General features: G+C 67.0%; 209 protein-coding genes, 3 tRNA genes, 17 pseudogenes and 1 riboswitch (2 of these 230 running past the window's edge). Of the genes and pseudogenes, 119 read left to right on the top strand and 110 right to left on the bottom strand.

Annotated elements, in window-relative coordinates:
• A protein-coding gene (locus tag JGR78_RS01675; RefSeq protein ID WP_234450814.1) for an alcohol dehydrogenase catalytic domain-containing protein crosses the window boundary here: on the bottom strand, nt 1-30 show its beginning. It extends 333 nt beyond the left edge of the window; 30 of the gene's 363 nt are visible here — the first part of the coding sequence; its start codon is at nt 28-30; the stop codon falls past the left edge of the window.
• A 243-nt stretch (nt 31-273) separates the two neighbouring features.
• On the opposite strand from JGR78_RS01675, the gene aldA reads away from it, so the two are divergent.
• The 14 genes from aldA to JGR78_RS01605 all read left to right on the top strand — a co-directional run bounded on the left by aldA (nt 274) and on the right by JGR78_RS01605 (nt 16358).
• On the top strand, nt 274-1707 hold the full coding sequence (aldA, locus tag JGR78_RS01670; protein ID WP_182805934.1) for an aldehyde dehydrogenase: 1434 nt from the start codon (nt 274-276) through the stop codon (nt 1705-1707).
• Nucleotides 1708-1807: 100 nt separating this feature from the next.
• Nucleotides 1808-2488 (top strand): GntR family transcriptional regulator, encoded by a 681-nt coding sequence (locus tag JGR78_RS01665; RefSeq protein ID WP_182793563.1) that lies wholly within the window; start codon nt 1808-1810, stop codon nt 2486-2488.
• Between the two features lie 131 nt (nt 2489-2619).
• On the top strand, nt 2620-3069 hold the full coding sequence (locus JGR78_RS01660) for a cytochrome c (protein WP_182793564.1): 450 nt from the start codon (nt 2620-2622) through the stop codon (nt 3067-3069).
• 42 nt (nt 3070-3111) lie between these two features.
• Nucleotides 3112-4851, top strand: coding sequence for a PQQ-dependent dehydrogenase, methanol/ethanol family (locus tag JGR78_RS01655; RefSeq protein ID WP_182793565.1), 1740 nt, complete (start codon nt 3112-3114; stop codon nt 4849-4851).
• Nucleotides 4852-4871: 20 nt separating this feature from the next.
• On the top strand, nt 4872-5693 hold the full coding sequence (locus tag JGR78_RS01650; protein WP_182793566.1) for a transporter substrate-binding domain-containing protein: 822 nt from the start codon (nt 4872-4874) through the stop codon (nt 5691-5693).
• Nucleotides 5693-6958, top strand: coding sequence for an ABC transporter substrate-binding protein (locus JGR78_RS01645; RefSeq protein WP_182793567.1), 1266 nt, complete (start codon nt 5693-5695; stop codon nt 6956-6958). The genes JGR78_RS01650 and JGR78_RS01645 overlap by 1 nt, the downstream gene beginning before the upstream one ends.
• A gap of 65 nt (nt 6959-7023) precedes the next feature.
• A complete protein-coding gene (locus JGR78_RS01640; RefSeq protein ID WP_182793568.1) occupies nt 7024-8589 on the top strand; it encodes a class I adenylate-forming enzyme family protein in 1566 nt (521 codons plus the stop codon).
• A gap of 184 nt (nt 8590-8773) precedes the next feature.
• A complete protein-coding gene (locus JGR78_RS01635) occupies nt 8774-10504 on the top strand; it encodes a thiamine pyrophosphate-binding protein (RefSeq protein WP_182805939.1) in 1731 nt (576 codons plus the stop codon).
• A gap of 37 nt (nt 10505-10541) precedes the next feature.
• Nucleotides 10542-11546, top strand: a complete 1005-nt coding sequence (locus JGR78_RS01630) for a TRAP transporter substrate-binding protein (protein WP_182805940.1) — start codon at nt 10542-10544, stop codon at nt 11544-11546.
• Between the two features lie 25 nt (nt 11547-11571).
• The gene (locus tag JGR78_RS01625; RefSeq protein WP_182793571.1) at nt 11572-12096 is read left to right on the top strand and encodes a TRAP transporter small permease; all 525 of its coding nucleotides are present in this window, start codon (nt 11572-11574) and stop codon (nt 12094-12096) included.
• Nucleotides 12093-13367 (top strand): TRAP transporter large permease, encoded by a 1275-nt coding sequence (locus JGR78_RS01620; RefSeq protein ID WP_182793572.1) that lies wholly within the window; start codon nt 12093-12095, stop codon nt 13365-13367. Before JGR78_RS01625 ends, JGR78_RS01620 begins: the two co-directional genes overlap by 4 nt.
• 19 nt (nt 13368-13386) lie before the next feature.
• A complete protein-coding gene (locus JGR78_RS01615; RefSeq protein ID WP_182804185.1) occupies nt 13387-14124 on the top strand; it encodes an SDR family NAD(P)-dependent oxidoreductase in 738 nt (245 codons plus the stop codon).
• 9 nt (nt 14125-14133) lie between these two features.
• Nucleotides 14134-15351 (top strand): acyl-CoA dehydrogenase family protein, encoded by a 1218-nt coding sequence (locus JGR78_RS01610; protein ID WP_182791804.1) that lies wholly within the window; start codon nt 14134-14136, stop codon nt 15349-15351.
• Complete coding sequence (locus JGR78_RS01605) at nt 15348-16358, top strand: phosphotransferase family protein (protein WP_200559402.1); 1011 nt, start codon at nt 15348-15350, stop codon at nt 16356-16358. The genes JGR78_RS01610 and JGR78_RS01605 overlap by 4 nt, the downstream gene beginning before the upstream one ends.
• Before the next feature lie 338 nt (nt 16359-16696).
• Here JGR78_RS01605 and JGR78_RS01600 read toward each other — a convergent pair whose 3' ends face one another.
• Entirely contained in the window at nt 16697-17248 is a 552-nt protein-coding gene (locus tag JGR78_RS01600; protein WP_370576548.1) for an IS5 family transposase, read from the bottom strand.
• Nucleotides 17249-17817: 569 nt separating this feature from the next.
• Between JGR78_RS01600 and JGR78_RS18535 the strand changes: the two are divergent.
• Nucleotides 17818-19713, top strand: a pseudogene (locus tag JGR78_RS18535) (PhoX family phosphatase).
• Between the two features lie 141 nt (nt 19714-19854).
• Here JGR78_RS18535 and groEL read toward each other — a convergent pair.
• Nucleotides 19855-20109, bottom strand: a pseudogene (gene groEL, locus JGR78_RS01590) (chaperonin GroEL); the annotation flags it as partial.
• Nucleotides 20110-20364: 255 nt separating this feature from the next.
• Here groEL and JGR78_RS01585 point away from each other — a divergent pair.
• From JGR78_RS01585 to JGR78_RS01565, 5 genes are all read left to right on the top strand, one after another.
• The gene (locus tag JGR78_RS01585) at nt 20365-24807 is read left to right on the top strand and encodes a LamG-like jellyroll fold domain-containing protein (protein ID WP_200559401.1); all 4443 of its coding nucleotides are present in this window, start codon (nt 20365-20367) and stop codon (nt 24805-24807) included.
• A 48-nt stretch (nt 24808-24855) separates the two neighbouring features.
• Nucleotides 24856-26388: an ATP-dependent RecD-like DNA helicase gene (locus tag JGR78_RS01580; RefSeq protein ID WP_200559400.1), complete on the top strand. Its 1533-nt coding sequence runs from the start codon at nt 24856-24858 to the stop codon at nt 26386-26388.
• Nucleotides 26389-26504: 116 nt separating this feature from the next.
• Complete coding sequence (locus JGR78_RS01575) at nt 26505-27179, top strand: ABC transporter ATP-binding protein (protein WP_182805796.1); 675 nt, start codon at nt 26505-26507, stop codon at nt 27177-27179.
• 68 nt (nt 27180-27247) lie between these two features.
• On the top strand, nt 27248-29596 hold the full coding sequence (locus JGR78_RS01570; protein ID WP_182793745.1) for an ABC transporter permease: 2349 nt from the start codon (nt 27248-27250) through the stop codon (nt 29594-29596).
• Nucleotides 29586-30632 (top strand): lipocalin-like domain-containing protein, encoded by a 1047-nt coding sequence (locus JGR78_RS01565; RefSeq protein ID WP_182793739.1) that lies wholly within the window; start codon nt 29586-29588, stop codon nt 30630-30632. The genes JGR78_RS01570 and JGR78_RS01565 overlap by 11 nt, the downstream gene beginning before the upstream one ends.
• A 46-nt stretch (nt 30633-30678) precedes the next feature.
• Here JGR78_RS01565 and JGR78_RS01560 read toward each other — a convergent pair whose 3' ends face one another.
• Complete coding sequence (locus tag JGR78_RS01560) at nt 30679-30849, bottom strand: hypothetical protein (RefSeq protein WP_182793740.1); 171 nt, start codon at nt 30847-30849, stop codon at nt 30679-30681.
• 255 nt (nt 30850-31104) lie between these two features.
• On the opposite strand from JGR78_RS01560, the gene JGR78_RS01555 reads away from it, so the two are divergent.
• Nucleotides 31105-31329 carry a transposase gene (locus JGR78_RS01555; protein WP_182793741.1) on the top strand — a complete coding sequence of 75 codons (225 nt, stop codon included), beginning with the start codon at nt 31105-31107 and terminating at the stop codon, nt 31327-31329.
• Between the two features lie 196 nt (nt 31330-31525).
• Here the strand turns inward: JGR78_RS01555 and JGR78_RS01550 are convergent, their stop codons facing one another.
• Both JGR78_RS01550 and JGR78_RS01545 read right to left on the bottom strand, forming a co-directional pair.
• A complete protein-coding gene (locus JGR78_RS01550) occupies nt 31526-32341 on the bottom strand; it encodes a DUF6635 family protein (protein WP_182793742.1) in 816 nt (271 codons plus the stop codon).
• 59 nt (nt 32342-32400) lie between these two features.
• Nucleotides 32401-32556 carry a hypothetical protein gene (locus JGR78_RS01545; RefSeq protein WP_182793743.1) on the bottom strand — a complete coding sequence of 52 codons (156 nt, stop codon included), beginning with the start codon at nt 32554-32556 and terminating at the stop codon, nt 32401-32403.
• 446 nt (nt 32557-33002) lie between these two features.
• Here JGR78_RS01545 and JGR78_RS01540 point away from each other — a divergent pair, with 446 nt between their 5' ends.
• On the top strand, nt 33003-34025 hold the full coding sequence (locus JGR78_RS01540; protein ID WP_182805798.1) for a calcium-binding protein: 1023 nt from the start codon (nt 33003-33005) through the stop codon (nt 34023-34025).
• Complete coding sequence (locus JGR78_RS01535) at nt 33967-34566, top strand: hypothetical protein (RefSeq protein WP_182793895.1); 600 nt, start codon at nt 33967-33969, stop codon at nt 34564-34566. The genes JGR78_RS01540 and JGR78_RS01535 overlap by 59 nt, the downstream gene beginning before the upstream one ends.
• Nucleotides 34567-34944: 378 nt before the next feature.
• Here JGR78_RS01535 and JGR78_RS01530 read toward each other — a convergent pair whose 3' ends face one another.
• The 15 genes and pseudogenes from JGR78_RS01530 to JGR78_RS01465 all read right to left on the bottom strand — a co-directional run bounded on the left by JGR78_RS01530 (nt 34945) and on the right by JGR78_RS01465 (nt 50954).
• Complete coding sequence (locus tag JGR78_RS01530; RefSeq protein ID WP_182793894.1) at nt 34945-35727, bottom strand: cell wall hydrolase; 783 nt, start codon at nt 35725-35727, stop codon at nt 34945-34947.
• A 512-nt stretch (nt 35728-36239) separates the two neighbouring features.
• Nucleotides 36240-37432 (bottom strand): annotated as a pseudogene (locus tag JGR78_RS01525) (integrase core domain-containing protein); the annotation flags it as partial.
• A gap of 530 nt (nt 37433-37962) precedes the next feature.
• Nucleotides 37963-38637: a phospholipase D-like domain-containing protein gene (locus JGR78_RS01520; protein ID WP_182805663.1), complete on the bottom strand. Its 675-nt coding sequence runs from the start codon at nt 38635-38637 to the stop codon at nt 37963-37965.
• Nucleotides 38574-40367 (bottom strand): peptidoglycan-binding protein, encoded by a 1794-nt coding sequence (locus JGR78_RS01515; RefSeq protein ID WP_200559399.1) that lies wholly within the window; start codon nt 40365-40367, stop codon nt 38574-38576. Before JGR78_RS01515 ends, JGR78_RS01520 begins: the two co-directional genes overlap by 64 nt.
• Nucleotides 40368-40377: 10 nt before the next feature.
• Nucleotides 40378-42453, bottom strand: coding sequence for a M15 family metallopeptidase (locus JGR78_RS01510; RefSeq protein WP_182805665.1), 2076 nt, complete (start codon nt 42451-42453; stop codon nt 40378-40380).
• Nucleotides 42454-42615: 162 nt separating this feature from the next.
• Entirely contained in the window at nt 42616-43431 is an 816-nt protein-coding gene (locus JGR78_RS17935; RefSeq protein WP_234450923.1) for a peptidoglycan-binding domain-containing protein, read from the bottom strand.
• A gap of 151 nt (nt 43432-43582) precedes the next feature.
• Nucleotides 43583-45856 carry a S8 family serine peptidase gene (locus JGR78_RS01505; protein ID WP_182805667.1) on the bottom strand — a complete coding sequence of 758 codons (2274 nt, stop codon included), beginning with the start codon at nt 45854-45856 and terminating at the stop codon, nt 43583-43585.
• Between the two features lie 5 nt (nt 45857-45861).
• On the bottom strand, nt 45862-46557 hold the full coding sequence (locus JGR78_RS01500) for a hypothetical protein (RefSeq protein WP_200559398.1): 696 nt from the start codon (nt 46555-46557) through the stop codon (nt 45862-45864).
• 117 nt (nt 46558-46674) lie between these two features.
• The gene (locus tag JGR78_RS01495; RefSeq protein ID WP_182793284.1) at nt 46675-47283 is read right to left on the bottom strand and encodes a PASTA domain-containing protein; all 609 of its coding nucleotides are present in this window, start codon (nt 47281-47283) and stop codon (nt 46675-46677) included.
• Nucleotides 47284-47292: 9 nt separating this feature from the next.
• Nucleotides 47293-47901 (bottom strand): hypothetical protein, encoded by a 609-nt coding sequence (locus JGR78_RS01490; RefSeq protein ID WP_182805669.1) that lies wholly within the window; start codon nt 47899-47901, stop codon nt 47293-47295.
• Nucleotides 47898-48521, bottom strand: a complete 624-nt coding sequence (locus JGR78_RS01485; protein WP_182793286.1) for a hypothetical protein — start codon at nt 48519-48521, stop codon at nt 47898-47900. The genes JGR78_RS01490 and JGR78_RS01485 overlap by 4 nt, the downstream gene beginning before the upstream one ends.
• Nucleotides 48511-48864 carry a hypothetical protein gene (locus JGR78_RS01480; protein ID WP_182793287.1) on the bottom strand — a complete coding sequence of 118 codons (354 nt, stop codon included), beginning with the start codon at nt 48862-48864 and terminating at the stop codon, nt 48511-48513. Before JGR78_RS01480 ends, JGR78_RS01485 begins: the two co-directional genes overlap by 11 nt.
• Before the next feature lie 51 nt (nt 48865-48915).
• Nucleotides 48916-49137: a hypothetical protein gene (locus tag JGR78_RS01475; RefSeq protein WP_182793288.1), complete on the bottom strand. Its 222-nt coding sequence runs from the start codon at nt 49135-49137 to the stop codon at nt 48916-48918.
• Nucleotides 49134-49694 (bottom strand): hypothetical protein, encoded by a 561-nt coding sequence (locus JGR78_RS01470; protein ID WP_200559397.1) that lies wholly within the window; start codon nt 49692-49694, stop codon nt 49134-49136. The genes JGR78_RS01475 and JGR78_RS01470 overlap by 4 nt, the downstream gene beginning before the upstream one ends.
• Before the next feature lie 360 nt (nt 49695-50054).
• Nucleotides 50055-50954 (bottom strand): BTAD domain-containing putative transcriptional regulator, encoded by a 900-nt coding sequence (locus JGR78_RS01465; RefSeq protein WP_182793290.1) that lies wholly within the window; start codon nt 50952-50954, stop codon nt 50055-50057.
• Nucleotides 50955-51180: 226 nt separating this feature from the next.
• Here JGR78_RS01465 and JGR78_RS01460 point away from each other — a divergent pair, with 226 nt between their 5' ends.
• The gene (locus JGR78_RS01460) at nt 51181-51921 is read left to right on the top strand and encodes a hypothetical protein (protein WP_182793291.1); all 741 of its coding nucleotides are present in this window, start codon (nt 51181-51183) and stop codon (nt 51919-51921) included.
• On the opposite strand, the pseudogene JGR78_RS01455 reads toward JGR78_RS01460, so the two are convergent.
• Nucleotides 51896-53094, bottom strand: a pseudogene (locus tag JGR78_RS01455) (IS256 family transposase). The gene JGR78_RS01460 and the pseudogene JGR78_RS01455 overlap by 26 nt on opposite strands.
• A 280-nt stretch (nt 53095-53374) precedes the next feature.
• Between JGR78_RS01455 and JGR78_RS01450 the strand changes: the two are divergent.
• Entirely contained in the window at nt 53375-53740 is a 366-nt protein-coding gene (locus tag JGR78_RS01450; RefSeq protein ID WP_182805675.1) for a response regulator transcription factor, read from the top strand.
• A 250-nt stretch (nt 53741-53990) separates the two neighbouring features.
• Here the strand turns inward: JGR78_RS01450 and JGR78_RS01445 are convergent.
• Nucleotides 53991-54230, bottom strand: a pseudogene (locus tag JGR78_RS01445) (transposase); the annotation flags it as partial.
• Between the two features lie 452 nt (nt 54231-54682).
• Between JGR78_RS01445 and JGR78_RS01440 the strand changes: the two are divergent.
• Together JGR78_RS01440 and JGR78_RS17930 are read left to right on the top strand one after the other, a co-directional pair.
• On the top strand, nt 54683-55006 hold the full coding sequence (locus JGR78_RS01440) for an antibiotic biosynthesis monooxygenase (protein ID WP_182793295.1): 324 nt from the start codon (nt 54683-54685) through the stop codon (nt 55004-55006).
• An 8-nt stretch (nt 55007-55014) separates the two neighbouring features.
• The gene (locus tag JGR78_RS17930; protein WP_182805677.1) at nt 55015-55311 is read left to right on the top strand and encodes an integrase core domain-containing protein; all 297 of its coding nucleotides are present in this window, start codon (nt 55015-55017) and stop codon (nt 55309-55311) included.
• Here JGR78_RS17930 and JGR78_RS01430 read toward each other — a convergent pair.
• The 4 genes from JGR78_RS01430 to JGR78_RS01415 form a co-directional block, all read right to left on the bottom strand.
• Nucleotides 55293-55619: a DUF1330 domain-containing protein gene (locus tag JGR78_RS01430; RefSeq protein ID WP_182793297.1), complete on the bottom strand. Its 327-nt coding sequence runs from the start codon at nt 55617-55619 to the stop codon at nt 55293-55295. The genes JGR78_RS17930 and JGR78_RS01430 overlap by 19 nt on opposite strands.
• Before the next feature lie 73 nt (nt 55620-55692).
• Nucleotides 55693-56880: a serine hydrolase gene (locus JGR78_RS01425; RefSeq protein WP_182805680.1), complete on the bottom strand. Its 1188-nt coding sequence runs from the start codon at nt 56878-56880 to the stop codon at nt 55693-55695.
• Between the two features lie 76 nt (nt 56881-56956).
• Nucleotides 56957-58600, bottom strand: a complete 1644-nt coding sequence (locus JGR78_RS01420; protein ID WP_182805685.1) for an NAD(P)/FAD-dependent oxidoreductase — start codon at nt 58598-58600, stop codon at nt 56957-56959.
• A gap of 78 nt (nt 58601-58678) precedes the next feature.
• On the bottom strand, nt 58679-59773 hold the full coding sequence (locus JGR78_RS01415; RefSeq protein ID WP_200559396.1) for an AraC family transcriptional regulator: 1095 nt from the start codon (nt 59771-59773) through the stop codon (nt 58679-58681).
• Between the two features lie 165 nt (nt 59774-59938).
• On the opposite strand from JGR78_RS01415, the pseudogene JGR78_RS01405 reads away from it, so the two are divergent.
• Nucleotides 59939-60810 (top strand): annotated as a pseudogene (locus JGR78_RS01405) (transposase); the annotation flags it as partial.
• A 40-nt stretch (nt 60811-60850) separates the two neighbouring features.
• Here JGR78_RS01405 and JGR78_RS01400 read toward each other — a convergent pair.
• From JGR78_RS01400 to JGR78_RS01380, 5 genes are all read right to left on the bottom strand, one after another.
• Nucleotides 60851-61321, bottom strand: coding sequence for a type II toxin-antitoxin system PemK/MazF family toxin (locus JGR78_RS01400; RefSeq protein ID WP_182793300.1), 471 nt, complete (start codon nt 61319-61321; stop codon nt 60851-60853).
• Between the two features lie 96 nt (nt 61322-61417).
• Entirely contained in the window at nt 61418-62092 is a 675-nt protein-coding gene (locus JGR78_RS17925) for a YsnF/AvaK domain-containing protein (RefSeq protein ID WP_182805687.1), read from the bottom strand.
• A gap of 61 nt (nt 62093-62153) precedes the next feature.
• Entirely contained in the window at nt 62154-62585 is a 432-nt protein-coding gene (locus tag JGR78_RS01390) for a YsnF/AvaK domain-containing protein (RefSeq protein WP_200559395.1), read from the bottom strand.
• A 40-nt stretch (nt 62586-62625) separates the two neighbouring features.
• Nucleotides 62626-63504, bottom strand: a complete 879-nt coding sequence (locus JGR78_RS01385; protein WP_200559393.1) for a hemerythrin domain-containing protein — start codon at nt 63502-63504, stop codon at nt 62626-62628.
• 489 nt (nt 63505-63993) lie between these two features.
• Nucleotides 63994-65034, bottom strand: coding sequence for an alpha/beta fold hydrolase (locus JGR78_RS01380; protein WP_182806256.1), 1041 nt, complete (start codon nt 65032-65034; stop codon nt 63994-63996).
• Between the two features lie 222 nt (nt 65035-65256).
• Here JGR78_RS01380 and istA point away from each other — a divergent pair, with 222 nt between their 5' ends.
• Together istA and istB are read left to right on the top strand one after the other, a co-directional pair.
• Nucleotides 65257-66786 (top strand): IS21 family transposase, encoded by a 1530-nt coding sequence (gene istA, locus JGR78_RS01375; RefSeq protein ID WP_200559303.1) that lies wholly within the window; start codon nt 65257-65259, stop codon nt 66784-66786.
• On the top strand, nt 66776-67570 hold the full coding sequence (gene istB, locus JGR78_RS01370; protein WP_200559304.1) for an IS21-like element helper ATPase IstB: 795 nt from the start codon (nt 66776-66778) through the stop codon (nt 67568-67570). Before istA ends, istB begins: the two co-directional genes overlap by 11 nt.
• 68 nt (nt 67571-67638) lie before the next feature.
• Here istB and JGR78_RS01365 read toward each other — a convergent pair.
• The 3 genes and pseudogenes from JGR78_RS01365 to JGR78_RS01355 all read right to left on the bottom strand — a co-directional run.
• Nucleotides 67639-67734 (bottom strand): annotated as a pseudogene (locus tag JGR78_RS01365) (transposase); the annotation flags it as partial.
• A 181-nt stretch (nt 67735-67915) separates the two neighbouring features.
• The gene (locus tag JGR78_RS01360) at nt 67916-68194 is read right to left on the bottom strand and encodes a DNA-binding transcriptional regulator (protein WP_182805250.1); all 279 of its coding nucleotides are present in this window, start codon (nt 68192-68194) and stop codon (nt 67916-67918) included.
• Entirely contained in the window at nt 68163-68375 is a 213-nt protein-coding gene (locus tag JGR78_RS01355; protein WP_234450922.1) for a BrnT family toxin, read from the bottom strand. Before JGR78_RS01355 ends, JGR78_RS01360 begins: the two co-directional genes overlap by 32 nt.
• 391 nt (nt 68376-68766) lie before the next feature.
• Here JGR78_RS01355 and JGR78_RS01350 point away from each other — a divergent pair, with 391 nt between their 5' ends.
• The 8 genes and pseudogenes from JGR78_RS01350 to JGR78_RS01315 all read left to right on the top strand — a co-directional run bounded on the left by JGR78_RS01350 (nt 68767) and on the right by JGR78_RS01315 (nt 76965).
• Entirely contained in the window at nt 68767-69348 is a 582-nt protein-coding gene (locus JGR78_RS01350) for a hypothetical protein (protein ID WP_234450811.1), read from the top strand.
• A gap of 535 nt (nt 69349-69883) precedes the next feature.
• Nucleotides 69884-71140: a DEAD/DEAH box helicase gene (locus JGR78_RS01345; RefSeq protein ID WP_182805256.1), complete on the top strand. Its 1257-nt coding sequence runs from the start codon at nt 69884-69886 to the stop codon at nt 71138-71140.
• A 250-nt stretch (nt 71141-71390) separates the two neighbouring features.
• Nucleotides 71391-72557: a D-alanyl-D-alanine carboxypeptidase family protein gene (locus JGR78_RS01340; protein WP_182805248.1), complete on the top strand. Its 1167-nt coding sequence runs from the start codon at nt 71391-71393 to the stop codon at nt 72555-72557.
• Between the two features lie 12 nt (nt 72558-72569).
• Nucleotides 72570-73007 (top strand): annotated as a pseudogene (tmk, locus tag JGR78_RS01335) (dTMP kinase); the annotation flags it as partial.
• 308 nt (nt 73008-73315) lie between these two features.
• On the top strand, nt 73316-74419 hold the full coding sequence (locus JGR78_RS01330) for a DNA polymerase III subunit delta' (RefSeq protein WP_182805246.1): 1104 nt from the start codon (nt 73316-73318) through the stop codon (nt 74417-74419).
• A 4-nt stretch (nt 74420-74423) separates the two neighbouring features.
• On the top strand, nt 74424-75227 hold the full coding sequence (locus tag JGR78_RS01325) for a TatD family hydrolase (protein ID WP_182792985.1): 804 nt from the start codon (nt 74424-74426) through the stop codon (nt 75225-75227).
• The gene (locus tag JGR78_RS01320) at nt 75224-76024 is read left to right on the top strand and encodes an MBL fold metallo-hydrolase (protein WP_182792986.1); all 801 of its coding nucleotides are present in this window, start codon (nt 75224-75226) and stop codon (nt 76022-76024) included. Before JGR78_RS01325 ends, JGR78_RS01320 begins: the two co-directional genes overlap by 4 nt.
• Complete coding sequence (locus tag JGR78_RS01315) at nt 76021-76965, top strand: AEC family transporter (RefSeq protein WP_182792987.1); 945 nt, start codon at nt 76021-76023, stop codon at nt 76963-76965. The genes JGR78_RS01320 and JGR78_RS01315 overlap by 4 nt, the downstream gene beginning before the upstream one ends.
• Here JGR78_RS01315 and JGR78_RS01310 read toward each other — a convergent pair.
• From JGR78_RS01310 to obgE, 12 genes are all read right to left on the bottom strand, one after another.
• On the bottom strand, nt 76962-77519 hold the full coding sequence (locus JGR78_RS01310) for a hemerythrin domain-containing protein (protein ID WP_182805244.1): 558 nt from the start codon (nt 77517-77519) through the stop codon (nt 76962-76964). The two genes, JGR78_RS01315 and JGR78_RS01310, sit on opposite strands and share 4 nt — an antisense overlap.
• Nucleotides 77516-78487, bottom strand: coding sequence for an ABC transporter permease (locus tag JGR78_RS01305; protein ID WP_182792989.1), 972 nt, complete (start codon nt 78485-78487; stop codon nt 77516-77518). The genes JGR78_RS01310 and JGR78_RS01305 overlap by 4 nt, the downstream gene beginning before the upstream one ends.
• A gap of 5 nt (nt 78488-78492) precedes the next feature.
• Nucleotides 78493-79788, bottom strand: coding sequence for an ABC transporter permease (locus tag JGR78_RS01300; protein ID WP_182805242.1), 1296 nt, complete (start codon nt 79786-79788; stop codon nt 78493-78495).
• Nucleotides 79789-79827: 39 nt separating this feature from the next.
• On the bottom strand, nt 79828-80901 hold the full coding sequence (locus JGR78_RS01295; protein ID WP_182805240.1) for an ABC transporter substrate-binding protein: 1074 nt from the start codon (nt 80899-80901) through the stop codon (nt 79828-79830).
• Between the two features lie 54 nt (nt 80902-80955).
• Nucleotides 80956-82035, bottom strand: coding sequence for an ABC transporter substrate-binding protein (locus JGR78_RS01290; protein ID WP_182792992.1), 1080 nt, complete (start codon nt 82033-82035; stop codon nt 80956-80958).
• A 62-nt stretch (nt 82036-82097) separates the two neighbouring features.
• On the bottom strand, nt 82098-83180 hold the full coding sequence (locus tag JGR78_RS01285) for an ABC transporter substrate-binding protein (protein WP_182805238.1): 1083 nt from the start codon (nt 83178-83180) through the stop codon (nt 82098-82100).
• Nucleotides 83181-83207: 27 nt separating this feature from the next.
• On the bottom strand, nt 83208-84308 hold the full coding sequence (locus tag JGR78_RS01280; protein ID WP_182805236.1) for an ABC transporter ATP-binding protein: 1101 nt from the start codon (nt 84306-84308) through the stop codon (nt 83208-83210).
• A gap of 199 nt (nt 84309-84507) precedes the next feature.
• A tRNA-Leu gene (locus JGR78_RS01275) sits at nt 84508-84594 on the bottom strand.
• A gap of 49 nt (nt 84595-84643) precedes the next feature.
• A complete protein-coding gene (gene metH / locus JGR78_RS01270; protein ID WP_182805234.1) occupies nt 84644-88375 on the bottom strand; it encodes a methionine synthase in 3732 nt (1243 codons plus the stop codon).
• A 170-nt stretch (nt 88376-88545) separates the two neighbouring features.
• On the bottom strand, nt 88546-91140 hold the full coding sequence (locus tag JGR78_RS18490; protein ID WP_182805232.1) for a calcium-binding protein: 2595 nt from the start codon (nt 91138-91140) through the stop codon (nt 88546-88548).
• A gap of 334 nt (nt 91141-91474) precedes the next feature.
• Nucleotides 91475-92593 carry a glutamate 5-kinase gene (proB, locus tag JGR78_RS01260; RefSeq protein WP_182805230.1) on the bottom strand — a complete coding sequence of 373 codons (1119 nt, stop codon included), beginning with the start codon at nt 92591-92593 and terminating at the stop codon, nt 91475-91477.
• A complete protein-coding gene (gene obgE, locus JGR78_RS01255; RefSeq protein ID WP_182792997.1) occupies nt 92581-93609 on the bottom strand; it encodes a GTPase ObgE in 1029 nt (342 codons plus the stop codon). The genes proB and obgE overlap by 13 nt, the downstream gene beginning before the upstream one ends.
• Nucleotides 93610-93786: 177 nt before the next feature.
• Between obgE and JGR78_RS01250 the strand changes: the two genes are divergently transcribed.
• From JGR78_RS01250 to JGR78_RS01230, 5 genes are all read left to right on the top strand, one after another.
• Nucleotides 93787-95199: a YdiU family protein gene (locus JGR78_RS01250; protein ID WP_182792998.1), complete on the top strand. Its 1413-nt coding sequence runs from the start codon at nt 93787-93789 to the stop codon at nt 95197-95199.
• A 46-nt stretch (nt 95200-95245) separates the two neighbouring features.
• Complete coding sequence (locus tag JGR78_RS01245; RefSeq protein ID WP_182792999.1) at nt 95246-95938, top strand: endonuclease/exonuclease/phosphatase family protein; 693 nt, start codon at nt 95246-95248, stop codon at nt 95936-95938.
• Between the two features lie 97 nt (nt 95939-96035).
• On the top strand, nt 96036-97313 hold the full coding sequence (eno, locus tag JGR78_RS01240; protein ID WP_182805228.1) for a phosphopyruvate hydratase: 1278 nt from the start codon (nt 96036-96038) through the stop codon (nt 97311-97313).
• Nucleotides 97314-97633: 320 nt separating this feature from the next.
• Nucleotides 97634-98047 carry a DUF983 domain-containing protein gene (locus JGR78_RS01235; protein WP_182793001.1) on the top strand — a complete coding sequence of 138 codons (414 nt, stop codon included), beginning with the start codon at nt 97634-97636 and terminating at the stop codon, nt 98045-98047.
• On the top strand, nt 98044-98730 hold the full coding sequence (locus JGR78_RS01230) for a DNA mismatch repair protein MutT (RefSeq protein ID WP_370576453.1): 687 nt from the start codon (nt 98044-98046) through the stop codon (nt 98728-98730). The genes JGR78_RS01235 and JGR78_RS01230 overlap by 4 nt, the downstream gene beginning before the upstream one ends.
• Here JGR78_RS01230 and JGR78_RS01225 read toward each other — a convergent pair.
• From JGR78_RS01225 to JGR78_RS01195, 7 genes are all read right to left on the bottom strand, one after another.
• A complete protein-coding gene (locus tag JGR78_RS01225; RefSeq protein ID WP_200559485.1) occupies nt 98718-99182 on the bottom strand; it encodes a cytochrome c-type biogenesis protein in 465 nt (154 codons plus the stop codon). The two genes, JGR78_RS01230 and JGR78_RS01225, sit on opposite strands and share 13 nt — an antisense overlap.
• Nucleotides 99183-99187: 5 nt before the next feature.
• Nucleotides 99188-101146: a heme lyase CcmF/NrfE family subunit gene (locus tag JGR78_RS01220; protein ID WP_182793003.1), complete on the bottom strand. Its 1959-nt coding sequence runs from the start codon at nt 101144-101146 to the stop codon at nt 99188-99190.
• 92 nt (nt 101147-101238) lie between these two features.
• Nucleotides 101239-101850 (bottom strand): holin family protein, encoded by a 612-nt coding sequence (locus JGR78_RS01215; protein ID WP_182793004.1) that lies wholly within the window; start codon nt 101848-101850, stop codon nt 101239-101241.
• Nucleotides 101841-102452 (bottom strand): holin-associated N-acetylmuramidase, encoded by a 612-nt coding sequence (locus tag JGR78_RS01210; protein ID WP_182793005.1) that lies wholly within the window; start codon nt 102450-102452, stop codon nt 101841-101843. Before JGR78_RS01210 ends, JGR78_RS01215 begins: the two co-directional genes overlap by 10 nt.
• A 75-nt stretch (nt 102453-102527) precedes the next feature.
• On the bottom strand, nt 102528-102971 hold the full coding sequence (ccmE, locus tag JGR78_RS01205) for a cytochrome c maturation protein CcmE (protein WP_182793006.1): 444 nt from the start codon (nt 102969-102971) through the stop codon (nt 102528-102530).
• Nucleotides 102972-102989: 18 nt separating this feature from the next.
• A complete protein-coding gene (locus tag JGR78_RS01200) occupies nt 102990-103802 on the bottom strand; it encodes a glutamate racemase (RefSeq protein WP_182793007.1) in 813 nt (270 codons plus the stop codon).
• Nucleotides 103803-103884: 82 nt separating this feature from the next.
• Nucleotides 103885-104694, bottom strand: a complete 810-nt coding sequence (locus tag JGR78_RS01195) for a M48 family metallopeptidase (RefSeq protein ID WP_234450810.1) — start codon at nt 104692-104694, stop codon at nt 103885-103887.
• Nucleotides 104695-104834: 140 nt separating this feature from the next.
• On the opposite strand from JGR78_RS01195, the gene JGR78_RS01190 reads away from it, so the two are divergent.
• Nucleotides 104835-105077, top strand: a complete 243-nt coding sequence (locus JGR78_RS01190; protein ID WP_182793008.1) for a hypothetical protein — start codon at nt 104835-104837, stop codon at nt 105075-105077.
• Between the two features lie 2 nt (nt 105078-105079).
• Here JGR78_RS01190 and JGR78_RS01185 read toward each other — a convergent pair whose 3' ends face one another.
• Nucleotides 105080-105340 carry a DUF167 domain-containing protein gene (locus JGR78_RS01185; RefSeq protein ID WP_182793009.1) on the bottom strand — a complete coding sequence of 87 codons (261 nt, stop codon included), beginning with the start codon at nt 105338-105340 and terminating at the stop codon, nt 105080-105082.
• A gap of 105 nt (nt 105341-105445) precedes the next feature.
• On the opposite strand from JGR78_RS01185, the gene JGR78_RS01180 reads away from it, so the two are divergent.
• Nucleotides 105446-106012, top strand: coding sequence for a nitroreductase family protein (locus tag JGR78_RS01180; protein ID WP_182793010.1), 567 nt, complete (start codon nt 105446-105448; stop codon nt 106010-106012).
• Nucleotides 106009-106701: an EI24 domain-containing protein gene (locus tag JGR78_RS01175; RefSeq protein WP_234450809.1), complete on the top strand. Its 693-nt coding sequence runs from the start codon at nt 106009-106011 to the stop codon at nt 106699-106701. The genes JGR78_RS01180 and JGR78_RS01175 overlap by 4 nt, the downstream gene beginning before the upstream one ends.
• Here JGR78_RS01175 and JGR78_RS01170 read toward each other — a convergent pair.
• Nucleotides 106682-106951: a DUF1467 family protein gene (locus JGR78_RS01170; RefSeq protein WP_182793011.1), complete on the bottom strand. Its 270-nt coding sequence runs from the start codon at nt 106949-106951 to the stop codon at nt 106682-106684. The genes JGR78_RS01175 and JGR78_RS01170 overlap by 20 nt on opposite strands.
• A complete protein-coding gene (gene mce, locus JGR78_RS01165) occupies nt 106951-107355 on the bottom strand; it encodes a methylmalonyl-CoA epimerase (RefSeq protein WP_182793012.1) in 405 nt (134 codons plus the stop codon). Before mce ends, JGR78_RS01170 begins: the two co-directional genes overlap by 1 nt.
• 126 nt (nt 107356-107481) lie before the next feature.
• On the opposite strand from mce, the gene JGR78_RS01160 reads away from it, so the two are divergent.
• Entirely contained in the window at nt 107482-108216 is a 735-nt protein-coding gene (locus JGR78_RS01160) for a response regulator (RefSeq protein ID WP_182793013.1), read from the top strand.
• 9 nt (nt 108217-108225) lie between these two features.
• On the opposite strand, the gene JGR78_RS01155 is transcribed toward JGR78_RS01160, so the two are convergent.
• A complete protein-coding gene (locus tag JGR78_RS01155; RefSeq protein ID WP_182805225.1) occupies nt 108226-108495 on the bottom strand; it encodes a DksA/TraR family C4-type zinc finger protein in 270 nt (89 codons plus the stop codon).
• A gap of 162 nt (nt 108496-108657) precedes the next feature.
• On the opposite strand from JGR78_RS01155, the gene ihfA reads away from it, so the two are divergent.
• The 4 genes from ihfA to JGR78_RS01135 all read left to right on the top strand — a co-directional run bounded on the left by ihfA (nt 108658) and on the right by JGR78_RS01135 (nt 110826).
• A complete protein-coding gene (gene ihfA / locus JGR78_RS01150; RefSeq protein WP_182793015.1) occupies nt 108658-108957 on the top strand; it encodes an integration host factor subunit alpha in 300 nt (99 codons plus the stop codon).
• A 7-nt stretch (nt 108958-108964) separates the two neighbouring features.
• A complete protein-coding gene (locus JGR78_RS01145; RefSeq protein WP_182805223.1) occupies nt 108965-109546 on the top strand; it encodes a MerR family transcriptional regulator in 582 nt (193 codons plus the stop codon).
• Between the two features lie 67 nt (nt 109547-109613).
• A tRNA-Pro gene (locus JGR78_RS01140) sits at nt 109614-109691 on the top strand.
• A 67-nt stretch (nt 109692-109758) separates the two neighbouring features.
• Nucleotides 109759-110826 carry a 2'-deoxycytidine 5'-triphosphate deaminase gene (locus JGR78_RS01135; protein WP_182805221.1) on the top strand — a complete coding sequence of 356 codons (1068 nt, stop codon included), beginning with the start codon at nt 109759-109761 and terminating at the stop codon, nt 110824-110826.
• Nucleotides 110827-110829: 3 nt separating this feature from the next.
• Here the strand turns inward: JGR78_RS01135 and JGR78_RS01130 are convergent, their stop codons facing one another.
• From JGR78_RS01130 to JGR78_RS01110, 5 genes are all read right to left on the bottom strand, one after another.
• Complete coding sequence (locus JGR78_RS01130; RefSeq protein ID WP_182805218.1) at nt 110830-111051, bottom strand: hypothetical protein; 222 nt, start codon at nt 111049-111051, stop codon at nt 110830-110832.
• A 9-nt stretch (nt 111052-111060) separates the two neighbouring features.
• Nucleotides 111061-111645: an SMC-Scp complex subunit ScpB gene (gene scpB / locus JGR78_RS01125; RefSeq protein ID WP_182793029.1), complete on the bottom strand. Its 585-nt coding sequence runs from the start codon at nt 111643-111645 to the stop codon at nt 111061-111063.
• A 41-nt stretch (nt 111646-111686) separates the two neighbouring features.
• On the bottom strand, nt 111687-112454 hold the full coding sequence (locus tag JGR78_RS01120; protein WP_182793019.1) for a ScpA family protein: 768 nt from the start codon (nt 112452-112454) through the stop codon (nt 111687-111689).
• 153 nt (nt 112455-112607) lie between these two features.
• Entirely contained in the window at nt 112608-113225 is a 618-nt protein-coding gene (rpsD, locus tag JGR78_RS01115) for a 30S ribosomal protein S4 (protein WP_182793020.1), read from the bottom strand.
• A gap of 127 nt (nt 113226-113352) precedes the next feature.
• Nucleotides 113353-114591, bottom strand: coding sequence for a multidrug effflux MFS transporter (locus tag JGR78_RS01110; protein WP_234450808.1), 1239 nt, complete (start codon nt 114589-114591; stop codon nt 113353-113355).
• Between the two features lie 101 nt (nt 114592-114692).
• Here JGR78_RS01110 and JGR78_RS01105 point away from each other — a divergent pair, with 101 nt between their 5' ends.
• From JGR78_RS01105 to xerC, 3 genes are all read left to right on the top strand, one after another.
• Entirely contained in the window at nt 114693-115118 is a 426-nt protein-coding gene (locus JGR78_RS01105; RefSeq protein ID WP_182793021.1) for a DUF1489 family protein, read from the top strand.
• 40 nt (nt 115119-115158) lie between these two features.
• Nucleotides 115159-115232 (top strand) — tRNA-Gly (locus JGR78_RS01100).
• A 584-nt stretch (nt 115233-115816) separates the two neighbouring features.
• Entirely contained in the window at nt 115817-116638 is an 822-nt protein-coding gene (xerC, locus tag JGR78_RS17910; protein ID WP_234450807.1) for a tyrosine recombinase XerC, read from the top strand.
• Nucleotides 116639-116676: 38 nt separating this feature from the next.
• On the opposite strand, the gene JGR78_RS01090 is transcribed toward xerC, so the two are convergent.
• Nucleotides 116677-116994 carry a helix-turn-helix domain-containing protein gene (locus tag JGR78_RS01090; RefSeq protein WP_182805216.1) on the bottom strand — a complete coding sequence of 106 codons (318 nt, stop codon included), beginning with the start codon at nt 116992-116994 and terminating at the stop codon, nt 116677-116679.
• Nucleotides 116995-117194: 200 nt separating this feature from the next.
• Between JGR78_RS01090 and JGR78_RS01085 the strand changes: the two genes are divergently transcribed.
• The 4 genes from JGR78_RS01085 to JGR78_RS01070 all read left to right on the top strand — a co-directional run bounded on the left by JGR78_RS01085 (nt 117195) and on the right by JGR78_RS01070 (nt 118960).
• The gene (locus tag JGR78_RS01085) at nt 117195-117386 is read left to right on the top strand and encodes a hypothetical protein (RefSeq protein WP_182805214.1); all 192 of its coding nucleotides are present in this window, start codon (nt 117195-117197) and stop codon (nt 117384-117386) included.
• 44 nt (nt 117387-117430) lie between these two features.
• Complete coding sequence (locus tag JGR78_RS01080; RefSeq protein WP_182790681.1) at nt 117431-117814, top strand: transposase; 384 nt, start codon at nt 117431-117433, stop codon at nt 117812-117814.
• Nucleotides 117815-117899: 85 nt separating this feature from the next.
• Nucleotides 117900-118721 (top strand): IS66 family insertion sequence element accessory protein TnpB, encoded by an 822-nt coding sequence (gene tnpB, locus JGR78_RS01075; protein ID WP_182806267.1) that lies wholly within the window; start codon nt 117900-117902, stop codon nt 118719-118721.
• Between the two features lie 62 nt (nt 118722-118783).
• Complete coding sequence (locus tag JGR78_RS01070) at nt 118784-118960, top strand: hypothetical protein (RefSeq protein ID WP_200559391.1); 177 nt, start codon at nt 118784-118786, stop codon at nt 118958-118960.
• Here the strand turns inward: JGR78_RS01070 and JGR78_RS01065 are convergent.
• Nucleotides 118939-119913, bottom strand: a pseudogene (locus tag JGR78_RS01065) (DDE-type integrase/transposase/recombinase). The gene JGR78_RS01070 and the pseudogene JGR78_RS01065 overlap by 22 nt on opposite strands.
• Nucleotides 119914-120131: 218 nt before the next feature.
• Here JGR78_RS01065 and JGR78_RS01060 point away from each other — a divergent pair.
• The 3 genes from JGR78_RS01060 (at nt 120132) to JGR78_RS01050 (ending at nt 123723) form a co-directional block, all read left to right on the top strand.
• Nucleotides 120132-120932, top strand: coding sequence for a hypothetical protein (locus tag JGR78_RS01060; RefSeq protein ID WP_182805321.1), 801 nt, complete (start codon nt 120132-120134; stop codon nt 120930-120932).
• Between the two features lie 37 nt (nt 120933-120969).
• Nucleotides 120970-122184 (top strand): IS256 family transposase, encoded by a 1215-nt coding sequence (locus JGR78_RS01055; protein ID WP_200559389.1) that lies wholly within the window; start codon nt 120970-120972, stop codon nt 122182-122184.
• A 792-nt stretch (nt 122185-122976) separates the two neighbouring features.
• Complete coding sequence (locus JGR78_RS01050) at nt 122977-123723, top strand: recombinase family protein (protein WP_256435048.1); 747 nt, start codon at nt 122977-122979, stop codon at nt 123721-123723.
• Between the two features lie 260 nt (nt 123724-123983).
• Here JGR78_RS01050 and JGR78_RS01045 read toward each other — a convergent pair.
• The 6 genes and pseudogenes from JGR78_RS01045 to JGR78_RS01020 form a co-directional block, all read right to left on the bottom strand.
• Nucleotides 123984-124783, bottom strand: a protein-coding gene (locus JGR78_RS01045) for an IS5 family transposase (RefSeq protein ID WP_200559300.1) whose coding sequence is annotated in 2 segments (ribosomal slippage) — nt 123984-124450 and nt 124450-124783 — 801 coding nt in all. Because the reading frame shifts where the segments join, the coding sequence is not laid out codon by codon here.
• A 64-nt stretch (nt 124784-124847) separates the two neighbouring features.
• Nucleotides 124848-125561, bottom strand: a pseudogene (locus JGR78_RS01040) (IS701 family transposase); the annotation flags it as partial.
• Nucleotides 125562-126152: 591 nt separating this feature from the next.
• The gene (locus tag JGR78_RS01035) at nt 126153-126332 is read right to left on the bottom strand and encodes an OB-fold nucleic acid binding domain-containing protein (protein WP_182805534.1); all 180 of its coding nucleotides are present in this window, start codon (nt 126330-126332) and stop codon (nt 126153-126155) included.
• 327 nt (nt 126333-126659) lie between these two features.
• Nucleotides 126660-127448 (bottom strand): pyrroline-5-carboxylate reductase, encoded by a 789-nt coding sequence (locus tag JGR78_RS01030; RefSeq protein WP_182793219.1) that lies wholly within the window; start codon nt 127446-127448, stop codon nt 126660-126662.
• A complete protein-coding gene (locus tag JGR78_RS01025) occupies nt 127445-128053 on the bottom strand; it encodes a dimethylsulfonioproprionate lyase family protein (RefSeq protein ID WP_182793220.1) in 609 nt (202 codons plus the stop codon). Before JGR78_RS01025 ends, JGR78_RS01030 begins: the two co-directional genes overlap by 4 nt.
• A complete protein-coding gene (locus tag JGR78_RS01020) occupies nt 128013-129077 on the bottom strand; it encodes a LysR substrate-binding domain-containing protein (RefSeq protein ID WP_200559386.1) in 1065 nt (354 codons plus the stop codon). Before JGR78_RS01020 ends, JGR78_RS01025 begins: the two co-directional genes overlap by 41 nt.
• Nucleotides 129078-129168: 91 nt before the next feature.
• On the opposite strand from JGR78_RS01020, the gene JGR78_RS01015 reads away from it, so the two are divergent.
• Both JGR78_RS01015 and JGR78_RS01010 read left to right on the top strand, forming a co-directional pair.
• A complete protein-coding gene (locus JGR78_RS01015; protein WP_182793221.1) occupies nt 129169-130422 on the top strand; it encodes an aromatic ring-hydroxylating dioxygenase subunit alpha in 1254 nt (417 codons plus the stop codon).
• The gene (locus tag JGR78_RS01010) at nt 130412-131479 is read left to right on the top strand and encodes a hybrid-cluster NAD(P)-dependent oxidoreductase (RefSeq protein WP_182793222.1); all 1068 of its coding nucleotides are present in this window, start codon (nt 130412-130414) and stop codon (nt 131477-131479) included. Before JGR78_RS01015 ends, JGR78_RS01010 begins: the two co-directional genes overlap by 11 nt.
• A 75-nt stretch (nt 131480-131554) precedes the next feature.
• Here the strand turns inward: JGR78_RS01010 and JGR78_RS01005 are convergent, their stop codons facing one another.
• The 4 genes from JGR78_RS01005 to JGR78_RS00990 form a co-directional block, all read right to left on the bottom strand.
• Nucleotides 131555-132580 carry a glycine betaine/L-proline ABC transporter ATP-binding protein gene (locus JGR78_RS01005; protein WP_182793223.1) on the bottom strand — a complete coding sequence of 342 codons (1026 nt, stop codon included), beginning with the start codon at nt 132578-132580 and terminating at the stop codon, nt 131555-131557.
• Nucleotides 132573-133451 (bottom strand): proline/glycine betaine ABC transporter permease, encoded by an 879-nt coding sequence (locus tag JGR78_RS01000; protein ID WP_234450806.1) that lies wholly within the window; start codon nt 133449-133451, stop codon nt 132573-132575. The genes JGR78_RS01005 and JGR78_RS01000 overlap by 8 nt, the downstream gene beginning before the upstream one ends.
• Before the next feature lie 89 nt (nt 133452-133540).
• Nucleotides 133541-134539 carry a glycine betaine ABC transporter substrate-binding protein gene (locus tag JGR78_RS00995; protein ID WP_182805532.1) on the bottom strand — a complete coding sequence of 333 codons (999 nt, stop codon included), beginning with the start codon at nt 134537-134539 and terminating at the stop codon, nt 133541-133543.
• A gap of 76 nt (nt 134540-134615) precedes the next feature.
• A complete protein-coding gene (locus JGR78_RS00990; RefSeq protein ID WP_234450805.1) occupies nt 134616-135287 on the bottom strand; it encodes a TetR/AcrR family transcriptional regulator in 672 nt (223 codons plus the stop codon).
• Between the two features lie 148 nt (nt 135288-135435).
• On the opposite strand from JGR78_RS00990, the gene JGR78_RS00985 reads away from it, so the two are divergent.
• The 4 genes and pseudogenes from JGR78_RS00985 to JGR78_RS00970 all read left to right on the top strand — a co-directional run.
• Nucleotides 135436-137472 (top strand): NADH:flavin oxidoreductase, encoded by a 2037-nt coding sequence (locus JGR78_RS00985; RefSeq protein WP_182793227.1) that lies wholly within the window; start codon nt 135436-135438, stop codon nt 137470-137472.
• A 2-nt stretch (nt 137473-137474) separates the two neighbouring features.
• Entirely contained in the window at nt 137475-140033 is a 2559-nt protein-coding gene (locus JGR78_RS00980) for an FAD-dependent oxidoreductase (RefSeq protein ID WP_182805530.1), read from the top strand.
• Nucleotides 140034-140616: 583 nt separating this feature from the next.
• Nucleotides 140617-141489: pseudogene (locus JGR78_RS00975) on the top strand (IS5 family transposase); the annotation flags it as partial.
• Nucleotides 141484-141651 (top strand): annotated as a pseudogene (locus tag JGR78_RS00970) (IS481 family transposase); the annotation flags it as partial. The pseudogenes JGR78_RS00975 and JGR78_RS00970, both read left to right, overlap by 6 nt.
• A 258-nt stretch (nt 141652-141909) precedes the next feature.
• Here JGR78_RS00970 and JGR78_RS00965 read toward each other — a convergent pair.
• Nucleotides 141910-142806, bottom strand: a complete 897-nt coding sequence (locus JGR78_RS00965) for a LysR family transcriptional regulator (RefSeq protein ID WP_182805528.1) — start codon at nt 142804-142806, stop codon at nt 141910-141912.
• A 108-nt stretch (nt 142807-142914) separates the two neighbouring features.
• On the opposite strand from JGR78_RS00965, the gene xdhA reads away from it, so the two are divergent.
• From xdhA to JGR78_RS00890, 15 genes are all read left to right on the top strand, one after another.
• Nucleotides 142915-144354 (top strand): xanthine dehydrogenase small subunit, encoded by a 1440-nt coding sequence (gene xdhA, locus JGR78_RS00960; RefSeq protein ID WP_182793229.1) that lies wholly within the window; start codon nt 142915-142917, stop codon nt 144352-144354.
• A 3-nt stretch (nt 144355-144357) separates the two neighbouring features.
• Nucleotides 144358-146697: a xanthine dehydrogenase molybdopterin binding subunit gene (xdhB, locus tag JGR78_RS00955; protein WP_182805526.1), complete on the top strand. Its 2340-nt coding sequence runs from the start codon at nt 144358-144360 to the stop codon at nt 146695-146697.
• Nucleotides 146694-147419 carry a xanthine dehydrogenase accessory protein XdhC gene (gene xdhC / locus JGR78_RS00950; protein WP_182805524.1) on the top strand — a complete coding sequence of 242 codons (726 nt, stop codon included), beginning with the start codon at nt 146694-146696 and terminating at the stop codon, nt 147417-147419. Before xdhB ends, xdhC begins: the two co-directional genes overlap by 4 nt.
• A 14-nt stretch (nt 147420-147433) precedes the next feature.
• Nucleotides 147434-148726 (top strand): guanine deaminase, encoded by a 1293-nt coding sequence (gene guaD / locus JGR78_RS00945; RefSeq protein ID WP_182805522.1) that lies wholly within the window; start codon nt 147434-147436, stop codon nt 148724-148726.
• A 109-nt stretch (nt 148727-148835) separates the two neighbouring features.
• Nucleotides 148836-150269, top strand: a complete 1434-nt coding sequence (locus tag JGR78_RS00940) for a Glu/Leu/Phe/Val dehydrogenase (protein WP_182805520.1) — start codon at nt 148836-148838, stop codon at nt 150267-150269.
• A gap of 221 nt (nt 150270-150490) precedes the next feature.
• Nucleotides 150491-150595: riboswitch (TPP riboswitch) on the top strand.
• A 47-nt stretch (nt 150596-150642) separates the two neighbouring features.
• On the top strand, nt 150643-151437 hold the full coding sequence (gene thiD / locus JGR78_RS00935; protein ID WP_182805518.1) for a bifunctional hydroxymethylpyrimidine kinase/phosphomethylpyrimidine kinase: 795 nt from the start codon (nt 150643-150645) through the stop codon (nt 151435-151437).
• Nucleotides 151434-152423, top strand: a complete 990-nt coding sequence (thiO, locus tag JGR78_RS00930) for a glycine oxidase ThiO (RefSeq protein ID WP_234450804.1) — start codon at nt 151434-151436, stop codon at nt 152421-152423. Before thiD ends, thiO begins: the two co-directional genes overlap by 4 nt.
• Complete coding sequence (thiS, locus tag JGR78_RS00925) at nt 152401-152598, top strand: sulfur carrier protein ThiS (protein ID WP_182793236.1); 198 nt, start codon at nt 152401-152403, stop codon at nt 152596-152598. The genes thiO and thiS overlap by 23 nt, the downstream gene beginning before the upstream one ends.
• 1 nt (nt 152599) lies before the next feature.
• Entirely contained in the window at nt 152600-153364 is a 765-nt protein-coding gene (locus JGR78_RS00920) for a thiazole synthase (RefSeq protein ID WP_182805516.1), read from the top strand.
• Nucleotides 153364-153963, top strand: coding sequence for a thiamine phosphate synthase (locus tag JGR78_RS00915; RefSeq protein ID WP_182793250.1), 600 nt, complete (start codon nt 153364-153366; stop codon nt 153961-153963). Before JGR78_RS00920 ends, JGR78_RS00915 begins: the two co-directional genes overlap by 1 nt.
• A 146-nt stretch (nt 153964-154109) precedes the next feature.
• On the top strand, nt 154110-155039 hold the full coding sequence (locus JGR78_RS00910) for a HesA/MoeB/ThiF family protein (RefSeq protein WP_182793238.1): 930 nt from the start codon (nt 154110-154112) through the stop codon (nt 155037-155039).
• Nucleotides 155039-155977 carry an ABC transporter substrate-binding protein gene (locus JGR78_RS00905; protein WP_182793239.1) on the top strand — a complete coding sequence of 313 codons (939 nt, stop codon included), beginning with the start codon at nt 155039-155041 and terminating at the stop codon, nt 155975-155977. The genes JGR78_RS00910 and JGR78_RS00905 overlap by 1 nt, the downstream gene beginning before the upstream one ends.
• On the top strand, nt 155974-156642 hold the full coding sequence (gene tenA / locus JGR78_RS00900; RefSeq protein ID WP_182793240.1) for a thiaminase II: 669 nt from the start codon (nt 155974-155976) through the stop codon (nt 156640-156642). Before JGR78_RS00905 ends, tenA begins: the two co-directional genes overlap by 4 nt.
• Nucleotides 156639-157322, top strand: a complete 684-nt coding sequence (locus JGR78_RS00895; RefSeq protein ID WP_182805514.1) for an ABC transporter ATP-binding protein — start codon at nt 156639-156641, stop codon at nt 157320-157322. Before tenA ends, JGR78_RS00895 begins: the two co-directional genes overlap by 4 nt.
• On the top strand, nt 157319-158047 hold the full coding sequence (locus JGR78_RS00890; RefSeq protein ID WP_182805511.1) for an ABC transporter permease: 729 nt from the start codon (nt 157319-157321) through the stop codon (nt 158045-158047). The genes JGR78_RS00895 and JGR78_RS00890 overlap by 4 nt, the downstream gene beginning before the upstream one ends.
• 256 nt (nt 158048-158303) lie before the next feature.
• Here JGR78_RS00890 and JGR78_RS00885 read toward each other — a convergent pair whose 3' ends face one another.
• Nucleotides 158304-159071, bottom strand: a complete 768-nt coding sequence (locus tag JGR78_RS00885; RefSeq protein WP_182805509.1) for a cobalamin biosynthesis protein CbiX — start codon at nt 159069-159071, stop codon at nt 158304-158306.
• A complete protein-coding gene (locus JGR78_RS00880) occupies nt 159068-159640 on the bottom strand; it encodes a DUF4202 domain-containing protein (protein WP_182805507.1) in 573 nt (190 codons plus the stop codon). Before JGR78_RS00880 ends, JGR78_RS00885 begins: the two co-directional genes overlap by 4 nt.
• A 102-nt stretch (nt 159641-159742) precedes the next feature.
• Between JGR78_RS00880 and JGR78_RS00875 the strand changes: the two genes are divergently transcribed.
• Nucleotides 159743-160348 (top strand): gamma-glutamyl kinase, encoded by a 606-nt coding sequence (locus JGR78_RS00875; RefSeq protein WP_182805505.1) that lies wholly within the window; start codon nt 159743-159745, stop codon nt 160346-160348.
• Here JGR78_RS00875 and JGR78_RS00870 read toward each other — a convergent pair.
• Nucleotides 160309-160788 (bottom strand): type II toxin-antitoxin system RatA family toxin, encoded by a 480-nt coding sequence (locus JGR78_RS00870; protein ID WP_182793246.1) that lies wholly within the window; start codon nt 160786-160788, stop codon nt 160309-160311. The two genes, JGR78_RS00875 and JGR78_RS00870, sit on opposite strands and share 40 nt — an antisense overlap.
• A gap of 50 nt (nt 160789-160838) precedes the next feature.
• On the opposite strand from JGR78_RS00870, the gene JGR78_RS00865 reads away from it, so the two are divergent.
• Both JGR78_RS00865 and JGR78_RS00860 read left to right on the top strand, forming a co-directional pair.
• On the top strand, nt 160839-161033 hold the full coding sequence (locus tag JGR78_RS00865; RefSeq protein ID WP_182793247.1) for a hypothetical protein: 195 nt from the start codon (nt 160839-160841) through the stop codon (nt 161031-161033).
• Between the two features lie 126 nt (nt 161034-161159).
• Nucleotides 161160-161258 (top strand): annotated as a pseudogene (locus JGR78_RS00860) (IS5/IS1182 family transposase); the annotation flags it as partial.
• Between the two features lie 434 nt (nt 161259-161692).
• On the opposite strand, the gene JGR78_RS00855 reads toward JGR78_RS00860, so the two are convergent.
• Nucleotides 161693-162190: an alpha/beta fold hydrolase gene (locus tag JGR78_RS00855; protein WP_200559385.1), complete on the bottom strand. Its 498-nt coding sequence runs from the start codon at nt 162188-162190 to the stop codon at nt 161693-161695.
• Nucleotides 162191-162444: 254 nt separating this feature from the next.
• Here JGR78_RS00855 and JGR78_RS00850 point away from each other — a divergent pair.
• Nucleotides 162445-163681: pseudogene (locus tag JGR78_RS00850) on the top strand (IS3 family transposase); the annotation flags it as partial.
• 334 nt (nt 163682-164015) lie between these two features.
• Nucleotides 164016-164996, top strand: a complete 981-nt coding sequence (locus JGR78_RS00845; protein WP_182793829.1) for an IS110 family transposase — start codon at nt 164016-164018, stop codon at nt 164994-164996.
• A gap of 304 nt (nt 164997-165300) precedes the next feature.
• Here JGR78_RS00845 and JGR78_RS00840 read toward each other — a convergent pair whose 3' ends face one another.
• Entirely contained in the window at nt 165301-166287 is a 987-nt protein-coding gene (locus tag JGR78_RS00840; protein WP_182806184.1) for an MDR family oxidoreductase, read from the bottom strand.
• Nucleotides 166288-166404: 117 nt separating this feature from the next.
• On the opposite strand from JGR78_RS00840, the gene JGR78_RS00835 reads away from it, so the two are divergent.
• From JGR78_RS00835 to JGR78_RS00780, 12 genes are all read left to right on the top strand, one after another.
• Nucleotides 166405-166905, top strand: a complete 501-nt coding sequence (locus JGR78_RS00835) for a helix-turn-helix domain-containing protein (protein ID WP_182793827.1) — start codon at nt 166405-166407, stop codon at nt 166903-166905.
• Nucleotides 166902-167495: a 2-hydroxychromene-2-carboxylate isomerase gene (locus tag JGR78_RS00830; protein ID WP_182793826.1), complete on the top strand. Its 594-nt coding sequence runs from the start codon at nt 166902-166904 to the stop codon at nt 167493-167495. Before JGR78_RS00835 ends, JGR78_RS00830 begins: the two co-directional genes overlap by 4 nt.
• Nucleotides 167492-168190, top strand: a complete 699-nt coding sequence (locus JGR78_RS00825; RefSeq protein ID WP_182806182.1) for an SDR family NAD(P)-dependent oxidoreductase — start codon at nt 167492-167494, stop codon at nt 168188-168190. The genes JGR78_RS00830 and JGR78_RS00825 overlap by 4 nt, the downstream gene beginning before the upstream one ends.
• Nucleotides 168191-168195: 5 nt before the next feature.
• Complete coding sequence (locus JGR78_RS00820; protein WP_182806178.1) at nt 168196-168453, top strand: PaaI family thioesterase; 258 nt, start codon at nt 168196-168198, stop codon at nt 168451-168453.
• A 42-nt stretch (nt 168454-168495) separates the two neighbouring features.
• Entirely contained in the window at nt 168496-169491 is a 996-nt protein-coding gene (locus JGR78_RS00815) for an IS1595 family transposase (protein WP_182806291.1), read from the top strand.
• A gap of 30 nt (nt 169492-169521) precedes the next feature.
• Nucleotides 169522-169827, top strand: a complete 306-nt coding sequence (locus JGR78_RS18530) for a PaaI family thioesterase (protein WP_182806261.1) — start codon at nt 169522-169524, stop codon at nt 169825-169827.
• On the top strand, nt 169814-170782 hold the full coding sequence (locus JGR78_RS00805; RefSeq protein ID WP_200559384.1) for an MFS transporter: 969 nt from the start codon (nt 169814-169816) through the stop codon (nt 170780-170782). Before JGR78_RS18530 ends, JGR78_RS00805 begins: the two co-directional genes overlap by 14 nt.
• Nucleotides 170770-171039 (top strand): hypothetical protein, encoded by a 270-nt coding sequence (locus tag JGR78_RS00800; protein ID WP_200559383.1) that lies wholly within the window; start codon nt 170770-170772, stop codon nt 171037-171039. Before JGR78_RS00805 ends, JGR78_RS00800 begins: the two co-directional genes overlap by 13 nt.
• Before the next feature lie 206 nt (nt 171040-171245).
• Entirely contained in the window at nt 171246-172175 is a 930-nt protein-coding gene (locus JGR78_RS00795) for an IS1595 family transposase (RefSeq protein ID WP_182806277.1), read from the top strand.
• Entirely contained in the window at nt 172168-173187 is a 1020-nt protein-coding gene (locus tag JGR78_RS00790; protein ID WP_182793947.1) for a P63C domain-containing protein, read from the top strand. Before JGR78_RS00795 ends, JGR78_RS00790 begins: the two co-directional genes overlap by 8 nt.
• Before the next feature lie 446 nt (nt 173188-173633).
• Complete coding sequence (locus tag JGR78_RS00785) at nt 173634-174530, top strand: NADP-dependent oxidoreductase (protein ID WP_182793486.1); 897 nt, start codon at nt 173634-173636, stop codon at nt 174528-174530.
• 53 nt (nt 174531-174583) lie between these two features.
• Complete coding sequence (locus JGR78_RS00780; RefSeq protein ID WP_220495427.1) at nt 174584-175453, top strand: alpha/beta fold hydrolase; 870 nt, start codon at nt 174584-174586, stop codon at nt 175451-175453.
• 75 nt (nt 175454-175528) lie between these two features.
• Here JGR78_RS00780 and JGR78_RS00775 read toward each other — a convergent pair whose 3' ends face one another.
• The 4 genes from JGR78_RS00775 to JGR78_RS00760 all read right to left on the bottom strand — a co-directional run bounded on the left by JGR78_RS00775 (nt 175529) and on the right by JGR78_RS00760 (nt 180167).
• Nucleotides 175529-175948, bottom strand: coding sequence for a hypothetical protein (locus tag JGR78_RS00775; protein WP_182806008.1), 420 nt, complete (start codon nt 175946-175948; stop codon nt 175529-175531).
• 63 nt (nt 175949-176011) lie between these two features.
• Nucleotides 176012-177232, bottom strand: coding sequence for a pyridoxal phosphate-dependent aminotransferase (locus JGR78_RS00770; RefSeq protein WP_182806005.1), 1221 nt, complete (start codon nt 177230-177232; stop codon nt 176012-176014).
• Between the two features lie 9 nt (nt 177233-177241).
• Complete coding sequence (locus JGR78_RS00765) at nt 177242-178780, bottom strand: aldehyde dehydrogenase family protein (RefSeq protein WP_182806003.1); 1539 nt, start codon at nt 178778-178780, stop codon at nt 177242-177244.
• A gap of 16 nt (nt 178781-178796) precedes the next feature.
• On the bottom strand, nt 178797-180167 hold the full coding sequence (locus JGR78_RS00760) for a VOC family protein (RefSeq protein WP_182806001.1): 1371 nt from the start codon (nt 180165-180167) through the stop codon (nt 178797-178799).
• 105 nt (nt 180168-180272) lie between these two features.
• Here JGR78_RS00760 and JGR78_RS00755 point away from each other — a divergent pair, with 105 nt between their 5' ends.
• Nucleotides 180273-181172 (top strand): LysR family transcriptional regulator, encoded by a 900-nt coding sequence (locus tag JGR78_RS00755; RefSeq protein WP_200559382.1) that lies wholly within the window; start codon nt 180273-180275, stop codon nt 181170-181172.
• Between the two features lie 12 nt (nt 181173-181184).
• Here the strand turns inward: JGR78_RS00755 and JGR78_RS00750 are convergent, their stop codons facing one another.
• Nucleotides 181185-182468, bottom strand: coding sequence for an FAD-binding oxidoreductase (locus JGR78_RS00750; RefSeq protein WP_182793481.1), 1284 nt, complete (start codon nt 182466-182468; stop codon nt 181185-181187).
• Between the two features lie 661 nt (nt 182469-183129).
• Here JGR78_RS00750 and JGR78_RS00745 point away from each other — a divergent pair.
• Genes JGR78_RS00745 through JGR78_RS18525 form a run of 3 tightly spaced genes read left to right on the top strand, consistent with a single transcriptional unit; the run spans nt 183130 to nt 184148 of the window.
• A complete protein-coding gene (locus tag JGR78_RS00745; RefSeq protein WP_200559381.1) occupies nt 183130-183519 on the top strand; it encodes a hypothetical protein in 390 nt (129 codons plus the stop codon).
• A gap of 22 nt (nt 183520-183541) precedes the next feature.
• Nucleotides 183542-183859, top strand: coding sequence for a tetrahydrofolate dehydrogenase/cyclohydrolase catalytic domain-containing protein (locus JGR78_RS00740; RefSeq protein ID WP_182793480.1), 318 nt, complete (start codon nt 183542-183544; stop codon nt 183857-183859).
• Nucleotides 183860-183917: 58 nt separating this feature from the next.
• Nucleotides 183918-184148, top strand: coding sequence for a hypothetical protein (locus JGR78_RS18525; RefSeq protein ID WP_370576553.1), 231 nt, complete (start codon nt 183918-183920; stop codon nt 184146-184148).
• 66 nt (nt 184149-184214) lie between these two features.
• On the opposite strand, the gene JGR78_RS00730 is transcribed toward JGR78_RS18525, so the two are convergent.
• The 7 genes and pseudogenes from JGR78_RS00730 to JGR78_RS00700 form a co-directional block, all read right to left on the bottom strand.
• On the bottom strand, nt 184215-185036 hold the full coding sequence (locus JGR78_RS00730; protein WP_182805994.1) for an ABC transporter substrate-binding protein: 822 nt from the start codon (nt 185034-185036) through the stop codon (nt 184215-184217).
• A 22-nt stretch (nt 185037-185058) separates the two neighbouring features.
• Nucleotides 185059-185721, bottom strand: a complete 663-nt coding sequence (locus JGR78_RS00725; protein ID WP_182793478.1) for an amino acid ABC transporter permease — start codon at nt 185719-185721, stop codon at nt 185059-185061.
• Nucleotides 185721-186362: an amino acid ABC transporter permease gene (locus JGR78_RS00720; protein WP_182793477.1), complete on the bottom strand. Its 642-nt coding sequence runs from the start codon at nt 186360-186362 to the stop codon at nt 185721-185723. Before JGR78_RS00720 ends, JGR78_RS00725 begins: the two co-directional genes overlap by 1 nt.
• Nucleotides 186359-187132: an amino acid ABC transporter ATP-binding protein gene (locus JGR78_RS00715; protein WP_182793476.1), complete on the bottom strand. Its 774-nt coding sequence runs from the start codon at nt 187130-187132 to the stop codon at nt 186359-186361. The genes JGR78_RS00720 and JGR78_RS00715 overlap by 4 nt, the downstream gene beginning before the upstream one ends.
• 71 nt (nt 187133-187203) lie before the next feature.
• Nucleotides 187204-188130: an electron transfer flavoprotein subunit alpha/FixB family protein gene (locus JGR78_RS00710; protein ID WP_200559380.1), complete on the bottom strand. Its 927-nt coding sequence runs from the start codon at nt 188128-188130 to the stop codon at nt 187204-187206.
• Between the two features lie 7 nt (nt 188131-188137).
• A pseudogene (locus JGR78_RS00705) lies at nt 188138-188887 on the bottom strand (electron transfer flavoprotein subunit beta/FixA family protein); the annotation flags it as partial.
• Nucleotides 188888-188915: 28 nt separating this feature from the next.
• Nucleotides 188916-191357: an FAD-dependent oxidoreductase gene (locus tag JGR78_RS00700; protein WP_182806043.1), complete on the bottom strand. Its 2442-nt coding sequence runs from the start codon at nt 191355-191357 to the stop codon at nt 188916-188918.
• Nucleotides 191358-191448: 91 nt separating this feature from the next.
• On the opposite strand from JGR78_RS00700, the gene JGR78_RS00695 reads away from it, so the two are divergent.
• A complete protein-coding gene (locus JGR78_RS00695; protein WP_182793473.1) occupies nt 191449-192405 on the top strand; it encodes a LysR substrate-binding domain-containing protein in 957 nt (318 codons plus the stop codon).
• 7 nt (nt 192406-192412) lie between these two features.
• On the opposite strand, the gene JGR78_RS00690 is transcribed toward JGR78_RS00695, so the two are convergent.
• Nucleotides 192413-193405: an ornithine cyclodeaminase family protein gene (locus JGR78_RS00690; protein WP_182793472.1), complete on the bottom strand. Its 993-nt coding sequence runs from the start codon at nt 193403-193405 to the stop codon at nt 192413-192415.
• A 226-nt stretch (nt 193406-193631) separates the two neighbouring features.
• Here JGR78_RS00690 and JGR78_RS00685 point away from each other — a divergent pair.
• A pseudogene (locus JGR78_RS00685) lies at nt 193632-194771 on the top strand (DDE-type integrase/transposase/recombinase); the annotation flags it as partial.
• Between the two features lie 161 nt (nt 194772-194932).
• Here the strand turns inward: JGR78_RS00685 and JGR78_RS00680 are convergent.
• The gene (locus JGR78_RS00680) at nt 194933-196402 is read right to left on the bottom strand and encodes an APC family permease (protein WP_234450803.1); all 1470 of its coding nucleotides are present in this window, start codon (nt 196400-196402) and stop codon (nt 194933-194935) included.
• 521 nt (nt 196403-196923) lie between these two features.
• On the opposite strand from JGR78_RS00680, the pseudogene JGR78_RS00675 reads away from it, so the two are divergent.
• The 4 genes and pseudogenes from JGR78_RS00675 to JGR78_RS00660 form a co-directional block, all read left to right on the top strand.
• Nucleotides 196924-197073, top strand: a pseudogene (locus JGR78_RS00675) (IS256 family transposase); the annotation flags it as partial.
• Between the two features lie 555 nt (nt 197074-197628).
• Nucleotides 197629-198573, top strand: coding sequence for a mechanosensitive ion channel family protein (locus JGR78_RS00670; RefSeq protein ID WP_234450802.1), 945 nt, complete (start codon nt 197629-197631; stop codon nt 198571-198573).
• 246 nt (nt 198574-198819) lie between these two features.
• Nucleotides 198820-199452, top strand: coding sequence for an aldo/keto reductase (locus tag JGR78_RS00665; RefSeq protein ID WP_234450801.1), 633 nt, complete (start codon nt 198820-198822; stop codon nt 199450-199452).
• A 64-nt stretch (nt 199453-199516) separates the two neighbouring features.
• Nucleotides 199517-200545 (top strand): IS110 family transposase, encoded by a 1029-nt coding sequence (locus tag JGR78_RS00660; RefSeq protein WP_200559299.1) that lies wholly within the window; start codon nt 199517-199519, stop codon nt 200543-200545.
• A gap of 309 nt (nt 200546-200854) precedes the next feature.
• Here the strand turns inward: JGR78_RS00660 and JGR78_RS00655 are convergent, their stop codons facing one another.
• From JGR78_RS00655 to JGR78_RS00645, 3 genes are all read right to left on the bottom strand, one after another.
• Nucleotides 200855-201787 carry an IS5 family transposase gene (locus JGR78_RS00655; RefSeq protein ID WP_200559301.1) on the bottom strand — a complete coding sequence of 311 codons (933 nt, stop codon included), beginning with the start codon at nt 201785-201787 and terminating at the stop codon, nt 200855-200857.
• A 316-nt stretch (nt 201788-202103) separates the two neighbouring features.
• Entirely contained in the window at nt 202104-203132 is a 1029-nt protein-coding gene (locus JGR78_RS00650; protein ID WP_200559299.1) for an IS110 family transposase, read from the bottom strand.
• Nucleotides 203133-203350: 218 nt separating this feature from the next.
• Complete coding sequence (locus tag JGR78_RS00645; protein WP_182804418.1) at nt 203351-204619, bottom strand: aminopeptidase P family protein; 1269 nt, start codon at nt 204617-204619, stop codon at nt 203351-203353.
• A 105-nt stretch (nt 204620-204724) separates the two neighbouring features.
• Between JGR78_RS00645 and JGR78_RS00640 the strand changes: the two genes are divergently transcribed.
• A complete protein-coding gene (locus tag JGR78_RS00640) occupies nt 204725-205645 on the top strand; it encodes a LysR substrate-binding domain-containing protein (RefSeq protein WP_182804420.1) in 921 nt (306 codons plus the stop codon).
• Between the two features lie 72 nt (nt 205646-205717).
• Here the strand turns inward: JGR78_RS00640 and JGR78_RS00635 are convergent, their stop codons facing one another.
• The 3 genes from JGR78_RS00635 to JGR78_RS00625 are packed head-to-tail and all read right to left on the bottom strand — an operon-like array spanning nt 205718 to nt 208785.
• A complete protein-coding gene (locus tag JGR78_RS00635; RefSeq protein ID WP_234450800.1) occupies nt 205718-207268 on the bottom strand; it encodes an ABC transporter permease in 1551 nt (516 codons plus the stop codon).
• Nucleotides 207249-207923, bottom strand: coding sequence for an ATP-binding cassette domain-containing protein (locus JGR78_RS00630; RefSeq protein WP_371816656.1), 675 nt, complete (start codon nt 207921-207923; stop codon nt 207249-207251). The genes JGR78_RS00635 and JGR78_RS00630 overlap by 20 nt, the downstream gene beginning before the upstream one ends.
• On the bottom strand, nt 207916-208785 hold the full coding sequence (locus tag JGR78_RS00625) for a putative selenate ABC transporter substrate-binding protein (protein WP_182792166.1): 870 nt from the start codon (nt 208783-208785) through the stop codon (nt 207916-207918). Before JGR78_RS00625 ends, JGR78_RS00630 begins: the two co-directional genes overlap by 8 nt.
• A 342-nt stretch (nt 208786-209127) precedes the next feature.
• Between JGR78_RS00625 and JGR78_RS00620 the strand changes: the two genes are divergently transcribed.
• Nucleotides 209128-209595 carry a GIY-YIG nuclease family protein gene (locus JGR78_RS00620; protein WP_182792167.1) on the top strand — a complete coding sequence of 156 codons (468 nt, stop codon included), beginning with the start codon at nt 209128-209130 and terminating at the stop codon, nt 209593-209595.
• A gap of 98 nt (nt 209596-209693) precedes the next feature.
• Here JGR78_RS00620 and JGR78_RS00615 read toward each other — a convergent pair whose 3' ends face one another.
• The 6 genes from JGR78_RS00615 to JGR78_RS00590 form a co-directional block, all read right to left on the bottom strand.
• Nucleotides 209694-210449: an ABC transporter ATP-binding protein gene (locus JGR78_RS00615; RefSeq protein WP_182792168.1), complete on the bottom strand. Its 756-nt coding sequence runs from the start codon at nt 210447-210449 to the stop codon at nt 209694-209696.
• On the bottom strand, nt 210446-211330 hold the full coding sequence (locus JGR78_RS00610) for an ABC transporter ATP-binding protein (RefSeq protein WP_182792169.1): 885 nt from the start codon (nt 211328-211330) through the stop codon (nt 210446-210448). The genes JGR78_RS00615 and JGR78_RS00610 overlap by 4 nt, the downstream gene beginning before the upstream one ends.
• Nucleotides 211327-212235: a nickel transporter permease gene (gene nikC / locus JGR78_RS00605; RefSeq protein WP_182792170.1), complete on the bottom strand. Its 909-nt coding sequence runs from the start codon at nt 212233-212235 to the stop codon at nt 211327-211329. Before nikC ends, JGR78_RS00610 begins: the two co-directional genes overlap by 4 nt.
• Nucleotides 212232-213224 carry an ABC transporter permease gene (locus JGR78_RS00600; RefSeq protein ID WP_182792286.1) on the bottom strand — a complete coding sequence of 331 codons (993 nt, stop codon included), beginning with the start codon at nt 213222-213224 and terminating at the stop codon, nt 212232-212234. The genes nikC and JGR78_RS00600 overlap by 4 nt, the downstream gene beginning before the upstream one ends.
• Before the next feature lie 100 nt (nt 213225-213324).
• Nucleotides 213325-214914, bottom strand: a complete 1590-nt coding sequence (locus JGR78_RS00595) for an ABC transporter substrate-binding protein (protein ID WP_234450799.1) — start codon at nt 214912-214914, stop codon at nt 213325-213327.
• Nucleotides 214915-215142: 228 nt separating this feature from the next.
• On the bottom strand, nt 215143-216144 hold the full coding sequence (locus tag JGR78_RS00590; RefSeq protein ID WP_182792171.1) for a D-glycerate dehydrogenase: 1002 nt from the start codon (nt 216142-216144) through the stop codon (nt 215143-215145).
• Nucleotides 216145-216275: 131 nt separating this feature from the next.
• Between JGR78_RS00590 and JGR78_RS00585 the strand changes: the two genes are divergently transcribed.
• Nucleotides 216276-216929, top strand: a complete 654-nt coding sequence (locus JGR78_RS00585; protein WP_234450798.1) for an SH3 domain-containing protein — start codon at nt 216276-216278, stop codon at nt 216927-216929.
• Between the two features lie 48 nt (nt 216930-216977).
• On the opposite strand, the gene JGR78_RS00580 is transcribed toward JGR78_RS00585, so the two are convergent.
• The 3 genes from JGR78_RS00580 to dut form a co-directional block, all read right to left on the bottom strand.
• Nucleotides 216978-217415 carry a hypothetical protein gene (locus JGR78_RS00580; protein WP_182792172.1) on the bottom strand — a complete coding sequence of 146 codons (438 nt, stop codon included), beginning with the start codon at nt 217413-217415 and terminating at the stop codon, nt 216978-216980.
• 191 nt (nt 217416-217606) lie between these two features.
• The gene (locus JGR78_RS00575; RefSeq protein WP_182792173.1) at nt 217607-218758 is read right to left on the bottom strand and encodes a HesA/MoeB/ThiF family protein; all 1152 of its coding nucleotides are present in this window, start codon (nt 218756-218758) and stop codon (nt 217607-217609) included.
• Between the two features lie 4 nt (nt 218759-218762).
• The gene (gene dut, locus JGR78_RS00570; RefSeq protein WP_182792174.1) at nt 218763-219236 is read right to left on the bottom strand and encodes a dUTP diphosphatase; all 474 of its coding nucleotides are present in this window, start codon (nt 219234-219236) and stop codon (nt 218763-218765) included.
• A gap of 150 nt (nt 219237-219386) precedes the next feature.
• Here dut and gpmI point away from each other — a divergent pair, with 150 nt between their 5' ends.
• The 7 genes from gpmI to JGR78_RS00535 all read left to right on the top strand — a co-directional run.
• A complete protein-coding gene (gpmI, locus tag JGR78_RS00565) occupies nt 219387-220913 on the top strand; it encodes a 2,3-bisphosphoglycerate-independent phosphoglycerate mutase (RefSeq protein ID WP_182804422.1) in 1527 nt (508 codons plus the stop codon).
• Nucleotides 220910-222241 (top strand): murein hydrolase activator EnvC, encoded by a 1332-nt coding sequence (locus JGR78_RS00560; RefSeq protein ID WP_234450797.1) that lies wholly within the window; start codon nt 220910-220912, stop codon nt 222239-222241. Before gpmI ends, JGR78_RS00560 begins: the two co-directional genes overlap by 4 nt.
• Complete coding sequence (locus JGR78_RS00555; protein ID WP_182792176.1) at nt 222238-223737, top strand: S41 family peptidase; 1500 nt, start codon at nt 222238-222240, stop codon at nt 223735-223737. The genes JGR78_RS00560 and JGR78_RS00555 overlap by 4 nt, the downstream gene beginning before the upstream one ends.
• 8 nt (nt 223738-223745) lie before the next feature.
• Nucleotides 223746-224270 (top strand): RNA pyrophosphohydrolase, encoded by a 525-nt coding sequence (locus JGR78_RS00550; protein WP_182792177.1) that lies wholly within the window; start codon nt 223746-223748, stop codon nt 224268-224270.
• Nucleotides 224271-224304: 34 nt separating this feature from the next.
• Nucleotides 224305-225027 (top strand): DUF421 domain-containing protein, encoded by a 723-nt coding sequence (locus JGR78_RS00545; protein ID WP_182804425.1) that lies wholly within the window; start codon nt 224305-224307, stop codon nt 225025-225027.
• Between the two features lie 64 nt (nt 225028-225091).
• Nucleotides 225092-225415, top strand: a complete 324-nt coding sequence (locus tag JGR78_RS00540) for a hypothetical protein (RefSeq protein WP_182792178.1) — start codon at nt 225092-225094, stop codon at nt 225413-225415.
• A gap of 114 nt (nt 225416-225529) precedes the next feature.
• On the top strand, nt 225530-226086 hold the beginning of the coding sequence (locus JGR78_RS00535; protein WP_182792179.1) for a lytic murein transglycosylase. The gene runs 712 nt beyond the window's last position; the window shows 557 of its 1269 coding nt (coding positions 1-557); its start codon is at nt 225530-225532; its stop codon lies beyond the right edge, outside the window.

Raw genomic sequence — 226086 nt, 5'->3', positions numbered from 1 at the left:
GCATAATCGCGCATTGATCTCCCTGACCAAGACCATCGTCCTTTGCCAGCGCCGAGGGGCGCTCTCCTCCCGGCACTGTTGGCCGAGAGCATCGTGGCTCCCGCTGACAGCCATGCCCACAGCGTACACGGCCATAGCCGCTGCCTTGTAGCACATCGCCTTGGTTGCGCAAAGTTATCGAATTCAGAATTCAGAAGTGCTATATTCTTTTTGGTTACGGACGAATCGCCGGCTTCGCGGAGGAGGCCTGCCGCTGTGGGAGGAGAGACCCTGATGACGGTTCACCAGAATTTTATCGCTGGCCGCTTTGTAGAAAGGACGGGCGACGATTTGATCGACGTGTTCAACCCGGCGCGCGACATACGCATCTCGCAGGTACCGGACACCACCGCCGAGGGCGTGAACGAGGCCGTCGATGCCGCCAGCCGCGCCCAGCGCGACTGGGAGCGGCTGCCCGCGATCCAGCGTGCCGGGTTCCTGCGCGAGATCTCGGCCAAGATCCGGGCCAATGCGGAGAAAATCGCCCGCGTCATTTCCGAAGAACAGGGCAAGATCCTGCCGCTGGCGCGGGTCGAGGCGGCTTTTACCGCCGACTACATCGACTACATGGCCGAATGGGCGCGCCGGATCGAGGGCGAGATCCTGCAGTCCGACCGCCCCGGCGAGAACATCTTCCTGTTCCGCCAGCCGATCGGCGTCGTTGCGGGCATCCTGCCTTGGAACTTCCCGTTCTTCCTGATCGCCCGGAAGATGGCCCCGGCCCTGATCACCGGCAACACCATCGTCATCAAGCCCAGCGAGGAAACGCCGAACAACGCCGCTCTGTTCGCCCGGCTGGTGACGGAAACGGGACTGCCCAAGGGCGTCTTCAACATCGTCTATGGCCGGGGTGGCACGACCGGTAGGGCGCTGACCCTGCACCCGGACGTGCGCATGGTCAGTTTCACCGGCAGCGTGGAAACCGGATCGAAGATCATGGCGGATGCGGCCCGGAACATTTGCAAGGTCAACCTTGAACTGGGCGGCAAGGCCCCGGCCATCGTGACGGCGGACGCCGACCTCGACCTGGCTGCCCGTGCCATTACCCAGTCGCGGACGCTGAACACGGGGCAGGTCTGCAACGCGGCCGAACGCGTTTACGTGGACCGCAAGGTGGCGGACGAGTTCACCGACAAGCTGATCAAGGCGATGGACGCGGTCCGCTACGGCGACCCCCTGGGCAACGACGAGATCGACATGGGCCCCATCATCAACCGCGCGGGCGTGGAAAAGATCGACGCGCTGGTGCGCTCGGCACTCGATGCCGGGGCCGAGGCGGCACTGGGCGGCGGCGTGGCCGACCTGGGGGTTGGCAGCCACTACAAGCCCACCGTGCTGGTCAACTGCCATCAGGACATGGACATCATCAGCCGCGAGACCTTTGGCCCGGTCCTGCCGCTGGTCGAGGTGGACAGCCTCGACCAGGCGATTGCCCATGCCAACGACACGACCTACGGGCTCACCTCGTCGATCTACACGACGAATGTCGGCTCCATGATGCGGGCCTGCAACGAGCTGCGTTTCGGCGAAACCTACGTCAACCGCGAGAACTTCGAGGCGATGCAGGGCTTCCACGCGGGGCGCGGCAAGTCGGGCATCGGCGGTGCGGATGGCAAGCACGGCCTGCTCGAATACACCGAGACCCACATCTGCTATGTCCAGACCTGAACCTCGGTCAACTTTGTGCTGACCAGCGCAGCCTGCTAGGATCCTGCGGCCGGAAGGGAGACCTTCCGGCCGCTCGCCATTCAAGCTGAGGAATTACCACATGCAGCCGATTGCCACCGCCCCCAGTCGCGCCCAGCAGGTCTACAATGCCATTCGCGACAGCATATGCGATGGCAAGATGACCCCCGGCACCCATCTGGTGCAAGAGGAACTGGCGGCAGCACTGGGAGTATCGCGCCAGCCCGTGCAGCAGGCCTTGCTGCTGCTGAAGAACGAGCGACTGGTGGTCGAGCTTGGCGCGCGCGGCCTTTATGTGGCGCCGCTGAACGCCAATGACGTGATTCACCACTACCAGATCCGCATTGTGCTGGATCAGCTGGCCGCCCGATTGGTGACAGAGCGCACTGCCGCCTCGCCAGCCTTCGCCCTTGAGCTTGCCCGACGGGGCGAGGCGATCTTGTCCGAAGGCGAGGCCGCACGGAACCGCAGCAATGCGTCTGATGCTGTAAGCCACGACGTGCAGTTCCATTCCTTTATCTACGAGATGTCGGGCAATCCCTTCATTGCAGACACTGCCGCTGCTCACTGGAATTATCTGCGCCGGGTGATGGTCGCGGTCCTTCTGCACGCCGAGCGGGGCGAGATCGTCTGGCGCCAACACCGCGACATCCTCGACGCGCTGCTGGCAGGCGATGCGGCAGCCTCGGAACGGCTGGCGGCAGAACATGTGCTCGGCGCACAGGACGCCCTATTGCGCACTCTGGCCGAACGCGAGTTCTGAGCAGACGATCCGCTTTGCTTTCTTCGATGTCGCGCGAATCAGTTGACAGAAGTCTGTACGTTTAACATTCTGAATTCCGAATTCAGGATGCGGGAGGAGAAATGCACCTGAACCTCTCAACGGGATTTCCGATGGCCTGTGCATTGATGCTGAGCGCGGCCCTGCCGCCTCGGGCGTCAGCCCAACAAGCAGCACCTGCCCCAGCTGCGACCGCCGCCGCTCCGATCCTGCCGACAGCGGGCCCGCCGGCCGGGACGGACACGGCCGCCCCAACTGAGCCCGTCGCCCTGCCCGAGGGCGTCACCCCCGAGATGATGGCGGATGGCGAAAAGCTGTTCTTCCAGAACTGCCGGCGCTGTCACGGGATGCGCGGCAAGGCGGGCGTTCCCCTGTCGGGCAACGAGAATATCGCCGATGCGGCCTATATCGCTTCGATCATCATCAACGGGCGCGGCTACATGCCACCCTTGGGCGAGCATCTCAGCGACGAGCAGATCGCCCTGATTGCCACTTTCGCCCGCAACAGCTGGGGCAATGCTTACGGGCACGTCATCCCGCAGGACGTCAAGGACATGCGTTAGGCCTTCCCGCGGCCTGCAGGACACATGGGAGGAGGAACCCAGATGCACGGACTGCTTCGTTCGGTTTCGCTGATCGCGCTGGTGCTGGCAGGCCCGGCGGCGGCCGAAATCGCCGACTACAGCCCCGTTACCGCCGAGCGCCTGACCCAGCCCGAGGAACGGAACTGGCTGCAATCGCGCCGCACCTATGACGGCCATGGCCACAGCCCACTGACCCAGATCACCAAAGACAATGTCGCCCAGCTGACGCAGGTATGGAGCCATCCGACCGGTCCTTACCGCCCCGCGCCCGAGTTCACTGCCCTGCCCGCCAGTGGCGCGCATCAGGCAGCGGCCATCGTCAATGACGGCGTCATGTTCATGACGACCCATGACAACCAGGTCATCGCCATGGACGCCAAGACTGGCGGGGAACACTGGCGTTACCAGCATCCGATCCCCGAGGATCTGGTGCCGATCCATCCCGCGAACCGTGGCGTCGCCCTGTGGGACGACAAGGTCTTCACCACCACCCAGGATGCAATGGTCGTCGCGCTGGACGCGAAGACCGGCGAGCCTCTGTGGTCGCAGACCATGGCCGACTGGATGGAGGGCTATTATTCCACCCTCGCGCCACTGGTCGTGGACGGCAGGGTGATGGCCGGGGTTTCCGGAGGGGAACTTGGCATCCGCGGCTTTGTCCAAGCCTTCGACGCCGGGACGGGCAATCCGCTGTGGAAGACCTACACTATCCCCGCGCCGGGCGAGCCGGGCAGCGAGACATGGCCGGGCGACACATGGCAGAACGGCGGCGGCCCGGTCTGGATCACCGGCAACTACGACCCCGAAGCGAAGCTGGCCTATTGGGGCGTCGGCAACGCTGCGCCCTGGGTGGGCGCGCTGAGGCCGGGCGACAACCTTTATACCGCCTCGACCATCGGCCTGAACCCCGAGAACGGCGCCATCGCCACCCATTTCCAGTATCACTGGAACGACACCTGGGACTGGGACGAGGTCGTGCCGCCGACCCTGATCGACCTTCAGGGCGAGAATGGCGACACCCAGAAACTGGCCGTCCGCTTCGCCCGAAACGGCTATATCTACAAGCTCGACCGTTCGGACGGGAAGCTGTCCTTCATCGAAGGCAAGCCCTATGTCTATCAGAACGCATTTACCGGGCTCAATCCCGAGACAGGGCGTCCCGAGTACAACCAAGAGAACCTGCCCGAACTGGGCAAGCGGGTCGAGTTCTGTCCCTCGGCCTGGGGCGGGCGCGACTGGCCGGCGGACTCCTATGACCCGGCGACCGGAACGCTGTTCATCTCGGTAAACGAGAACCATTGCGGCGCAATGGAAGGGGCGCCGGTCGAATACGAGCCGGGTGTGCTCTATCTCGGCTCCGGGCTTGAGATGACGCCCACCGAGGCTGCCAAGGAGCACATCGGCGCGGTCCAAGCCTGGGACATCCGCACGCTGGAAAAGAAGTGGCAGGTGAACTTCAAGTCGCCGAACTGGGGGCCGATCCTGTCCACCGCCGGGGGCGTGGTCTTCCTGGGCGGCACCAACGACGCAATGTTCCGCGCGTTGGATGCGGAAACCGGGGCCGAGCTGTGGTCGGTCAAGCTGGACGGCGGGGTAGTTGCGCCGCCCACCAGCTTCGAGGTGGACGGCAAACAGCATATCGCCATTACCACCGGCTGGGGCGTCGATGCTGAGCGCTTCCAAAGCTTCATCGACCAGGCCTGGGGCACCAAGACCGAGGTTTCTCAGGGCGGCACCGTCTATGTCTTCGCATTGCCCTGAACCAAAAGGGGACAAGGGCAATGCGCGCAGCATGGGCGATATTGGGGATGGCAGGGCTGCTGGCCCTGCCGTCCCTTGCCGGGGCCTGGACCCTGTCTGTCTGCAGGGCGCCGGATGCGGCGCCCTACACCCGCGCGGACGAAACTGGCATTGACGACCGCGTGGCCGCGATCCTCGCGGATGCAATGGGGGCCGAGTTGCAATTTGTCACCTTGCCCGACCGCCGCAGCCGCACGCTGCGCCGCATCATGCACGCCGGCGGCTGCGACGTGGCGATCAGCATCCCAGACAAGAGCGAGGGGTTCCAGACCTCGCAGGTCTATTACGCCACGGGCTTTGTCTTCATGACACATAACGGCGGGGCCGCGCTGCCGGCCTCGCTAGATGACCCGGCGCTGAAATCGCTGTGGATCGGGGTCGCCGGCGATCCGCGGCATCCGATCCCGCCGGTCATGGCCTTGGCCAAGCGCGGGTTGGCGGGGCAGTTGCGCTATTTCCCGCAGGCCCGGCTGGACGATGCCGGGACCGACGGGATGGTGCAGGCCCTTGCGGCGGGAGAGATCGACCTCGCCATTCTCTGGGGACCGACCGCCGCCTCGCTCGCGGGGCACGAGGCGGAACTGCGTTTCACGCTGGTCACGCCCGAGATCGACCTGCCGGTGCTGCCCATGGTCGCCATGTTCACCATCGGTGTGCGCTACGGGGACATCGCCTTTCGCAACGACATCAACCGCGCGCTGAGCGAGCGCTGGGACGAGATCCAGGCCGTGCTGGAGGACGCAGGCATCCCGACCCGTCCCGTCACCAAGCGCAGCGCGGCTCATCTCGCGGAGACTGAGTGATGCGCGTCCCTCTCCTGACCCGGCGGCAGGCCCTGATGGCCGCGCTGGCGGCAGGAGTCGCCGCGCCGGCGCTGGCCCGGGCGACCCGCCCCGCACTGCGGGTGGGCGCGATCCTGCCCTTGGCCGGGCGCGGCCTGCCGCTGGTCGGCGTCAATCTGTCCTTCCCGGCCGAAGCCGCCCGCAAGGGCCTGCTGATCACCAGCGACGATCTCGAGCGCGCAACGCCCATGGGTACCGAGCCGCACCGCCTGCTGCTGGCCAACGCGCCTGAAGCGGCCTCGGCCCGCCGCGCGGCTGAGCGGCTGGTCGAGCGCGACCGCGCGACGGTGCTGATCGGCGGCTTTTCGGCCAAGGATGCGCGCGCCATCGGCGCGGTCGCGCGGGATGCGGGCGCCCTGTTTATCAACATCGCCGCGCCTGCGGATGGGCTGCGAGCTGAGTTCTGCGGCGGGCGCACCCTGCATCTCGAGGCACCTGCCAGCACCTATCTGTCGGCGCTATCGGAGCTTTACCGCGGCCAAGGCAGGAACCGCTGGCATTTGATCCACCAGGATGACTCCGCCCATGTGGACCTGCTGGCGCAGGCGCAAGCGGATCTGCGCCGCGCGGGGGCGGAGGTCACGGGCACCAGCATTGTCAGCCGGGACTCCACCCTGTTCCGCTCGGCGTTGTCGGATCTGCAGGACAGTGGCGCCGAGGCGGTGCTGCTGCTGACCGACTGGCTGGTGCAACTGAACCTGCTTGCCACTGCCGAGGGAGAGGGCGCAACCGTGCCGATCACCGGCTTTCCCTGGGCCGCGACTCAGACGCGCGAGTTCTACAACCGTTGCCGCCAGCTTGCGCCCAACGTGGGTGGAGCACCTCGTCTCGCCCTGTGGGAAGCACGGCTCGACACGGCCGAGGCCGCCGCCCTCAACGCCGACTTCCTCGCCCGCTGGCGGATCCCGATGGACCCCTCGGCCTGGGCGGCACAGACGGCCCTGCGACTGGTAGCCGAGGCGACCGAGGCTACCGGCAGCACGAGCGGGACCGACCTTGCCGCCTGGCTCTCCGATCCTGTGCAGAGGCCCTCCATCGGCAAGGACACCGTCTTCAATCCGAGCGATGGTCAATTGCGCCAGCCGCTCTATGCCGTGCGAGTCAACCCGGCCGCGACGAAAGAACTGACCCCGCAGGCGATCACCGAATGGGCTGAGTTGCTGGCCCAACTGAACCCGGCTCCCGCCCCGACGGGCAAGTGCGGATCACCTGCGCAATCAGGATAGCAGAAGCCGCATTTCATCTGCGGCGCGAACCGAAGGAAGCCCCCATCAGGGGGCAAGGAGGAGATATGAGGCAGTTGCTGACTTTGGGCGGCCTGCTCGACGCGCAGGCCCGCATGGCGCCCGACCGCTTGGGCGCTCGCGACCTGGAACGTGCGCTGACCTTCGGGCAGTGGAACGCCCGCGCCCGCAGGCTGGCCAATGCGCTGACGGGACTCGGACTAGTCAAGGGCGATCGGGTGGCAGTTCTCGCCTACAACCGCCTAGAATGGGCGGAGATCTATGCCGCCTGCGCCAAGGCCGGGCTGATCGCAGTGCCGATAAACTTCCGCCTCGCCCCTATCGAGATACGCTTCATCATCGAGGACGCGGGCGCCGCCTGCGTGGTGGCCGAGGACTCGCTTTACGGGATGATCGAGGAAGTGCGATCCGACCTGCCGATCCCCACAAACCGTTTCATCCATTTCGGCACCGAGGCGCCGCCTGCGGGCTGGCAGTCCTACGAGGACCTGATCGCCCGCGCCTCGGACAGCGCGCCTGCGGTGGCTGTGGCCGACAGCGACCCTTGGGCGCTGATGTATACCTCAGGCACCACCGGCAAGCCCAAGGGGGTGATCCGCAGCCATCGCGGCATGACGCTGGTGTCGCTTGTGACGCAGGTTGAGCTGTCCATCGGCCGCAACGACGACGCGCTGCTGGTCATGCCGATGTGCCATGCGAATTCGCTGAACTTTTTCTGCTCCTTCGCCCATTGCGGGGGGGTCAACACGATCTATTCGCGCCCCAGCTTCGACCCCGAGCACGCGCTGTCGGTGATGGAGAAGATCGGGTCCACCTTCACCTCGTTGGTTCCGACCCACTACATCATGATGCTGGCCGCGCAGACATCGGGCCGCAACCGCGACCTTGGCGCGATGCGGAAGATGATGATCTCATCCGCCCCCGCCCGCGCCGACACCAAGCGCGCGGTGATGGAGATGTTCCCGAACTCGGGTCTGTTCGAGCTTTACGGATCGTCCGAGGCGGGCTGGGTCACGATGCTGCACCCCGACGAGCAATTCACCAACCTAGGCACCGTGGGCCGCGAATGCATCGGCTCGGCCCCGGTCCGTCTGCTGGACGACGACGGCAACGAGGTGCCGGACGGCATGGCGGGCGAGCTTTATTCCTCGACACCCTATACCTTCGACGGCTACTGGAACCAGCCTGGCAAGACCGCCGAGGCCTTCCGGGGCGACTATTGCACCGTGGGCGACATGGCCCTGCGGGACGAGCAGGGCTTCATCCGCCTAATCGACCGCAAGAAGAACATGATCATCTCGGGCGGCGAGAACATCTATCCGTCCGAGATCGAGGCGGCGCTGGGTGCCTGCCCCGCCGTCCGCGACGTGGCGGTGATCGGCCTGCCGGACGAGAAATGGGGCGAGCGGGTCCATGCCGTGGTCGTCCTGCATGACGGCGTGGGCATCTCGGAACGCGAGTTGATCGGCTGGTGCGAGGACCGCATCGCCCGCTTCAAGCTACCCCGCAGCGTCAGCTTCGTATCCGACGACGAGATACCGCGCACCGCCACCGGCAAGATCCAGCACCGGCTGCTGCGCGACCGGCTGACGGAACGGACGGCGGCTGCATGACGGGGCAGGTTGATGATTGACAAAGCCGGCCTAGCCAGAAATTCTGAATTCAGAATTCTGAATTACACTTTAGGAGAGAGCGTTGATTCGCAGGCGGTCCCATGCGGGCCGCGGCATTCATGAAGGCAGCGGCACGGTGCCGCCAGCACCGCAGGGGTCGCCTTTTGGGAGGAGATGCAAGGAGATGACGCAGGTCACAGTCGCAGTGCTGGTCGCACGGACGCTGAAGGCGCGCGGGGTTGAACGGGTCTTCGCGCTCTGCGGAGGGCATATCATGCCAATGTGGATGGCGCTGGACGCCGAGGGGATCGAGATCGTCGATGTCCGCGACGAACGCGCGGCGGTGATGATGGCCCATGCCTCGGCCGCCGTCAGCGGCAGGCTGGGGGTGGCGATGGTCACGGCCGGGCCGGGCGTTACCAATGCCATGACGGGGATCGCCAACGCCCATGTCTCGCGCATCCCGGTGCTGGTGATCTCGGGCCTGCCGCCGCGCCCGCAGGAGAACCGCGGCGCGCTGCAGGACATGGTCCATGTCGATCTGCTGCGCTCGCTGACGCGCTATGCTCGCACGCTGCGGCATGTGACGTCGGTTGCGCGCGAACTCGACGCGGCCATCGCGGCGGCGCAGGGACAGGCAGGCGAGGCGGGGCCGAGCTACATCGACCTGCCGGTGGACCTGCAGCGCGAAGCCGTGCCGCCGGTGCTGCTGGCCGGCGAGCACCTGAAGGGGGGCGCCCGCCCGCGCGTGACCCCCCTGCCCGCCGATCTGGACGCTGCCGCCGACATGATCGCGCGGGCCTCGCGCGTGCTGGTCATCTCGGGGCGGGGGGCGAACGGGGCCGGGGCGGAACTGGCCGACTTCCTGTCGGCCTCGGGCGCGGCCTATCTGGACACGGGAGAATCCAAGGGCATCGTGCCGGCCGACCACCCTTCGCATATCGCGGCGATGCGGGGGGCGGCGATGAAGCAGGCCGATCTGGTCATCACCTTGGGCCGCAAGCTCGACTTCCAGCTTGCCTATGGCTCGCCCGCGGTCTTCGGAAGCGCGGCCTTCCTGCGGATTTCCGACCAGCCGGCGGAACTGTCCGACAACCGGCTGGGCGACCTCGGGCTGGCCGGGGACATCCCCTTGACCCTTTCCGCGCTGACCGAACGGCTGTCACAGCGCGAGCTGACCGGAGGCCGCGACTGGCTGGCCGAGATGGCCCAGGGCCACCGGACGCGGGCCGAGGCGATGCAAGCGAAGATGGAATCCGCCGCACCCGGTCCCGACGGCCGCATCAACCCGAACCGCCTGCTGGCCGAGATCCGCCGTAGGCTCGACCCCGAGGCCATCGTCATCGCCGATGGGGGCGACATCCTCAGCTTCGCCCGCGTGGCGCTGGAGGGGCAGACCTACCTCGACCCCGGTCCCTTGGGCTGCATCGGCATCGCCACGGCCTTTGCCGTGGGCGCGGCCAAGGCGGCGCCGGGGCGGCAGGTGGTCGCGGTCACGGGCGACGGCTCGTTCGGCTTCACGGCGATGGAGATCGACACCGCCGTGCGCCACCGTGCGCCTGCGCTGATCGTCATCAGCAACAACGGGTCGTGGGCAATCGAGGTCCGCGACCAGCAGGAAAGCTTCGGCCGCGTTGTCGGCACGCGGCTGCAATATGCCGACCATGCCGCCATGGCCCGCGCCTTTGGGATGCAGGCTTGGCGGCTGACCACTCATGACGAGATCGGCCCCGCGCTGGATCAGGCGCTGGCGGTGGTGCGCGGCGGGGCGCCCGCGCTGATCGACGCCGTGACCAGCCCCGAGATCGCGTCCTCGGACAGCAAGTCGGGGCTGGCCTGGGTGCCCGACCATCAGGCGCTGGAGGCTTGGGACACGGCCGAACGGAAATGGCTGGCTTCCTCACCTGAGGAGTGAGGGCGTCAGCCGCATAAGCGATCAAGGGAGGAGAACCATGAATATCGCACGAAACTTGACCCGCGCATTTGCACTGGCTGTAGGTCTGGCGCTGCCGCTGGCTGCCGCCGCGCAGGAGGTCACGCTGAGGCTGGCCCATGTCTTCCCCGAGCAAAGCTCGGTCGGGGAAGCGGCGCTCCAATTCGCGGAACTCGCCAGGGAACGCAGCGAGGGCCGCATCGAGGTGCAGGTCTTCCCGGCGGGCCAGCTCGGCGGCGACGAGGCCATCGGGCGCGAGTTGTCGCGCGGCACGATCCAACTGACCTTCGTCAACCCGAACTCGATGGTAGGGATCGACCCGCTCTTCGACTTCCACATCCTGCCCTTCGTGGCGCAAAGCTACGAGGAAGCCGACCGCATCTATTACGGCGAGCCGAACGTCCTGCACCGCACGCTGAACGAAACGATGGAGCGGCACGGGCTGGTGAACCTGGGCTATTTCGAGAACGACTTCCGCGCCATCTCGAACTCGCGCCATCCGGTGGCCTCGGTCGCCGACCTGCAGGGCCTCAAGATGCGGGTGGTGCCCTCGCAGTCGCTGAAGCTGCTGTTCGAAAAGGCGGGCGTGCAGGTCGTCACCCTGCCCTTCCCGGAAATTTTCACCGCTCTGCAGCAGGGCGCCGTGGACGGGCAGGAGAACGGCGTCATCCTGATCGACCAGGCGCGCTTCTTCGAGGCGCAGAAATACGTCACCCTGTCGAACCATTCCTATGTCATGTCCAGCATCGCCGGCAGCAAGCGGGCGCTGGACCGGCTGTCGCCCGAGGACCAGGCGCTTCTGGCCGCCATCGGCGACGAGGTCGGCAAGTGGCAGGTCCAGCGCAACCGCGAGAACGTGGCAGCCGCGCTCGAACATATCCGTGCGGCGGGGCTGGAAGTGACCGAGCTGTCGCCCGAAGCCGTGGCCGAGTTCCGCGCGGTTGCCGATCAGGTCTGGGCGGAACTGACCCCCGTCTATGGCGAGGAGCGGATGGCCGAGTTGCGGACGCTCATCAATGGTTGAGAGCGGCGCAATGGCAATGAACCCCATGCCTGAGGCCGGGCCGCTTGTCTGGTTCCGCCGGATGCAGTCCGTCGAGCGGCGGATCGTGGTTGCCGAAAAGGTGGTCTGCGGGCTGGCGATGCTGGTCATGGCGCTGGCCACGATGGCCTCGGTCGTGGTCCGCAACTTCGGGCTGGCGCTGCCGAACTATTCCGAGATTGGGCTTGCGGCGCTTGCGCCGCTGACCCTGATCGGCGGCGCGCTTTGCACCTATCTGGGCAGCCACATCTCGGTCGAGATCGTCCATGCAGTGGGCGGGCCGCGCATCCGCCGGGTGGCCGCGGTCATCACCGCCATCGGCATCCTGGCCTTCGCCGCCATCTATTTCCGCAGCGGCTGGATCCTGATGCAGGAGTTTCGCATGACGGGCGACAAGCTCTTGGACCTCGGCACGCCACTGTGGCCGCTGGCGGCGCTGTTTCCGGTAGGCATGGCGCTGATGGCCTTCCACGTGGTCATGCAGATGATCGCAATGGTGGTTGACCGCACCGAAGGGGGAAGCACGGCATGATCCTTGTCCTGTTCGGCTTCCTGCTGATCGGCCTGCCGGTCGGCATCGCCTTTTCGCTGTTCATCCTGATCCAGCCGGACCGCTGGAATGTCTCGCTCGACTATGCCGCGCAGACGACGCTGGACGCGCTGCTGGTCTATCCCTTCCTCGCCATCCCGCTGTTCATGCTGGGGGGCGAGCTGATGACCCAGGGCGGGCTGACCCGGCAACTGGTCGGCGTCAGCAAGCGGCTGATGGCGCGCGTCCCGGCCTCGATGGGCCATATCATGATCGGCGCCAGTGCCATGATGGGGGCGGTCACGGGATCGTCGGTGGCCGCCGTCGCCGCCATCGGCCGGGCGCTTGGCCCCGAGATGCTGCAGCGCGGCTACAAGCCGGGCTATGTGGGCGCGCTGAATGCCTCGGCCGGGCTTCTGGGGGTGCTTCTGCCGCCGTCGATCCCGCTGATCCTCTACGGCTCGGCGGTGGGCGCGTCGATCACCCAGCTTTTCCTGGCCACGCTGCTGCCGGGGCTGATCTTCATCGTCGCGATCATGATCGTCCACGCCCTGCGCGCCCGCCATGTCCTCGACGGCGGCATCGAACACGAGGCGCCATCGTCCGCCCCCGTGCGGTCCTTCGCGGCCGAGTTCACCTCGGCACTGCCCGCGCTGTTCATGCCGATCCTGGTGCTGGGAGGCATCTACACCGGCATCTTCACCCCAACCGAAGCCGCGGGGGTCGCGGCGGTCTATGCGCTTCTCTACATTCTGATCTCGCGCTCGGCCGGATCGCGGCAACTGGGCGACGCCTTTGTGCGCGCGGCGGTCAGCGCGGCGGCGGTGATGTTCATCATCGGCTTCACCACCATCTTCAACCGTGCCCTGACGCTGGAGCAGATCCCACAGGACCTTGCCAGTTTTGCGGTCGGGCTGACAGAGAATCCGCTGATGTTCCTGCTGCTGGTGAACCTGGCGCTGCTGGTCGTCGGCATGTTCATGGAAACCAGCGCCGCGATCCTGCTGATGGGACCGCTGCTGGCGCCGGCCGCCGCCCGTTATGGCATCGACCCGATCCATTTCGGCATCGTCGTCGTCATCAATATCGAGATCGGCCTGCTGACCCCGCCGCTTGCAGCCAACCTCTACGTGGCCTCGCTGACGAACCGCATTCCCATCATGGCGCTTCTGCGGCAGATCGGGTGGTTCCTGCTGGCCTGCCTGATCATGCTGGCGGCGATCACCTATGTGCCCGGCATCGCGCTATGGTACCACATCCTGCCGGGATACTGACGTGAAGAAGGACCTTTCCATGCCCCCCAGAACCATTCTCGTGACTGGTGCGTCGAGCGGTCTGGGGGCGCATTTTGCTTCTGTTCTTGCGGGTGACGGGGCGCGGGTTGTTCTGGCCGCCCGCAGCGAGGGGAAGATCGCGGCGCAGGTCGATGCGATCCGGGCTTCGGGCGGGGATGCGCAGGCGGTGGCGCTGGACGTGGCGGATGCGGCGTCTGTCGCGGCCGCTTTCGCGCAGGTCGCCGGACGCATCGACGTGGTGGTGAACAACGCCGGCATCACCGCGACAGCGCCCGCGATCGACACCGACCCGGAGGAGTTCGGCGCCGTGCTGGACACCAACGTCAAGGGTGTCTTCCACGTGGCGCAGGCGGCGGCGCGGCGGATGCGCGACACGGGCGGCGGCGCCATCGTCAACGTAGCCTCGATCCTCGGCTTCCGGGTGGCGGGCAATGTCGCGGCCTATGCCGCCTCCAAGGCCGCCGTGGTGCAGTTGACGCAGGCGCTGGCGCTGGAATGGGCGCGCTACGGCATCCGTGTGAACGCGCTCTGCCCCGGTTATATCGAGACGGCCCTGAACCGCGACTTCTTCGCGACCGAACCGGGCCAGACGCTGATCCGGCGCATCCCGCAACGCAGGCTCGGGCAGCTTGGCGACCTCGACGCGCCCCTGCGGCTGCTTTGCTCCGACGGGGCGCGCTACATGACCGGATCGTCCATCGTCGTCGATGGCGGCCATCTCTGTTCCAGCCTGTGAGGGTTCCCCATGGATTTCACCATTCCGCCGCGCATCGAGGATTACCGCCGCCGCATCGCCCGCTTCGTCGAGGACGAGCTGCTGCCGCTGGAGGAGGACCGCGCGAACTACGACGCGCACGAGAACATCCGCCTTGATGTGCTTGAGGTGATGCGGGACAAGGCGAAAGCCGAGGGGCTGTGGTGCCTGCAACTCAAGCAGGAAACCGGCGGGCAGGGTCTTGGCAAGATCGGCATGGCGGTCTGCTACGAGGAGATGAACCGCTCGATCTTCGGCCCCGTGGTGTTCAACTCGGCCGCGCCCGACGACGGCAACATGATGGTGCTGGAAAAGGCCGGCACGCCCGAACAGAAGGCGCGCTGGCTGCAGCCCATTGTGGATGGCCGCGTCCGGTCGGCCTTCGTGATGACCGAACCCCATCCCGGCTCGGGCTCGGACCCCGGCGGCATGATGCTGACGACTGCCACGCGGCAGGGCGACAGCTATGTGATCCGCGGCCGCAAGTGGTTCATCACCGGGGCCGAGGACGCGGGGCATTTCATGCTGATCGCGCGCACCTCGGAGGACCCGCGCAAGGGGCTGAGCGCCTTCCTGTTCCACCGCGACACCCCCGGCTGGCGGATCGAGCGGCGCATCCCGATCATGGGGCCCGAGGAACACGGCGGCCATTGCGAGCTGGTTTTCGAGGACATGGAGATCCCCGCCGAGAACCTTCTGCTGAACGAGGGCGACGGTCTGAAGCTGACGCAGATGCGGCTGGGGCCGGCGCGGCTGACCCACTGCATGCGCTGGCTGGGGCTGTCGAAGCGCTGCGTCGAGATCGCCACCACCTATGCCCATGAACGCTTCGCCTTCGGCGAGCGGCTGTCGAACCGCGAAAGCATCCGCATCATGCTGGGCGATCTCGCCATGCAGATCGAGGTGGGCCGCCTGCTGGTGATGAAGGCCGCCTGGGCGCTGGATCAGGGAAGCTATGCCCGGAAAGAGGTCTCGATGGCCAAGGTCCATGTGGCGAACCTGCTGCACAAGGCCGCCGACACCGCGATCCAGATCAACGGGGCGCGCGGCTATTCCAAGGACACGCCGCTGGAATGGATCTACCGCTACGCCCGCCAGGCGCGGCTGGTCGATGGCGCGGACGAGGTCCACAAGATGGTTCTCAGCCGCAACCTCGATGCCGAGGGGCGGGGGTTCTGGTCCTGGCCGGTCGAGGGGGATGAGGCATGAGCGAGGTCACGCCCGAACGGCTCAATCCCTTCCTGGCCCAGCACTTCGGCCCCGGCGAGACGCACCTTTCGCGCATCGGCGGGGGCCAGTCGAACCCGACCTTCATCGTCGATCACGGCGCCCGCCGCATGGTGCTGCGCAAGCAGCCCGCGGGGGAAATCCTCAAGGGCGCCCATGCCATCGACCGCGAGTTCCGGGTGATGCGGGCGCTTGAGGACACCGATGTGCCGGTGCCCCGCGCGCTGCTGTTCCACGAGGACGCCGCGCTGCTGGGCACACCCTTCTACCTGATGGACTTCGTCGAGGGCCGGGTCTTCTCCGACGGCCGCCTGCCTGACCTCTCCCCGGCCGAACGGCGCGAGGTCTACCTGTCGATGGTCCGCACTCTTGCCCGGCTTCACCGGGTCCGGCCGGACGAGATCGGCCTGTCGGACTTCGGCCGCCCCGGCGACTACTTCGCCCGCCAGATCCACCGCTGGACCAGCCAGCTCGAGGCCTCCTCCTTCGCGGAGGACAGGGTGCTGCTGGCGCTGTCGGAACGGCTGGCCGAACTGCAGCCGCCCGACGACGGGCTGTCCTCCATCGCCCATGGCGACTTCCGGCTGGGCAACATGCTCATTCACCCGACCGAGCCCCGCGTGATCGCCGTCCTCGACTGGGAACTGTCCACCATCGGCCATCCGCTGGCCGACCTCGGCTTCGCCGCCATGCCCTTCCACACCAGCCCGGACGAATACGGCGGCATCCTCGGCGCCGAAACCGAGGGCATCCCCACCGAGGCCGGGTTCTTCGAAGCCTACCGCGAGGTCCACCCCGAGGTTCCCCCGCCCCAAGCCTTCCACATCGCCTTTGCGCTCTTCAGCTTCGCGGTGATCTTCACGGGCATCGCCGACCGCGCCGCCCAGGGCACCGCCGCCGACCCCGAGGCCGCCCGCTACGCCCCGCTGGCGGGCCGCTTCGCCCAAAGAGCCTGGGAGGTGCTGGGAGAAACGCCGCCGACGGGGTGACATGTTCGACTACATCGAACGCTCTTCTACAATCCGCAGCGCCGCCACACCAAGCTGGACTATCTTAGCGCGGCTGCTCACCAAAGCTTGCCGATCGCAGCCGCAGTACGCGCGAGTCGCTGCTGTCGTCAACAGGCAGACCCGAGCACGACTAGGCGGGCATGGTCCGTAAAGGGACCCGCCGCCGTTACCGGGCAGGGTCAGGAAAGCGGCCCCGAAAATCAGCGGCACCAGGGAAGTGCTGTCGAAATCTGGACCGGTTCCGTGATGCGGCCGTGTTCCGGCGCTGGGTGAACCCCTCGGGCTGGACCACATCGCGCCATCCGAACTAAGAGCATCTAACAAAACCTTCTGATCTGGTTGAGGCAGATGAGGGCGCAGCCGAGCAGGACGAAGTCCTCGTGGATGTCGGCGCGCTGCTCGTAGCGGATGATCAGGCGGCGGAACCGGTTGAGCCAAGCCAACGTTCGCTCGACGACCCGGTGGTGCCTGCCCAGCCTTTCGCTGTGGTCCATGCCTCGCCGGGCGATGCGGGGCATGATCCTGCGCTTTCGGCATCCGCTCCGGCAGCGATGCTGATCATAGGTCTTGTCGGCGTGAAGCTTGCCGAGGCGCTTGCGCGGACGACCGTGCCCATGGCGCACGCCCGGCAAGGCGTCCAGGGTGAGTGCCATCATCCGGCTGTCGCGCCGGTTAACCGGGCTCAGGCGCACCCCGAGCGGAGTGCCTTTGCGGTCGACCACAGACAAGCGCTTCGTGCCCGGTTCGGCCCGCGATCCGTCGGGTTCGGGCCGGTCTCGGCACCCCCTTTTCGCCGGCACGGCGGCGCTGTCAAGGGACGCGCGGCTCCAGTCCAGATACCCGGCGTCCGACAACTGCTCAAGCAGCACGCGATGGAGCCTTGGTCCAGATGCCCGCTGTCTGCCAGTCACGCAGCCTGCGCCAGCAGGTCATGCCGGAGCAGCCGAACTCGCGAGGGTCACATTTCCCAGGGGATGCCGGATCGCAGAACGAAGATGATGCCGGCCAAGGCCAGGCGATCATCGCATCGCGGGCGGCCGCCCTTTGGGCTTCGGCCGCTCCCTTGGCAGAAGCGGCGAAAGCGCCGCCCATGGATCATCGGAGACAAGGGGCTTGCTCATGGCCCGTCAACGCATGAGCAGCGGTTGTGTTAGGTGCTCTCAGGAGGCCGTTCCACTTCATCAACAGCAGGACGAGCAAGGCGCTACGCGCCACATGCCAATCCGGTGTGGCCGCAACTTCATGACCTGTCATCCCAGAGCCACATTCGCCCGCTAGGCCGATACCAGCTGCGGCCTCGTCATGGCCGGTCGCGATTCTCAGCAAGTCGAGCCAGGAACGTGCTCATGACCGAGCAAGATACTTCCCGCCATGTTTTCCCGCCAGCGCGCTGGAAGAGGCCGACGGCCCCGGCCGGAACCCGACGAACAACCGCACGATGGGCGAGATCATCGCTGCCCGGTTCTCGCGTCGCGGCTTCCTGATGGGCTCGATGGCCGCGACAGCGATCTGGGCCACGGTCAGCCCGATGGCGATGTTCGCCGCCGGCGAGGCGCAGGCGCAGGATGCCGCGGCGGGCTCGGTCTTCGACTTCCCCGAGATTGTGGCCGGGGTGGACCGCGACCACCATGCCGCCGAGGGCTATGACGCCGACATCCTGCTGTGCTGGGGTGACGAGGTCTTCGCCGACGCGCCCGACTTCGACCCGCTGAACCAGACGGAGGCCGCGCAGGAACGGCAGTTTGGCTATAACAACGACTTCATGGGCTTCATCCCGCCGGAGGGCGCCGACGACCACGGGCTGCTGGTGGTCAACCACGAATACACCGACCCGCACCTGATGTTCCCCGGCATCGGGACCGTCACCGACGGCAAGATCGCGATTTCCGAGGCCGACGAGAACCGCGTCAACATCAAGATGGCCGCGCATGGCGGCACCGTTATCGAGATCCGCAGGGTGGACGGCAAATGGCAGCCGGTGCTGGACGGCAGGCTGAACCGTTGCATCACCGCCAAGACGCCGATGCGGATCAGCGGCCCCGCCGCCGGGCACCCGCGCCTGCAGACCAACGCCGACCCGACCGGGCGCGAGGTGCTGGGCACCATCAACAACTGCGCAGGCGGCGTGACGCCCTGAGGCACCTACATCATGACCGAGGAAAACATCCACGGCTATTTCGAGCGTTCTGCCCGAGGGCCATCGCGAGGCCGCGAACTACGACCGCCTCGGCCTTCCCGCCGATGCCTATGACTGGGGCCGGTTCCACGAGCACTTCGACGTGTCGAAGGAACCCAACGAACCCAATGCTTCGGCTGGATCGTCGAGGTGGACGTGAACGACCCTGATTCGGTGCCGAGAAAGCGGACGGCCCTTGGCCGCTTCAAGCACGAGGGCGCGGAAAGCGCGGTGGCGCCGGATGGCGGGGTGGTCTTCTACCTCGGCGACGACGAGCGGTTCGACTATGTCTACAAGTTCGTGACGGCCGGCAAGTTCAACCCCGACGACCGCGCCGCCAACATGGACCTGCTGGACGGGGGCACCCTGTATGTCGCCCGCTTCGACGAGGACGGCACCGTGGCTTGGCTGCCGCTGACCCACGGCGAAGGCCCGCTGACCGCCGAAAGCGGCTTCGAGAGCCAGGCCGACGTGATGATCGAGACGCGCCGCGCCGCCGACCTGCTGGGCGCGACCCCGATGGACCGCCCCGAGGACATCGAGCCGAACCCGGATACCGGCCGCGCCTATGTCATGCTGACCAACAACACCCGGCGCGAAGAGGCGAATGCAGCCAACCCGCGCGTCAACATCGCCTTCGGACATATCATCGAGATCATCCAGGACAATGCCGACCTCGCCGCCACCAGCGGCAAGTGGGAAGTGCTGCTTCAGTGCGGCGATCCCTCGGTGGCGGAAGTCGGCGCGACCTTCTCGACCGCGACGACCGGGAACGGCTGGTTCGGCATGCCCGAAAACTGCGCCATCGACAGCGACGGGCGGCTCTGGGTCTCGACCGACGGCAACAACCCGACGGCCACCGGGCGCACCGACGGGTTGTGAGCAGTGGACATCGAGGGACCGGCGCGCGGCACGTCACGCCTGTTCTACCGCGTGCCGGTCGGTGCCAAGATGTGCGGCCCCTGCCCGACCCCCGACCTTTCCACCTTCTTCCTTGCGGTCCAGCACCCGGGCGACGGAGGCAAGGACTGGGAAGGCCACGGCCGCCCCTCCTACTACGAGGACCTGTCCACCCGCTGGCCCGACTTCGACGATGCCATGCCGGTCCGCCCGGCCGTGGTCGCGATCACCCGGCAGGGCGGCGGCAGGATCGGCTGAACCTGCAAGGGCCACGATGACGAAAGGGGCGGCCCGCCGGCCGCCCTTGCCGTTCTGACCGGGGTCACGACGACTTGCACGTCGAGGATGACACCGGCAAACGTTCGGATCTGCCGAGCTGGCCAGACGGGAACGCGGCTACCGGCTGACGGCGCCGCCGCCTGCCAGCCTGGCTACACGCTCCTGCAGCTTTTCCTTGTCGCAGTCCAAGGTGGTTTCCTCGATCTGCTGGCTAACGCGGGGCTTGATCTCGGCCTTCTCACCGGCGCCATCGACGATGGTGGTGTTGTCCTTGCTGATCGAAGTCCGCATGGCACGCCCGAGCATGTCGATGCCGACATTATCCAGCTTCATGCCCAGGTCCGCGCTGATCACCTGGCCGCCAGTCAGGACGGCGCCTGCCGCGCAGCAGCCTCGTTGGGTGGCCCATTCAAATCTGATGCATCGTTGGCCTGACGGCTATGGCCGCGAGAGTTCGCGAACGCCTTGCGCAGGATCCCGCCACCGACACGCTACCTCTGCGGTAGCGACATCAAGGCGTCACACTCGTCGGTCATCGCTGCTGCTGCCTTGCCTTTGGAACCCCCCGGAACAGGCGCGACGACGCGAGAGAAGCCGGAACCCCAACCCTGGAGCGCGACAATGACGCAGATGATGCAGAACGCAGACATGCTCGGCGCTGCGACAGCCGTGACCGCAACCAGCCTGGCTTTCAAGGCCGAGGGGCCGGAAGGCGGCTACCAGATCCTGCCGCAGCTCGACGACAACCTGTCGTCCTATACGCTGGTCTATGACATCCGGGTTCCGGACGACCAGCCCGGCGATTTCGGCGGGCTGTTCCAGACCGACGGGGTCAATGCCTCGGACGCCGACCTGTTCCTGACCCGGACGGGTCCCGGGGTCTTCGGGATCGGGATCTCGGGCCAGTACGAGGGCGAGGTGCGCGCCGGAGAATGGGCGCGCGTCGCCTTTGCCGTGACCGGGCTTGGCGACGGCAGCAGCCGGATCGACAAATATGTAGATGGCGCCCTGGTGGGCACGCAGACCGGGCAGACCGGGCGGTTCACCATCTCGGCGGAAAAGGGCTTCATGATCCTTGCCGACGAGAGCAACGAGACCTTCAGCGGCGAGCTGGCGAGCTTCTCGCTGCTGGACCGGGTCCTCGATGCGTCGGAGGTCGCGGCGCTGGGTGGCCACGTTCCGGGCGGTGCCATTGGAAGCGCCCCCGCCGGTGATCGGCTGTTCGAGTTCGACTTCGCCGGCGGCTCGCAGATCGAGCGCGGCACCGGGCAGGCGAGCGCGGGCGAGGCCGAGATCGTTGCCCGCAGCTTCAAGGCCGTGGGCGTCACCGACGCGCTGAACCACCTGCTGCTGACAAGCGGCGAGACCATCGCGATCGACGTCGCCGGCCATTTCTTCGGCGAGAACCTGACCTTCAGCTTTGCCAACAGCGACAACACCGCCGTGGATGCAAGGCTCGTGGACGGCAAGCTGGTGGTGGACACCAAGACGCTGGGCTTCACCGACCTGCGGGTGACGGCCACTGACGACCTCGGCAACAGCTTCACCGACCTGTTCCGGGTCCGGGTCGCGGGCGAGAACGCCTATACGGTCGCGGTGCTGCCCGACACCCAGAACTATACCGAGGAGCACACGCATATCTTCGGCGACATGACCCGATTCCTGGCCGACAACAAGGACACGATGAACGTCCAGTTCGTCGCCCATGTGGGCGACATCACCGGCTCGAACCTTCCCGATCAGTGGCAGATCGCATCCGACGCCTATGAGGCGCTTGAGGCCGCCGGCATCAAGTATTCGCTTCTGCCCCGCAACCACGACCAGGCCGCCGGGGGAAGCGCAAACGACCACAGCTCGAACCTCGACGCGTTCTTCGGCATGGATCGCTATTTCGCCGACTCGGCGGCCGAGGCGCATGACGTCTATGATGGCGAGCCGGACAGCGCCAGGAACAACTACAAGACCTTCACCGCGCCGGATGGCACCAGGTGGATCTCGCTCAACATGGAGTTCGGGCCGCGCGACGACGTGCTGCGATGGGCCGACGAGGTGCTGACCGAGTTCTCGGACCACCGGGCGATGGTCTCGACCCACCATTACACCAATTTCGGCGACATCGCCGGGCCGCAATCCGGGCCGCTATATACCGAAGGCACCGGCAAGGACTATGGCATGGGCGGTGATCCGCAGGGCGTCAACGACGGCCGGGACATCTGGGACAGCCTGATCTCGAAGCATGGCAACGTCAGCTTCGTGTTCTCGGGCCATGTCTTCGGCGACGGCGCCGAGACCATCGTCCGCTATGGCGCGCAGGGGAACAAGGTGTTCCAGATGTTCGTCAACTATCAGAACGGCGTGTCGCCCATCATCCAGACCGCGGGCGACCCGGACGAGGACGGCCGGGGCGGCAACGGCGCCATGCGCCTGCTGGTGATCGACCCCGACAACGACTCCGTGCACACGGAAACCTACTATACCGAACTCGACACCTTCATGACCGCATCGCGCGGCGATCCGGTGCCATCGCGCGACGGAAGCGGCACCATCGCGGTGCCCGACCGCGAGATCCAGCCGGTGGACTTCGGCACCACGGACGGCCTTGGGGCCCCGCCGATCCCCGGCGACGATGGCAGCGCGCGGGCGATCCGCCTGCCGCAGCTCGACCCGGACAACGGCCTCAAGGTCGTCCCCGGCTTTGATCCTGCCGGGGGCGGCGCCACTTACCAGAATTATACGCTGGTCTGGGACATGTTCATTCCCAGCGGAATCGGGCTCAGCTCGATCCTGCAGACCGACCTTGAAAACCTGTCGGACGGCGACCTCTGGATACAGGGGGGGTCCGAGGGCCTGATCGGCGGCGACGGGCAGGACGATGGCCCCTTTGCGCTGGACGCCTGGAGCCGCGTCGCCGTCGTGTTCGAGCGGGTGCCGGGCGAGGACCCCGCATGGCGCGCCGACAAATATGTCAACGGCGTTCTGATGGGCTCGCAGGTGTTCGAAGGCGACCGCCGCATCATCAACAAGGACGGGTTCCTTCTGTTCGGCGACGACTCGCTGGAGGTGCCCGACGGCTGGCTGCTGTCGTCCTTCGCGATGGTCGAAACGGCGATGACCGGCGCCGAGGTCGCGGGTTTGGGCGGGGTGGATGCGGACGGCCCGTTCACGGCCCTGCCCGCGGGCGTGAACGGCGTGCAGTTCGACTTCTCGAACGGGGACTTCGTCCCGACCCTCGGCACCGGCAGCATGGGCCAGGAGATCGGCGGCAGCACCGGGGTCGCGCTGACGGGGCGCTTCCTCGAGCATCAGGAAAGCTTCGAGGGCATCGACCTTGGCGGGGTGGCGACGCAGTTCCGCGCCGATGCGGGCGAGGACGTGGTGGTCAACCTCGACGAGACGGACAGCGTGACGCTGGACGGCTCGGGCGTGGTGGACAAGCTCGGGCAGATCGTTTCGGCGGTCTGGACCGACTCGAACGGGGTCGTCGTCGCCGATGCGCTGACCGCCTCGATCGCTGCCCGACCCGGCCATGAGCGCTATAACCTGACGGTGACAGATGCCGAGGGCGTCACCTCGAGCGATTCGATGATGGCGGTCGGGATCGACCAAGACACGCTTCTGTTCGAGGACTTCAACGACGGCGATCTGGATGGCTGGACCGCGGCCGCGGGGGACTGGCAGGCCACCGGGGCGGCGAACTCGGCCGGCGGCGTTGCGCAGGCCTACCTGCGCAACCTCAGCGACGAGCCGGGCCTGATCCTTTACAACGGGGCGGGCGCGGCAGGCTGGAGGAACTACACCGTCCGGGCCACCATCGAGAACGAGGGAACGGCAGCGATGGGTCTGGTCGCCAATGCCCGCGGCGACTCGATGTACCGGCTTGAGTTCGACACCGCGGCCCATGAGATCCGTCTCGCACGGATCATCGACGGCGAACGGGAAGTCCTCGCCACCGAGACGAGATCGGCGCCGTTCGACATGCGCTTCGACGCCGAGCTTTCGGTCAGCCGGGGCCAGATGACCGCCGCGGTGGATGGCGATCTGCTGTTCGGCGGCACGGTGTTCGACGACCATCCGCTGCGGCGAGGAACCGTCGGCGTGTTCCACGAGGGGACGACGCCACGCGCGGTCATCGACGACATCGAAGTGCGCCGCGGAGGCTTCATCGCCGATGCGGGCGATGCGCGCCGGGTGATCGATTTCGACGGCGATGGAACCGTCGAGGTGGACCTGACCGCAGCGTCCGGCCGCGGCAAATCCAGGTGGTATGAAGACGGCGAACTTCTCGCCAAGGGTGCCCGCGCTACCGTCGATCTGGAGGTGGGGTCGCATCTGGTCGAACTGGTGCAGACGCGGGCCGGCGCGACCGACCGCGACACTGCGATGATCGAGATCGTTGCTGCCGACGACCTGCTGCTGGCCGAGGACTTCGGGTCCGGCAACGACGGCTGGCGCTTCGTGGACGAAGGCGAACTCGGCGATCCCGCTGCCTGGTCGATCGTGGACGGCGCGCTGACCCAGGCTGCAGACCGCTACAGCCGCCAGCTGATGGGGTCGGGGGACACCGCGCCCAACTCCTACTGGGGCCTGAACTGGAGCCCGCTGGGCGATGGCCATCACGTGCTGCGCAAAGGCACTTATGCCCTCTGGGACGATCCGGCGGCGGCGGACTGGTCGGACTATTCGGTCGAGTTCGACTTCTCGGCGCCCTCCGGCGGCGCTGTGGGTCTGGTGTTCGCCTATGCCGATGCGCAGAACCACATGAAGCTCGAGCTTGATCGCGAAGGCGGCACCTCGCAGCTGGTCAGCGTCGCCGAGGGGATCGAGGAGATCGCGTGGCAGGCGCCGGTGAACTATCATCCGGACGAAACCAACCGCCTGCGCCTCGACTTCGAGGACGGTACGATCTCGGCCTGGGTCAACGGTACCGCGCTGTTCGACCCGATCCGCACCGACACCCCGGACGCCGGCACCTTCGGCCTCTACAACTGGGGAGCGCCCGGCACGAGCTATGATGACCTTGTTGTCGTCTCTCTGGCCGATGACGCCAGAGCCGCTGACATCTGGGCGATCTGAGGGGCGTTGTTGCGGAACTCGAGATGAGGCCGAATCGAGAGGACCGCCATGATCCGGGTGCAGGCGGGGATCTCCTTCGCGCTCTCCGAGGCCAAGGGCCAGGGGCATTGCGGGCTGCCGCGGACAGATCTGGCAGGGCTCGCGGAAAAGCTGCTGGAGGTGCCGGTCGAGCTCATCGCGCGTGCGATGGCTCTGGAACTGGCCGAGGGCACGGTCACGGCGGATGGGGTGGGCGATACGGACTGCGTGTTCCTGACCGGGCTTCACCAGGCCGAGCGCGGCATCGCCGCGCATCTCAAGCGCCTCGCGAGCGGCGCGCTGCCGTGGCCGGAGATCGATGCCGCGCGCGCCCTGCCGTGGATCGAGCAGGCGACGGGCCTCACGCTCGCCGCCAGCCAGGCCGGGGCCGTTCGCCTGGCGCTGCGCTCCAAGGTGCTGGTGATCACCGGCGGACCCGGCGTCGGCAAGACCACCCTGGTCAATGCCATCCTGCGCATCCTTGCGGCCAAGGGCACCCGTCTGCTGCTCTGCGCCCCCACCGGGAGGGCGGCCAAGCGCATGACGGAGGCCATGGGCGTGGAGGCCCGCACCATCCACCGGCGGCTGCTCGAGTCCGATCCCGCGACCGCCGGCTTCAAGCGCAGCGACGAGAACCCGCTCGCCTGCGATCTGCTGGTCATCGACGAAAGCTCGATGGTGGATGTCCCCCTCATGCAGTCGCTGCTGAAGGCGGTGCCGGGCGCGGCCGCGCTGCTGATCGTGGGCGACATCGACCAGCTGCCCTCGGTCGGGCCCGGTCAGGTGCTGGCCGATATCATCGGCTCCGGCGCGGTGCCGGTGGTGCGGCTGACCGAGGTGTTCCGCCAAGCCGCGCAGAGCCGCATCATCACCAGCGCCCACCGGATCAACGAGGTGCGGCTGCCGGACCTCTCGGCGCCCGAGGGTGAAACGGACTTCTGCTTCGTGCGGGCGGAGGAGCCCGAACAGGCGGGGGCGCGCATTGTCGAACTGGTGCGCCACCGTATCCCGCGCCGCTTCGGGTTGGACCCCATCCGCGACATCCAGGTGCTCTGCCCGATGAACCGCGGCGGCGTGGGCGCGCGGGCGCTCAACATCGAACTGCAGGCGGCCCTCAATGGGGCGGGTGCCCCCAAGGTCGAGCGGTTCGGCTGGACCTTCGCGCCGGGCGACAAGGTCATGCAGGTCGAGAACGACTACGACAAGGAGGTCTGGAACGGCGACATCGGCCGGATCGAGGCGGTCGATCCCGAAGAGGGCGAAGTGACGATCGACTTTGAGGGGCGTTCGGTCGTCTTCGGCCTCGGTGAGCTCGACACCGTCGTGCCGGCCTGTGCGGCCACGATCCACAAGGCGCAGGGGTCGGAATATCCGGCGGTGGTGATCCCGGTGATGACCCAGCACTACGCCATGCTGCAGCGCAACCTGCTTTATACCGGCGTCACCCGCGGCAGGAAGCTGGTCGTGCTGGTGGGCCAGAGGAAGGCCATCGCCATTGCCGTGAGAAATGTCGCGGGACGGCGGCGCTGGACGAAGTTCGCTGAATGGCTCGCCGCGGCGTAGGGTCCGGGTTCGCCTCAGACGCACAATACCATCCACGGCAACCAGGCGATGGCCGGTTGTGGTAACGCGCAAGGTGCTGTTCATATTGTCGGCAGGCTGGATTCAGCGGAGCCGGGATGAGCAGCGGGAATGCCGAAGTCGTCAGCGCCCGGGGGATCGTCAAGGCATTTCCCTCCGTGGGCGGGCCGGTGGCGGTCCTCAACGGGGTCGATCTGGCGTTGCGCCTGGGCGAAAGCCTCGCTGTGACAGGCGAGTCGGGCAGCGGCAAGAGCACGCTGCTGCACCTGATTGCCGGGCTCGACGTGGCGGATGGGGGTGCGCTGACGGTCTTGGGGACCGACCTGCGCGCGGCTGACGACCGCGCCCGCGCGGCGCTGCGTCGGGACCGGGTCGGGATGGTTTTCCAGCAGTTCAACCTGATCCCGTCCTTGACGGTCGCCGCGAACCTGGCCTTTCAGGCTCGCCTGGCAAAACGTCACGATCCGGCGCGCGTGACCGCGCTGGCCGAGGCGCTGGGGCTGTCGGGCCTGATGGGGCGCTACCCGGAACAGCTGTCGGGCGGGCAGCAGCAGCGGGTTGCGATCGGGCGGGCGCTGGCCGGGCAGCCGCCGCTGGTGCTGGCGGACGAGCCGACCGGCAATCTGGACGAGGCGACCGGCGATGCGGTGGCCGCACTGATGCTGTCGCTGGTCCGCGGGCAGGGCACGACGCTGGTGCTGGTCACCCATTCGCTGCGGCTGGCGGGATTGTGCGACCGCCGTGTCCATCTCAGCGCCGGACGCCTCGCGTGATCGGGCGGGCGCGCCTCGTGCTCTTGGCGCTGCTGTCGCACTGGCGCCGGCGGCCGTTGCAGCTTGCCATGCTGCTGGCGGGCATCATGCTGGCGACGGCGCTGTGGTCGGGCGTGCAGGCGGTGAACGCCGAGGCGCGGGCGAGCTATGCCGAGGCTGCCGACCAGTTCGGCACCGGCGCACTGGACCGGCTGGAGCCGGGACCGGGCACGGTCCTGACGACCGCCGACCATGTGGCGCTGCGGCGCGCGGGCTGGATCGTCTCGCCGCTAGTCGAGGGGAGGCTGCGTGCGGGCGAGGGCCGCGTCGCTGTGCTGGGGATCGAGCCGGCGACGCGGGTGGCGCTCGGGCCGGCCCAGGGCGCAGAGATCGGGGCGGGCGACCTGCTGGGTTTCATCACCCCGCCGGGCCTTGGCTATGCGGATGAGGCGACCATTCGGGAACTGGAGGGCGCCGACCTCGGCGGCCTGACCGTCGCGCAGCGTGAAGGCCTGCCGCCGGACACGCTGGTGGTGGATGTGGGGATCGCGCAACGGCTGCTCGGGCTTGGCGACCGGCTTTCGGCGCTGGTCGTCGCGCCGGACCAGCCCCAAGGGCTGCCGCCGCTGGAAAAGATCGCGCCGCATCTGCTGCTAAAGTCGCCGCAGGACCGCGCCGATCCGGCGGCACTGACGGCGAGCTTCCATCTCAACCTCACGGCCTTTGCGCTCTTGTCCTTCATCGTGGGCCTGTTCATCACCCAATCCGCCGTGGGCCTGGCCTTCGAGCAGCGCCGCCAGGTGGTCCGCACATTGCGCGCGCTCGGGGTGCCGCTGGCCGAGGTGCTGGGGGTGATGGCGGCGGAGTTGGCGATCCTGGCCCTGGTCGCGGGGCTTGCGGGCATCCTGTTGGGATGGGCCGTGGCGGCGGCGCTGATGCCGGGGGTGGCGGCGACGCTGTCGGGGCTCTACGGGGCCGAGGTGTCCGGTGCGCTCGCCCTGCGACCCGGATGGATGCTGTCGGGCTTGGGCATGGCGCTGGCCGGCGCCGGCTTGGCAGGCGCGCGCGGGTTGCTGCGGACTGCGCGGATGCCGCTGCTGGCGGCGGGGCAGGCCCGGCCTTGGGCCTTGGCCGCGGCGCGCGGGTTGCGGCGGCAGATGGTGGCGGTGGGAGCGCTGGTGCTGGCGCTGCCGCTCTGCCTCGCTTGGGGCGGGCTGGTCGGGGGCTTTGCCGCGCTGGCCTGCGGGCTTCTGGCGGCGGCGCTGCTGCTGCCGGTGGTGCTGGACGCGGCGCTGCGCTGGCTTTCGGGACGCACCCGCGGCGTGCTGGCGCAATGGTTCGTCGCCGACACGCGCCAGCAGCTCGGCGGGCTGTCGCTGGCCCTGATGGCGCTGATGCTGGCGCTGGCCGCGAACATCGGCGTGGGCACGATGGTCGGCAGCTTCCGCAGCACCTTCACCGGCTGGCTGGACCAGCGCCTCGTGGCCGAGCTTTACGTCAACGCCCGCAACGAGCCCGAGGCCGCCGCCATCCGCGACTGGCTGGCCCCGCAGGTGGACGCCATCCTGCCGATCTGGAGCATGGAAGTCCCACTGCGGGGCCAGCCCGGCCGCGTCTTCGGCGTCGTCGATCACGCGACCTATCGCCAGCACTGGCCGATCCTGCGCGCGCGACCGGGCGCCTGGGACGAGGTGGCCCGAGGGACGGCGGTGCTGGTGAACGAACAGCTTTACCGGCGCGCGGGCCTCGCCTTGGGCGACAGCCTCGACCTGCCCGGCGGCGCGCTGCCGGTGGCGGGAGTTTATTCCGATTACGGCAACCCCAGCCCGCAGGCGATCCTCGGGCAGGGCAGCTTCATGCGCCGCTTCCCCGATGCGCCGCGCCTCAACCAGGCGGTTCGTGTGGCCCCGGAGCGCGCGGCGGCGCTGGCCGAGGCGCTGCGGGAACGCTTCGACCTGCCCGACAGCGCCGTGACCGACCAGCGGCAGGTCAAGGCAGTGTCGCTGCGGATCTTCGAGCGGACCTTTGCCGTCACCGCCGCCCTGAACGTCCTGACTCTGGGCGTGGCGGGGATCGCGCTGCTGACAGGGCTGCTGACTCTGGCCTCGATGCGGCTGCCGCAGCTGGCCCCGGTCTGGGCCGCAGGCTTGACGCGGCGGCGGCTGGCGCGGCTGGAACTGGCGCGGACGCTGGCGCTGGCGGCGGCGACGGCGGTCTATGCGGTGCCGGTGGGCCTGGGTCTCGCCTGGATGCTTCTGGCCGTCATCAACGTCGAGGCCTTCGGCTGGCAGTTGCCGATGCGCCTGTCGCCCGAGCTGATCGCGCGCCTCGGCCTCGCGGCGCTGGCGACAGCACTTGCGGCGGGCGCGCTGCCGGCGCTGCGCCTGGCCCGCATCACGCCCGCGCAACTCTTGAGGGTCTTCGCCGATGAACGCTAGCCGATGGCTCATCCTGCTGATCCTCGGCACCCTGCCCGCCTGGGGGCAGGAGCAGGGCTTCGCCGGCCTCGGAATCAATGTCGAGGGCTTTGCCCTGCCCGATCCCACCCGCGAACTTGCCTTTCCGCAGGACCACGGCGCGCATGAGGATTTCCGCATCGAATGGTGGTACCTGACTGCCAACCTGCGCGACGCGGACGGTCGCGACTACGGGGCGCAATGGACGCTGTTCCGCTCGGCCCTGTCGCCCGACGGGACCGGCAAGGGCTGGTCGGTCCCGCAGGTCTGGATGGCCCATGCCGCCGTGACTATGCCGGACAGCCATCACCTCGCCGAGCGCTTCGGCCGCGGCGGCATCGGCCAGGCGGGCGTGACCGCCCAGCCCTTCGCGGCCTGGATCGACGACTGGTCCATGCGCGCGCCCGAGGGCGCCGGAGGCATCGACCGGCTGACGATCAAGGCGCGGGGCAGCGACTTCGCCTATGCGCTGGAAGCCGTGGCGGACGGCCCGCTCGTCCTGCACGGGCAGGGCGGCTATTCGGTCAAGGGGCCGGGCGGGCAGGCGAGCCACTATTACAGCCAGCCCTTCTATCGCGTGACGGGTAGCCTGATGCTGCCCGAGGGCAATGTGGAGGTCACCGGCCTTGCATGGCTGGACCGCGAGTGGTCCTCGCAGCCCCTCGACCGCAGTCAGAGCGGCTGGGACTGGTTCGCCTTCCATCTCGACGATGGCCGCAAGCTGATGGTGGCCCGCGTCCGGGGGGCCGAGCCATACCTCTTCGGCAGCCTGATCGAGGCGGATGGCCGCGTGCGGACATTAGGTGGCAATGACATCGCCCTGCGCCCCGGCCGGGGGACGCCGCCGGTGTCCTGGTCCGTGGACCTGCCCGGCGAGGAGCTGGCGCTGGTGGTCGAGGCGGTCAATCCGCAGAGCCGCATGACAACCTCGGTACCCTATTGGGAAGGCCCAGTCAGGGTCGGCGGCACCGTCACCGGGCGCGGCTACCTGGAAATGACAGGATATCCCCCGGAGTGACAGTCCCAAGGCAGTATGCCGGCAACTGGCGTCCTCCGGCTCGGCGCTACAGAAGCATGGCGGTGCCCAGAATGAATCTGTCCAAAATCAGGGCCGCCAGGCTGAAGTGCCTCATGATGGAACCAGCAGCGGAGACGCGCTTCTTCTGTGATTGCTGTCCCCAGTGCAAGAAGCCTTTTTCCTTCTTGAGCGTGTGATCGCGTGCGGTCTTCTGCAAGGCATTTCATGCGGCATCTTCAGAAGCCGCTGGCCGGTACGGTGATCTGCGGGTCAGGTCCAAATCCAACTTTCGAGTTGCGAACTCTTGCGCGTTCCACTGGTTGTGACCCACAATCTCGACTGCCAGGCTCCACGACAGCCAGGTCTGGGACGGACTGCTGCACGGCGAGGAGACGTCGGTCTGGGCTGACAAAGGCTATGTCAGCGCCATCCCGAGGCTGCGTTCAAGGCGCCAGGCAGGGTCTGGGGTATAATGCGCAAGGCCTTGAAAGACGGCAAGCTGCATCCCCTTGACGAACGGATCAACCGCCTCCTCGCCATGGTGCGGGCCAAGGTCGAGCGCCCGTCTCGAGTGATCAAGCGCCAGTTCGGCCACGTGAAGACCCACTACCGCAGCCTCGCCAAGAACCGCATCCAACCTTTGACGCTGTTCGCGCTCGGCAACCTGTTTCTGTTGCGAAGGAGGCTGAAGGCATAAGGACGAGGCTGTCCAAGAATCAAAAAAATTCCGCCATGGCGGCGTGAAAGCCCGGAAATCAGTCAGAACTGTGAAGTCGCGCAGGCGGTCTGACTGTCAGGGAGCCAACTCGGCGCAGCCGGTTCAGTTCATCAGACGTTCCTACAAATTTCCATCACCAACTTTCAGCGGCTCCACCGGCGTTTCCGCCTGCTCCTTATCGCCAGCTGCGCCACAGCCACGCCGCGACATCGCCAAGATCGCCGGCGCGGGCAAGGAGATGCTCCCGTTCCAACGCGGGTGGCGCATGCTTGCGGTCGAGCCGTTCCAACATGCGGCTCAGTCGCCGGCGATGGATGCCTGTCCAAAGCTGAATCGGATCGGCCAGCAAGCCCGCAAAAGTGGTCACAAGCGAGGCGGCTCCGGTCAGAAACAGACCAGCGAAGAAAAGCTCGGCCGTGGAAAGTTCGGTCGGGAACGCCCCGTACCACATCCGCCCGATCCAGCTGCCCAAGGCGAAATCCTCGATGGCCTGCGCCTGTGCCCTCAGATGCGCCACCGGTCCCGCTAGAGAGATGACCCCGGGGGTGACGCGATGGAAGATGAGCAACCCGGCAAGCACCACGATCAGCGAGGTCGTGATCTCGGCAACCGCGTTACGCGTCTCGGCATAGCTGGAGATTGCGGCATCGATTTCATCGTCCGAGGCAGCCGGCGAAATCCCTCTCTGGTCGAGTTGAGCGAAGAAGCCCCTCAGATTGGATTCCAACTGGCGCGACAGATCCGAGGTCAGGAATATCCTTCGCGTCGCCAGCCATCGCCCAAGCCATCGCAAGCGACAAAGATCCGCGAGCCGAGCGCTCAGTTTGATCAGCAGGAACATGGGCGACAGCATCACGTTGACAGGCGCCCGCACCATGTCCCAAGGCAGGGCTGCCCGGTGCAGGGTCAACGTTCCCTTCACGCCGTATGTGGCGCGTACGAACCGGCGAATCTCCGCGTCCCGCGGCTTGTCAGTCGAGTTGTGCTGCATGGACGCGTGCGACCTCATCAGGCTGGCCCGTCAATTATGTATGTCCATCCGGCAGGGGATCAAAGGCGTGCGGTTACAGGGAAGCGAGCGAGCACTTCCTCGATCCCAGACAGGTTCACGGCTGGTTCAAGCTGGTCGCTCTGCTTGCTGATCGGTTTTGATGCTGTTGCAGCCGACCACGGCGGCTGGTTGGTAAGGTCGTAGACGCTCGACATGACCTTTGCATGGTCGCGGGGACCAACAGCGGCATGGTGGTGACGGAGGTCGAACAGGACATTGCAAGACTGCAGGCCGTCAGTCAGCTGCAGGCGGCGCAGCGGCGTAGGCGCAGAAGATTTAGGCGTGAGTTGAAATAATGACGCAATGATCTGAAGAACAATAATCTAGATTTTTTACAATGAACATTTCAGGGGCAGCCACATCATCAGAGGCAAGGTACGGATAATAACTGAAAAGAAGGCATCCGCACCTTGTAGGCGATTACAAATTCATTCTGCGAACACTCCGCGAGCGTTTTAAGCATTGAATTATCTTTTATCGGATTTTGTAACCGAGCTGTCCTGTGCCATCATTCCTTTATCCGTTGATCCTCGACGGCATTCGCTTCTCAAGAGGTAAATGGGTTACCAGCATGGCCATAAATCACAAAAAAGGCTCGAACTTGGCCGACTATCTGGTGGGGTCGCCGGGCCGCGACCTCATTCTCGGTCTCGGCGGCGCCGACAGTCTGCTGGGTGACGGGGACGTCAGCAGGGACGATGGCGAGAAGGCCGATCTGCGTGGCGCCACAGATGCCCTGCACGGCGGGCAGGGCAACGACATGCTTTGGGGCGACGGCCGCGTCATGGGGGGCGGATACAGCGCCGTAGCAACGATCAACGGCGGCAATGACCTCCTGCATGGTGGTGCCGGAGAGGACACGCTCTACGGCGATGGAACCACCGGCACCCGGGAATATGCACGCAGTTCGGGTATCCGCAGCGTTCGTGACATCCTTCATGCTGGCTCTGGCAATGACGTGCTTTTTGGAGACGGCCATGCAATGGCAGGCCCTGTCAGCGAGCGCGCCTGGATGATTGGCGGTGCCGACAGCCTGTTTGCTTGGGACGGCAATGACCTCCTCTATGGAGACGGTATCGCCTCGGGGACTATTTCCACCAGCGGCTACAGGACCGGCGGCAGCGACCTCCTGGACGGCGGCAAGGGCCAGGACACTCTCTATGGGGACGGCATCATCTCTGCGGGCAGTTTCGGCGACGGAGAGATGACGGGAGGCAGGGACAGCCTGCATGGCGGCGCAGGCGACGATGTCCTTTATGGCGATGGCGGGATCGGGACCTTCAGATCCTTCGCGAAGCTCATTGGCGGAGATGACAGGATCCGGGGCGGCAGCGGCAACGACCTCATGGTGGGTAACGGCTGGGCCAATGGCGGAGGGGTCGTGATCGAAGGAGGCAACGACCTTCTCGATGCCGGATCGGGCAATGACACGATCCGTGGAGACGGAGAGTTGAGCGCGGCACCGGGCCACAACCTCGGCACCGGCAATCTGGCGGGAGGCAATGACACGATCATCGCAGGATCGGGCGCGGATTCCGTGCTCGGTGACGGGAGCATGGATACCAATGGCTATTCGACCCTTGTCGGCGGGTCTGGACCGCATCGAGGGCGGCAGCGGAGATGATACGCTCCACGGCGATGGAATGATCTACGGTGGAGAAACGGCCTCTCTCGCCGGCGGGAATGACAGGATCCTCGGCGGCGACGGCGATGACGTGATCTACGGTGACGGAACGGTCAGAAGTGGCAACCCGGACTATCCATGGGGTGCGGCCGAACTAATCGGTGGGGATGACAGGATCATAGGTGGCCGCGGCGATGACATTCTCTGGGGTGACGGCGAGGCCACAGCCGGCAGGGAGGTGGTTCTCACCAGGGGAGCAGACACCTTTGTCTTCAGGGCTAATGGCGGGCGCGACCAGATCATGGACTTCCGCAGCGAGGACGTCGACGCCATCCAGTTCGCGATGCCGAAGCTGAAGTGGTCCGATCTCGACACCAACCGCAACGGAAGGCTCGACGACGCCGACCGCTTCATCTCCCTCCAAGAGGGCGGTACCCGCATCGACTATGGCGCGGCCTCCCGTTCGAGCCATCAGGGCGAGGACGTGGTGACGGTGGTCGATGTCACAGATCTTGCAGCATCGAGCTTCCTGTTCGTCTGAAACGGCGACGAGGCGTCTTGGCAGGAAGCAAGAAAAGCATTGAGTGCTGACTGGCAGTCGGCACTCAATGAGCTCTGTCCGCAGGAGTCGCGGGTGGAGTCCGCGGGTACACGCGCCTCGTCACGAAACGGAAGGACGGCACCCATGGGATCGAGAGCTGGATGATTGACGGGGCGCAGCACGCTTGGTCCGGAGGACACCCGAGCGGCTCCCACACCGATCCGCGCGGACCCGATGCCGCCACGGCCATGGTGCGCTTCTTTCTCCATGGCGCATCGGACCTGCCGGAGGCGTGAGGATCGCAGCCATTCCCCCGGGTGTTGTCCGGGGGAATGTGGGACCGGCACAGAGAGGCTGGCACAGCATGGGCCGCTGGCACTACAGGGATAAGGAAGAGCGAGGATCAACGTAGAAGACGTGATCGTCAATCAGCCGAACTCGGGCCATTCTCGGCGCCCATGGGGGCGATACGGCCGTGGTGTGGTAGTGATCAGCACCCTTGAGTTCAGGCATGGGGCCTTCAAGCAAGGCATGGGCGGCGAAGCGCACCGCCTTCTCCCACGCCTTCATGTCGTCGATCGGCGGGTAATCATAGCGTGAGGTCAGGAAGCTGAACTGCGTTGGGACAACGTTGTCGCAGGCCGTGCCGCCCCAACGGTGCGGGACTGCAACGCGCTGAAGGATCACCGAAGCGACAGCGCGCTGGCCGAAGTCCTCCTGATCACGTGCCTCATGATAGATCGCCACGGCGATGCAGGAGAGATCGCTCGCATTGCGTAGAGAGGCCGGTGGCAGGGGGATACTTGCGCCCTCCAGGATTTGCTCGGGCATGGCAGGACGAGGGAGCGGGCGAGACACGATAACCCTGAGGGGACGCGGCACAGGAGCAGGGGCGGCCTCAAGCGTCAGATCCGGAGGCGTGGGTACAGGGCTGGGCTGCCTGAGTGCAGTGGCCGAGGATGTGAAGCGATCCAGCGAGATCAGGGGCTGCGCATCCATGACTGCGAGACGTGTGAGGTCGAACGATGTTGGGAATCGGTGCGCCTTGGTGGAGGAAGGCGGCTGCCGGTCATGGGTCTCAGCGACATGAGCACGAACCAGGGTGTCTGAGTGCCACGTGGCAACGAGGGCGATGGTCGTGGCGAGAAGCGCTCGGATCATCGGGCTACTCCTTCGATCAGTTCAGAAACCGCGCCTGCCACGAAACTGTTCCGCGATCAGCCGCGCTTTCGACGTGGCTGTTGGCTCAGCCGATCAGGGTGCATCAATGATGACTCGGCGCCAGAGAGTGCCCAGTCTTCTGTGGATGACTGATCCGGTCCATGCCTGCCGAGAGGGGTAAGGGACGATGACGGTTTCTACCTAACCCTTGAAGGGCTGCAACGGCCTGTGGATCTGCTGGGTGACGCCGGGCTGGTGAAGGAACTGACCGCACATCTGGGCTATGAGGGGGGCCGAGGCACCGCTTGGACGGGCGACCCACCGCGGCAAGGATGATGTCCGAAGGCGTCGTCACCCCGGGGATAAAAGCAAGCCCGCATCCTCGGCGTCCCGACCACCACGGGATCATGGCCGGGGTCGAGTCCGCAGGCCGCACCAGCTGCGCCACGCGTTGGCCAGCCCCGCTGGGGTGGTCCCTTTCCGATCTTGGTGCATGACGGGTCCTGGCGCCATGCTCCGGGTGGCGAAGGCGGTCCCTGCGGGACCTCGGGAGCGGGGGGCCGCTCGCCCGGGGAGGAATGCGGGCGCTTTGTGGTGCAAGGGCGGCGCCACGCCGCGAGGACGATCTTCGCCGCGGCGAGGCTGCAGAGGATGTCGCCGGTGAGCCGCTCGTCGCGCAGCTTGGCGGTGAAGCTCTCGCAGCGGCCCGTCGTCGGGCACACAGTCCCCCGGACCGTTTCCTGATCCTCCTCCCTCCCCGGGGGATCCAGGCTCGACAGAGGCCGTTCCGGCGCCGGCCGCGGCGATCCGGTCGCGCAGCGCGGTGGCCACGAACGCCGGGCCGTTGTCCGGCCGGACAGGGCCGGGCACGCCGCGGAGGAGGAACCGGTCCGGCAGCACGTCGATGACAGCCGGCGCGTTCGGCTTGCGGCTGAGCCGGAGCGCCAGGGATTCCCGGGCGAACCCGCCGATCAGGTCGCGCATGCGGAACTTCCCGCCGTCATGGGTCCGGGCCGCGACGAAGTCGCAAGACCGGACGTGGTCTGGACGCGCTGGCCGCAGACGGAGGCACGATCCGTCGTCGCGCCGGAGCCGCGCCTTCCCCGGTTGCGGCGCAGGCGCCGTCAGCCCCTCCCGCCGCCGTCGACGCAGGCCTCGCCCCCGCGCCGCGCGTCACGTTCCCCGTCCGGCCGGCATGCCCGAGCAGGGCCGGGATCCGCCGCTGGCCGCAGCGCCCCTGCCGGGCGGCAAGCGCAACGATGCCGGCAGTCAGCGCCTCTTCATCGGCCCGTCCGCGCGGCACCTTCCGGCTCGGGTCGAGCGAGGCGGGCCGGGCACGCGGCAGGCGAGGCGCGCCGAGACACGGAACTCCTGCCGGACCTGCCCGATGCAGGCACGGCGACGCGCGGGGCCTGGAAGTTGCCCGAGGCGTTCGGCCACAGGCCTCACCACGCAGGATCAGCTTCTCCGGCGTCAGGCCGGAGACGGCCTTCCGCAGCCGCCCGTTCTCCTTCTCCCGCTCCTTCAGGCGTTTGACCCGATCGCCCTGCAGCCCGCCGAACTCCTTGCGCCACCGGGAGCAGGTCAACTGCGTCACGCCGATCGAGCGCACCGCCCCGGCCACCGACCGGCCCCGCGACACCAACACGCCGACCTGCCGGAGCCTGGCCACGATCTCCTCGGGTTCGTGCTTCTTCCGCGACATTCCGCCGGCCTCCATCCGGCTCGAAAGCCTGCTTCAGGGAGGACCACTTTCCAGGGGGCGGACCAGTTCCTGCGGAAGGCGCCGGACGCTCGCGCTACCTGATGGCGCCACGTCTGGCGCGCTTGCCTCAAATCCACCCGAAGACGACCAATCTCAAACCCGCAGACTCTCGATATGACCGAGGCACCAACGGGGCGCAGGTCAACGCGAGTACCTCCCGGCGATCAAGATCCACGTCACGATCGTCGGAAGATTCCGAATTCAGACTCTTATTACGCATGGGAGATTCCTTTCATGCCGATCATAAAAGGACAAGCTGAGGGGTCTTTCTGCCTCAATGCCGTCGAAATGGTCCAGCATATAACGATCGGATCGCGTGGCCGCAGTCTCCCTCTGACAGAGGCAGATTCACTCTCCAAGTGCCTTCAAACCGAGCATGCGGCCCAGCAGTATCTTGGGTCGGATACTATGAGCCATCCCGGGTCTGCCGAAAATGATTGGCGGCGTGAGTCAGCGCTGCCACCAGCACCTCACGTTACCGGGGGATCGACAATGCTGTCCTTGATAAGGGGGCATTTGAACTCAGCGATGTCGGTGTCGTCCCCCGGGCAGTAGGGCAGCACGCGGGCGGTCGTCGGCGGCCGCAGCCAGGCCGAGGCGCTGGCGACGCCGTCTGCCAGCCGCGCCTCGGGCAGGGTCAGGTGCTCGGACCAGAGGCTCATCCGCGTCTGCTGGGCGAAGCTGCGGGTCGCCGCCGTCACCGGCACGCGGTCGTCGAAGACGAAGGCGTTCAGCTCTGAGTCGTGTTCCCAGCCGCGGCGGTTGCAGTTCGCCGAGCCGATCACCGCCAGCTCGTCGTCGAACACCCAGGCCTTGGCGTGGACATAGGTGTGGCGGCCGAAGGTCGGGCGGAACACCTTGCGCTTGGTCGAGCATGGCGGCGCCACCGGCGGGACCGGCGGCGTGACCAGCTGGAAGATGCGGACCTTGGCGGCAAGGTCCGGCGTCAGGCCGCGGGTCAGGACGGTGACGAACTCGCGCCGGTAGGTCCAGATGCAGGGGGTGTCGCCGTTGACGTCCGAAGCGGCGATCACGATCGTCAGATGGGCAATCCGCGGCAGCGCGCGGGCGGCCTCGAGGTTCAGCAGGTACTGGTCCTCCATGTAGATGAAGCGGCGCGCGTTGGCGATCCCGGCCAGCAGCATCGCGCGGATGTCCCGCTCGCGCGGCAAGCCCGAGCCGCAGCGCGGGTTGAACGTGCGCCCGACCAGGCCGAGCAGGTTTCGCCCGTGCTGCTGATGCCGGGCGGCAGCGGCCGGGTCAGGGGCGCGGGCACCGCCGCGCGGCGGCCGCGCAGGGGCGCGCGCGCCTCGATCCGGCGGCTGCCGGGGTGATGGTCCCAGCGGGTGATGAAGGTGCCCAGCAGGTCGAAGGCGGCCGGTCCCTCGACCCGGCAGTGGACGTCGTGCAGGGGACTTCCGCCGCCCCCGCTCATGCTTTCCACGTTCGGCGGGTTGCCGGGCCAGTCGTCCGGCCAGACCGCCCCGCCGGCCTCGGGGATCGCCCCGTCCCAGACCTCCGTCTCGTCCTCGCGGGCGAGGATCGTGCCGCGGCCCACCGGCACGGGCGGACAGGTGATGGTCGAGGGCAGGATCCGGTCGGGGTTGACGTCCAGCCCGCCGGTGAAGCCCACCAGTCCCCGGCCGTCGCCCACGACCAGCAGCTTCTGGTGGTGCGCGCCGCTCCGCAGCGTTTCGCCGTCGATGATCGCGCCGCCGCCGGGAAGCGCGTTGATGCGGTCCGCCGAGGCCTGCGTCTGGCGCCGCTGGGTCAGGTAGATGATGGGGGCCTCCCAGAAGACGGCGCGGACCTGCACCCCGCGCGCGGCGGCGTCGGCCAGCAGGACGCGCAGCTTGCTGCTGGCATCGCAGGTTATCATCGGAAAGTCGTCCACGCAGATCCAGCCGAGCAGGTAGATGAACGCCTCGCCGCCGCTCGCCCCGCGGATCGCGTCCACCATCGCCGGATAGCCGGCGAGCGCGGGCGCGCCGGGATTCTCGGCATCGACCAGGTGGCGCACGGCATTGCCGCTGCGGATCGTGGCGCGGGGACCGATGACGCGGGAAAGGATCGGCCCCCAGCGCGGCGGATCGAGGTCCGAGCGGAAGGGTGGCACAGGCGGAACCGGCGGCGTCGGTTCGGGGCGGGGGCCGATTTTCGGGAAGGCGAAGGGCGCCACGACCTCGACCCGGCGGCTGCTGGCGGGATCGGCCAGCGGCTCGGTTTCGCCGCGGCTGCTTGGGGTGAAGACGAAGCTGAAGGGCCGGCCTCCCGCCCGCCGCCGCAGGCTTGCCTCGATGGCCGCGGCCACCGCTTCGGCCCGCCGCTGGCCCAGCGCGAGGTTGTCGGCCTCGCTGCCGACCGGGTCGGTATGGCCGATCAGCGAAAGGCCGTCCATCGGCGTCGGACTGTCAAGGCTCGCCAGCAGGCAGGCCGCGATGGCGTCGATGCGCGGCTGGTGGATCGGCGGCACGCCTGGCTGGCCGAAGGCGAAGCGGTCCAGCACCTGCCGTTGAGGAAGACCCGCGCAGGCGGCGCGGTCCCCGGCCAGTGCCGCCGCGCCGCCCCCATCCTCCAGCGCCGCGCGCAGGGCGGCCATCGTGCGCGGCCCGGCCACGCCGTCCGCCGCCAGCCCCTGCGCCGCCTGGAAGCCGCGCACGGCCTCGCACGTGGCCCGTCCTGCCACACCATTCTCGGCGAGACCGGCATTGCCGACGCGGTTCAGCGCTGCCTGCAACCAGCGGATGGTGCTGGCGCCTGCAGCGCCATGCGGGGGCGCAAGCTCGGGCTGGGCCACGGTCTCGACATCGGCAGGCCCCGCCTCGGCCGTTCCGGCCAGTGGACCCGCCCAGGAAAGCTGCTGCTGTTCCATCATCGCCTCCCCCTCACGCCGTGCCGGCGGGCAGTTCGAAATGCATGAAATCCTTGCTGCTGGACCAGCTGTCGCCCCAGCGCAGGCCCGCGGCCATCAGCGCCCCGACCAGCGCGGGGTCCAGCGTGCAGAAGCCGCGGCGGGCATAGCCCTCCAGCCGGGTGCGGGTATCGTGGTCGGCAAGCGCCCGTGCGACGGCCCGGTCGGTCTGCGCTGCCTGCCATTCCGGGGTGAAGCCGCGCTGGAACTGCGCGCTGAGGTCGCGCAGCCGCACGGGATCGGTTTCGCGCCGCAGGTCGGCGCCGGTCACCGCCTGGATCACCAGGAAATCGGCCGCCTGCTTCACATGGGGGTTCGCCCGCGGGTTCAGGTCCACAGCACGCCCCAGCCCGTGAAAGCTGAGCCGTCGCGTGCCCGCGATGAACCGCACGTTGAGGCAGCCGAAGCTGGTGACCGGCGGATCGAGGCTGCGGCCCGCCAGCGCCGCCTCGGCCGCCGCCAGCGGTGCGGCAAGGTCGCGGTGCCCGTCCTGCCGCCGCCCGAAGAAGGTCAGCCGGGTCATGTTCCGGGCAAGGTATCCCGCCGCATCGCCCACGCCCCGCGCGGAAAAGGCCGGGACGAAGCCCAGATAGGTGTCGAAGCTATTGTTGAAGTAGCCATGCGTGCGGGGGTTGGCGTCCCATTGGGCGCGGGCAGCCCCCGCGTCGGGCGGTGGCACCGGCGAAGGCGCAGGAGAGCCCCCCTGCGGCCGGTCGGGAGTGCGACGGTTCTGCCGATGCTCCAGCTCCTGCCCGGGGCGAGGGGGAGGCGGATGAGGGGAAGGAGGCGGCGAGGGACGGCGCGCGGGCTCCTGCGGCGGGCGGCGCGCGGGCGCAGCCAGCGCCGCCATCGCCTCCATCAGCGCCAACACCCGGTCGCGGTAGATCCCCGCCCCATAGGCGCGGCTGCCGCTGATCCGCTGACCCATCGTGGCGATCGCCCCGTTCGGCGGGCGGCCTTTGGCCGGTGGCAGCGCGTTCAGCGCCTCGGCCGAACGCGCTATGTGCTGATAGCCGCGCGGCCCGGCGTGAAAGCGCAGGCCCAGCGCCAGCGTGTCGGGCAGCGCGAACCACCGCTCCCATTGGTCGTTGGTGCTGATAGTGCAGGCTTGGTCCGCCGACATCCCGGACCAGGCCTGCCGCAGCGCGAGGATCGCCGGGTCGCCGCCGTTATAGCCCTGCACGAACCCCACGTGCCGCAGATAGCTGGCCCGCCCGGTCGTCTGGATCACCGCCCGGCCGCGGAACTTGTGGAAATCGGTCTCGCAGATGAAGGCGGTGGCGGCCTCGCGCTCGTCGGTCGAAACCTGGTCTTGCGGGTAATAGTGCCCGTGCCACGCGCCGCCGAAGCCCCCGCCCTGCCCGGCAAGACGGTCGGCCCCGCCTAGGCTGCCATGGGCGCGGATATACAGCGGATCGTCGAACAGCGAGCCTGCGGTGCGCCCGCCGCTCAGATGGTTGTAGCTGGCCTTGAAATGGCCCGGATGCAGCTCGATCCGGTCGAAGAAATAGGCAAGGCCCCGGTGCGGGCCCCGCGCGTCGCTGCGCCCGGCCCCTCCCCTGCCGCTGGATTCCGTCCGCCCGGCAAAGTCGCCGTCCGTCTCGTTGAGGACGATGGCCATCAGCGCCGCGAAATCCAGCAGGCTGATGCGGTCCTGCCCGTAAGCCCGGGACAGCCGGTCCCAGAAGGCGTCGAAGCGGGCGCGGGGCGCGGCGCCGGTCGGCATCCTCAATGCGCCGCCCCGGCCGGGGCGGTTGAACGGCCCCTGCCCGGCCAGATTGCGGTTGAACCAGTCGGCAAAGCCTCCTTCGGCGGCAAACCACGCCTGCAACTCGGCGGCATTGCCGAACTCGCGCGAGGCGAGCAGGTCGATGCGCGGCTGGTCGAGGCCGCCGGCGGGCGCCGCCTGCTCGGCAATGTCAGGGAAGCGGCCTTCGTCGGATTCCCCCAAGGCCGCGCGCCGCCGGGTCGCCGGGGCGATGGCGGCCCCGGCATCCGCCAGCAGCCGCCAGCCATAGTGCCGGGGAATGTCGTTATGCGCCTGCGGCACGGCATCGGCTCGATAGCGGCGGGCGAGGCCAGGGTCCGAGGACGTCAGCGGCGCCAGCGCCCGCGCGACGGCCTGGCTGTGGGAGGCGGTGCCCTCGCCCGCGCGGTAAAGGACGCGCAGCGCGCCCCCGCCGGCGGCCGGACCGCGCAGCCTGGATTCGGCCTAGCGGATCAGCGCGGCAGGATCGCCGTAAAGGGCATCGAAACAATGCACCTCGTCGGGGTCGTGGTCCGCAAGCAGCCGCATCAGAGGCGCGCCGCCGCCGGAATGGGCGGTCAGGACCAACCGCCCCGCCGCGACCGGCGCCAGCCCGCCCGCGCGGGCGAACAGCGCCAGCGACTGCCGGATCAGTTGCTCCAAGGCGCCCGGCGCCAGCAGCGCGGGAAAGTCATAGCCGCTGCCGCTGCGCCCGCCATAGAAGTTGCCGCGCGGCAGGATCGCCAGCGTCGGCCGGCTGCGCCCGACGCTGCCCGGCGCGTCCGGGTCGGCGAAATCGAGGCCGCTTGCCGGCAGCTTGTCCCGGTCGATCCGCATGGCGGCCCGACGACCACAAAAGCCGTGCAGGTGAACCACCATATCCACGCGTTCGGGCGCGGACGGCATGGCGTTCCAGCGCAGGACCAGGTCGGGACGGGTGCCACGGTGATTGGCAAGAAGCGGCAGCCGGTCCTCGACCAGCTCGCCCGCGGCGATGCCGCCGGACGTGGGCTGGACTGGTGGGGTCGGCGGGGCCGAGGGCGAGACGAGCGCCAGCGACGCCTCCAGCAGCGCAAGTGCCTTCAGCGTGGCGGGCCCGGCGATCCCGTCGATGGCGCGCACCAGCCCAGCGGGGGCCATGCGCTGCAGTGCCGCGAGGGCGGCGCGCAGGCGGGGACCGTAGCGTCCATCCTCTGCCAGCGGCATGTCGGGCAGGCCTGCAAGGCCCTGCGTCGTCCGCCGCGCGTGCAGCAGGTTCAGCCGCCGTCGCAGCTCGGCCACCGAAGGGCCGGACGCGCCCGGCGCCAGCCCGGCGTCCTGCTCGTCTTCGCCAAAGGTTTCGGCGGCGTCGCCTACGCCCAGACGCAGCAGCAGGGTGTCGGGGGCAGTCAGGCCCGCGCCGGTGGAAAGGCGGCGCAGGAATCGGTCCTCTTCAGCGCGTCGGACCGGCCACAGTTCCGCCACATGGACGAAGCCTCCGGTCGTTGGCAACGGGTCGGTCTCGGCCCGGAAGCCCAGCGCCGCGGCATCCGCGCCGGCCACAAGGCGGTCCGATGCCACGAAGGACGCCTGCACCCAACCCTGCCCCCGGAAGCGCCCGAAGCAGCATATCCCCGCGCCGGGGCGCGACATCGCCCACGGGCTGCCCCGGCCGCAGCAGGACGCGGACGCTGCGGCCGAACAACCGCGGCTGGGGCAGGTTGCGGTCGGCAAGTGCGTGAAACAGCGCGATCAGGGTCGGGCTGTCGTCGGCTTCGCCGTCACCCAAGGCCTCGCCCAAGGCCGAAAGCATCTCGGCCGACGACCCGAAGCGGGCGGCGCAGGCGACCTCGGCCATCATCCGTTCGGTGGCGTAGCGGCCGTCACATTCGCCCGCGTCCGCCGGCATGAAGCTGCGTTCTAGGGTGTCGAGCGCAAGCGCCTCGGTCAGCGCGGCCTGATCCTCGGTTTCGCGGGCGGCGCAGTCGGGGCAGGTCTCGTTCTCGGCCAGGTCGAACTCGCCCGCATCGGCGGCGGCCTGCGCGGCGGCGGCGACATCGCCCGGCTCGGGCGGCAGGTCGAGCGCGGTGGTCACGGGCGGCTCGCCCGGCATGACAGGCGCGATGGGCTGTGCGGCATAGGGCTGCGCGGCGTAAGGCGGGGCCGGATAAGGCTGCGCCGGGTAAGGCGCGGGTGGATAAGGCTTCGGTGCAGCAGGCGAGGACAGCGGCACGCTGAGCGCAAAGGGGCTGGACCGGGCGCCGATCGATATCCCAAGGCCAAGGCCGCCACTTCCGCCGAGGGGGATCTGGAACTGGAACGACAATCCGCCCCCAAAGCCGCTGCGCTGGCGTCGGCCCTGCGCCTCGGGCTGCCATTCGGCGCCGGGATCCTCCTCCGCCCCCTCCTCGCCCTCCTCCTCTCCCTCCATCACCGGCAGGATGGTTTCCTCGAAGCCCTCGTACAGCGGCGCAGAGGCGGCCTCGTCGGCGGCCTGCTGCTCGGCGTCGGAATCGGCGTCGCAATCGAAGGCTTCGTCGGTCTGGTCGGTGTCGTCCTCGAACTCGTCCATGGTGATCTCCTCCCTGTCGGTGATCGGAACCAGCCTGCGCGGCTCCGTCGGGATGGCGGGGGCCGCGGCGGGCGGTCCGTGGATGGCGGCGGCCCGCGCAATCGCCGCGGCCGGGGCGCAGAAGCCCGCGCCAAAGCGCAGGCGCAGCGCGTCTGGCACCGGCTCGACGCTGGCGAACAGGGCGTCGCGGGTTTCGTCGATGGTCAGCGGGCGGCGTGCGGCGGCGAACATCAGCGCGATGGTGCCCGCCACATAAGGTGCCGCCATGCTGGTCCCCGACATCCGGCTGTAGCGCGGCGCCGGGCTGCGGTCGCGCGGGGTCGAGCGGGTGCTGAGCACCCGCACCCCCGGCGCGCCGATGCCGGGGCGGTTGGTGCGCCCGTCGCGCGTCGGCCCGGCACTGGAAAACCGGCCGGGTCCACGCGCCGTCGAATGCGCGTCGTAGGCCGCGACCGCGATCGTGCGGAAGCCGTTGCAGATGGTGCCCACGGTGCAGGTCGGGTCGGCATCATCCGCCGCAAAGCGCAGCCGGCCCGGCCCGGCGGGGTCGCGTTCCACCCAGGCGTGCAGGCGACCGTCTCCGACGGCTTCCCCATGAACCGTCAGCGTCCAGGCGCCGGCCGGTGCATCGCCGTGCAGGAACAGCGAGCCTTGCGAGTCGCCGTTGTTGGGATCGTCGCGGCGGTTGTAAAGCCGCGCCACCACCCGCCCCTCCAGCAGCACGTCGGCCTTGCCGCCCCCGGCCACCGGCCCGGCGTGGATGCCGCCCGGCCCCCGCACCGACAGCGACAGCGACAGCCGGTCGGCGCGGGGATACCACAGGTCCACCTCGCTGCGGCGGTCGCCGGGGGCGAGTTCCAGCGCGAAGTCATGCTGCTCGCCGGGGTCCAGGGTGGTCTGGGCATGGGCGGCGCGGGCGTAGTAGTTGCCGCAGCTCATGGTCATGGCGCGGCCCGGACGCGCGGCCAGCATGGCGTCGAAGGCCTGTTCGGTCAGGGTCAGCCCGTCGTGCTGGCTCGCCTGCCGGCCAAGGCTGGCGTTGATGACCAGCCGCCGGTCCCCCGCCACCCTCAGGATCAAATCGCAGCCCTCGATCAGGTCGGTGGAATCGCCCAGCGGCCTCGGTCCTTCCGGGGTGCGGGTCGTCAGGTCCACGAAGATCAGGTCGGCCTCGGGCGCCCTGCCCGGCTCGCCCCCTCGACCATGCCGCCGGCCGAGATGCCCAGCGTGTGGGTGCCATGACTGCCGGCCTTGCGGTCCGACATCCACCAGCGATAGCCGAAGGCGGCGAAGGGGTCATCGCGGCGCAGCGCACTGTTGATCCGGTCGCGGTCGTGGATGCGGCCGATGCCGTAGCGGTTGGGCCGGGCGGGGTCATAGGCCGCGCCCTGATCCCACAGCGCCAGCAGCCGGGTGCTGCCGTCGGGGTTGCGGAAGACGGGATGGGTGAAGTCGAGACCCCAGTCGAGATGGGCCACGATCACCCCCTTGCCGGTGGGCCAGCCGGGCGCACGCCGCCCGTCGCCCGGCATCGGCCTCCCGTCGAGGGCGGCGTCCTCGTCCCCGCTGGCGCCATGCCTGATGGAAACGAGTTCGTCGCGCCCGTTCCCGTCCGGGTCGGCCCCGGTCCCGTCTTCGCCCTCGTCCTCCAAGGTGATGGTGTATTGCTGCGGGCGCTTGATGCTTTCCATCAGCGGATAGATCCGCTCGATCGCGGCACGGGGGGCGCGGAAGGTGACGATCCGGCCGAAGCGCGCGATCACCCGCATCTCGGGCGGGATCAGCCCGTCCGGGCGCAGGCGGGCGATCGCCGAAACCTCGTCGCCCGGCTGCCCCTCGGCGATAAGCTCGTGCAACGCGCTTTCCACGGCGGCCCCTTTCCATCGGGCGCATCCTTGCGAACGCGGGTGAATCTCGGGTCGCGGGACGCGCGCAGAGGTCAGCCGCACGCGTCCCGTCGATGGCGGCGGCGCCTAGCCGCCCGCCTGTTTCTTGTCGCCGGCCTGCGCGGTGGGCGGTGCGACCGAGGCGGCGGCCTTGGCCACCATCTCCGTCAGCTTGGCGATGGACTGCTCGATCTTGCCAAGCCGCTCATCGACGTCGCGCCGCAGATCGGCGATCGCGGCGGCGTCGTCGCCCGGAGTCTCGTTGCGCTTCGGCTGGCCCGCGCCAACCTTCAGGGCGATCATGGTTCCGGTGTCCACCATGTCGCCCACCGACGGCGGCGGGGGCTGGTCGAGGACCATGCCCTTCTCGTCGTCGGCGCTCTCATGCAAGGACACATCGGGCACCAGCCCCAGCTCCTTGAGCCGGCGGCGCACGTCGTCGAGGGGCTGGCCGATAAGGTCCGGCACGTCCACGAGCGGCGGCCCCACCGGCCCGGTCACCTCGCCCGAGCCGTCCGAACCGGACCCGTCCAATCTGTCCATGTCGCGGTGGCGCTGGACCGCCACCAGCGCGGGGGCAAGCGCCAGCGGACCCTGGATGACCATGGCCGCGGCGGTCAGGGCGATGCATTCGTCCACCGGCAGCCCGCCCTCCTTGGTGATGTAGCCGGCGAACAGGGGATTGTAGTTTGCCATCACCGCCCCTCACTTCTTGGACTTGTCGAAGGTGCCGGTGGCATAAAGCAGCCCACCGATGGCGATTAGATTGTTGGTGTTGCCCAGCAGCCCGCCCGGCGACGAGCCGGGGCCGGCCGCGGTGGCGGTGGTCCCGCTCGCGAGGTCGGGACTGACCAGGTGGATCAGCGGGGCGACCTTCTCGAACTGGGTTCCGCTGGTCAGCAGCGGGATCAGCGCCGACAGCGTCTGCGTGGTCTTCAGATCCGACCGCAGCTTGTCCACCTGCCTGCGGGTGACGGTTTCGAACCGCTGCTGGCTGGCCGTGGCGGCCCGCACGCGCCCGTCCAGCGTCTTGATGCCGGTGGCATTGGCCTGCATCTCCTGCCGGACCTGCGCCAGCGAGGCGGCAAGCTGCGCCTGCGTCACGGGGCCAGAACTCGGGCCTCGGCCGCGGAACGCATTGGCGCCCTTGGCGGTGGGCACGGGCCGCTGGGGTCTGCCGCGCCGGCGGCGGGCGGCTTCCCAGTTCTCGGCCTCGAAATAGTTGTCCCAGTTTTCGCCGGGCCAGTTCTCGCCGGCCCAAGACTCGCCTTCGGCGAAATCCAGATCCTCGGTGTCAGCATAGGGATAAGTCATGATGCGGTTCCTCCTCTGTTGACCGTGGCCGGGTCGAAGGACGGCGGCCTCGGGGTCGGCTGCGGCCACGGCCGGCGCGCAGCCGTGCGGCGCATGACCGCGCGCGCGCGATCGAGCGCCGGCACGACGAAGCGAGGGAACGCGACAGGATCGGGTGCGCGCGCGCCGGGTTCGCCCGCGCCGTGGCAGGTCGGGCAAAGCAGATCCTCGCCAAAGCACAGCGGACAGGCGCCCAGCGCGGCGGCCAGCTCCTCAAGCCGGCGGCGCACCTCCTCGCGTTCGGCGAACAGGCGGCGGGCGGTGTCGCCGAGTTCGGCGATGGCGTCGGCCTGCTCGGCCCGGACCTCCTCGCGCAGTTCCTCACGGATGCGGTCGGTCTCGGCCTCGTCCTGCCCGGCCATCAGCTTCATCAGCCAGTCCGTGCCGCTGCCGCCGTCCCCTTGTCCCGCCAGCGCGCCCAGAAGCGCGCGGCCCGGGTCCGCGGCATTGCTGCGGATCGCGTCCAGCAGCGCCAGGCCGGGCAGCGTCACGTCGGGGGGATGCGGCCCGGCCGGATGCTGCGTCACGTCGCCATGATCGCCGCCGCCCGCCATCCCGATGTCCTCGATCTCACCAGGCATGGCGCGCCTCCATCGGATCAAGCTCGGGCGCGTAGTCCATCTCGGCCAGGTCGGCCATGTCCATCGCGTCGATGAACTCGGCCCATTCGACCTCGTCGTCCCAATCCTCGATGTCCTCGCCGTCCCAGTCCTCGCCCTCGTCCTCGGCTTCGGAACCTTCGCTGGCGAGATACTCGGCCTTGATCGTTTCGATCATCCGTTCGGCCATCGCCTCGTTCATCATGTCCCACAGCCGCGCGGCGCGATCCGAGGCGCTGGCCGGATCGCCGATGAAGCCGCCCTCGCCGTCGGCCATGAAGCCCAGCGCCTCGGCTTCGTCCGCGCCTTCCGCCTCGGCCGCCACCCGGTTCGACAGGTGGCCCAGCAGTTGCGCGAAGGCGGCGGTGGGGACGGCCTATCCGGCGGCGCCCACGGGAATGGTCGGTCGGCCCAGCGGTCCCAGCCGCAGGGCCGCCAGCGCCTTCTGCACGTCGGGATTGCGGGTCGCCGCGGCCAGTTGGCCCGGCGCGCCGCCCCCGCCGAACAGCCCCCCCAGGGCCGAGGCGGCCTGCGGCGAGCCCAGCAGCCCGGCAATCTGGCCCAGCGCACCGCCGCCCATGCCGCCACCGCGCATCAAGGCTCCCGCCTGTGGCGAGCCCAGCATCCCCGCGATCTGCCCCAGCGCCCCCGCTGGCCCCGGCTGCCGGCCGGGTCGGCGGGGGCGCCAAGGCTTCCGACGGCCGAGCCGAGCGTCCCGCCCAACTGGCCCATCGGCGTCAGTCCGCCCGCCAGCTGGGTCACGCCGCTCAGTGCCTGCCCGACCTGCCTTGCGGCGGCCTTGCCATAGGTGCTCAGCCCCGCGCCGACGCCGCCGGTTGCGGCACCCGCGATGATGCCGGGCAGCCCAAGGGCCGAGCCCGCCGCCGCGCCCTTCAGGACGCCGCCGCCGATAGAGGCGATGCCCGGGGCGGCCTTGCTGGCGAAGCGGCCGACATCGCGGGCGGCCGAGGAGAGGGCCTTGCCGATGTCGCCGAATATCCCCTCAAGATCCTCGTCGATGCCTTCCGCGGTTCCGGGTCCGAAGGTTCCGTCCACGACATGGCGCAGTTGTGCAGTCGGCATCGCAGCCAGTTGCGCCTGCACCACCTGGCGCAGGTTCTGCAGGTCGTTTCGGGGCGGCTGGTTCATCAGCATGAAATCTTCCATGACTCTCACGTCTCCTTACCGGCAGGGCTGCGACAACAGCCGCGCAAGCAGCGCCCAAAGCGCCTGGAATGATGCGAAGGCCCCTTGCGGCTTGCCGGAAAGATCGCTGAGGGTCCCCCGGACGACAGGCTCGCGGCCGTCGTGTTCCGACCAGATCCGCAGCAGCAGCGTCCGCGCAGGCGCGCGGGCGCTGGCCTTGGCGCTTCCTTGTCGTCGTCGGCACCATCATCCACCTCGTCCTCGCGGCGCTGAAGGTTGATTGCGACTCACAAAGTCCCATGGCGGGATCACCGCAGCATCACCGGGACGTCACGGCGGAAGGATTCCGCGCACCAGGGCGGCTGCAGGTCAGCAGGTCAGCGCGCGATCTATGATGCGCAGCGTTTCCAGTACCTTGTCGCGCGCGTCGATCAGCGCCGCCCGGCTGGTCGCGTCGTCAGGAACGGCCGGCAGGAGCACGGGAATGGCCGCCCCGTGGTCCTCGCCCGCGATCGTCGCAGCCAAGGCCCGGGTTTCGGGCATGGGGGCGACTCCCAGTTCCTGCGCCAGGATCGCCTCGCACCGGCGGTATTGCCGCAACGCCAGCGCCCGGTTGCCGCAGCGCAGATGGGCCTCCATCAGCAGGCGCTGGGCATCCTCGCGCAGCGGCTCTGCGGCGCAAAGACGGCTGGCGCTGACCTGCGCCTCGGACCAGGCGCCCGCCTGTGCCGCCGCCGCGGTCAAGGCATAAAGCGCGTCCAGATGCAGGCTTTGCAGCCGCGCCCGCTGAAGCATGATCCATTCCTGGTCGCGTTCGGGCAGGAAGGGGCCGCGATATTGGCCCAGCGCGTGGACAAGCCGCCGCCGCTCGCCCGGCAACGCCAGCCGCTGCGGCGCGGCAAGGACTGCGGTCAGCCGCCGCTCGACCGCGACGGCGTCCACCCAGGCATGGGCGTCGAGGTTCAGGGCGATGACCTCTCCTTCCGCGACGATCATCGGCGCGGCCTCGGCCAGAGCCGAGCGGATCCGCCACAATGCCGTCGCAAAGCGGTGCCGCGCGCCATCCTCGTCCTGGTCCGGCCAAAGCTGCGCCATCAGGCCGCCGCGCGTGGCGCGATGATGGGGCGAGGCCAGCAGGCAGCCGAGGATCGGCCAGGCTAGGTCGGGCAGCGCCGCGCGATCATGGCCGGCGGCAGGCCGCCCCGCTTTTGCCGCGCCCGTTCGCAGCAGGGCTTCCTCGCCGCAGAATCGCAAGGCCAGATGCGCCAAGGACCGCCCCCCTCGTTCCTGCCGCCCCTTCCGCCCGGAACGCACCGGGCGTTGCGCGGCGACGCGGGAAGCGGCGATGCCAGCGGCGGCACGTCCGTTGCGACGGTCGCCGCCCCCATCACGGCAGAGGATGGTCAGGTTGCGCGGCGGCTGCGTCCACCAAACGGTGGAAGGCGCAACCTGGACGTGATATTTTCCCGCTGTCGCATCCTGAGGGGCCGTGCAGATGTCGCCTTCCCTCGACGCCGCTGCGGTCAGCGGGCTGATCGCCGCGATCTATGATTGCGCCGTCGCCCCCGACCGCTGGCCGGAGATGCTTGGACTGCTGCACCGGCGGCTTGGCTTTGCCAACGCCATCCTCGCATTCAGCCTGCTTCCCTCGGGCGTCATGGTCCGTATCGAGACCGTCGGCGTGCCAGAATACCAAGCCCGGCGCCTGGCCGACTTCGAGGCCGAAGAAATCGCCCAATGGGCCGAGGTGATGGCCGCCCTACCGATGGAGGAGCCCGCCGTGCTGTCCCGTGTCGATCCCGGCGGGGCCATGCTGAGGGGGCGGTTCTACCGCGAATGGGCCAGACCTCAGGACCTGACCGACGCGATCTGCGTCACGCTTGCGCGGGATGGAGGAATAGTGACCTCGCTGATCATGGGCCGACAGCGCGATGCCGGGCCGATCACCGATGCGGACATGAACGCACTGTGCCTGTTTCTTCCCCACCTGCGGCGGACTGTGGCCATCAATCGCGTCTTCGAGCGGCAGGCGGCAGCCCTGTCTGCCTTTCGGCAGGTGGTCGATGCACTCGCCGCGCCGATTTTCCTTGTGGACGGAAAGCTGATCCTGATCCACGCCAACGAGGCCGGCCGCGCGGCGCTCGCTTCGGGCGATCGTGCCCCGGGGCGTGGTGTAGGAGCGCCGGGCCTTCGGAAAGGTCCGAGCCTGATCAGGACGCCACGGCGGGCAGCCTGACGGTGGGATTGTCTGTGACGCGCGCGAGCGTTTCAAGGCTCATGTATCGCCGCGCCACGGCCCATTCGTCATTAGTCTCCAGCATCAGCGCGCCGACAAGCCGGACGATGGCTTCGTCATTGGGGAAGATCCCGATGACATCTGACCTCCGCTTGACCTCGCGGTTGACCCGCTCGAGTGGGTTCGTCGACGCGATCTGCGCCCAGTGCTCGCGCGGGAACGACATGTAGGCCAGGACATCGTCGCGGGAGGCGTCCATGAGAGCGCCGAGCTTCTCGTTCTTCTCGCGCAGTGCGTCGGCTACGGTGTCCCACTGAGCCTCGGCTTCCGCCTTCGTCTGCCTCACGCGAAGATCGTCTTCAGCATCGCCGCAACCGCCGTGCGGCCCTTGGTCGGCACGTGCGCCAGGGCGTTCCGGAGCCAATGAATCCGGCACCTTTGATGCGTGGCGTTGAACACCCGGCGCGCTGCCGCGCGCAGGCCCTTGTGGTCGTCGGCGATGACCAGCTTCACGCCGCGCAGGCCGCGGTCGGCGAGGCTACGCAGGAAGTCGGTCCAGAAGGTCTCGGCTTCCGAAGGCCCCGTGGCGACGCCAAGAACCTCGCGCTTGCCGTCCTCGTTGACCGCGACAGCGATTATCACGGCACGGCTGACGATGCGTCCGCCCTCGCGGACCTTGAGGTAGGTGGCATCGAGCCAGAGGTAGGGCCAAGCTCCCTCCAGGGGCCGGGAGAGGAACGCGTTGACGCGTTCGTCGATCTCGACGCAGAGACGGCTGACTTGGGACTTCGACATGCCGCCCGCGCCCATGGCCTTGACCAGGTCGTCCACGGACCGGGTCGAGACGCCATAGACGTAGGCTTCTTGAATGACGGCCACGAGCGCCTTCTCGGCCGTTCGGCGCGGCTCGATGAAGCTCGGGAAGTAGCTGCCCTTGCGCAGCTTCGGGATCTCCAGCGCGATCCGTCCGGCGCGGGTGTCCCAATCGCGATTGCGGTAGCCGTTCCGCTGGACTTCCCGCAGAGGCGAACGCGCGCCCTTCGCCGCGCCCGTCCGCGCCTCGACCTCCACATCCATGATCCGCTCGGCCGCGAAGGCCAGCATCTCGCGCACGAGGTCGCAGTCGGCCCGCTTCTCAACCAGCTCGATCAGCGCCATTCTCTTGTCGGTCATCGTCGTCTCCGTTCCGGTTCCAGGTCTTGCAACCCGAACCTTCTCCGAAGACCGGCGATGGCCGCCAGCGTCACCCCGGCCGCGCGCTGCGCTACGCTGGGGCTCCGCGCGCGGCCTCCTACACCAGCACCAGGGGCACGGCCCTTCGGGCGATCCGCTGCGCCTCGAACAGGGCCGGCTGCGCCTCGCCATTCCCGCGGCGCGGGGGACGCTGCAGCAGGCGGTGAACCGCGCTTGCGGCCTTGCCGCGGGGACCGGCGCATGCGGCAGCGGAACCCCGGTGTTGCATGATGACGGCCGCCTGTCGGCGCTGCATGTCATGCCCCTTGCGCTTCCCGGCACGCCGGCCGGTGGTGCCCAAAGGCTGGAAAGCCGCGCGCTCTGCGCGCTTTTCCTGTCGGACTGCCGGGCGCCTTCGGGCGCAGCCGCCGTGGCCGCGAGCGCCTTCGGCCTGACCGCGGCCGAGATGCAGGTCTTTTCGCATATCGCCTCGGGCATGACCGTCAGCGCCGCCGCCGAGGCGATCGGCATTCGTCCCAGCACGGTCCGCACCCACCTGCTGCGGCTGTTCAACAAGACCGGCACCCACCGGCAGGTGGATCTGGCGCTGCTGGCCGACCGCTTGGGGGGGCCGCTGCGGGAATGATCGTCTCCTAGCGCAGCCGTCCGGTGAGACGATGCGTTTGTGAAAGGCAGAGCCCCGATCGGGCCAGTGATGCACGTTTATCGATCACTCGCTGCGGCTGGGGTGGAAGCCGGCAGCTTCCTTGCGCAGCCGGGCACGGACCATCTGCGGGACCTGCCACGAATCTTATATTTAGTTGCGACCGACGCCTGGTGGTCATTTGCCCTGCCACCAACTTTGGACCGCCCCAAGCTGGAGTTTTCGGGCTTTGTCACGACGGCGGGCTGGTGAGGCCGTCGGGAAAATGCAGTGCGCTCGGGACTTTGTATTCGATTGCGCTATGGGGTCGATCGTCGTTGTAGCGTCCTCGCCAATTTTCCAGCTTTTCGGCCGCATCGGCAAGGCTAATGAACCAGTGTCTGTTCAGGCATTCGGATCCGAGCCTGTTTTCGAACGCCTCAGTGAAGCCATTGTCGGTCGGCTTGCCGGGACGCGAGAACTCCAGTGTCACCTGCCTGGGCACTGTCAGATAAACTCGGCTTGCCCGAGGAGAAGTGGCCGCCCTGCCCTGCTGGCATGACCCAGCGCAGCGCTTTCCGGCACTTCAAGACCTCGCCCTTCGCACCGGTCAGGATGCCGATCATCCGATATGGCCGCCGATCCGGCAGGCCTCCTTTGACTGCGACAGCGTTCCCGGGCCGCCGATCTCCATGACATGATCGGCCCTACGGCCGCCGGTCAGGTCGAGGAGGTACCCGTTGGAGCCTCAGATCGTCATGCCGCTTGAGAGGTGATCGGCGCCTCCGGCCGGAGGGCGGTGCCGTTGACCTGCCGCCTGCCGCCCACCCTCGAACCTCCGGCTGTCCAAGAAGCCTGACACGCCTCCTTGCTTCCGGCTCCGTATCCGGCTGATCTTCCGGCAGCCGCCCCGCTCTGCCTTCAAACTCGACACAGGAGATTTTCATGTTCATCGCCATGAACCGCTTCACCGTCCCGATCGAGAATGCCGCCGATTTCGAGACGCTCTGGCTCGGCCGCGACAGCCGCCTGAAGGAGCTGCCCGGCTTCGTCCAGTTTCACATGCTGAAGGGTCCCGAGGAGAACGGCGCGCGGCTCTACGCCTCGCACACGGTCTGGGAAAGCGAGGATGCGTTCCGCAACTGGACCCGCAGCCAGCAGTTCCGCGACGCCCATGCCGGCGCGGGCGAGACCCGCAAGCTGCACAGCGGCTCCCCGCGCTTCGAGGGCTTCACCGCCATTCAGGAAATCACCGCCGAAAAGGCCTGAGCCCCGGCGTGACCGTCGGCTGCGCGACCTTAGGGTTTCGCGCGGCCACAGCCTTCTTCAGCACTTCACTCCTGACAGGCCAAGGTAGCGCGTTCCTCTCGCGCGACCTCGACCTGCGGGCTTGCGCCAGGCGCGTTGTCTTGGAGTTCTCGCGCGCGGGCAAGCCGACCGACAATGGTTTCATCGAAGCGTTCAACAACAGGCTCGGATCCGAATGTCCGAACGCTCACTGGTTCATGAACTTTTCCCATGCGCCCGAAGGGTTCTCGGATGCCAGTCGCACCGCTTACCCCTTGGCGAGATAGGGGATGGATCCTGCCAGGTCGGTGTCGTCGATCAGGTAAAGGTTGCTGACGCTGCCTGCCTTCCGGGCCTCGCCAAAGGGCGCGTATTCCGGGTCGGTGGCGAACGCCGTCGCTGCTTCGCTTGAGGGGAACTGGATCAGCGCGATCAGCGAGGCGTCGGGCGCCTGGCCTTCCAGCGCCTCGATCCTGCCGCTGCGCGACAGGTAGCGGCCCCCGTGGCGCGCGACGATGTCGTGGACCTTGGCGGCATAATCCGGAACCCAGCTGTCGTCGGTGATCTTCACCTCGGCGATCAAATAGCATGGCATCGGTGCTGTCCCTCTTCCCTGTTGTTGAACGATCGTCCGTGCAGTGGGCAGGGCGCCGGCCCTGCCCCTGTGGTCACGCCGCCAGCCGCTGCGACTGGTACCAGGCGGTCTCGAAGTCGATGTAGCCCGTGAAGGACACCGGGTCGCCGAAGGGCAGGATCTGGGTGGCCCAGAAGCCGCCGACGCCGTTCCGCCGGTCGATCCAGTAGAACAGGTTGGCAAGGCCCGCCCAGCCCAGCGCCCCAGCCGGGCGGCCGGTCGGCGCCGCCTCGTCGTTGATCATGAAGGGCAGCGACCAGGACTTGGAGAGGCCCGGGAAAAATTCGGCGTCGTTCGAGAGTGACGGAATCACGCCGGGCAGCATCGTGACCTTCGCGTCGCCCAGGTGGTTGCGCTCGGCCATCGCCACCGTCTCGGGCTTCAGCACCTGCCCGTTCTCGCCGCGCCCGTCGTTCAGCCACATGCGGATGAAGCGCATGTAGTCGCCGACGGTCCCGTAAAGGCCATGCCCGCCCATGTGGATCTCGGGCCTGTCGGGCAGCTCGAAATCGGTCGCCGTCAGGCTGCCATCGGCATTGCGGTTGTGCATCCCCGCCAGCCGGGCGCGCAGCCGGTCGTTCAGCTCGAAGGTCATGTCGGTGATGCCCAAGGGCTCGAAGATGCGGGACCGGAAGACCTCGCCCAGGCGCTTGCCGGTGATGCCCTCGACCACCTGGCCGACCCAGTCGATGTTGCTGCCGTATTCCCAGCGCTCGCCGGGGTCGAACTGCAAGGGCGTCATGATGGCCGCGCGGGAGGCGGTGATGACGCTCGGCTGGCCCTTGTCCTGGGCAAGACGATTGTAGGTCTCGCTGAAGAAGTCGTAGCCGAAGCCCCCGCTGTGGGTCAGAAGCTGCCGTGTGGTGACCTTGCTTTTCGGCGCCCGCAGGACCGGCTCGCCCTGCGCGTCGAAGCCCTCGATCACCTGCAGCGTGCCGATGTCGGGGGCGTAGGTCTCGGCCGGGGCGTCAAGGTCCAGCCTGCCCTCCTCGACCAGTTGCAGCGCGGCCGTGGCGGTTATCGCCTTGGTGGTCGAGAACAGCGCGAAGACGCTGTCGGTCGTCATCGGCTCGTCACGGTCGAGCCTGCGCTGCCCCGCGGCGCCTTCATAGAAATTACCCTGCCGGTCGGTTGCCATCGCGACGACACCCGGCACCCGCGGCTCGCTGGTGACGACGCCATTCAGCACGCGGTCGGCGGCGGTTCTGAAATCATCGTTCATCCTGTCCTCCCTTGCGGAACCTGCGGTTCCCGTTCCAAGGCCGCGCCGGTGCCTGCCCGCGCCGGCGCGATCCTGTTCATGCCATCGCGAAGCTGGGATAGCCGGCCGCTGCCTCCTCTGCGCATTTGCGGCGATAGGTGCCGACGCCGCCGGTGTAGGACAGCACGCGGCGCGGCTTGCCGGGCACGTTCGATCCCAGGTACCAGGAATTGGTCTTCGAGATCAGGTTCGCGCTGGCCGTCTCGTCATGGTGCTTGACCCACGCTTCCTCGCCTTCCGCCGTCGACTCGATCACCGACTTGCCCTGTTCGCGCATGGTGCGGATCGCGTCGGTGATCCATTCCGTCTGCTGCTGCAGGCAGGTCGTCATGTTGCAAAGCGCTGCCGAGGGCGCGAGCGGCACCGCCGTCGTGAACATGTTGGGATAGCCATGCACCATCAGCCCCATCGTGGTGCGGATGTCGCGGCCCCAGTCCTCGCGCAGCGAACGCCCGCCGCGCCCGCGAATGTCGATGCGCGTCAAGGCGCCTGTCCCGGCGTCGAAGCCCGTCGCGAGGATGATGACGTCCAGATCGTAGCGCGTGCCATCCGCCAGCTCGATCCCTTCGGGCGTGATGCGGGCAATGGGGTTGTCCTTGACCGGCACCGCCTCGACATTCGGGCGCAGGTAGACCTCGAGGTAGTTCATCTCCAGCGGCACCCGGTGCGTGCCGAAGCCGTAGTCGGTCGGAATCAACAGATCGCAGAGCCTTGGATCCTTCAGCCGGGCGCGCATCTTCTCGCGCACGAACTCGGACACCTGCTCGCTGACCTCGGGGTCGAAGAACATCTCGCCGAAGGACGCCAGCCACAGCTTGAGCGAGCCGTTCTCGTGGCAGTCCTCCAGATGCGCGCGGCGCTCCTCGGGGGTCAGGTCCTTCCACTGCTTCTCGAAGTCGTATTCGAAGCCGGTGAAGGTGTTGGGCAGCGTCTGGCGCAGTTCCTCGAACCGCGCCTTGTAGGCGGCGACCTCCGGGGGGCCATAGGAGGGGTTCTTCATCGGCAGCACATATTGCGGCGTCCGCACGAAGACTTTCAGCTCGCCCACCTCGTCCGCGATGGTCTGGATCACCTGGATTCCGGTGGCACCGATGCCGACCACGCCCACGTGCTTGCCGGTCAGGTCGATGTCTTCCTTCGGCCAGCGCGAGGTGTGGACGATCTGCCCCTTGAAGCTGTCCTGCCCCGGGAAGACGTCCGCCATGGGCGCGGACAGCATCCCGCCGCAGGTCACCAGGAACTGGGTATCGAAGACCTCGCCCTTGTCGGTGGTGACGGTCCAGCGGTTCCGGTCCTCGTCAAAGACGGCGCTGGTGATCGTGGTCGAGAAGCTGATGTCGCGCCGCAGGTCCAGGCTGTCGGCAATATAGCCCAGCCAGCGTTCGATCTCGGGCTGCTCGGGAAAGCGCGAGCTCCATGACCAGTTCTTGTACAGGTCTTCCGAGAACAGGTACTGGTAGATATAGGCCTCGGAGTCGAACTTGGCGCCGGGATAGCGGTTCCAGTACCAGGTGCCGCCCACGTCGGCCGCCGTGTCGAAAGCCCGCACCTTCAGGCCGAGCTGGCGCAACTGGTGCAACTGATAGAGCCCCGCCACCCCGGCCCCGATGATCAGCGCGTCCAGTACCTGCTGGCCCGCCGATGCTTCGGCCTGCGGCGAGATATGAGAATCCAGAGCCATCGATATTTTCCTCCTCCTGAATACGGGTCCCTCCCCGGACCCGCCGAGGGCGGCAACTGCGCCCCCCGCTGGGAAAGATTATGAACGGGCCTCCTGCGGGTCTTGAACGAATGGAACAGTCCTTTGAACTTTCCGGTGATCGATGCCAGCCCGCGTCCGCCCCGGCGTGGTGCCGAGATATGCACGGAAGACGCGTGTCATGTGGGCCTGGTCGGAAAACCCCGCTGCCGCTGCGATCTGCTTGAGCGACAGCGAAGACTCGGACATGAGCGTGCGCGCCCTCTCGATCCGGCGTGCGGTGATGAGGCCGTGGGCCGAGCAGCCAAGTGTGCTGCGCAGCAGCCGGTTCAGCGTCCAGACTCCCATGCCGAGCACCGTCGCCATGCCCTCGATGGTGATTTCGCCTTCCAGGTTGGCATTGATGTAGTCGTCCAGCAGGCGGCGCTGGGCTTCAGACAACTGGCGCGGCGCGCGTTCGCGGAACTGGCAGGTCGCATAATTGCGCAGGAGGTGGACTGCCATCTGGATCGACAGGGCCTCGGCATAAAGCGGGCTTCCGTCGCCGCCGCGCCTGGCCTCCCGCAGGACCTCGGCGGCAATGTTGGTCAAGGTCGCGTCGCAGCCATGCAGGACGTCATGCAGCGTCACCTCGGCCACGTCGCGGCCCTGCATGTCACCCGCGACCTTCGCCAGAACCTCGCCCGACAGATAGACATGCGAGACTTCCAGCGGCTGCGTCCAGTGCCAGTGCGAATGGGTTGCAAGGCTCAGCAGCGAGAAGATTCCGGGCTGGCATTCCGCTCGCGACCACCGTCCGCCGACCTGCCGGTCCATCGGTGTAACCCCGTGCAGGTAGTGGACGATCATGTAGTGGTCCATCGGAGGAATCACGACATCGAGACCGCGATAACGATAGGTCCGCTGGCCGATGCCCTTCCACCGCAGTTCGCCACTGTCGGTCAGGATGTCCCCAGGCACCCAGAGGGGAAGCTCCTCGGGCGAAATCAGTTCAGCGTCACGCGCAACAAGGGAGTCACCTTCCTTCACGGCGTCGGCTCGGCACGAGACAAGGGACAAATCACATTCAGACTGGCATGACAGCAGTATCGGAAACCTCCTGGCAAGACTTGGTGTGCTGGACGCCTCTTGCGAAAGGATCACTGCATCAGCCAATCACGACCCGGCTTCGCGGCGCAATATTTCTTTTGTCTGATGAACCAAAAAGCTTTCAAAGTTGCACATGCCAATCCTCGAAGGTTCTTGCAGCAGGCTGACCTGCCCCCCGGAACGTCTCTCGTTCTGATGTAGAGTTTGCTTCATCACGACCGAGCAGACGCAATGAGGAAAAGCCGCTTCACCGAGGCGCAGATCATCGGAATGATCAAGGAACAGGGTCAACGCACTGCGTTGACGGCCTGGCGACGGCGGAAGTCTGTCGGCGCCATGGGCTGAGCCCGGCCAGGTGTCTCACAAGCTGAAGTCCAAGTATGGCGGCATGGACGTGTCCGACGCTCAGAGGCCGAAGGCGCTCGAGGACGAGAACGGCAAGCTGAAGCGATTGCCGGCGGACGCGATGCTCGACAACATCGTGCTGAAGGATCTGCTGGGATCGAAGCCATGGGACGCCACTGGTCCGAGGACCATGGCTGAGGCCTGACGACACCGAACGCGCGGCGGGAGGCGGTGCTGCGGGCCATGCGGGATCACGACATCTCGCAGCGCCGGGCCGTCGGCGGCATGCGCCGACCCTGGTCGGTGTCGATCCGAAGACGGTGCGGCGCGGACGTCCGCCTGACAACCCCGAGATCCGCAAGGTCCTGCAGGAGATCGCAGCCGTGCGCCGCAGGTTCGGCTCTCGGCGGATCGGTCTGCTGCTGGCGCGCAGGGGCATGCTGATGAACCCCAAGAAGCTCTATCGGCTCTACCGCGAGGAGGGCCTGGCGGTGAAGCGGCGGCGTGGCCCCAGGCGCGCCCGGGGCACCCGCACGTCGATGCCGGTGGCCCTTGTGCCGAACCAGCGTTGGTCGCTCGACTTCGTGGCCGACACCTTCGGCGCCTCGCGCAAGTTCCGCATACTGGCGGCAATCGACGATTGCTGCCGGGAGAACCTGTGCCTGATCGCCGACACCAGCATCTCGGGTGCAAGGGTGGCGCGGGAACTGGACGCGCTGGTGCGGATCTACGGAAAGCCTGCCTGCGTCGTTTGCGACGTCGATCTGAACCGCCCCGGGTTTGCTGGAGAGTAAATACTCAAAGGATGAGCCTATGACGCAGCAAAAATTCACCTCCGCCTATCCGGCCGAGCTGCGCGAACGCGGTGTTCGGCTTTTCCGAGAGAACCGGGCCGACTACTCCAGCGACACGGCCGCCTGCAAGGCGATTGCCCCGAAGCTTGGCTGTTCGTCCGATAGCCTGCGCGTCTGGTGCCAGCAGGCCGAACGTGACGCCGGACAGCGCGCCGGACGCTCGCGCTACCTGATGGCGCCACGTCCGGCGCGCTTGCCTCAAATCCACCCGAAGACGACCAATCTCAAACCCACAGGCTCTCGTCATGACCGAGGCACCAACGGGGCGCAGGTCAGTCACCGTCAGCGTCGATGTGACGAACAGGACAGTGATGGATGCCGCCCCGGCGAAGTCATCCGCCTGGATCACAAGGGCCGGACGCGGCTTGCCGTGCTCACCTTGCAGCGCGACCGTGACCAGATCACCGCGCTTCACTCCCAGCCTTTCACGTCATCGAAGCCCACCTCGGCCTCAGGTCCCCGATCCCTTGCAGGATCAGGGACCCACCCGAAACGGGCCGGGACGCAGGTCTTACTTCTTCGTGGCGCGGACGCCGACTTCCTCGACCTCGACCTCGGTCTTGCGGACCGTGTCCTTGATGGTCTTCTGATGCGCCTCGACCTCTTTGGTGAGTTCGACCTCGCCCACGACCCGGGCTTCCTTGCGCACCTCGACCTCTTCCTCGGTGCCCATCATCTCGACGGTCTTTTCCTCGAAGACGGCAGCGGCCTCGTCGTCCTCCAGCACGCGATTGGCGGCGTGACGCTTCACCCCCACGGTCTCGGTCGTCAGGGTGACGGTTTCCTCGACCGGCGTCTCGACGACGCGCGAGGTCACGCGGACACCGCCGTTGGCGCTCCGGGCCTTGCTGACCGAAAGCTCTTCCTCGACGATCGGCACCGAGCCGGCGCTGCTTTCCTTGAGGCTGCCATGGTCCGACAGGATGCGGTCCATGATGGACAGCGCCCAGTCGGCCCGCTCTTCGGAAATGCTGGCGATGACCAGCGTCTGACCCTGCTTGACCGCCTCGGCATAGGCTTGGGCGTCGGCATCCGCGAAGCCGTACTCGGAAAGCTCGCGCAGAAGCGCCTTGGTGTCGCCGCCGAGGATGCGGGCCTGCTGGTCGCTGAGCCCTTCCTTGCGGAGGGCGGCGACCGCCATGTCGGCGATCTTCTGGTCGGCATAGGCGTTGATGACGGTTGTCATGGGGATCTCTCCAATTGGTAGGTGTTCGGGGTCGTGTCGGACAGGACAGGCAGGCGCCCGTTCAGTCCGGGTCGTGGCTGTCGCCGTTGGCGTTCAGGCGTTCGATGACGGCTTCCTCATGGCGCAGCGTGACGGTCTCGGAATGCTGTTCGGTGTCCTTGCGCCGGGTGATGCGGATCTCCTCGGTCGCGCGCAGGCGCTTCTCGACCACCACGACCTCTTCGACGAGCGTGACGATCGTGATGTCGCCCTCCTGCCGCACCGGAACCGGACCATCCACCCATCGGCCGAGCGGCACCCGCTCGACCTCGACGGTCTCGCGGACGACGGGCTCGTCGATCAGCGCCTCGTCCTCGCGCACCACCGTGCGGACACGAACGCCTTCGGTCAGCGTCTTGCGCTTGAGGACAAGGACCTGCTCTTCGACGATCGGGATGATCTGGGCAGGGGGCGCGGAAACGGCATCCCGCGCGGGTCTGGATTGCTTCGACATGGATTCTCCGATCCCGGACGGCTGCGGACTGTTCCCAGGTTCAGCGACGGGCGGACGGGAAGGCCGGGACGGTCCTCCAGCCGCGCAGGAAAGCAAGGTAGCGGTCGTTGATCTGCCCCATCCGCTGGAAGCTGCCGGCCATGAAGGCGCTTTGCATCTGGGCCATTTCTGCCAGCGTCCGGATGCGCCCGGCCGCCATCGAGGTCTGGACCTGCAGCGCCTGCAGCGCCTGCTCGTTGAGCAGCGCCATCATCGAATTGCCGACAGAGCCCGCCTCGCGGGCCGTTTCCTGCAGTTCCCCGAGAACAGCCGTGGGCTGAAGCCCCCGGTCCCTTCCGCCAGCCGCATCGGTGCCGGCTCCCATGGCCCTGCGTGCCACCTGGGCGCCTTGTTGCACCACATCCATGCCGGCCTTCATGATCTCCCCGCTCTGGCGCGCGGCGTCCGTCATCGGGTTCTCTCGCCCGCCCGCGCGGCGCGCCGGCGTGATCCCGGTTGTCCCGCCTTCGGTCTTGCTGGCGGCGGTGCCGGCCTCCGCGTCGCTCAGCGCCTTCACGACGGCCGGCAGGATCTCGTTCCTGTCGTCACGAAAGCGCCGCTGGAACAGGTCCCGGAACTCGGCGACCTTGGTGCCGAACGCCTCGCCGTCCCTCGGGCTGCGCTCGATCTCGCCGAGGAGCTTGCGCATCTGCTGGCTGTCGTTCAGCGCCGCGGCCACGAGGTCCTTCGTCTCCCTGTTCTCTCTCAGCACCGGAAGGAGACGCTGTTCCTCGAACTCGGCCTGGCGGTCGAACTCGACCTTCAGGTCGGAGACCAGCCGGTCGCGTGTCCTGGCTGCCAGAGGAGTTTCGGCGAGCTTCGCGAAGATCTCGTTGGCCTTGAGCTGGCCGGTCTGCATCAGTTGCTGGATGGTGGTCATTTTTCTGGTCCTTGTTGAGAGGCGTGGGGGACCGTCGCAAGGCTCGGGAGCCTTCCTTAGGACGGCCTCACGCGACGTGAGGAAGCTGGGGTGAACAGGCGCCGCGTTTTGGCGGCAAGGTGGCCCAAGTTTCCCCAAGGGGAGTTTCTGATAACGCGAATGCTGCGTGTGCATTCACGGATGCTGCACTGCAACAATGTCCCGGCCGCACAAGAGTTCCGCAGGGTCCGGATAATTTGGCCTCTCCCGCCGCTTGTCCTTCGAATGAGCATGAAGGCGCCTACCGACCAGTGACAGCGTCCCCCATGAGAAGGTTGCCGCTGCCGCGACGTAGCGCCCGGTCGCCAGATTTGCCCGCGCGTGGGGTCTGCATCCATCCGCGGCCACGGCCAGGTGCGTTCCAGGAACGCGCGCACCCGCTTGGTGAAAGGCGGCAGAGCCGCCGAACAGTTCTGTTCGACAGCTCCACCGCACAGGCGTGCCTTTGCCTCAGGCGGCGTTGAGCCTTGCGTTCCGGCCGTGCGGCGGAGCCACCTTCTCGATGGCGGACATGACCGCTTCGGTCTCGGTCTGATGGATCATGTGGCCCGCCCCGGGGATGCGGTGGAAGCTGCTGTGCGGGATGTCGCCGTGCAGTCTGGCGGACTGATCCTCGGCATCCACAAGGCGGTCCTCGGCGCCCGCGATGATGGCCACGGGCATCTTGAGGCGGGCGTAGGTGTCACGAGCGGCCAAGGCATCCGGAACCATCAGGGCCGACTCTGCGGCGCTTGCGCGGATCTGGGACGGGCGGACCGCCATGGCCTTCGGGAACCCGGCGAATTTTCCGGGTACTGCCTCGGGGCCGAAGATCTTCCGCATGAGGAGCGGCCACATCAGCCGGCTCAGGACCGGCGAGATCGTGTAGCGGATGACGTCGCCCGCTACTGGCACTGCCGGAACCCCCATGCCGACCACATCAAGCCGCGCCGTCGGATAGTAATAGCCCGACGCCAGAACGAGCCCGCCGACCAGATCGGGGTATTTATGCGCAAGCGCCACCGCCACCGAGCAACCCCAGGAATGGCCGAGGATCGTCGCGCGCGTGATGCCGATCTGCGCAAGCGCGTCGTGGATCAGGTCCGCCTGCGCCGCAGGCGTCCAGATCGTGCTGCGCGGGCGGTCGCTGTGACCATAGCCGGGCCGGTCCAGGACGATCACACGGTATTTCCTGGCTGCAAGGTCGATGAGGCCGCTCGATTCAAAGTCCTGGATCATGCTGCCATTGCCATGCAGCAGGACGACCGGCTCGCCGCTGCCCCGCTCCACATAGTGCAGACGGACGCCGTTGACGTTCAGGAACTGCCCGACCGGGGGATTGTCCTGCTCGGCCTTGCGGGCCAGGCGATGGTTGACGAGGGCCGAGATGGCCAGTCCTGCGGCCGCGAGGCCGATGACTGCGGCCCGGGCCGCAGGGCGCGCGGGCGACGACTGCCTGCGCAATGCGCCGCGGGGATCATCATGCAGTTGCCTGCGAGGTTGAGCGTTCATGGGAATATCCGATCTGAGAAAGCTGCGTCCTGGCGGCAAGGGAAACGCCATGCTGCAGTGCAGCATAACTACGCGCGAACGGGTGAAATGGTTCCCTGCATGATCCCGAGCTGTTGATTTCCACCCGGAACTGACCCGGGTAGGGGCGTAATTTCCACTGAGAACTGACCCATGTGAACCTTCCCCAAAGCGGAGCGCGGCGGGGGTAATGGAGTGATCCACATGGGACTTTTGAACATCATCCGACGCATGGCGTTGCGGGAGAAGCTGCCGATCCGGGAGATCGCACGGCGGACCGGCCTGTCGCGCAACACCATCAGGAAGTATCTGAGCGCTGGGACCATCGAGCCGAGGTTCGCGACGCCTGATCGGCCGAGCAAGCTCGATCCGTTTTCCGAGAAGCTGGCGGCGTGGCTGAAGACGGAAGCCGGCAAGTCACGCAAGCAGCGCCGGACGCTGAAGCAACTCCATGCCGACCTCGTGGCGCTCGGCTTCACCGGCTCCTACGGCCGGGTCGCGGCCTTCGCCCGGCAATGGCGGATGGACCGGCAGCGCGAGCAGCAGACGACGGGCCGCGGCACCTTCGTCCCCTTGGTCTTTCGTCCGGGCGAGGCGTTCCAGTTCGATTGGAGCGAGGACTACGCGGTTCTGGGCGGGGAGCGCACGAAGCTTCAGGTCGCCCACATCAAGCTGGCACACAGCCGGGCCTTCCTGGTTCGGGCCTATCTGCTGCAAACCCACGAGATGCTGTTCGATGCCCATTGGCACGGGTTCCGCGTCTTTGGCGGCGTGCCGGGTCGCGGCATCTACGATAACATGAAGACAGCGGTTGACCGCGTTGGCCGCGGCAAGGAACGGCAGGTCAACATCCGCTTCCTCGCCATGACCAACCACTATGTCTTCGAGCCGGAGTTCTGCAATCCTGCCGCGGGATGGGAGAAGGGACAGGTCGAGAAGAACGTTCAGGATGCCCGGCCTCGTTTGTGGCAGCCGATGCCGAACTTTCCTGACCTGGCGGCGCTGAACGCCTGGCTGGAACGGCGCTGCCTGGAGTTGTGGCGCGAGATCCCGCACGGGGTTCTGCCCGGAACCGTCGCCGACGCCTGGGCCGAAGAACAGGCCGCGCTGATGCCGCTGCCGCCTGCCTTCGACGGCTTCGTCGAGCGGAGCAAGCGTGTCTCACCCACCTGCCTGATCAGCTTCGAGCGCAACCGCTACAGCGTGCCGGCGTCCTTTGCCAACCGTCCTGTCAGCCTCAGGGTCTACCCGGATCGGCTGGTGGTTGCCGCCGAGGGACAGATCCTGTGCGAACATGGGCGGGTGATCCAGCGGTCCCATCACCTGCCGCCTCGCACGATCTATGACTGGCGGCATTATCTGGCCGTCATCCAGCGCAAGCCGGGTGCCCTCAGGAACGGTGCGCCCTTCGCGGAACTGCCCGCGGCCTTCCGACAGTTGCAGGACCAGATGCTGCGACGACCCGGTGGCGATCGCGAGATGGTCGATATCCTGGCGCTGGTCCTGCAGCATGATGAACAGGCTGTGCTGGTTGCTGTGGAAATGGCCCTGGCCGAAGGCGTCGCGACCAAGACCCATGTGTTGAATCTCCTGCACAGGCTGATCGATGGCAAGACGACCGGCGGCCCGAACATCGACACACCGGAGGCGCTGATCCTGCGCCATGAGCCGAAGGCCAATGTCGAACGCTATGACGACCTGCGGGCGCAGATCGGAGACCGCCATGCGTCATGATCCCGCCAGCGGCGCCATCGTCATCATGCTCCGCAGCCTGAAGATGCACGGCATGGCCCAGGCCGTCACCGACCTGATCGAACAGGGGGCGCCGGCATTCGAGACAGCCGTGCCGATCCTGTCCCAGCTGCTGAAGGCCGAACTGGCGGAACGCGAAGTGCGCTCCATTGCCTATCACATGAAGGCCGCGCGCTTCCCGGCCTACAAGGATCTCTCGGGCTTCGACTTCGCTGCCAGCGAGATCAACGAGGTCACGGTGCGCCAGCTCCACCGCTGCGAGTTCATCGACGGCGCGCAGAATGTCGTGCTGATCGGCGGGCCGGGCACCGGCAAGACCCATGTCGCAACCGCCCTGGGCATCCAGGCCATCGAACACCACCGCCGGAAGGTCCGCTTCTTCTCCACCATCGAACTCGTCAATGCCCTCGAGCAGGAGAAAACCAAGGGCAAGGCGGGCCAGATCGCGGAGGGATTGACCCGGCTCGATCTCGTGATCCTGGACGAACTGGGCTACTTGCCGTTCAGCGCTTCAGGCGGTGCGCTGCTCTTCCACCTTCTGAGCAAGCTCTATGAGCGCACCAGCGTTGTCATCACCACCAACCTGAGCTTCAGCGAATGGGCCACCGTCTTCGGCGATGCCAAAATGACCACCGCGCTGCTCGATCGCCTCACCCACCGCTGCCACATCCTGGAGACCGGAAACGACAGCTTCCGCTTCAAGGCAAGCTCAGCCGCAGCAGCCAGGAAAACCAAGGAGGCCGGCCATGCCTTGACCCAAGCCTAACCCACGAAACATAACCTGAGGGTGGGTCAGTTCTCGATGGAAAACCCGGGTCAGTTCCGAGTGGAAATCAACACACGGGCGGCTTGCGCCACCGCTACGCCGCGCTCGGTCACCAGCCTGACGGCCTCGACCTTGAACTCGCCGCGGAACTTCCGTCTCGTCATATCCACTTTCGGGTCCCTTGGTCACGATCTTATCTTCGTGTCCACGAAACCGGCAGCAGGCCAGCCCGGCATCAGCAGCGCCGATCTTCTGGCTTGTGGACGCTACTCCTGCGGCTTCTCCGAGGTTGATTCCTTTTCAATCTGGAGTAGAGCAAGCAGCCAAACTCTCCCGCAAGCCAAGCTATGCGACGGCCTTAGCCACCATGTCCGGATGCTTGGCGATCACGCGCACATAGGCGATGGCGAAATCCGGCGCGGTCGCCCGTGCCTGCTCCCAGTCGCGCAAGGTGCCGACTGGAACGCGGAAGCGGCTGGCGAACTCGGTCTGCGACAGACCAAGACCGGTTCTGGTCTTGCGGATCAGCCGGGCGCGCTGGCTCCGGTCCAGCGCCTCAGCGGTCACGTCGAAATCCTCGGCGTCGGCCGGGTCAGCAGGCAGTGCGATATGCTTTTTCTTCACCCTTGTTGCTCCTTCTCACCGAGATGAAGCGGGGCCGTTCGCCCCGCCAGACGAAGACGCCGGTGAACAGCTTCTCTCCGACGATACCGACCACCTTGAACCGCTCCTCGCCGTCAATCTCGCGGATGGAGGGAATGATGAGGTGGTTATCGTCTTCAAAAACCTGGTCGCCAAAGACCAGCGATAACTTGTGCTTCTCGCGGTTTGCCGCATCCTTGGCGGGGTCGAACCTGTCCTGCGTCTTGGATTACGAATATACGGGATTTCCGTATGTACGGCAACCCCTTCTCGCTCGTGAGTTGTCGAGGATGTTGATTTCCACCTGGAACTGACCCGAGTTTGGAGTGAACCCCTCGGCTACCGCACCCCCGAGGAATTCGAAAGCCTGTTCGCCCGAAAGGCGGCTTAGTTCGGATGGCGCGATGTGGTCCAGCCTCAGGGGTTCACTCCATAGGGTTCCTCAGGACAGGAGGCGGATCTTTTTGCCGTGTCAAGATTTCGGCTGCTCGGGACTCCAGGATTTAGGCCTCTTTAGTCTCGGCTTCGGTCCATTCCTGGTCTGCTACTGAGCTTTGTCAGATGCCGGTCCGCGCGACCTGACCTACATGCGCCGCGTGGCGCAGGACCGGGAGCTGGACGTCACCCTGACGGACGCGACCGAGGACCGCATCACCATCGGCTTCTGGGGGCCGGAGGCTCGCGCCAAGCTTCAAACTGTGGTGGAAGACCCCGCCGCGCTGGAACCCGAGGCCTTCCCCTTCGCCGCCCTCCGCCCGATCAGGATCGCGGGGCGCGAGGTCACGGCCTTCCGCATCTCCTATGTCGGGGAACGGGGGTGGGAACTGCACATGGCCTACGAGGACGGGCTGGCCGTCTGGGACGCCCTGCGCTCGACCGGCGCCATCGCGGTGGGGATCGAGACCTACGCCAACTCGCGCCGGATGGAGAAAAGCCTGCGGCTGCAGAACGCCGACCTGCGGACGGAATACAACCTGTTCGAGGCGAGCCTTGCCCGGCCGAAGGTGAAAGAGGCAGATTTCCGCGGCAAGGCGAAGCATCTGGAATATGCCGCGCGGGACCACCAGCCGGCGATGCTCTGCACGCTGGTGATGACCGACAACATCGACGGCAACGGGATTGCCCGCTATGCCTGAATGATGCTGCGCGGTTGCCGGACCAGACGCCGGCCGAGGAATCCGGAACTCAAGGGATTCTGACGAAGCTGGCGGAAGCCGCAATCAACCGGTCGACCGCCTGCCTGTTTTCCGCCACGTTTTCGGCAGCGGCAACCCTCTGTCCTTGACTTTTCCCCCAGACTGGCCATGTTGTCCCGGTCGCCACCCGCTGCCGCGTGAGCAGCCGCAGGGCATCCTGTTCCCGCCAGGGCCGACGATCAGACTGGTTCCCCATGTCACGCAGGGTTGCCGGCGGGTTTCGTATCTGACCCGCGCCCCTGCCTGCCGCAGCCCCGTGCCGCGGCCTTCCGCGCGTCCCGGTACGAGGGACGGCGACCAAGGACATGAGATGACAGACACCACCACCACCCGTCCGGCACGCGCCCGGACCGACCGCAACCAGCGCGACCACGACAAGCCGCGCTCGGCCGGCTTCGACGCCCGCCGCGGTCCCGGCCGCGCCAAGAAGGCCCGCACCGAACCCGAGCCCTTCATCCGTCGCGCCATCCCGGACATGGACACGCCCTTCACCCGCATGGGCATCGACGCACGCGTGGCGATCAACCTGCCGGAACTGGGCCTGAACGAACCCACCCCGATTCAGACCGAGGCGATCCCGGCGCTGGTCGCGGGCCGCGACCTGCTGGGCCTCGCCCAGACCGGCACCGGCAAGACGGCGGCCTTCAGCCTGCCGATGCTGTCCCGCCTTGTCATCAAGGGCGAGCGGGCCGAGCCGCACAGCTGCAAGGCGCTGATCCTGGCCCCCACGCGGGAACTCGCGACCCAGATCGCCCAGAACGTCGAGGGCTTTGCCCGCGGCACCGGCATCCGCGCCTTCCGCGTGGTCGGCGGCGCCTCGATCAACGTGCAGATCGACCGCCTGTCGCGCGGCGTCGATGTGCTGATCGCGACGCCCGGCCGCCTGATCGACCTGATCGAGCGCAAGGCCGTCCGCTTCGATCAGACCCGCTATCTGGTGCTGGACGAGGCCGACCAGATGCTCGACATCGGCTTCATCCACGCGCTGCGCCGCATCGCCAAGCTGCTGCCGCGCGACCGCCAGACGATGCTGTTTTCCGCCACCATGCCCAAGCTGATGGAGGAACTGGCCGAAAGCTACCTGACCGATCCGGTCCGGGTGGCGGTGGACCCGCCGGGCAAGCCGGCCGAAAAGATCGACCAGGGCGTGCATTTCGTGAACCAGGGCGACAAGGCGGAGCTGCTGGCCGAATACCTGTCGAAGTATCCGGGCGAGCTTGCCATCGTCTTCGGACGCACCAAGCACGGGTCCGAAAAGCTGGCCAAGCTGCTGGAGAAGTGGGGCTTCAAGGTGGCCGCCATCCACGGCAACAAGAGCCAGGGCCAGCGGGAACGCGCCTTGGCCTCGTTCCGGGCCGGCGAGACGCAGGTGCTGGTGGCGACCGACGTGGCGGCGCGCGGGCTCGACATCCCGCAGGTGGCGCATATCTACAACTACGACCTGCCGAACGTGCCGGAAAACTATGTCCACCGCATCGGCCGCACCGCGCGGGCGGGACGCGATGGCCGCGCCGTGGCTTTCTGCGCCCCGGCCGAGGCAGGGGAACTGCGGGCGATCGAAAAGGCGATGAAGGCCGCAATCCCGGTAATCGGGGGCGAGCCGCCGGTCGGCATCCCCGCCGCGCCGCGCCCTTCGGGCCGCCCTGCCCGGCCGGGCCGCCCCGAGGGCCAGCACAAGCGTCCCGCCCGCCGCCCCTCGCGCGCACCAAAATCACAGCAGCGCGACGGCTGATTACGGCTCTGAGAACCATCTGGAAAACGCGCCACCGGCGCGTTTTTCACGTTGAGGCCTCCTCGCAGGCCGATGGCGGCTGTTCTGTCGCGGCAGAGGGTGGCGGTCGGTCGGGCTGGTCTGCGCGCTTCCCGTGCGAACGGCATTCAGCAAATCTTTATCTCTGGATGCAATGACTGCGGGGACGGGCAACGTTGCGGGGCGGAACCGGCTGGGCTAACGCTTGGCCGAAACTGGGAAAGGAAACCTCATGCGCGCGCTCTGGTCCCGTGTTCTCGCCGGAATCGTTGCGGCGGTCGTCCTCGGCCCGCTCGGGGTGGCGGCGCAATCCTTTGACACCAATGCCCAGTCCGCCTGGGTCTATGACGTCGCGACCGGCAGCGTGCTGATGGAAAAGAACGCGCATGAGCCGATGCCGCCCGCCTCGATGTCCAAGCTGATGACCGTCTACATGCTGTTCGAGGCGCTGGATCAGGGCCGCGTGACGCTGGACACGCGCTTTCCCGTCTCGACCAAGGCGCGGCAGATGGGCGGCTCGACGATGTTCCTGAACGAACTCGACCGGCCCACGGTGGATGAACTCATCAAGGGCATCATCGTGCTGTCGGGCAACGACGCCTGCGTCGTGGTGGCCGAAGGGCTGGCGGGAACCGAGGAGGCCTTTGCGCGCGAGATGAACGCCCGGGCGCAGGAACTCGGCCTGCAGGATACGCATCTTGTCAATTCCTCGGGCTGGCCTGCGCCGGGGCATGTCATGTCGGCCAGCGACCTGGGCAAGCTCGCCCAGCATCTGGTCGAGGACTTCCCCGAGCTTTACAGGAACTTCGCCCTGAACAGCTTCGAGTATGACGGCCGCGCCCCGGCCAATGCCCGCAACCGCAACCCGATCCTCGGGCTTGGCATCGGCGCGGACGGGCTGAAGACCGGGCATACGCAAGAGGCGGGCTACGGCCTTGTCGGCTCGGCGGTGCAGGACGGGCGGCGGGTGATCTTCGTGGTCAATGGCCTGCCCTCGGAACGCGCGCGGGCCGAGGAATCGGAACGGATCGTCAACTGGGCCTTCCGGCAGTTCACCATGAAGACAGTGATACCTAAGGGCGAAACCGTCGCCTGGGCGCCGGTCTGGCTGGGTCAGTCACGCCGCGTCGCCCTGACCGCGCCCGAGGGCGTGAACGTGCTGATCCCCGCGGGCGCGGCCTTGGGCGTGACCGCGGAAGCCGTCTTTGACGGCCCCATCGAGGCGCCGATCGCCGCCGGTCAGCGGGTGGGCGATCTGGTTGTATCCGTGCCTGGCTCGGTCGAATCCCGCCTGCCGCTGGTTGCCGCGACCGAGGTGGCCCGCGCGGGCTTTGTCGGGCGGCTGCAGAACGCCGCCTTCCGGCTGGGCGAGCGCGCCGTGGCCGCTGTCGGCGGCTGAGACGGCGCCACGGTGTTCATCAGCTTCGAAGGCATCGACGGGTCGGGCAAGTCCACCCAGGCGCGGCGGCTGGCCGAAAGCCTGCAGGCCGAGGGCCGCGAGGTCGTGCTGACCCGCGAGCCGGGCGGCTCGCCGGGGGCGGAACAGATCCGCCGCCTGCTGGTCGAGGGCCGCGCCGACCGCTGGTCGCCGGAAACCGAGCTTCTGCTGTTCACCGCCGCCCGCCGCGACCACCTGGAACGCACCATCCTTCCCGCGCTGGATCGCGGCGCCTGGGTGGTGACCGACCGTTTCGCGGATTCCACCCGGGTCTATCAGGGCGTCGCCCGCGCCGATCTGGCGCAAGCTGTCGAGGACCTGCATCGCCTGCTGATCGGGATCGAGCCGGACCGGACCTTCGTGATCGACCTCGACCCCGCCGAGGCGCTCGCAAGGGCGACAGGCCGGATGCCCGCCTCACCCTTCCCCATTGCCCATGATCCCGCTTGGGCCTCGCCGCCCCCTTTGGCCAAGGATGTCGAATCGCCGGTCCCTGCCGGGACCGTCACGCCTGCGGTTGCAGACCGGCAACCTGATCCCTCGCTCCCTCCGGTTGCGGATCTTGCCGCCGAGGACCGCTTCGAGGCCATGGGCCTCGGCTTCCAGACCGCGCTGCGCCAAGGCTTCCAAGATCTCGCCCGCGCCCATCCCAACCGCGTCCGGCTGATTGACGGCAGCGGCCCGGCCGAAACCGTGGCCGCCCGCGTCAGGGCCGCGACATGAGCGACGATCCCGATATACCGGTCGAATCCGACCGCGTTCCCGGCGCGCCGCACCCGCGCGAGACGCGCCGGCTGGTCGGTCAGGACCCAGCCCTTGCCGCCTTCCAGACCGCCGCTGCCTCGGGCCGGATGCATCATGGCTGGCTCATCACCGGCCCCCGCGGCACCGGCAAGGCGACGCTGGCCTGGATCATCGCCCGCTGGCTTCTGGCCGGAACAGGCTCGCCCGACCTGTCGGTGCCCGAGGATCACCCCGTCGCCCGCCGCCTGCGCGCCCTGTCCGAGCCGCGCCTGCATCTGGTCCGCCGCTCTCTCGACGACAAGGGCCGCCTGCGGGCCGAGATCGTGGTCGAGGATATCCGCAAGCTGCTGTCCTTCTTCCACATGAGCGCGGCCGAGGGCGGCCGCCGCGTCGCCATCATCGACGCCGCCGACGACATGAACACCGCCGCCGCCAACGCCGTGCTGAAAATGCTGGAAGAGCCGCCCGCGGGCGCGGTCCTGCTGCTGGTCGCGCACCAGCCCGCGCGGCTTCTGCCGACGATCCGCTCGCGCTGCCGCGAGTTGCGGCTGATGCCGCTGTCGCCCGAGGACATGGCGACGGCGCTCGCGCCGCTTGAGGTGGCGGGCAATCCGGCGCGACTGGGGGCGCTGGCAGGCGGTTCGGTCGGCGAGGCGCTGCGGCTTTCGGGCCAGGACGGGCTGGACCGCTATGCCGATCTCGTCGCGCTGTTTGCCCGGCCCGAGATGGACCGGCAGGCCGCCGCTGCCTTCGCGCAGGACGCGGCGGGCCGTCCGGGCGCCGGGGGCGATCCCTTTGACCTGACCATGACACTGCTCGACCGCTTTCTTTCCCGCGCGGCGCGCACCGGGCTGATGGGCGCGCAACTGCCCGAGGCGGCCGAGGGGGAAAGCGCGGTGCTGGCCCGCATCTCGCCCGACGACCGCGCCGCCCGGCACTGGGCCTCTGCGCAGGCCGAACTTTCGGCGCGCGCCCGCGCCGGGCGGGCGGTCAACCTTGACCCTGTGGCGCTGGTGATGGATATGCTCCTGACCCTGGCGCAGGCCCCCGGTGCCACCGAGGCGCGGGGCCGAGGATGACGCGATGACCCCGACCGACAATCTTGCGCCGGCATTGGTGGACAGCCACTGCCACCTGGACTTTCCCGATTTCGACGGGCAGCAGACCGATCTGGTTGCCCGTGCCCGTGCCGCCGGCGTCACCCGCATGGTCACGATCTGCACCCGCCTGCGGCTGGAACCGCAGGTCCGCGCCATCGCCGAGGCGCATGAGGGCGTCTTCTACGCCGCCGGCACCCACCCGATGCAGGCGGCCGAGGAACCCCTTGCCAGCGTCGGGGAACTGGCTGTCCTGTCCGCGCATCCCAAGTTCGTCGGCATCGGCGAAACCGGGCTGGATTACCACTATACCGCCGACAGCGCCGCCATTCAGGCCGAAAGCTTGGAAGTCCACATAGAGGCCGCGCGGCAAACCGGGCTGCCGCTGATCATCCATTCGCGCGATGCAGACGACGACATGGCCGCGATCCTGACCCGCGAGCACGCGGCGGGGCCGTTCTCGGCCGTGATGCACTGCTATACCTCGGGGCCGCAATTGGCGCGCACGGCGCTGGACCTCGGCTTCTACCTGTCGATGTCGGGGATCGCGGCCTTCCCCCGCTCGACCGAGATCCGCGAGATCTTCGCGGCCGCCCCCCGCGACCGGGTGCTGGTGGAAACCGACGCGCCCTTCCTTGCGCCCCCGCCCCATCGCGGCAAGCGCAACGAACCGGCCTATGTCGCCCATACCGCCCGCGTCGGCGCCGAGCTTTTCGGCATGACCTTCCCTGAGTTCGCGGTGCTCACCAGCGCCAATTTCGACCGCCTGTTCCCCAAGGCCGCCGCATGATCCGCGCGACGATCCTCGGCTGCGGGTCGTCGGGGGGCGTGCCGAGGCTGGGCGGAAACTGGGGCGCCTGCGATCCGGCGAACCCCAGGAACCGGCGCCGGCGCTGCGCGCTGCTGGTCGAACGGCAGGGCGCCGGGGGGGCGACCCGCGTGCTGATCGACACCGGGCCGGACATGGTGCCGCAACTGCTGGACGCGGGCGTAGGACTGCTGGACGGGGTGGTCTGGACCCATCCTCATGCCGACCACATCCACGGCATCGACGACCTGCGCCAGATCGTCCACAACCGGCGATCCATCCTGCCGGGCTGGGCCGACCGGCCCACCACTGCGGCGCTGATGAACCGCTTCGGCTATGCCTTCGAGACGCCGCCCGGATCGCCCTATCCTCCGATCCTTGAACTGCATCTGATCGGCGGTCCCTTCACGATCCACGGCGAGGGCGGCCCGATCCATGTCACCCCCTTCACCGTGGACCACGGCATTCCCGCGCTGGGACTTCGCATCTTTGGGGGTGAGGACGCCCCGGCGCTGGTCTATCTGCCGGACGTGCTGGCGATCCCCGATGACGCCTGGCCCGCGATCATGGACGCAGAGGTCTTCATCTGCGACGCCCTGCGCCGCACGCCCCATCCCAGCCACGCGCATCTGGCGCTGGCGCTGGAATGGATCGAGCGCTCACGCGCCCGGCGTGGCATCCTGACCAACATGCACATCGACCTGGACCATGACGCAGTGATGGCCGAGACGCCCGATCACGTCATCCCCGCCCATGACGGGATGGTCGTCGAGCTTTGAGCGCGCTGTTCGACGTCATCCTGCCGGTCTTCCTGGTGATCGGCGCGGGCTATCTCGTCTCTTGGCGCGGGTGGTTCAGCCCGGCGGGGGTCGACGGGCTGCAGCGCTATGCCCAGAACTTCGCGGTGCCGGTGCTGCTGTTCAGCTCGATGGCGGCGCTGGACCTGTCGGCCGACTTCGATCCATGGCTGTTGCTGGCCTTCTACCTTGGCGCGTTCACCTCGTTCCTGGTCGGCTGGATCGTCGCGTGGCGGGTGATCGGCCGCTCGCCCGAGGATGCCGTCGCCATCGGCTTCGCCTGCCTGTTCTCGAACTCGCTGCTGCTGGGCATCCCGATCATGGAGCGCGCTTACGGTCCGCAGTCGCTGGCCGGCAACTTCACCATCATCGCACTGCACTCGCCCCTGCTTTACACGCTGGGGATCACGGTGATGGAGTTCACGCGCGCCCATGGCAGCGGGGTCTCGCCCGGCCGGGTCGCCCTGCGGGCACTGCACGGGGTCGTGCGGACGCCGCTGGTCATCGGTATCCTTTGCGGGCTGGCGGTGAACCTGCTGACGCAAGGCGGGCTGGTCCTGCCCGAAGGCTTCTGGGCGGCGGTCGAGATGATCGCGCGCTCTGCCCTTCCCGCGGCGCTGTTCGCCTTGGGGGGCGTGTTGCTGCGCTACAAGCCCCAAGGGGACGCGGCGTCCATCGCCCTGATCTGCGGCTGCTCGCTGATCCTGCACCCCGGCCTGACCTATGGGCTGGGGATGATCTTCGGGCTGGATACGGACGGGCTGCGGTCGGCGGTGGTGACGGCGACGATGGCGCCGGGCGTGAACGCCTATCTGTTCGCCAATCTTTACGGCACAGCCATCCGAAGCGCGGCTTCGGCGGTGCTCATTGGCACGGCCCTGTCGATCCTGACGGTCTGGGGCTGGCTGGAGATCCTGCCCTAGACCCGCACCCCGTAGTAGCCAATCGCGGGGCCGATCTCGTCTTCCTCGTAGCGGAAATGCGACCGCACGGCGCGGTCGAGCGCGGCAAAGCGCTCGGCGCAGGCATCGAACCGTGCAGGCGACGGATCCGTGGCCAGCGCATCGGCGGCCTCGGCCAGCACCTCGATCAGATGCTCAAGCCCGCGATGTTCCTGCCGCAGCCGGAACAGCACGGCGTTCAGGACCTCGTTCCCCTGCACTTCCAACTGCGGGTAAAGGTGGAAATCCTCGATCTGGTGATGCGTGGTGATCGCCCGGCAGGATGCCCCGCAGGCCGTCCCGAACAGCCTCAGGTTTTGCGCCATCGGCATCCCGCGCACCGCAGGCGCAAGCTCGCCGGGCTGCCGCAGCCCCGCCCGGATGTCGCCCATCAGCGCGCCCACCGCCGACAGGTCGCGCAGATACAGGCGGTGGATCGCGGCCAGACCCCGGCCGTTCAGTTCCTGAAAAGGGTCCAGCGTGAAGCCGGGCGCGCGGGGGCGGGCGACATCGTCCGCGATCTCCTCGGGCGTCATGAGTGGGTCAACCCGCGCAGCCGCTCGCCCCGGCGGCGCAGCAGTTCCACCGTCGCCAGCAGCGCGATCGAGAAGATCACCAGCAGCGTGGCGACGGCGAGGATCGCCGGGCTGATCTGCTCGCGAATGCCGTTCCACATCTGCCGCGGGATCGTCTGCTGGTCGGGGCCGGCAATGAACAGCACCGCCACCACCTCATCGAACGAGGTGACGAAGGCGAACAGCGCGCCCGAGATCACGCCCGGCAGGATCAGCGGCATCGTGACCTTGAAGAAGGTCGTCCTCGGGTTCGCCCCCAAGGACGCTGCTGCCCGGTTCAACGACTGGTCAAAGCCGATCAGCGTCGCGGTCACGGTGATGATGACGAAGGGAATCCCCAGTGTCGCATGGGCGAGGATCACGCCCAGGTAGGTATTGGCCAGGCAGCCCGAGTTCGACAGCACCGGCGCCAGCAGTCGCCCGAAGGTCGAGGTCGTGTCCACGCAGGCGGACGAATAGAAGAAGAACATCCCTGTCGCGGTGATGATGATCGGCACGATCATGGGCGAGATCAGCACCGCCATGATGATCCGGCGGAACGGCATCTCTTTCCGCGCCAGCCCCAGCGCCGCCAGCGTCCCCAGCACGGTGGCAAGGATCGTCGAGAAGAAGCCGATGATCAGCGAGTTCTTGGCCGCATTGATCCAGCGCGCGTTGTTCCACGCATCCGCCCACCAGCTTGTGTCCCGCGGCGCATCCGGGTTCGCCATGCCGAATGTCAGCAGCGTGTCATACCAGCGCAGGGAATAACCCTCGGGGTCGAAGGAGCGCATCCTGTCGGTGAAGGTGAAATAAGGCTCGGCGTTGAAGCTGAGCGGGATCACCACCACGATCGGCGCGATCAGGAAGAAAAAGATCGCTACGCAGATCGCGATGTAGATCCAGTGCCAGATCCGTTCCAGCGGCGAAGCATAGGTCGGCAGCGCCATTCGGTTCACCCCAGCTTGAGATTGTCGATCCCGACCATGCGGTCATAGACCCAGTAGAGGATGAGGACTCCGGCCAGCAGCAGCGCGGCCAATGCCGCGGCCATCGACCAGTTCAGCGTTTCCGTCATGTGCATGGCGATCATGTTGGAAATCAACTGCCCCGAGGACCCGCCCACCAGCGCCGGCGTGATGTAGTAGCCGACCGCCAGGATGAACACGAGCAGGGCGCCCGCTCCCAGCCCCGGCAGGGTCTGTGGGAAATAGACCCGGCGGAAGGCCGTCCAGCTTGTCGCCCCAAGCGAGCGGGCGGCGCGGACATAGCTGGGATTGATCGTCCGCATGACGGAATAGAGCGGCAGGATCATGAAGGGCAGCAGGATATGGGTCATGGCGATGATCGTGCCGGTGCGGTTGTAGATCATCTGCAGCCGCCCGTCCTGCCCGATCATCCCCAGCCAGACGAGGATGTCGTTCACGACCCCCTGCTGCTGCAGCAGGACCATCCAAGCTGTCGTCCGCACCAGAAGCGAGGTCCAGAAGGGCAGCAGAACTAGGATCATCAGCAGGTTCGATTTCCGCGTCGGCAGCGTCGCCAGCAGATGCGCGATGGGGAAACCCAGCACAAAGGTCAGCCCGGTGATCAGCAGCGACAGCCAGAAGGTCCGCATGAACAGCATCCCGTAGACCTGCTGGCGCTCGGGGACGCTGACGATCTCGTTCTGGTCGTTGCGGGTCAGGTCCATTGCGGCCAGGTAGAAATTCGCCGTATAGGCTGTCGAGGCCGAACGCATGGCCCGCCACAGCGTCGGATCCTGCCACCGAGGATCGACCTCGGTCAACGCCTCGCGGTAAGGCGGCTCGAACCCGCCGCGCCCCTGCCGGCCGGTCGAGGTGAACAGCGAGCGGGTGCCCGGCACGTCATAGTTCATCCGGGTGCCGACGATGCCAATGGTGCGGGCCTCGGCCGCCGCCGTCAGGTCGGCGGTCAGCGCGGCGAAAGCCGTCTCGTCGGGCTGGGTGCCGGGCGGGTTCTCGGCGAACCAGGCGGAAATCTGCGGCATGTTGGCCGCAAAGCCGTCGTTGTACATCGAGCGGTGCAGCATCTGCCCGATCGGAATCACGAAGGTCACGACCACGAACAGCAGCAGCGGCGCCACCAGCAGGAAGGCCCGCCGGCGTGACCGAGCCGAACTGCGGGCCAATGCCCGGGCCAAGGGGCGGCCGTCCGCGGTCGTCAGCATTGCGGGCGCGCCGCCGGCTTTCCTGACGATGGCTGCATGGGGGTCGAGAGCGGTTGCCATGTCGGTCCTATCGCTTTGGCCGCGGTATCGGGCCGGTCGTCATTCGCTGCCCAGCCACGCGGTGAAGCGGGCGCGCAGTTCGGTTTCGTGGTCGGCCCAGAATGCCGGGTCCACGAACAGGGAACTGGTCATGTTGTCGGGTGCGGTTGGCAGGTGCGGACCCATCGGCGTTGTGCCATCGCCTACGAAATTGCCTACCATCGCCTGCGCCGACCGGCGGGGCGGACCATAGGGCAGGATCTCGGCGGCATGGGCCAGCACCTCGGGCGAGGTCGAGAAAGCCACGAAATCCCGCGCGGCCTCAAGGTTCGGCGCACCTTTCGGGATCACCCAGCCCTCGACTTCCAGCATCTGGGCGTCCCACAGGATCGCCAGCGGCAGCCCGTCCACCTGCGCGGCCTTGAAGACGCGGCCGTTATAGGCATGGGCCAGCGCGACCTCGCCATCGGCAAGAAGCTGGATCGGCTGGGCCCCGGCCTCCCACCAGACGATCTCGTCGCGAATGGTGTCGAGCTTCGCCAGCGCGCGTTCCACCCCCTCGGGCGTGGCCAGCACGTCATAGACCTGGTCCAGCGGCACGCCGTCGCCGACCAGCGCGAGTTCCATCGTGAACTGGGGCGTGCGGCCCAGGCCGCGGCGTCCGGGAAAGCGCTGCAGGTCGAAGAAGTCGGCAGCCGTGGCGGGGGGCGTTTCAAGCCGCCCCGCATCATAGGCGATGACGGTCGAATAGATATCCGTGGCGACAAAGCATTCGGTCAGGGTGCCGGGCAGGAAATCCTCGGCCACCGTGCCGTCCGGCGCCGGTGCGAGGCGGGAGGGATCGATCGGCTCGGCATCGCCTTCCTCGCAGAGCCGCATCCCCGCCCCCTGCCCGACGCTGGCGACATCGGCAGAGACATTGCCGGCCTCGACCTGCGCCTTGACCATGCCGGCAGGGTCATCGGTATCGACGAAGCGCACCGGATGGCCGGTCCGTTCAGTAAAGGGGCGGGCCATCGCGGCATCCTGCAGCGCCGCAAAGTCGCCGCCCCACGAGACGATCACCAGCGGCTTCTGCTGCGCCCAAGCGGGCGCGGCAAGCATCACGGCGGCAAGGATCAGCGATCGGTGCATCGGAATGTCCGGGTTGCAAGGGGCAGCCGGGGCGCGAACGCCCCCGCCATCATGTCAGCCAGCAAGCCAGGCGTTGAAGCGTTCCGTCAACTCGGTGCCATGGTCGGCCCAGAAGCCGGCGTCGTTGACCAGCGCGCTTTCGGCGTTCTCAGGGGTGGTCGGCAGGTAGGGCGCCATCTCGGTGGTCCCGTCCTTGTAGGTGCCGACGCTGGCCGCCGCCGATTTGCGCGGCGGGCCATAGGCGATGTATTTCGACAGGTCTGCCTGCCGCGCCGGGTCCGAGGCAAAGGCGATGAACTGCATCGACTTCTCGACATCCGGCGCGCCCCTCGGCACCACCCAGTAATCCATGTCCAGGTTCGCGCCGTCCCAGATAAAGGCGAAAGGCTTCCCTTCCTCGACAATGGCGTCGAAGATCCGACCGTTATAGGCCAGCGTCATCGAGACCTCCCTGTCGGCCAGCAGTTGCGGCGCCTGCGCGCCTGCCTCCCACCAGACCACCTGGTCCTTGATCGTGTCCAGCTTGGCAAAGGCGCGGTCCACGCCCTCGGGCGTCGAAAGCACGTCATAGACTTGGTCGGGCGGCACGCCGTCGCCCAGCAGGGCGAATTCCAGCGCATATTTCGGGCGCTTGATGATGCCGCGCTTGCCGGGGAACTGCGCCGTGTCAAAGAAATCCGCGACAGTCGCGGGCGCGCCGTTCGGGAAAGCCTCGGTGTCATAGGCGATCACGGTCGACCACACCATGATGGCGGTCGCGCAGTCATGCAGCGCCTGCGGCAGGTAGTCGTCGGCAGCGGTGGTCCCGTCCGCCGCGGCGGGCAGCGTCGCCGGGTCGATCGGCTCGATCAGCCCCTCGTCGCACAGGCGGATCACGTCCGACTGCTCGACGTCATAAACGTCGCTGGTGACGTTGCCGGCCTCGACCTCGGCCTTCAGCTTGGCCGGAGGGTCCGAGTTGTCGACCATGTTGGCCTGGATGCCGGTCGCCTCGGTGAAGGGCCGGGCGAAGGCCTGGTTCACCGCCTCGCCGAAGGCGCCGCCATAGGTAGTGATGTTGATTGAATCCTGCGCCTGCGCCGCGCCCGCGAGGGCCAGCGCCAAAGCCGTTCCCGCGATCAGGTTCCGTGCCATGTCCGCTCTTTCGCAACCATAAGGGTGAAGGCGGCGCCATGCCCGGCGCCGCCGCAGGACCGTCAGCCGGCCAGCCAAGCGTTGAAACGCTCGCTCAGTTCGCCGTCGTGATCGACCCAGAAGTCGAGGTTCGAGGCGATCCCCTGGTCGAGGTTCTCGGGCGAGGTCGGCAGGTGCGGCGACATCGGGGTTTCGGTGCCCGCGACATTGCCGACCAGCGACGACGACGACCGGCGCGGAGGGCCGTAGCTGATATGCTCGGCGGCCTTGGCAAGCTGCTCGGGGCGGGTCGAGAACTCGATGTATTTCAGCGCGTTTTCCATGTTGGGCGCGCCCTTGGGGATGACCCAGCCTTCCATCTCGTATATCTGGCCGTTCCAGATGATGTTGAAGGGCTTGTTCTCGCCGATGGCGGCGTTGAATATCCGGCCGTTGAAGGCAAAGGCCATCGTGACCTCGCCATCCGCCAGAAGCTGCGGCGGCTGGGCGCCAGCTTCCCACCAGATCACGTCATTCTTGATCGTGTCCAGCTTGGCAAAGGCGCGGTCCACGCCCTCGGGCGTCGCCAGCACGTCATAGACCTCGGCCGGGGGGACGCCATCGGCCATCAGCGCCAGTTCCAGGTTGAACTTGGCCCCTTTCCGCATGGTGCGCTTGCCGGGGAAGGCGGCGGTGTCGAAGAAATCGGCCGGGGATGCCGGCTTGGCGTCGGGGAACTTGCTGTCGTCATAGGCCAGCACCATCGAATAGACATCGGTCGCCACGAAGCAATCCGTCAGCGCGCCCTCGATGAAATCCTCCTCGGCCGAGGTGCCGTCGGCAGCCGCGCTGAGGATCGACGGATCGATCTCTTCCAGCGCGCCCTCGTCGCAAAGCCGAACCGCGTCGGCATATTCGACCGAGGCCACGTCGGCGGTGACGTTGCCCGCCTCGACCATCGCCTTGATCGGGGTCGCCGGGTTGTCGGCGTCGGCCACGGTGATGCGGATGCCGGTCTCGGCCTCGAAGGGCGCGTTATAGGCGATGGCATGGGACTGGCCGTAGGCCCCCCCCCAGTCCAGAACGTTCAGCACGCCGCCGCTTTGGGCAAAGGCCGCCGAGCCCAGACCGACCAGCGCGGTCGTGGCGATCAGAAGTTTCTTCATGTCTTTCCTCCCTTTATTGTTATTCATTCAAACCCGATCGAGCGCCCGCGCATCCTGCGGGTTCCAGCCGATGCGGATATGCTGGCCGGGCTGCAGACGGGTCTGGCCCAGCGTGTTGCGGAATTTCATCACGAAGTCGTCGCTGCCCGCGACCTTCATCCGCGCCCGCAGGATATCACCCATGTAGATCACGTCGCGCACCTCGGCGTCGATCGTATGGGTGCCCGCGGGCATCAGGTCGGGCTTGAACTCGACCCGTTCCGGGCGGATCGAGACCATCGTCTGCTGCCCCACCTCACGGATGTTGACGGCAGTGGCGTCGATCAGCTCGCCCGTCGCCAACCGAACCTCGGCGCGTTGGCCATCCAGTTTCTCGATCGTGCCGGACAGCTTGTTGTTTTCCCCGATGAACCCGGCAACAAAGCTGTTTTCCGGCTGTTCATACAGCACCGAGGGCGGCGCGAGCTGCTGGATGCGCCCGTCGTTGAAGACGGCGATGCGGTCCGACATCGTCAGCGCCTCGCCCTGGTCATGGGTCACATAGACGACCGTGATCCCGAGATTGTCATGCAGCGACTTGATCTCATACTGCATATGCTCACGAAGCTGCTTGTCCAGCGCGCCCAGGGGTTCATCCATCAGCACAAGCTGCGGGTCGAAGACCAGCGCGCGGGCCAAGGCGATCCGCTGCTGCTGACCCCCCGAAAGCTGTGCCGGACGGCGGTTGCGGAAGCGGCCCATCTGCACCATGTCCAGCGCCCGGATAATCCGGCTTTCGCGTTCGGCCTTGCCCATGCCGCGCACTTCCAGCGGAAAGGCCAGATTCTCGCCCACCGTCATGTGCGGGAACAAGGCGTAGTTCTGGAACACCATCCCGATGCCGCGCTTGTGCGGCGGCACGTCGTTGATGTTGCGATCCCCCAGCCTGATCTCGCCATGGGTCGCCGTCTCGAAGCCCGCCAGCATCATCAGGCAGGTGGTCTTGCCGGAACCGGACGGCCCCAGCATCGTCAGGAACTCGCCCTTGCCGATCGACAGATTGAGGTCCTTCACCACAAGCGTCTGGCCGTCGTAACTTTTCTGGACATGGTCGAAGACGACGAATCCGTCATTGCCGGTCGGGGTCAAGGCGTCTGCTCCCTGTCTTCCTGTTCTTTGTTGCGTCACTCTATGCAACGGAAACGCAAAGCTGCAACGTGATAATGCGGCAGGTTTTACCGGGCGTGGCACCGACCGGGAACTTGCCGGGTGCAGCGGCAACCTGCCGGAAGGCGGGATATTCCATGCCCACGACATGAAAAAGGCGCCCCGAGGGGCGCCCTTGTCATGGTGCGGTCGAAAAGACTCGAACTTTCACTCCGGTTAAGGAACAGCGACCTCAACGCTGCGCGTCTACCAATTCCGCCACGACCGCATTCCGTGGTGGGCGTGACATAGCCGCGCCCGCCGGGTTTGAAAAGGGGTCATTCGGCGGCGATCACCGCGCCGGGCACATAATTCAGCACGGGCGCGAGCCAGCGTTCCGCCTCGGCCAAGCTCATCTCCTTGCGGGCGGCATAGTCGGCAACCTGGTCAGCCTCGACCTTGGCGACGCCGAAGTAATAGGCATCCGGGTGCGCGATATAGAGGCCCGAGACGGAAGACCCCGGCCACATCGCCATCGACTCGGTCAGTTCAACCCCCGTCGCGGCGGTGGCGTCCAGCAGGTCGAAAAGCGTGCGCTTCTCGGTATGGTCGGGCTGGGCAGGATAGCCGGGCGCGGGGCGGATGCCGCGATAGGGTTCGGGGATCAGTTCCACAGGCGTGAAGGACTCGTCGGGGGCATATCCCCAGAACTCGCGCCGCACCCGTTCGTGGACCATCTCGGCCAAGGCCTCGGCGAAACGGTCGGCCAGAGCCTGCAGCAGAATCGCCGAGAAATCGTCATGCGCATCCTTGAACGCCTGCACGCGGGCTGATTCGTCGCCTGCTGTCACGACAAAGCCACCGATCCAGTCGGGCTGCCCTTCCGGCGCCACGAAATCCGCCAGCGCAACGTTCGGCCGCCCGTCGCGCTTGGTCACCTGCTGGCGCAGCGTGTGCATCGTGGCAAGCTCGGTCCCGCGATCCTCGCCCGTCCACAAGCGGATGTCGTCGCCGACGCGGTTCGCGGGCCAGAAACCCACCACGGCCCGAGGGCTGAGCCACTTTTCCTCGACAATCTGCTTCAGCATCGCCTGCGCATCCGCGAACAGCGCGCGGGCGGCCTCGCCCTGAGCAGGATGGTCCAGCAGCTTGGGATATACGCCCTTCATCTCCCAAGTCTGGAAGAACGGCGTCCAGTCGATGTAGCGGGCGGCCTCGGCCAGATCCCAGCCATCAAGGGTCTTCGTGCCGACGAACTGCGGCGGCGTCGCCTCGTAGGCCGACCAGTCAACCTTCACCGCATTCGCCCGCGCATCCTCGATCGACAGCCGGGCACGCTTGTCGTCGCCACGGTTATAGCGGGTGGCAACCTCCTGATATTCATTTCTCACATTGCTGATGTAGCTGATCTTTTCGTCCGACAGCAGGTTCGAGACGACGCCCACGGCACGGCTTGCATCGGTGACATAGACGGTCTGGCCCTTGTGATAGCGCGGGTCGATCTTGACTGCCGTATGCACCCGGCTGGTCGTCGCGCCGCCGATCAGCAGCGGAATGTCGAAGCCCTCGCGTTCCATTTCCGCGGCGACATGCACCATTTCGTCCAGGCTGGGCGTGATGAGGCCGGAAAGGCCGATGATGTCCACCTTCTCGGCCTTGGCGGTCTCAAGGATCTTCTGCGCCGGGACCATCACACCAAGGTCGATGATCTCATAGTTGTTGCAGGCGAGGACCACCCCGACGATATTCTTGCCGATGTCATGAACGTCGCCTTTCACGGTCGCCATCAATATCTTGCCCGCGGAACTTGAGGCGCCGTCGGATTTTTCCGCCTCCATGTATGGCAGAAGGTGGGCGACGGCCTGCTTCATGACACGGGCGGATTTCACCACCTGCGGCAGGAACATCTTGCCCGCGCCGAACAGGTCGCCCACGACGTTCATTCCCGCCATCAGCGGGCCTTCGATGACGTGCAGGGGGCGGGCGGCGGCCAGCCGCGCTTCTTCGGTGTCCTCGGTGATGAACTCGGTGATGCCGTTGACCAACGCGTGTTCCAGCCGCTTGTCCACCGGCCATTCGCGCCAGCGCAGGTCTTTCTCGCGCGCCTTGGCCCCCCCTTCGCCCTTGTAGCGCTCGGCCAGTTCCAGCAGCCGCTCGGTCGAATCCGCACGGCGGTTCAGGACCACGTCCTCGCAGGCCTCGCGCAGTTCCGGGTCGATCTGGTCATAGACGGCAAGCTGCCCCGCGTTCACGATCCCCATGTCCATGCCGGCCTGGATCGCGTGATACAGGAAGACGGCGTGCATCGCCTCGCGCACCGGCTCGTTGCCGCGGAAGCTGAAGGACAGGTTCGAGACGCCGCCCGAGACATGGACATGCGGCAGTTGCTGCCGGATGCGGCGCGTGGCGTTGATGAAATCTACGCCGTAGTTGTCGTGTTCCTCAATCCCCGTGGCGACTGCGAAGATGTTGGGGTCGAAGATGATGTCCTCGGGCGGGAAGCCCACCTCGTTCACCAGCAGGTCATAAGCGCGGGCGCAGATTTCGACCTTGCGGTTTTCCGTGTCGGCCTGCCCCGTCTCGTCGAAGGCCATGACGACAACCGCCGCGCCATAGCGGCGGCAAAGGCGGGCGTGGTGCAGGAACGCCTCCTCGCCCTCCTTGAGGCTGATCGAGTTCACGATTGCCTTTCCTTGCGTGCATTTCAGCCCGGCCTCGATCACCTCCCATTTCGACGAATCGATCATCAGCGGCACGCGGGCGATGTCGGGTTCCGCCGCGATCAGGTTCAGGAAGGCGGTCATGACGGCGGCCGAATCGATCAGCCCTTCGTCCATGTTCACGTCGATGATCTGGGCGCCGTTTTCCACCTGGTCCCGCGCGACCTCCAGCGCGGCCGGATAGTCGCCCGCAGTGATCAGCTTGCGGAAGCGGGCCGAGCCGGTGACGTTCGTCCGTTCCCCCACGTTCACGAAGGGGATCGCATCGGTCTTGACGAAAGGCTCCAGCCCCGACAGCCGCAGTTGCGGCGCGATCTCGGGCACCGAACGGGGGACCTTACCCGCCACGGCTTTGGCAATCGCGGCGATATGTTCGGGCGTCGAGCCGCAGCAGCCGCCGACGATGTTGACCAGCCCTTCCTCGGCAAAGCCGCCGATCTGGGCAGCCATCAGCGCGGGCGTCTCGTCATAGGCCCCCATCTCGTTCGGCAGGCCCGCGTTCGGATAGGCGCAGACCAGCGTATCCGCGACCTCGGACAATTCCGCCAGATGCGGGCGCATCGCATCCGCGCCCAGCGCGCAGTTCAGCCCCACCGTCAGCGGCCGCGCGTGGTGGATCGAGTGCCAGAAGGCCGTTGGCGTCTGCCCCGACAGCGTCCGCCCCGACAGGTCGGTGATCGTGCCCGAGATCATCACGGGCAGGATCAGGCCGGTGTCCTCGAACACCTCTTCGGCGGCAAAGATCGCGGCCTTGGCGTTCAGCGTGTCGAAGATCGTCTCGATCAGGATCAGATCGGCCCCGCCCGCGATCAGCCCCTGGATCTGCTCGGCATAGGCCACGCGCAGCTGGTCGAAGCTGACCGCGCGGAAGCCCGGGTTGTTGACGTCGGGGCTGAGCGAGGCCGTCCGGTTCGTCGGTCCCAGCGCGCCGGCAACCCAGCGCATCCGCCCGTCCTGCGCCGTCGCCCGGTCCAGCGCCCGCCGCGCCAGCGCCGCGCCCTCGCGGTTCAGGGCGAAAACCCGTTCCTGCATCCCGTAATCGGCCTGCGCGATCGAGGTCGAGGAAAAGGTGTTCGTCTCGACGATATCCGCCCCGGCGAGTGCGTATCGGAAATGGATTTCCTCGATCGCCTCGGGCTGGGTCAGGTTCAGAAGGTCGTTGTTGCCCTTCTGCGGATGGTCCGAATGAAGATGACAGGCGCATCCCCCTGCCCGGTTCGTCTCCCCCTGAAAGTCATCCTCGGACAGGCCGAGTTGCTGGATCTGCGTGCCCATCGCCCCGTCGAGGATCAGGATGCGCGCTTGGGCGGCGGCGCGGATGGCATCGAACACAGGGGACAACTTGGGCATGACGGACCTCGGGCAATTACCGGTCCGGTATAGCGGGCAAAGAAGGAAAGGTGAAACTCATGTCTTGCAGATAAGACATGAACTCAGCTCATGATAAATCATAGCGCCATTGCCGGGCACGGGCATTGGCGCCATGTCGCGCGCAAGATCAGCCTTCCTGCGACGCCGGCCTAAACGAAATCAAGCGGATCATGGTTCTTGAAGATATAAACGTCGTCGCCGACCTTCATCACCGTGTCGGGACCGGCGGCATGAAGACCCCCGAACACCCGCATCTCCATGATCGCCTTAAGCCCGAAGGTGCCGCCGATGCTGATACTGTCAACGCCGATCTCGAAATCGGTGAAGGTCGCCCTGCTCTGCCCCGAGGAATGGATGTTCAGAAAGACGAAGTGATCGGCCCCCGCGCCCCCGGTCAAGAAACTGGTGCTGATGCCGCTCATGTTGCAGACGAACCGGTCGTTTCCGTTGCCGCCATCCAGGTAGTCGGTCCCCGCGCCACCGTCGAGATAATCGTCGCCGTCCCCGCCGTTCAGCACATCATTGCCGTTGTTGCCGTAAAGCGTGTCATCGCCCGCCTGGCCATGCAGGGTGTCGTTCCCCTCGCCGCCATGCAGGGTATCGGCATGATTGCCGCCAAGCAGCAGGTCATGACCGCCATTGCCGATCAGCCGGTCGTCGCCGTCGCCGCCGGTGATCGTGTCGTTATCGGCGTTTCCGTCGATCACGTCGGCGCCGTCGCCTCCGTCCAGGCTGTCATGCCCGCCGCCGCCAAGGAGTTCGTCATCGCCGTCGTCGCCATGGATGGTGTCGTTCCCGACCGCGCCCAGAAGCCGGTCGTCCCCCGCTCCTCCGCGGATCAGGTCGTTGCCGTTGCCGCCGTCCAGCGTATCCGCGCCGTCATTCCCCCATAGGGTATCGTTGCCGGCCCCCGCGGCGATGTGGTCATCGCCGGCACCGCCTTCCAGCCAGTCATTGCCGGTGCTGCCGGTGATGGTGTCGTCGCCCCCAAGCCCGTGCACGCGCCCGCCGTCGCGGGTGAAACGCTCGCCCTGGATGTCCTGGAAGCCGACCGCGATGCTGTCCGCGTCTTCCGTGCCCTGGATGATCCCGTCCGGCCGGCGGAGGTTCATCAGGATCACCTGGCCCGCCCCCCAGTCCAGCATCATGTCATCGACGACGCCATCGCCGTCATGGTCCAGGTATTGTCCCGCTTCCATGATGCGATCGCTGCCCCAGAGCTGCCCGCCCAGTGTCAGCCGGTCCCCCTGATCATGGCGCAGATCCGTGATCACGGCCTTGCCGGCCGACAGGATGAACTGATCGGCACCGCGTCCGCCGGTCAAAATGTCGCTGCCCGCGCCATCGTGCAGCACGTCGTCCCCGTCGCCGCCCGACAGCACGTCATCCCCCGCGCCGCCATGCAGCGTATCATCGTCGCCCTGCCCGAAAAGATAGTCGCGCCCAGAGGTTCCGGTCAGGACATCGTTCCCCCGGCCGCCATAAAGCATGTTCATCGCCTGATCGATGGCCGTCAGCGTGTCGTTGCCACCATGGCCGGCAGCATAGCCAAGGCCTTTCAGGTTCAGCCAGGTGCCATCTTCGGCATAAACGTTGCCTGGCAGCAGCGTGGCGGTGATCCGGTCGTTGCCGGCGCGGGCCGGATCATTCTCATCCAGCAGAAAGCCGTTCATCCCGTGGGCATAGCTGTCGGGATGCTGGAAGTTGATGAAGCGACCGTTGTTGATGGTGACAAAGGACGAGCCGCTGGTCTCGGCCCCCGGGAACCAGCCAAGGCCGATCCCGGCATCGGCAAACACCTCATAGGCGCGCGCCATCCAGAAGGACACGTCGCCCGACCGAACATCGTTTACTGCCGAGCCGAGCGCATTTGTCTCGGTCAGGATCACGTCATCATCGCCCAAGGCCGCATACTGCTGGCGGATGAAGGACTCGAAGCCCTCGATCTCCTGCCCGGCAGAGCGGGTCCAGTGGGGATAGAGATGCGCCGACCAGACCAGATCCGCGCCCGCGGCCTGCCGGATCTGGTCGAGAACGCTGCGCCCGTCTTCGCTGGACGCGGTTCTGGCCAGAACGTCGAACTGGGCGGAATACATCCACCCGCCGATCATGATCTTCGCGTCGGAATGCGCCTCGACCAGCGCCGCGAATTCGGCCATGTGGTCGCCGTAGAGCCGCACGAACTCGCCGGTGCCGCCGGCGAGGTTTTCCGCGCGTCCGTAGGCCGCAGGCTCGTTCGCGGCCTCAAGCGCGTAGATGGCCGCGTCCACGACGGGGTGGCGGTCGAGCCAGGCGAACATCCTTTCCCATGTCCCGATCATCCGGTCGTGGACCGATCCGCCCAGCGCGTCGCGCATCTGCGCCAGATTGGCGCTGTTGTTCTCGCCCAGTTGCTGCGTCTCGCCGTCGGCATAGACCATGACGATCCCGAAGCCCTGTCGCGCGGCTTCGACAAGGAAGCGTTCGTACATGGGATCAAGGCTTCCATCCGCGTTGAACGAATAGGCGTTGAACGGAAGCCGCAGGGTGTTCACATCCGGCAGGCTCTGCCGCAGCAACCGGGCATAAGCCTCGGGCTGGTTTTCCATCCCCATGGGGCGCGTCTGGAACTGCGACTGCCAGATATAGTATTTTTCGTTGCCGGCGATATTGCCCGCGTATGTGCCATTGGCCCTGTCTGCCCACATGACCTCTTCGGCCATGACCTGCAGGTTGATCATGTTGATATGAGCAGTAGCTGACATGGACAGCCTCTTTTCTATCTTAGGTTGATTCTCTCGATTATTCTGCCCTTATAGTTGTGAAGGTTAGGTAAGACACGCTAATGGATAGTTAAAACTATAATAAACAACTTTAAGTTGCGATCCATGAACAAGCTGCTGAAAGCCTTCACAGAGGCAGTTCAGAATGCAGGTATCCGGCCTCAAATTATTGATATATTAAGATCATTCCTGCAGTCATGCGCAGGAAGAACGATGACCTTCTCTGCGGCACCCGACGAAGCCGGACAGAAGTGCATGGGATTTTAGGCAGAACAGCGCCGTGCCGTTCCGCGGCAGCCTGGCCGTGAACCGCGCTTCAGCGGCTCACGGCCATGTCGTCGCGGTGAACAAGGGCCGCGCGGACCTGTTCGCCCAGAAGCGCGGCGATCTCATTGCTGCGCTTGCCCGCGATCTGCACGGCGTCGGTCGAATCGTACCGTGCCAGTCCCTGTCCCAGTGCAGCGCCGGACGGCCCGCGGATCAGCACCGGATCGCCGCGATGGAAGACTCCGGTGACCTGCCGCACCCCGGCGGGCAGCAGCGAGCGGCCATCCGCCAGCGCCCGCGCCGCGCCCTCGTCCACGATCAGCTCGCCCCGCGGCTTCATCGCCGCGATCCACCGCTTGCGGGCGGCCTGAGGGTCGCCTTCTGGCAGGAACCACGTCACCCGCGCGCCATCGGCCACTGCCGACAGCGGCCGCATCACGGCCCCTTGGGCGATCGCCATTGCGCAGCCGCCGGAAACGGCGGTGCGCGCGGCCATCAGCTTGGTCTTCATCCCGCCCTTGGACAGCCCGGACACGGGCTCGCCGCCCATGGCCTCGATCTCGGGTGTCAGCGCCTCGACCACGGGAAGATGCCGGGCCGAGGGGTCGATCCGGGGATTCGCCGTGTAAAGCCCGTCCACGTCCGACAGCAGCAGAAGCTGGTCCGCCCCGCAGGTCACGGCGATCTGCGCGGCCAGCCGGTCGTTGTCGCCATAGCGGATCTCGTCGGTCGCCACGGTGTCGTTCTCGTTGACGATGGGCACCACGCCCAGGCCCAGCAGGGTTTCCATCGTCGCGCGGCTGTTGAGGTAACGGCGGCGGTTCTCGGTATCCTCCAGCGTCACGAGGATCTGCGCGGTGGTCACGCCATGGGGGGCCAGCATCTCCTCATAGGCGCGGGCAAGCCGGATCTGGCCCACGGCAGCGGCGGCCTGCGATTGTTCGAGCGTCAGCGCACCCGAGGGCAGGCCCAGCACCCGGCGCCCCAGCGCGATGGACCCCGACGACACCAGCACCACGTCGCTGCCCCGCTGCCGCCACAGCGCCACGTCCTCGCAGAGCGCCCGCAGCCAGTCGGCGCGCAGCCCCTCGGCCGCGACCAGCAGGGCGCTGCCGATCTTGATGACCAGACGCCGCGCCTTCGCGATGTCAGGCGTCACGGCTGCCATGTCGTCGTTTTCTCGACCTTCGGCGCGCGGGTCGGCACGATCTTCTCCCACAAGGCGCGCAGCACCTCGGTCAGCCCCTCGCGCGAGACACCGGACATGGACAGCACCTGCCCGCCGACTTCCGCCTGCAGGGCGGCCAGACGCTCGGCCCGGGTCTCTTCGTCCAGCGCGTCGATCTTGTTCAGGACGGTGATGCGCGGCTTCTCGGCCAGAACCGGCGAATAGGCCTCAAGCTCGGTCAGGATCGTGCGGGCATCCGCCGCCACCTCCTCGGACGTGCCATCCACCAGATGCAGCAGCACGTTCGAGCGTTCCACATGGCCAAGGAACTGGTCGCCCAGACCCTTGCCCTCGCTGGCCCCTTCGATCAGCCCGGGAATGTCGGCCATCACGAACTCATGCCCGTCGATGCCGACCACGCCGAGGTTCGGGACCAGCGTGGTAAAGGGATAGTCCGCGATCTTGGGCCGGGCGTTCGACACGGCGGCCAGAAAGGTGGACTTGCCCGCGTTGGGCAGCCCGACCAGCCCCGCATCGGCGATCAGCTTCAGCCGCAGCCACAGCGTCCGTTCCACCCCCGGCAGGCCGGGGTTGGCATGACGCGGCGCGCGGTTGGTCGAGGACTTGAAATACAGGTTCCCGAAGCCGCCGTTGCCGCCCTTAGCCAGCAATACGCGCTGCCCGGCCTCGGTCAGGTCGGCGATCACCGTCTCCTGATCCTCGTCGAGGATCTCGGTCCCGACCGGCACCTTCAGCACGATATCGTCTCCGCTCGCGCCGGTGCGCTGCGCCCCCATGCCGTGCTGGCCGGATTTCGCAAAGAAATGCTGCTGATAGCGGAAGTCGATCAGGGTGTTCAGCCCCTCAACCGCCTCAGCCCAGACATCGCCGCCGCGACCGCCGTCGCCGCCATCCGGGCCCCCGTATTCGATGAACTTCTCGCGCCGGAAGGACACCGCGCCCGCGCCGCCGCCGCCCGAGCGGATATAGACCTTGGCAAGATCGAGGAACTTCATGGACGGCATCTCCGGCTGTTGCGCATGGGGATACGCGGCCCGTCTTCACCACGCAAGGCAAAGGCCGCCTCCCTGCCGGGCTTCTTCTTCGCCTAAATATCCCGGGGTGAGGGCCGCAGGCCCGAGGGGCAGCGCCCCTGTCTTACAATCAAGCTCGCCCCTTCCCAAATCGACGGCATGACCCAGCCCATCGCCTTCGACAACAGCTACGCCCGGCTCGGCCCCGGCTTCTTCACCCGGACCCCGCCGACCCCGGTCGCCCAGCCCGGCCTGATCGCAGTCAATGACGCACTTGCACAACGGCTCGGCATTGACGCGGACTGGCTGCGCGGCCCGCAGGGACTGGCGATGATCGCCGGGAACACGCCCCCCGAGGGCGCCGAGCCGATCGCCCAGGCCTATGCCGGCCACCAGTTTGGCGGCCTGTCGCCCCAGCTTGGCGATGGCCGCGCGGTGCTGCTGGGCGAGGTCGTGGCCCCTGACGGCGGGCGCTTCGACATTCAGCTCAAGGGCTCCGGCCCCACCCCCTTTTCGCGCCGGGGCGATGGCCGCGCCTGGCTTGGTCCGGTGCTGCGCGAATACGCGGTCAGCGAGTTCATGCACGCCATGGGGGTCCCCACCACCCGCGCCCTTGCTGCCGTCACGACCGGAGAGGTCGTCTTGCGCGAATCCGCCCTGCCCGGCGCGGTCCTGACCCGCGTGGCGTCCAGCCACATCCGCGTCGGCACCTTCGAGTTCTTCGCCATCCGTGGCGATACGGACCGGCTGCGGGCGCTGGCCGATCATGTCATCGCCCGCCACTACCCGGATGCATCCTCGCCCATGGACCTGCTTGGCCAGGTCGTCGCGCGGCAGGCGGAGACCATATCGCACTGGATGGCGCTGGGCTTCGTCCATGGCGTCATGAACACCGACAACATGGCCGTGTCGGGCGAAACCATCGACTACGGCCCCTGCGCCTTCATGGACGCCTATCACCCCGACACGGTGTTTTCGTCCATCGACCGCCACGGCCGCTATGCCTGGTCCCAGCAGCCGCAGGTCGCCGTATGGAATCTCGCGCAGCTTGCGTCCTGCCTTTTGCCGCTGATGCCCGATCCCGAGGCGGCGGTGCCTGAAGCCACCCGGATCGTCCACGGCTTCCCCGCCCTTTATCAGGCAGCTTGGCTCAAGCGCTTCGCCGACAAGCTGGGGCTGGCCGAGGCCGCGATGGAGGACCGCCCGCTGGTCGAGCGCCTGCTGACGATGATGGCCCAGCAGGAAGCCGACTTCACCCGCACATTCCGGGGCCTCGTGACCGGAGAGACTGCAGCCGAGTTCGCCGACCCCCAGCCTTTCCGTGACTGGGAACGCGACTGGCGCGCGCGCGGCCCCGACCTGGGCCTCGCGGCGCGGGCGAACCCCGCCCGCATCCCCCGCAACCACCGCATCCAGCAGGCCATCGACGCGGGCGTAACGGGCGACTTCGCCCCCTTTAACCGACTCGCCCTCGCCGTGACCCACCCCCTCGACGACCGCGCCGACTGGGCCGACCTCGCCCTGCCCCCGGCCACGGGCGAGGAAGTGCGCGTGACCTATTGCGGCACCTGAGCGTTCGTCGGACAACCTCTTCGACCCGGACCCGGACGGACTGACCATGCGCCTGCGCCTTGCCAGCTACAACCTGCACAAGTGCCGGGGCACCTTCGGCCCCTATGCGCCCGAGCGGAACCTCGAGGTCATCGCCGGCCTCGGCGCCGATGTGGTGGCGCTGCAGGAGGTCGATTTCCGCATGGGCCAGCGTCCCGAGGCCCTGCCCCGCAACATGATCGAATCGGCGACGGGGCTGGTGCCGGTCGAACACCGCCGCACCTCGGACCAGTCGCTGGGCTGGCACGGGCAGACGATCCTGCTGCGCCCGGATCTGGTCGAACACGCGCGTTCCCAGCCTTTGGCGCTGCCGGGGGTGGAACCGCGCGGCGCGGTCATGCTGCGGCTGCCGGAACTGACGGTGATCGCCACCCACCTGGGGCTGATGCGCTCGTCGCGGCGGGCGCAGCTTGCGCGGCTGGCCGCCAAGGTCGGGCGGGCCGGCGGCAACCCCGTGGTGCTGACGGGCGACTTCAATGAATGGCGGGGCGAGCGCGGGCTTGAGGCGCTGACCGACCTTGACGTGATCGCGCCGGGGGAAAGCTGGCCCGCCGCCGCGCCGCAACTGCGCTATGACCGCATCGCGGTCTCGCCCGGCATCGAGGTGCTGGACTGCGGCGTGCTGGACACGCCGCTTGCCCGCATCGCCTCGGACCACCTGCCGATCTGGGCCGATCTCTGGGTACGCGGGCAGGGCTGAGAGGCTGGTGGCGCAAACAGCGCGCTCGCGGCTTCCGCCGGGCGGCTTCCGGGGCTAGAAGACGCGCGAACCCGCCCCAAAGGACAGGAACCGCCCCATGACCGCCATCATCGACATCTTTGCGCGCGAGATCCTCGACAGCCGCGGCAATCCCACCGTCGAGGTGGACGTGACGCTCGAAGACGGCACGATGGGCCGGGCGGCGGTGCCGTCGGGCGCGTCCACCGGCGCGCATGAGGCGGTGGAAAAGCGCGACGGCGACACGGCGCGCTACCTGGGCAAGGGCGTGCTGGAGGCCGTGGCCTCGGTCAACGGCGAGCTTTCCGAGGCGCTGATCGGCGAGGACGCGACCGAGCAACTGGCCATCGACCGCATGATGTGTGAGCTGGACGGCACCGCCAACAAGGGCCGACTGGGCGCGAACGCCATCCTCGGCGTGTCGCTGGCCGTCGCCAAGGCCGCGGCCGAGGCGACCGGCCAGCCGCTCTACCGCTATGTCGGCGGCACGGGCGCGCGCATCCTGCCGGTGCCGATGATGAACATCATCAACGGCGGCGAGCACGCCGACAACCCGATCGACATCCAGGAATTCATGGTGATGCCGGTCAGCGCGGAGAACATCCGCGAGGCCGTCCGCATGGGGTCCGAGGTCTTCCACACGCTGAAGAAGGAACTGTCGGCGGCGGGCTTGGCGACCGGCGTGGGCGACGAAGGGGGCTTTGCGCCGAACCTGTCCTCCACACGCGACGCGCTCGACTTCATCCTGCGCTCGATCGAGAAGGCCGGCTACAAGCCGGGCGACGACATCATGCTGTCGCTCGACTGCGCCTCGACCGAATACTTCAAGGACGGCCGCTACGAGATGGTCGGCGAAGGCAAGTCCTTCACCTCGGCCGAGAACGTGGACTGGCTCGCCGCGCTCTGCGCCGACTACCCGATCCTGTCCATCGAGGACGGCTGCGCCGAGGACGACTGGGACGGCTGGCGCCTGCTGACCGAGAAGCTGGGCAGCTCGGTCCAGCTTGTGGGCGACGACCTGTTCGTGACCAACCCGGCGCGGCTGGCCGAGGGGATCGCCCAAGGCTGCGGCAACTCGCTGCTGGTCAAGGTCAACCAGATCGGCACCCTGTCTGAAACGCTGGACGCGGTGCGGATGGCGGATCGGGCGGGCTACACCTCGGTCATGTCGCACCGCTCGGGCGAGACCGAGGACGCCACCATCGCCGATCTCGCGGTCGCGACCAACTGCGGGCAGATCAAGACCGGCAGCCTCGCGCGCTCCGACCGGCTGGCGAAATACAACCAGCTCATCCGCATCGAGGAAATGCTGGGCGCAACCGCCGAATACGCGGGCCGCTCGATCCTGAGGAGGTGAACTTTTCGCCCGAAGCCGGGGCTTGCCTGCTTCCGCTTCGCCGCTTCGGTGGCCCGCTGCGCTAGAAAACGGTCCATCGGCTGCACATGACCGGAAAACATCCGTGCGGCTGTTTTCCAGTCCACCTGCTGCCCGGGAACCCTGAAGCCGCGCCGATAGCGGAAACCCGAACCCTGCTCGACCTGCGGCAGCGAGCCAGTCCGATCCCTTCAGCAAGGCAGCCGGGCTTCGGATAGTTGACGGGCGGAATCTTGCCCGCCATGGTGGCATTCGCGCCCGCCAGCCCCTATCTTCCGTCAAAAGGCATCCCAAGGATCGACATGACTCTGAGGACCGAACATGCACCCGCCGAACGCGTTCTGGGCGAGGCGGTGCGGCGCGGTGCGCTCGGGCGCTGCCCCAACTGCGGGCAGGCGCGGATCTTCACCGGCTACCTGCGCGTCAAGGATCACTGCCCGAACTGCAACGAGGAACTGCACCACCACCGCGCCGACGACGGCCCGGCCTATGTGACGATCCTCATCGTCGGGCATGTGGCGACCGTTCTTCTGCTGACGGTCTACATGCTCTATCGCCCCTCGTCCGAGGTGCTGATGGCGGTGTTCCTCGGCGGCTCGCTGGTGGCCTCGCTGATCCTGCTGCCGATCATCAAGGGCGCTTGGGTCGGGATGCAATGGGCCAAGCGGATGCACGGCTTCGACGGCGCGGGCGAGGATCGGCCCCCGCAGCCGTGACCACGCCCGCGCCCCTCGCCCACCCGTCCGACCCCGCGCGGTCCGGCAAGCCGGCGGCGGACCGCATCCGCGATGCGGCGACGGTGATCCTGATCGACCGGGACCGGACCGGCGGCCCTTCCGTCCTGATGGGGATGCGGGGGGCGGGCGCGGCCTTCATGCCCTCGAAATACGTATTTCCCGGCGGGGCGGTGGATGCCGAGGACGACGCGCCCTGCCCTGACGCGCTGTCGGACCAGTGCCGTGGCCGGCTTGCGGCCGAGCCTCTGGCAGGCGCCAGCGTCACGCCAGACGCGCTCGCCTGCGCGGCGCTGCGCGAGATGGTCGAGGAAACCGGCCTGACCCTTGCGCCGTCCGCCGACGATCCGTTGCTGTTCGTCTTCCGTGCGATCACGCCGCCCGGTCGCCCGCGCCGCTTTGACGCCCGCTTTTTCCTGATCGACGCGCGCAACATCGTCGGCGACCGCGACGACTTTTCCGGCGCCTGCGATGAGCTGAGCCACCTGCACTGGGTCCCGCTGACCGAGGCCCGTGCCCTTGACCTGCCCTTCATCACCGAGGTCGTGCTGGCCGAGGTCGAGGCGCTGGTCCGCGCTGCAGACGGCGGTCCGCTGCATGTGCCCCGGACCGTGCCCTTCTTCGACAATCGCGGGTCCGAGCCGCGTTTTCTTCAGCTTTCCTGATCGCGCATCAGCGCGTCGAGCCGCGCCCGTTCCTCGGCCGTAAGCCCCGCAGGCGCAGGCGCCGCCTCGGGCCGGCGTCCGCGCAGGAACAGGAATGCCCCCACGGCGGCAACCAGCGCCATCAGCGGCCCGGCCCAGTAGAGGATGAGGTTCCCGCCCTCGGCCCTCGGTTGGAACAAAACGAACTCGCCGAAGCGGTCGGTCACCGCGTCGATCACCTGCACGTCGCTGTCGCCGGCAACCAGCCGCTCGCGGACATACAGCCGCAGGTCGCGGCTGATCGGCGCGTTCGATTCATCGATGTTCTCGCCCTGGCAGACGGGGCAGCGCAGCATCTGACCGATCTCGCGGGCGCGATGCTCAAGCGCAGGGTCTGCCAGCACCTCGTCGGGCTGCACGGCCCATGTCGCCTGTGCCGCGACCAGTGCAAGCACGGTAGCAATTGCCCGCAGCCCCCTCATTCCGCGGCCACCGCACGCGGGGCGGGCTTGCGCGCGGTCGCGGCCACCCGCCAGCGCCGGTCGGTCAGGCTGATGAGGCCCCCCAGTGCCATCAGCCCCGACCCCATCCAGATCCAGAAGGCGAAGGGCTTGACATAGCTGCGGACCGCCCATCCCCCGCCTTGCTGCGGATCGCCGATGACAAGATAAAGATCGCCCACGAAGGAGGTGCGGATCGCCGCCTCGGTCGTCGGCATCGCCTGCACCGGATAGACGCGCTTTTCGGGATGCAGCACGCCGATCTCGCGCCCGTCGCGCATTACCCGCAAGGCGGCGGTGGTCGAGATGTAGTTCGGACCCTGCACCTCGGATACGTCCTCAAGCGTGATCTGGTATCCGGCAACCTCGAAGGTTTCGCCTTCGCGCGCGACGCGGATGTCCTCGACCGACCAGGCCATGAGCAGGCTGATGCCGACAAAGGTGACGCCGAGTCCCGCATGGGCCACGACCCGGCCCCAGTCGGCGCGCGGCAGCCGCAACAGGCGTCCGGCCTGCCCGCCTGCCCGCTGCCAGATGTCCAGGGCGGCGCCGGCGATGATCCAGGTGCCCAGCGCCGTGCCGATGACGGCAAGCCCGCTGTTGCCGGTGGATACCGCATAGACCAGCGCGGCAACCGCCAGTGTCAGGATCGCGGCGGGCATCAGCGTCCGGCTGGCGCGGGCGATGCTGCCGCGTTTCCACGGCAGGATCGAGCCGATGGGCAGCGCCACGGCCAGCGCGATCATGAAGGGCGTGAAGGCCTTTTCAAAGAACGGCGCACCGACGGACAGGCGGCGGTCCCACATCATTTCCGCGACCAGCGGCCAGATCGTGCCGATGAAGACCACGAAGCAGGCGACCGCCAGCAGCAGGTTGTTCAGCAGCAAGGCCCCTTCCCGCGACACCGGGGCGAAGACCCCTCGTGTTGTCATGGCCCCTGCCCGCGCCGCATAAAGCGTCAGCGCCCCGCCCACGAAGAAGGCGGTGATGCCGAGGATAAACACCCCCCGCGCCGGATCGCTGGCGAAGCTGTGGACCGAGGTGATGACGCCCGAGCGCACGATGAACGTCCCCACCAGCGAGAAGCCGAAGGCGAGGATTGCCAGAAGGATCGTCCAGCTTTTCAGCGCCTCGCGCTTTTCGACGACGATGGCGGAATGCAGCAGGGCCGCGGCGATCAGCCAAGGCATGAAGCTGGCGTTTTCCACCGGGTCCCAGAACCAGAAGCCGCCCCAGCCAAGCTCGTAATAGGCCCACCATGACCCCAGCGCGATGCCGATGGTCAGGAACACCCACGCAGCCAGCGTCCAGGGCCGCACCCAGCGCGCCCATGCAGCATCCACCCGCCCCTCGATCAGAGCGGCCACGGCGAAGCTGAAGGACATCGAGAGGCCGACGTAGCCGAGGTAAAGGAACGGCGGATGAAAGGCCAATCCGGGGTCCTGCAGCAGCGGGTTCAGGTCTCGCCCGTCGAAGGCGGGCGGGCTCATCCGCGCGAAGGGGTTCGACGTGAAGATGATGAAGGCCAGGAACGAGGCCCCGATCGCCCCCTGCACCGCCAGCACGCGGGCGCGCAACCCGGGCGGCAGATGCTCGCCGAAGCTGGCCGCCGTCGCGCCGAACAGGGCGAGGATCAGAACCCACATCAGCATGGACCCCTCGTGGTTCCCCCAGACGCCGGTGATCTTGTAGATCATCGGCTTGGCCGAGTGGCTGTTCTCGTAGACCAGCGCCACGCTGAAATCCGAGGTGATGAAGGCCACTGTCAGCGCCGCGAAGGCGATGCCCAGCAGCCCGAACTGCGCCACCGCCGCGGGGCGGGCGCTGTCCATCCAGGCGGGCCAGCCGCGCGCGGCGCCGGCCATCGGCACGACCGCCTGGAACAACGCGACGCCAAGGGCGAGGATCAGCGCGAAATGTCCAAGCTCGGCAATCATGGAAAAACCCCCGGATGAAGCCCGGGGGTTACAGTAAGGTCTGACGCGCCCCACCACCAGCCCCAAGGCCGCGCCGGGTTGTCACAGGGCTGTCAGCCCCGCAGCGACCGCGCCCAGTCCCGCAGCGCGGCGTTGTCGGCGAAATCGTCCTCGGACAGCGTGAAGGACGCGGCCGGGGTGGCTTCCGCCGCTGCGTCGGGGGCGGTCGGGACAAGGGGTGCGCGCCAGCCCTCGTCCACGGGAACCTGCGGCGCGGTCCAGCCTGCATCGCCCGCGACCGTGGTGCGGACCTTGGCAGAGGGCCAGACCCGCCTGCGGAAGTAATGCGCCTCGCGCGCGCCGAAGTAGAAGCTGACGATGGCGCCCATCAGCCACCACAGCGGCTCGGGCACCAGCGCCAGACCCTCCATACGTGCCGAGAAGCCGGGCGGATCGACCATCGCATAGCCGAACAGCCCGATGGTGCCCAGGGTCAGCAGCGGGCGCGGCAGGCGGTTCAGCCCGTTCATCAGGCTGTCCCACCATGTGTGTGGAGCCTGGCTGAATTCGGCCTGCGCCTGGCCAATGGCGCGGGCATAGGCCTCCTCGTCCAGTTCCATCCGACGGGTGACGTTGGGGGTGAAGATCTCGGCCACGCTGCCGGCGGCCTCGGTCACGGCGGCGATCCCGCCGGAACGCGTGAGAAAGCGGTCGATCATGCCCATCGGGCGGTCCTTTCGCGGTGCTGCGCGTCGGTCAGGTGATGGCGGGGGGCGATGAACTCCTCGGCCCGGGTGATCCAGCCGCCCTTGCCGCCGTCCTTGCGCCGCGCGAACTTGCGGCTGGCCGGGCGAACGTCGGCCAGCGCATAGTAATAGTTGCGCCGCGCGATGCCGTAGGCGTCGGCCAGATGCGCCGGGGCCACCGCCGCCGCGGCCCGGACGGCGGCCTCGGTCCTTGGCCCGACAAGCCCGTCGTCGGCGCAGGGAAAGCCCATGCGCGACACCAGCCGCTGCAGGATCTTCACCGCATTGGCCCCGGCATTCACCTGCATGTCGAAGACGCTGGCCTGCACCACTTGCGGCAGGCGGTCCAGACGCGGGCGACGGAAGTAATGCTCGACATAGATGCGAGCGGCCTGCGCGGGGTCCAGCTTGCGCACATCCGCCTTGTCCACCCGGCCGTTGCCGTCGAGGTCCAGCCCCAGCGACCGCATCGTGCCGATGGTGACGCCGTGGTTCGTGGCCCCGCCGGGGTCATCGGGATCGTCCACGAACCCCCCTTCGCGCGCCACGATGGCGGCGGCTATCTGTTCGACTGTCTGCATCCCCTGCTCCCTCTTTCGAGGCAGGCAGGATGGCGCGGCCGCGTTAACCTTGCGTTAACTCACCGCGCGCTGCGCTCAGGAGGTCGGCTCCTTGTAGACGCCCTGCTCTTTCAGGGAATCGGCCACTTCGCGGGGCATGTAGTTCTCGTCGTGCTTGGCGAGGATCTCTTCGGCGACGAAGACGCCGTCGACCATCTGCCCGGTCCCGATCATGCCGGCGTTCTCGGCGAACAGGTCCGGCAGGACGCCGCGGAAGCTGACCGGCACGACCTCTCCGCCGTCGGTGACGGCAAAGGTGACAGTCTCTCCCTCGCCCCGCACGATCGAGCCTTCCTCGACCAGCCCCCCCAGGCGGAAGACCTCGCCCACAGGCGGCGGCGCCTCGGCCAGCTGGCTGGGCGAGCGGTAAAGGTTGATGCCGTCGCGGAAGCCGTAGCCGATCAGCACGGTCGCCATGACCAGCGCGACAGCCGCCACGATCAGAACCTGGATGCGGCGCTTCTTCTTGAGAGACTTCATGAGTTTGCCCTTGCGTTCTCAGGCCGCTTCAAAGCGGATCGGTTGGCGCAGGAATTGCGTGGCCTTTGATGTCACACGCGCGGGATCGCCAGTGGTGAGGAAACGGGACTGCGTGCCGGAACCCAGGAACTCGGGCCTGCGGCGCAGGTAGTCTTCAAGGCTTTCCGCGACCAGCCCCGCCTGCGAATAGACGGCGACGCCCGGTCCCAGCGCCTCGCGGAAGGCCTTGTCCATCAGCGGATAATGGGTGCAGCCGAGGATCGCGGCCTCGGGGTGCGGCATCCGCCGCTTGAGCGCCTCGACGTGGGACCGCACCAGCGCCTCGGCCAGCATCTCGTCGCCGTCCTCGATGGCATCCACGACGCCGCCGCAGGGCTGTGCCTCGACATCGACGCCAATGGCGCGGAAGGCCAGTTCCCGCTGGAAGGCGCGGCTGGCGACGGTCGCGGGGGTGGCGAACAGGGCGACGTGCTTGACTGCGACCTCACGCGGCGGGCTGTTGTCGCCCCAGTGGCGCTCGGTCAGCGCCTCGATCAGCGGGACGAAGACGCCGAGGACGCGCTTGTCCTTGGGCAGCCAGCTTTCCTGCATTCGCTTCAGCGCCGCCGCGCTGGCGGTGTTGCAGGCGAGGATCACGAGGTCGCAGCCTTCCTGCCATAGCCGCTCGACCCCCTTGCAGGTCAGATCGAAGATATCGTCATGGGTGCGGACGCCGTAAGGCGTGTGGGCGTTGTCGCCCAGATAGACCAGCGGCAGGTCCGGCATCCGACTGGCGACGGCCTGGTGGACGGTCAGGCCGCCCAGACCCGAATCGAAGACGCCGACTGCCATCCGAACCTCCGTGAAGCGTGGGTCACATCTAGGCCCCGCAGGGGGCAAGTTCCATGACCTTGGTCATCTTGCCGCGTCCGACTTACCGGGCACGGCCCGAGGACACGTCCGCCACTGCCTGCGCCACCCGCGCCTGCCGCTGGGCGCGGGACGGATGCGTGCCCAGGATCTTGTCGCCCGGATCGGGGATGCGGGTGAAGAATTCGGCCCCGCGCACGGGGTCATAGCCCGCGTTCAGCGCGACGATGGCGCCGAGGTAGTCGGCCTGCAGTTCCCAGTCGCGGGAATAATAGCGCGCGCCGACATTGGCGCCCATCTGCTGCGCCGCCCGGATCGTCGCGGGGTCCGCGCCCGACGCCGCGACGATCCCCGACAGGATCACCGCCCCCGCCGTCGCCGCCCCCGTGCGCTGGTGGATGTGGTTGAGGATATGGTGCGACGCCTCGTGCCCGACCACGAAGGCCAGCTCGTCGGCGTTCCGCGCCTCGGCGATCAGCGACAGGGTGAAGCCGATGATCGGGCGACCGGTGTTGTCCAAGGTCTGGAAGGCGTTGGGTTCCAGCCCTCGCCGGTCGTCCACGACGAACTGGAAGTCGCAGTTGATCTGGGCTTGGCGGCGCTGGATGCATTCACGCTCGACCACGGGTTCCATCGAACGGATCACCGTCGCGAAGCTCATCGCCGTGCCCTGCGGGGTGCGCGGGATGTCGGGACTGACATTCCGGACGACGGGGGCGGAGATGACGGGATCGGCGGGCAGCGGCACGCCCTCCTGGACGGCGCAGCCGGCCAAGGTTGCCGCGGCCAGCACCACCAGCGCAAGGCCCCGCAGCTTCCGCGGGCCGTCACCAGGATCACGGCGGCAGGCCAGGGCCATCGGCATTGTCGTCATGTCGTTCCCGCTGTCTTTAGGGCGTCACTGTCCGGCGCCAAGCTACAGGCTAAAGCCGGCTGCTGCAAAGCGGCGGGGATTGCCTTCGGTCCCGCTCTCACGCGAATGTTGCCGCGCTGCGTCATCCACGAGGTCCGGCCATGTTCACCATCGAGCACGATTTCGATTCGACCGTCATCACCCTGGTCGACGAGGCCAGGCCGGGCGCCCGGCCGCTGAACGAGGACGTGGTGATCCGCTCGTTCGACGACCAGGTGGTGATCGAGCAGATGGAGCCCGAGGGGTCGGGCGTGTCCCGCATCGTCCTGTCGATGGAACAGTTGAACGAATTGCGCGCGGCGCTGAACCTGCCGGAAGGCAACTACCGCCTGACGCGTGGCTGAGGTCAGTCGATCCGAAAGACCTTGTCACGCGAGGTGGCGCCGCCGGTCAGCGTCAGCCGCGAGGGCGCGACGCCCAGCGCGCGGGCCAGCAGCTTGCGGGTGGCGGCATTGGCCTTGCCGTCCTCGGGCGGGGCGGTCACGCGGACATGGATGCCGCCCGCTTCGTCCAGCGTCAGCGCATCCCGTCCGCCGCGCGGGGTCACGCGCAGGGCGATCGGGGCGCCCGGAACGGCAAGCGGGGAAAGGTCGAGCGGCTTGGCCATCCCGACCTCTTGCGGCGGCACCGCCCGTCCCGTCAACCCGCGCGTCTTTCAATGCGGGGCGCGCGCCGCTATGCCTCGGGGCCAATCAGCACAGGAGGCACCGCGATGCAGCACCAGAACCCCCAGGCTCTCGAGTTCCTCGGCCGCCGCCGCTCGCACCCGCCGAAGACGTTGACCGGCCCCGGCCCTGACCGCGCGCAACTGATGGAGTTGCTGACCATCGCCGCGCGGGTGCCCGACCACGGCAAGCTGGAACCCTGGCGCTTCGTCGTGCTGGAACGCGCGACTCTGGATCGGCTTGCGCCCACGCTGGCGGCCTACGTCCGCGACAAGGGCGGCGATGACGCGGTGGCGGAAAAGGCCGCCAGCGCTTTCGCCTCTCCGGTGATCGTGGCCGTGGTCTCCTGCCCTTCGGACAGTCCGAAGGTCCCGCAGTGGGAACAGGAGATGTCGGCCGGCGCGGTCTGCCTGTCGCTGCTGAACGCCGCGCTGGCGGCAGGTTGGGGCGCCGCCTGGCTATCCGGTCCCGCGACCGACCCGGATTTCGCCCGCTCGTATCTGGGCATCGGCCGGAACGAGCGTATCGTCGGGCTGGTCCATATCGGCAGCCGCACAGGCGATGTGCCGGACCGGCCCCGTCCCGACGTGGCCGCGCGGACGAGTTTTCTGTGATCCCGGCCCTGCGCGCGCTGGCCCTTGGCGTGGCGGACCTGTTCCGCCCGCGCGTCTTTGCCGTGCTGGCCATGGGCGTGGCGCTGACGCTGGGGCTGTTCATCCTGCTTCAGGCGCTGGCCTTCTGGGCGCTGCGCGCCTGGGGACCTGAATCCATCGCCCTGCCCTGGATCGGCAGCCTTCCCATCGGCGAGGCGCTGTCCTGGGGCTCGCTGGCGCTGTTCCCGCTGATGAGCCTGTTTCTCGCCGCCCCGGTTGCGGCGGGCTTCGCCGGGCTGTTTTCGGAACAGGTGTCGGAAACCGTCGAGGCCGCCCATGGCTATCCCCGCGGGACCAGCCTCGGGCTGCTGGACGGGCTGGCGGAATCGCTGCTGGTGATCGGCGCCGTGGTGGTCGTCAGCATCGCCGTGCTGATCCTGACCCCTTTCATCGGCCCGCTGGCACCAATCCTGTTCTACGCCGCCAACGGCTGGCTGCTGGGGCGCGAGTTCTTCCAGATGGTCGCCCGCCGCCATCTGCCGGCCGAGGATGCGGACAGGCTGCGCCAGCGCCGGCCGGGCGCAGTGGTGACGCTTGGCATCGGCGTCGCCTTGCTGCTGACGGTGCCGCTGCTGAACATCCTGGTGCCGGTGCTGGCCGCTGCGGCCTATACGCACCTGTTCCACATTGTCAGCGCGAGACGCGGTTGAAATCCATCATGTCCTGCCGGGTGATGATGCCCGCGTCGAGGAAAAGCCAGATCCCGCCCACCAGCAGAGCCGAGATCGCCAGCGCCCAAAGCGCCTTTTTCCCCAGCATCGGCCGCATCGGCGCCCCTTCCGGCGTGCCGGGGACGATGTGGCCTGCCTCTGCCTGGCTCTGGTGCCCGATCGGCAGCAGCAGGAACATGACCACGAAAAACAGCGAGGCGAACAGGACAAGGCCCCCGGTGATCGTCATCAGACCTGCTCCAGCTCGATCAGGCAGCCGTTGAAGTCCTTGGGATGCAGGAACAGCACAGGCTTGCCATGGGCGCCGATCTTCGGTTCCCCGTCGCCGAGGACGCGGGCGCCCTGGGATTTCAGCGTGTCGCGGGCGGAAAGGATGTCCTCGACCTCGAAGCACATGTGATGGATGCCGCCCGAGGGGTTCTTGTCGAGGAACCCCTTGATCGGGCTGTTCTCGCCCAGCGGATGCAGCAGCTCGACCTTGGTGTTCGGCAGCTCGATGAAAACGACGGTCACGCCATGGTCGGGCTCGTCCTGCGGCGGGCCAACGGTCGCGCCCAGCGTGTCGCGATACTGCGCCGATGCCGCCTCAAGGTCGGGGACGGCGATGGCGACATGGTTCAAACGTCCGATCATGGGGGCCTCCGGCTGTTTCGCCCTCAATAGTCGCTGCCCCATCCAAGGGAAAGACCTTGGCGGTTAACCATGCGTTAGGGACGCGAGGCTAGCCTTTCATCATGCGCGATTCGAAAGGATGACGCCATGGATCGACAGGTTGCCACTGTTCACGACGACTCCTCCCCCCTATGGCGCGGCGCACCGCCGGGTCGCCCGCTGACCGGCCTGACCGTGCTGGTGGTCGAGGATTCGCGCTTCGCGTCCGAGGCGGTGCGGCTGCTCTGCCTACGCTCGGGCGCGCGTATCCGCCGGGCTGACTGCCTGCGGACGGCCGCACGGCACCTGCAGATGTATCGTCCGGCGGTGGTGATCGTGGATCTCGGGCTGCCGGACGGGAACGGCGCGCAACTGATCGCGCAGATGGCGGCGATGTCGCCGCGCGTGCCCGTCGTGCTGGGAATGTCTGGCGATCCCGACAACGAATCCGTGGCCCTTGCCGCCGGCGCGGACGGATTCATGCCAAAGCCGATCGAAAGCCTTGCGCTGTTTCAGCACGCGATCCTGTCGGTTCTGCCGCCCGAGGCGCGGCCGACCGGGCTGAGGGTTGTCAGCGACGAGATGGTGGCCCCCGACCAGGGCGCGCTGCGCGACGACCTGGCCCATGTGGCCGAGGTGCTGGCCTCTTCGGCGGACACAGGCGCCATCGACTATATCGCACGCTTCCTTGCGGGCGTGGCGCGATCCGCCCGCGACGAGCCTCTGGAGCAGGCGGCGGCGGCGCTGGCCCGCGACCATTCAGCAGGACGGGCGCTTGCGGCGGATCTGGCCCGGATCAGCGGGATGGTGCAGGACCGGCTTTCCGCCGCGAACGGCGCCTGAGCCCTTCCGTTACTTGAGCAGGCTGTCCTTGGACGCGCGGCGGTTCATCCCGCCGGATGGACGCCGGAGGCGATCCGCCTCGGACTGGCAGGCGACGCAGAGGGTCACGCCGGACTGGGCGCGACGGCGCGCCTCGGGGATCGGCTCGCCGCAGTCGGCGCATTCCGCCAGGCTCTCGCCCCCGGTGCGGTTCCGCAACCGCATCCGCGCCAGCGCCTCCTCGGTGCTGACCTCGATCTGCTGATTGACTGCGTCATCCGTTGCCCAGCCGCCTGCCATCGTGCACGGTCCATCCCTTGTTTTCATGAATGATAGGCACCCGAGGCAGATCGGACAAGACAAGCGCGCCTTGCGCCTGCGCCGGCCGGAACGAAGCGCCCCTGTCGTCGTTGACTTCGGTTACATGCGACAACAGTGTGTTAGAAATGAAAGGTTCCCTGCATGAGCGACAAGACGCTGACCCGAATGGATCTGGCCGAGGCGGTCTTCCGCGAGGTCGGCCTGTCCCGCCATGAAAGCGCGCAGCTTGTCGAAAGCGTGCTGGGCCATGTCTCGGACGCGCTGGTGCGCGGAGAGCAGGTCAAGATATCGTCTTTCGGCACCTTCTCGGTGCGCGACAAGAACGAACGGGTCGGGCGCAACCCCAAGACCGGGGAAGAGGTGCCGATCACGCCACGCCGCGTCCTGTCGTTCCGCCCGTCGCACCTGATGAAGGAACGCGTCGCGGCGGGCAACAGATAGGCCGCCCATGAAATCGCCGCAAGCCTTCCGCAGCATCGGCGAGGTCGCGGGGCTGGTCGGCGTGGCGACCCATGTCCTGCGCTACTGGGAAACGCAGTTCCCGGCACTTGCCCCGGTCCGCCGCCCCGACGGGCGGCGCTATTACCGGCCTGATGACCTCTTTCTGGCCGCGGGATTGTGTGAGGTCATGCGCGAGGATGGACTGACCATCCGGGGCGCGCGGCGCCTGATCGAGATGGACAAGGGCGCTGCCATCCGCCAACGCGGACGCCAGCGCTTGCAGGAGGTGCTGTCCCCCGAGATGGACGACCGCAGCCATCATGGGACGAACGGCGGGAAACCGACCCCTTCCGTGCCGCAGGATGACAATTCCGAGGCTCATTCTCAGCAAGCGAACAAAGGGGCGGGCTCGTCGGCAAAGGCCGATGCGGATGGCATTGCGCCGGTTCCTGTTGCGCTGGATGTAGACTGGCTTGCGCGACTGAACGCCACCGCTGCGGTGCTGCGAAGCGGGAGCATCGTTTTGCCCGATGCGGCCCGCGATCTCGCGCAGGCGCTGCATACGGGGCGGGCCGGGCGGCAATCCTGACCACATCGCGGAAATCGCCCGGCGGCCCCTTGTGCAGCCCTGCGGCTTCGATCTATATGGCCGGCGTCGGGCCGTGGCGCAGTCTGGTTAGCGCGTCCGTCTGGGGGGCGGAAGGCCGCGAGTTCGAATCTCGCCGGCCCGACCATCACGAAACGCCCACCCTACGGGGTGGGCGTTCGACAATCAGGAATCTGGCCTAAGGATTTGTTGAGATGAACGGCGTTCTTCCCGACAGCGCCCTGCGCCGCCTGATCGACGAAGGCGCGATCCGCGCCGCCGTGGATATCACCCCGGACCAGATCCAGCCCGCCAGCCTCGACCTGCGGCTGGGCACCACCGCCTGGCGGCTGCGGGCCTCGTTCCTCGCGGGCCGGGGGCGCAGCGTCGCGGACCGGCTGGCCGATTTCGAGATGCACCGCATGGACCTGACCCATGGCGCTGTGCTGGAAAAGGGCTGTGTCTATCTGGTCCCGCTGCTGGAACGCATCACCCTGCCCGACGGGATCGAGGCCGTGGCGAACGCCAAGTCCTCGACCGGCCGCCTCGACCTGCTGACCCGGCTGGTCACCGACGACGGGACCGAGTTCGACCGCCTTCCCCCCGGCTACGACGGCCCGCTTTACGCCGAGATCTGCCCGCGCAGCTTTTCGGTGCTGGTCCGGCCAGGGATGCGGCTGAACCAGTTGCGCCTGCGCCGGGGTTACGCGGTTCTGGACGACGACGCCCTCGCCGCGCTGCACGCCGCCGAGCCGCTGGTCGGTGGCGAGCCGCTGATCGACGGGGGCTTGGGCTTCTCGGTCGACCTGCACCCCGATGCAGCCGAGTTGGTGGGCTATCGCGCCCGCCCCCAAACCGGCGTCATCGACCTCGACCGCATCGGCGGCTACGAGGCGCGCGATTTCTGGGACGAGCTGCGCGCCGAGCAGGGGCGCCTGATCCTCGATCCGGGCGCCTTCTACATCCTCGTCAGCCGCGAGGCGGTTTCGATCCCGCCCGACCACGCGGCCGAGATGTCCCCCTACCTAGCCATGGTAGGCGAGTTCCGCGTCCATTACGCGGGCTTCTTCGATCCCGGCTTCGGCCACGGGCCGGCAGGTGCCGGTGCCCGGGGCGTGCTGGAGGTGCGCTGCCACGAGGCGCCCTTTGCACTGGAACACGGGCAGGTCGTCGGCCGGCTGGTCTATGAACGCATGGCCGAACTGCCCGAGCGGCTTTACGGCAGCGGCATCGCCTCGAACTACCAAGGGCAGGGGCTGAAGCTCGCCAAGCAGTTCCGCTGAGGCTCAGCGCAGCCGGCGGGTGATCCGGGCCGCCTGGCGGGCGCGCTTGGCCGCCTGCCGCGCGGCCTTGGCCTGCTTGGACGCCGCGGCCGAGGGCTTGCCGTCGGCCGTGGTGCCGCTCGTCCGGCGGGTCGCGACGTCGATGCCCTTGTTCATCCCCCAGTTCATCAGGCGGCGGGTCAGCATCCGGCCCAGCGGGCCGTTCAGCAGCGAATTCCAGTTCATGCACGTCCCTCAGTCGCCGAAAAGATCATCCCCCGGCTCGTCGCTGCGAATATCGGTGTCGCGGCCGGTTCCCGCAAGCCCCGGATGCAGGGGGTGGCTGTCCAGCAACCCGGCCGCCCGCAGTTCGGCCAGACCCGGCAGGTCACGGGTGCCGGCAAGGCCGAAATGATCGAGAAATGCCTCGGTCACCACAAAGGTGACAGGGCGGCCCGGCGTCTCGCGGCGGCGGCCGAGCCGCACCCAGCCCATCCCGATCAACTGGTCCAGCGTGCCGCGGCTGACGGCAACGCCGCGGATCTCCTCGATCTCGGCGCGGGTGACGGGCTGGTGATAGGCGACGATCGCCAGCGTCTCGGTCGCGGCGCGCGACAGGCGGCGGGTTTCGACCACCTGTTCCTGCATCAGAAAGGACAGGTCGGCGGCGGTGCGGAAGGCCCAAGCATCGCCCAGGCGTTCAAGCTGGACGCCCCGGCCCTCATAGCGGGCGCGCAGGCGCCGGACCGCCTCGGCCGGGTCGCAGCCGGCGGGCAGCCGCGCCGCAAGGTCCCGCAGGCTCAGCGGCCCGGCCGAGGCGAACAGCAGCGCCTCGACCATCCGTTCCTGCTCGTCCAGCAAAGGCGGCGCAAAGACCGGCCTCACCGCAGGCGCACCGCGATGGGGGCGAAGCTGCCGTCCTGCCGCAGCTCGACACGGCCCTGCCGGGCCAGTTCCAGCGAAGCGGCGAAGGTGGCGGCCGTGGCCGAGCGGCGGCGGGCAGAGGTTGCCGACCAGCCCTCGGGCAGAAAGCGCATCAGATCGGTCCAGCGTCCCGCATGGCCGATCAGCCCGCGCATCCGCTCCAGCGCCTCGTCCAGCGTGAAGACGTCGCGGCGGTCACAGGCATAGGGCCGGAACTCGTCGCGGGTCCGCAGCCGGGCATAGGCCTGCAGCAGATCGATCAGCCCCGCCTGCCACAGGATCGAGCGCGACCGCGGCACCATCTCGGGCGCGCCGCGGGCAAAGCGGTCCTGACCCAGCCGCGCCCTCCCCATCAGCCGGGCCGCGGCCTCGCGCATGGCGTTCAGCCGTTCCAGTTGAAAGGCCAGATGCGTGGCAAGTTCGTCGGCGGACGGGCCTTCAGCCTCGGGATCGGGCGGCAACAGCAACCGCGACTTGAGATAAGCCAGCCAGGCCGCCATCACGAGATAATCGGCGGCAAGCTCGATCCGCAGGCCGCGGGCGCGGTCGATGAAGTCCAGGTATTGTTCGGCCAGCGCCAGAACGCTGATCTGCAGCAGATCGACCTTCTGCGTGCGCGCCAGCGTCAGCAGCAGGTCCAGCGGGCCGTCATAGCCCGGCACGTCCACGATCAGCGCCTTGTCGGCAGTTGCCTTGGACTGGGAAATCTGCGCGCTGTCCTTCATGGCCTCACAGTCGGCAAGCCTGCCGGCCTCTGTCAACTATCCTGTCTTTCGGCCTCAAGTATCCCGGGGTCCGGGGCAGCGCCCCGGTCCGGCAGCGCAGAAAGAAAAAGGCCGCCCCGACAGGACGGCCTTCCAAGGTCGGGAAAACCCGGATCAGCGCGAGTAGAATTCGACAACCAGGTTCGGTTCCATCTGCACCGGATAGGGCACGTCGCCCAGCGCCGGGCTGCGGACAAAGGTCGCGGTCATCTTGTTGTGGTCCACGTCCAGGTAATCGGGTACGTCACGCTCGGCCAGCCCCACGGCTTCCAGCACGATGGCCAACTGGCGCGAACGCTCGCGGACGGCAATCAGGTCGCCTTCCTTGACGCGGTAGGAGGCGATGTTCACGCGCTGGCCGTTCACGGTCACATGGCCGTGGTTCACGAACTGGCGGGCGGCCCAGATGGTCGGCACGAACTTGGCGCGATAGACGACCGCGTCCAGGCGGCGTTCCAGCAGGCCGATCAGCATCTCGCCGGTGTCGCCGCGCTGGCGGACAGCCTCGGCATAGATGCGCTTGAACTGCTTCTCGGTCAGGTCGCCGTAGTAGCCCTTCAGCTTCTGCTTTGCGCGCAGCTGGGTGCCGAAGTCCGACAGCTTGTTCTTGCGGCGCTGACCGTGCTGGCCGGGGCCGTATTCCCGCTTGTTCACCGGGGACTTGGCGCGGCCCCAGATGTTTTCGCCCATGCGGCGGTCGAGCTTGTACTTGGCAGAGGTGCGTTTCGTCACCGCTGATCTCCTTCGTCTGTGTATGAAGGGCGTTGTCCTTTTCCCCGCGAACGGAGCGACAGGCTTCCCCTTGCGGGGTCCACCAACACCAATGGAAGTGGCGCTTATAGCCGCCGTTCGGGCAGAGTCAACGCTGCGCCCGCTGTTGCCGCACCGGGTCGCGCATCCAGCCCATGATGACCCAGGCGAGGATCGAGCAGATCACCGCCGCGACCGCCACGGGGATTGCAGTGCCGTCATAGGCCAGCCCCACCGGCGCCGCGATCACCACAGACCCCACCGTGGAAATCGCCGCCACAACCGAGGCCGTCAGCCCGGCGATATGCCCCATCCCCTGCAGCGCCAGCGCGTTGAGGTTCCCGAAGGTCAGCCCCGCCATCATGTAGATGCCGACGGCCCACAGGAAAAACGCAGGAAAGCGCAGGCTCTCCGGCAGTGCGCCGGTCACGAGCGCCAGCAGGAAGGCGCCCGAGACGAAGATCTGCGCCGCATAAGCCGCGCGCGCGATCCGCCGCATCCCGATCCGCATGACCAGCCAGGTGTTGATGAGGGTGCCGGCCCCCGCCAGCGTCGCCATCGCCGCGAACCACAGCGCGAACTGCTCGCCCTTGCCATAGGCGTCCCCGAAAAGCTGCTGGGCCGAGGACATCAGCGCGAACATCTGCGCGAATCCCAGCGTCATCGTCACCGTGCTCAGCATCACCTGGCGGTCGCCCAGCACCTCGCGCGTCCCGGACAGCAGCGTGGCAAACTGCAGCGGGCGGCGGGCCTCGGGGGCGAGGGTCTCAGGCTGGCGCAGGGACAGCCACAGCCAGCCGGTCGCCGCGAAGATGATGCAGCCGATGAAGATCCCATGCCAGCCCAGGGCGATGATGAAGCCTTGCCCGATCAGCGGCGCAAGCGCGGGGACGATCGTGAAGACCATCATGATGAAGCTGGTGATCCGCGCCATCTCGCGCCCGGAATAAAGGTCGCGCACCAGCGCCGTGCCGACGATCCGCGGCGAGGCCGCGCCAAGGCCCTGCGCAAACCGCGCCACCAGCAGCAGTTCCAGCGAGTTCACGAACAGCGCCACCGCCGAGGCCGCAAGATAGATCGCAAAGCCGATCCCCATTGCCGGCTTGCGCCCGATCGCGTCCGAGATCGGCCCCGCGAACAGCGTCCCGATCCCCATGCCCGCCATGAAGCTGGTCAGAATCAGCTGCGCCCGGTTCACATCGTCCGGCGTCAGTTCCGCCGCGATCTGCGGCAGCGCCGGCAGCATCGAGCCGATCGAGAAGGCGACGGTGGCGAACAGGAAGGCCAGCATGGCGATCAGTTCGCCCTGCGGCATCCGGCGGGGTGCCGTGACGGTTTCTGTGGTCATGGGAGGCTTCCTTTCCCCAGCCTGCTACGCCCTCGCCCCGGCCCCTGCAAGACGGCGGCGGCCCCCTGTTAACCTTTCGGCCGCTCGCCTATATGGCCGCCATGACGGCCCCATCCCTGCACATGATGAAGCTTTGCGTCGGCGCCCCCGCGCCCGAGTCGCTGGAACGCTGGCAGGCCGAACGCTTCGGCCACGGCCCGGCCGAACACGTCACCCGCATGTGGCCCAAGCGGGCCGGGGAACTGCTGGCCGGCGGCTCGATCTTCTGGGTCTTCAAGGGCACCATGCTGGCCCGCCAGCGGCTTCTGGACCTGCAGGAAAGGATCGGGCCTGACGGCATCACCCGCTGCGCCCTGATCCTCGACCGCGAGGTGGTGCGCGTCTCGGCCCTGCCCCGCCGCGCCTTCCAGGGCTGGCGCTATCTTTTACCCGCCGATGCGCCTCCCGACCTGCCCCCCGGCCGCACTGCCGAATCCCCGCTGCCGCCGAAGCTCGCGCGCGAGCTGGCCGAGATGGGGCTGCTCTAGCCTTGACCGGCGGCGCGGCCCACGTTATCGGAAACGCGTCGCGGGTGTAGCTCAATGGTAGAGCAGAAGCTTCCCAAGCTTACGACGAGGGTTCGATTCCCTTCACCCGCTCCAATCTCCTTCCTTCCATCGCGCGCAAGTCATTGAAATGGCTAATGCACAAGCTATCTGGAGCGTTCCGCGGTCGTCTTTTGGTGCACAAGTTGCTGCACAAGGTGCTGCACGGGAACTGGAGGGAGAGCGATCATGAAGGTGATCTCGCGGGGCAAGAACGGTCTGTTTTCAACTCGGGTCCGGGTGCCTAAGCGGTTTTCTAACGTCGAAGAGCGAGAGGTGGTCTGAGTATCGCTGAAGACCGACAGCAAGTCCGAGGCTCGGAGAAAGTTGCCATTCGTGCGAGACCAACTGATCGCCTCGTGGGAAGCAAAGCTCGCAGGACGGTCGGAGAATGTAGCAGAGCGCTACGAGGCGGCAAGACACTTGGCTGAGGCTGCGGGCCTCCGGTTCATGCCTGCAAGCGACATTGCGCGCCTTACGGTCAGCGAGATCGTGGCTCGGACCAAGATGATGGGGGCACGGAGGACGCGCCGGATAGTGTTGCTGCGCGTGCGTTCCTGGGTGGGGCGGAGAAGCCCATACTGACGGTCTCGGGGGCTCTGGAGCTCTACTTTGCCCTCACTCAGGACAAGACAAATGGCATGTCTGCCGATCAGAAGCGGATCTGGATCAATCCTCGGAAGAAGGCGGTGGCCAATTTCATTGAGCAAATCGATGACTTGGCACTCGACCAGATCACACGCGACCACATGCTCGACTTCCGAAAATGGTGGAGCGACCGCGTCAGCGACGGAGAAGTCAGCACGAACTCGGCCAACAAGGAAATCGGCCATCTGTCGAGCATCCTGTTCACCGTCAACGAACTCAAGCGGCTCGGGCTGAACCTCCCTCTTGGTGTCCTTACCCTCAAGAAGACCGATCAGAAGAATCGCCCGCCTTTCAGCAACGAGTGGATAAAGACCAAGCTGCTGGCTCCCGGTGCACTTGATGGTCTGAACATCAAGGCGCGAAATATTCTTCGTGTGATGGTCAACACGGGTGCGAGGCCGTCGGAAGTGGCTGCACTGCTGCCTGCGCATATTCACCTGTCGGCGAAGGTCCCCTTCATTGAAATCCTGCCAGAGGGCCGGCACATAAAGAGCCTCTATTCGAAGCGAAAGATCCCGCTTGTGGGTGTTTCCTTGGCAGCCATGCGCGAGTGCAAGGACGGATTCAGCCGTTACCGCAACAAGCCGGGCCTTTCGGCGACAATCAACAAGTTTCTCTCCGAGAACGGTCTCAAGGAAAGCCCAGGCCATGTCCTCTACTCTCTCCGCCACAGCTTTGAGGATCGCATGTTGGCTGCCGGTATCGACGAGCGGATTCGGCGTGATCTGCTCGAACATCGGCTGAATCGCGAGCGCTATGGGGCAGGCGCTTCGCTGGAGCACGTGCATCAACTTCTTCAGGCTATCGCTTTGTAAACCCTCTGACCGCGGTATGTATCCTGAGCAGGCGCCTCTTAACGGCGCTGCTGGAGGCCTTCCCTGCCTTCCGTGTCCGGCTCCGAACACCTGTTTTCCGGCAGGCTGTCCCGTAGCGGGCGATAGTTGCCCTCTACGTCCGAAACCAAGTCGGCCATGCTGATGCCCAACCCCTCGCTGAGAGCGGCAAGCGCCGAAAGGGAGGGCTGACGGCGCCGGGTTTCCAGGAATGAGATGAAGCGTGCCGAGGTGTCGGAGCGTTCGGCCAAATCCTCCTGCGTCAACCCGGCCTTTTCTCGTCGACGACGAAGGGTGTCCGCAAAGGCAGCCACGAGAGGTTCGTTGCTCCGCTCCATGCCGTGGCCCTATCCGCAGGGCCTTGACGTGCACCACGAACAGTTATTCTAGGTGGAAATCTCATCCTCTCCCTTGTTTGAACTGGTCGGCCTCCATGAGCTACGCTTCCCGCACGATCGGGTCCGTCATCGACGACGTGAACCGCCGCTACTTCTTGCCTGCGATTCAGCGGCCCTATGTCTGCTCCTCGAATTAGATCGTGGCGCTTTTCGATTCGTTGCTGAAGGGATATCCGATCAGCAGCTTCATGTTCTGGGCAGTGGACGAGGCAACGAAGCACGAGGTCAGAAGCTACAAGTTCATCGAGAACTATCGCTCTGACGTGCACAATGAGCCCGCTTCGGTCGAAGGTAAGCGCTGTTCTGCTCCCACCTTCTCTGGCCTGTTCTGATCTGGGATCGGGATGTCCTGTGATGGGCGGGAGGGAGTTTCTCCATGGCGGCTACACTGGAGGTTCTCCCGCTCGATGGCGGCGGTCGCCATCGGCGGACTTGGCCGGATGAGGTGAAAGCGTGGATCGTGGCGGAGACGCTGCGCCCGGGTGTGACGGTGAACGAGGTCGCGGCACGGCACGGGCTGCAGGCCAACCATCTGTCGTTGTGGCGCTCGCGCGCCCGGGCGGGGCAGCTGGTGCTGCCCGCGCCGGAGGGTTCGGTCGGGTTCGCGGCCATGATCGTGGCGCCCTCCGACGAAGGCCCGCGCTGTTCCGAAGCCGTCGGCCTGGAGATCAGGGTCGGCGCGGTGACGATCCGCCTCGAGGCCGGCGTCTCGGCCGAACGGCTTGCGGCCCTCGTGCGCGCGCTGACGGCCCCGGCATGATCTTCCCGTCGCACCGGGTGCGGATCATGGTGGCGACAAAGCCCATCGCTCGCCATCGGGCTCGGACCGATGGCGCCTTGATGGCTTGCTCCGCAAGGGCCACGACAGCCTGGCGGCGCTGGTGAAGAACGAATTGCGCAAGGACCCGTTCACCGGGACGGTGTTCGTGTTCCGGGCCCGCAAGGCCGATCGGCTGAAGCTGCTCTACTGGGACGGCACCGGGCTGGTGATGGCCTGCAAGCGGCTGGAGGAGCACAGCTTCAGCTGGCCCGCGGTGAAGGACGGCCTGATGACGCTGAGCCATGCCCAGTTCGAGGCGCTGTTTGCCGGGCTGGACTGGCGGCGGGTCCGGGCCATCGCTGCGCGCGCGCGAAAGCTCATCGAGATCACCCGCACCGGACCCGCACCGATCGCCGAGGAGGGCGTCGACCTCATCCGCGATCTCTATCGTATCGAGGCTGACATTCGCGGCAGCGACCCCACCACCGCCCGCCTGATCGCACGGCAGGACCGTTCAGCCCCGATCCTCGCCCGCATTGACGACTGGCTGCGCCATCATCGCGCCCGCGCGTCCGCAAAGTCGCCACTGGGCGAGGCGCTCGCCTATATTGCCAGATACCGCGACGGTCTCAGGCGCTTTCTGACCGACGGTCGCGTCGAGATGGACTCCAACGCCGTCGAACGCACCATCCGTCCGATCGCCCTGAACCGGAAGAATGCTCTCTTTGCCGGGCACGACGCCGGAGCCGAAAACTGGGCCCTCATCGCCTCGCTGATCGAAACCTGCAAACTCAACAGCGTTGATCCCCACGCCTGGTTGGCGGCAACGCTCACCGCCATCGTCACTGGACATAAGCAGAGCCAGATCCACGATCTCCTGCCGTGGAACTACGCTGCAAAGGTGTGATCGGAGCACCGCTTACGGTCGAAGGACGCGACGTCACTATGGTTCTGGATGGACAGCAGCGCATGACTTCGCTGCTGATCGGGCCTTGCGGCACATTCGCCGAGAAGAAGGCGCGCTTGCGTAAGGCAAATCCCGATGCCTGGTCAGCGCGGACCCTGTATCTGGATCTGCTCAAGGATCCCGACAACATCGAGGACGATGACGAACTGGGGTTTACCTACGTGTCACATCCCGCGTGATTATACGGCTGCTTTCTGAACAGTTCCGGTTTTTCGCGATGCCAAGCCTTGAGCGCGTCGATGGGCGTTCGACCCTTGAGGACAGGCTGGGGCAACTGGCCGTTGCAGAGGCGGACATGAGCCGCAGGATGGTCTGCTCCAGGTCTTCGCCGCTGTGGAAGCGGTGGCTCTGCAGGACATCCTCGATCCGGCCGTTGAACCGCTCCACCATGCCGTTGGTTTGCGGGTGCATCGGCGCCAGGGGGTGCTCGATGCCGAGATCGTCGCAGAGGCGGTCGAACTCATGATTGCCGGTAGGGGAGCGGCGGCGCAGCCCGAAGAGCCGGTCGGTGAACTCCTTGCCATTGTCGGTCAGCACCCGGTTGATCCGCATCGGCGCGGCGCGTTCCAGGTCGCGTGAGACAAGCGCCGCGCGTTCGCAGCCGTCTTCGCCGGGTAGACGCGCACGAACACCCAACGGGTGGCGCGGTCGATGGCCACGAACAGGTAGCGCCGCCGGTCCTCGTCGGCCATCTGCGGCAGATGTTTCACGTCGATGTGGAGGTAGCCCGCCGCATAGTCCTTGAAGGGCTTGTGGGCGGGCCTGGGCGCGGCCGGTTTCAGATCGCGCAAGTTGCCGGCGCTATGCCGCCGCAGGCAGCGGTCGAGGCCGGAACGCAAGACATTCGGATTGAGGAACTCGCGCACCACCGAGAGCAGATCGTCGAGCGGCAGCAGCAAGGACTTGCGCAGCGCAACCGCCACCGCCTGCCTCGGGCCGGCGTCAGCGTGGTCTGCAACCGGTGCGGCGTGTGGCTCCGGTCATGGACGCCGTCGCGCTTGCACCATTTCCAGACGGTCTGCCCGGAGATGCCGTAGCGCTCGGCCGCCATCCAAGCCGGCTCCGTGCCCGCCTGGATGGCGGCCCGGATCTTCGGTGTCGTGGTTGCCTGCCTGTGCAGAGAGATCAACAGGCCCGACTCCCGTCCCGGACCTCACCCAGGATCGATCTTGCCATGAACAAGGCGGCCCGGCGACCGTCTATGTGATCATCCGGGATGGAACAGCTACGGGCTCAAGTTTCATGAGATCGCCCCTCGCAACAGCCATAGGCAATACTGGCTCAAGCTCGGTTCGATCCTGAACTACCAAGATGAGGCGCAGATCGACATCTTGGTGGAGAAACTTCGCCGTGACCTTCACCACGGCGTTACGCCGTATGAAGCCAATCTGGCCGAGCGTAATCTGCGCCGGCTGCACCAAGTCGTCTAGCGCGACAGGCCGTAAACCTTTATACCGAAGAGATCAGTTGGTTGATCGTGTCCTCGACATTTTCGTGCGTGCCAACGATGGCGGCGTAAAGCTGTCCAAGGCCGATCTTCTGATGTCGATGATTACCTCGAAGTGGTCGAGCGGCAAGGCGCGCGAGGATGTTTTTGGTTTTGTAAACTACATCAATCGAGATTTCGGTGCGCCCAACAAAATCACCAAAAATTGGGTTCTGAAGTCGGCATTGGTGCTTTGTGAATATGACGTCGTCTACAACGTCGAAAATTTTACTCGCCAAGCCATAGAGGCCATGGAAGGGAATTGGACCAAGATCAAGGTCGCGATCGAGACGACGTTCCGCATACTGAACCGCATGGGGCTGACGGGAGACAACCTCGGTTCTCTCAATGCAGTCCTCCCGATCGTATATTACGTCTATAGCCAACCGGACTGCAGTTTCCGCGGATCTTCGGCGTTTGAACGGAGGAATGCCGCAGCCATGTACCGTTGGTTGCTGAACAGCTTGTTTGTTGGTGCTTTCGTTGGGGCCTCGGATGGAACTATTGCCCTGGCTCGTGGCGTGATCTGGGACCATCTGCGGCTGAACAGAGACTTCCCCATAGAAGAACTGTTTGAGGCGCTGGCTCGTGGTGGACGTCTTTCGCGACTCGACGAGCGTGCGATCGAAGAGCTGCTTGGAGAGTGTCCGGTCTTCTGTGTATGACTGACCCGGTCCATGCTTCCTGAGAGGAGCAAGGACGATGACGATTTCCAACGAGTTGCTGGACGAGTTGCTGAAGGGCTGCAAGCGGCCCGAGGATTTGCTCGGCGATGCCGGGCTGATGAAGGAGCTGAAGGTCCGGCTGATGGAGCGGATGCTTGGGGCCGAACTGACCGCGCACCTGGGCTATGAGGCCGGGGCCGAGCCGCCGCCCGACCAGGCCAACCGCCGCAATGGCACCGCGACGAAGCGGGTGAAGGGCTCGGATGGCGAGGTGCCGCTGGCGGTGCCGCGCGACCGGGACGGCAGCTTCGAGCCCGAGCTGGTCAGGAAGGGCCAGACCCGGATCGACGGAGTGGATGACAAGATCATCGGGCTCTATGCTGCCGGGCTTTCGGTGCGCGACATCCAGGCGCATCTCGAGGATCTCTATGGGCTGCGGGTGTCGCCCGACCTGATCAGCCGTGTCACCGATGCCGTGCTGGAGGAGGTCCGGGACTGGCAGCACCGGGCGCTGGACCGGATGTATCCGATCGTCATCTTTGACGCCCTGCGCGTCAAGATTCGCGATGCCGACAGCCGGATGGTGCGGAACAAGGCGGTCTACATCGCCCTGGGCGTCACGCGGGAGGGCGAGCGCGAGGTTCTTGGGCTTTGGATCGCCGACAACGAAGGTGCCAAGTTCTGGCTGTCGGTGATGAACGAGCTGCGCAACCGCGGCGTCCAGGACATCCTGATCGCCGTTGTGGACGGGTTGAAGGGCTTCCCGGAGGCGATCACCGCCGCCTTCCCGGAAACCACGGTCCAGACCTGCATCGTCCACCTGATCCGGCACTCGATGAACTTCTGCAGCTGGAAAGACCGCAAGGCGGTGGCCGCCGACCTGCGCCCGATCTATGAGGCCCCGACTGCCGAGGAGGCCGCCCGCCGGCTCGATGACTTCGAGGGGACATGGGCCGGAAGATACCCGTCCATCGCCCCGGCCTGGCGACGGGCCTGGGCCGAGGTGATCCCGTTCTTTGCCTTCAGCGCCGCGATCCGGAAGATCATCTACACGACCAACGCCGTGGAATCGCTGAACCGGGTGTTGCGGAAAACCCTGAAAACCAAGGGCTCGTTCCCGACCGAGGAGGCCGCAACCAAGCTGATCTTCCTGGCCATCCGCAACTTCGAGAAGGGCGGTCGCGCTGTCCGGGACTGGGTTGCCGCCCGCAATCAGCTGGCCATAATGTTCGCCGGCCGCCTCGACGCCTGACCGTATCTGAAAACCGCATGGGCCCGGTCAGATACACAGAGTTTCAGACACTCCCGCTGCTTGCCTTGGACTACAGCAACAGGCGATCCTTCGTCGCCTTGTCGCTGCTCTATCGCGACCTAGACTGAATCGGAACTGTTCACCACATCGATCATATTATCCCTCAGGCCGATGCGACCCGTAGCGTGCTCCGAAGCCAGAACTTGCATGAGCACCGCATTGACGACATCATCGCCGCCTCAAGAAGCATCGGTAACCTGCAGCTCCTTCCTGCCGGAGAAAACCTTGAGAAGAACGCCCTGCCGTTCCGGTCGTGGGATGAAGCTCATGGCGTGGCTGCACGATGTGAAACCGCAGTACTTTATCGCAGCAGCCGCGATTCGCAAGAATGGCCCTTGTCTTTCAGCGGCAAAATCATAGCCCCTCTCAGAAGAGCACGAAGCTTCGTCTAGGGGTATGGCCAAGTCAGCGCGACGGACGATCAAGCCCGTAAGCACGAGATAGGCAACGAACAGGGCACTCGCAGTATCGAAGAGGCGGAGCGCCGGATCAGCCCATCGCAACTCATCGCTCGTCACCTAAAACTTGCACCCTCCACTTCCGCTCACATGCGACTTGGACGTGCTGCCAAGGCGTATACAGCAAGTGGAGCGGGACCATCAGATTTCCAGATGAACTGCTCGCACGAGCATTGATCCTTCTGCCGACACATTTGCAAAACTGCTGATATGTAAAAGAGGTCTATACAATCCCATGCCACAAATACAAAGCGCTTAAGCCCCCCGTGTAGCCATTGGGTATGTCCGTGTGTCTAGCAAGGCTCAGGTCAGTGGAAGCGGACCAGATGCACAACGTAAAGCTATTGAGGTCTATGCAAATGCGCGCGGTGTCGTGCTGGAGAAGGTCTTCGAAGAGCACCATTCAGCGACAGACGCTACCCCCTTGGAGGAGCGGCCGGCGTTTCGCGAGGCGGTAGATCTTGCGACGCGAATGAACTGTCCACTCATCGTCTCCCGGATAGATCGGGTGTCTCGAAACGCACAGTCTTTCTTGGATTTCTGCGGGTCGCGGAAAATCAGCATCATCGCAGCGTGTGAGGATGATGAAGATCGTGCCGCTTGTCAGGCAACTCAAGTCGCGGAAGCGGAGCAAGTTGCTGCCCATCGTCATGCACGCAAAGCCGAGGTCTTTCAGGAGAAGCGAGCTAAAGGCCTGCGCCTCGGTCATTCGTCTCCCAGTCCGGCTGCGAACAAGAACCCAGTCCTGAGCAGACAAATATCTGCCCGCCAAAGGCGTGAAAGTATCGCTGTCGTGATAAGCGAAATCGGCGTGGATGCTCCGTTGCACGTAGTCGCAAATGAACTGAACCGGCGTGGCATCCTGACTAGTCGGGGCAAGGAGTGGACCGCGAAGCGTCTGCAGTGCGATTACCACCAAGTGATCAAATCACTCCCACCTCCGGCAAATGACCAGCCAGAATGCGGCGAGGACGATGACGAATATCCCTTGCGGGAGCATCCCTCCTACGGGTTGTTCTAATGTGACTGCATCCATGGGTAAAAATCCTGCTGCACATCCGGTCAGCAGGGCTTACCCTTGGTGCAGCTGATGCATGGGGCCTGACTGATTAGCTCTGGGAGTCTGCCGGCAGGCGTTGCCGCGCCCTGCTGCCTCTCCACTGACGGCCGCATCTTTCCTGGCGATCGTCGCCTCTACGGCATGTCAAGATGGTGCAGTAAGGCAGCAAGCAGGAGGAGCGCCTATGACCGAATATGAACGTGATGTCGAACTAAGAGCATCTAACAAAACCTTCTGATCTGGTTGAGGCAGATGAGGGCGCAGCCGAGGATTACGAAGGCCTCGTGAATGTCGGCGCGTCGCTCATAGCGGATAGTCAGACGGCGGAAGCGGTTGAGCCAGGCAAGCGTTCGTTCGACGACCCAGCGGTGGCAGCCCAACCTCTCGCTGCTGTCCACTGTCCGCCGAGCAATGCGGGGCATGATCGCGCGGGCGCGGCATTCGGACCGGCAACGATGGTTATCGTAAGCCTTGTCGGCGTGGAGCTTGTCGGGGCGCTTGCGCGGGCGGCCGCGACCGTGGCGCACGCCCGGCACGGCATCGAGGGTGGGCGCCAGCATCAGGCTGTCATGCCGGTTGGCTGGACTCAGGCGCACCCCGAGCGGGGTGCCTCTCCGGTCGACCACAAGATGGCGCTTCGTGCCTGGTTTGCCGCGATCCGTCGGGTTCGGGCCGATCTCGGTGCCCCCCTTTTGGCCGCCACGGCGGCGCTGTCGAGGGAGGCCCGGCTCCAGTCCAGATGTCCGGCATCCGATAGGCGCTCCAGCAGCATGCGGTGGAGCCCAGCCCAGATGCCGGCCGCTTGCCAGTCCCGCAGCCGGCGCCAGCAGGTCATGCCGGAGCAGCCGAACTCGCGCGGCAACATCTCCCAAGGGATGCCGGAGCGGAGCACGAAGAGGATGCCGGCCAAGGCCAGCCGGTCATCGCAGCGGGGACGGCCGCCCTGGGGCTTGGGCCGCGGCCTCGGCAGCAACGGCTCCAGCGCCGCCCACAGATCATCGGATACAAGGGGCTTGCTCATGTCCCCTAACGCACGAGAGGCGGTTTTGTTAGGCGCTCTAACACTACTCTGCCACCTCCATAGCCGGAGCAATCATGACGTCGGCAGGATAGACCGTCTGGGTCGGCAGAATGCCCACCGCCCAGGTGAGACCCTGCTCCGAGAGCTTCTGCCGGAAGTCTGCCACCTTGCCGTACTCGGCATCCGCCAGCACAGCGCCGAAGCGCGCTCCAGCCACTTGGATGCGACTGATCTCGTCCAGGGCGATCCGCCATTTGGGCCGGCCGGGGATCGCCTCTGGCACACCGGCACGGGCGCGCCGCCCTGCGTCCTCGGCCCAGGCGCGAGGCAGGAACAAACGCAGGCCCACACAGACCGGAACCTCGCAGCGCGCCAGCGTGAGCGAGACCAAGGCCTGGCAGTTGGCCTTTTTGCCCAGTTGGCCGCAATACTGGCGCGCAACCCCCACCGAGTGTCGCCCCTGCTTGACCAGGGCGGTGTCGTCGATGATCAGCACAGCCTCTGGACCACCGACGAGCCGGTCGGCGGCCCGCACCAGCTCCTCCTCGAGCGGCTCACAGCGCCAAGGCGAGGTGGAGATGAAGTGGTGAAGCTGCTGAACGTCTCCGGGCGCTACGCGAGCGGCCATTGGCTCGACGCTCTTGCGCTCGCCCGGCCCGAGCAGCCCCTGAAGATACACCGGTGCCCAGCGGCGCTGCTCGACCCTGCCGAGCCGAGCTAGGAAAGGTGCGAGCCAAGCCTCATAGGCAGCCCGCCAGTGGCTTGTGGTTGCTCTCATCACGGCACCTCCCGTGAGCACCACCCCGAACTACCACAAAACCTGGCAGAGTAGTGCTAAGCCGATACTTGCAGCGAAAGGCCACCCTTCGATTGCTCTGGATCGTCGGCTCCGGGCTTCTGGCAACTGCGGCTTATTACTTCAGCACCGTGGGCCTGCCAGACCACTGGTGGCCAATCGCCTTTGTAGCCGTTGGCAGCTGCCTACCGACGCTCGCGGCCTGCATGACATTCAGCGGCTGGGTGCTCGCTGGCGGGTCCAAGAAGCAGTGACCGGCCTTGCACGGCCTCTTTGCCCAACTCTACTACCAGAGCGAGTTTCTGCGCATATTCACCTGAAGCCCCATGTTTTAACTCGGTTGTATCGAGACGGAGGTTGCGGATATATATATATATATCTCGAACGCGTGTTCCTGCATAAGAAACCACATCCGAAGCGGGGCTCACTGATCTGCCCCGGTCCAACGCCTTTTGCCTTCCGGCCCGGTGCCTCTCTCGCGCAGACTGACGCTTTCCAGCTCCCGCGACAGGTCGGTGATCTTGTGGACCACCAGATGGACGACCTCGCGCTGGACGCGGGCCGTCACGGCGATTAGGGGGTGCCAAGGAAGATGCGGCGATGGGCCTCGAAGACCTTCGTCCAAACCACGAGATTGGCGATGCCGGTCTCGTCCTCGAGGGTGAGGAAGAGGACGCCCTTCGCAGCCCCCGGGCGCTGGCGGACGAGGACGATGCCGGCGGTCTCGAGCCACTGGCCGTTGCGGACGCTCATGGCCTCAGTTCAGGGGATGATCCCGCGCCGGCGCAGGTCCCCGCGCAGGAAGGCCACGAGGTGGTCGCGCACGGAGAGGCCAGTGCGGGCTTAGGCCTCGACGACCTTGCGGCTGCGGCGCATAGGTTGAAGGAACGCCAAGTCTCCAGCTGGATGCCGGGTCAGAGCCGGTCGGGCGCAATGGGTGGTCATATCGGGCGTGTGCATCAATCTGCGGAATGCCACCGAACCCTTGCAGGATCCGTTCGGGATGCTGTCCGCTGCGGCCGGAGGACACGCTTCCGCTCATCTTCCAGCCGGAGAACTCCAGCCTCGAACGATCCGGCTTCAGGACTCAGCATCATCCATGTGGTGGGCCTTCATGACGGCCGCTTTCAAAGCCGCCTGAATTCCCGAGATGAAACCTGCAGATCGCGCCGCATTGATGCCTGCAGCCGTGGTGCCTTCATAGGCAAGATAAGCCTCGATCATTTCGGGCGCTTGGCTGATCCGCCCGGCCAGAACCTGGGGCGCATCGCAGATCACTGCTTCGGCCGCACGCCAGGCGACAGCCTCTACAATGCCGTTGGCCCGCAGGAAGTCGGCCAGTGCCGTGGCAAGAAGTGCCGGATAAGCGGAGCCCGAACCAGGAACGGCGGTCATCAGGTCAAGATGGCTTTCCTGCTGCAACTCGTCTTCGCTGCCAATCGCCGACAGCAGCCATCTGACCGCCGCCCGATCCGCGTCGGTCACGCCCGAACCGGCGATCCAGGGGGAGTAGGATCGGCCAATCTCAGCTGCCGCATTCGGCATCGCCCTCACGATTCTTCCCCGGCAGGCAGCAAGCCGGGCAAGCCTTGTGCCGGCCATGAAGGACACCACCAGCCGGCCGGGCGCCATCAGCTTCAGCGCCGGCCAGTCCTGCGGCCGGACCGAGACCACCACGAGATCGCTGCACGCGACCAGATCGTCCACGTCCCGCGCCCATGTCACATCCGCATGGCCGTGGTAGTCTGCCCGGGGACCGCTGCGGTTCAGCAGCACCAGTTCGGTCGGCCTGAGCATCCCCCGCGCGAGAAGCTGTCCACCCAAGGCCGAACCCAGCCAGCCGGTCGCGCCGATGATGCCGACCCTCATGCCGCGGCCGCGCGGTCGTTCCACAAGGCCCAGAGCGCCAGCAGCGGCCCATCGCCGGACCGCATCGCGTGCAGGATGCCCGGCCGGTTGTAGAAAGAACCGCCGATGCCGGGCGAGAACCAGTCTCCGTCCTCCTGCCGGAACTCGCCGTCGGAGAGAACCAGGTAGGTTTCCTCGGGCGCGTGGTCGTGGTCGGGATAGCGCACATGCGGCGCCAGCAGCGACACGCCGATCCAGATGTCGTTGCGCTGCTCGATCCCGCCCGGCCCGACGAAGACGGCATTCGCGTGCGAGGTCGGGAAATTGGTGCTGGCCGTGTCGTTCGTGCCGCGAGGACGCCAATCGAGCGCCGGCTCGACCGCGCGGAAGGCTTGCGCCAAGGGGCCGAGATCAGGGTGGGCGGAGAGCGACCCAAGCATCGGATCGAGGTGCTCGCAGACGGGCTGGCGGCTGCCGGAAGACTTGCGCTGCGGCTCGACCCGCTCGGCGGCAGCGGCAATCCGGCGCAGTGATGCGCGGGCCTCCTCTCCCGGCGCGCGCTGCGCCAAGGCCGCCAGCGTGACGTCAAGAAACCGCTGCAGTTCCGGGCTGCGGGTGTTCGTCATCGTTCTCTCCTCCACTCTCATGCATCACATCAGGGACTGCTGCCGCTCCTGCCCATCCGGCCTCGGCCTCGCGCGCCATGCCGGACAGCCAGTCAAGGAACAGTTCGGCTACCTGCTTGGGCTTGCCCCGATGCGGCAGGACGACGTGATAGCCGTCGCTGGTCTGGGCGACATGGGGCGTCAGGCGCACCAGCCGCCGCTGTTCGATCAGATCCGGGATCAGCCGCGCCCATCCCAATGATATCCCCTGCCCCGCCAGCGCCGCATAAATGGAATCGGTGAAGGAACTGCAGACCATCTGGGCGCCGCGCCGGGGCATCTCGGCGCCGAAGGCCGACAGCCACGCTTCCCACCCCGTCCAGACGGGATCGTAGGACTGGTGCATGATCAGCGGGTGCCGGACAAGCTGGTCCAGATCGTCGATCGGCCCGTGCGCCTGCAGATAGTCAGGGCTGCAGATCGGATAAACCTCATCCCGGAACAGCAGGATCGAGCGGCCGTCCGGCCACAGCCCGTTCCCATAACGAATTGTAACATCCACCTCGCCGCGGCCGAGGTCCACCAGTTCGTCCTGCGCGACGATCCGCAGCTTGACGCCCGGATGCCCGCGGCTGAACCGCGAGATGCGCGGCAGCAGCCAGAAATGCGAGAAGCCGACCGAGGCCGAGATAACCAGTTCATCGGAGGCCGAGCTTTCGCTGACCTCGGCGATGGCGTCGGCCACCAGCGTCAGCGCGGTGCTGGCGGCATTCGCAAGCGTCCGGCCCTTTTCCGTCAGTTCGATGCGGCGGTGCAGGCGGCGGAACACCGGAAAGCCCAGCGTATCCTCCAGCAGGTGGATCTGGCGGCTGACGGCCGCCTGCGTCACCCCCAGTTCCCCCGCGGCGCGGGTGAAGCTGCGCAGCCGCGCCGCGGATTCGAACGTCACCAACGCGGTCAGCGGCGGCAGCCTGCGGCGCAATCCCGGCACGTTCCCGATCCCCCGACTGCGGCGATTCGCCGCCTTGCCATAACTTTGGATCATGCCATCAAGGATCATTATTGCAGTTGAGGGAAGCCCGCTTCTGGCGCCTAGGATGGCGGACAACAGGTCCAGCCTTCGCCAGAGGATTCCGATGCTCGACAAGTCCCCCTTTTCCACGATCTCGACGCTGCTCGACGAACGGGTCGAGGGGCGTTCCCTGCCCGCCGGGCTTTACACGCGCGAGGACGTGTTCCAGGCGGACCTTGAGGTGCTGTTCCGCAAGCACTGGATCTACATCGGCCCCGAATGCGACGTGCCCGAACCCGGCGACGCCGTGGCGATCGACATCGGCGGGTCGAGCCTGATCATGCTGCGCGACGACGACGGCGAGCTGCGGGTCTTCCACAACGTCTGCCGCCACCGCGGCGCGCGCATCCTCGATGCGGGCACGACCGTCGTGTCCAAGCTCGTCTGCCCCTATCACCAGTGGACCTATGAACTGACGGGCGAGCTTGCCCATGCCCCGCACATGGGCAAGGATTTCGACAAGACCTGCAACAGCCTCAGGCACGCGAACTTCCGCAACATCGGCGGGCTGATCCATGTCTGCCTGTCCGACGACCCGCCCGCCGACATCGCCGCACTGGAAGCCGTGGGGCGTGAACGGCTGCTGCCCTATGACCTGAAAAACACCCGCGTCGCCCACCAGACCGACCTGATCGAGAACGGCAACTGGAAGCTGACGATGGAGAACAACCGGGAATGCTATCACTGCTCGGCCAACCACCCCGAGCTTTGCGTGTCCTTCATCGACCTCGACTTCGGCTTCGACCCCGAAAGCCTCTCGCCCGAGGACCGCGAGACCGCCGACCGGCACGAGGCGATGTATGCGGCGCAGACCGCCGAGTGGGAGGCACAGGGCCATCCTTCCGCCGCCATCGAGCAACTGACGAACTGCGGCACCAACTTCCGCACCCAGCGGCTGATCATTTCCGGCGCGGGCGAATCGCAGACCCCCGACGCGACTGCGGCAGTGTCGAAGCTGCTGGGGATCGGGCGCAAGGATCTGGGCGATATGCACCTGTGGGGGCACAACAGCTGGCACCATTTCATGGGCGACCACATCATCACCGCGATGGTGATCCCGCTCGGGCCGGACAAGACGATGCTGCGGATGAAATGGCTGGTCCACAAGGACGCGGTCGAGGGCGTGGACTATGACTTCGACAAGCTGACCAGCGTCTGGATCGCCACGAACGAACAGGATGGCTCGCTGGTGGGACGGTCGCACGCGGGCGTGTCGGACCCGGCCTATGTGCCGGGGATGTATTCGCCCTTCACCGAGACCCAGTTGAACTGGTTCGCAGGCTGGTATGTGGACCGGATGCGCGCCCATGGATACTGAGGTGCAGGCTGCCGTGTCTTGCTGGTGGGACCCGGAGCTCGACGACCAGTTGCGCTGCGTCGCGGTTCATCAGGAAACCCATGACGTCCGCAGCTTCACCTTTGTCTCGCCCGCCGGAAAGCAGTTCCGCTTCGGCTCGGGGCAGTATTTCCTGTTCGATTTTCCCGTGGGGGATGCGGTCGAAAGCCGCTGCTACAGCATCTCCTCGCCCCCCACCCGGCCGGGCAGCTTCACCGTCACGGTCAAGCGCGTGGCAGGTGGCGTGGTATCGAACTGGCTGCATGACAACCTGACGCCCGGCGCCACCGTGCGGGCGCAGGGGCCGCGGGGAACGTTCCTGCGGCCGGTGGCCGAGACGCGGAAATACCTGTTCCTGTCGGGCGGCTCGGGGATCACCCCGGTCATGTCGATGCTGCGCGAGATCGCGGATACGGCCGAGGTTTCGGACGTGGTGTTCCTGCACGCGGGCCGGACGCCGCAGGACTTCGTCTTCCGCGAGGAACTCGCGTTGCTGGCAGCCCGGATCAAGGGGCTGCGGCTGTTCCTGCTGCCCGAGGCGCGGGGGGCCGAGCCGTCATGGCCTGGCCTCACGGCGCGCATCTCGGCGGAACTGATGGCGCTGGCGGTCCCCGACATGGCCGAGCGCGTGGTGATGTGCTGCGGACCCGCGCCCTTCATGGCCGCCGCACGGTCGATTGCAGCAAGCCTCGGCGTGCCGCCGGGCCGGTATCTGGAGGAAAGCTTCGACGCCGCCGTGCTGGAAGCGCCCTTGCCCGAGGTCACGCCGGCGACCCGGACCTTCAAGGTCCAGTTCGCCAAGCAGAACCGCACCATTGAGGTCGGGGCCGAGCAGACGGTGCTGTCCTGCGCCAAGAAGGCGGGCGTCCGCATCCCGTCCTCCTGCGCCAACGGCATCTGCGGCACCTGCAAGTCGCGGCTGGTCAGCGGCAGCGTGGACATGACGCACGGCGGCGGCATCCGCCAGCGCGAGATCGACGCGGGCCTGTTCCTGCCCTGCTGCTCGCGACCGCTCAGCGATCTGGTGATCGAGCGCTGAAAGGGCAGCCCGTCATGGGCGGGTTCTCTCCACGGGATGCGGCAACGGCCTGCCTTTTCCGGGCAGGCCGTTTTCTCAACTGCCCCCGGCGGCAACCTCCACGGCCCGCGTCATCGGCATCAGCCCGATGGCGCGGCCTGCCTGGTCCAGCACCGTCAGCCGGTCCACGCCTTCCGCCGACATCATGCGGATCGCCTCGCCCAGGTTGGCCCGGCCGGGGATGGCAGGCCCCTGCGCCTCGGCCGTCAGCGGCTGCATGACGGATGCGACCTGCACCACCTTGGCGCGGTCCACGTGCTGGACGAAGCTCGACACATAGTCGTCGGCGGGCTGCAGCACCATCTCCTGCCCCGTGCCCTCCTGGATGATGGAGCCATCGCGCAGCAGCGCGATCCGGTCGCCGATCCGCAGCGCCTCGTCGAAGTCGTGGGTGATGAAGATGATGGTCTTGCGGAACTCCTGCTGCAGGTCCAGCAGAACCGTCTGCATGTCATAGCGGATCAGCGGGTCCAGCGCCGAATATGCCTCGTCCATCAACAGGATCGGCGCGTCGTTGGCCAGCGCCCGGGCCAGCCCCACCCGCTGCTGCATGCCCCCTGACAACTGGTTGGGATAGCGTGTCTCGTAGCCGGCCAGCCCCACCCGCTCGATCCACCCCTTCGCGGTGCGGTGGCGGCGGTCCTCGGGGAGGCCCTGGATTTCCAGCCCGTAGGCCACGTTGTCAAGCACCGTGCGATGCGGCAGCAGGGCGAATTTCTGGAACACCATGGCCGTCTTGTGGCGGCGAAAGGCGCGCAGCTCGGCCTGCGTCATCGCCACCACGTCCTGCCCGTCGATCACGATCTCGCCCGCCGTGGGTTCGATCAGGCGGTTGATGTGGCGGATCAGGGTGGATTTGCCGGACCCGGACAGGCCCATGACGACCTGGATCGTGCCGGGCTGGACCGAGATGTTGATGTCGCGCAGGCCCAGCACATGGCGATGTCTCGCGTTCAGCTCTGTCTTGGTCATGCCGCGGCGGACGGCATCGACATGATCCAGCGAGCGGGCGCCGAAAATCTTGTAGAGATTGCGGATTTCGATCCCAGTGGGCTCAGACATTCCCGCCCTCGCGGTGTTTCTGCAGGCGGCGGCCGAATGCCTGGCTGATGCGGTCGAAGATGAAGGCGATGCCGACGATGGCGAAGCCGTTGAAAACGCCCAGCGTGAAATACTGGTTGGAAATCGCCCGCAGCACCGGCTGGCCCAGCCCCTGCACCCCGATCATCGAGGCGATGACGACCATGGCCAGCGCCATCATGATGGTCTGGTTGACGCCCGCCATGATCGTCGGCAGCGCCAGCGGCAACTGGACATTCCACAGCTTCTGCCATGCGGACGAGCCGAAGGCGTCCGCCGCCTCGATCACCTCGCGGTCCACCTCCCGCACGCCCAGGTTCGTCAGGCGCACGACGGGCGGCAGGGCATAGACGACAACGGCGATCATGCCGGCGACGCGGCCGATGCCAAGAAGCATCACGACCGGGATCAGGTAGACGAAGCTGGGCATGGTCTGCATCACGTCCAGCAGCGGGTTCATGGACGCCTGCGCCTGGCCCGACCGCGCCATCAGGATGCCCAGCGGGATGCCGACCGCGATGGCGATCAGCGTGCAGACAAGGATCATGGCGATCGTCCGCATCGTGTCTTCCCACATCCCGAAATAGCCGATCGCGGCCAGCGTCAGGACGCTTGCGGCGGTCAGCCGGACGCTGCGGCTGCCCAGCCACGCCAGCCCGCCCACGATCAGCAGCACCAGCGGCCAGGGCATCCCCAGCATCAGGCGTTCGGAAAAGATCAGCATCCGCCGCAGGGGATCGAAGAAGCCCTCGATCGCCGAGCCGTAGCTGCGCGTGAACTCGCGGAAGGCGTCGTCGATGACGCGCTTGAGGTTGCGAAGGGTTTCCTCGTTCATCTGGGGAAACCGGTTCATCCAGTCCGGCATGGCGGTCCTGCCCTGGTGCTTGCGGATGGGATCACATGGGCCGCGGGCAAAGCGGCCCGCGGCACCGGCTCAGGCGGTCAGAGCGCCGCCCTGATCTTCTCGGCGGCCTCGGGCGTCACCCAGGCTTCCCACAGTTCGGGCTGGGTGCGCAGGAACTCGCGCGCGCCATCCTCGCCGGTGGCCTGGTTGTCGGTCATCCAGGCGATCAGCCTGTTGACCGTGTCGTTCGACCAGGACCGGGTGTTGAGATAGTCCATCACCCCCTGCGGCGCACGTTCCGCGAAGTCCGAGGCGATCAGGGTATAGACCACGTCCGACTTCCAGTCGTTGGGCTTGGGGTCCGGGCAGTCGGCTTTCGAACTGCAGCGTTCCCATTCCGCGTCATCCAGCGGCACGCCGTGCTGCAGGCGGGCCATTTCATACTTGCCCAGCAGCGCGGTCGGTTCCCAGTAGAAGGCGACGATGGGCTGCTGGTTCTCATAGGCCCTGGCGATCGCGCCATCCAGCCCGGCGGCCGAGCCGGTGTCCAGCAGGTTCCAGCCCATGTCCGCCGCGCCGTAGGCCTTGAACATCTGGGTGGTGACGATGGTGCCGCCCCAGCCTTCCTGCCCATTGTAGATCGCCCCCTTGTCAGGGTTCTCGGGGTCCGGGAACAGATCAGGATGCTTCAGCAATTCCGGGATCGTCAGGATCTCGGGGTGGGCATCCGCGATGTATTTCGGGATGAACCAGCCCTGCTGGCCGCCGTCGCTCAGCGCGTTGGCGCCATAGACGATCTTGCCGTCGGCGCGCGCCTGCTCGGTCAGGTCGGGCAGCAGGTTGATCCAGGCCTCGGGGACGACCTCGGGGCGGCCGCGCTCGATCAGCGAGGTGATCGAGGGCACGGTGTCGCCCGCCACGATCTCGGCGTTGCAGCCGTAGCCGTTGTTCAGGATGAACTGGTCCAGCGCCGCCAGCACCTCGGCGCTTTGCCAGTTCATGTTCGACAGCGACAGGTCGCCGCATTCTTCCTGGGCCAGCGCAGGGGCGCCGGCCAAGGCGGCGCCGAAGGCTGCCAGGGTCAGGATCTTCCGCATTCTCTCCTCCCGTCCAGAGCGTTGGTGGTGGCGTGCAGGCGGCTCTGGGGCGCCAGCAGCCTGCGCGGGGCCGGCCTCAGCCGGCGCCGCGTTTCACAGGAACCGGCTGCCCGTCCCCGTCGGGCCGACAGCCGAAGGGCGCAAGGAAGCGGGCCATCTCGCTGGGGGTGGCCTCGGTGCCGGTGTAGATGCGGACATAGGATGCGATGCGGGTCAGCCGGGTGGCGACCGTCTCGCGCGTCTGCATCGAGATATAGCCGATCTGGACCAGATAGATCGTGCGCGCCCGCACGTCGGCGTCGATCTCCTCATAGCCGAAGCCGCGCAGCATGACGCGCAGCGCCTCCATCCTCGTCTCGTCGGCGCGCTTGACGCGGCTCATGGTGTCGTCGGACTGCAAGGCCCAACTGCGAACGGCGAACTCGAAGCCGGCATCGAACTGTTCACCCACGATAAAGCAGGCCAACAGGTTCAGCGCCGCCTCGGCCGGGGTTTCGGCATAGGCTTCGGCAGCGGCGACGAAGCCGCGGGTGTTGGTCTGCTCCCATCGGTCCAGCAGGGCTTCCAGCAATTCCTCGCGGCTTTGGAAGAACCAGTAGAAGCTGGTGCGCGACAGGTTCAGCCGGTCGGACAGCACCTGGATGCGGACGCTGTCGACGCCCCCCTCGATCAGCGCCTGGTAGGCCGCTTCCAGCCACAACTCGCGCGAGCCGCGTTCCTTCAGGCGCTTGGCGGGGGGCGAACTCACATCCATGAATCGGATGATAGCGTCGGATGGCTATCTGACAACGAAAATTGTTCAGCCTCGAACATCGAATGTTCGGCATGATCGATTTTCTTGACAGGTGTGAACAGTGCTTCCACTCTGCCGTCGATATCCCTCCCGAGAGCGCGCCATGTCTAACGATCCGCTGCTTCAGCCCTTCACCCTCAGGCACCTGACGCTGAAGAATCGCTTGCTGCTGACCTCGCACGAGCCGGCCTATGGCGAGGACGGGCTGCCCAAGGACCGCTACCGCGCCTATCACGTCGAGCGAGCGAAAGGCGGGGTCGCGCTGACGATGACGGCGGGCTCGGCGGTGGTGGGGCCGGACAGCCCCCCCGCCTTCGGGAACCTGCTGCTTTACAAGGACGAGGTCGTGCCGTGGATGCGGCGACTTGTGGACGAATGCCATGACCACGGCGCCGCGGTGATGATCCAGGTCACGCACATGGGCCGCCGCACCCGCTGGGACCGGGGCGACTGGCTGCCGGTGGTAGGACCGTCGCATGAACGCGAGGCCGCGCATCGCGCCTTCCCCAAGCGGATTGAGGACTGGGACATCGCCCGCATCACCGCCCAATTCGCGGACGCGGCCGAACGGATGAAGGAAGCGGGCGTCGACGGGATCGAGCTGCAGGCCTACGGCCAGTTGCTCCAGCAGTTCTGGTCGCCCGGCATCAACGATCTCGACCCGCCCTATGGCGGCAGCCTCGACAACCGGCTGCGCTTTACCTTCGAGGTGCTGGACGCGGTGCGAAAGCGCGTCGGTCCAGATTTCATCGTCGGAATGCGGGTCGTCACCGACGAGCAGATGCAGGATGGCGTGACCAAGGACGAGGGGATCGAGATCGCCCACCGCCTGAAGGGCAGCGGGCAGGTCGATTTCCTGAACATCATCCGCGGCCATATCGACACCGATGCGGCGCTGACCGACATGATCCCGATCCAGGGGATGCCGTCCGCCCCGCATCTCGAATTCGCCGGGGAGATGCGGGCCTCGGCGCAGATGCCGACCTTCCACGCCGCCCGCATCCAGGACGTGGCCACGGCCCGCCATGCGGTCGCCGGCGGCCTTCTGGACATGGTCGGCATGACCCGCGCCCATATCGCCGACCCGCATATCGTCAGGAAGATGATGGCGGGACAGGAGGACCGCATCCGACCCTGCGTCGGCGCGAACTATTGCCTCGACCGCATCTACCAAGGCGGCATCGCGCTCTGCATCCACAACCCCGCCTCGGGGCGCGAGGAAACGATGCCCCACACGATCCCGCCCAGCCCGAAGCCGCGCCGGGTGACGGTCGTGGGCGCCGGTCCTGCCGGGCTCGAGGCGGCGCGGGTCGCGGCCGAGCGCGGCCATGCCGTCACTGTCTTCGAGGCCGCCGACCGGCCCGGCGGGCAGGTTCGGCTGGCCGCGCTGCAGCCCCGGCGGCGCGAGATGGAACAGATCGTCTCGTGGCGAATGGCGGAATGCGAACGGCTGGGCGTGACCTTCCGCTTCAACAGCTTTGCGGATGCGGCAGACGTGCTGGACAGCGCGCCGGATGTCGTGATCGTCGCCACGGGCGGGCTGCCCCATACCGAGGTTCTGGCGCAGGGCAACGAACTGGTCGTCTCGGCCTGGGACATCCTGTCGGGCGACGTGAAGCCCGGCGCGAACGTGCTGGTCTTCGACGACGCGGGCGACCATGCCGCCCTGCAGGCCGCGCAGGCCATCGTCGAAACGGGCGCCGAGGTCGAGGTCGTGACCCCCGACCGCACCTTCTCGCCCGAGATCATGGCAATGAACCTCGTCCCCTACATGCGCGCCTTGCAGAAGGGAAAGACGACCTTCACCGTCACCTGGCGGCTGCAACAGGTGAGCCGCGACGGCAACATGCTGCGCGCCACGCTGGGCAGCGACTACGGCGATTTCCGGCGCGAGCGGATCGTGGATCAGGTCGTCGTCAACCACGGCACCCGGCCGCTGGACGAGCTGTATTTCGACCTCAAGCCGCAGTCCTCGAATCTGGGAGAGGTCGATTACGACGCCCTGATCGCGGGGGGACCACAGCAGGTCGCCCGCAATCCTTCGGGCGGCTTCCAGCTCTACCGCATCGGTGACGCCGTCTCCGCCCGAAACACCCATGCCGCGATCTATGACGCGCTGCGCCTGGTGAAGGATCTCTGAGGATGGCATTTCCCCAACAGGCAAGGGTCGTCATCATCGGGCTTGGCGGCATCGTCGGCGCATCCGTCGCCCATCACCTGATCGCGCGCGGCTGGGACGACATCGTCGGCATCGACAAGTCGGGCATCCCGACCGACATCGGCTCGACCGCCCACGCCTCGGACTTCTGCTTCACCACCAGCCATGATTTCCTGAGCACCTGGACGTCGCTCTATTCCGCCGATTTCTACGAAAGGCTCGGCCATTACGCCCGGGTCGGCGGGATCGAGGTCGCGCGGAAGGGCGATGACGCCCGCATGAATGAACTAAAACGCAAGGTCGCCTCGGGCAAGGCCTTCGGCACCCGCGCCCGGATGATCTCGCCCGCCGAGGTCAAGGAACGCTTTCCGCTGATCGAGGAGGACGTGATCCAAGGGGCCTTGTGGGACCCTGATGCGGGGCTGGTCGTTCCCCGCTCGCAGACGGTGGCGGGCAAGCTGGTCGATCAGGGCGTGGCCTCGGGCAGGCTGCGGGCCTTCGCCAACACCCCCGCGACCGCGCTGGAGATCGAGGACGGCCGCATCCGCGGCGTCGTCACCCCGCGCGGCACCATCCGCGCCGACCTGGTGATCGTCTGCGCCGGCCTCTGGGGGCGGCTCATCGCCGGGATGGCGGGCGAGGACCTGCCGGTCTTCCCGGTGGACCACCCGCTGACCTTCTTCGGCCCCTTCAACCAGTTCGAGGGCACGGGCAAGGACATCGGCTATCCCTTGCTGCGCGACCAGGGCAACTCGGCCTACATGCGCGACACGGGCGACCCCACGACCGCCGAGGGCGGGCAGATCGAATGGGGCTACTACTACGACGCCGCGCCCCGCCTCTGCCATCCGCGCGAGATCCTGGAAAAGGAGTTCACGCGGCTGTCGCCCTCGCAGCGCGACCTCGACATCGAGGACCTGATGGAGCCCTTGGAGCGCGCCATCGAACTGACGCCCGTTCTGGGTGAGTTGGGCTATAACGAGGGCCATTCCTTCAACGGGCTGCTGCAGGCGACGACCGACGCGATGCCCTCGGTCGGGGAAAGCCGCAAGGTGCGGGGGCTATGGTATGCGGTCGCTGTCTGGGTCAAGGACGCCCCCGCCATCGGCAAGCTGCTGGCCGACTGGATCATCGACGGCCGCACCCATATCGACCACGCAAGCATCGACTATGCCCGGTTCAGCCCCCACCAGCTTGAGGCGGACTACATCACCGCCCGCTGCACCCAGACAGCGGTGGCGATCTACACCCCGCCGGTCCACCCGCGCGAGCCGTTCGAGGGCGGGCGCGACATCCGCCGCTCGCCCTTCCACCAGCGCGAGGTGGAGCTTGGCGGGTATTTCATGGAACTCGGCGGCTGGGAACGCGCTCATGGCTATGCCGCGAACGAGCATCTGCTGGAGAAATACGGCGACCGCGTCCCCGTCCGCGCGCATGAATGGGACAACCGCCACTTCTGGCGCGTCTCGAACGCCGAGCATCTGGAGATGAGCGAAAGCTGCGGCATCATCAACCTGTCCCATTTCCACATCACCGACATCTCGGGGCCGGATCATGTCGCACTGCTGGAATGGCTCTGCGCCGCCCGCATCGGGGGGGACGCGAATATCGGCAAGGGCATCTACACCCATTTCCTTGACGATCAGGGCAATATCCGCGCCGACCTGACCGTGCTGCGCTTGGCCGACCGCTGCCTGCTGGTCAACGGGGCAGATGCCGGTCCGCGCGACCTGACCTGTATGCGCCGCGTGGCGCAGGATCGCGGGCTGGACGTCACCCTGACCGACGCCTCCGAGGAGCGCATCACCATCGGCTTCTGGGGCCCCGAGGCCCGCGCGAAGCTGCAGAAGGTGGTGGAAGACCCCGCCGCGCTGGAACCCGAGGCCTTCCCCTTCGCCGCCCTCCGCCCGATCAGGATCGCGGGGTGCGAGGTCACGGCTTTCCGCATCTCCTATGTCGGGGAACGGGGGTGGGAACTGCACATGGCCTACGAGGACGGGCTGGCCGTCTGGGACGCCCTGCGCTCGACCGGCGCCATCGCGGTGGGGATCGAGACCTACGCCAACTCGCGCCGGATGGAGAAAAGCCTGCGGCTGCAGAACGCCGACCTGCGGACGGAATACAACCTGTTCGAGGCGGGACTGGCTCGGCCCAAGGTCAAGGAGGCCGATTTCCGCGGCAAGGCAAAGCATCTCGAATATGCCGCGCGGGATCACCAGCCGGCGATGCTCTGCACGCTGGTAATGACCGACAACATCGACGGCAACGGGATTGCCCGCTATCCCGTCGGAATCCTGCCGGTGCTGGACCCCGACATCGGCGAGACGCTGGTCGATGAGCTTGGCCGGCGGTCTTGGACGAGTTCCATCGCCTATGGCCCGACCATCGGCAGGAACATCGCCCTTGCCTACCTGCCCCGCTCCCACGCCCGGGAGTGCCGCAGGCTGGCGGTGGAATACATGGGCGAGACTTTCCCGGTCGAGGTGGCCACTGTCGGATACAAGGCGCTCTATGATCCCGATAATGAAAAGCCGCGAAGCTGAACCTCTATATCGCCGGTGATCCAGATCGCTGGAAATGGCGGACGTCGGTCCTAAACTGCAGCGTCTGGACCTCGGCGCGTTGATCCGCCCGGACATAGGGCCACCGACCCACTCGCTCCTGCTGCGGCGATTCCTCGGGAAGAGAACCAGTGCTTCGTCTTTGTGCAGGAAGCTGACGCTGGTCTGGCCCTTGCATTCGCTCTGCCTTTGCCCCGCGGATCAAGGCAGAGCGAACAGATGTAGCTGTCGAGTTCAGCACAGGAGCGCGCTCCTGTCAGCCGGCACGCTCTTCGTCAGCAGCCTCAAGGGGATCGGGCGCATCGATCTGCACGCTGTCCTCGACACCTCTGGCTCCTGAACCTTCGGCTTGCCTCATATGCCTCCAGGCAACCCAAGCGGGAGAATCTCTCTCTGCAGAGCCATAGAGGCAGCTTGCTGAACTCGTAGATGATGTTCGGCGTGGCCGGGAAACGTTCCCCCAATTGTTTCCCGATCCTCCTCTAGCAGGCTGCTGAAGAACTCGACCCTCGACGCTGTTTCCGGGACATGATTCATCCTCACTGCTGCGTTTGCGGAGGTGAGGATGCGCGGGACGGACAAGGTGACGGGATCGCTGTTCAGCTATGTCGACGTTGAGGAGCGCATCCCCGCCCGGCACCCGCTGCACAAGATCCGGCGGATCGTCAACGAGGCGCTAACCAGTCTCGATGGCGAGTTTGACCGGCTCTATGCGGTCGAGGGCCATCCCTCCATCGCGCCGGAGCGGTTGGCTCGCGCGCGAGCCTGCTCCAGATCCTGTTCTCGGTCCGCTCCGAGCGGCAGCTCATGGAGCAGATGCACTACAACCTGCTGTTTCGGTGGTTCGTCGGGCTCGGCATCAACGATCCGGTCTGGGTTCCGACAGTGTTTTTCAAGAACCGCGACCGGCTGCTAACCACCTATATCGCCCGCAAGTTCCTGGCGACGATCCTGGCCCACCGCGAGGTGGCGCCGCTGCTGTCGGATGAGCACTTCTCGGTCGACGGCACCCTGGTGAAGGCCTGGGCGTCGATGAAGAGCTTCCAGCCGAAGGCCGGGGGCGCGCCGCGCGATGAGGGCAGCGGACCGGGCGATCCGCCTTCCAGCCGCACCGCATATGCCCCCGACCAGCCGCAACCCGAGATCGAGACCACCTCGATGGCCCGCCCCGCCCGCCAGGATCGCAATGCCAAGATCGACTTCCGAGGCGAGAAGCGCTCGAACGCCACCCATGCCTCGACCACCGACCCCGAGGCGCGGCTCTACAAGAAGTCGCCAGGCGCGGGCGCGATGCTCTGCTTCATGGGGCACATGCTGATGGAGAATCGCAGTGGCCTGATCGTGCAGACGGACCCGACGCAGGCCGATGGCAAGGCCGAGCGCCGTGCCGCACTGGACATGATCCACCGCCACTCGCCCGGATCGACGCGTCGAACAGCTACGCACACATCTCGCGGACTCCATCGCAGCCTACAACTTCGCGCGCAGGCTCAAGACGCTGAGCGGCCTCACGCCCTACGAATACATCTGCAAGGTCTGGACTTCAGAGCCGGACAGATTCATCCTCAACCCGATCCACCAGATGCCGGGACTGAACACGTGGAAGATCTCCAGATCTGCGGGGCCGCTCCTCGATTCAGAGAACCCAGCTCTTGACGCTCTGGCGAGGTTTAGTTCAGCTACTGCACCGGTATGCGTGAGGGATCAAATTTGCTGCACATCTAGCTGCACAAGATGCTGCACGACAAGAATAAATACCGTTAGAAATCAATGTTCTGATTTGCGTTCAGATGGAGCGTGGAGCACTTCACCCGCTCCAGTCCTCTCCTTCTCGGTCACTGCAAGCTGTTGAAATGGCTTACCCCAGCGCGCCCTTCAACTCGCGCGCGGCGAAGTCGATGAACCGCCGCACCTTGGGGTCCTGCAACTCGCGGTGCGGCGTCAGCACGCCGAACTCAGCCGTGACAGGGGGGCTCCCGGGCAGCACCTCGACCAACCGCCCATCCGCCATCGCATCGGCCACCTCGTAGCGGGGCCGGTTGGCAATGCCCGCGCCGCCCAGCGCCCAGTTCAGCAAGACCTCGCCATCGTCAGAGTCGAAGGCCCCCGCGACGGCCAGCTTCCTTGGCCCCTCTGGCGTCTGCAGCATCCAGAAATACTCGGGCGAGCGTGGAAAGCGCAGCAATAGGCAGTTATGGCGCTTGAGGTCGTCAGGTGCCTCCGGAGTTCCATGCTGCTCAAGGTAGGAGGGCGCGGCCACCAGCACACGCGGGCAGTCCGCGATCTTGCGGCGGATCAGGGTCGAGTCCTCGGGCTGGCCCAGAAAGAAGGCGAGGTCGATCCCGTCCTCGACGATGTTCACCGTGCGATCGGACAGGCGCAGGCGCACCTGCACCTCGGGGTTTTCCGCAACGAAGCGCGGCACCAGCGGCGCGACCAGCCGCCGCCCTGCGCCCAAGGGAGCCGCCACCCGCAGGGCTCCTTGAGGTGTGCCCGACAGGCTCGCCACCGCTGCCTCGGTCTCGTCCAGCGCCGCCAGCACCCGGCGGGCGTTCTCGTAAAGCACCTGCCCGATCTCGGTCGGCGTCAGCGTCCGCGTCGTGCGGTTCAGCAGCCGGGCCCCGAACTTCGCCTCGAGGTCGCGGATGCGGGTCGAGGCGGCGGCGGGCGACAGCCTCATGTCACGTCCTCCGGCCGTGATCGAGCCCAGCTCGACCACGCGCACGAAGACCCTGAGGCTTTCCAGATAGGACATCACGGCGTATTCTTTCGAAACGGCGTAAACTGTTCACGCGCGGCTGCGTTTTGTGCAAGCGCGAAGTTGCGCCATGCTGCGGGCCACCCACGCGAGGGCGTCACCCAAATGATCCGCTTCCTACTCAACGACACCGAAATCCGGCTGACTGAGGCCGGTCCCGGCGACACGCTGCTGGACTTCCTGCGTCTTGGCCGGGGCCTGACCGGCACCAAGGAGGGCTGCGCCGAGGGCGACTGCGGCGCCTGCACGGTGCTGGTCGGCCGCCTGCACGGTGGCGCGCTGGTCTATGAGCCGGTGAACGCCTGCATCCGCTTCCTCGCCGCCTGCCACCGCTGCCACGTCGTCACCATCGAGCATCTGCGCGGCGAGGGCGGCGGGCTGCACCCGATCCAGGCCGCGATGGTCGAGCATCACGGCAGCCAGTGCGGCTTCTGCACGCCAGGCTTTGTCATGGCGCTTTACGGGCTGTGGATGACGCATGAGAGCCCGGACGTGGTGCAGATCGAGACCGCGCTGCAGGGAAACCTGTGCCGCTGCACGGGTTATGAGCCGATTGTCAAGGCGGCGCTAGCCGCGGGCCGCGCGGGCGGGCAGTTGGGGGATTTCCTTGTGGCCCAGCGCGCCGAGGTCACGGCGAAGCTGTCCGCCATGCCCGTGGGCGCCGAGGTCGGCCGGGGCGAGGAACGCGCCATCCTGCCCGCCGACACGGACGAGCTGGCCCGCGTGCTGGTCCGGCACCCGCAGGCCACCATCGTCGCGGGAGCGACCGACGTGGGGCTGTGGGTGACGAAGCAGTTCCGCCCGATCTCTCCGGCCGTGTTCATCGGCCACCTGATGAAAGGGATCGAGGTCGACGCGGAGGAGATCCGCATCGGCGCGGGCGTGACCTATTCCGAGTTCGCCCCCGTGATCGACGACCATTTCCCCGAGGTCGAGGACTATGTCCTCCGCATCGGCGGCTGGCAGATCAGGAACGCGGGCACCATTGGCGGCAACATCGCCAACGGCTCGCCCATCGGGGAAACGCCGCCGCTGCTGATCGCGCTGGGCGCGCGGATCGTCCTTCGGCTTGGCGACGCGCGGCGCGAGTTGCCGCTGGAGGCGTTCTTCCTCGACTACGGCCGCCAGGACCGCCGACCGGGCGAGTTCGTGGAAACCGTGGTCATCCCCCTCAAGGGCAAGGCGATGATCGCCGCCTACAAGATGTCGAAGCGCCAGTCCGCCGACATCTCGGCCATCTCTGCGGGCTTCCGCATCCAGGTCGAGAACGGCACCATCACCCGCGCCCGCGTCGCCTTCGGCGGCCTGGCCGGCATCCCTGCGCGCGCGGCCAAGGCCGAGGCCGCGCTGGAAGGCCAGCCCTTCACCGCCGCCAGCTTCGAGGCCGCGGCCCGTGCCGTGAAGGGCGACTTCACCCCGCTCACCGACTTCCGGGCAACCGCCGACTATCGCCACGCGGTCGCCGCCAACTTCTTCCGCCGGTTCTGGCTGGAGAACTCGGGGCAAGATGTCCCGGTTCGCCTGAACCGCGCCGTGGGGGAATAAGCCATGAAGCACGAGACGCTGTCCCCGCCCGTCACGCCCGAGACGCGGCATGAATCGGCGGAAAAGCACGTCACCGGCCGGGCGGATTACACCGACGACCTGGTGCTGCCGCAGGGGGCGCTGCACGCCTATCTCGGCCTGTCCACCGTCACGCATGGGCGCATCCGGTCGATGGACCTCGACGCGGTGCGCGCCGCGCCGGGCGTCATCGACGTGCTGACCGCCGCCGACATCCCCGGCCAGAACGACGTCAGCCCCATCGGCAGGAACGACGACCCGATCCTTGCGGATGGCAAGGTCATGTTCCACGGCCAGCCGGTCTTTGCCGTGATCGCCGAGACACGCGAACATGCCCGCCGCGCGGCCCGGCTGGCGAAGATCGACTATGAGCCCCTGCCCCATGTGCTGGACCCCGTCGCCGCGCTGGATGCGGGCGGAGAGCTAGTTGTCCCCGGCATGACCCTGCGCCGGGGCGACCCTCAGGCGGCGCTGCCGAAAGCGCCGCGCCGGATCGACGGGCGCTTCACCATCGGTGGGCAGGACCACTTCTACCTTGAGGGTCAGATCGCGCTGGCGATCCCGGGCGAAGATGATGAGGTGGTGATCTTCACCTCGACCCAGCATCCGACCGAGGTGCAGCACATGGTCGCCCATGCGCTGGGCGTGCCCGCGAATGCGGTCGTCGTGAACGTGCGCCGGATGGGCGGCGGGTTCGGCGGCAAGGAAACGCAGATGAACCTGTTCTGCTGCGTGGCCGCCATCGCCGCGAAGAAATGGCATCGCGCCGTCAAGCTGCGCCCTGACCGGGACGACGACATGATCGCCACCGGCAAGCGGCATGACTTCGTGGTGGACTACAGCGTCGGCTTCGACGACGCGGGGCACATCCTCGCCGTCAAGGGCGACTGGTATGCCCGCTGCGGCTTTTCGGCCGACCTCAGCATGGCCGTCACCGACCGGGCGCTGTTCCATGCCGACAACGCCTATTTCTACCCCGAGGTCGAGGTCCGCTCGCATCCCCTGCGGACGAACACGGTGTCGAACACCGCCTTCCGCGGCTTCGGCGGCCCACAGGGCGTGATCGTGGCGGAACGGATCATCGAGGAAATCGCCTATGCCACAAGCCAGGACACGCTGGCCGTCCGCAAGGCGAACCTTTACCGGAACGGCCAGTTGACCCCCTATCATCAGCCGGTCGAGGACATGGTCCTGCCGCGCCTGTTCACGGAGCTTGAGGAGTCCTGCGACTATGCCCGCCGCCGTCAGGCGGTGCTGGACTGGAACGCCCGAATGCAGGCGGCGGGCGGGCCGATCCGCAAGGGCATCGCGCTGACCCCGGTCAAGTTCGGCATCAGCTTCACCGCCACGCATTTCAACCAGGCGGGGGCGCTGATCCACATCTACACCGACGGCTCGATCCAGTTGAACCACGGCGGCTGCGAGATGGGCCAAGGGTTGCACACCAAGATTGCCCAGATTGTGGCCGAGGCGTTTTCCGTGGGCCTCGACCGCATCAAGGTCACGAAGACCACGACCGAGAAGGTGCCGAACACCTCGGCTACGGCGGCGTCCTCGGGGACCGATCTCAACGGCATGGCGGCGCTGGATGCCGCCAACCAGATCAAGGCGCGGCTGGTCGATTTCCTCTGCATCGCCAAGGACGCCACGCCGGAAGAAATCCGCTTCGTCCCCGACCATGTCGTGGTGCGGGACGAGACGATCCCCTTCAGCAAGGTGATCGAGATGGCCTATCTGGCCCGTGTCCAGCTTTGGGCGGCGGGCTTCTATGCCACGCCTAAGATCCACTGGAACCGGGCCGAAGGGCGCGGGCGGCCGTTCTACTACTTCGCCTATGGCGCGGCCTGTTCCGAGGTTTCGGTGGACACGCTGACCGGCGAATACGTGATCGAGCGGACGGACGTGCTGCATGACGTGGGCCGGTCGATCAACCCCGCCATCGACCGCGGGCAGGTGGAAGGCGCCTTCGTGCAGGGCACCGGCTGGCTGACCAGCGAGGAGCTGTGGTGGGACGATCAGGGGCGGCTGCGGACCCACGCGCCGTCCACCTACAAGATCCCGCTGGCATCCGACCGGCCCAAGGTTTTCAACGTCAAGCTGGCCGAGTGGTCGGAAAACAAGGAACGCACGATCAAGCGGTCCAAGGCCGTGGGTGAGCCGCCCTTCATGCTGGGCATCTCGGTCTTCGAGGCGATCGGCCATGCCGTCGCCTCGGTCGCGGATTACCGCGAATGCCCGAGGCTGGACGCCCCCGCCACGCCGGAACGGGTGCTGATGGCCGTCGAACGGCTGCAGGGCGGGCCGCTGGCCCTGAGCGGGGCATGATCCGCGTCCGCATCACGCGCGCCCGAGGCTCGACCCCCCGCGAGGAAGGGGCCGAGATGATGGTGGGCGCAGAGGCCGTCACCGGCACCATCGGCGGCGGACAGTTGGAATACCTCGCCATCGACCGGGCGCGGCAGATGCTGGCCCGCGGCGAGGATCGCGCGGTGATGGACGTCCCGCTCGGCCCCGAGATCGGCCAGTGCTGCGGAGGGCGGGTGGAACTGACGCTGGACCGCGAACCAGCCAGCCCAGCGCCGCCAAAGCCCTCGGTGCTGATCTTCGGCGCGGGCCATGTGGGGCGCGCACTTGCCCGCGCCATGCTGCCGCTTCCGGTAAAGCTGCGCCTGATCGACCAGCGCCCGGCCGAATTGGCGCTGGCGGAAGTGCCGGGGGAACTGACCCCCCTGCCCGAGGCCGAGGTGCGCCGCGCGCCCGCGCGTTCGGCCTATGTGATCCTGACCCATGACCACGCGCTGGATTTCCTGATCGCGGCCGAGGCGCTGGCGCGGGGCGATGCTGCTTATGTCGGCATGATCGGCAGCGCGACCAAGCGCGCGACCTTCTCGCGCTTTGCCAAGGCGCGCGGTATCGACCCCGCGCCGTTGACCTGCCCCATCGGCGGCCTTGTCCGTGACAAGCGCCCCGAAGTCATCTCCGCCTTCACGGCGGCCGAGATCATGGCTACCCTGCTGGCGCGCCACCCGGCCCACGCAACCGCCTGAAACGAAAGCCCCCGATGACCAAGACCCTTCTGCGCGGCCGCGTGCTGAGCTTCCATGCCGATCCCGCCGAGACCGAGAACAGTCACCACTTTTGGGATAACGGCGCAATCCTGATCGAGAACGGCTGCATCCTTTCGGTGGGCGACTACGCCGACACCAAGGACCCCGAGGCGCAGGAAATCGACCATCGCCCCTACATCATCATGGCGGGCTTCGTCGATCCGCACATCCATTTCCCGCAGGTGCAGGTCGTGGCCGCTTGGGCCGCGCAGCTTCTGGACTGGCTGAACGACCACACCTTCCCCATCGAGGCGCAATACCGCGACCCCATCCATGCCGCCCGCATGGCCGAAGCCTTCCTCGATCAGTTGATCCTGAACGGCACCACCGCGGCCAGCGCCTTCTGTTCCGTCCACCGCGAAAGCGCCGAGGCGCTGTTTGCGGCCGCTGAAAAACGGGGCATGGCGATGCTGGCGGGCAAGGTCATGATGGACCGCAACGCGCCCGAAGCGGTGCTGGACACCGCGCAGGCCTCCTATGACGACAGCCGCGCGCTGATCGACTGTTGGCACGGGCGCGGGCGGCTGGAATATGTGATCACGCCGCGCTTCGCGATCACCTCGACGCCCGAGCAGTTGCGCGCCGCCGGGACTCTCGCTGCCGAGAACCCCGACCTCGCGATTCAGACCCACCTGAACGAGAACCGCGCCGAGATCGAGCTGACCATGCAGCTTTACCCCAAGGCGCAGGATTACCTCGACATCTACGACCGCTTCGGCCTTCTGGGTCCGCGCAGCCTGATGGGCCACGCAATCCACATGAACGACCGCGAAATCGCACGGATGGCGGAGACCGGCACAAGGGCGATCCATTGCCCGACCTCGAACCTGTTCCTCGGATCGGGGCTGTTCGACGACCGGGGGATGCGGGATGCGGGCGTCGTCACCGGGGTTGCCACCGACATCGGCGGCGGCACAAGCTGGTCGATGCTGGCAACGCTGGCCGAGGCCTACAAGATCGCCCAGATGCGCGGCCAGAGGATGCATCCCTTCGCGGCCTTCCACTGGGCCACGCGCGGCAACGCCATCGCGCTGGGGATCGAGGACCGGGTCGGCAGCGTCCGGCCGGGGCGCTTCGCCGACCTCGTGGTGCTGGACCCCCGCGCCACGCAGGCGATGCGGCTGCGTCATGACAAGGTGGACTCGCTGATGCAGGAATTGTTCATCCTGCAGGTCATGGGCGACGACCGGGCGGTGGTGGAAACCTATGTCGCGGGCCGGCCGATGAAGGCGCATCTGGCGAACTGACCAGCCGCATCGGCGGAACGTCACGCGATCGTGGACGAAAGCCGCGCGGGACGCCTAAGCTTCCGGCAGACAACGGCGCCCGCAGGCGCCCCCTGAAAGGACGCCCGCCATGAATGCTCCCTTTACGCAGCCGTCGTTCCGCGACTCGGTCGACCGGATGTTCACCCAGGCCGCGAGCCTCATGGACCTTGCGCCGGGGCTGGAGGAGAAGATCCGCGTCTGCAACTCGACCTATGTCGTCCGCTTCGGGGTGCGGCTGCGGGGCGAGATCCACACCTTCACCGGCTACCGTTCCGTCCATTCCGAACACCACGAACCCGTCAAGGGCGGCATCCGCTACGCGCTCAGCGTCAACCAGGACGAGGTCGAGGCGCTGGCCGCGCTGATGAGCTACAAATGCGCGCTGGTCGAACTGCCCTTCGGCGGCTCCAAGGGCGGGCTGACCGTGGACCCCCGCGCGTGGGAGCCGAACGAGTTGGAACAGATCACCCGCCGCTTCACCTATGAGTTGTCGCGGCGGCGGCTGATCTCTCCCAGCCAGAACGTGCCGGCGCCCGACATGGGCACGGGGGAACGCGAGATGGCCTGGATGGCCGACGCCTACAAGCGCCTGCACCCCGAGGACATCAACGCCCGCGCCAGCGTCACCGGCAAACCGCTGCGGCTGGGCGGCATTGCCGGCCGGGTCGAGGCGACGGGCCGTGGTGTCCAGTATGCGCTGCGCGAGGTCTTCCGCACGCCCGAGGTGCTGGAACGCGCGGGGCTGTCGGGTTCGTTGGAAGGGCAGCGCGTCGTCGTGCAGGGCTTGGGCAACGTGGGCTTCCATGCGGCGAAGTTCCTGTCCACCGAGGACGGCGCGAAGATCATCGCCGTGGCCGAGCGCGACGGCGCGGTGATGAACCCGGACGGCCTGAACATCGCCGACCTGCAATCGCACATGCACGCGACCGGCGGGGTCAAGGACTTCCCCGGCGCAAGCTTCGAAGCGGATTCGGTCAAAGCGCTGGAACTGGACTGCGACATCCTGATCCCTGCGGCGATGGAAGGGGTGATCCACGCCGGAAACGCCGACCGCATCCATGCGCGGCTGGTGGTCGAGGCCGCAAACGGTCCCATCACCGCCGAGGGCGACGAGATCCTGCGCCAGCGCGGCACCGTCATCCTGCCCGACCTTTACGCCAACGCGGGCGGCGTCACCGTCAGCTATTTCGAATGGGTGAAAAACCTGCAGCAGATCAGCTTCGGCCGGCTGGAACGGCGGCAGGAGGAAGCCCGCCACGCCCTGCTGGTCGAGGAACTGGAACGCCTCTCCGCCCACACGGGGCTGGGCTGGACGCTGTCCGAGGGCTTCAAGCAGAAATACCTGCGCGGTGCGGACGAACTGGAACTGGTGCGCTCGGGGCTGGACGACACCATGCGCACCGCCTTCCAGCAGATGGCGACCGTGCAGGCCGAGGACTCGCGCGTCCCCGACCTGCGGACCGCTGCCTACATCGTGGCGATCCGTCGCATCGCCACCAGCTACGGCGCGCTGGGGCTGTAGGCGGCGCATCGGGTCGGCACGGCAGCTTGGGGGCTGTCTGCCTCCGTCGCTGTTCCGGCGATTCTTCCGAGGATATCTGAAACTGTCCAAAACCGGGGGCAAAGTCGGATCAGGGTGGAAAGACCCCCCGGGAGCGTTGCGCGAGGATGGGCTGCGAGTCGTGAAATCCGGCGCCGACGCGGCTGGCTTGCGTTCCGCGCAGGCGCCGCTATGCTTGACGCCGACGCTCGTTGGGGCGCCCCGCGCGGGGCTGAGATGTGCAAGGCACAGCACCCATCGAACCTGATCCGGGTCATGCCGGCGAAGGGAACGGGCCATGCCGCGCAACTGCGGCTGCCATGTCCCCCTTTGCCGGCCATCGTTGGGGGAAGACATGGCGATCGCGCTGACCATCGCGGGGTCCGACAGCGGCGGCGGGGCCGGCATCCAGGCCGATCTCAAGACATTCTCGGCGCTGGGCGTCTATGGCGCCAGCGTCCTGACTGCGATCACCGCGCAGAACACCCGTGCCGTGACCCGCGTGGAAGGCGTTTCTCCGCAGATGATCCGCGCCCAGATCGAGGCCGTCTTTGACGACCTGAACATCGGCGCGGTGAAAATCGGGATGCTGGGGACCGCAGCCGCCACAAGGGCCGTGGCCGAGGCGCTGGAAGGACGCAGGCTGCCGCTGGTCCTCGATCCGGTGATGATCGCCAAATCGGGCGACCGGCTGATCGAGGATGACGCCATTGCCGCGTTGCGCGAGTTGCTGATGCCGCGCGCCACGGTCCTGACCCCAAACCTGCCGGAAGCCGCGCGGCTGCTGGGCCGCACCGTGGCCGGGGACACGACCGAGGCCGAGGCGCAGGGACGTACGCTGGCTGCGCTGGGCAGCAAATGGGTGCTGATGAAGGGCGGTCATGCCGAGGGCGAGACCTGCACCGACCTGCTGGTCGGCCCCGAGACCCGCACCTTCACCGCGCCGCGCATCCGCACGAAGAACAGCCACGGCACCGGCTGCTCGCTGTCCTCGGCCATCGCGGCGGGGCTGGCGCTTGGCCGGCCGGTCCCCGAGGCCGTGGAACGCGCTCATCAGTGGTTGCAGGGTGCAATTGCCGCCGCGGACAGCCTGCGGGTGGGCAGCGGCCATGGTCCGGTGCATCACTTCCACGAATGGTGGACGGCGTGACCGGGCGCTTCACCATCCTTGGCGCCGGGGTCATGGGGCTGGCGGTCGCGACGGAACTCGCCTCTCGCGGTCATGCCGTTGCGCTGGTGGACCCGGCGCTCGGACCCGGCGGGCACGGCTGTTCCTGGTGGGCGGGCGGGATGCTCGCGCCCTTCTGCGAATTCGAAAGCGCCGAGGAGCCGGTCCTGCGCCATGGCCGGGCCGTTATCGACTGGTGGGAGAGCCACACGGGCGGCGTTACCCGAAACGGCACGCTTGTGGTGGCGCTGGGGCGCGACCGGGCGGAGCTGGACCGCTTCGCCCGCCGCACCGAGGGCTTCGAGGTTCTGGGCGCCGACCGCATCGCCGGACTGGAACCCGATCTGGGCGACCGCTTCGACCGCGCCCTGTTCTTTGCGGCCGAGGCGCATCTGGACCCGCGCGCCGCCATGGCCGCGCTGCAGTCCGGCCTGATGGCGCGGGGCATTGCCGTCGCGGCGGAACTGCCCGGGGACGCGGGCGAGGTCATCGACTGCCGCGGCCTTTCCGCCCGCGACATCCTGCCGGACCTGCGCGGGGTCCGGGGCGAGATGCTGGTGCTGCGCTGCCCCGAGGTGAAACTGTCGCGGCCCGTCCGGCTTTTGCATCCGCGCGTTCCCATCTATCTTGTTCCCCGCGGCGACGGAGTCTTCATGCTGGGGGCAACGATGATCGAAAGCGACCGGCGCGGCGTCGTGACCGCGCGCTCGGTGCTGGAACTGCTCAGCGCGGCTTATGCGCTGAACCCGGCCTTCGGCGAGGCCGAGATCCTCGAACTGGGCGCCGATGCGCGCCCGGCGTTCCCCGACAACCTTCCCCGCATCGGCCGTGCCGATGGCCGCCTTTACGCCAATGGCCTTTACCGCCACGGCTATCTGCTTGCGCCCTCGGTCGCCCGGCAGCTTGCCGACCATATCGAGACGGGCGAGAAACCGGAGTTCTGGCATGAAACTGACGATCAACGGTGAAACGAAAGAGATCGAGGCGGCCACCGTCGCCGAGGCGCTGGCCGTGCTGGACCTGGGCGATGCAAGGGTCGCGACGGCGCTGAACGGGCAGTTCGTCCCGGCGGACGCACGACCGGGGACGGAACTGTCGCCCGGCGACACGCTTGAGATCCTGTCGCCGATGCAGGGAGGCTGAGATGCCGGTCTTCTACGGCAAGTCCATATCCTCGCCGCTGATGCTGGGCACCGCGCAGTATCCCAGCCCGGCGATCCTGGCCGCGGCCTTCAGCGCCTCTGGCGCAGGCGTCGCCACCGTCTCGCTGCGCCGGGAATCGGGCGGGGGGCAGGACTTCCTGCGCCTGATCGAGAAACTGGATGTCGCGCTTCTGCCGAACACCGCGGGCTGCCACACGGTGAAGGAAGCTGTGACCACCGCCCAGATGGCGCGCGAACTGTTGCGGACGAACTGGATCAAGCTCGAGGTCATCGGCCATGACGACCTGCTGGCCCCCGATGTCTTCGCACTGGTCGAGGCCGCGCGGGAACTGTCCTCGCAGGGCTTCAGGGTCTTCCCTTATTGCACCGAGGACCTGTCGGTCTGCGACCGGCTTCTGCGCGCCGGATGCGAGGTGCTGATGCCCTGGGGGGCGCCCATCGGCTCGGGGCTGGGGCTGAACAACCCGCTGGGCCTGCGGGCGCTGCGGGCGGCCTTCCCGGACGTGCCGCTGGTGATCGACGCCGGCATCGGGCGGCCGAGCCACGCGGCGGCGGCCATGGAGATGGGCTTCGACGCGGTGCTGCTGAACACCGCCGTCGCCAAGGCGGGCGACCCGGTGACGATGGCCCACGCGATGGCGCAGGCGCTCGATGCCGGCCGCGCGGCCTTCCTTGCCGACCCGATTGACGAGCGCGAGATGGCGACGCCCTCGACGCCCCTGATCGGCAAGGCGTTCCTGCAGTGATGCAAGGGTTGCCGCCCTTCTATCCGATCTTCGATTCCGCCGAGTGGATTGCGCGGGCGCTGGCGGTGGGCACGCGCATGGTCCAGCTTCGCATCAAGGATGCCCCCGAGGATGCGCTGCGGGCCGAGATCGCGTCGGCGCGCGACCATGCCCGCACGGCGGGGGCGATCCTTGTCGTCAACGATCACTGGCGGTTGGCCATCGAGCTTGGCTGCGACTGGCTGCATCTGGGGCAGGAGGATCTGGACGAAGCCGACCTGCCCGCGATCCGCGCCGCCGGGCTGCGGCTGGGCCTGTCCACCCATGACGATGCCGAGCTTGATCGCGCCCTGTCGCTGCGGCCCGATTATGTCGCGCTCGGCCCGGTCTGGCCCACGATCCTGAAGAAGATGCCATGGGCGCCGCAGGGGCTGGACCGCGTGGCGGAATGGAAGCGACGGGTGGGCGACGTGCCGCTGGTCGCCATTGGCGGCTTGACCCCCGAACGGGGCCGGGCGGCGCTGGATGCCGGGGCGGATGTCGTCTCGGCGGTGACGGACATCACGCTGAATCCTGATCCCGACATGCGGATGCGGGAATGGCTGAGGGCGGTGGCATGAGCGCGGGCGCGCCCCAAGACGGGGGTTTCACACACCCCCTCGGGCCTGACGGCCCCTTCCTCGCTGAGAACAGTCCACCGGACTGTTCTCCGGGCGCTCGGAACCCCCGTGGGATACTTCTCGAAGAAGAACGGCATCTGCGCCAGATGATCCTGCCCGAGGTGGGGGAGGCGGGACAGGCGCGGCTGCGGGGCGCGCGGCTTCTCGTTGTCGGCGCGGGCGGGCTCGGATCGCCGGCGATCATGTATCTGGCGGGTGCGGGCGTGGGGGCGCTGACCATCGTCGATCCCGACGTGGTCGAGACGACCAACCTGCACCGCCAGCCGATCCATGCCGGACGGGTCGGGTGGAACAAGGCCGACTCGGCGCGGGCCTTCGTCGCGGCGCTCGATCCCGGCGTGTCCGTGACGCCTGTGCTGCAGATGCTGAGGCCTGCGAACGCCGCGGCGCTGGTCGCCGGCATGGATGTTGTGCTGGACTGCGGCGACAGCTTTGCGATGAGCTACATCCTCTCGGACGCCTGCATGGCGGCGGGGGTGCCGCTGATCTCGGCATCGGCGCTGGGGCTGACGGGCTATTGCGGCGGCTTCTGCGGCGGGACGCCGAGCCTGCGTGCGGTGTTCCCCGACCTGCCCGAGCGGGCGGCGACCTGCGCGACCGCCGGTGTGCTTGGCCCCATTGTCGGGATGCTGGGCACCACGCAGGCGCAGATGGCGCTAGCGGTGCTGCTGGGGCTGGAGCACTCGCCCCTGGGCCAACTGGTCACGCTGGGGACGGGCCTGCGCTGGGGCGGCTTCCGCTTCGACGGTGCGCCCGAGCCCGAGGGCGGCTTCCGCTTCATCGACACCAGCGACATCCGCGAGGGCGACTTCGTGCTGGAACTGCGCGGAGAGGACGAGGCCCCGACGCCCGTCCATCCCGCCGCCCTGCGCGCCGACCCCGCCGCCCCGCCGCAGCCGCCGGAAGGAACGCGCGCCGTCATCGCCTGCCGGTCGGGCCTGCGGGCATGGCGGGCGGCCCGCATCCTTGCGGCCTCGCATCCCGACATCGTCCTGATCGCCACCGGAGACCGCTGATGAAGCACCTTCTGACAGCCGCGCTGATGGTGCTGGCCACGCCTGCGCTGGCGCAGGACAGGCTGACGCTGATGCTCGACTGGTTCGTGAATCCCGACCACGCCCCCATCGTGATCGCGCAGGAACGCGGCTTCTTCACCGATGCCGGGCTTGAGGTCGAGATCGTTTCTCCCGCCGATCCTGCCGACCCGCCCAAGCTGGTGGCGGCGGGCCGCGCCGATCTGGGGATCAGCTACCAGCCGCAACTGCACCTTCAGGTGCATGAGGGACTGCCCTTGCGCCGCGTCGGCACCCTGATCGGGATGCCGCTGAACTGCCTGATGGTGCGCGCGGACGGGCCGGTTCAGGAAGTGACCGATCTCAAGGGCCGCAAGATCGGCTATTCGGTCGCCGGGGTCGAGCAGGCGCTGGTCTCGGCCCTGTTGGCGACCGAAGGCATGACGCTGGACGATGTCGAGATGGTCAACGTCAACTGGGCCCTGACCTCGGCGCTTCTGTCGGGGCAGGTGGACGCCACCATCGGCAGCTACCGCAATTTCGAGGTGACGCAGATGCGGCTGGCGGGCGGCGAGGGCCGCTGCCTGTTCCTTGAGGAAGAGGGCCTGCCTGCCTATGACGAACTGATCTTTCTGGCCAATCCCGAGCGCATGGACCTTGACCGGGTGAACCGCTTCCTGTCCGCCTTGGAACGCGGCACGCAGTTCATGCTGAACCACCCTGAGGAGGCGCGCGAGATCTTCGCGGACCACGCCCCCGACCTGTCGGACGAGCTGAACACCCAGGCGTGGGAGGACACCTTTGGCCGCTTCTCGCTGTCGCCTGCCGCGCTGGACCACGGCCGCTATCGCCGCTTCGAGCAGTTCCTGCTGGACGCCGGGCTGATCGACGAGGTCTGGCCGGTCGAGCGGCTCGCGCTCGATCCGGGGACGGCGGAATGACGTATTATGGCCGCAGCTTCGCCGCATGGCGCACATCGGCTGATGCGTGGGACGACTATGTGCGCCATCCCTTCGTGCAGGGCTTGGGCGACGGGACGCTGCCGCGCGACGCGTTCCTGCGCTATCTGGTGCAGGACTACCGCTTCCTGATCCACTTCAGCCGCGCCTGGGCCTTGGGCGCGGTCAAGGCGGGGACGCTGGCCGAGATGCGCGCCTGCATCGCCACGGTGGATGCGCTGGTCAACCACGAGATGCCGCTGCACATCCGTCTCTGCGCCGAGGCTGGCATTACGGCGGACCAGCTTGAGCGCACGCCCGAGGCGCCCGAAAATCTCGCCTATACGCGCTATGTGCTGGAAGCGGGCTACAGCGGCGATTTCCTCGACCTGCTGGCGGCGCTCGCGCCCTGCGTGCTGGGCTATGGCGAGATTGGCGCGCGGCTTGCCCGGGAAGGCGCGAACACCCCCTACCGCGACTGGATCGAGACCTATGCGGCCGAGGATTATCAGCGTACCTGCCGCGAGGTCGGAGCACTGATCGACGGTGCCGTGGCCGCACGTCTGGGTGATGCGCCCGAGACGCTGCCGCGCTGGGGCGGGCTGGCGGATCACTTCGCCACGGCAACGCGGCTCGAAGCGGCGTTCTGGGGGTTGGGTCGGGCATGACCCCGGCCACCCCGCGGGTCTCGGGCGAGGTGCCGGGGCTGTTCGGGCCGCTGGCGCTGGCGCTGGAACCAGGGCGGCTGACCTGCCTGCTGGGGGCCTCGGGCGTCGGCAAGTCCACGCTGCTGCGGCTGCTGGCCGGGCTGCCGACAGGGGTCGAATTCAGGGGCGAGGTCTCAACCGTCCCCTGCGCGCTGATGGGGCAGGACGCGGGGTTGTTTTCCTGGCTGACGGTCGCGCAGAACGTGGGCCTCGGCTCGCGCCTGCGGCGGCAGCGCGGCGATCCCGCCCGCGTCGCCACGCTGATCGAGGCCGTTGGGCTGGAAGGGTTGGAGGACCGCCTGCCCGCGCAGCTTTCAGGCGGCCAGCGGCAGCGGGTAGCGCTGGCCCGCACACTGGCCGAGGACCGGCCGCTGGTGCTGCTGGACGAGCCCTTCTCGGCGCTGGATGCGCGCCTGCGGCTTGAAACCGGCGACATGGCGGCGGCGCTGCTGCGGGACAGGACCGTGCTGATGGTCACGCATGACCCCCCCGAGGCCGCGCGCTTGGGCGACCGCATCGTGGTCATGACACCCGGGGGCCTGCACGACCACCCTGCCCCGCCCGGCCCCGTGCCGCGCCGCCACGACGCGCCCGAGGTGCTGGCCGCGCAGGCCACCCTGACGGACAGGCTGCTCGCATGAGGGCGCTGCTTGCCATTGCCGCCGCCCTGCTGCTGTGGGAGGGCTTCGTGCGCGTCACCGCCCTGCCCCCATACCTTCTGCCCGGACCACTTTCGGTCGGAACCGCCCTGTGGGAATCGCGCGCCGAGCTTGCCCCCGCGGCGATGCTGACGGCGTGGGAGACGGTGCTGGGTCTGGCGTTGGGCGCGACGCTCGGCATCGCCACGGCGGCGGCGATGGTGGCCTTCCCGCGCCTCGGGCGCGCGCTGTCGCCCGCGCTGGTGGTCAGCCAGACGATCCCGGTCTTCGCGCTGGCCCCGATCCTGACGCTATGGCTGGGCTTCGGCATGGCGCCCAAGGTGGCGATGGTGGTGCTGATCGTCTTCGTGCCCGTGACGCAGGCGCTTTATGACGGGCTGATGTCGCCGCCCGCGGCGCAGATGGACGTCGTGCGGACGATGGGCGCAGGCCGCTGGGCCGAGTTGCGCCACCTGCGTTTCCCGGCGGCGCTGCCCCGGCTGGCATCCGGGCTGCGGCTGGGCGCCATCTATGCGCCGGTCGGCGCGGTCATCGGCGAATGGGTCGGCGGCGCGCGAGGCTTGGGCGCGCTGATGATCCAGGCAAACGGGCGAATGAAGATCGACCTGATGTTCGCGGCCTTGATCGTCGTCGTGGCGATGTCGCTGACGATCTACACCATCGTTGACCGGACGCTTGCGCGGATGCTGGAGAGGCGCGGGTTCTGATGCGAAAGGGATGGGGTTTGTCCCCGTCTTCGCCCTTATCGTGGCCCTCCTCAGCAGAAGCGGCCTCTCGGACCCATCCGACGCCAAGGCAGCCACGAGGGCTGCTTCCTGGCCCGCCTTCTGGCCGATCGGTTGGAAGGCCACGGACATTTGTCAGCCCTCCGAGAAAGTTGCAGACGGTCTCACATGATACCGGAGGAGGCCGAAGGCCTCGCGGGGACAGACAGCCCCCGCAAGGCAGCGGCAAAAGAGAACGTCAGCCGCCCGCAACCTCGGCTGTGGTGGCGGCCTTCTGCAGGGCGGCGGCGATCAGGCGGGGGATGTCGCCGATCGTGCCGATTGGAGGCGTTATGGGGCCGTGCCCATGCCAGCCCTGTGGGATGTCCTCGATCGTATGGCCGCCGTTGGTGGCGAAGAAGGGCAGGCAGACGGCGGGGCCTTGGGGCACGACATCGGAGAGGAAGGGCGCCTCCTCGATGAAGGCGGTGGTGACATGGGCGAAGCCCGCGCCACCCGGCAGCGCCTCTGCAAAGGCGCGGGTGCTGTTGGCAGAGGCGCGTGACCCCTTGGACCCATGGCCCACCACGACCAGCGTGGCACCTGCCGGGTCGATCCTCGCCGCCTGCGCCGCATCGCGGGCGGCCTTCGCGCCGATGACCGGCATTTCGGGGTCGAGCCCGAGTGGCGCGATCAGCTGCGCCCCCTCGACCCCGGCCTCTGCCAGTCGGCGCGGCGTCTCGCTGCGGACGAACCAGCCGTCGGCCATGAACTGCGGGAAGATCAACTGCACGCCCGCAAGCGCCGAAAGGCTGCGGCGGCAGGCAAGCGTGGCGCCCCGCACCGTCCAGCCCGGCATCAGCGCCTGCACCTTTTCGGCCAAAGCCTCCAGTTCGGGCTGCAGCGCGCCGGGATCGCCGGGTTGGCCATGGGCGACGATAGCGGCAAAGGGGGTGCCGGCGGGCTGGACCGGACCGGCGCCGGTCGCGCAGCGGCAGCCTTCGCAGGGGGGCGCGAGGTCGATCATCTTGCGTCCTCAAGCTCGAAGGCGGCGGCGAATTGCGCGGGCATCGGGAACTCGGCCAGCGCGCGGAGGCGGGCCTCGGGCGACATCTTGCGGGCGGTCTTCTGGACGATCACCAGCAGCGCGTCGGGTTCCTGCGTGGTGGCGAAATCGCCGAGATAGTGGCGGATGAAGGTAAAGCAGGCCACGTCCTCCAGCGCCTGCACGGCCGGGTCGCGCTTGATGCCTTCCTTCCGCAGCATCCGGCCGGCGTGGTCCACCTGATCCTCGGGATAGCCCGCATCGCGCATCAGGCCCATGACGCGCTCGGCATGGCGGCGGCCCTGTTCACGGCGCCAGGTCAGGTAGCCCTCGCGCCCTTCGGGGAAATCCTGGCGCGGCAGCAGCCAGCGCTCGATATGCTGGCCGCGGCAGGCGATGGCCAGGGCGTCGGTGGCGTCGGGATGAAGCCGCTCCTGCTCGGCCGTCATCCGCTGGCCGTAGAGCAGCTCGACCGGCTGGCCGTCTTCCAGCCGCGGATCGGCGGCATTGGCGGCGTCGATGGCGGCGAAGACCTGCTGGCGTGGCGTCATGCTGCGTTCCCTTGCGTTGCGTCCAACAGGTGCCACGGCGGCGCGGGCTTGCCAAGCCGCCCCCCGGCGGGAATACCGCGCCCAACAGGAAAGGTCCGTTCCATGCTGGGTTTCGTCGCCCCCCGCCTCGTGCTGCTGTCGATCCCCAAGACCGGGACCACCGCGCTTGAGGCCGCGCTTGCGCCGAAGGCCGAGATCGTCCTGCGGTCCCGCCCAGAGATCAAGCACCTGACGATGAGCCAGTACAACCTGCGGATCGAGCCCCTGCTGCGGAACATTCCCGGCTCCCGCTTCCGGGTCGCGGCGGTGGTGCGCGAGCCGATCTCGTGGCTGGGAAGCTGGTATCGCTATCGCCAGCGGCCGCAGACGCTGGGCCAGCCGAACAGCACCATCGGCATCAGCTTCGAGGGCTTCATCCAGGACTACCTTTCAGACGAGCGCCCGCCTTACGCGGCGCTGGGGCGGCAGTCGGGCTTCCTGTCCCCTGCCCCGGGCAAGCGCGGGCCGGACATCCTGTTCCAGTATGAACGGATGGACGAGGTCCTCCGCCACTTCGAGGAGGTGCTGAAGACCGAACTGAGGCTGAACCGCGTCAATGTCTCGCCCACCGCGGACATGACCCTGTCCGAAACCACCGCTTCCCGGCTGCGCGAGGTGCTGGCAGACGACTACGCCCTGTGGGAATCCGCCGCCCGGCCTGCGCCGTAAAGCTTCTTCGCCCGCTCCTCGAAGGCGCGGACGATGCGGTGCATCGCTTCGCCGAAGACGACGCCGATCACCTTTCCGAGAAGGGCGCTGCGGAACTCGAAATCCACGAAGAACCCGACCTCGCAGCCGCCCTGGGGGCGGTCGGCGAACGTCCATTCGCTGTGCAGATGGGTGAAGGGGCCGTCCAGGTAGCGGGTGTCGATGCGCTTTTCGGCCGGAAACAGCGTGACCCGGCTGCCGAAGCGTTCGCGGAAGACCTTGAAGCTGATGACCAGATCGGCCTCGATCACCTCGGAGCCGTCGGGCTGCTGCTGACGCGAGCGGATGCGGGCCGCGGTGTTCCACGGCAGGAACTTCGGATAGCTTTCAACATCCGCGACGAGGTCATACATCTGCTGCGCGGTATGGGGCAGCACTCTGGTTTCGGCGTGGCGGGGCACAGGCGGTCCTTTGGCGTCAGGCGGGGCTTGTCTAACAGAGGTCGAGCAGGATGAACAACATGATCTGGCTGATGCGGGCCGCGCGATGGGTCCGCAATCCGCCTTCGGCGCGCCAGGCGGCAATGGTCGCGGCCATTGTGGCGGTTGTGGTGGCGATCGGGACGATCGAGTGGATGGGCTGGGTGCCCGACTGGGCGCAGATGGACCGCCCCGGCCACGGTGGCCCGCGCGTGCCGATGCCCTGACGCGCTGCTCTAGCCTCGGCGTCCTGCGTCGCAAAGCACAAGCACGCCACAGGCGTCGCTAGCTGTTCAGTCCCATTGTTTCTGAGCGCTCGACATGGATCAGAACTCCGCAAGGAGTTCTGATCCATGAGCAACCTTTTCTGGCTGTCCGCGGGGGGCAAGTCAGAGCGCTTGAGGCCTTTCTTTCCGAAAGGCCATGGCAAGCCCCGGGTCGATGACCGGCGCTATGCCGATCGCAAGGCACGGCAGAAGTAGGTCGTCCTTCCTCCCTGCACAGAGAGCCTTTGCCCGGGCGGCTTGACCGACCGGCGAAGTCACCTTCCCGATCACGGACATGACTGCTGCGGCTTTTGTCTGATGGATCATGTGGCCCGCGCCGGGGACACAATGAACGCTGCTGTGCGGGGTATCCTCGTGCAGCCGGACTGACTGATCTTCCGCATCGACAGGACGGTCCTCAGCGCCTGCCACGATGGCGACCGGCATCTTGAGCAGGGCGCAGGTGTCCTGGGCCGCAAGAGCATCCGGAACCATCAGGGCCGACTCCGCGGTGCTTGCCCAGAGTTGTGAGGGACGGATGGCCATGGCCTCCGGAAACCCCGCGAACTTCGTCGGCACCGGCCGGGGCCCGAAGATCTTCCGCATCAGGAGTGGCCTTGTCAGTCGGCTCGGGACCGCGAGATCGTATGGCGGATGACGTCGCCCACCGCCGGAGCCGCCACGCAGAGCCAGTAGCAGCCTGACGCCAGCACGAGCCCTCCAACCAGATCGGGATATTTGAGGGCAAGGGCAACGCGGCCAGGCAACCTCCAGGAATGGCCGAGAACCGTCGCACGCTCGATGCCGAGTTGCGCAGGCGCGTCATGGATCAGGTCGGCCTGCGCCTCGGCTGTCCGGATCCTGTTCCGCGGGCGCTCGCTGTGCCCGTAGCCCGGCCGGTCGAGAACGATCACCCGATGCTTCCGGGCCGCAAGCTCGATGATGCCGCTTGTCGCCAAGTCCCAGATCATGCTGCCGTTGCCATGCAGCAGGACCACAGGCGCTCTTGTACCGCGCTCCATATAGTGGAGACAGACGCCAGTCACGTTCAGGAAGTTCTCAGCGGGAAGATTGTCGCGCTCGGCCTTCCGGGCGAGAAGATGATCGGCAACCGCCACGGTGACAGGCCGACAGCAGTGAGGCCGACGACGGCGGTCCGCGTGGACAGGCGGGAGAAGGGTGGCCACTTGCTTGCCCCGGCGCCCGGTTCCGAATGCACTTGCCTGCGGGATTGAAAGCTCGGGGAAACATCCGATTTGAAGAAGCGGCGTTGAGGCGCCGGTGCGCGAGATCGCGCTGCAGTGCTTGGCCTGCCCCTCCGAAAGTTGTCCTTTTCTGAAGCATGTTTTCGAGCCAGCTGGATGACGGAGGGATGGCGCAGAAGAAGCACAAGCCGGAGGAGCTTGCCGCGCGCAGATCCGGCAGGTCGACCTGTTGGTGTCGCAGGGCCGGTCGGTGGCCGAGGCGGTGCGGTCGATCAGGGTGACGCAGTTCACCTGCTCCCGGCGGCGCAAGGAGTTCGGCGGGCGGAAGGGCGACCAGCTCAAGCGAAGGAGCCGGAGAGGGAGAATGGGCGGCTGCGCAAGGCGGTGTCGGAACTGACGCTGGAGAAGCTGATCTTGAGAGGTGGGGCCTGTGGCCGAACGCCTCGGGAAACTTCCAGGTCCCGCCCGCCGCCGTGCTTGCATCGCGCATGTTCGGCAGACGTTCCAGGTGTCGGAGCGCCTTGCCTGCCGCGTGCCCGGGCAGCATCGCTCGACCCGAGCCGGAAGGTGCCGCGCGGGCAGGCCGATGAAGAGGCGCTGACTGCTGACATCATCGCACGCGCCGGCAGGGCCGCTCCGGCTGCCGCCGGATCACGGCGTTGCTCCGCAGCGCGGGCTGGGCGATGGACGTGAAGCGGGGGGGGAAGGGTCGACGCCTGCGTCGACGGCGGCGGGAGGGGCTGAAGGTCCCGCACAGGCAACCGAGGAGGGCGCGCCTGTGGCTCAACGACGGATCGTGCCTCGTCTGCGGCCAGAGCGGCCAGAGCACGGCTGGTCTTGCGACTTCGCCGGGGTCCCGGACCCGGGACGGCAGGAGGTTCCGCATGCGCGACCTGATCGACGATTTCACCCGGGAATGCCTTGGCCATCCGGATCAGCCGCAGGCGCCGGTCGATGGATGTCATCGACGTGCTGTCGGACCGGTTCATGCCTCACGCGGCGTGCCCGATCACATCAGGTCCGACAAGGGCCCGGAGTTCGTGGCCAGGGCGGTGCGCGACGGGATCGCCGCGGTCGGCACCGGCACGGCCTGCATCGAGCCGGGGTCACCTCGGGATGGCGGAGGATCAGGAAACAGTCCGGGGGACTGTTTCCCGGACGATTGGCTGCTGCGAGAGCTTCAACGCGAAACGCCGCGACCAGCGGCTCGATGGGAAGATCTTCTCCCGCCGCGCCGAAGCAAGGATCGTCATTGAGGCGCGGCGGCGCCATTACAACACGAAACGCCCGCATCCATCCCTGGGCCGCCGGCCGGCCGCCCCCGAGGTCCGGCAGGGACCGGCTTCGCCACCCCGAACCCCTTCGCCAGCTCCCCCCACCACAGCGCCGAGACCCGTCATGCACCAGGATTGGAAATGGACCACCTCAGTGGAGCAGGCCAGTCAGACGCCTGATCAGGGCTGTATCAGCCAGCCGATGCCAATCCCGGCGGCGGCGCAACCAAGGCTGAAATCCACTTAGCAGCAGACCAGACACGGGTCAGACAGAGCGAGACAGATCTCTTTTTATCTTGTCCGTGGGACGTGCCCATCAGCGGAACGTCTCCCCGGGCAGCCCACGATGTGGGAAGTTCGGGTGGGGATTGGACCGTCAGGCCCTGGGTTTTTCAGAGCCGAGAGCAAGTTGGGTCGGCCCCCTTCAACGGTTTTGGGCCTGAACAGATAAGAGGGAGTCTTTGATGTTCCGGATAAAAGGAAAGGCGACGACCAATCAGACCCCATCAGAAGCGGTGATGGTTGGCGTCGGTGTCAGGAAGACGTGGCTCGACGTGTTTTTGCACCCTATGGGGGAACGTGTCCGTGTCGGGAACGACGCCACGGGCATCGGCAAGCTTCTGACGTGCTGCTTGGCCCATTCCGCCGGGCTCGTGGTGATGGAAGCGACCGGCCGGTATCATCGCGCGGCGCACGCCGCCTTGCATGAGGCGGGTATTCAGGTCGCGATCGTCAACCCGTATCGCACCAAGTGGTTCGCGGATGTGCTTGGCCGTCTTGCCAAGATGGACGAGATTGACGCCGAAGTCCTGGCCCGGTTCGCGACCATCATGAAGCCTGCGCCCACCGAACCGTCCTCAGCAACAATGGCTAGGCTCAGAGAGGTCGTTGTTGCCCGGCGCCAAGTGATCAGCGAGCGTCTCGTGCTGGAGAACCAATGCGAAGAGGCATCCTCAGACATCGTGAAAGACCTTCTATCCGAACGGATTGCCCTCTGCCGACGACATTGCGACATTCTCGATGCCGAGTTGCAGGCGGTTCTGAAGACAGACCCGCAGATCGCGGGGCGATACGCAATCCTGACGTCAATCCCCGGCATCGGTCCGACAACAGCGGCGACGCTTCTGGCGGAGATGAAAGAGCTGGGCAGCGCCAATGCAGGCGAGGTCGCAGCCCTTGCCGGACTGGCGTCCATGAACCGGGATTCGGGAATGATGAGGGGCAGGAAGACGGTCCGCGGCGGGCGGGTCATGGCCCGGAACACCCTCTACATGGCAAGCGTCAGCGCAGTCCGCTGGAACCTTGATCTCAAGGCGTTCTACGAACGTCTGCGAGAGGCAGGCAAGCCGTTCAAGGTTGCGATCACGGCCGTCATGCGAAAGCTCCTGATCCTTGCGAACACCTTGCTGAAGGAGGGCAGGGCCTGGTCGGCGACCCCGCCCTGAACCAGCCTTTGGCTGCGCAGTCCCGGGCCTCAGCAGTGCGGGACGGAACTGCCATTCGCCGCAGGCCCAAAGTCGGTCTGCGAAAGAGGTCATCGCATCGCTCTGACGGTCAGAAAGCAGCCCTTTGCATGCGTGGCTTGGCACTCGCGGCAATCATCCGGAGCAGACACTCGGCGCCGCTTGCAGCGTCTTTGTTTCCCGCTCTCGGCGGCTGGTCAGGACCGGACTTCGCGGGCGCGGCGCTCAGATCAGCCCGCCGAGGCTTGCCGAAGATGAGCCACGTCCAGCGACCGCTGCCTGACTCTCAGCGATTGACGTCGACGACCGTCCGGCCCCGAATGCTGCCCGAAAGAATGCTGCGCGCGACATCCGGCGCCTCCTCCAGACCCACGGTCGTCACCATGGCGTCCAGCTTGCCAAGGTCGAGGTCGCTTGCCAGTCGCGTCCATGCCTCGATCCGCTTCGCCTTCGGGGCGTTGACCGAGTCGATTCCTGCCAGCGTCACGCCGCGCAGGATGAAGGGCAGGACGCTGCCCGGCAGGTCCACACCCTGTGCCAGCCCGCAATTGGCAACGACACCGCCGTATCGGGTCTGCGCCAGCACGTTGGCCAGCGTATGGCTGCCGACGGTGTCGATCGCACCGGCCCAACGTTCCGTTGCGATCGGCGCACCCTGTTGCGACAGCGTGGCGCGGTCGATGATCTCGGCTGCGCCCAGAGCGGTCAGATACTCGGCTTCTTCCGGTCGTCCGGTGGAGGCGATGACGCGGTAGCCGAGCTGGGCCAGCAGCGCGATCGCAACCGACCCGACACCGCCACTGGCGCCGGTGACCAGCACGTCGCCCTTGTCCGGCGTCACGCCGCCATGTTCGAGGGCAAGGACCGACAGCATCGCGGTATAACCCGCCGTCCCGATGGCGGCCGCATGGCGGGTATCGATGCCCGCAGGCAGCTTGATCAGCCAGTCGGCAGGCACCCGCGCTTTCTGCGCGAAGCCGCCGTCATGTGTCTGGCTGAGGCCCCAGCCATTCAGCACCACCGCGTCGCCGGCGGCGAACTCGGCGCTGTCCGAAGCCTCGACGACACCCGCCAAGTCGATGCCGGGGATCATCGGGAAACGCCGGATGACCGGCGATGCGTTGGTGATCGCCAGCCCGTCCTTGTAGTTGATGGTCGAGTAGTCGACCCTGACCGTGACCTCTCCGACATCAAGATCACTGTCCTCAAGCATCACGAGTTCGGTCGTGACGCCTGCATCGGTTCGGCTGGCGCGGATGGCACGGAACGGCATGGCTCTCTCCTGACAGTTCGCGGCAAGGGCGCGGCGATGCTGCACCCGGTCGGGGCGCTTGCGTATGGCGTTGCCTCTACTTAATTCAATAATTGAACTGAGTCGAGGGCCTGCCTGATGAAGCCGAAATCCTTTGCCGGAATGCGATGCTCGATCGCCGGGGCGCTGGAACTGATCGGCGACCGATGGACCCTGCTGCTGATCCGCGACCTTTCGCTGGGGCTGCGCCGCTACGACGATCTGCGGGCCAGCACCGGCATTCCCGCAGCGACGCTTGCCGCCCGGCTGAAGCACCTCGTCGCGCATGGCATCGTCGAACGGGCGCGCTATCAGGATCGTCCGCCGCGCGACGAATACCGCCTGACCGCCAAGGGCCGCGACCTGTGGAAAGTCAGCGTCGCGCTGCGTGAATGGGGTGATCGCTGGAATGCGACCGGCCTTGGCGCGCCGCCTGTCGAGATGGTCGATCGGGAGACCGGGCGCCCCCTGACGCTGGCGCTCGTCGATGCCGAAACCGGCGCTCCGGTGCCGCGTGGTCGCGCCCGGCTTCGACCCGGTCCGGCGGCGGATGACCGCACACGCCAACTTCTCAATCAAGGCACAGGAGCAGGCGAATGAGGCAATCGATCGAGTTCTTCTATGATTTCCGCAGCCCCTACAGCTACATGGCCTTCACCCAGCTGACCGGGATGGATGCCGATATCGCGCTGCGGCCGATCAGGGTCCTGAAGCTGATGGAACTGGTCGGCAACGTCCCGACCACGATCACCTGCAAGGCGAAAGGGGCCTACGCCCGCGCCGATCTGGCGCGCTGGGGGCAGCGCTATGGCGTGCCGCTCAACCCCTCGGAGATGCGCGCGAACGATGGCGATGCCTGTTCGCGGGCGGTCCTGGCGGCGCAATCCCCGGCTGATGCCGCGACAATCACGCTGGCCCTCTATCGCGCGATCTGGAGCGAAGGAGAAACGCTCGCAACGGCCGATGACATCCTTGCGGTGATCGCGGCGGCCGGGATCGACGCAGGCCCGGTCGCCAGTCGGATCGACACGCCGGAGGTCGCCGCGCAGCTCGACGCAAACACCGCCGAGGCCGCCGAGCGCGGCGTGTTCGGCACACCCACCATCTTCGTCGGAGACGCGATGTTCTTCGGCAACGACCGGCTCGATTTCGTGCGCGAGGAACTCGCGCGCCAGGAGGACGCGGCATGACAGGCACGACCAAACCTCTCGCCCTCGTTACCGGGGTCGGTCCCGGCACCGGCGCCGCGATCGCACGCCGCTTCGCCGAGGGTGGCTATCGCGTGGCGATGCTGGCCCGCGACAAGGACCGTCTCGCCGCGCTGGAGAAGGAGATACCGGACTCGATCGCAGCGCCGTGCGACGTCTCCGACGCCGCAGCTCTGGCGCGCGTGATCGCCGAGGTCGGCAACCCCAAGGTTGTCGTCCACAACGCCGTCGGCGGCGCGTTCGGCACGTTCACCGAGGTCGAGGCCGAAACGCTCCAGCGCAACTTCGAGATCAACACGATGGCGCTGTTCCACCTCGCGCGGCTGACGACGCCGGCGATGATCGCGGCGGGCGAAGGCGCTCTGATCGTCACCGGCAACACCTCCGCCATGCGTGGGAGCGCCGGTTTCGCCGGTTTCGCCCCGACCAAGGCCGCGCAGCGCATCCTGGCGGAGTCGCTGGCGCGGGACCTGGGGCCGAAGGGCATCCATGTCGCCTATCTGATCATCGATGCGGTGATCGACGTGCCGTGGCAGCGCGAGCAACTGCCCGACGCCGCGGACGATTTCTTCATCTCGCCCGCCTCGATCGCGGCCGAAGTCCATCATCTCGCGCACCAGCCGCGCGACGCCTGGTCGTTCCTCGCCGAGGTCCGCCCCTTCCACGAACCGTGGTAAGCGCGATGGACAAACCGCAAGAAGATGCGCCCGATGGCCTCCAGCAGCTCCGCGCGATGATCGCAGGCGGGCTGCAGCCGCCGATCGGCGCGAAGCTGGCGTTCGACCTGGTCGAGGTCGAGCCCGGCCATGCCGTCTTCGAAGGGACGCCCGATCGCAGCGTCTACAATCCGCTTGGATCGGTGCATGGCGGTTACGCCGCCACGATGCTCGACAGGGGCATGTCAGCAAAATCTGTTGGTGAGGCTTCGCGGCTGGCATGATCCGCTAACATTGCTCGTCCCTGTCATCGGAGGAGCGCAGCCGTGCCGAACCATCCTAAGCGTCGAAGCAAGCTGGATCGGCTGCTCGATCAGATCAAGAGACTTGCACCCAACCAGATCGCCGAGGCCGAAAGGGCGCTGAAGGAGGCCCGGCAGCATGCCGAAGCCCGTGTCGAGATCGACGGAGCGGCAGTGGATCGCGCTTGCCCCTGGTGTGGCGGCGATGACCGCCGCAAGTGGGGCCGCACCGAACGTGGCGAGCAGCGCTGGCGCTGCAAGGACTGCAAGCGGACTTGGAGCGGCCTGACAGGGACCCCAGCCGCGGGCGTCCATCGTCCGGATCTGCTTCTTGAGGCGGTCAGGGACATGTTCGGCGATGCTCCGCTCTCCTGCCGCAAGCTGGCCAGGAAGCTCGGGATCTCGCGCGATACTGTCTGGCGCTGGCGCATGCGGGTGCTATCCGCGCTGCCAAGCGCCCCGGTCGAGGTATTCCAAGGAATCGTGGAAGCCGACGAGACCTTTCAGCGCGAGAGCCGCAAAGGCAGCCGGGAATGGGTGCGCCCTCACAGAGCGCCCAACCTCCACCCGCAACCGCCCCGCCAACGCTGGCGCGACTACGGCCGGCAGGGTCCGCCGCAGGCGATCGTCCGGCGTTTCCTCAAGCCTGTTCTGGGGGTCGCAGACCGGAGCGGCCGCGCGAACCTCACCTACATTCCCGACACCCGGCAACCGACGATCGCCGCGGCACTCCTGCCCCAGGTGGCGCCGGATGCCTTGCTGCTATCCGACGGCGCGCCGCAATATCAGGCAATCGCCACCGCCGCCGGCCTGGGCTACTGGATGCTCGTTGGCGGGCGCAGGAGCTTCCGCACGCCGGCAACCTACCACCTGAACACCATCAACTCGCTCCACGCGAGGTGGAAGGAGTTTCTCAAGCCGTTCCGAGGTCCGGCGACCCGGAATCTCGACGGCTATGCCCGCTGGCTCATCGCCCGGCGGGAGGGATATCTCCCGGCATTCCGCAGGCTTCTCGCATGATCAGGAAAGAGACCAACAGGCTTTGCTGACATACTCCTCGACAGCGCCTGCGGCATCGCGGTCCACTCGCAGCTCGGCGCCAACCGGGGATATACCACGCTGGAACTCAAGGTCTCGTATCTGCGCGGCCTCAGCGAGCGCAGCGGGAAGGTGCGTGCGACCGGCCGAACCGTCTCGGTCGGGCGTCGCGTCGCCTTCGCGGAAGCGACGCTTCACGATGGCGACGGACGGTTGTGTGCGACGGCAACGTCAACGCTGCTCGTGTTCGACGTCGAGAACCGCCAACGCGCCAAGGATCTGCCCATGACCGTGAGGGGCGAGCATGGCCAAGGTTGATGTCGATCAGGTCGCCGCACCCGGCCCGCGCGATGCGCTGACGGCCGGCCGTCTGGTGCTGCTGGCAAGCCTGGCCGCTTTGGGCGCGCTCGCCACCAACATCATGTTGCCTGCCTTTCCGGCGATGGCAATCGACCTTGGCGTGGCTCCGGGCGATCTGGCATGGACCTTGAGCAGCTTCTTCACCGTCTTCGCCGCCGGGCAACTGTTCGTCGGCCCGCTGGCCGACGCATTCGGACGGGCGCCCTTCGTCTTCGGCGGGCTGGCGGTGTTCGTCGCGGGCAGCGTCATCTGCGCGCTCGCGCCGACGCTGCCGGTGCTGATCGCCGACCGCGCGATCCAGGCGCTGGGTGCCTGCGCAGCGTCGGTGCTGGCCCGCGCCATCGCCCGCGACCTCTATCACGGACCGCAGTTGACCCGTGCGCTGGCGCTGGTGATGATCGCGATGGCGGCAGCGCCGGGCTTTTCGCCGGTGCTCGGCACGGGAATGGCGGCGGCGTTCGGGTGGCGCAGCACCTTTGTGTTCGTTGCGGTGGCGGGCGTTCTCGTCGCCCTGCATGATCGGCTGATCGCCGGGGAGTCGCTCTCGCCCAGTCACCGCCGCCCGGCATGGCCGCAGGCAATCGTCCGCAGTTTCGCGGGGCTGCTTATTGACCACCGCTTCATTTTCCCGGCGCTCGCCGTCAGTCTGGTGATCGGCTGCCTCTACAGCCTCTTCGGCGCAGCACCGGCGATCCTGATGATCGACATGGGGCTGAGCGCGCCCGGCCTCAGCATCTTCTTCGCCGCCACCGTTTTCGTGGTGTTCGGCAGCGGGCTCCTGACGGCGCGGCTGGCCCGGCGTTGGGGCGCGCCAACCGTGGGCATGGCCGGCATCCTGATCGTGATGTCGGGGGCCTCTGGCTTGCCCTTCAAGGTGCAGCGCCAACGCAGCCGCAATTCATGGCGGCGGTGACGCTGTTTCTGACGGGCATGGGCCTCATCAATCCGATCGGTACCGCGATCGCGCTTGAACCCTTTGGCGACCGGGCCGGGATCGCGTCGGCGCTGCTCGGGTTTTTGCAGATGGCATTTGCCGCCGTGGGAACGGCGATCATCGGCGCGCTGCCGGTCGGTCCGGCTACGGCCCTCGCCTGGGTGGTCCTCAGCGGGACGACATTGGCGGGTGCCGCGTTTTTTCCAATGTTACGGACAGAAAGCTCGGAACGATGACTGCCGGATCATGGGATAGCCATTTTGAACAGGGCTTGGGCGCCGCGATCATGGCCCGTTGCACCCTCAACCTGACGTGGGAGAGCACCTATGAAAGCCTTCATTCTCGACCGCTATAAAAAGGGGGACTATATAGATAACTAGCCAAATTTCGCTTGGCGGTCGTGGCTAGCTAGATTATAAAGGTTCCAGAAGGAGCCCGTGCCATGACGAACCCCGAGACGCTCTCGACATTCCAGTTCTTCCAGAAGTTTCCTGACGAGGAAGCCGCTCGAAAGCATTTCGAGGCGCAGCGGTGGAGTAAAGAGCCGGTCTGCGGCCACTGTGGTTCTGTCAACGTGACAGAGGTCAAGGGCCACAAGCCGATGCCTTACCGCTGCAAGAATTGCCGGAAGCATTTCAGCGTTCGCACCGGCACGGTCTTGGCCGAAAGCCGCCTGCCGCTCCAGAAGTGGCTGCTGGCGATCTACATGCTGACCAGCGCGCGCAAGGGCATCCCAAGCACACAGATGGCCCGAGAGTTGGGTGTTACCCAGAAGACGGCGTGGTTCCTCGCGCAGCGCATTCGGGAAACTTGGCTAAAGGATCGCGGAGATTACATGGACGGCGATCAGATGCAGGTTGACGAAACCTACGTTGGCGGCCGTGAGAAAAACAAGCATTCCAGCAAGAAGCTGAACGCCGGGCGCGGCACAGTCGGGAAAACCGCAGTGGTTGGCATCCGCTCCGCATTCGGCGAGGTCCGGGCTGTCGTTGTCGAGAACACGAAGGCTGCTACCCTTGAGCGGTTTGTGCGCGAACACTGCAAGACCGGCGCAACCATCGTAACGGATACTCATGGCGGCTACATCGGCCTTGAGGCTGCGGGCTTCCAGCACATCCGCATCAATCACTCGGCTGGCGAGTATATCCGCGACATGGCCCATACCAACGGTATCGAGAGCTTCTGGGCCCTCCTCAAGCGGGGTTACATTGGCGTCTATCATTATATGAGCACCAAGCACCTGCACCGCTATGTGAAAGAGTTCTCCTTCCGGCACAATACTGCCAAGATCGGAACGATGGACTTCATTAACATGACCATCGCCCGCATGGCTGGCGAGCGCCTTACCTACAGAGGACTAATCCATGCCTGATGAAAAGAGCGCAATCGAGCCGATTGATGCCAGCTTTGACGAGGTTGTTTCCGCCATCGCGCCTAGGGCCCGAAGGAAGCAGAGCGTGGCTAGCAGCAATGCTGATAGTGACGCAGGACCTCCAAACGAGGCAACCCACAGAGGAACCCTCCAGATAGGGCCCGTGAGCATCCCTTGCGCCGTCTTGCGGGACGGAACTCGTATTCTGTCCGAAAACGGCATCGCCAACGCCCTAGGGGGCAGGAGCGGGGCAGCCAAGCGCCTCAAGACCGCAGCGGCGGAGGCCGGGGCCCATGTGCCTGTTTTTCTGGCCTCAAAGAGCCTTTCTAACTATGTTTCCAAGGATTTGATGGATGGGCCCCTGAAGCCCATAAGCTACATCTCTGGCGACAGTGAAGTGATCGGTTATCAGGCCGAGGCGCTGCCTGAGATATGCAACATCTGGCTACAAGCGCGCCAAGATGGCGTGCTGAACGAGCAGCAGGCAGACAGGGCCCAAGCGGCCGAGATCGTCATGCGCGGCTTGGCCAACTTGGGCGTCATCGCGCTGATTGATGAAGCAACCGGCTATCAGGACACCCGGGACCGGGACGCACTTCAGGCCATCCTCGACAAGTATCTACAAAAAGAGTTCGCAGCTTGGGCAAAGCGATTTCCTGATGCTTTCTATCGCGAGATATTCCGGCTCCGAGGCTGGAGTTGGAATGCTATGTCAGTAGCACGTCCAGGCGTAGTCGGGCGCTACACCAACGATATCGTCTACGAAAGACTCGCACCCGGCATCCTTGAAGAACTTCAACGACTCAATCCTACGCACGAGGAAGGCGGCCGGGCCCGTAAGCACCATCAGTTTCTGACGGACGATATCGGCCACCCCGCACTTGCACAGCACCTACACGCCGTTATTGGTCTAATGCGCGCTTCAGCCACTTGGGAGCAATTCAAGTCACTACTGGATCGAGCCTTTCCGAAGAAAGGGACTCAGTTGCAACTGCTCCTTTCCGACGATTGAGAAGGGGCGGAACGAGAACGAGAAGGACTCGACTCTCGGCTGCGTCACCGAGTAATCTGCAGCGGACGGCTACTACTACCTCTCAGCACCGCAACCCCTGATACGGGCGGGGGCGCGCGGTGCGATCCCGGAGTGTCAGGCTCGTTCCTGGCGATCCGCTAAAGAGGTGGCTATGGTCACTTGCGCGTGGCCGAAACCGGTGAGTGTGTGCTCATATCTCCGGTTTCGGTTTGGACGATGGGAGCATGTTATTGCTCACTGTCGTTCTTATCCGTCTCGCTAAGGTCTTGGAGGACTAGAGACGCGTGAGAAGGTAGTAGCCGTCACCTTTCGATTCACCTTACGGCTCACTGAATCTGGTGTCCACTTGAACCGTTCTAGCCGTCATTCTGGCTAGCTAAGTATATAGACCCCATAAAAAGGGGCAGTCGCTACGTCTCGGTGACGTGCCCGACCCCGTGCCGGCTGCCGACGAGGTGCTGATCGACATCCACGCGACCGCGCTCAATCAGCTCGACGCCAGAATCCGCGACGGCGCGCTCAAGCCTATCCTGCCCTACAAGCCCCCGTTGGTCCTCGGCCACGACCTTGCCGGCGTCGTCCTGTCAGTGAGTGCCGGCGTGCGCCGGTTCAAACCGGGCGATGCAGTGTTCGCCCGTCCGCGCGATGGTCATATCGGCACCTTCGCCGAACGGATCGCGGTCAACGAGGCCAATCTCGTGCCCAAACCCTCCGGTCTCTCGATGGTGGAGGCCACGGGCGTCCCCCTCGTCGGGCTCACGGCCTGGCAGGTGCTGGTCGAGCGCGCGAAACTGAAAAAGGGTCGGAAGATCCTGATCCATGCCAGTTCGGGCGGCGTCGGCACCCTCGCGATCCAACTCGCCAAGCATCTTGGCGCAACCGTCGCGAGAACCGCGAGTGCAGGCAATGCCGATCTCGTCCGCAGCCTCGGCGCGGACGTGGTGGTCGATTACAGGACGAAGGACTTCTCGACGATGCTGTCGGGCTATGATGTGGTTCTGAACAGCCTCGATGCGACAACGCTGGAGAAATCGCTGAACGTGCTGAAGCCGGGTGGCAAGCTCATCTCCATCTCCGGCCCGCCTGATCCCGCCTTTGCCAAGGCACAGAGGCTGAACGCCGTGACGCGGCTTGTGCTGCGGCTGATGAGCGCCGGTATCCGGCGCAAGGCGAAGCGAGCCCGCGTGGACTATTCGTTCCTGTGGATGCACGCCGATGGCGGGCAGCTCAGCCGGATCGCTAGGCTGATGGAGGAAGGTCACATCCGCCCGGTGGTCGATCAGACCTTCCCGTTCGAGCAACTGAACGAGGCGATGGCGTAGCTCGATACCGGCCGCGCCAAGGGCAAGGTTGTCATCAACCTCAAGTGACGAAATTGCGAAAGCAGGAAAATGAGGCCATCATTCCGAGCCACTCCGACTGGAAGACCACGCCGACCCGGCATGTCGAGGCAGCGGGCACACGCTTTGCCTATCGCCGGCTGGGACCGGAGGGCGGGATGCCCGTGGTTCTGCTCAACCACTGGGGTGGGAACCTCGACAATTTCGATCCGCGTATCGTCGAGGGGCTGGCAACCGACCCGCCTGTCTACACACTCGGCTACCAGGGGGTCGGCGAGTCGGGCGGCGAGGTGCGGCCGACGGTGGCCGCGATGGCGGCCGACACGACCGCCGTCATCCATGCGCTGGGGCTGGACTGGATCGACCTGATCGGCTTCGCGCTTGGCGGGTTCATCGCCCAGCAGATCCTGCTCGACGAACCCGATCTGGTCCGCCGCGCCATCCTGGCGGGCACAGGTCCCGCGGGAGGCACCGGCATCGACAGGGTTGGATCAGTGTCGTGGCCGCTGATCGTGAAGGGTCTGGTCACATTCCGCGATCCCAAGACCTATCTGTTCTTCACGTCCACTCCGAACGGCCGACGCGTCGCCAGAGCCTTCGTCAAGCGGCTCAAGGAACGCATCTCGGGCCGCGACAAGGCGGTGCCGCCGGCCGTGTTCCTCTGTCAGCTGAAGGCGATCACCGCTTGGGGCAAGCAGTCCCCGCAGCTGCTGAAGACGATCCGCCTGCACGTGCTGGTCGCGAACGGCGATCACGACATCATGGTGCCAAGCACGAATTCGAAAGATCTCGCCCGCCGCATTCCAGACGCCGAACTGACCCTGTTTCCAGATGCAGGGCATGGCGGCATCTTCCAGTATCACGACGCCTTTTTGACAAAGGCCAGGACGTTTCTCAACGCATAGCAGGCCGTTCCCAGCCGGGAGGCAGCGTTCGCAGAATTACGCGCAGACAAACCTGCCACTGGGATGGGCCGGCTTTCAGGCCCGCCGCCCAAGGATAGCCAAGCTTGCCGCCGGGCACGGACCCGCAGAGCTCAACTTCAGCTTGGCCACTATCTGGGTCAGGCGAACTGAACGCTCGACGGGATAGCCACTGGAGGCGCGCGTGCTCTCGGCGACCTTGCCGTACGTCTCGCTGCGGCAAGGCGGCAAGCATGAATGGACGCTCTGAAGCGTCGATCCGAGCAGGCCGAACGTCTGGTATGGGCCGGACTCGCCTCGCCGCACCTCCACTGTCTCCACGCGTGCCGCACCCAGTCTGAACAGCAGATATGGGCTTCGAAGCCGCAGCTCGTCGCGGCGGGCGAACGGCGGCTTTCGATGGATGGGCATCTCGGACGTCGCTACCGCCTCACCGGACCCCTGATGCTCGGAGGTCTCCGGTTCGGTCAGGCCCATCGTGAGATTTCAGACCTTGCGCTTCAAGACAGATGCTCTGATATCACAGGTACACGCTGCGCATCAGACCAAGGTCGCACAGGCGATCTTGATCCGGGCAAGAGCTTCCTTCAGTTCGGCCTCCGAGGTCGCGTAGGAAATGCGGAAATGCCCCTGCAGCCCGAAGGTCGTGCCCGGAACCATCGCGACATCCTTGGTCTCCAGCAGCCACGCGCAGAAGTCGCGGTCGCTGTCGATGCGCCGGCCCTCGGGCGTGGTTCGGCCGAGCAGGCCCTCGCAGCTTGAGAAGGTGTAGAAGGCACCTTCAGGGCGGCGGCAGGTGATGCCGGTGATGGCGTTCAGGGCATCCACCACGAGGTTGCGGCGCGCCGCGAAGCTGTCCCGCCGCAGGGGAAGGAAGTCCTGCGGACCATCCAGCGCAGCAACCGCCGCCGCCTGCGTGACCGAGGACGGGCAAGAGGTGGACTGGCTCTGCACGACCGCCATGCCGGCAATCAGATCGGCGGGACCTCCTGCATAACCGAGGCGCCAGCCGGTCATCGCATAGGCCTTGCTGACGCCGTTCACAGTCAGGCAGCGCGCCTTCAGCCAGGGTGCCAGCGCCAAGGGCGTGACGAAGCGGAAATCATCGTAGACGATATGCTCGTACATGTCGTCGACCATCAGCCAGACATGCGGATGGCGTTCCAGCACCTCGATCAATGGGCGGTAGTCCGCCTCGCCATAGGCGCTGCCGGTGGGGTTCGAGGGCGAGTTGAGCAGCAGCCAGCGGGTCTGCGGGGTGATCGCCGCTTCCAGCGCCGCGGCGGTCAGGCGGAAGCCGCTGTCGGCCCCGCAGGGGACGGCGACCGGCGTGCCGCCCGAGATGCGGACGATGTCGAAGTAGCTGGTCCAGCAAGGCGTCGGAATGATGACCTCGTCGCCTTCGTTCAGGCTGGCCATCATCGCGTTGTAGAGAACCTGCTTGGCCCCCGCCGCGGCCGTGACCTCGTTCGGGGCAAAGTCCAGCCCGTTCTCGCGCCGGAACTTGCCGCGGATCGCCCGCTTCAGCTCGGGCGAGCCGTCGAGCGCGGTGTATTTCGTCTCGCCCCGGCGGATGGCCGCGATCGCGGCCTCCTTGATGTGGTCGGGCGTGTCGAAATCCGGCTCGCCCGCGCCCAGGATGATGACCGGCCGCCCGGCGCGCTTCAGCGCCGAGGCCCGGGCCGTGATCTGAAGGATCTCGGACACGCCGAGATCCTCGATCCGCCGCGCCGGGCGGAATGCGGTGGTGCTGATGTCCATCGCCCGGCCTCAGATGTCGAACACGACGCCCTGCGCCAGCGGCAGTTCGCGGGAATAGTTCACCGTGTTCGTGGCGCGGCGCATGTAGCCCTTCCAGGCGTCCGAACCGCTTTCGCGGCCGCCGCCGGTCTCCTTCTCGCCGCCGAAGGCGCCGCCGATCTCGGCGCCGGAGGTGCCGATGTTGACGTTGGCGATCCCGCAGTCGGAACCGGAGGCCGACAGGAACCACTCGCTTTCCCGCAGGTCGGTCGTGAAGATCGAGGACGACAGCCCCGCGCCGACAGCGTTGTGCCGCGCGATCACCTCGTCCAAATCGCCGTAGCGCATGACGTAGAGGATCGGGGCAAAGGTTTCCTCCAGCACCGGGCCGGTCTGCGCGGGCATCTCGACCAGCGCGGGACGGACGTAGAAGGCGGCTTCAGGGGCCACGTCGGTCACGCGCCCGCCGCCATGAACGGTGCCGCCCGCCGCCTTCGCGGCCTCAAGCGCCGCCTGCATCGCGTCAAAGGCGGCGCGGTCCACCAGCGGGCCGACCAGCGCCTGGGTGGTCAGCGGGTTGCCGACCGAAACGGACGCATAGGCCTTGATGAGGCGGGGCAAGAGCTGGTCATGGACGCTGTCATGAACGAACAGGCGGCGCATGGTGGTGCAGCGCTGACCTGCCGTGCCCATGGCACCAAAGGCGATGGCGCGCAGGGCCATGTTGAGATCGGCCGAAGGGGTGACGATCCCCGCGTTGTTGCCGCCGAGTTCGAGGATCGAGCGCCCGAAGCGCGCCGCGACCTTCGGCCCCACCTGCCGGCCCATTCGGGTCGAACCGGTGGCCGAGACCAGCGCCACGCGCGGATCGTCCACCAGCGCCTCGCCCACCTCGCGGCCGCCGATGATGACCTGCGACAGCCCCTCGGGCGCGTCGCCGAAGCGGGCAATCGCGCGGTCCAGGATCGCCTGCGAGGCAAGGGCGGTCAGCGGGGTCTTCTCGGAAGGCTTCCAGACCACGGGATCGCCGCAGACAAGCGCCAGCGCCGTGTTCCAGGACCAGACGGCCACGGGGAAGTTGAAGGCCGAGATGACGCCCACGACCCCCAGCGGATGCCAGGTTTCCATCATCCGGTGGCCGGGGCGTTCGGTCGCGATGGTCAGGCCGTAAAGCTGCCGCGATAGGCCGACGGCGAAGTCGCAGATGTCGATCATCTCCTGCACTTCGCCCAGGCCCTCGGACGGGCTCTTGCCCGCCTCGATCGAGACAAGGCGGCCGAGGTCGGCCTTGGCGGCACGCAGTTCCTCGCCCAGCAGACGGACCAGCTCGCCCCGGCGCGGCGCGGGAACCTGGCGCCAGACGCGGAACGCCTCGGCGGCGCGGCCGATGGCGGCGGCAACACCCGCGGCGTCATGCTCGGGCAGCGCGGCGGTCTGCTCACCGGTGACGGGCGAAAAGCTCTTCAGCGTGCCGCCGGTGTAAAGCGCCGGATCGACGCCCAGCCGGTCCAGAACCTCCTGCGTGTCGCTGGCGATGCTGTAGGTCTTGTCGTGGATTTCGTCTTTCATCTTCGGTCCTCGTCGATCAGGCGGCGCGGCGCGCCTTGAGGCAGGCATCCACGGACGCCTGCTGGATGGCTGCATAATGGGCGAATTCGTCAAGCACCGCGACTCCGAGGTCGGCTTCGAACCGGCGCTGGTTGGGGCTGGCCCGGAACTCCTGCACGGCCCCGTCGCCCAGGTTCGACTGGAAGATGCCGGCGGCGGACACCGGCAGGAAATCCTCGTAGACGATGGGATCGCAGCGCAGCACGCCCGCGGCCAGCAGCGCCTCGGGGTCGTTGCCCGCCACCTCGCCCCGGCCGGTCAGGGACCATTCGAAATAACCCAGGCCCTGGCGGCGGATCTCGGTCCAGTCGTCGGGGAAGGCAGTGAAGACCTCGGCCAGGACCCGCATGTATTCGCCCGCGTTCGACCCATCGGCGGCCGGCACGATCCGGGCGCGGGCCTGATCCAGCAGCCGGTCGTAAAGGGCGCGACCCCTGGGCGTCAGCGCGATGCCGCGGGCCTCGATCTCGCCGAAGCGGGCGGTATGAGAGCCCGCGACCGCAGTCTCGCCGGGAAAGGCGACGTTTTCCTGAAGCGCCTTGAACGAGGTCTGCCGCAGCAGGATCGGGCAGCGGCGCGGGGGCGGCCCCTCGATCACGGCCTTGGGGGTGATGCCATGCGCGGGCATCCGGTCCTGCACGGCGTCGATGTCCAGCGTGCGCGGGGTCAGGTGGTTGATGTGCGGCCCCCGGAAGGACACCACGTCCGCGATCAGCCGGTGGGCGTCATGCAGCCGCTTGTAAAGATCGATTGACACCAGCGCGTCGGAATGCCAGCGGAAGGTTTCCAGCGCCTCGGCCACGAAACGGGCGGCGTCGGGTTCGTCCAGGCCCCCCTCGGCCTCGGCCTTCCAGATCAGCTCAAGGCAGCCGGAGGTGAAGATGTTGCGGCGCGACAGGATCTGTCCGGCCTCGGCCCGCAGGCCCGCGTCCGCGATCAGGTCGAGCCGCAGGAGCGAGGTGAAGACGCGGAACGGGTTGGTGCGCAGGGCGGCCTCGCCCACCGGGCGGAAGGCGGTGGAATGAACCGGAACGCCCGCCTCGCTGAGATCGTAATAGCCGACCGGGAGCATGCCCATGACCGCGAAAAGGCGCCGGATTGTCGCCAGTTCCTGCGCGGTGCCGACGCGGATCGCGCCGTGCCGCTCTTCCGAGATGCGGCCCAACTGGTCCGTCTCGGCCAGGTCGGCGGCGAATTGCGGGTCGCGCTCCAGCACCTCGGCATTGACCTGCGCCACCAGCGCCATGAGCGTGCCATAGGCGGGCACTTCCTCGCGGCACATGGCCGACATGGCGGCCGAGAAGCGGGCACGGATATGGTCCGGGGAAACTTTGCTGCTGCGGGTCACGACATGCCCCTGTGCTTGTCAGAAGGTTGTTTCATCTGCATAGCGCGGAAAGCAGGCCCTGAAACGCGCTGTTTGATACTTGGTTGATGCGAGTCCGGAATGAAGTTGAGCCGCAGCATGATGCCCGACCTGACCGCCCTGCAGGCCTTCGAGGCCGCGGCGCGGTATGGCAGCTTCACCCGCGCCGCCGTCGAGCTGAACCTGACGCAAAGCGCGGTGAGCCGGCAGATCAAGGACCTTGAAGCCCAGCTTGGCGTGGCGCTGTTCCAGCGCGTGCGCCAGCGCGTCGTGCTGTCCAGCCTGGGCGAACGCCTGCGCCCCGAGATCGAGCGCCTGCTGTCGGATGTCGAGCGCCTGACCCTGCGCGCGGCCAGCGCCCGCGACGTGAGCGGGCATCTCACCATCGCGACGCTGCCCACCTTCGGCAGCCGCTGGCTGATGCCCCGCCTGCCGGATTTCCTTTCCGCCCATCCGGGGATGCAGGCGACGATCATCTCGCGCTCGGGCAGCTTCGATCTGGCCGAGGCGGGGGTGGATGTCGCGATCCATTACGGCAAGCCGGTCTGGCCGGGGGCGACCTGCAGCTTCCTGTGCACCGAAACGGTGCTGGCCGTCGTGGCGCCCGGGCTGCTCGCGGACGGCGCGACCCTGCCGGGGACGATCCCGCTGCTGCATCTCGACTCGCGGCCGATGCTGTGGCCGCAATGGCTTGCCGCAAACGGCGGCGACATGGCGGACGGCTTCCGGGGGCACCGCTTCGACCAGTTCTCGCTGCTGATCGAGGCGGCGACCGCGGGCATGGGCGCGGCCCTGCTGCCCAGCTACCTGATCGAGCGCGAGATCGCCCAGGGCGACCTGAAGGTCATCGCGGGCGAGCCGCTGGACACCGACCAGGGCTACTGGATCGTCGTGGCCGAGGAACGCAGCTCCGATTTCTTGCTCCAAGGCTTCACCGCCTGGATCACCCGACAGGTCGGACAAGGTGAACCAGCCGCGAGTGGCTGACCCGACGGCGCTTCAGATCCGTGCGTCGGCCAGGTGGACCACCTGCGCCCCGGCCTCGTACCAGGCCGAGCGCATCCCCGCAAAGCGGACCGGCTGGGGCGCGGTTGGTTGCAGCGGCAGGTCGGCATCGGTCCGCGCGCCCCGCAGCCAGGCGGCCATGAAGCGGCCGAAGGCCGTGCCCGGCGCAATGCCGCGTCCGTTGTAGCCGCAGAAGCTGAAGATGCCCTCGTCCAGCCTGTGAAAGCGCGGAAGGTTGTCGCGGGTCATGCCGATGGTGCCGTACCATTCCGCCTCGAACTCGACCGACGCGATCTGTGGATAGATCCGCCGCAGCGCGCGGCGCGCCCAGCCCCGGTGGACGGCCGTCCCGGTGTTCCGCAACGCCCCGACCGAGCCTAAGACAAGCCGGTTCTGCCGGTCGAAGCGGAATGAGGACAGGACCTCCCTGGTGTCCCAGACGCCCTGCCGACCGGGCAGGATGCTGCGGGCGACCTCGTCGGGCAGCGGCCGGGTGGCGAAGTTGAAATAGGGCAGGAAGACCTGCTGCCGGCGGATGTCCTGCATCAGGTGGCGGGTATAGGCATCGGTGGCGAAGACCACGCGCGGCGCCCGCACGCTGCCCTTGGGCGTCACCAGCCGCCAGCCCGCGCCCTCGCGCTGAAGCCCGGTCACGGGCGAGGAGGTGAAGATGCGCGCGCCATTGCCGATGGCCGCCCGCGCGAGACCCCGCGCATAGGCGAGCGGCTGGATGGTGCCTGCCCGCCGGTCCAGCAGCGCCCCCGCATAGGCTGTGGTTCCCATCATCGCCGCGGTCGCCTTGCGGTCCAGCAGTTCGACCGGCGCACCACGGCTGCGCCACTGACGCGCTCGCTCGGCCAGTTCCGCAAGCCCGGCCTTGCCAACACCTGCGTGAAATGTGCCGACGTGGTTTGCCTCGCAGTCGATGCCATAGCGACTGACAATATCCCAGACATGAGACGGCCCCTCGCCCAGGAAGTCGATCAGCCGGTTGCCGTGATCCGGCCCGAGCGTGCGGACAAGTTCCTCGGGCATCACCCACATGCCCGCGTTGACCAGCCCCACGTTGCGCCCGGCACCGCCGAAGCCGATCTCGACGGCTTCCAGCACCACGGCGTCCACGCCCCTCTCGGCAAGGTGCAGCACCGTCGAAAGGCCGGTGTAGCCCGCCCCGACGATGACGACATCGGCGGACAGGTCGTGGTCAAGGATGCGGGTCACGGGCGCAGCAGGGGCGGTTCTTTCCCAGAGGCCGTGAGAGCGGGGATCGTTGAGCATGTCGTGCCTCGGGAACAGATGATCAGGTGGTTTCTGGGAAGTCGCGGATCGTCTTCGACCACCGCGCATTCCAAGGCCAGCGAGCATTTCTCACGACCTGGTTCGCATTCGGAATGAAGTCGCGCCCGGGGCATCCTCGCCTTGGCGCGCGCAGGACGGTCCACCCCTTCCGGCCGCATCGCGATCAGTGCATATGGTCGCGGGGATACGGGTACGTCGTCGGAGGGAAGGCAATGGTCCTGTTGCCCTTCAGGAAGACGCCGTGGAAAGCATGGGCATGGACCGCACGGGCCAAACCCTAGCTTTCCACGTCGGGGGACAGCCAGCAAGATCCGCGACAGGCGGCAGTCCTGATGTGGCGCGGGCACAGGCATCCTGATCGTTGATGCTGCCTTCCCTTGCGTGCCCGAAAACGTCGGCAACCCCACCAGCTTTCCCTTTTCCGTCCGCTACCAGGAGGTTCGCGGGGCCTTGATCGACCGCCTGCTGAACCAGCGGAACCCGGCGCTGGCCGAGGTCTTCATCGAGGCCGCACAGGAGCTTGAGGCGCGGGCGTGGTGCGGGCGATCACCGACGCCTGCGGCTTCATGGCTCTGTTCCAGCAGAAGGTCGCGGCCTCGGTCGGCATCCCGGTCGCCTGTCGAGCCTGCTGCAAACCCCGATGATCCACGCCCTTTGCAGGGGCACGGTGGGCATCATCACCGCCAACAGCGCGCGGCTGACGCATTGCCACTTCGCAGCCCGTCAAATCCGCGAAGACATCCCGCGCGTCATTTACGGCATGGAAGGCTGCGGCGAGTTCCGCACCACCATCCTCGAGGAAAAGGGTGCGCTCGACAGTGCGGCCATCGAGGCCGAGGTCCTGGGCGTCGCTGCGAGGATGCAGGCCGAGACCACTGACCTTTGCGCGATCCTGCTCGAATGCTCGGACCTGCCTCCCTATGCGGCCGCGATACAGGACCGGACCGGGCTGCCTGTCCATGACCTCAATACACTGATCCGCTATCTGGGAGATGCGGTGCGGCAACGATCCTGCAGCGGCTGTATCTGACCCTCCCGCAGGACCCTGGAACATGGTTGAACCCCTCAAAGGGAAGGCATTTGCCTCCTCGATCACGCGGTCTGTTGCGCAACGGGTGACAGCTCTGCCCGGCAGCGCCCCCAAGTTGGCGGTGGTTCTGGTCGGCAACGACGCGGCATCGGAGATCCGATGTTCGCAAAAAGATCCGCAACTGCCACGAGGTTGGCATTGCAGCCTGCATCACCGCCTGCCCGCGAAGGCGATGCAGGCCGAGGTGGCCGAGTTGTTGAGCGAGATGAACCCAGACCCGGACGTAGCCGGCGTCCTGCTGCAACTGCCCCTGCCGGCGCATCTGGACGTGATGGGCTGATCGACCTGATCGTGCCCAGCAAGGACATGGGGGGTTCGGGACTTCCACCTCCGGCCGACTGGCAAGGGGGCAGCGGGGCATGGTGCCCTGCACGCCGCTCGGGGTGCTGATGCTGCCGACGCGTTTTCCTGCCCTGCGCGGAAAGACCTGCACAGTCATTGGCTGCTTTCTCCTCGTGGGAAGACCGATGATCCAGTTTCTGCTCAGGGCTGACTGCACCGTCAGCGCCGCGCATCCGAGCAGGATATCGTGCGGCTCGCCCATGCCCGGTCCGCCAAGGATTTCGTGAGCCTTGGATCGGGGAGAACTCTCGGGATGGAAAAGGCTGCCTGCCGGGATGGCAGGCAGCCGCTGTTCACTCGACCAGGCGCGGTTCGCCCACCTCGGCGAACTCGGGTCCAAGGCCGTACTTGCCGAGGAACTCGACGATCCTGCCATCTTCCTTCAGCTGCGCGAGAGCACCGTTGACGGCTTCGACCAGGCCGTCGGCATTCCTGTTCATCGGGAAGCCCACCTGCGCGGGCTGGATCGAGGCCGGCACACGCTCGTCGGGTTCCGAGATTGCCACCTTGAGATCACCCATCTCGCCCCGCTGCATCGCGATCTGGCCGGGCGCCGCGCCATCGACCGCAAAGTCGATCCGCCCCGACTTCAGGTCCTGCTGAAGATTGACCGAACTGGGATAAAGCTGAAGGTCATCGCCCAGCAGTTCCTGCAGCGAGGCGACCCACAGATAGCCCTGCACGGTCCCGACCTTCTGCCCGACCAGGTCCTCGACCTTCGCGGTGCCGGACCGGGAATAGATGCCCATGCTGTCCAGATAGATCGGGTCGCTGAAGGACATGACCCGCGACCGCTCGACCGTCCGGTACCAGTCGCCGGTGGTCAGGTCGGCGCGGCCCGCGATCACGGACTGGATCGCCGCCGCCGGATCGACGACCAGCGGCGCGACCGTCAGGCAGAGCTTCTCGGCGATGGCGTTGACGATGTCGCCGTCGATGCCGCTCAGCTGGTTGCCGGCATCCATGAAGCTGTAGGGCGCGAAGGTCGTGACGGCGACGGTCAGCGTCCCCTCCCTGACCGTCTCGAGCCCGGTCGGGCAGTCCTGCGCGAAGCTCGCGCTGCCGGCCATGGCCAGCCCGACCGCGCCGATCAGCAAATGCTTGAAAGACGTCATCCTCGTTACCTCGCTTGTTGGATCATGATGTGGCATGTCTGGACGCCCTGCGCTCCATGTGGCTGACAATGGCGCTGGCCGGAAGGCAGATAGCGACATAAAGACTGCCCGCAGCCACGATTGCCGGCAGATAGCGGAAGGTGTTCGACCCGATGTTGTAGGCGCGGCTGACCAGTTCCGGCAGCGCGATGGTGAAGCACAGCGTCGTGCCCTGGAAGATCAGGATCGCGAAGCCCAGAAGCGGCGGCAGCGCGATCCGCATCGCTTGCGGCAGGATCACGTCCATCATCTCGGACCGGGGGCTGAGGTTCAGGGCCAGGGCGGCCTCGCGCTGGCCCTGCGGGATCGCCTGGATCGAGGCGCGGATGATCTCGCTGGTATAGGCGCCGGTGTTCCAGGCCAGCGCGACGACCGAGGCCGCAAAGCTGCCCAGGGTCAGGCCGGCGTTCGGCAGTCCGAAATAGACGAACTGAAGCAGCACCAGCGCCGGGGCGCCGCGCCCGATCTCGACCACCAGCAGCGACAGCGCCCGCACCCACGCCCGCCGCGACATCACCCCAAGCGCCAGCGCCAGCCCCAGAACCAGGCCGATAGCGATGCTGGCGCCAGCGACCTGCAGGCTGACCTTGAGGCCGGTCAGCAGTTGCGGCATCCATGATGCCCATTCCTGTTGGGTCGGGAACATCAGCGCGCCACCTTCTCTCTCAGCGCCCGGTCCAGCCTGCGCGATGCCCAGGCCAGCGGCAGGCTGAGGGCGATGAACAGCAGGCCCACCGCCGCGAAGGTCTCGAGCCCGCGCGAGGTCAGCTGGGTCACCTGGTTGCCGCGGGACACCAGTTCGGACACCCCGATGGTCGAGGCGATGGCGGTTTCCTTCATCAGGCCGATCAGGTAGGTCGCGGCGCTGGGCAAGGCGACGCGGAAGACCTGAGGCATGATGATCTCGGCCAGGGTCGAGGCGCGCCCCATGCCCAAGGCGGTGGTTGCCTCCCACTGGCCCCTGGGGATCGAGGACAGGGCGCCGCGATAGATCTCGGCCAGGTTGGCGGCAGCGATCAGGGTCAGCCCGATCAGGGCCGCCGGGAAGGGATCGACCGGCACAAAGGTCATGCCGATGCCGAAGAAGATCAGGAACAGCCACAGCAGCGGCGGGACCGCCCGGACGAACTGGATCAGGAATGCGGCAAGCAACCGCAGCACCGGGTTGCCCGCGACCCGCATCGCGGTCAGGGGAACGGCAAGCGCCGCGCCCAGCAGGAAGGCGCCCAGCGTCAGCGCGATGGTGACGGGCAGTCCCTGCAGCAGAATCCGAAACGTCTCGGTCATCGGTCCGTCACCGCCCTGAGGAAGCGCCGGGTGCGCTCGTGCCGCGGATCGTCCATGACCTCGCGCGAGGGGCCATGTTCCAGGATCTTGCCGTCCGCCATGATCATGACGTTTTCCGAGACGTTCCGGGCGAAGCTCATCTCGTGGGTCACGACGATCATGGTCATCCCGCTTGCCGCCAGTTCGCGCATGACCGCCAGGACCTCCAGCCCCAATTCGGGGTCCAGGGCCGAGGTGGGCTCGTCGAACAGCATCACCTCGGGGTCCAGCGCGAGGGCGCGGGCGATGGCGATGCGCTGCTGCTGGCCGCCGGAACAGCGGGCCGGGTAGCTGTCGGCCTTGTCGGCCAGCCCGACCCGTTCCAGCAGTTCCGCCGCCCGCTGCCGGGCCTCGGCTGCGGAACGCCCGAGCACCCGCCGCTGGGGAAGGGCGATGTTGTCGATGACGCTGAGATGCGGGAACAGGTTGAAGGACTGGAAGACCATCCCCACCCGCGACCGCAGCTTGCGGCATTGCGCGGCATTGATCGGCCCGCCGGCATCCACCCGGTTCCCGGCAACGGTGATCCTGCCCGCATCCGGGGTTTCAAGGAAGTTGATGCAGCGCAGCAGCGTGCTCTTGCCCGAGCCGCTGGGACCGATGATGGCGAGAACTTCGCCCTTGTGGACGTCGAAGCTGATCCCTTGGAAAACGGTGTGGCTGCCATACCGCTTCGCCAGGTTCTCGATCCGGATGAAGCCCTGCGGGTCAGACGTGTGAGCGTGAGTCATTCACCATGTTCCGGTTGGTCTGGATTCATGCCTTCCCCCGTCAGAGGCCCGGCAAGGCTCAGCCTCGCGCATCAGAGCCGGTCTGTCATCTCCGGCAGCACGGTGAAGATGTCCCCCACCAGTCCGTAGTCGGCGACCTGGAAGATGGGGGCTTCCTCGTCCTTGTTGATGGCGACGATGACCTTGCTGTCCTTCATGCCCGCGAGGTGCTGGATCGCGCCCGAGATGCCGGCGGCGATGTAAAGCTCGGGCGCCACCACCTTGCCGGTCTGGCCCACCTGCCAGTCGTTCGGGGCATAGCCCGAATCGACCGCCGCGCGGGAGGCGCCCACGGCGGCGCCCAGCTTGTCGGCCAGGGCCTCGATCAGGGCGAAGTTCTCCTTGGACCCGATCGCCCGCCCGCCCGAGACGATGCGCTTGGCCGAGGTGAGCTCGGGGCGGTCCGAGGCCGCCACCCGGTCCTCGACCCAGGCCGACAGCCCTGGGTCGGCGGCGGCAGCGGCGGCCTCGACCGGGGCCGAGCCACCCTCGCCCGCCGCGTCGAAGCTGGCGATGCGCACCGTCAGCACCTTGACCGGGTCCGAGGACTTGACCGTCTGGATCGCGGCCGAGGTGTAGACCCCGCGCTCGAAGGTGTCGGCGTCCACGATCCGGCTGACCTCGGGGATCACCATCACGTCCAGAAGCGCCGCGGCCCGCGGCAGGACGTTGCGGGCATCCGTGGTGCCCGGGGCGGCGATGTGGCTGAACTGCGGCGCAAGCTCCACCAGCAGCGCCGCCATCGGCTCGGCCAGGCGGTGGGCATAGGCCGCGTCCTCGGCCACCAGCACCTTCGCCACGCCCGCGATCTTCGCGGCCTCCCGGGCGGCCGCTTGCGCGCCCTCGCCCGCGACCAGCACGGTCACGTCCCCAAGCGGCGTCACCGCCGTCACGGCCTTGGCCGTCGCGTCCCGGTTCAGCCCGTTCTCGGCCATCTCGGCCAGCAGCAGCACCGCCATCACACCACCCCGCAGCTTTGAGTTTCGACACCAGCTCGTCGACCGAGGCCACCTTGACCCCCGCCTTGCGCCCCTCGGGCTCGGCGGTCCTGACCACCGTCAGCCGGGGCGAGACGTCCACGCCGTAGTCACCGGCGGTCTTTTCGACGAGTTCCTTCTTCTTCGCCTTCATGATGTTGGGCAGGCTCGCATAGCGCGGCTCATTGAGCCGCAGGTCGGCGGTCACGATCGCGGGCAGACGCACCTCGATCACCTGCAGCCCGCCGTCGATCTCGCGCGTGACGGTGGCCTTCCCGCCCTCGACTTCCAGCTTGCCGGCCTGCGTCGCCTGCGCCCAGCCCAGCAGTGCCGCCAGCATCTGGCCGCTGGCGTTCATGTCGTTGTCGATCGCCTGCTTGCCCATCAGCACCAGTCGCGGCTGCTCCTCGGCGACGATGGCCTTCAGCAGCTTGGCCACCGCCAGGGGCTCGATGTCCTGGTGCACGTCGTCCGCGGCCACCACCAGGATGCCGCGGTCGGCGCCCATCGCCAGCGCCGTGCGGATCGTCTCCGCCGCCTGCTTCACCCCGATCGACACCACCACGATCTCGGACGCCGCCCCCTTCTCCTTCAGACGGATCGCCTCCTCGACCGCGATCTCGTCAAAGGGGTTCATCGACATCTTCACGTTCGACAGATCAACCCCCGACCCGTCCGCACGCACCCGCGCCTTCACGTTGTAGTCGATCACCCGCTTCACAGGCACAAGAACCTTCATCGAACAACTCCCTTTCGTATCCGGATTGTCACACCCGCGCCCGCGCGGACGTGGGGTCGTAGGGGCTTTCGTCGATCAGCGTGGCCTTGCGCGGTGCCCCAAGCACCGTCAGGTCGAAGCTCTGCCCGACCTTGACCAGTTCGACCGGGACCAGCGCGATTCCGATGTCATGGCCGAAGGTATAGGAATGACCGCCAGAGGTCAGGCGGCCAACCAACCGGCCTTCATGGAACAGGCTTTCGCCGCCCCAGACGCTTCCGTCTTCCGCCGGGATGCTGACGGTGACGGTCCGCTGCGCGACACCGGCCGCCTTGGCACCCTCCAGCGCCGCGCGGCCGGTGAAATCGCCCTTGTCCATCGCAATGAAACGGTCGAGCGAGCTTTCCCATGCCGTCAGTTCCCCGTTCATGTCGCGGAACATCGAGCGGTAGGACTTTTCCAGCCGCAGCGATTCCAGCGCCTGCGTGCCGACCAGCCGCATGCCGTGCTTCTGGCCTTCGGCGTGGATCATCTCGATCAGGCCGCGCTGGTACTGGATCGGGCAATAGATTTCCCAGCCCAACTCGCCCTCGTAGTTGACGCGCAGCATCTGCACGTCGCTGGCAAGGCCGAGATTGACGTTCCGCACGCCGAACCACGGGAAATCGGCATTCTCCAGCCCCTGCCCGGTCAGGGGGGCGAGGATCTCGCGCGCCTTCGGCCCGACGACGGCAAGGCCGGCCCGTTCGTTGCTGACATTGCGCAGCGCGACCGATCCGTCCGAAGGCAGCCGCCGCGCCAGCTCATCGAAGTAGTAGCGTTCGGCCGAAGGCGTGCCCACCAAGAAAAACCGGTCCTCTTCCAGCCGGGCCAAGACATATTCCGCCAGCACCGTGCCGCGATCCGTCAGCATGTGGGTGAGATTCGCGCGTCCCACCTTCGGCAGCCTGTTGGCGAGGATGCCGTCTAGCCAAGCCGCGGCGCCCGGGCCCGAGACGTCGAACTTGGCCATGAAGGTCATCTCGACCATGCCGGCGGCCTCGCGCACCGCCCTGACCTCCTGGCCGACATAGCGCCCCTTCTCGGTCCAGCGCCAGCTGTACTGGTTCTTCTGCTCGACGCCCTCGGGAGCGAACCAGTTCGGGTGTTCCCAGCCGTTCAGGACGCCCCAGACCGCGCCCCTGCGGTCGAGGAAGTCATAGGATGGCGCGGTCTTGGCCGGGCGCGCGGCCGGGCGGTCCTCGCCGGGGAAATGCTGCTCGGCATGGGTTCCCCAAGCCTCGCGGACCTTGGGCCTGGTCCAGTTCTTGTTGGCATGGTCGCCGAAGCGGCGCGGCTCCAGCACCGAGGTGTCGATCTCGTTGCCGCCCTCGACGATCTGCTGGGACAGGTAGTAGCCCAGCGCCCCACCCCAGAGGATGCCGCCGGGAACGCCCTCGGCCAGCCACAGGTTGGGCACATTCCAGGCCTTGCCCATCAGCGGCAGTTCGTCCGGCGTCATCTGGAAGGGGCCGCGGACATTGGCCTTGATGCCCACCCGGCCCAGCAGGGGGACGCTTTCGATCGCGGTTTCCCAGTTGGTCGCGACGGAATCGAAATCCTCCTCCATCAGGTCGGCGCCGAACCATTCCGGCACGCCGTCCTCGGCGAACAGTTGCAGATGCTCGGTCCGCTCGTAGGGGCCGAACATCAGCCCGTCGCCTTCCTCGCGCAGATAGCCTTCGAAGCGCTCGTCGCGCAGGATCGGCATCTCGGGCAGGCCGGCTTCCTTCCGCTGCCGGATCTCGTTCACCGCCTCGGTGATCCAGTACTGGTGGATGATCGGGATCGCCGGGATCTCCAGCCCGAACATGGCGCCGGTCTGGCGCGCATAGTTGCCCGTGGCGCAGATCACATGCTCGCACAGGATCTCGCCCTGGCTGGTCACGACCTTCCATTCGCCCGTGGCGGTGCGGCTGACCGACCTGACCTCGGTGTTCTGATGGATCTTCGCGCCGCGGTCCCGCGCACCCCGCGCCATCGCCATGGTCACGTCGGCCGGGGCGATATGCCCGTCGTCCGGGTGGTAGAGCGCGCCCAGCATCTCCTCGTCGTCGCGCAGCAGCGGCCAGAGTTCCTTGACCCGCCGTGCGTCCAGCATCTCGGCGCGGATGCCCTGATTGTGGTGGACATCCATGTAGCTGTGGTATTCGTTCAGCCGCTCGGCCGACTTGGCGAGCCGCAACTGACCGCATTTGTGCCAGCCGACAGGCATGCCGGTCTCGGCCTCCAGCCCCTCGTAGATCTCGATCGACTTCTGGATCATGATCCCGATCGAGCGGTCGCGCGCATAGCTGGGGATCAGGCCGGCAGCGTGCCAGGTTGATCCAGCGGTCAGTTGCGTCCGCTCGAGCAGGACCACGTCGGTCCATCCCCGCCTGGTCAGGCCATAAAGGATGCCGGCACCGACGCAGCCGCCTCCGATCACTACCGCGCGCGCATGGTTCTGCATCTGCACCTCACATCTTCTTGCCTGGAACGCTAGGCCGACGGGCCGCGTCGGTGCAGTTGCTTACGGGTTCCGGTCCGCATAACCTGAAGTTATGCATCGGGTCAGAGCCTACATCCCTTCCGCCAACTACCTGTTCACATTCGAGGCCGCCGCTCGCCGCGGCAGCTTCACGGCCGCAGCGGCCGAACTGAACGTCTCGCAGCCCGCGGTCAGCAAGACGATCCGGCAATTCGAGGCCGCGCTGGGGTTCAAGCTGTTCCACCGAAACCATATGCGGCTGGAGCTCACGCCCGAAGGCAAGCGCCTTTACCACGAGACCGAAAGCGCCTTTGACGCGCTTCATGCCGCGATCACCTCGATGCGGCGCACAGACCGGCACGAGGTCGTGCGCGCAGCCTTCTCGGCCTCGTTCCTGCAATTGTGGCTGCTGCCCCGGCTGAGCGAATTCAGCGAGCTTCATTCCGAGATCAGGCTGTCCCTGGAGGAAAGCACCTATGATGACATGGACCTGTTCACCAACGGCATAGATCTGTCGGCCCGGCTGGGGGACGGAGGCTGGAACGACCTGCACAACTGGCCGCTGACCCCCGAGATCATCTTTCCCGTGGCGGCCCCCTCATACATCGAGCGGCATTGCACCGACCTGCCGGCCTGCGACATGCAGGACCTGAAGCTGATCCATGTCCGCGAGAAGAACAGGGTGCGCTGCAGCTGGCACGAGTGGCTGGCCGCGAACAGGCTGCCCTGCGACATGGTGAGCGAGACCTTCGTCTTCAGCGACGCGCTGAATTCGATCGGCGCGGCGGCCTTGGGCCAGGGTATCGCACTGGGCTGGGTGCACCTCGTCATGGACCAGATGCAGTCGGGCGCCCTGCGGCGCGTCGGCGACCTCGGCTACTGCACGGGAAAGTCGATCCACCTGATTGCCCCAAAGCGAAAACCGCTGTCCTCTGCGACGCAGAAATTTGTCACCTGGATACTCGACCGGATGCAGCGCGACATCGCCGACAACCGGACCTGCTTCGACTTGAGCCCTCGGCCCGCCTGACCTCGGCTCAGCCACTCGCGCGGTGAGGCTGCGCCCCGTCCTGCGCGGCCCCAGCCGGCGCCTCGGCTGCCGTCACGGCATTGAGGACGTAATCGGCGATCATAAGGTCCAGATGCGCGCCGCCGCCGTTCTTGAACAGGGTGATCTGGTCGGCGGACTGGCGGCTGGAATCGTTGGCCGCGACCAGGTCGTAAAGGTCGCCGCGAACATGCCCGCGGGTGATGGCGCCGGATCGGATCGGCTGCATCAACTCTCCGATCCGGTCCACGACCGTGTCGACGTAATCGACATAAACCAGCGAAGCCGCGATCATCGCGTCATCCGCTTCGCGCATTTCTGGCGTGAAGGCCCCGACCAGGTCCACATGCGTACCGGGCCGAACCCATTTTCCCAGCAGGACAGGCTCCCGCGCCATGGTCGCGGCCGAGACGATGTCCGCCGTCCGCAGCGCTTCGGGCAGATCGGTGACGGCTGCCACCGCGGCCCCGAGGCTGCCAAGCGTCGCGGCAAGGGCATGCGCCTGCTCGGGCCGCCGGGACCATATCGAGATGCGCTCAAGGTCCGGGAACATCGCGTCATAGGCTTGCGCGAGGGTCGATGCGACCATCCCGGCGCCGATGATGACCAGGTGGCGGCTGTCGAGGCGCGCGAGACACTGCGCCCCCAGGACCGAGTCCGCGACTGTCTTGTACTGGGTGACAAGCCTGCTCTCGATCACCGCCCGCACGGCGCCATGGCGGGGATCATAAAGCAGCACCGCTCCCTGTATCGAAGGCATTCCCGCCCGCGCGTTCCCGGGGAACACGCTGTCGCCCTTGATTGCAAAGCCAAGTCCCTTGATCCAGGCAGCGCGGTTCAGAAGCTGGCCCTTATCGCTGCCAAGAAGCACATCTCCCTGCTGGGGACGAGGCAGCCGGTGCCCTTCGCGCAAAGCATCGATCGCTCCCGGCCAGCTTAGCAGATGCCTGCATCCGTCATAGGTCAGAAGCAGTGGCAGCATGTTCTTTCCCCCGAAAGCGCCTTGTCACGCTTCATAGCCAGAACATGATGGTGGGCGCGAGAGGTCAAGAATGCGTTGGTCGAAGAGAGCAAAGGCCTTCACGCACCTGTCCTGTTCATCCGCGAGTTATGGCTGGAGTCAGGAGATCCGGCTCGGGCAATCTGCATAGGGGGGTGAGTGGATCATCCGGGCGTCCTCGGCATGATGCCGGGGGCGGGGAGAGGCCATGAGCAGACGACCGGGCCGGAACCACCGCCCGGCTTTCAAGGCGCAGGCAGCGCTGGCCGCCATCAGGGGCAGGAAGACGCTGGCCGGACTGGCCGGGCAGTTCGACGTGCATCCGGACCCGGGCCACGCAGTGGCGCAGGCAGCGCCTGGACGGCGCCTCCGGGGTGTCCGGGGCGCGGGGGGGCGGCCGCGGTGGATCCGGCATCGGCGGTGGAGGTGAGCACGCTGCACGCGAAGAGCGGCGAGCTGACGCCGGGGAAGGATTTCTTGTCCGGCGCGCTCGGGCCGGGGCCGGTCTGCTGCCGGGCGCAGGCCGATGATCGACCGCGACCATGGGCTGGGCGTCAGCCGCAAGGCGAAGGTGCCCGGGATCAGCCGGGGGCCGCGCCTGCTACCTGCCGCGGCCTGCCGTGGCCGCCGATCCCGCGCTCATGCGCCGGATCGTCGCCCTTCATCCTGAGCATCCCTTCGCGGGCAGCCGGATGCTGAAGGGCCTGTTGCGGGCGGAGGAACACGAACCGGGCCGGCTTCACGTCTGCCCGCTGAGGAAGGGGATGGCGAGCCCGGCGCTCTGGCGCCCGAACACGTCAAAGCCCCGGCGCCGGGCCACAAGATCTCTCCTTGCCTGGTGCGCCATCCGGCGGTGACGGGGCCAGACCAGGCCTGGGCGATGGACATCACCTCCATTCCGATGGCGAGGGGCTTTGTCCACCTGACCGCCGTCCTCGGCTGGTTCAGCCGCAAGGTCCTGGCCTGACGGCTGGCGATCACGCGGTCACCGGACTTCTGCATCAAGACCCTGAAGGACGCGCTCGGCCGCTCCGGCCGACCGGAGATCTTCAACAGCGACCAGGGCTCGCAGTTCACCGGTGTGGCGTTCATCACGGCGCTGAAGAACGCCAGGGTCGCCATCAGCATGGACGGCAGGGGGTCGGCCCATACGCCGAGGGCGCGGCAACGCCTTCGTCGAGCGGCGCTGGCGGACGGTGAACCGAAGGACCGCGCAGCGAAATACGAGAAGGTGTCCCGGCGCCCCTGCGGCAGCGTCTCCGGGACCGGGGCCTCGATCGGCCGCTATGTGGGCTTCTGCAACAGCACCAGGCCGCATTCGTCGCCCGGCGGGCAGACGCCTGATCAGCCTGTCTCAGCCAGCCGATGCCAATCCCGGCGGCGGCGCAACCAGGACGGAAATCCACTTCGCAGCACACCCGACACTGGTCAGACGAAGCAAAACAGATCTGGCGAACTATCGTCGATGATCAGCGTCCACGCAGCGGAGTAGCGTTCAGCTGCTTACAATCAGTTTCTCGGGGCGTCGCCGTGATGCTCTCGCATCTGCTCCACATCGCCCATGCTGCCCGGAGAAGGCTTCTTGCGCAGCACCCGGTTCCACAGCCAGGTTGCCGCCCAGAGGAGCAGGCCCATGGCAAGCAGCCACCCGGCGATGCGATACTGGTCCATCTGCGCCGCGCTTCTTGCCCAAGGACCGACCAGGAAGGCGCAGGTCGCCGCGCCGATCCAGGGCGTGATCATGGGCGCGCGGAAATGGGCATGGCCGGCCGGGTGCTTGCGCAGCACGATCAGCGAGATGTTGACGACCGTGAACACGCAAAGCAGCAGCAGCGACGTGGTTCCCCCCAGCAGGCTGACGGCGGGCAGGTCGGATCGGGTGACGACGAAATAGATCAGCCCGAAGGCCAGCGCCGTCGTGAAAAGGATCGCAACCCAGGGCGTGCGCCGGCGGTGATGGACCAGCCCGAGGCCGTGCGGCAGAACCCCCTGGCGCGCCAGGCCATAGATGAGCCTGCTGGCCATCAGCATGTTGATGAGCGCCGAGTTCGCCACCGCAAACATCCCGATGAAGGGAAAGATCGTATCGAAAGGCAGGTTCGGCGCCCCTGCGCGCACCACCTGCGTCAGGGCAGAGCCCTTGTTCGGATCCGACAGATCACCCACGGGCACCAGAGCCACGGCGCAGATCGAAACAAGGATGTAGATGACGCCCGTGATCGCCAGCCCCGTCAGCATGATGCGCGGGAAGATGCGGACCGGGTCCTTGACCTCCTCGGCCATGTTGACCGAATCCTCGAAGCCGACCATCGCGAAGAAGGCCAGAGCGGTGGCGGCGGTCAGGGACAGGAAGGCGCCCTTTTCCTCGGAGGACTGAAAGACCATCACTTCGGAAAAATCCGCCCGGCCCTGCGCCATGGCATAGAAGCCGACGAAGATGATCATCAGCAGGCCGGTCAGTTCCACGCAGGTCAGGACGACATTCGCCTTGACGCTTTCACCGACGCCGCGAAGGTTGATCGCCGCCACAAGCGCCATGAAGCCCAAGGCGACCAGCAGGATACCGGCGCTGCCCTTCTGGAAGCCCAGCCCGAAGCCGTCGTTCAGGAAGCCCGCAAAGGCATTCGACGCGGTCGAGGCCGAGGTGATGCCGGAACACATCACGGTAAAGGCCACGAGGAATGTCAGGAAATGAATGCCGAAGGCGCGATGCGCGTAAAGCGCGGCCCCGGCCGCCTGCGGATAGCGCGTCACCAGTTCCAGATACGAGAGGGCAGTGATGGTCGCGACCAGGAAGGCCAGAAGGAAGGGCGCCCAGGCGGCGCCCCCGACCTCGGCCGCGACCGTGCCGGTCAGGGCATAGACGCCCGTTCCCAGGATGTCGCCGACGATGAACAGCAGCAACAGCTTCGGTCCCATGACGCGATGCAGTTCAGGCTGATGGGGCGGAGCGGCCTCGGTCGGATACGAGTCAGACATATCGCCCTCTCAACTGGCTTCCATCTCAGAATGTGCGCCAAGTTGCATGGCGGCAAGAAAATTCACCTGCCGTCATGTGGCACAGGTCCAGAGGGTTCTTCCCCCGCGGGGCCAGTCGGACGGGCTGGAAGGCGCGCGTCGCCTCCATGTCACCGCGGCGAGGTGTTCTTCCACCGATGGGTTGTCCATCTGCAGGGTGTCCCACGCTGCTCAGGTCGCCGCCTTCAAGTGCTGCAAAGGACACCGGGGCCGCTTTTGGCCGGGCCTGCCAGTTCCGTCCTGCCCTTCTGAAGCAGCCCGGCCCCCGGCCCGGTGGACGCGGCTCTGCTGTTGAATGCCTTGCATGCGTTCGGGTGGAGTTCTCGCGCCGCGCCTGGATGCTCACCGGCCAGCCTCGCACGGTGCGCCCGTGAGCGGAGTTCCATCATCGCACTAGCACCACCGGCAATTGGACCTATTGCAGGATCACCGTGGTCGTCGAGCTGTCCATCAGGCTGCGGATGCGGGTGACCTCACCCGCGAACGATGGTGCCATCATCCGTTCCGTCGGCGCACTGTTGCGCGAACGGAACGATGAATGGGCCGTCCAGCGCGCCCGCTGCATGGCGCTGGAAACGATCAGGGCAATGCGGGCTGATCCTGTCATCAGTCTGCCCGCTGCAGCATCCTGATCAAGCAGGCGCGCGCCAGACATCACGGTGACGACCAGCTACAACACGTCATCGGACAGCATCCGACCAGGCGCAGCCGGATGTTCCGGGCCATGCTTTCCACTGTTGCCACGCAGGCTGCCCCTACCGTCCTGCGGGCGACCTGCCCTTCCGGCAAGACGGGGGGTAGCGGCCGGACACTCGTTCCACGCTTCAAAGCAACCTGTTGAAATTAAATATTTTATAACTATATCAATTATAACGGGCCACAGGGCCTGAATCTTTCACGAACTGGAACAAGGGTGAGGCGCATGGGCAGACCTGCGGGATCGTTGCGCGGTGATAAGGCGCATGTTCCACCCCGATCGCGATAGCTGCGGCCTGCAGCGGACGCGGTCGGGGTGATTGCTCGTATCCGTCCTTCTGCAACCACAGGTGACCCCGTGAAACTGCCTTATCCTCCTGCGAAATGTTCCCGTTGCGGCAACCGCGTGCCCCGCGCCGCCGCGCACCGCTGCCCCCTCTGCCGCACGCCCTTCGGCCAACTGCCCGTTCGTGCCACGATCGAGGACTGCCTTGACCAGGGCTGACCTGATCCCTTCACGCACGCAGCGCCGCTCTGCCCTCGTCACCTTCATCGCCCTGACCCTGCTGGCCGTCCTTGCCAAGCCGCTGGTCGCCCTGCTGCCGGCGGAACTGGGTCTCGCCTGGCTGAGCAGCCCCCTGCAAAGGGGGCTCATCTCGCTTGCGCTCTTTGCGGGGGTGCACCTGTTCTACCTGCTGGCGCTCAATCGGCTGGTCGAGCGGCCCAGGGGCAAGCGCCCGGTGCCCAAGGTGGCGCTGGACTTGCTGCGGGCGGTGCTGTTCGCCCTGGCGACGCTGGCCAGCCTGTCGCTGATCTTCCGGCAGAATCTGTCCGGCATCCTGACCGGCTCGGGGCTGGTGCTGGCGGTGCTGGGCTTTGCCGTCCGCAACGTCGTGGCCGACGTCTTCTCGGGGCTGGCGCTGGGGTTCGAGGCGCCCTTCCGCATCGGCGACTGGGTCCGGATCGAAACGCTTGCCCAAGGCCGAGTGCAGGAGATCGGCTGGCGCACGACGCGGCTGGTGACCCGTGACAGCACCTATGTGATCCTGCCCAACAGCCAGATCTCGCGCCAGCGGATCACCAACTTCAGTGCCCCCCGCCAAGAATACCGCGACCATGTCGAACTGACCCTGCCCGGAGACCTGCCGGTCGCCGAGGCGCGGGCGATGATCGACGAGGCGCTGGTTGCGATGCGCCCCATGACGACCGGCTCGCCGCCCGAGGTGCAGGTTTTCAGCTATGGCCCGGCGGGGATCACCTACCGGGTAAAATACTGGGTGCCGCGCCACGACCGCGAACTCGCATGCCGGGCCGAGATCTTCGCCCGTATCGACGCCGCACTGCGCGGAAAGGGCATCCGGCTGTCGCCCGACCCCATGATCCTGCAAAGCCTGCCCCCTGCCCCGGCCGAGGCCGAGGTGGAGGGCGCGGCATAGCCCTGTCCCGGCAGGCAGGCAGGGCTGGCGATCTGCTGAGCCGCCCCGGCTCTCCGCATTGGCGCCTTCCGGATGAGAAGCCATTTGAGGGCGTGCTGGCTGCCCCCTTTTCACGATGCCCGGCGCTGCGGAATGATGGCGACATCCTTCTGAAGCAAAGGCCCTGTCGGTGGTTTCGGTCCTGCCGTCCTTGACCCCCACGACCGGGCGCGCTTCTCTGCCGCACCGCGGCACAGGAGGGGGCAGATGGAACAGAAACGGCTCGGCAACCGTGATGTCGGGGCCATCGGCTTCGGCACCATGAGCTTTGGCGGGATCTTCGGTCCCACGGACGAGGCGACCTCGCTGGCCTGCCTCGACGCGGCGATGGAGGCCGGCATCACCCATTTCGACACGGCCGATATCTACGGCATGGGCCTGTCGGAACGGATCATGGGCAAGTGGGGGCGCCGGGACACCCACCTGGCCACCAAATGCGGCATCGTCACCGGGCCGCCGCGGACGGTGCGCAACGACGAGGCCTATATCCGCCAGTGTCTCGAAGCCTCGCTGCGGCGGCTCGGGCGCGAGCATGTGGATCTCTACTACATCCACCGCCACCAGCCCGAGATCCCGATCGAGGATCTGGCCGGAACGATGGGCAGGCTGGTCGAGGAGGGAAAGATCGGCGGCTATGGTCTTTCCGAGGTCGCGCCATCGACCCTGCGCCGCGCCCATGCCGAGCATCCGGTGACCGCGGTGCAGAACGAATTCTCGCTCTGGACGCGCCTGCCGCAGCTTGGCCTGATCCAGGCCTGCAGGGAACTGGGCGTGGCCTTCGTCGCTTTTTCCCCGCTCGGACGTGGCATGTTCGGGAGCGAGCCGGCTCTGATGATGTGACCGCCCCCCGACGGCATCTGATGTGCCAAGGTGGGTCTGCAACGATCCACAAAGGGGAGCGGTCATGTCGGAGATTATCACGGTCGGGCTCGATCTGGCGAAGAATGTATTCCAGGTGCATGGAACTGACGGCGCAGGACGAGCCGTTCTGCGCAAGAAGATACGGCGAGGGCAGGTGCTGGAGTTTTTCAGCCAGCTGCCCTCTTGCGTCGTGGCGATGGAAGCCTGTGGCGGCGCTCACTTCTGGGGCCGGGAAATTGGCAAGCTGGGGCATGAGGTGCGGCTGATCCCGCCGGCCTATGTGAAGCCGTTTGTGAAGCGCCAGAAGAATGACATGGCGGACGCCGAGGCCATCTGCGAGGCGGCTATGCGACCCACCATGCGCTTTGTTCCGGTCAAGAGCGAAGAGACGCAGGGCGCGGCAATGGTCTTCCGGGTCCGGGAGTTGCTGATCCGGCAGCGCACGCAGGCGATCAACGCATTGCGCGGCCATCTGACCGAGTTCGGTCAGATCGTGCCACAGGGAGCGGCCAACGCTGCGCGGCTGATCGCGATCGTGGAGGATCCGGATGGCGCTCTCCCTGCTGATGCCGTCCCCACGCTGAAGGCTTTGATCGCGGCACTCACGCATCTGGAGGCAGAGATCAGGAAGCTCGATGCCGAGATCGCCCGGCGCGCCAAGGAGAATGACGTCGCCCGGCGACTGATGACGGTGCCGGGCATCGGGCCGCTGATTGCCACGGCCATCGCTGTTCTGGCGCCGCCACCCGAGACGTTCCGCAAGGCACGCGACTTTGCCGCCTGGCTTGGTCTTGTGCCTCGGCAGCATTCGACCGGCGGCAAGCAACGTCTCGGAGCAACGACCAGAATGGGCGAACGATCCCTGCGACGCCTGCTGATCATTGGCGCCAACAGCGTGGTGATCAAACGTAACGTTCACAAGGAAGCGCAGCCCGGAACATGGCTGGGCAGCCTGCTGTTGCGCAAGCCACCGATGCTGGTGCGGGTGGCTTTGGCGAACAAGATGGCGCGGATCGTCTGGGCCTTGATGGCTCGGGGTGGCATCTACCAATCTCCGGTCGCAGCGGCGTAAGCCGCCGCAGATCGCGAGGACGTCGGAGCGGAAGAGGGCAAGGAGCAGTTTGGCGCAACAGTTGTGAGACGGGATCGGGAAAACCAGTGTGCAACAGAGTGCCTATGAGCACGCGGCTTTGATCTGGACCCGACCTTCGAACACCATACGGGCCCTGCGGCATGGATCGCGCCGCATCATGAGGCCGGACACATGTCAGCACCCGACAACGCGCCAAGATCAGCTTCAAAATCCCTCTTGCGCTTGGGGCGGTTACACATGTTGCACAAATGGTCTGATGGCCGTTGTTCCCCCTTTCCCCGGACAGACTCATTCCACAGCTTCAGTGACGGGTATGCCGAGCGCGGTGTAGCCGTTCAGGACGGCAATCCGGACCTGAAGTTCGGCGACCTGACGATCGAAGTCCCGCGCCATGAGGCGTTGCCCCAGAAGTTTCACGCAATGCATCTTCGTCTCGACGCGGCTCCGGCGGTGGTATCCACTCCATCTTCGCCAAAGCGTGCGGCCCAGGTATTTCGCAGATCGCAGAGCCTCGTTGCGCGCCGCGGCCCCGGCCGTGACAGCCTTCCATGGCTTTGCGTTCCTGCGGGGCGGGATCACGGCGTGAGCGCCGCGGTCGGCGATCGCATCGTGGCACTTGCGGGTGTCGTAGGCACCGTCAGCCGTAACGCTGCCGATCTCCTCGTCCGCCGGGATCTGGTTGAGCAGATCTGGCAGGACCGGGGCGTCACCGATGTGGCTCCCGGTGATCTCGATGGCCCGGACTTCTAGCGTTTCCTCGTCGATCCCAATGTGAATCTTGCGCCAGATACGCCGCTTCGGGCCGCCATGCTTGCGGGCGTGCCACTCGCCTTCGCCTTCGACCTTGATCCCGGTGCTGTCGACCAGCAGGTGCAGAGGTCCCTTGGAGCCCCGATACGGGATGTTGACGGCCAGGGTCTTCTGGCGCCGCGACAGCGTGCTGAAGTCAGGCACCGTCCAGTCGAGGCCGATCAGGCGAAGCAGGCTCTCGACGAACCCTGCCGTCTGCCGCAATGCCATGCCGAACAGCACCTTCATGGAAAGGCAAGTCTGGATGGCGGCATCGCTGTAGGTCTGCTGTCGGCCACGTCGACCTGTCGCAGCCGCCTCCCAGCTCATCTCGGGGTCGAACCAGATCGTCAGCGAGCCACGGCGCTTGAGCGCTTCATTGTAGGCCGGCCAGTTCCTGGTCTTGTAGGTCAGGCGTGTGGGTTTGCTCATGTCGACCAGCTACCATGCTGACTCACGACATGAGTCACTGAAGGGATTTGTGCAACATGTGTAACCGCCCCAAGCGCAAGAGGGATTTTGAAGCTGATCTTGGCGCGTTGTCGGGTGCTGACATGTGTCCGGCCTCATGATGCGGCGCGATCCATGCCGCAGGGCCCGTATGGTGTTCGAAGGTCGGGTCCAGATCAAAGCCGCGTGCTCATAGGCACTCTGTTGCACACTGGTTTTCCCGATCCCGTCTCACAACTGTTGCGCCAAACTGCTCCTTGCCCTCTTCCGCTCCGACGTCCTCGCGATCTGCGGCGGCTTACGCCGCTGCGACCGGAGATTGGTAGATGCCACCCCGAGCCATCAAGGCCCAGACGATCCGCGCCATCTTGTTCGCCAAAGCCACCCGCACCAGCATCGGTGGCTTGCGCAACAGCAGGCTGCCCAGCCATGTTCCGGGCTGCGCTTCCTTGTGAACGTTACGTTTGATCACCACGCTGTTGGCGCCAATGATCAGCAGGCGTCGCAGGGATCGTTCGCCCATTCTGGTCGTTGCTCCGAGACGTTGCTTGCCGCCGGTCGAATGCTGCCGAGGCACAAGACCAAGCCAGGCGGCAAAGTCGCGTGCCTTGCGGAACGTCTCGGGTGGCGGCGCCAGAACAGCGATGGCCGTGGCAATCAGCGGCCCGATGCCCGGCACCGTCATCAGTCGCCGGGCGACGTCATTCTCCTTGGCGCGCCGGGCGATCTCGGCATCGAGCTTCCTGATCTCTGCCTCCAGATGCGTGAGTGCCGCGATCAAAGCCTTCAGCGTGGGGACGGCATCAGCAGGGAGAGCGCCATCCGGATCCTCCACGATCGCGATCAGCCGCGCAGCGTTGGCCGCTCCCTGTGGCACGATCTGACCGAACTCGGTCAGATGGCCGCGCAATGCGTTGATCGCCTGCGTGCGCTGCCGGATCAGCAACTCCCGGACCCGGAAGACCATTGCCGCGCCCTGCGTCTCTTCGCTCTTGACCGGAACAAAGCGCATGGTGGGTCGCATAGCCGCCTCGCAGATGGCCTCGGCGTCCGCCATGTCATTCTTCTGGCGCTTCACAAACGGCTTCACATAGGCCGGCGGGATCAGCCGCACCTCATGCCCCAGCTTGCCAATTTCCCGGCCCCAGAAGTGAGCGCCGCCACAGGCTTCCATCGCCACGACGCAAGAGGGCAGCTGGCTGAAAAACTCCAGCACCTGCCCTCGCCGTATCTTCTTGCGCAGAACGGCTCGTCCTGCGCCGTCAGTTCCATGCACCTGGAATACATTCTTCGCCAGATCGAGCCCGACCGTGATAATCTCCGACATGACCGCTCCCCTTTGTGGATCGTTGCAGACCCACCTTGGCACATCAGATGCCGTCGGGGGGCGGTCACATCATCAGAGCCGTTTTCATCAGTCCGATCCCTGTTGGCTGTTGTCTTTCCTCGGCTTGGCGCCAGATTCTCTGGCGGGATGCCCCTTCTGCGGGGGCGTTCTCGGACCATGCGGCGATGCGGGCAGGACCCGGCACCGCCGCATGGGTGTCAGACCGTCTGCCCGGCGCCAGCGAGTGCCGTCTGGGCGGCGGGTGCTGGCTTGCTCGCCCCGACGATCAGATGTTCGGGGCCGTAAGGGAAGCCGGTGATGTTGCGGTTGCCGGTCTCGGTTATGACAAGGATGTCGTGTTCCCGGTAGCCGCCGGCCCCCGGCAGCTGGTCGGGAATGGCGATCATCGGCTCCATGCTGACCACCATTCCGGCTTCCAGCACCGTGTCGCAATCCTCGCGCAGCTCCAGCCCGGCCTCACGGCCATAGTAATGGCAAAGGACGCCGAAGCTGTGGCCGTAGCCGAAGCTGCGGTATTGCAGCAGGTCCTCGGCGGCATAAAGCTCGTTCAACTCCCGGGCGATCTCGGCGCAGCTGTTGCCGGGGACCAGAAGCTCCTTGCCCCGGTCATGGACGCGGCAGTTGAAGGCCCACAGCCGCAGATGTTCGTCCGTCGCGGTTTCGGCGAAAAGCGTCCGTTCCAGCGCGACGTAATAGCCCGCCACCATCGGGAAGCAGTTGAACGACAGGATGTCGCCGCGGTCGATCCGCCGCGAGGTGACGGGGTTGTGGGCGCCGTCGGTGTTGATGCCCGACTGGAACCAGGTCCAGGTATCCATCAGTTCCGCATGGGGCCAGACACGGGCGATTTCCCGCACCATCGTGGCGGTCGAATGCAGCGCGACCTCGTGTTCCGGGACGCCGACCTGCGCCGCCTCGAACACGGCCGCACCGCCGAGATCGGCGATCCGGGCCATCTTTTCGATATGCTCGATCTCTTCGGGCGACTTGATCATCCGCAACTGCATGGCGGGCTGGGCGATGTCGACGAACTCGATGCCGGGGAATTCCGACTTGAGCAGATGCAGCAGGTCAATGTTCACATGGTCGAATTCGATCCCCAGCCTGCGGACCCCGGCGGTCAACCGGCGGATGGCGTGGAAGTAGTTGTCCTTCTGCCAGTCCGTATAGGTGAGGTTCCGGCCGCCGAAGGTGCGTCGCCACGGCTGGCCGCCGTCGATTCCCGCGCTGATCGAGGTCATGATGTCATGATCGACCAGCAGGCCATAGCGGCGGCCGAACTGGCAATACAGGAAGTCCGAGTAATAGTTGATGTTGTGATAGCTGGTGAACAACGCCGCGTCGATCTCGCGCGCTGCCATCGCCTTGCGGATGGCATCCAGGCGCCGCTGCATTTCCCCGGCGGTGAAGGTGGGCTGCGCCGGGGTGCCGTTGCCGGCATAGTTCTGAAGCCGTTCGCGTTCCATCCGCCATGATCCCTCGAAGGTCGCCCCGACAGTCGAACGGAAATCCCGCGCTTGTCAAAAGAGGGTTTCTCATCCGAAGGTGAGAAAATCTCATGCGGCCTGCGAATGGCGACCCCTGCACCGCTCAACGTCCTGCGTGTCTTCGAGGCTGTCGTCCGGACCGGATCGTTCCGCGCCGCGGCTGACGAGTTGTTCGTCACGCAGAGCGCGATAAGCCACCAGATCAGGTCGCTTGAGGATTGGTTCGGCGGCCCGCTGTTCATCCGGGATGGCAACCGCCTGCGGCCGCTGCGCCATGCCAAGGAGCTCGCGCGCAGTCTTTCGCTGTCATTCGATACAATCCACACGGCCTGCCGTCAGGCAAGAGGCTCCGGAACCCATCGCCCCCTTGTTGTCGCAGCGATCCCGTCCGTGGCCGTGTGCTGGCTGATCCCGCGGCTGGGCAGGTTCCGAGACGAGCATCCGGACATCGACATACGCATCGTCTACGCCCTGCATGGCCAGGAAATCGACTTCGGGGATGTCCACTTCGCCTTCGTCTTCGCCCGCACCGCCCCGACCCCCAGCAGCGCCGGGGTCCACCGCTTTCTGCCCGGAGCCTCCGTTCCCGTTTGCAGTCCCGGACTTGCCGCCAGCATCGCCGGGGGCGACCCGGCCCGCGCAATCCCCCGAATGGACCTGCTGCACGACACCGATCACGCAGGCTGGCAGACATGGTTCGCCCGTGCAGGGCTGCATGACCCGCCAGCCGAGGGCGGCCCGGTCTTCGAAGACTTCAACCTGCTGCGTGCCGCGGCGCTGTCGGGACAAGGCGTGGCCTTGTGCCCCGAAGCCATGATCCGCCCGGACCTGGAAGCGGGTCATCTGGTGCGCCTGTCACAGACGACGGTGTTCGAGGACTGCGGCTATTACCTTCTCCAAGGACCCTTGGCTGCCGCGACCCGGGCGAATGCCGACGCATTCCGAAGCTGGGTGCTCGACGAGCGAGACCGGGATCAGGGAGAGCCGGACCCGACTGCAGCATAGCGGCGGCTCAGTCCGCAATGGCTTGGGGCACGAACGCCCGAAGCCCGCAGGATCACCGACACCCCGCCTCCTTCAGCCCGCCGAGGCCGCGGCCTTCCGCTCCTGCCGTGCCCTGACCGGGTCGATGCCGATGGCGGCCCTTGTGCGTCGCGACACATGGTCGATGGCCACAGTCGCCAGCATCGTCACGATCAGCAACACGACGGCGCGGTCGATGCGGATTTCCTGGATCGCGCGATCGACAAAGAAGCCCAGCGTCGGGATGCCCAGCAAGCCGAGGATCGCGGATTCCCGCACGATGATTTCCCACCTGTAAAGGCAGAGCGCCATGAACGAGCCGTAGATCCGCGGCAGCAGCTCATAGGCGTAAAGAACGATCCCGCGGGGGGCGTCGGGGCGCAGGCTTTCGTTGACATGGGCGGACTGGCGGCCCAGCAGGTGCGCGATGATCGCCCCGTTGTGCAGCCCCAGCGCGATCACCGCAGGCAGCATCGAGGGGCCGAAGACCTGAAGGGCGATATAGGCCAGCATGTATTCGGGCGTTGAACGCGCGATGACCAGAAAGGCATGGCCCAGCGCCGCGCCGAACCGCCCCGAGACCGGGCGGACGATCAGCGGAAAGCCCAGCAGCGCGACGAACCCCGCTGCCACCAGCGCCAGTTGCGCGACGATCATCGTGGCCGCCAGCCCCGGCAGCGCCTGCCCCGCAAGCAGCGTCCAGAGCCAGTCGCCAAGGCGCGCCCATGTCTCGGGATCGCTTGCATCGCCGTTCCGCAGGGGCGCGGGCACGATGTCCTCGGTCAGGAAACGGCCAAGCGCACCGGCGGCCATCGGCGGGCTTGGCATGGCGGCCATGACGCCCACCGCGGCCAGAAAATAGACGGGCGCCAGCAGCGGCCGCATCCACAGCCGCATCGTCCCGATCAGCAGGTAATAGACGATGAGAACGGCTGCGACTGCGCCATACATCCCCTGCCGGAAGAACGTGTCGAGCGCGAACCCCAGCGTCGGCAGGCCGATGAAGCCCAGCACCGCGCTGGATCGCAGCCCGCATTCCAGCCGGTAAAGCAGGTAGGCCCGGAACTCGGGCAGGGCCAGCGGCAGGCGGGCATACAAATGGACCGAGATCAGATCGGCGCGCGGCGGCATGGCGGCGGCGGGCCGGGGATCGGCCTCGTCCAGGTATTCGGCAAAGACCTTGGCGAAGATGCCGGCATAAGGGATGGCGATCGCCAGCACGCCCGTCGTGGCGGAAAGGCCCGTGACCTGCATCAGCAGGATCGCCCAGAACAGCTCGTGGATCGCGCGGATCGCGATGCAGAAGTTGCGGACCAGCGCATTCCTGTAGAACGGCGCCAGGACGAAGCCCGCCGATGCGCCCGCCGCGACCCCGCAGATGGCGAAGGCGATGGTCAGGACCGCTGCCCGGCCCAGCGCCTCGACCGACGAGAAGTCGGGTGACAGAAGCCCCGCCCACATCCGTCGCAACTCGGCCCACGGGTCGTGCCCGCCCAGGCGGAAGTCTGCGAAAGGCAGCAGGAACAGCGCCAGCGCGACAAAGGCAAGCGCCGTGCCCACCCGCCCGAGGCGCAAGTGCCGGCCTTCAGGCGCGATAGAGGTCATGGATATCCCCGTCCGAAACCTCGCCCGCGTCCCGGTCGAAGAAGATGCGGCCGTCGCGGATGCCGACAAGCCGCGTGGCGATGCGCCGCGCCAGCGCCACGTCATGCAGCGCCAGCAGCATCGTTCCGAAGCGGCGGCCGAGCTCCTCGACCAGCGCCACGGCCTGCCGCTCGTCCACCGCCGACACAGGCTCGTCGCCGATCAGCACGCGGCCGCCACGGAAGATCGCGCGGGCCAGCGCCGTCCGCTGCTTCTGCCCGCCCGACAGGCTTTCGACCCTCTTGCGGCCAAGGCCCTCCAGCCCGACGGTCGCCAGCACGGGGGCGACGGCCCGGCGCTCGGCGTGGAAGGGCCAGACCAGGTTGACAAGGTTGTAGGCCGCGCCATGCGCGTCCAGCCGGCCCATGTAGACGTTGTGAAAAACGGAAAGCTGCGGGACCAGCCCATGTTCCTGCGGGACCAGCGCGATGTCCGGGAAGGTCCCGGCCAGCCGGGCGTAGGCTGCATTCAGCAGCGTGCTCTTGCCCGTGCCGCTGCGGCCGAGCAGCACCACGCGTTCCCCCGGACGCAGCGTGAAGTCCACGCCCGAAAGGACCGTGTGGCGCCCGTAGGACAGCGTCTCGCCCCGGAAGGCCAGCATGGGTCGGTCAGTCAAGGATGCCCAGCGCCCGTCCCGTTTCCTCGATCGGCGCATAGTCGTCGTTCGTGGCCTCGATGAAGCCCTCGCGCGGGAACGAAGCGAGAAGCGCGGGGTCGTCCATGCCGATCAGCGCCTGCTTCACCTTCTCGGTGAAGCCCTCGCCGAAGCGTTCGTCGACATCTCCCCGGATGGTCCAGTTGTAATCGGGATAGGGCGGCGTCTTCCAGACGACGCGGGTGGTCGCGACCTCGGGCGCGCCTTCGGCCACCGCCGTGTCATAGACGGTATAGTTCAGCGCCCCGACCTGATAGGCGCCGGTCGAGACGAGCCGCAGCGTCTGCCCGTGATCGCCCGAAAAGCCGACCTGCGAGAAGAACTCGTCCGGCGCCTTGCCGGTCTCGTCGCGGATATGGAACTCGGGCATCAGCCGCCCCGAGGTCGAGGTCTGGGCGCCGAAGGTGAAGCTCATCCCCTCGGCTGCCAGCGGGAAGTCCCCGGAAGGCTCAAGGCCGGTGCTTTCATGGGCGATGAAATAGGACACGAAGGCCCCGTCCTCGGTTCCCTGCGCCAGCGCCTGCGAGCCGGGGACGGCCAGCCGCGCCTGCACGCCCGACAGCCCGCCGAACCAGGCAAGCTGGATCTGGTCGTTGCGGAAGGCCGTGACCGAGGCTGCGTAGCTTTTCACCGGCACATACTGCACCTGGACGCCGAGCTGCTCGGACAGGTAGTCGGCGACATTGCCGAAGCGTTCCATCAGGCGGGTCTCGTCGTCGTCGGGAATGGCCGAGAAATAGAGCGTGGGGGTCTGGGCGCTTGCCGCGATGCCGCCGAGCACAAGGCCGATGGCTGCGACCGCGCCGCCGATCAGGCGATGCATGTCGTTTCTCCGTGATGAGGGTGGGCCTGCGCCTGAACGGCGCGGACAGCCGGTCGGCCATCCGCAGGTTCGACCATCATACGCCACCGAAGGCGTGAGCGCCGACGGCGCATCGAGGGTCTATTCCAGAAGCTCGGGGGAAGGGTAATCGCGGGCGCCGGTGCTGGCAAGGCGATCGGCCGCCGGATGGCGCCGCGTCCGAACGGCTTTCCGAAGCCTTCACCGCCGAGCCGATCCGCCGGCAAAAGCGGGTGACGCATCGGGGATCGGCCAGGGATCTTGCGCGCGGGCCGCGGCGCGGATAGCCAGCAGGCAAGAATGAAAAAACAAAGCAAGAACGCCGTGGCCCGTTCAAGCAGGATCGGCTGGTTCCGCTTCAGGGCGGCGACGGGCACGGTCTACCTGATGCAGCCGGACAATGATCCCACGCTTTTCAAGCTGGGCTTCACCAGCCGGCGCACGCTTGAACGCCGGCGTGAATTGCAGCGGCCGGGCGACGGCAAGCTCAGGATCGTCTGTTCGGTGACCATGCCGCACGCCTATGTGCTGGAACAGCGGCTGCTGCGCCGGATGCGGCGCGGCTGGCGCTTCTTCCGCCGCCGCAGTTCGCCCCGCGGCACCGAATGGTTCCATCTTCGGCGCGGCGAGAAGATTTCCGACATCCAGGCGGTGATGGAACAAGAGGCGCGGCGCGTCCGGCTTGCGGCCGCTGTCCGCTTTTCCTGGCCACTGCGTGGAAAGATCATTCTTTTCGAGGCAAGCCGCATCCGGGTGGCCCGGATTCTCAGGCCGGCCTTCTGGCGTGCATGACCGCAGCGTGAGGATTTGAAGGCGGCGTCTTTGCCGCAATCGTGGCTCGAACACCGCCGGGATCATAGGGGAACGAGTATCTCCTGTCGCGGCCGGAGTCACCGCTGCCAGGTCGAGGCGGCGATCAGGTCACGGGAATAGGTCTCGCGCGGGTCGCCGGCGCGCAGGGTGGCGGCGTCCATGATCTCGACGATGCGGCCCGCCTGCATCACCGCCAGCCGGTCGCACATATGAGCCACCACGGCCAGATCGTGGCTGACCATCACGTAGGTCAGGCGATGCTCGGCCCGCAGGTCCTTCAGCAGGTTCAGGATCTCGGCCTGCACGCTGACGTCCAGCGCGCTGGTGGGTTCGTCCAGCAGCAGCAGGCGCGGCTCGGCGGCCAGGGCGCGGGCGATGGCGACGCGCTGGCGCTGCCCGCCCGACAACTGGTGCGGATAGCGGAAGCGGAAGCCGCGGCCCAAGCCCACGTCCTCAAGCAGACGAGTGATGCGCTGGTCCACGTCGCCGAGGCCCTGCAGCGCCAGCGTTTCCGACAGCACCCGGTCCACCGAATGGCGCGGGTGCAGGCTGGCATAGGGGTCCTGAAACACCATCTGCACGGTCTTCTTGAAGGCTTGGTCGCGGCGCATCCCCGACACCGGCTTGCCGTCCACCGCGATGCGGCCCGACCAGCCGGGGATCAGCCCGGCCACGGCCCGCAGGATCGTCGATTTCCCCGATCCGCTTTCGCCCACGAGGCCGAAGCTTTCCCCCGCCGCCACGGCGAAGCTCGCCCCCCGAACCGCCAGCGTGCGGTCATGGGCAGGTCCGAACCACACGTCGAGATCCTGCACCTCAAGCATCGGGGTCATCGCAGGCCCCCCGGCTGCGCGTCCAGCATGGATGCGTCCAGCGCCTCGGTCCGCCATTCCTCCTGCCGTTCCAGCACGGCCAGCCGGTCCACCGGCGCATCCAGCCGGGGCAGGCTGTTCAGCAGCCCGCGGGTATAGGGGTGACGGGCGGCGTGCAGATCGCGGGCGGGAAGTTCCTCGACCACGCGACCGGCATACATGATGAGAACGCGGTCGCAGAACTGCGCGACAAGATTCAGATCGTGGCTGATGAAGATCAGGCTCATGCCGCGGTCCCGCACCAGCGCGTCCATGATGTTCAGGACCTCGGCCCGGACGGACACGTCCAGCGCGCTGGTGGGCTCGTCTGCAATCAGGATCTCGGGGTCAGGGGCCAGCATCATGGCGATCATGATGCGCTGGCCCATGCCGCCCGAGACCTCGTGCGGGTAGAGGTCGAAGACCCGCTCGGGGTCGCGGATCCGGACGGCGGCCAGCATCTCCAGCGCCTTGGCGCGGGCTGCCGTGCGTCCGCCGCCGGCATGCAGGCGGTAAGCCTCCATGATCTGGGGGCCGACGCGCATGACGGGGTTCAGGCTGAACTTGGGGTCCTGCATGACCATGCTGATCCGCCCGCCGCGGATGGCGCGCATCCGCCGTTCGGAGAGGTTCAGGATCGGCTGGCCGTCAAGCTCCATCCGTTCGGCGGTGACGCGCCCCGGCGGGCGCACCAGCCCGAGGATCGCGCGGCCGGTCATCGACTTGCCCGAGCCGCTTTCGCCGACGACGCCCAGCCGCTCGCGACCGAGGTCGAAGCTGACGCCGCGCACCGCCTGGAACTCGCTCTGACGAGTGGGGAAACTCACGCGCAAGTCGCGGATGGACAGAAGCGGCGCACTCATTGCTTGGCGCTCTTGGGATCGAGCACGTCGCGCAGACCGTCGCCCAGCAGGTTGAAGGCGAGGCTGACGATGAAGATCGCCATGCCCGGCATCGCCGCGACCCACCAGTGGTCGAGGATATAGGTCCGCCCGTCCGAGATCATCGCGCCCCATTCCGGCAGCGGCGGCTGTGCGCCCAGGCCGAGGAAGCCGAGGCCCGCCGCCGACAGGATGATCCCCGCCATGTCCAGCGCCACCCGCACGATCAGCGAACTCACGCACATCGGCCAGATGTGCCCGATCAGCAGCCGCCCCGGTCCCGCGCCCTGCAGCCGCGCCGCCGCGATATAGTCGGCGTTGCGGACGGCCAGCGTCTCGGCCCGCGCGAGCCGCGCATAGGGCGGCCAGCCGGTGATCGCCAGCGCCAGCACCGCGTTGACGATGCCCGGCCCCAGCGCCGCGACCAGCGCGAGCGCGAGGATCAGCTTGGGGAAGGCTAGGAAGATGTCGGTGATCCGCATCAGCACCTGATCCACCCAGCCCCCGGCAAAGCCCGCGACCGTCCCGATCAGCAGCCCGAGGATGGGCGAGATCAGCGCCACCGTTCCCACGATGAACAGCGTCACCCGGCTGCCCCAGATGATCCGCGACAGGATGTCGCGGCCCAGCGCGTCAGTCCCAAGCCAGTGCGCAGCCGAGGGTGGCTGAAGCCGGTCGCCTAGGTTCTGCGCCACCGGATCGTAGGGCGAGAGCCATGGCGCGAAGATCGCCATCAGCACCAGCGCGATCAGGATGACCAGCCCCAGCATCGCCAGCCGGTTGGCGCGGAACGTGAGCCAGCCTTGGTAGAACGCTCCCAACCGGGCCTGTCTTCGGGTGGAGGGCGCGTCGGACAGCAGCCAGTCGCGGGTAGAAAGGTCGCTCATGCCGCCCTCGGGTCAAGGAAGCGATACAGCAGGTCGGACAGCACGTTCAGCCCGATGAAGCAGACACCGACGACGATGGTGCCGCCGAGGACCGCATTCATGTCGCCCGCGAGCAGGGTCTTGGTGATGTAGCTGCCGATGCCGGGCCAACTGAAGATGATCTCGGTCAGCACAGACCCTTCCAGCAGCGACCCGAAGGACAGCGCGATCACCGTGACCAGCGGCACGGCGATGTTGCGGAAGGCGTGGCCCCAGATCACGCGGCGCTCGGACAGGCCCTTCACCCGCGCGGTGGTGATGTATTCGGCCGACAACTGTTCCAGCATGAAGCTGCGCGTCATGCGGCTGATATAGGCGAGGCTGAAATAGCCCAGCAGGCTGGCTGGAAGGATGATGTGGCTGAAGGCGTCGCGGAAGGCGTCCCAGTCGCGGGCGATCAGCGTGTCGATCAGCAGAAGCCGCGTCACCTCGGGGACCATGCCGTCATAGATGATGCCCTGCCGTCCCGGCCCTCCGACCCAGCCGAGGATGCCGTAGAAGACCAGCAGTCCCATCAGTCCCAGCCAGAAGATCGGCATCGAATAGCCGACCAGCGCCAGCACGCGGGCGATCTGGTCCACCCAGCCGCCGCGCCGCGCCGCCGCGATAACGCCCAAGGGAACGCCCACCAGCACGCCGATCAGCGTGCCCAGCGCCGCGAGTTCCAGCGTGGCGGGGAACACTCGCCGCAGGTCCTGCGCGACAGGGTGGCCGGTGGAAATCGAGCGGCCGAAATCGCCCCGCAGCACGTCGCCGATATAGCCCACGAACTGCACGACCAGCGGCTGGTCCAGCCCCATGGCCTGACGGGCGGCTTCGTATTGCTCGGGCGTGGCGCGCTCGCCCACGACCTTCAGCACGGGGTCGATGGGCATGACCCGGCCGATGATGAAGGTCACCAGCAGCAGGCCCAACAGCGTCAGCGCAAGGGACAGAAGGATGCCGCCCAGCGTCCGCGCCCGGCGACCGAAGGCCGCAAGCCTGGGCTGGCCGGGCGCGGATGCGGGGGGCAGCGGCTGCCCCCCGTTTTGCGTGGCGTTGGTCAACGGCTCATTCGCCCTTGCCGACCTGGTGATACATGACCGAGGTCACGGCGCCGCCTGCCGACCAGTCCTTGACGCTGTCGCGCATGGCGGTCTGCTCGACGCGCTGGAACAGCGGCAGGATCGGCGCGGTGGTGCGGTATTCGGCCTGGATATCCAGATACATCTGCTTGCGCTTCTCGCTGTCGCCTTCCAGCGTGGCGGCCTTGACCATCTCCTGCATCTCGGCGGGCACGGCATAGCTGTTGCGCCACGCCAGCGTCGAGCCCTTGCCCTCGTTGTCGGGATTCCAGGCGAAGGTGCCGGCGTTGGTCTGCGGGTCGGAATAGTCAGGCCCCCATTCGCCGATGAAGATCGGCACCTCGCGGGCGCGATAGGCGTCCAGCACCTGCGCGCCGGTCATCTGCTCGATGTTCAGCACCAGCCCGGCCTGCGCCATCGAGGCCTGGATGGTCTGCGCCACGTCCAGATATTCGCGCAGATCGCGGACCTTGGTGGTGATGGTGGCGCCGGACAGCCCGGCCTCGTCCACGATCTTCTTCGCGGCCTCGATGTCATAGGCCCACGAATTCTCGTCCGTGGCGCCAAGGTAGCCCTCGGGGATGAAGTTCTGGTGGATCTTCCACTGCCCCTTGAGGAAGCTGTTCGCCATGCCCTCGAAGTCGATCAGGTGGCGCATCGCCTGCTGCAGCTCGGCGCGGGCGACGACCGGGTCGCGCTGGCTCATCCCCATGTAGAGGATGCGGCCGCGCGGCTCGTCCTTGATGGCGATGCCGTCCTTGCCGGTGACGCCCTGCACGTCGCTGGGCGTCAGGTTGCGGGCCACGTCGATGTCGCCCGCCTCAAGCTGCAGGCGCTGGGCGCTGGATTCCTGGACGTTGCGGACGATCACCCGCTTCATCTTCGGCGCGCCGCCGAAATAATCGTCGAAGGCGACCAGTTGCACGACCTCGTTCGGGCGCCAGGTCGCCAGCGAATAGGCCCCCGACCCCGCCGAGTTCGTGGACAGCCAGGTGTTGCCGAGGTCGTCGCCCTCGACATGCTGCATGACCGTTTCCTTGTCGATCACGCTGGCGACGCTGGCGGTCAGGCAGTTCAGCACGAAGGACACGGCATAGGGCTGGTCCATGGTGATGGAGACGGTGTTGCCCTCGGCCCTGATCATCTCCTCGACGTTGTCGGCGGTCAGGCCGAACTGGTTGAGGATGAAGGCGGGCGACTTGTCCAGCTTGACCGCCCGCTGCAGCGACCAGGCGGCGTCCTCGGCCCGGACGGGATTGCCGGACTGGAAGGTGACGCCTTCCTTCATCGTCAGGGTGATGGTCCTGCCGTCCTCGCTGACCTGCCAGCTTTCGGCGAGGCTGGGCTGGAAGCCCGCCTCAAGGTTCAGCGGGTCGAAGTCCACCAGCCGGCTGTAGAGGTTCTGGGTGACGTCGTTGCCCGAGAACTCGAAGCTCTGCGCGGGGTCGAGGCTGATGATGTCGTCGATGGTCGCGGCGACCACCAGCATGTCGGCAGGCGTTTCGGCCCATGCCGCGAGGGGTGCCACGGCAAGGGCGGATGCAAGCAGGATCGCGCGGGGGGAAAGGCGGGTCATTCAAGTCTCCCTGTTTGTCCCCGTCGTTCAGCGGGGTTGGCCACTTTTTTTCTGCGCTGTTCCTTGGCGCGGGGCAAGAAGATGCTGGAAGCCCCGGCGATCTGCCCGTTCCATCCGGCAGAGTAACGGAATCGCGGGGCTGCGGATTCCAGAAAGCCGCGCGGCGGGTCGCCCCCCGCGCGGCTTTCGGCGTCGCAATGCGCTGACCTCGCCGGGGCCGGCGGCATCCTACAGCATCGACGGCAGCACCAGATCCGGCGGCCGGTGGCCGTCGGCGAAGGTCTTGATGTTGATGATGACCTTCTCGCCCATCTCGTTGCGCCCCTCGACGGTGGCGGAACCCATGTGCGGCAGCATCACCACGTTCGGGGACTCGCGCAGGCGCGGGTTGATCTCGTGCCCGTGCTCGAAGACATCGAGGCCCGCGCCCGCAAGCTCTCCGGCGCGCAGCATCCGGGTCAGGGCGTTCTCGTCGATGACCTCGCCGCGCGAGGTGTTCACGATCACGGCCGTGGGCTTCATCAGCTTCAGCCGCCGGGCGTTCAGCAGGTGGAAGGTCGAGGGCGTATGCGGCGCGTTGATCGACAGGATGTCCACGCGGGCAAGCAACTGGTCGAGGCTTTCCCACCAGGTCGCGTGCAGATCGGCCTCGACCTCGGGGCGCAGGCGGCGGCGGTTGTGGTAATGGACCTGCATGCCGAAGACATTGGCCCGCCGCGCCACCGCCTGACCGATCCGGCCCATCCCCAGGATGCCCAGCCGCTTGCCGCCGATGCGGCCGCCCAGGTGCGAGGTGGGCGCCCAGCCTTCCCAGCGGCCGGCCTGCATCTCGGCCAGCCCTTCCGGGATGCGGCGGGTCACGGCCAGCATCAGGGCGATCGCCATGTCGGCGGTGTCCTCGGTCGCGACGCCGGGAGTGTTCGAGACCTGGATGCCGCGCTGCCGGGCGCTTTCCACGTCGATGTGATCGACGCCCGCGCCATAGTTGGCGATAAGTTTCAGCCGCTCGCCCGCCTGCCCCAGAAGTCGGGCGTCGATCTGGTCGGTGACGGTGGGGACCAGCACGTCGCTGTCCCTCATCGCCTGCACCAGCTCATCGCGGGTCATGCGGACATCGACCTCGCGCAGCGAGACGTCGAACAGTTCAGACAGCCGCGATTCGACGGGCTGCGGCAAGCGGCGGGTCACTGTGACCTTCAACCGATCACGCGGGGGTGCGGTGCCAGCCATATGACCTCTCTTCCAATGCCGCTTTACGTTTGGCAAACTTACCGAGAGGCGGGGCAGGCACAAGGCCCCAGGGCCCATGGCGGCCGACAGGCAGAAACGCCGCGACAAGCGCGGCCGGCAAGGACGACGACATGAGCAAGCGATCCGTGGCCCGAACGGTGGCGGAGGTGTGCGCGGCCGCCTTGCGCCGCCCCCTGCTTCTGGTTGCGGTCGTGGCATTCACGATGCCGGGGCAGGCGCCGGCGCAGACGGCCGACGGGACGGCCGAGGCCGAGGCGCCGGCGCTGCAGATCGATCCGGGCGAGGTTTCCGCGGATTCGCTGATCAGCCGCCATCAGGATCAGCCGCGCGACCCGAACCGGGGGCCGGTCACGAACCTGCCCGTGCCCCGCTATGTCAGCCTGAAGGGGGGCGAGGGGAACGCCCGGCGCGGACCGTCGCTGTCGCATCGCATCGACTGGGTGTTCCGCCATCCGGGAATGCCCCTGCGGGTGGTGGCCGAGTTCGGCCACTGGCGCCGGGTCGAGGACCAGGACGGCGCAGGGGGCTGGGTGCATTACTCGCTGCTGTCCGGGGTCAGGACCGCCATCGTTACCACCGACATGGCCGAACTGCGCAGCCGCGCCGACGCCAACGCCACCGTGCTGGCCCGCGCCGAGGCGGGCGCCATCGTTCGTCTGCACGAATGCAATCGCGACTGGTGCCGCGTCTCGGGCGGAGGCGAGAAGGGCTGGGTGCCCAAACCCGCGCTGTGGGGCGTGGACCCCGACGAGATCCGCGAGTGACGGCGCAGGCAGCCGCCCCGGCGGAACCGGGGCGGCTGCGCTGGTCCGTCAGGTGCAGCGGTAATAGGTCAGCGTGGTCTCGCCTTCGGTCATCCGCATCACGCCGGGGCGCAGCGACAGTTCCAACTGGCGGTTGGAAGCCCCGGTGCAGCCCAGCGCGACCGAGGTCGAGGACGCCCGCGCCTCGGACCGGGTGGCGATGCATTCGGCAGTGGGGAAGTTGAAACGGTAGCCCTCGATCGTCAGGCGGCCCTGGCTGGCGGGGTCGCCGCATTGCGAGGCGACGAGGTTCCAGCTTCCATTCAGCGAGTTGGACCCCTGGGTCGCCGAACTGACGGTGTCGATGGCCGGGCCGACCGCGGGAGCATCGACGATCACGACCGGCTCGGCGCCGGGAACGGATACGGTGGTGGTGGTCGGGGTGGGCTGGCAGGCCGACAGCGACATGGCCGCGGCAAGCGCCAAGGCGGGCTTGAGGTAGGTCATTTTCCGGTTACTCCCACTTGATCAACGATCGGCGTCGGGCCGCGTCATCGCCCAACGTTTCGTGACCGGGTTTTTGTTCCGCATGGCTGGATTAGAAGCGCCTTGTTCTCACGCTTGTTCCGCGTGCAGCCTGATCTGGCGCATGAGCGGAGCCAGAGCAGGGCCTCGGGACTGAACAACCTCACAAAATATCACAACTTCGTGATACCGCCGCAGATGCTGCAATCAGGCCGCCGGTGAACGGCGATGGTCCGCGTCTCGCCCCACAATCCGTCGAAGATCAGCATCCGTCCGCGCAGGCTGCTGCCTTGGCCGCTGTCGGCCATCCCGCTCAGGTGCTTGATCGCCTCAAGCGCCATGAGGCTGCCGATCACCCCCGGCAGGGCGCCGACGACCCCGGCCTCGGCGCAGGACAGGGCCAGGCCGGGCGCAGGCGGCTCGGGGAACAGGCAGAACAGGCAGGGCGCGCCTCGGGCGGGATCGTAAAGCGTGACCTGCCCTTCCCATTGGGCGATGGAGCCTGCGACCAGCGGCACCCCCGCCGCGACGCAGGCCGCGTTGATGGCCCGGCGCGAGGCGAAGCTGTCGGTGCCGTCCAGCACCAGGTCGTGGGCTGCGACCAGTTCAGCATCCTCTGCCGTCACCCGGCGGGCAAGGGGGGTGACGCCGACATGGGGGTTCAGCCGGACCAGCGCCTCGGCCGCCGCCTCGACCTTGGGGCGGCCTACGTCAGCGCTCGCGAAGATCACCTGCCGCTGCAGGTTCGACAGCCCCACGCTGTCATCATCCGCGACCGTGATCCGCCCCACCCCCGCAGCGGCGAGATACATCAGCACCGGCGAGCCGAGCGCGCCCGCACCGACCACCAGCACGCGCGACGCCCGCAGCCGCCGCTGCCCCGCCCCGCCGAGTTCCCGCAGGACGATATGGCGGGCGTAACGGTCAAGCTCGGCGTCACCCAGGGGCTGGGTCGGGTCGGCGGGGATCGCCCGGGCAGCAGCGTCGGACTCCGGGATATTTGACGCCAGGAGACCGCTGGCGAGCGGCTCGGCCGGCGCTTGTCCCCGGCGACCGGGCAGAGCGATCCCCGCGCCCGGACCGGCCCTGCCCCGCGCCCTGGCTCTGAGCCGGCCGATCAGCGCCGCATAACCCGCGCCCAGAGCGGCAAGCCCGGTGGCCGGAACCCAAAGGTCCGAGGGCAGAAGCGCCTGCCCCGCCGCATGGCGCTGCCAGAGGCCGGCGACTCCGGCCAGCCAGATCGCGCCCAGCACGGCGGCCAGCACCCCGGCCCCGAAGCGCCAGGCGATGGCGAGGCCGGCAAGGATCAGCAGCAGCGTCCACATCGTTTCAGACCCCCGTCGAGCCGAAGCCGCCCCTGCGGTCGCTGTCGCGGGTGAACTCGGCCACCTCGACCAGCATCGGCCGCACCACGGGCACGAACAGCATCTGCGCGATGCGCTCACCGGGCTGGATGAGGATGGGCTCGGTCCCCGGAGGGTTGCGGTTCCAGGCGCTGATGAAGATCTGCTCGGTGTAATCCGCGTCGATCAGCCCGACGGCATTGCCCATCACCAGCCCCCTGCGATGCCCCAGCCCCGACCGCGGCAGGATCAGCGCCGCCAGGTGCGGATCGGCCATGTGCAGCGCGATCCCCGAGGGCACCAGTTCCGCCGGGGCCTGCGGATGCAGTATCAGCGGCGCGTCAAGGCAGGCGTGAAGGTCCAGCGCCGCCGCCATCGGCGTCTGATAGCTGGGCATTCCCCAGTCGCGCAGGCGCGGGTCCAGCAGCTTCAATTCGACGGCGGGCGACAGGGGGTGCATGGGTGGGCCTTCATCCTTTGGCGCAGGCTTACGCTATCCCCCGCGCAAGGTCACGGCCCGGGCGCGCGGGCCTCACGGGCTCGCGCCTTGCCCATGGGCGGCCGGGGCCGTAGAAACCGGCCACTCCCGAGCAAGCCGCAAGAGGCCCCGATGTCCGCAGCCCGTCCCGTCGTCCTCTGCATCCTCGATGGCTGGGGGATCGCGGACCGCCCCGAGTTCAGCGCCCCCGACCAGGCGACGACGCCGAACATGGACCGGCTGCGGCGGGAATGCCCGAACTCGACCCTGATCACCTATGGCCCGGACGTGGGGCTGCCGCGTGGACAGATGGGGAACTCGGAGGTCGGGCACACCAATATCGGCGCAGGGCGCGTGGTGGCGATGGACCTGGGCCAGATCGACCTTGCCATCGAGGACGGCAGCTTCTTCGAGAACCCCGGCATCCGCGGCTTCGTGGACCGGATGAAGGCCGCGGGCGGGACCGCACATCTGATGGGCGTCATCTCGGACGGCGGCGTCCACGGCCATATCGCCCATGTGGTCGCGGCCTGCCGGGCGGTGGCGCATCAGGGCGTGCCGGTCGTGCTGCACGCGATCACCGACGGCCGCGACGTGCCGCCCCAGTCGGCGCTGGGCTTCATCACTGAGCTTGCGGGCAACCTGCCCGACCATGTCACCATCGGCACCGTCACCGGCCGCTATTACGCCATGGACCGCGACAACCGCTGGGACCGGGTGGCCCGCGCCTATGACGCCATCGTGCGCGGACAGGGCATGCACGCCGCAGATGCGCCCACCGCCGTGTCCGACGCCTATGCCCGCGGCGAGACCGACGAGTTCGTCGCGCCCACGGTCCTGCCCGGCTATACGGGCGCCCGGGACGGCGACGGCTTCTTCTGCCTCAACTTCCGTGCCGACCGCGCGCGCGAGATCATGGCCGCCATCGGCCAGCCCGATTTCGCCGAGTTCGACGTGATCGGCCGCCCGCTGTGGACGGGCGTGCTGGGGATGGTCGATTACTCGATCCGCCACGACGCCTACATGTCCGCCGCATACCCCAAGCGGCAGGTCGCCAACACGCTGGGCGCCTGGGTCGCGGCCCACGGATTGCGTCAGTTCCGGCTGGCCGAGACCGAGAAATACCCCCATGTCACCTTCTTCCTGAACGGCGGAAAGGAAGCGCCCGAACCGGGCGAGGACCGCCACATGCCCGCCAGCCCCAAGGTTGCCACCTACGACCTCGCCCCTGAAATGGCGGCGGGCGAAGTGTCCGAGCGGCTGGTGCAGGCCATCAGCGAAGGCTACGACCTGATCGTGGTCAACTTCGCCAACCCCGACATGGTGGGTCATACCGGCAGCCTGTCCGCCGCCATCCGCGCCTGCGAGGCGGTGGACCGGGGCATCGGCATGATGCTGGATGCGCTGGACCGCGCGGGCGGGGCGGCGGTCATCATCGCCGACCACGGCAACTGCGAGATGATGGTGGACCCCGCGACCGGAGGACCCCACACGGCCCATACGACGAACCCGGTGCCGGTGATCGTCTATCGCGGACCTGCGGGCGCCTCGCTGCGGACGGGCGGGCGGCTTGCCGATGTCGCGCCGACGGTGCTGGACCTGATGGGGCTCGACAAGCCGGCCGAGATGACCGGGCAGAGCCTGATCCTTCGGCCATGACCCGCGCCCCTGCCCTTCTGCGGACAACGGCGCTGGCCCTGGGCGCGCTGCTGGCAGCCGGCGCGGGACTAGCGCAGACGGTCGCATCGGAAGGCGGCCGCGGCGCCGTCACCATCGCGACCGGTGATCCTGCGACCATCGGTGCCGACGAAACCCCGGCCGAGGCGACCGCGCGCGAGGCCGCCGCCGCCGCCGGGTCCCTGCGCGATGCCATCGGGCGGCTGGACGAGGCGCTGACCGCCGACGACCAGGTGATGGCGCTGTCCGAGGTGATCCGCGCCTATGAGCAGGGCCAGGCCGCCCTGCGCGACAGCCTGCGCCGCGCCGCGCTGCGCGAAGCCGAGGTGCGGGCCGAGTTCGAGGCCCAGCGCGACCAGTTGTCCCGCGTCCTGGGCGTGATGACGGCGATGCAGCAATCGCCCGAAACCCTGATGCTGCTGCACCCGGCGGGCGCGGCCAGCACCGCGCAATCCGGCATGATCCTGTCCGCCGTCGCCCCCGCCCTGCAGGCCGAGGCCGACCGGCTCAAGGCCGGGCTGGACGAAATCGCTACTGTGCGCCGGATCGAGCAATCCGCCGCCGACATGCTGGCGCAGGGCCTTGGCCATGTGCAGGAGGCGCGGCGGTTGCTGGCCTCGGCGGTCACCGACCGCTCCTCCATGCCCACACGCTTTGGCGAGGACCCGGCCGAACTGACAGCGCTGCTGGCTTCGGCCGACACGTTGGAAGGGTTCGCGGATGGGATCGTGGCGATGGAAAAGGACATCGGCGCGCCGATGGCCGATTTCGAGGCCGCGCAGGGCAGCCTGCCCCTGCCGGCGGTGGGCGCGATCCTGCGCGGCCCTGACGAGCCCGATGCCGACGGCCTCCGCCGGCCCGGCCTGACCATCGGCACCGCTCCTGCGGCGCTGGTCGCCTCGCCCTGGCCCGCGACGATCCGCTATCGCGGCCCGCTGCTGAATTACGGCAACGTGATGATCGTGGAGCCCGCCGGCGGCTACCTTCTGATCGTCGCGGGCCTATCTGAAGTGTTCGGAGAAACCGGAGACGTCCTGCTGGCAGGCGAGCCGATGGGACTGATGGGCGACCAGGAAGGCTCGGCGGCGGAATTCGGCGCCGCCTTCGTGGAAGCCGCGACTGTCGGCAGCACCCCGCCTGCGATGCAGCCGCTGTATGTGGAACTGCGCCAGGGCAAGGAAACGCTGGACCCGACCGAGTGGTTCGTGATGAATCCGGTCATAACCCCCGCGACCGGCAGCGATGCCGCCAGCGACAACGGCGACACGGCGGGCGGTGATGCCCCCCAGCAGGTCAGGACGACGGAATGAAGAACTATCTGATGGCGGGCATCGGCGGCACGCTGGCGGGCATCCTCGTGACCACGCAACTGGCCGGCCCGCTGATCGCCCAGGAAACCGAACGCAACACCTCGGTCTACGAACAACTGGACCTGTTCGGCAATGTCTTCGAGCGGGTGCGGCAGGATTACGTCCAGGACGTCGATTCGAAGAAGCTGATCGAGGCCGCGATCAACGGGATGCTGACCTCGCTTGACCCGCATTCGTCCTTCCTGTCCGCCAACGACTACGAGGACATGCAGACCCAGACCCGCGGCAGTTTCGGGGGCCTCGGAATCGAGGTCGGGCAGGAGGACGGACTGGTCAAGGTGATCTCGCCCATGGACGACACCCCCGCCGCCAATGCAGGGATCAAGCCCGGCGACTTCATCACCCATGTGAACGGCGAATCGCTGATGGGCCTGACGCTGGACGAATCAGTCGAGAAGATGCGCGGTCCCATCGGTTCGGAAGTCACGGTCACCATCCTGCGCGAAGGTGAGACCGAGCCTTTCGACGTGACCATGACGCGCGAAACGATCCGCCTGACCGTTGTCCGCACCCGCAACGAGGGCGATGCCGTGGTGCTGCGCGTCGCCACCTTCAACGACGAGACCTATGACACGCTGCAGACCGAACTGGCGAAGGCCGTCGAGGAAGCGGGCGGCATCGACGAGGTCACGGGCTTCGTGCTGGACCTGCGCAACAACCCCGGCGGGCTTCTGGAACAGGCGGTGATGGTCAGCGACGCCTTTCTCGACAAGGGCGAGATCGTGTCCACCCGCGGCCGCAAGCCCGAGGAAAGCGGCCGCTGGAACGCCGAAGCTGGCGATCTGGCGCAGGGCAAGCCGATGGTGGTGCTGATCAACGGCGGCTCGGCCTCGGCGTCGGAAATCGTGACCGGCGCGCTGCAGGACCACCGCCGTGCCATCGTCGTGGGCACCAAGAGCTTCGGCAAGGGCTCGGTCCAGACCGTCATGCCGGTGACCTCGGACAGCGCCATCCGGCTGACGACGGCGCTGTATTACACGCCCTCGGGCCGTTCGATCCAGGCCTTGGGCATCAACCCCGACATCATCGTGGAACAGCCCCCCGCCCGCCCGGCGGAGGGTGAGGAGGACGCCCCGCGCAGCGCCTCGAACTTCGGCACCTCGGAACGCGACCTGCGGGGCGCGCTGAACAACGACTCGATCAGCGACGAGGAACGCCGACAGATCGAGGAAGAGGCTGCTCAGGTGGAGGCCACCGCCAAGCTGCGCGACGAGGATTACCAGCTTGCCTATGCGGTCGACATTCTCAAGGGACTGGCTGCGGTCGATTTCTCGGCCCGGCAGGTGGCGGATGCGGCCAAGCCCGCCGTGACCGGCGAGGACCCCACCAGCGAGGACGCGCGCGAGAGCGAAACGAACGCCGCCCCCACGGGCACCTCGGCCCCGGCGGCCCGCGCCCCGGTCGGCCGCCCCGCCGACCGTCCCAGCCAGGATTGAGCGTGCCGATGAACGAGACGACCAAGGCCCGGGCCATCAAGCCCGAGGACAGTGGCCCCGGTGGCCTGCCCTATCGCCCCTGCGCCGGGGTGGTGCTGATCAACGACGAGGGCAAGGTCTTCGCCGGCCACCGCATCGACAACCCTTCCGACGCCTGGCAGATGCCCCAAGGCGGCATCGACGAGGGCGAGGACCCCCGCGCCGCCGCCCTGCGCGAATTGCGTGAGGAAACCGGCATTCCGGCCGAGTTGTGCGAGATCCTGGCCGAGTCGCCCGACTGGGTGCGCTATGACCTGCCGCCGGAACTTGTCGGCAGGATCTGGAAGGGCCGCTATGGCGGACAGCGGCAGAAATGGTATCTGGTCCGCTTCAAGGGCCGTGACGACCAGATCGACATCGCCACCGACCATCCCGAGTTCGACGAATGGCGCTGGATGACCCCGCGCGAGGTGGCCGAGAAGATCGTCCCCTTCAAGCGCGAGGTTTACGACCGCGTCTTTGCAGATTTCGCCGACCGGTTGAGCAAGTCGTAAGCCGCAGATCGTCTTCGGCTGCCGCAGAGAGGACATGGAAGATCCCGTCATCCCCTTTGACCTGACCCGGATGTTCCTGGGCCAGGAACCATTTTTGTTCTACGCCGAGATCGCGTTCAGGACGTTCCTCATCTACGGCTACACGCTGGCGTTGATCCGCTGGATCGGCGGGCGCTCGGTCACGCAACTGTCGATGGTGGACCTGATCCTGGTGATCGCGCTCGGCTCGGCGGTGGGGGACGCGACTTTCTACCCCGACGTGCCGCTGCTGCAGGCCATGCTGGTCATCACCGTGATCGTCTGCCTGAACAAGCTGATCGACAACCTGATCGAGCGATACGACCACGCCAAGCGGATCATCGACGGCCGCACCGTGGCCGTCGTCCGCGACGGCCGCATCGACCGCGAGGGACTGGTCCTGCGCGACATCAGCGCGCTGGAGCTGAAGTCGCTGCTGCGGCTCAGGGGCATTTCCAACCTCGGGCAGGTCGAATCCGCCTTCCATGAATCCGGCGGCGGCCTGTCGGTCTTCCACCGCGAGACGCCGGTTCCGGGCCTGCCCATTGTCCCGCCCGACGATGTGTCGCCCCCCGCGCCCCTTGCTACCGCCGCCCCGAAGGCGCCGGTCTGCTGCGTGAACTGCGGCACGCTGCGGGTCGCCGCAGATGTGTCTGAAACGACAGGCTGCCCCGACTGCGGGCGCCGGGACGGCTGGACCCCTGCGGTGACGCCCGGGGTGGCCCGCGCCTCGGACTGACGCCATCGCGCTTGCCAACCGGGCCGGCATCCGCCATCCCGCCGGACAGTGAGCGGAGGAAGCCATGGCACAACAGGTCTATACGCTGCTGGTCCAGGTCGGCCGCAAGCAGGGGGACGGGCTGCCCGATGGGGCGACTGGCGCGGCACTGGTCTGCTACGCCTCGGGCGTGGATCAGGACGAGGCGGTGCGCGAGACAGTGGCGATCCTCAAGCAGGCCGACCTGGCCCCGCTTGAGGTGCAGGGCTACGGCACGCCCGAGGAACGGCAGGCCGAAGGCCACGAGATCCCCGAGGAGGAACGCGCCCTGATGACCCGCGCGCTTGAGGAAAACAGTGTGATCGTGGCCCAGTTCGAGCCGTTCTTCGACGAGCCGGGCAACCGCTGATCCTGCCGCCCTGCATCCTGAAGCTGTGCGGAACACCTGCGGCGGGTTGCAAGCTTCCGGGGGCCGCGGCTAAGCTTTGCGGCAATAAAAACGATATCCCGACGAGGCAGTGACATGAAATTGACGACAAGGCTCGCCCTTGCCACGGCCATGGTGGCCGTGCTGGGGTCCTGCGGCACGACCATCGGCGTGGGCCCCGGCATCGGCTCGACCGGCGGCGGGTCGTCCGTAACCCCGGCTCCGATCCCCGCTGCCGATCCCGCGACCGAGGCGAGCTTCCAGCAATGGGTGCGGAATTTCCGCCCGCGTGCCGTTTCGGCCGGCATCAGCCCCGCGACCTATGACCGGGCCATGTCGATCGCCCGTTACAACTCCGAGGTGATCCGCCTCGACCGACGGCAGGCCGAGTTCTCGCGTCCCGTCTGGCTTTACCTCGACAGCGCGGTGTCTCCGGAACGGGTCACCACCGGCCGCCAGATGGCCGCCCAGCACGCCCGGACGCTGGCGGCGATCGAGGCCACCTACGGCGTCCCGCGCGAGATCGTGCTGGCGGTCTGGGGGATGGAATCGAATTTCGGCGCGAACCGGGGCCGGATGCAGATCATTCCATCGCTGGCGACGCTGGCCTATGACGGGCGCCGCTCGCAGATGTTCCAGGAACAACTGATCGC

Source organism: Paracoccus sp. MC1862 (genome assembly GCF_016617715.1).
In the GTDB taxonomy this organism is placed as follows: domain Bacteria; phylum Pseudomonadota; class Alphaproteobacteria; order Rhodobacterales; family Rhodobacteraceae; genus Paracoccus.
Note: the sequence above shows the minus strand (reverse complement) of the source record. Positions and strands in the feature narration are given on the sequence as shown.

Bases quoted from the DNA above. Each gene is read 5' to 3' on its own strand.
- JGR78_RS00610 (WP_182792169.1), bottom strand. From the start codon at position 211,330: ATGAGTGCGCCGCTTCTGTCCATCCGCGACTTGCGCGTGAGTTTCCCC.
- JGR78_RS00875 (WP_182805505.1), top strand. From the start codon at position 159,743: ATGCTGGGTTTCGTCGCCCCCCGCCTCGTGCTGCTGTCGATCCCCAAG.
- JGR78_RS01460 (WP_182793291.1), top strand. From the start codon at position 51,181: ATGTCGCCTTCCCTCGACGCCGCTGCGGTCAGCGGGCTGATCGCCGCG.
- JGR78_RS01425 (WP_182805680.1), bottom strand. From the start codon at position 56,880: ATGAACGATGATTTCAGAACCGCCGCCGACCGCGTGCTGAATGGCGTC.
- JGR78_RS01120 (WP_182793019.1), bottom strand. From the start codon at position 112,454: ATGAAGGACAGCGCGCAGATTTCCCAGTCCAAGGCAACTGCCGACAAG.
- xdhC (WP_182805524.1), top strand. From the start codon at position 146,694: ATGATCCGCGTCCGCATCACGCGCGCCCGAGGCTCGACCCCCCGCGAG.
- scpB (WP_182793029.1), bottom strand. From the start codon at position 111,645: ATGGTCGAGGCGCTGCTGTTCGCCTCGGCCGGGCCGCTGAGCCTGCGG.
- JGR78_RS01320 (WP_182792986.1), top strand. From the start codon at position 75,224: ATGATCCGCGCGACGATCCTCGGCTGCGGGTCGTCGGGGGGCGTGCCG.
- JGR78_RS01135 (WP_182805221.1), top strand. From the start codon at position 109,759: ATGAACGGCGTTCTTCCCGACAGCGCCCTGCGCCGCCTGATCGACGAA.
- JGR78_RS01630 (WP_182805940.1), top strand. From the start codon at position 10,542: ATGAATATCGCACGAAACTTGACCCGCGCATTTGCACTGGCTGTAGGT.
- JGR78_RS01420 (WP_182805685.1), bottom strand. From the start codon at position 58,600: ATGGCTCTGGATTCTCATATCTCGCCGCAGGCCGAAGCATCGGCGGGC.
- JGR78_RS00920 (WP_182805516.1), top strand. From the start codon at position 152,600: ATGCCGGTCTTCTACGGCAAGTCCATATCCTCGCCGCTGATGCTGGGC.
- JGR78_RS01195 (WP_234450810.1), bottom strand. From the start codon at position 104,694: ATGACGACAATGCCGATGGCCCTGGCCTGCCGCCGTGATCCTGGTGAC.
- JGR78_RS01090 (WP_182805216.1), bottom strand. From the start codon at position 116,994: ATGGAGCGGAGCAACGAACCTCTCGTGGCTGCCTTTGCGGACACCCTT.
- JGR78_RS00725 (WP_182793478.1), bottom strand. From the start codon at position 185,721: ATGTTCCCGACCCAACAGGAATGGGCATCATGGATGCCGCAACTGCTG.
- JGR78_RS01145 (WP_182805223.1), top strand. From the start codon at position 108,965: ATGAAATCGCCGCAAGCCTTCCGCAGCATCGGCGAGGTCGCGGGGCTG.
- JGR78_RS01530 (WP_182793894.1), bottom strand. From the start codon at position 35,727: ATGATCCGAGCGCTTCTCGCCACGACCATCGCCCTCGTTGCCACGTGG.
- JGR78_RS01025 (WP_182793220.1), bottom strand. From the start codon at position 128,053: ATGACGAACACCCGCAGCCCGGAACTGCAGCGGTTTCTTGACGTCACG.
- JGR78_RS01180 (WP_182793010.1), top strand. From the start codon at position 105,446: ATGCAGCACCAGAACCCCCAGGCTCTCGAGTTCCTCGGCCGCCGCCGC.
- metH (WP_182805234.1), bottom strand. From the start codon at position 88,375: ATGCCCAAGTTGTCCCCTGTGTTCGATGCCATCCGCGCCGCCGCCCAA.
- JGR78_RS00635 (WP_234450800.1), bottom strand. From the start codon at position 207,268: ATGACCTCTATCGCGCCTGAAGGCCGGCACTTGCGCCTCGGGCGGGTG.
- JGR78_RS01565 (WP_182793739.1), top strand. From the start codon at position 29,586: ATGAACGCTAGCCGATGGCTCATCCTGCTGATCCTCGGCACCCTGCCC.
- JGR78_RS01235 (WP_182793001.1), top strand. From the start codon at position 97,634: ATGACTCTGAGGACCGAACATGCACCCGCCGAACGCGTTCTGGGCGAG.
- JGR78_RS01080 (WP_182790681.1), top strand. From the start codon at position 117,431: ATGGCGGCTACACTGGAGGTTCTCCCGCTCGATGGCGGCGGTCGCCAT.
- JGR78_RS00715 (WP_182793476.1), bottom strand. From the start codon at position 187,132: ATGACTCACGCTCACACGTCTGACCCGCAGGGCTTCATCCGGATCGAG.
- JGR78_RS01620 (WP_182793572.1), top strand. From the start codon at position 12,093: ATGATCCTTGTCCTGTTCGGCTTCCTGCTGATCGGCCTGCCGGTCGGC.
- JGR78_RS00745 (WP_200559381.1), top strand. From the start codon at position 183,130: ATGATCCACGCCCTTTGCAGGGGCACGGTGGGCATCATCACCGCCAAC.
- JGR78_RS01515 (WP_200559399.1), bottom strand. From the start codon at position 40,367: ATGATGGAACAGCAGCAGCTTTCCTGGGCGGGTCCACTGGCCGGAACG.
- JGR78_RS01070 (WP_200559391.1), top strand. From the start codon at position 118,784: ATGACTTCGCTGCTGATCGGGCCTTGCGGCACATTCGCCGAGAAGAAG.
- JGR78_RS00645 (WP_182804418.1), bottom strand. From the start codon at position 204,619: ATGGAACGCGAACGGCTTCAGAACTATGCCGGCAACGGCACCCCGGCG.
- JGR78_RS01000 (WP_234450806.1), bottom strand. From the start codon at position 133,451: ATGAACCGGTTTCCCCAGATGAACGAGGAAACCCTTCGCAACCTCAAG.
- eno (WP_182805228.1), top strand. From the start codon at position 96,036: ATGACCGCCATCATCGACATCTTTGCGCGCGAGATCCTCGACAGCCGC.
- JGR78_RS01535 (WP_182793895.1), top strand. From the start codon at position 33,967: ATGGCTATTCGACCCTTGTCGGCGGGTCTGGACCGCATCGAGGGCGGC.
- mce (WP_182793012.1), bottom strand. From the start codon at position 107,355: ATGATCGGACGTTTGAACCATGTCGCCATCGCCGTCCCCGACCTTGAG.
- JGR78_RS00650 (WP_200559299.1), bottom strand. From the start codon at position 203,132: ATGTCGGAGATTATCACGGTCGGGCTCGATCTGGCGAAGAATGTATTC.
- JGR78_RS01305 (WP_182792989.1), bottom strand. From the start codon at position 78,487: ATGGCGCTGCCGACCTATGCTTCGCCGCTGGAACGGATCTGGCACTGG.
- JGR78_RS01130 (WP_182805218.1), bottom strand. From the start codon at position 111,051: ATGAACTGGAATTCGCTGCTGAACGGCCCGCTGGGCCGGATGCTGACC.
- proB (WP_182805230.1), bottom strand. From the start codon at position 92,593: ATGGCAGCCGTGACGCCTGACATCGCGAAGGCGCGGCGTCTGGTCATC.
- JGR78_RS01555 (WP_182793741.1), top strand. From the start codon at position 31,105: ATGCGCAAGGCCTTGAAAGACGGCAAGCTGCATCCCCTTGACGAACGG.
- JGR78_RS01650 (WP_182793566.1), top strand. From the start codon at position 4,872: ATGCGCGCAGCATGGGCGATATTGGGGATGGCAGGGCTGCTGGCCCTG.
- JGR78_RS01245 (WP_182792999.1), top strand. From the start codon at position 95,246: ATGCGCCTGCGCCTTGCCAGCTACAACCTGCACAAGTGCCGGGGCACC.
- JGR78_RS00845 (WP_182793829.1), top strand. From the start codon at position 164,016: ATGTTCCGGATAAAAGGAAAGGCGACGACCAATCAGACCCCATCAGAA.
- JGR78_RS00775 (WP_182806008.1), bottom strand. From the start codon at position 175,948: ATGGGCCTGACCGAACCGGAGACCTCCGAGCATCAGGGGTCCGGTGAG.
- JGR78_RS01310 (WP_182805244.1), bottom strand. From the start codon at position 77,519: ATGACGCCCGAGGAGATCGCGGACGATGTCGCCCGCCCCCGCGCGCCC.
- JGR78_RS00695 (WP_182793473.1), top strand. From the start codon at position 191,449: ATGCATCGGGTCAGAGCCTACATCCCTTCCGCCAACTACCTGTTCACA.
- JGR78_RS00790 (WP_182793947.1), top strand. From the start codon at position 172,168: ATGCCTGATGAAAAGAGCGCAATCGAGCCGATTGATGCCAGCTTTGAC.
- JGR78_RS01155 (WP_182805225.1), bottom strand. From the start codon at position 108,495: ATGGCAGGCGGCTGGGCAACGGATGACGCAGTCAATCAGCAGATCGAG.
- JGR78_RS00880 (WP_182805507.1), bottom strand. From the start codon at position 159,640: ATGACGCCACGCCAGCAGGTCTTCGCCGCCATCGACGCCGCCAATGCC.
- JGR78_RS00765 (WP_182806003.1), bottom strand. From the start codon at position 178,780: ATGAAAGACGAAATCCACGACAAGACCTACAGCATCGCCAGCGACACG.
- JGR78_RS01585 (WP_200559401.1), top strand. From the start codon at position 20,365: ATGATGCAGAACGCAGACATGCTCGGCGCTGCGACAGCCGTGACCGCA.
- JGR78_RS18490 (WP_182805232.1), bottom strand. From the start codon at position 91,140: ATGTCAGCTACTGCTCATATCAACATGATCAACCTGCAGGTCATGGCC.
- JGR78_RS01290 (WP_182792992.1), bottom strand. From the start codon at position 82,035: ATGGCACGGAACCTGATCGCGGGAACGGCTTTGGCGCTGGCCCTCGCG.
- JGR78_RS00740 (WP_182793480.1), top strand. From the start codon at position 183,542: ATGGTTGAACCCCTCAAAGGGAAGGCATTTGCCTCCTCGATCACGCGG.
- JGR78_RS01655 (WP_182793565.1), top strand. From the start codon at position 3,112: ATGCACGGACTGCTTCGTTCGGTTTCGCTGATCGCGCTGGTGCTGGCA.
- JGR78_RS01495 (WP_182793284.1), bottom strand. From the start codon at position 47,283: ATGGCAAACTACAATCCCCTGTTCGCCGGCTACATCACCAAGGAGGGC.
- JGR78_RS00940 (WP_182805520.1), top strand. From the start codon at position 148,836: ATGAATGCTCCCTTTACGCAGCCGTCGTTCCGCGACTCGGTCGACCGG.
- JGR78_RS01570 (WP_182793745.1), top strand. From the start codon at position 27,248: ATGCTGCTGGCGGGCATCATGCTGGCGACGGCGCTGTGGTCGGGCGTG.
- JGR78_RS00625 (WP_182792166.1), bottom strand. From the start codon at position 208,785: ATGCATCGCCTGATCGGCGGCGCGGTCGCAGCCATCGGCCTTGTGCTC.
- JGR78_RS00750 (WP_182793481.1), bottom strand. From the start codon at position 182,468: ATGCTCAACGATCCCCGCTCTCACGGCCTCTGGGAAAGAACCGCCCCT.
- JGR78_RS01470 (WP_200559397.1), bottom strand. From the start codon at position 49,694: ATGCTGATGAACCAGCCGCCCCGAAACGACCTGCAGAACCTGCGCCAG.
- JGR78_RS00905 (WP_182793239.1), top strand. From the start codon at position 155,039: ATGAAGCACCTTCTGACAGCCGCGCTGATGGTGCTGGCCACGCCTGCG.
- JGR78_RS01250 (WP_182792998.1), top strand. From the start codon at position 93,787: ATGACCCAGCCCATCGCCTTCGACAACAGCTACGCCCGGCTCGGCCCC.
- xdhB (WP_182805526.1), top strand. From the start codon at position 144,358: ATGAAGCACGAGACGCTGTCCCCGCCCGTCACGCCCGAGACGCGGCAT.
- JGR78_RS01645 (WP_182793567.1), top strand. From the start codon at position 5,693: ATGCGCGTCCCTCTCCTGACCCGGCGGCAGGCCCTGATGGCCGCGCTG.
- JGR78_RS01380 (WP_182806256.1), bottom strand. From the start codon at position 65,034: ATGAACGCTCAACCTCGCAGGCAACTGCATGATGATCCCCGCGGCGCA.
- JGR78_RS01625 (WP_182793571.1), top strand. From the start codon at position 11,572: ATGCCTGAGGCCGGGCCGCTTGTCTGGTTCCGCCGGATGCAGTCCGTC.
- JGR78_RS01200 (WP_182793007.1), bottom strand. From the start codon at position 103,802: ATGGCAGTCGGCGTCTTCGATTCGGGTCTGGGCGGCCTGACCGTCCAC.
- JGR78_RS01185 (WP_182793009.1), bottom strand. From the start codon at position 105,340: ATGGCCAAGCCGCTCGACCTTTCCCCGCTTGCCGTTCCGGGCGCCCCG.
- JGR78_RS01575 (WP_182805796.1), top strand. From the start codon at position 26,505: ATGAGCAGCGGGAATGCCGAAGTCGTCAGCGCCCGGGGGATCGTCAAG.
- JGR78_RS00540 (WP_182792178.1), top strand. From the start codon at position 225,092: ATGGCACAACAGGTCTATACGCTGCTGGTCCAGGTCGGCCGCAAGCAG.
- JGR78_RS01210 (WP_182793005.1), bottom strand. From the start codon at position 102,452: ATGCAGACAGTCGAACAGATAGCCGCCGCCATCGTGGCGCGCGAAGGG.
- JGR78_RS00700 (WP_182806043.1), bottom strand. From the start codon at position 191,357: ATGCAGAACCATGCGCGCGCGGTAGTGATCGGAGGCGGCTGCGTCGGT.
- JGR78_RS00655 (WP_200559301.1), bottom strand. From the start codon at position 201,787: ATGAGCAAACCCACACGCCTGACCTACAAGACCAGGAACTGGCCGGCC.
- JGR78_RS01020 (WP_200559386.1), bottom strand. From the start codon at position 129,077: ATGATCCAAAGTTATGGCAAGGCGGCGAATCGCCGCAGTCGGGGGATC.
- JGR78_RS01160 (WP_182793013.1), top strand. From the start codon at position 107,482: ATGGATCGACAGGTTGCCACTGTTCACGACGACTCCTCCCCCCTATGG.
- JGR78_RS00985 (WP_182793227.1), top strand. From the start codon at position 135,436: ATGTCTAACGATCCGCTGCTTCAGCCCTTCACCCTCAGGCACCTGACG.
- JGR78_RS00730 (WP_182805994.1), bottom strand. From the start codon at position 185,036: ATGACGTCTTTCAAGCATTTGCTGATCGGCGCGGTCGGGCTGGCCATG.
- JGR78_RS00895 (WP_182805514.1), top strand. From the start codon at position 156,639: ATGACCCCGGCCACCCCGCGGGTCTCGGGCGAGGTGCCGGGGCTGTTC.
- JGR78_RS00585 (WP_234450798.1), top strand. From the start codon at position 216,276: ATGAGCAAGCGATCCGTGGCCCGAACGGTGGCGGAGGTGTGCGCGGCC.
- istA (WP_200559303.1), top strand. From the start codon at position 65,257: ATGGGACTTTTGAACATCATCCGACGCATGGCGTTGCGGGAGAAGCTG.
- guaD (WP_182805522.1), top strand. From the start codon at position 147,434: ATGACCAAGACCCTTCTGCGCGGCCGCGTGCTGAGCTTCCATGCCGAT.
- JGR78_RS00840 (WP_182806184.1), bottom strand. From the start codon at position 166,287: ATGCCGTTCCGTGCCATCCGCGCCAGCCGAACCGATGCAGGCGTCACG.
- JGR78_RS00560 (WP_234450797.1), top strand. From the start codon at position 220,910: ATGACCCGCGCCCCTGCCCTTCTGCGGACAACGGCGCTGGCCCTGGGC.
- JGR78_RS01430 (WP_182793297.1), bottom strand. From the start codon at position 55,619: ATGCCATGCTATTTGATCGCCGAGGTGAAGATCACCGACGACAGCTGG.
- JGR78_RS01220 (WP_182793003.1), bottom strand. From the start codon at position 101,146: ATGATTGCCGAGCTTGGACATTTCGCGCTGATCCTCGCCCTTGGCGTC.
- dut (WP_182792174.1), bottom strand. From the start codon at position 219,236: ATGCACCCCCTGTCGCCCGCCGTCGAATTGAAGCTGCTGGACCCGCGC.
- JGR78_RS00555 (WP_182792176.1), top strand. From the start codon at position 222,238: ATGAAGAACTATCTGATGGCGGGCATCGGCGGCACGCTGGCGGGCATC.
- JGR78_RS00680 (WP_234450803.1), bottom strand. From the start codon at position 196,402: ATGTCTGACTCGTATCCGACCGAGGCCGCTCCGCCCCATCAGCCTGAA.
- JGR78_RS00800 (WP_200559383.1), top strand. From the start codon at position 170,770: ATGGCGGCGGTGACGCTGTTTCTGACGGGCATGGGCCTCATCAATCCG.
- JGR78_RS01345 (WP_182805256.1), top strand. From the start codon at position 69,884: ATGGACACGCCCTTCACCCGCATGGGCATCGACGCACGCGTGGCGATC.
- JGR78_RS00575 (WP_182792173.1), bottom strand. From the start codon at position 218,758: ATGTGGACGCTGCTGCTGATCCTTGCCGGCCTCGCCATCGCCTGGCGC.
- istB (WP_200559304.1), top strand. From the start codon at position 66,776: ATGCGTCATGATCCCGCCAGCGGCGCCATCGTCATCATGCTCCGCAGC.
- JGR78_RS00825 (WP_182806182.1), top strand. From the start codon at position 167,492: ATGACAGGCACGACCAAACCTCTCGCCCTCGTTACCGGGGTCGGTCCC.
- JGR78_RS01550 (WP_182793742.1), bottom strand. From the start codon at position 32,341: ATGCAGCACAACTCGACTGACAAGCCGCGGGACGCGGAGATTCGCCGG.
- JGR78_RS01035 (WP_182805534.1), bottom strand. From the start codon at position 126,332: ATGAGCGTCCGCAACGGCCAGTGGCTCGAGACCGCCGGCATCGTCCTC.
- JGR78_RS00980 (WP_182805530.1), top strand. From the start codon at position 137,475: ATGGCATTTCCCCAACAGGCAAGGGTCGTCATCATCGGGCTTGGCGGC.
- JGR78_RS01610 (WP_182791804.1), top strand. From the start codon at position 14,134: ATGGATTTCACCATTCCGCCGCGCATCGAGGATTACCGCCGCCGCATC.
- xdhA (WP_182793229.1), top strand. From the start codon at position 142,915: ATGATCCGCTTCCTACTCAACGACACCGAAATCCGGCTGACTGAGGCC.
- thiS (WP_182793236.1), top strand. From the start codon at position 152,401: ATGAAACTGACGATCAACGGTGAAACGAAAGAGATCGAGGCGGCCACC.
- JGR78_RS01660 (WP_182793564.1), top strand. From the start codon at position 2,620: ATGGCCTGTGCATTGATGCTGAGCGCGGCCCTGCCGCCTCGGGCGTCA.
- thiD (WP_182805518.1), top strand. From the start codon at position 150,643: ATGGCGATCGCGCTGACCATCGCGGGGTCCGACAGCGGCGGCGGGGCC.
- JGR78_RS01635 (WP_182805939.1), top strand. From the start codon at position 8,774: ATGACGCAGGTCACAGTCGCAGTGCTGGTCGCACGGACGCTGAAGGCG.
- obgE (WP_182792997.1), bottom strand. From the start codon at position 93,609: ATGAAGTTCCTCGATCTTGCCAAGGTCTATATCCGCTCGGGCGGCGGC.
- JGR78_RS01330 (WP_182805246.1), top strand. From the start codon at position 73,316: ATGAGCGACGATCCCGATATACCGGTCGAATCCGACCGCGTTCCCGGC.
- JGR78_RS17925 (WP_182805687.1), bottom strand. From the start codon at position 62,092: ATGACAACCGTCATCAACGCCTATGCCGACCAGAAGATCGCCGACATG.
- gpmI (WP_182804422.1), top strand. From the start codon at position 219,387: ATGTCCGCAGCCCGTCCCGTCGTCCTCTGCATCCTCGATGGCTGGGGG.
- JGR78_RS01005 (WP_182793223.1), bottom strand. From the start codon at position 132,580: ATGTCTGAGCCCACTGGGATCGAAATCCGCAATCTCTACAAGATTTTC.
- JGR78_RS00595 (WP_234450799.1), bottom strand. From the start codon at position 214,914: ATGACCCGCCTTTCCCCCCGCGCGATCCTGCTTGCATCCGCCCTTGCC.
- JGR78_RS01055 (WP_200559389.1), top strand. From the start codon at position 120,970: ATGACGATTTCCAACGAGTTGCTGGACGAGTTGCTGAAGGGCTGCAAG.
- JGR78_RS00965 (WP_182805528.1), bottom strand. From the start codon at position 142,806: ATGTCCTATCTGGAAAGCCTCAGGGTCTTCGTGCGCGTGGTCGAGCTG.
- JGR78_RS00885 (WP_182805509.1), bottom strand. From the start codon at position 159,071: ATGATCGACCTCGCGCCCCCCTGCGAAGGCTGCCGCTGCGCGACCGGC.
- JGR78_RS01015 (WP_182793221.1), top strand. From the start codon at position 129,169: ATGCTCGACAAGTCCCCCTTTTCCACGATCTCGACGCTGCTCGACGAA.
- JGR78_RS00665 (WP_234450801.1), top strand. From the start codon at position 198,820: ATGGAACAGAAACGGCTCGGCAACCGTGATGTCGGGGCCATCGGCTTC.
- JGR78_RS01580 (WP_200559400.1), top strand. From the start codon at position 24,856: ATGATCCGGGTGCAGGCGGGGATCTCCTTCGCGCTCTCCGAGGCCAAG.
- ccmE (WP_182793006.1), bottom strand. From the start codon at position 102,971: ATGAAGTCTCTCAAGAAGAAGCGCCGCATCCAGGTTCTGATCGTGGCG.
- JGR78_RS01385 (WP_200559393.1), bottom strand. From the start codon at position 63,504: ATGACCACCATCCAGCAACTGATGCAGACCGGCCAGCTCAAGGCCAAC.
- JGR78_RS01285 (WP_182805238.1), bottom strand. From the start codon at position 83,180: ATGAAGAAACTTCTGATCGCCACGACCGCGCTGGTCGGTCTGGGCTCG.
- JGR78_RS00590 (WP_182792171.1), bottom strand. From the start codon at position 216,144: ATGGCTGGCACCGCACCCCCGCGTGATCGGTTGAAGGTCACAGTGACC.
- JGR78_RS00805 (WP_200559384.1), top strand. From the start codon at position 169,814: ATGGCCAAGGTTGATGTCGATCAGGTCGCCGCACCCGGCCCGCGCGAT.
- JGR78_RS01440 (WP_182793295.1), top strand. From the start codon at position 54,683: ATGTTCATCGCCATGAACCGCTTCACCGTCCCGATCGAGAATGCCGCC.
- JGR78_RS01665 (WP_182793563.1), top strand. From the start codon at position 1,808: ATGCAGCCGATTGCCACCGCCCCCAGTCGCGCCCAGCAGGTCTACAAT.
- JGR78_RS00865 (WP_182793247.1), top strand. From the start codon at position 160,839: ATGAACAACATGATCTGGCTGATGCGGGCCGCGCGATGGGTCCGCAAT.
- JGR78_RS00660 (WP_200559299.1), top strand. From the start codon at position 199,517: ATGTCGGAGATTATCACGGTCGGGCTCGATCTGGCGAAGAATGTATTC.
- JGR78_RS00580 (WP_182792172.1), bottom strand. From the start codon at position 217,415: ATGACCTACCTCAAGCCCGCCTTGGCGCTTGCCGCGGCCATGTCGCTG.
- JGR78_RS01485 (WP_182793286.1), bottom strand. From the start codon at position 48,521: ATGCCTGGTGAGATCGAGGACATCGGGATGGCGGGCGGCGGCGATCAT.
- JGR78_RS01545 (WP_182793743.1), bottom strand. From the start codon at position 32,556: ATGTCGAGCGTCTACGACCTTACCAACCAGCCGCCGTGGTCGGCTGCA.
- JGR78_RS01390 (WP_200559395.1), bottom strand. From the start codon at position 62,585: ATGTCGAAGCAATCCAGACCCGCGCGGGATGCCGTTTCCGCGCCCCCT.
- JGR78_RS01010 (WP_182793222.1), top strand. From the start codon at position 130,412: ATGGATACTGAGGTGCAGGCTGCCGTGTCTTGCTGGTGGGACCCGGAG.
- nikC (WP_182792170.1), bottom strand. From the start codon at position 212,235: ATGAGCGACCTTTCTACCCGCGACTGGCTGCTGTCCGACGCGCCCTCC.
- JGR78_RS01325 (WP_182792985.1), top strand. From the start codon at position 74,424: ATGACCCCGACCGACAATCTTGCGCCGGCATTGGTGGACAGCCACTGC.
- JGR78_RS00910 (WP_182793238.1), top strand. From the start codon at position 154,110: ATGATCCTGCCCGAGGTGGGGGAGGCGGGACAGGCGCGGCTGCGGGGC.
- JGR78_RS01640 (WP_182793568.1), top strand. From the start codon at position 7,024: ATGAGGCAGTTGCTGACTTTGGGCGGCCTGCTCGACGCGCAGGCCCGC.
- JGR78_RS00820 (WP_182806178.1), top strand. From the start codon at position 168,196: ATGGACAAACCGCAAGAAGATGCGCCCGATGGCCTCCAGCAGCTCCGC.
- JGR78_RS00710 (WP_200559380.1), bottom strand. From the start codon at position 188,130: ATGGCGGTGCTGCTGCTGGCCGAGATGGCCGAGAACGGGCTGAACCGG.
- JGR78_RS01215 (WP_182793004.1), bottom strand. From the start codon at position 101,850: ATGGGCATGATCGACCGCTTTCTCACGCGTTCCGGCGGGATCGCCGCC.
- JGR78_RS00915 (WP_182793250.1), top strand. From the start codon at position 153,364: ATGCAAGGGTTGCCGCCCTTCTATCCGATCTTCGATTCCGCCGAGTGG.
- JGR78_RS00890 (WP_182805511.1), top strand. From the start codon at position 157,319: ATGAGGGCGCTGCTTGCCATTGCCGCCGCCCTGCTGCTGTGGGAGGGC.
- JGR78_RS01170 (WP_182793011.1), bottom strand. From the start codon at position 106,951: ATGACGATCACCGGGGGCCTTGTCCTGTTCGCCTCGCTGTTTTTCGTG.
- tenA (WP_182793240.1), top strand. From the start codon at position 155,974: ATGACGTATTATGGCCGCAGCTTCGCCGCATGGCGCACATCGGCTGAT.
- JGR78_RS00795 (WP_182806277.1), top strand. From the start codon at position 171,246: ATGACGAACCCCGAGACGCTCTCGACATTCCAGTTCTTCCAGAAGTTT.
- JGR78_RS00615 (WP_182792168.1), bottom strand. From the start codon at position 210,449: ATGACCCCGATGCTTGAGGTGCAGGATCTCGACGTGTGGTTCGGACCT.
- xerC (WP_234450807.1), top strand. From the start codon at position 115,817: ATGTCTGCCGATCAGAAGCGGATCTGGATCAATCCTCGGAAGAAGGCG.
- JGR78_RS01295 (WP_182805240.1), bottom strand. From the start codon at position 80,901: ATGCACCGATCGCTGATCCTTGCCGCCGTGATGCTTGCCGCGCCCGCT.
- JGR78_RS00830 (WP_182793826.1), top strand. From the start codon at position 166,902: ATGAGGCAATCGATCGAGTTCTTCTATGATTTCCGCAGCCCCTACAGC.
- JGR78_RS01520 (WP_182805663.1), bottom strand. From the start codon at position 38,637: ATGCTGCTGGCCGGGATCGCCAACGCGCGCCGCTTCATCTACATGGAG.
- aldA (WP_182805934.1), top strand. From the start codon at position 274: ATGACGGTTCACCAGAATTTTATCGCTGGCCGCTTTGTAGAAAGGACG.
- JGR78_RS01300 (WP_182805242.1), bottom strand. From the start codon at position 79,788: ATGGCAACCGCTCTCGACCCCCATGCAGCCATCGTCAGGAAAGCCGGC.
- JGR78_RS00770 (WP_182806005.1), bottom strand. From the start codon at position 177,232: ATGGACATCAGCACCACCGCATTCCGCCCGGCGCGGCGGATCGAGGAT.
- JGR78_RS01605 (WP_200559402.1), top strand. From the start codon at position 15,348: ATGAGCGAGGTCACGCCCGAACGGCTCAATCCCTTCCTGGCCCAGCAC.
- JGR78_RS01190 (WP_182793008.1), top strand. From the start codon at position 104,835: ATGTTCACCATCGAGCACGATTTCGATTCGACCGTCATCACCCTGGTC.
- JGR78_RS01030 (WP_182793219.1), bottom strand. From the start codon at position 127,448: ATGAGGGTCGGCATCATCGGCGCGACCGGCTGGCTGGGTTCGGCCTTG.
- JGR78_RS01105 (WP_182793021.1), top strand. From the start codon at position 114,693: ATGACGGCCCCATCCCTGCACATGATGAAGCTTTGCGTCGGCGCCCCC.
- JGR78_RS00995 (WP_182805532.1), bottom strand. From the start codon at position 134,539: ATGCGGAAGATCCTGACCCTGGCAGCCTTCGGCGCCGCCTTGGCCGGC.
- JGR78_RS00550 (WP_182792177.1), top strand. From the start codon at position 223,746: ATGAACGAGACGACCAAGGCCCGGGCCATCAAGCCCGAGGACAGTGGC.
- JGR78_RS00690 (WP_182793472.1), bottom strand. From the start codon at position 193,405: ATGCTGCCACTGCTTCTGACCTATGACGGATGCAGGCATCTGCTAAGC.
- JGR78_RS01490 (WP_182805669.1), bottom strand. From the start codon at position 47,901: ATGACTTATCCCTATGCTGACACCGAGGATCTGGATTTCGCCGAAGGC.
- JGR78_RS01340 (WP_182805248.1), top strand. From the start codon at position 71,391: ATGCGCGCGCTCTGGTCCCGTGTTCTCGCCGGAATCGTTGCGGCGGTC.
- JGR78_RS00720 (WP_182793477.1), bottom strand. From the start codon at position 186,362: ATGACCGAGACGTTTCGGATTCTGCTGCAGGGACTGCCCGTCACCATC.
- JGR78_RS01110 (WP_234450808.1), bottom strand. From the start codon at position 114,591: ATGACCACAGAAACCGTCACGGCACCCCGCCGGATGCCGCAGGGCGAA.
- ihfA (WP_182793015.1), top strand. From the start codon at position 108,658: ATGAGCGACAAGACGCTGACCCGAATGGATCTGGCCGAGGCGGTCTTC.
- JGR78_RS00835 (WP_182793827.1), top strand. From the start codon at position 166,405: ATGAAGCCGAAATCCTTTGCCGGAATGCGATGCTCGATCGCCGGGGCG.
- JGR78_RS00640 (WP_182804420.1), top strand. From the start codon at position 204,725: ATGGCGACCCCTGCACCGCTCAACGTCCTGCGTGTCTTCGAGGCTGTC.
- JGR78_RS00545 (WP_182804425.1), top strand. From the start codon at position 224,305: ATGGAAGATCCCGTCATCCCCTTTGACCTGACCCGGATGTTCCTGGGC.
- JGR78_RS01615 (WP_182804185.1), top strand. From the start codon at position 13,387: ATGCCCCCCAGAACCATTCTCGTGACTGGTGCGTCGAGCGGTCTGGGG.